This window comes from Vibrio sp. B1FIG11 (assembly GCF_905175335.1).
In the GTDB taxonomy this organism is placed as follows: Bacteria; Pseudomonadota; Gammaproteobacteria; order Enterobacterales; family Vibrionaceae; genus Vibrio; species Vibrio campbellii.
Window position 1 is genome coordinate 1,727,964 of sequence record NZ_HG992751.1, and the last position, 230,686, is coordinate 1,958,649.

Below are 230,686 nucleotides of genomic sequence, written 5' to 3' on the forward strand. Positions count from 1 at the left end.
GTAGGTACTCAGCATGTATTTACGTAAGCCTTGCTGAGTACAAAAGAATGCCGTTGGTTTTCGTTAACTTTTGTCGGCCGCAGTTCTTACCTTCTTTGTCAGCAACCAATTACTCTAAGTCAATCACACTGCAGCGGATGGAGAGCGTGTTTACTGCAGCGCCTGGAGATAGGCTTCTAACAAAACTGAGTGCTTTCGCAAGATCTTGGGTTTCAATTTTCAACTTATTATCAATACGTCCATCGTTGGTCATATCGGTATCTACGACACTAGGGCATAAGCAGCATACCTTAACTCCAAAAGGAAGCAGCTCCTGATAAAGCGATTGGCTGTAACTTACCATCGCAGCTTTTGTCGCAGAATATGCAGCAATCTTAGGGACTGGAACTAAACCAGCCGTAGAGCCAAGGTTATATATTTCTCCATACCCTTGCTGCTTCATCTTTTCAGCAATTAAATTGCAAGCCGTGATTGTCGACAGTAGGTTGACGTTTACTAACTCAGAGAGCGTAGCTAGCGAGATGTCCGTATTGCCAGCGGCCAAGACACCTGCGCTGTTCACCAAAACGTCGATGTTTTCATGCATTTCGATAATGGATTTGATAGCTGATTCAACATCAGAAGGGTTATTGAAATCGACAGACGCCGTCTCAACTAGACATGAGGGATACTTTACCTTCAGCTCAGTTTGAGCCTGTTCAAGATTTTTTGTATTTAAGGCAAGTAACACCAAAGTGTATCCTTCCTTGGCAAAGTAATGAGAAATGGTTTTTCCAATCCCGCGGCTAGCGCCGGTGATGATGGCAACTTTAGACATAGTGTGTCCCTAAGTGATGTAATAAGAGGATGTAAAAATTAAAACGGCTCATAGGGGAGTTGAGCCGTTGGTAGTGCGAAACTAATTAACGTTCAGGCGTCGTCAATAATCTAATCGCACTGTCTACCGCATTGTCGATACCTTGACGGCTTTCTAATTTACCAGAGCTGGCTGGGCCAAGTGCGCATGCGTAGAGAGCAAGCTGCTTATCAAATGGTAAATCCAACTGTTCATAAAGGTTTTGGCGGATTTTTGCGTGGTGTTCAGGTTCTTGGTTAGCAAGGTTGACAAGCGTGTCATAAATAAGCGTTTTCATATAATTCCTTTTTTATTGCACGGGGTGCATATGTATTGTATTCGATTACAGTTAGAAGTTAACAAGCACCAATCACAGAAAAACGGTCTGATATAAATTCGCTATGCGAAGTAACTCAATTCGAGATAAACATAAAATACCATTAGAATCATTAAGATAGAAGGTGTTGATTTTTGCAGTTTACTATCTGGTAGGAATGTCGAACTGTCCGTTTATCCGTTGCTCACGTACTTCGGTAACCTTATTTTGTGGCCTTAAGTGATGCTATTTTAGAGCAGAGTGTGGTGCCGTGAGCGTTGCGTCCATTCACGGTTATTTTAGGCTTTGCCACTTCATCACATGCATTCAGTTTGAGGTGTGTCTGAAATCAGACAAAAAGAGATTTGGCGCATTTGACTCTGAAGGTGAGTTTACACAGTTTAAAAAGCAATGGTTTTGACCTGATATCGTGACGTCCAATACATCATTCAGCAATATTGCCTCTGAAGGCTGAAGAATGGTACGTCAACGTACTTAAGTTGATTTTGATTAAACGGATTTAATTTGTTATGAAAAAACTCAGTCTTGTGTGGAGCATGTTTGTGTCCTTGCCAGCTATTGGGGAGCCGACGCTATCATTGGTTGATGCAGCGAAGCAACGGACTCAGTACGACATTCGTTATGATGGAAGCTACTACCAAATTAGCTATCCCAATGGCGATGTCGCTGCTGATATCGGAGTCTGTACTGATGTGGTTATACGCAGTTACAGGAAATTAGGCGTCGATCTACAAGTTCTTGTTCATGAAGATATGAGAGACCACTTCTCTGCATATCCATCCAAACGAATTTGGGGCTTGGTCCGTACCGATAGAAACATTGATCATCGCAGAGTCCCCAATTTACAGGTCTTCTTTCAACGTCATGGAACCGAAATACCCATCTCAAGTGAAGGTCATAATTTTAAGCCTGGTGACATTGTCACGTGGATGCTACCCGGGAACCTCCCTCATATTGGTATCGTTACCGATGATTTATCGACAGACAAACGACGACCTTTGATTGTTCACAACATAGGAGGAGGTGTCGTATTGGAGGATATGTTGTTTGATTACCCTATAACCGGTCATTATCGGTTTGAGCCAAAATAGAAGGAACTCATCTTTTGCAAAAACATTGCGTCGTTCTGGGCGGAGGAGGTTGGATGATGGGAGAGAACCCAAGCCAACTCGACCAATACATCTTGTCTTTAAGGGGCAAGAAGAACCCCAAAGTCTGTTATCTCTCAACTGCCACTGGCGATGCGGAAGAGGTCATCACCCGTTTCCACAATGCTAAGTTGAGTGAAAACCTCACACACTTTCCTCTGTTCAAGTTAGAGAAAGGCTGGCGAACCAAGTTGTTCGAGCAAGACGTGATTTACGTTGGCGGTGGCAATACCCGTTCTATGTTGGCTCTCTGGAAAGAGTGGGGCATCGATGACATTCTCAAAGAGTGTTACAACCGCGGCATCATACTTTGCGGGATGAGTGCTGGCGCTATTTGCTGGTTCGATTATGGGATTACCGACAGCGATCCAGAGGCTTACTCCATCATCAAAGGTATCGGCCTTTTGAAAGGTTTAGCATCTGCTCACTTTGTCGAGAACGACGAGAAACACGATCTATTCGAGCGCTTTGCTCATAGTCATCTTAATGTGATCTGCTACGGACTCAGCGATTATGCCGCGCTTCATTTTGTCGATGGTAAGCCAAGCAAAACCATATATAGCGATGAGAATGCTCAAATCACAATCCGAAATGGCAATGATGAGATTTCAAAGAGATAAGCCCGGCTTAGATGCGCTCACCCGACTGTTCAAAAGCGGGAGTAGATCTCTTCTCTTTTGGCTTCGAAGGCAGCCAGAGGCATTACAATGGCAACAGATTTTGTTGTCTGACAGCTTAAGAGTGTTGGGAAGCTGCCGAGCTTCAATAATTACTGGAGAGCGTGTTGCAAAAAGCGCTTTGAGTAACAAGCATTATTTTGGGGCTTTTCACGTTGTGGCAACATCAAAACAGTACATGGGCGAATATGATGAAGCGATAAACTTGTTCATACAAAGTCAGGCGTTTGCCACTGAGTTGTATTTGAGCTTTAGTTATCAGCATTTGGGCAAGTTGTATGTAGAGCAGGGACGATTGAAAGAGGCAGAAGCGCTGTTTAATGATGCACTTAGCATCAGACGAAAATACGATAAGCCGCTTCTGGAGTCATCGACGTTAAAAGCGCTCCAAGGATTGGAAGAGTTAAGAAAGAGCAGTACAAGGAGTGTAGATGAACCGTAAGATTTGGCTTTTCATTGCCATCGTATTGCTAAGTGGACCTTCCTTGTTGCCTATTAGCCTAGAAGCATTCTTTCTCGTTGATCTCGTTGGCTTTCTGGGAATATGGTCAATCTGTTACAGCTATATGTATGCTATCTGTGCTCATCCTTATACACGACGTTTTTGGGCATGCTTTACAAGTCCGGAGCAGCATTGGCTTACTCACCTTCAAATGATGGAACTGAAACGTCATCCGTCGCTCCTCATTCATATGTTGCCATATCGAAGCGTTGTAGCGTGGTCCATCCCTATGCTGGTTAGTGTTCAGCTCATGGCTGGTTTTCGCTTTTAGTACAGATTTGTGACCGGTTAGAAAGAGGCGATGTAATTGAACTAAATATCAGTCTGTTTCTAATTGCTAATCTCTCCAAAATCTTTATATATCCTTTTGACGAACTTACGGCTAGTGGTTTGATCAGGGCATAGGCGGCTCAAGGAGGAGAGTAATGGAAGCACATTGGAAAGTAATAGAAGCCTTAGCGAACGGCACTAATCCGATAACAGGAGAAGCGCTGCCAAGTGAATCTCTTTACAATGAGCCTATCGTTATTCGAGCAATGTTTGCTGTTTTGCAAGATTTGAAGGAATCATCAAAAGCGAACAAAACCAAAAGAACCATTGAGCAAAGACAGTTAGAAAATGAATCGAATGGTTTACCAAAGAACGCCGGATTGCCTTGGACTCCTGAGCAGCGCGAGCGTTTATCTGAGCAGTTTTCCTCTGGTACGACAATAGCATCGCTCGCAGAAGAGCATGGTAGAACCCGTAATGCCATAACCGCGGAGCTAAAAAAGCAAGGGCTGATAGAAGCTTAACGTTTCAATAAACAGCTTCCTAAATAAAGAAAGCCCCGCAGATAGTGCGGGGCTTTGCAGCGACAACCATGCGTTAAGAAGGGTCGATACCTTTGATGCTTTCGACTTTCTCTTTTCTATCTATGTCTCTCTTGATACTTTCTCTAATACTACGCAATCGCCGGCGTCAAACTTGGTTTGTTTCGCTCAACCACGCTGATCGAAATCGCTAAGAACAGAATGTCTTTCACAAGGAAAAAGTTCGCAATCAAAACTCCATCGGAAACTTTCCATGTATTTGGTGTCGTAACTAGGAAGCTCAATGTCGCGAGGAAGATAACGCTTGCAGCAATACCAGAGTAGTAGGCAACTGTTGGTTTTTTCAATCCAACCAATAGGCCAATTGCGACGATGATTTCTGTCAGGCCAATGATATTAGACACGGCTTGAACTGAAATAACGTTATAGAGCCAAGACATAGCAGGGTGATTTACCACCAAAGGTTCAATGAGTTTGGCTTCGGTTGGTGTGAATTTATAGATACCTAACCAAATAAGAACAAGGGCAACGCCAAATACGCCAAGGTAGTAACCAAATTGTGTCGATTTTTGGGAAACAGATGATGCATGCATAATAACTTCTCCTATAAAAGCATGTTTTCAAATGACCGACAGTTGAATTATAAAATTCTTGAATTTATGGTTATATAAAATAACTAATGTCTATATAGCAAAGAGACGAAGAATAAAAAGGATTGGCTTAGATGGAATTTATTCCTGTAGATTTATCACGTCATTTGGATTTGTGTATCGCGTTTCGAAAAGACGCTTATGAGGTCAGTTTTGGCCATCAGGATGGGTTTGATACCCAAGAAATCACCTCTTGGTTTACGTCGATTGCGAAAGATCCCCAAGCAGGCTTCTTTCATGTCATCAAAGACAATCAAATCGTTGGGCAGTTGGAGTGTCGATATCCAGTTTTAGACGAGGAAGGACGTAAATTCGGTTACATCAATTTGTTCTATTTACTGCCCGAATTCCGTAATCAAGGGCTCGGTAGGCAACTGCAAGATTTTCTAATTAAACTTTTTGCCAATCACGGCTGCGGGTATGCGAGACTGAGGTATATTCCCGGAAATGACGCAGGTGAACGTTTCTATTACAAAAATGGTTGGCGTCCGGTGGGGGAACCTGGTGACCGTGGGCAATTAATGCAGATCGATTTATTGGAGTACATATGATCACAATTCGTGACTTTCAAGAAGAAGATGCCCCGACACTCTGGGCACTTTTCTTTAACACAGTGCGAAACGTTAATCGCAGAGATTACACCGAGCAACAAGTGAAGGCTTGGGCGCAGGAGGGGTTTGACTCTCAGCTTTGGTTAAAGAAGATGATATCTATCCAGCCGTTTGTCGCCGAGCTAAATAGTGTCATCGTTGGCTACAGTGATGTGCAGCCAAGCGGGTTAGTCGACCACTTTTTCTGCCACCATGAATACCAAGGGCAAGGTGTAGGGCGCGCATTGATGACTCATGTACTCAAGCAAGCAGAAGCAAAAGGGCTAAATAGGATCTATTCAGAAGTGAGTATTACCGCTCGTCCTTTCTATGAGCACATGGGTTTTACCGTGGTGAATAAGCAGCAAATCGAAGTCCGTGGTGCTACGTTAACCAACTATGTAATGGAAAGGCACTTAGACAAAAAGGATGTGTGATCAATAAATAATCCTCGCTCAATTAGTGAGCTTGAACACAGATACCGCATGTTTTCTGCGGTGAATAAGAGTTCATTGATCTAACACCAGAATTCCTCCTCAAAAGCGCGCGCATAATTTCTCTTCGGAGTGGCGAAAGGAAGCCAGTTAAAACAGCTCCTTACGTCAGTTATCTCACGGCAAACCATCTCAGGAAGAGAAGTAGTACTATGCGCCCTTATCTCAAATACATCATCCCAACGGTGATCCCTTTGCTTATTTTGCTGATGCCACTGTCAGCGTTTCCATTCGAAGGTATGACCATCATTCAGCAGCGCGTTATCGCGATATTTTTGCTCGCTGCACTCTGTTGGGTATTTGAACCGATCCCAATTTACGCCACCTCTGTGGTGATCATCGTGCTTGAGCTGTTGCTCGTTTCCAACAAGGGCATCATTTTCTTTCGGCTTGATGAGGGAGAGCCTCATTTTGGTGAGTTGCTGCAATACAGTGACATCATGGCGACGTTCGCCAGCCCAATCATCATGCTGTTCTTAGGTGGATTTTTCCTCGCGATGGCGGCAACCAAGTATCGATTGGACGTCAACTTAGCGCGCGTACTGCTTAAGCCGTTCGGACAAAACCCGAAATACGTCATGCTGGGTTTAATGCTGATCACCGCAATCTTCTCTATGTTCATGTCGAACACAGCAACGACGGCGATGATGTTGTCCATCTTGACGCCAGTTATCGCGGTGTTTGGCCCGAAAGATCCTGGACGCATTGCGTTTGCGTTGTGTATCCCTGTCGCGGCAAACATCGGCGGTATTGGTACTCCAATTGGTACGCCACCTAACGCGATTGCGCTTAAATACCTAGTGGGTGACAACCTCATTACCTTCGGTGAATGGATGGTATTTGGCGTGCCGTTTGTCATTGTGATGATGGCGCTAGCGTGGTTCCTGATCGATTTTCTCTACAAAGCTGAGACGACCAAAATTGACCTCAACATTAAGAGTAAATTCTTGAAAACACCGAAAGCCATCATTGTGTACATCACGTTCGCGGGCACGATTCTGCTTTGGTTGATGGGCTCAGCGCACGGCATGAACTCTTACACAGTAGCGTTGATTCCGGTCGCGGTATTTTCACTGACGGGCATCATCAACAAAGAAGACCTGAAGAAGATCTCTTGGGATGTGCTTTGGTTAGTATCGGGCGGTATCGCGCTAGGTCTAGCACTTGATAAAACAGGTTTGGCAAGGCTGGTGGTTCACAGCATTCCATTTGATGAGTTCTCGCCTTATGTGGTGCTGTTCGGTGCGGCGTTCTTATGTTTGCTGATGGCGAACTTTATGTCTCATACCGCGACAGCGAACTTGCTGATGCCAATTATGGCGGCGCTCGGCACTTCAATGGCATCGTTAACACCGCTCGGTGGTGAAGTGACGTTGATTCTAGTGGTGACCTTTGCGGCATCGCTTGGTATGTCTCTGCCAATCAGTACACCACCAAACGCGTTGGCTCACGCCACTGGCCATGTGCAAAGCAATCAAATGGCGCGCGTTGGAGTCGTTTTAGGTGTGGTGGGTGTGTTGCTGAGTTTCTTGATGGTGTGGATCCTTCACACCGTAGGGCACATTGGTTAAGCCATGTACGAGAGCAAATTAGATACGCTTGTAGAGCGTTACTTCAATCATATCGAGCGTCGCATTACGGTGTCGGCAGGCTCGGTATTGATTGAACAAGACGGCTACAACGAGCGCCTCTATTACGTATTGTCTGGCGAGCTTGCTGGTTATTTCTCTGAGGATGGCAAAAAGCAGACTCAGGTGTTTGCGGCATCTAAGGGCGCGTTTATTGGTGTGCACAGTTTCTTCTCTGGAACGTGGACTGCTTCTTCAACGGTGATTGCCCAAACGGACGTTGAGTTAGCGTGGATTGAGCGCAATACGCCAGCGGTAGAAGCGGGCAAGTACGGACCATTAACAGCACAGTTTATGCCAGTGATGGTTAACGAGCTTTCTCGTCGCCAGCGCCGAGCGATGCAAGAAGCATTGGGCAAAGAAAAGGCATTGCAAAAACTGCACACCGCAGAGCAAATGACGACACTTGGCCAACTTGCTGCAGGTATTGCGCATGAGCTTAACAATGCCATTGGTGTGGTGAGCAGTAAGTCAGAGCGCTTGGAATCGGTGATCATGGGATTGCTTGAAGAGGTGCATCCTGAAGCGAGCCAGTTTTTTGATTTTGGATTGATGCAAGGGCAAAAAATCTCATCGAGTGAAGCAAGAACACGAGGACGACATTTCGAGAAATATTACGGTCTGCCTAAAGATTTAGCCCGTGAGTTAGCTCGTGCTGTCCCGACCGATTACCTTAACGAGCACTGGTTAAAGCGGCCAGAAGAGGCGATTCGTTACTGGCAGATGGGGCGTGATTTGCACGATTTGCGCATTGCTTCAAAACATACCGTTGGCATCGTGAAATCAGTGAAACAGCTAGGCCGAACAGACATCGACAAAGAAGAAGGGCTCAGAGTCAACGATTCGATAAACCAAGCGCTTGCGTTGCTACAAAGCGATTTAAGACGTGTCAGCGTGCGCTTTAGTCCGGCTGATTTACCTCTGTTTGTAGGCTCGCAAACCGAGCTGGTGCAGATTTGGGTCAATATTTTAAAGAACGCTTGCGACGCGATGAGAGGTACGGATTCGCCGGCGATAGAGATACAAACGCGCGTGAGCAAGAATAAGATCTTGGTAACCATTGCGAACAACGGTCCTGAGATTGATGAAGCGACACGCAGAAAGATTTTCCGACCAAACTTCACGACCAAGAAAGGTGGGTTGTCGTTTGGCTTAGGGCTAGGGCTGTCGATCGTGAAGCGCATTGTGGCGGGCTATAACGGTTCGATTGCAGTGAAAAGCGACAGCGAAAAAACCATATTTAGAATTAAACTACCGGTAGAGGACGAACATGGACAAGCTTAATTTAATTTGCGTTGATGACCAGCGAGAGGTGTTAAGCGCGGTTCTGCAAGACTTACAGTCGTTAAGCCAGTGGCTCAACATTGAAGATTGCGAGTCTGCCGATGAAGTACTTGAATTAATGGATGAGTTAGACGCAGAAGGCGAGATGATTGCGTTGATCATTTCGGACCACGTGATGCCGGGTAAAACTGGTGTTGAGCTACTAACGGAGATTTCCAAAGACAGCCGATTTATTCGTACGCGCAAAGTCCTGCTTACCGGGCAGGCGACGCATACGGACACCATCAATGCGATTAATTCTGCGGGTATCGACCGTTATTTCGAGAAGCCTTGGCAGGCAGAGCAGTTGGTAGAGTGTGTGAGAAATTTAGTCACCAAGTACATCTTCGATATGGGTTTAGACTACACCCAATACCACGAGCACTTGGATCAGAATGTTGTGTTTGACCGCCTGAGATAACCGCTGAAAACGATAAAAACTGAGCTAGAACACTCGCTAGCTCAGTTAGATTTTGTCGTAGTTTACGAAGCTATTGGCTTAAAAAGAAACTATTGGCTTAACGTGTATCGGCTTGCGCTTGCCACTGACAGGGGCTTTGAGAACCAATAACCTTGCAGATAATCCACGCCCATTTCAGCAAAGAAATCACACATCTTCGCGTCTTCAATGCCCTCAATCACCACTTCGATATTCTGTTCGCGACACATGGTGATCAAGAATTTCAAATACTCACGAGAAGAACGGTTGGTCAGGGTTTTCCACGCCATCGATTTATCGATCTTAATTTGCGTCATCGGCAAATCGAAGAAGCAGTTTAATGAGCTGTAGCCTGCACCAAAATCATCCATAGACAGTGAAAAACCAAGCTCTCGTAGTGTGTTCAAAGGTGCAATGGCTGCTTGGTTGTTATCCAGAATAAAGGTCTCGGTAAGCTCAAGTACAATGGCTTGAGGCTCGATGCCTACTTGGTCCGCCATTGCTTTTATTTTGCTTGGAAACTCACTGTTTAGCAGCTGCAATACGGACACGTTCACATTCACGCGAACTTGATTTTGATAGCGTTCTCGATGGCTCTTAATGAACTGACATGCCTTCTCAAACACTTGGTAGCCAAGCTCAACAATCAAGCCTTTGTTTTCTGCTACTGGGATAAACTCATCCGGGTAGATTTCGCCAAACTCTTTGCTGCGCCAACGTACCAAAGATTCGAAACTCACGACTTGCAGATCGGATGCACTGACGATTGGCTGGAACTTGACACTTAGTGTTCTCTCTTCGAGCGCGTTTTTCAAGCCTTGCTCGATAAAGAAATAACGATCCACAGCATACTGGGTTTTCTGACTGTATACCGCGATGCGGTCTTTGTTTTTCTCGTTTGCGTATTGGCAAGTGCGCGCAGCTTTGCGAACGATTTCTTCGGCGGAATGCTCAGGGTCAATGCAAGGGTATAGTCCAATGCTGATATTGCTGCCTAAGTATTGACCTTTTTCAACCACCGCATCGTGATAATTCCGCTTGATGGTTTTTGCGTAAACTTGCAGATCTTCAAGCGGCACTTCATCAAGCACTAAAATCGCAAAGTCATCGTCGTGGACTCGATAGACGGTACAGTTTGGAGAAGGTAGGTGGCTTAAGGTTTGCAGCAGCTTCTCGACCAAGCCGTCGACGAGCTCACTGCCGTATTGGTTAAGGTAAGATTTGATTTCTTCAATCTGAATATAAAAAATCGATGCATGCGTACTCTTAGACTCGATTAACTCATTAATATTCAAAAGCAAGTGCGCACGGTTTGCCATGCCAGATGCATTATCATGAAATGCCACTTGGTGAATATAGCTTTCCATTAACTTTCGTTCAGAAATATCTCGATGGCTGCCGACCATGTAGTGACCGTGCTCGGTTTCTTTGGTCATTGCCACACCTTCAATCCAAACATATTGACCGTTTGGTTTGCGAAGACGATAGGTGGTTGTCACACGTTCGTTGTTGGTATTGATGTGGGCGTCAACACGTTTCGATAAGCGCTCTCTGTCTAACGGATGCACCAACTCTAGCCATTGGTCGAGGTTGACGCGTCCTGCGTTGATGCCGAACTGCTCATAAAAGCATTGGTTGTAAAAAACCATACTACCGAACTCGTTCATGTAGAAGAGCCCTTCATTAAACACATCGAAGATATGAATGAAGCGTTGTTCAACGATCTGCAGAAACTCACGATCGTGCTCTGAAATGATTTGATCAACCTTGTTGGTCAAGATACTGCCTCCGCAATCCTATTTGCTGTGGAGATGAGTAAATAAATCGGGCTACACGCAAATGACATATTTTTGAAGTTTGTCCTTCTACACTGCAAATGAAACAAGTTGAACCAGATGGAAAGTCTGTTTTGTTAACGAGCCTAAAAGTTTCTGTGCAAGAGAATAATTATTAGAGTATTGCGACTAATAATCGGCATTTATAAAACTTAGTCAACAGTAAATACTATTTGTATTAAGAAGTTATTGATTCATCACCCAAAATGCCTAAATAGTCTTCATCTGTGTTGATTGTTTGAACTATCTCCATAAATTAAATATGGTCTATTGCACTTTTGATGTCTCTTTTATTGACCTAAGACTCATTAATTTTAAATGATAGTGAATTCTTATAACAGTGAATGGTCAGATCTCTTATAATGCGTTTGCTAAATAATAAATGTTAACAAAGTTTCATGATATGCAGTACAAACGCGTCAATCTTGCGAATGCTGGCCGGGTTTCAAGCGAGCAGGGCATCAAAAAGTTACATGCGAGCGGTGTGAAGTACGTTTGGGTCGATCAGAAACTTTCAGCACAACAGTGCGTCTTCAAGCCAGTCGAAGAAGAACACGATGTTACCTTGTCTGCCTCAGAAATCACGACGTCACCCAAAATCCAACGCGCTTTTCGTTCTCGTGAAGCACAGCATAAGCGTGCGAAAAAGTTGATCGCAGAAGCAAAAGGGTTAGCTCAGAAGCTCCTGAACCAAACGTTTGAAGGTAAACTCATCGAGGTCAACGAAATTGAATCGTGGGCCGATGACATGATCGAGAGCGTTTTCATCGACTCTGATGCGCTTCAATGTGTCTCTGCATTACGCCAGAAAGACAGCTACTTGCTTGAGCATTCGGTAAACGTGGCATGCTTGTTGGTTTCTTTCGGTAAGCATTTAGGCTTAGATAAAGACACGCTCAAGCAGTTGGCGATCGGCGGCATCATTCATGATGTAGGTAAAATCAAAGTCGATGACGAGATCTTACATAAGCCAGCGCGTTTAACGCCTGAAGAGTTTGAACACATGAAACTTCACCAAGTATTTGCTGGTGAAATCATCTTGGGTGTAAAGGGCTTAAGTGATGTCAGTCGAGACGTATGCTTGATGCATCACGAAAAACTGGATGGTACGGGTTATCCACGTGGCTTATCTGGTGAACAAATCCCCATGCACGGTCGCATGAGCTGTATTGTTGATATTTACGATGCATTGACCGCAGATCGTGTTTACAAAAAGGGGATGAGTTCGGCAGAAGCGTTTAAAATCCTATTGAGTTTGACCCCTTTCCACCTTGATCCTGATTTGGTGTACAAATTCATTAACTGCATTGGCGTATACCCTGTCGGTTCGATTGTCCAATTGAGCGATGGACGAGTCGGCATTGTGTGGACATCCAACGATTCTCAGCCGCTGAAGCCAATCGTGAAGTGTTTCTACTCACGTAAATACAAGCGTTACATCGATGTCGCGATGGTGGATTTAAAAAGCAGTTCGTATTCGGTTGAGAAGGCGATAGCGCCGTCATCGTTAGAAGTGGATCCAAAACCTTTCTACGACTAACACAGGATAACTTCCCATTTAGTCGTGTTTGTGAGCAACTTTGTTGAATAAGTAATCACTTTACACGATTGCATATTCCCAGTATGTTGATTGAATAACTAGACGGTTCAAAGTGACCTAGTTGAGAGATAAACGAAGGCGTGTTTTCTACTTTGGCTTTTTGCCGAGACTCTTTACTCTGATTGCTTTGTTGAAGGGCTTGTTTGGCTGTTAATCTGTTTAGTTATGAACCGAATGATGTGGTACTTTTCTATAAAACGTTTCATGGATTGAAACGCAGATTGAAGTCGTTATTCCACGTAATTCACCCATTCATCCTTACATTGGAAAGGAGCGCCAATGCAACTCGATACTTGGATCTACTATACCCTCGCGATACTTGTTCTGACCGCCTCTCCAGGCCCTAGCTCGTTACTTTGCTTGAGCAAAGGCGTCAGCAGCGGCTTTCGCCAAGCGTTTGTGACTGCGCTTGGCAGTTTAACCGCGATTACCATCATTCTTACTCTGTCTTTCACCGGCCTTGGTGTTGTGATTGCTTCTTCAGAGTTCGTATTTAACATCATCAAATGGTGTGGTGCGGCGTATCTTATTTGGCTTGGTATTCAGGCGTTACGCTCAAAACAAACCGACTTTTCGCAAGCCAAACCGGAACAAGCGTCTTCTGATTATTTTAGTGCGTTTAGCAGTGGGTTTATAGTTGGAGCAAGTAACCCTAAAGCGATTGTGTTCTTCACCGCGTTGTTTCCTCAGTTTATTGATCCTCCTGCATCGCTATTCACTCAATACATGATTTTTGCTAGTACCTTTGTTGTGTTTGAACTGAGTTGGTTAACTTTTTACGGCTTACTGGGAGTGAAGACATCGAATTGGCTATTTGCCAAGGGAAGAGCTAAGTTGTTTAACCGTCTGACTGGCGGCGTATTCATCAGTGCGGGTTTAGCTTTATCGACTGCGCACAGAAGTTAAAAACGTGGATCAACCTAAACTATTAAATAGTAAGCTAAATTAGAAAAACCTTATTTCCAAAATGGAAATTGACGTTTTTGTTTTTTTCATTAGTGGCAAAGAGTCCTGAGGCGTAGAATTCAACCTACCCTTAGAGGTATAAGCTCGAAAGGGTGTATCCGTTGTATTTTCTTCAGGAACATCTTAGATGACTCAAAGCCTTTCTGATCTTCAGCAGCGCTTCCTTGCTATCGCGACAGATAGCAATTTGTCACCAAAGCAGAAATCGAACTTTCTTGCTTTGGAAGCGGAAGCCACTATTCCATATATGACTATCTCTGATGAGGTAAGCCAAGCAATGCAGCAAGGCGTCATATGTGACATGTTTGAAGGTCACGCGCCGTTTAAGCCGCGCTATGTTTTGCCAGATTACGCAAAATTTCTTTCTCAAGGTTCTGAATACTTGGAGTTAGCTCCAGCAGAAGATTTTGATGATGCGATCAACATGTTGACCATCATTTACCATCATGTGCCTTCGGTAACCAACATTCCGGTTTACCTTGGTCAGTTGGATGATGTGCTCATGCCTTATGTCGGTGATCTTACTGACGAGCAGATTTACAAAAAATTGAAACACTTCTGGATTATGCTGGATCGCACATTACCAGACGCGTTCATGCACGTGAACATTGGTCCGACGGACAACATTATTTGTCGTACGATTTTGAAAGTAGACGCTGAGCTAAAACAGATCGCGCCAAACCTAACGTTCATGTACGACGAAGCAGTCACACCAGACGATCTGTTAAAACAAGCAACGCAAAACATTTGTGAGTGCAGCAAACCACACATTGCGAATTACCCAATGCACGCGAACGCGTACGAGGGTGCTCGCTTTGGTATCGTGAGTTGCTACAACTCTCTGCCGTTGGCTGGTGGTTCAAACACACTTGTGCGTATGAATCTTAAAGAAGCGGCGAATCGTGCAGACAACTGTGATGACTTCTTCATCAACGTGCTGCCTGAATACCACGGTTTGATGGTTGAGCTGATGGATGCCCGAGCTTCACACCTGCATGAGAAATCTGAGTTCTTTAAAGGCTTCCTGACTCAAGAAGGTTTGATTGAAGAATCTCGTTTTGCGCCAATGTATGGCATCTACGGTATGGCAGAAGCGGTAAACGTGTTGCTAGAAAAAGAGGGCAATGTGAGCCGTTACGGCCAAGATGCTGTTGCAAACGAGCTAGGTCATAAAATCTCCGCTAAATTGGCTGAATTGGTAGAAAACACGCCAGTGAAGTTTGGCCTAGAAGGCAAAGCGTTACTGCATGCCCAAGGTGGAATTAGCCTTGACTTGGATGTGACACCGGGCGTTCGAATTCCTTATGGCAACGAACCTGATCCAGTGTCTTACGTACAGGCAACGGCAGGGCATCACCAGTACTATCGTTCTGGCATCAGCGACATTCTGACCATCGACGAAACGGTGAAATCAAACCCTGAAGCGATGTTCAACCTTTGTAAAGGTGCGCTTAACGCAGGCTACCGTGAGTTCACGGCAAACGTTGCTTCAAATGACTTGGTTCGCGTAACAGGTTACATGGTGAAACTGTCTGATATCGCTAAATACGATGCGGAAGGTTCACGTACCAATACCACATTCCTAGGCGCAGAAGCGGCGAAGAACACCGGTATTTTAGGGCGTTCACCACGCGTGGTGAGCCACGAAATGTCACCAACTTACGTTAAGTAACGAGTGACAAACAAGAATAAGATGACTAGACGATCGGTAAACCTCTTGGCTAAGGTCACTCGAATCCTTCCGTTCTCTTGTGTTGATGGACCGGGAAGCCGTCTAGTCATCTTTCTACAGGGTTGTAACTATCAGTGCATCAACTGTCACAATCCGCACACCATCAATCACTGTAATCATTGTGGTGATTGTGTGAGCGAGTGTCCGGTTGGCGCGCTGAAGTTCGACGAAAGCAACAACGTTGTTTGGCTTAAAGAGGAGTGCACCCACTGCGATCGTTGTACAGAGATATGTCAGCACCAATCTAATCCAAAAATTACTGACTACTCTGTGGAGGCAATGCTCGATTTGATACGCAAACAGCGCTTTTTCATCAGCGGTGTTACTGTATCCGGTGGGGAATCTACCTTACAGCTTCCTTTCATTATTGCGCTGTTTAAAGGTATTAAGCAGGACCCTGAATTACAGCATCTCACTTGTTTCATCGATAGCAATGGGTCTTTATCAACCTCGGGTTGGGAAAGAGTGTTGCCGTATATGGATGGGGCGATGATCGACCTCAAATCTTGGCAAAGCGAAACGCACCACTGGTTGGTCGGACGTGACAATCATCGTGTGTTTCAAACCATTCAATACCTGGCGCAAGTAGACAAGCTTTATGAAGTGCGATTACTGCATATTCCCGGAAAAAGTGATTTAGATACTGAGGTCATGATGGTGGGGCATTATCTGCAAGCGCTGCCAGAATCAGTCAACATTCGCCTGAACGCGTTTCAACATCACGGCGTGGTTGGTGAGGCGCAAGAATGGGAGAAATGCTCTAAGGATGAAATGGAACGCTTTCACGCTCGATTAAGTCAGTTTGTCAGCAGACCAATGACCATGCCATCGGTCTACGTGTAGCGCCGCAGAGATAACTTTAGAGTTTGTTTACTCTTGGTTTGCTGCATCCTCCCAAGGTTTCACATGCCTTAAGCACCTGTTGTTGTAGCCATCTTAAAGCGGGATCGTTAAGACTCGCTTTATTCCACACCAAACTGTACGCCACTTGCCCGTATTCGAATGGCAAAGGTCTTTCTACCAAGCCATTCGCCTGCAGTGCCATTTGCGCCCAAAGTTTTGAACAAGTGAACAGATAATCGGAGTGGTGACACATTACTGCGGCTGAACCAAAGTCCGCCACGTGCATCGCGACACTGCGCTTGGCGTAGCGCTGAGTTAAGTTCTGTTCAAAGTAGGGTTGAGATAAGTCTTTATCGTGAATGCCGATGTGTCTTGCGCACAAATAGTTTTCTACCGAGAGTTCTTCTTTTGCCAATGGGTTGTTACCGCCCATCAGGCAGATCATTTCATCCTCTAGAATCGTCTGCCATACCAAGTCTTTGTTGTGGGTTGGTGGCTGGCTGATGTCATGCGGCAGAATCAAAAAGTCGACTTGCCCGCGGATCAGAGAATCGAAGCTCATTTGTTCTTTCGCATAGACGTTCAATTGCGCTCTACTGCCCATCTGTTGAGACAGGTTTTGCAGCATAGGGGCGAAGATCTCAAAGGTGCTTTCACGCATTGCTAATGAGAACCGGCCTTCGTAATACGCGGGATTAAATGAGCCTTGGTAAAGCAAACCATTCATGCTGGAAAGAATGCCGTGCACTGAAGGACCGATGTTCAATGCAAACGGAGTTGGGACTAAACGAGTGCCATCACGGTAAAAAAGGTCATCTTTCAGAATGTCACGCAATTGGCTGAGCGTTTTACTCACGCTGGAAGGGGTCACGCAAAGTTGTTCCGCTGCCTGAGTAACGCTGTGTGTCGTGAGCAGCATGTGCAATACAGTAAGGTGTTTAAGGCTAATGCGTGAGAGTGTTATGTAATCCATTCGCAAGACTAATTCGTGTGATTTTGTCCAGTATATCAGTATGAAACAATTTTTTACTATTGTAGAAACACGGAAAATCAGGCGTTTCTTTTCGTGTTCTATATAAACATTTGGCTCAACTCGGCACCTGATGGGGTGAACGAAGGCAATAACCTTTAGAGTACGAAAGGTGGCTGACATAAGCCTGACAAAATAAGGGATTGCGAAGGAATAGGAGAGGTGATTTACTCAACTTTCCTAAGTAACAGAGGTTTAAATAAACTTAATGGACGACCCCTTTAGTCGACTGAACAATTCACTGTATGGCTTCCAATCACAGGAGGCGTACTCATGTTAGAACTTTTCATGCAACCAGAAGCGTGGGCTATCTTCGCTACCTTGTTTGCTCTTGAAGTTGTCTTAGGCGTTGATAACGTCGTATTCATCTCCGTTCTGTGTGAACGATTACCGCAACACCAGCGTAGACTTGCCCGAAATCTAGGTATTGGCCTAGCGGTGATGGCGCGTATTGTTTTGGTGTTCTCGATCTCTTGGATCATGCAGCTTACCCAGCCATTAATCAGCTTTAGCGACTACGCGTTTACTGGTCGTGATTTGATTATGATTGCGGGTGGTGCATTCCTACTAGCGAAAAGCTTGAAAGAGTTGTGGAGTTGGTTAACGCACACTGAACACGGTCACTCGACTCATGTTCGTACTGGCCTAGCTGTGGTTCTGCTTCAGATCGTTGCGGTTGATGCTGTGTTCTCGATGGACTCGGTGATCACTGCGGTTGGTCTAACGAGCGAAGTGCCAATTATGGTGGCGGCGATCATTTCATCGGCAATTGTGATGGTGTTGACGGCGGAGAAAATCAACAACCTCGTGACGCGTTACCCGGGTTTTAAGACACTTGCACTGCTGTTCCTTGTATTGCTAGGTGGTCTGTTGATGGCAGAAGGTTTTGCAATTCACATCAACAAAGGTTACGTGTACTTCGCGATGGCGTTTGGTCTAGTGTTGGAAATGTGTCATATCCAGCTTAAGAAAAAACAACGCCCAGTGATTCAACGAATTCGTCCTATTCGACCTCGTTCTATTGCGCTTCAAACTCGATAATTGAAACGCAGCAATTGAACCTATTAGAGCCGCTCACGAGAGCGGCTTTTTTACGTCTGCATTCTGCGATTTATGTGGATTTGTCGTGTCGATAGAAAATGGAATTTGTTGTTGTAGCACGAATTTCTTATATAGACCGCCCAAACTTATTCGAGTGAACAAAATAGAATGAACAAACTGATCGACGCGTTATCGACGCACGGATACTACATCTGGGATGATTTTATTTCTCAAGAGGAAGTGGCTGAGCTGCGTGACTGTATTCCTGATGATTGGAAGAAGGCACGTATTGGTCGTAACGACGACGTGACTCGTATTGAAACCATTCGTAGTGACAAGATCCAATGGTTGAAGCGCGATATGGGCGCGCCAGTTGCGTCTTTCTTAGACAAGATGGAAGAGATCCGTTTGGAAGCAAACCGCCATTTCTTCCTTGGTTTGTTTGAGTACGAAGCGCACTTCGCGAAATATGAGAAAGGTGATTTCTACCAAAAACACCTCGATTGCTTCAAAGGCAATGAAAACCGTCGTCTAACAACGGTGTTTTACATGAACGAATCGTGGAGCGAAGAAGACGCTGGTGAGTTGGTGGTATACGATTTGAATGACAATGAGATCGCGAAGATTCCACCGCGTTCAGGTCGTCTGTTCGTGTTCTTATCTGAGCAATTCCCGCACGAAGTATTGCCGACAAACGCTGAGCGATTCAGTATCGCGGGCTGGTTCCGTATTAACGGTGTAAAAGACAACCAACTTGATATTGCACACTAACCCGTGCGTTTATCAGGACAGTTTTAACAACAAGGGGACACCAATGCGGTGTCCCTTCGTTTATCTTCTGACTCGCAATCTTAGCCGTAAAGTCCAGTCGAAAGCTCATAGCACGCTTGCATGTCTGAACATAACACTTGATAGACAGCTGAGCACAGCTTTCCTGATTCGACTTGTTCATCCATGATGATGGCAATTTCTTGTTGCGTCATGCGTCCACGGTAGGGGCGGTCTTGAGAAAGCGCTTGAAAGACATCAGCAACGGCAATGATACGTGAAGGGACGTCCAAGTCTTCTCCGGTTTTATGATAAGGGTAACCTGTACCGTCTAAGCGCTCATGATGATTGGAAGCCCACTCGGCAATTTTGGCGTTAGGAAAGACTTTGTGTAGGGCAAGTTCAGTATCAATCGTATGACGTTTGATGCGTGTGTACTCTCGCTCGTTTAATGGACCTTCTTTGTGAAGGATCTCATCAGGCGTTTTGAGTTTGCCAATATCGTGAACGAGTCCTGCAATAAAGATCATCTCCTGTTCGTGCTCATCCAATCCCACTTTCTTTGCTAAGTAACGCGATAGCTCCGCCACTTTCTGTGAATGTTGGTAAGTGAATGGGCTTTTGGCATCCACAATGCGTGCTAAGAACAAGCCCAAGCTGTTCATGTCCTCAATGGTTAACTGTTTCTGTAACCAGTCGATGTTCTCAAATTGAAGCCCTATCGTTTCGATGTGCTCAGATTCCATTGCAAACCAAAACGCATCGGTCATGACCAGCTTAACCATGGCGTCGCACATATGCGGGTTAAACAACGTGCCTGCGTTAGCCATGACGCACTCGGCAATCAATTCTTCATGCAAAGTGACAAGATCGCTGTGGCAGTTGGAAACGTAGCGAGCGCGCATAAAATCGAGACGATCAGAGAGATAAAGCAGAGCCGCGACGTCTTTTTCAAATGCCGGAATATCGATGTGTTCGAGCTCTTTCCAGTGAGTATGATGATAAAGAATTGGGGTGGCGAATTGAGAGAGTAGTCGACATTGCTTGAGGGTATGGTAGCCGCGAATGCAGTGGGCCTTTGCATCTTGGGGGACGAGCTGTTCAAGTAGCATGGTATGTTCACGTGTTTCGGAAACTCCGCAGTCGTGAACCATACCGGCAAAGTAACAGAACTCTGCTTTATTCTCGGCCCAACCAAGCTCCAGCGCACATTGGTAGGCAATATAAGCGACGCGATGGCTATGGTGTGTATCGTCAACGCCTACGTAATCTAACGCACGCGCCACCCAGATAAGGGCTTGTTTTAGGTCGACTTCAAATCCCGAAGAAGAATCGGAGTAGGAAGGTTGCTTCATTGTAATTACCGACGTTTTTACTCGCCTGTGCTGATTTTATTTTGATGTTTTTAGGGGAATGCGACAGCGAATTAATACCTAAAAAGGGTGCACATGGCTTCGTTATAGTTATATTGGGAATAATACCGCTTGTCGCACGTAAAATTCATCTCAAGCTCGCCACTCTTAGTCATTTCTTTGAACTACTTATTGATTTCGAAAGATTTCTTTTGGTTTGATTGACTTCCTTTGAAAACCACATAAATAGTGATGTAAAGTATTCTCATTATCATGTTGTGTCGTAAAGGTAAGTTATGAAAAGAGTCGTAGTGTGGGGTGCAAGTAGCGGCCTTGGTTTGGCAGTTGCTAAGTATTTTGCAGAAAAAGGTGCAGAAGTTGTCGGTGTCGCGAGAAATCCAGACAAAAGCCCAGAACTGAAGGTGATTTGTCAGTCAACGTTTGCATGTGATGCCACGGTTTCTGAAGAGGTTGACCGCGTCGTTGAGCAGCTCGATCAAGAAGATATCATCATTAGCACGATGGGCAGCTACCGTGCAGACATTCCGGTAGATTACCTTGGCCATCGTCACCTTATTGATGCTGCCTGTAAAGCATCGATCAAGCGTTTTGTACTAGTGACGTCACTTGGTTGCGGTGATAGCTGGAAATACCTTTCTGACCGTTCTAAAGCGGGGTTTGGCGGTGTAGTGCGAGAGAAATCCTTGGCGGAAGCATGGCTACAAACCAGCGACTTGGATTACACCATTATTCGTCCTAGTGGCTTGAAAGATGGCGAAGTAACAGGCAATAGTGCGTTGGTTGAACCTAAAGAAGTGCATGGTTTGGTATACCGTGAAGAAGTGGCTCGTTTGATTTTTGAGATGCTTGAAAAAGGCGAGGGAAGTGGGGAGATCTTCCATTGTGTCGACCCTGAATTGACGTACTAAGTCCGTAATTGAATCATTCCTAAAACAGGGACAGTGTTTCGGCATTGTCCCTGTTTGCGTTTAGGTCTTTCGCGTTTCTACGATCAAGTACTTTGATTGAAAAGTGATTCTGTGACCTTGCCAGTTCGAGTTGGTTAAAAAAGCATCTAGAATGAATGCTCAAAAACAAAAGGACGTTGTATGTTGAAACATCTACTTTATCGCGGTTACACCAATGGATTGAGGGTAGCAGCCTACGTTCTCCCTTTTCCTAAACCGACCTTGTTCTCGGGTCCTGATTGCCTTCATGAATTGACAGAAGCGATTGTTGACCTTGGATTCAAAAAGCTACTCCTTGTGACCGATGACGGGCTGGTAAAGGTCGGTATGGCGGAACAGGTGGTGGAAAGTGCAAAAGCTAAGAGTTTAGATGTCGTGTTGTTTTCTGAGGTAAAACCAGACCCCACATACGATCAAGTTGAGAATGGTTTAGCGATGTACTTCGATTCAGGGTGTGACGCCATTTTAGCGCTTGGCGGAGGATCGGCCATGGATTGTGCCAAAGTCATTGCAGCCAGAGTCACCAACAAGAAATCCATTAAGAAACTCGCTGGTCTCTTTCGAGTGTGGAGAACGCCTGCTCCTTTATTCGTGATTCCGACGACATCGGGTACTGGGTCGGAAGTGACGATTGCTGCGGTGGTTTCTGAACCAGATACCCACCACAAAACGCCATTAATGGATCCGAAGTTAGTGCCTTTGATGGCGGCATTGGATTCGAATTTGCTGGTTGGTTTGCCCGCGAAGATAACGGCTGATACAGGTATTGATGCGTTAACACACGCGGTAGAAGCTTACATTTCTCGCAACGCGACGATGGAAACCAAAGCGTATTCTGCTGCTGCCATCAAACTGATATTCAAATTCTTACCTCGTGCTGTCGAACAGGGCAGTGACACTCAAGCTCGACACAAAATGGCAATGGCGTCTTACTATGCGGGTTTAGCCTTTACCAAGGCGAGTCTTGGCTACGTACACGCATTCGCGCATAACCTAGGAGCCAAGTACGGTTTACCTCATGGAATGGCAAATGGCCTTGCTTTATTGCCTGTCCTTCGATTTTCTTTCTCTGAGATTGAGTCACAACTGACCGAGCTAAGCGAAGCCCTGATAGGAACGCAAAGTGGATATGCGCCTAGTGCCCAAGACTTCTTAGATAGACTGGAGGGGTTGTACACCGAGATTGGCATCGAGCAAACCTCGTCACTGTTGCAAGCGTCTGACACCAACGAGTTAGTGACTTTGATTCTCAAAGAAGCGCATTGGAACTACCCAGTGCCTAAGTTTATGAATGAAGAAGAGTGCGCCCAATTACTCGCAGAAATCAGAGCTTAGATAGTGGTGTATAAAATAGTTTACACGTGTGGGTTTTTATCCTTACACTTTGCTTGATCTTATTAGAAAGATCCTACAGAATCGTCATCATTCCAAATATGGTGTTAGGTTTGGTGTGCCGTTGCCCGATCTGATGCTTATGAATCTTATTAAGCTGTAAAGATAAATATACAATGAGTCGATCTAAAGTGTTTGGTAGCACCCTGATTATCGCAGGGACTACAATAGGTGCTGGTATGCTGGCACTTCCTCTTGCCTCTGCTGGCATTGGTTTCTCAACGTCTCTGATCATTATGTTAGGGCTGTGGGCATTAATGGCGTTTACGGCGCTATTGATGCTTGAGCTCCACCAATATGCGGACAGCAGCGCAACCCTTCATACTCTGGCGAAGCAAATTCTTGGTCAGAAGGGCAAGTGGGTTGCGAGCTTTGCGATGCTGTTCTTGTTCTACTCATTGTGTGCTGCTTACATCGCTGGTGGCGGCGCTCAGTTCGGTGACCGTCTAACAGAATGGTTTGGTCTGGATATTTCAGGCTCCACTTCTACCATCATATTCACGCTTATCGTAACAATGGTTGTGACGGTTGGCACCGGAACGGTAGACAAGGTAAACCGAGTGCTGTTTGGTCTAAAGATGGTGAGCATGATTGCAGTATTGTCATTCCTAGCGCCAAACGTAACCGAATCTTACTTACTGAGCATGCCAATTGAACAAGGCCTTATCGTTGCAGCGATTCCAGTCATCTTTACCTCTTTTGGTTTCCACGGCAGCATCCCTGCGATTGTTAACTACCTAGATGGCGACACTTCGTCTCTACGTAAAGCGATTATCGTTGGTTCGACGATTCCACTTGTGATCTACATTTTTTGGCAAATCGTAACCCTGGGTGTTGTAAGCCAAGATACCTTGATTGAAAACGGCGGTTTGAGCGCGCTGATTGGTCAATTGTCTCAAACTGTTAACCAGTCAAATCTTGGTAGTGTGGTAGGCGTATTTGCTGACCTTGCGCTTCTGACGTCTTTCCTAGGTGTGAGTTTGGGTCTGTTTGAGTTCTTGGGTGACACAATCAAAGGTGACAGTGAAAAGCCAAATCGTCTAATCGCTGCAGTGGTGACTTTTACACCGCCACTAGGTTTTGCATTGTTCTACCCACAAGGATTCATCATGGCACTAGGTTACGCAGCGATCGCGTTGGCTATTCTTGCAATCTTCCTACCGCTAGTTATGGTGGTGAAGGTGCGTCGTTCTGATGAGTTTACTGGTGAATACCGCGTTGCGGGTGGACAAGGGGCCCTATTAGTAACGGGCATTGCCGGCATGGGCATTGTGATGGCGCAGCTACTTATTACTTTGGGTGTACTTCCTGCATTGGGTTAATCACCAAGCTGATAGATAACAAACAACTCATCATGTATTAAAAAGCCAGTGTACGAAAGTGCGCTGTTTTTTTTTTGATCTGGGTTAAATTACCGTAGAATATTCGGTGAAAAGATTGGCGAAAAACTGTTTTTATTTCGTACACTTAAGTTGTGGTATGTCGATAATTTAGGTGGAGAAAAGCCGCTCTAATCACATCAAATACGCTGACTTTAATGAGCCTTTTCTTCTGATTTCTCTACTTGGTGTGGAGGTGAAGTATGGCGCACCGAAGTTTTTACCCGTTTGCAAAACCGCTCAATGAGCAAATGCAGACTTTAAAGAACAGGATGCAGGCACATTTACCGTGTGTTGATAGGGTGTCTTTTGCGAAGTATCACCCTAAACAAGGCATGCTTAAATCTTTTGCCGAAAGTGAATTCGACACTTGGTGTTTGGCTCATCACGAAGCGCCACTTCGTAAACTTCATAACTTGAGCATTGCTGCTGACAATGCCATTCCTCGTCTTGTTAACGATCTCTACGACATCAAACACTGTTCGCGCATTCAAACCTTATTGAAAGAGGGGTATCACTCGTCTGTTGCGATCCCTTGTTACGACCGTCAAAGCTTCACTGGCTTCGTCTTTCTCAATTCTATTCAGCCTAATGCGTTCAGTGTAGAAGCGTTGAATGGGTTAAAACCTTACTTCGAAATGGTTCAGTTTGCGGTGGAGTCTGAAGATCATGTCGTCAATGCGATTGAGTTGTTAGCGGAAAGGATCCAGTGCTTATTGCCAGGTTATTCGCCTGAAGTTTACTCACACACAAAGCGTATTGGTATGTACGCCCAATTGATTGCGACAGAGCTTGCCGACTCTTATCATTTTAGCGATGAAGTTGTCGAGCAAATCGGCATGTTCACTCGTTATCATGCTTTGAGCGACATTAAGCTTCCGGCAGATATCGTGTGCAATCGTCGTTGTATGAATGCAGAACAAGAAGCGCTGTTAACGGAGCACATTGAGCAATGTGTGGAATCAGCCGATAACATTGTGGCGCGAATCGGTAATCCGGTTCATCCGAGTGTCACTTTGTTCCAGCAAATTACGTCTTATCAATATGAAAACCTTGATGGGTCCGGCTATCCGCATGGGCTGGATCGCTCAGGTATTCCAATCGCCGCTCAAATCGCGGCCGTCGCTAATGTGTTTGATGTCATGACCACCCATCATCCATATCGTCAAGCGTGGTCAATTCCGTATGCCTTGTTAGAACTAGAGAAACGTGTTTATCAAGGCTTGTTATCCCGAGAGTGCGTGAACGCCTTGCGCGATCATCAAGGCTATCTAAAGCAAATCATTCACAAGTACCCAGAGCACTATGCTGGTATGGGCTTAATGTGAGAGTAGAGGAGCAAACCGTGAATGGACTCAAAAGATTGACTAGGAGGTCAGAATAAATAATACTGTATATGTATACAGTAACTCGTTTGGAGGTGAAGTATGTTGTGGGAAACCCTAGAAAGAGTAAACCGCTTACGCCAACAAGCACTTGCGAATGCTGAATTCGTAGAGTCTGCAAAGGAACATGAAGAAGCTTTGCATGACCAAGAGTATCATTACCAACCAAGAAAGCGCTCAGCCAAGGACAAACAAGGTAAGAAGTCACTGGCCGATATCTATAAAGAAGTAGAGTTTGGCGCTGACGCTCGTCATTAACTGGTTCAACAACGCTGCGACTCTCATCCGACTTTTCTCACCGTCGCAGCTCGTCCGTCAGCGAGCGCTGTACAATTGCAACGCTCGCTGCGTTAATAACAATCCTGATTTAATTTCTTCGTGACAATGTCACTATTAACGTATCGAAAGCATAAAAAAATCCCCCGAACAGTCGGGGGATTTTTTAGAAATCTGCTTTACGTACAAAATGGGGGTTCTTGTACTTTTTCTCGGGGCCAAAAGTCGAAACCACCAATTTATTCCACAGTGTTTTGTCAAACTCGCCTTTAGGGATAGAAGGGTAAAGTGTCTCTTCCTCTTCTCTCGCAAAGTTCATGTACTGCTTTTTCTTAATTTGGTTGTACTTTTTAGCGACCTGATTGTGCTTTCTCACCCATTCAAGCTTGTAATCATGCAGGACTTTTTCACCTTTCTCTGCCTCCATTCGTGACAAGAAAAGACGTTTATATGAGACCTTTCTGTCTATCATGGTGCGCATGACGGTTTGAATGTATTTACCGTGATGAGTAATGGTGATGTCATTCTCATCGATAGGAGAAATACACCAGCTCTTGGGTAAAAAGCTTGGCTTCTTGAATTGCTTATTACGTTCCATTAGCACCTGATGAAGAACTAAATCAGATGTGCCGCGGAAAGTTTTTTGCCATTTAGCGATTCGTATTTGTAGCGAACCTGGCAAGCGATAGATGTTAGTAAACTTATCTTGGTCCATGGACTTCCGTCATGAAATTAATATGCAATATGGAAATAGGCAGACGCGAGCAACCAAGCTAAGCGCAAAACGCTTTACTTGAGGTTAGTCGTGTCGGTTAATAATGCGATTTTACAACGACCTCACAGATAATAGCGAGGGGTTATGTCAATAATAGGTAAGAAATAAAGAAATTGTTTAGATTATTAACGGAACTTTAGCATAAAGAAAGCCCGCAGCATGGCTAACGGGCTTAAAGTCAGTGTTGGCTTGTCGTGTAGGCTGTTTAAACAGCTTCCTCGAATTGCTTGTCGTCTTCCTCTTCGATTTGCTGAGTATGGCGATTGGCTTGCTGAAGTTGATACATCTGTGCATATCGACCATTTTGTTTTAACAGCGCTCTATGCGTGCCGCTCTCTACTAAATCTCCATGGTGAAGAACGATGATTTGGTCGGCATCCAAAATCGTCGATAGACGGTGAGCGATTACAACAAGCGTCATATCTTGACGAAGCACTTCAAGGCTTTTTTGAATTAACGCTTCTGTACCTGAGTCGATGTTTGCCGTTGCCTCATCCAAAATCAGAATCTTAGGCTTAGCGACAAGTACACGAGCGAGTGCAAGCAATTGTTTTTGACCTGCCGAGAGGTTTGTTTCACCTTGGCCAAGCTGAGTATCCAATCCATTCGGATAACGACGAATCTGTTCAGCTAATCCCACTTTTTCAAGTGCATCCCAAATCTGCACATCTTCTATCGTTCTTCCCAAAGAGACGTTTTCACGGACACTGGCAGGGAGAATATGTGGGTCTTGCTGCACCATGGCAACGTCTTTGCGCAGTACGTCTTTGCCTAAAGATTTCAACGGACGCCCATCAATCAGCAGTTCACCGATTTCGGTTGGGTAGAATCCCATGAGCAAAGAAGCGAGAGTACTTTTACCGCTACCGGTGTGGCCAACAAGCGCAATAAAGTCTTGATGCGATGCTTTCAGGGAAATGTCTTTCAAGACGTCTTGTTTGCCATCGTAGCTGAAAGTTAGGTTGTTAAGCTCAATCGCACCTGTTTGCAGTGGCTTATGGTCATCGCCGTAAGTTTGCTCTTGCGCATCGATCAACTCGAATACACGTTCACTCGATACCAATGCCTGTTGAAGTAAAGCTAACTGCTGTGTCATCTCAATCAAAGGCTCGGTTACGCGCGCTAGGTAACTGATGAAAGCGTATAGAACACCCACACCAATCAGTTCGACACCATTAAAGCCAAAAATAGCCACAAGAGAGAGTAGGGCGAGGCCTGCAAGCAGATCCATCAGAGGGCGCAATAGGTAGCCATTCAAGCGAATCACTTTTTTAGAGGCAACCAGATGGTCGTCAGTGAGGCCATTAAACTGTTTGTTGAAACGTTCTTCTTGCAGCATTAACTGCACCACACTCATGCCTTGAATGGATTCACTCAAATTGGCGTTAATGTCTGTTAGTAGGTCACGCATGTTTCGATAGCTTTCTGTACTGAGCTTTTTGAACAAGTACATAAAGCCGATCACGATTGGTAGCAGTACCAACACGACGATGGTCAACTTCCAACTCATGTAAAACATCACGCCCAACATCACCAAGATCATCACTGCGTTTTTCACCACGGTGGCGATAAGTAACTCATAAAACTGTTGCAGCGATTCTGTATCGTTGGTGATTCGAGACACCAACTTACCCGCAGGAGTGTAGTCAAATGCAGATAAAGGCTGCTTTATCACACCAGAGAAAACCTGCTTGCGAATCGTTTTGATCGTGTTGGTTGCCACAATACTGAATTGCAATGATTGGAAGTATTGAAACACCGCAGAGATAAGTTGCAAGGCAATGTAGCCTGCTGCGAGTGATATTAAAATGTCGCGCGAGTAATCTCCTTTAGCGATGTGTTCATCAATAAAGTATTGAACAAGCCATGGCCCACCTGCGCTGGCTAACGCCGCGATAAACAGTAGTGCCAAGCCTTTTAGCATGGGTTTTGGCTGCGACAATGGGTAAGACATTAACCGTTTAAACGTTGTCGATTGCTTCATGATTAGTCCTCCATTGCCTGTTCTAGTTTTTGGTACTGGTACATTTCCGCATACCACCCCTGACGTTCCAGAAGTGTCCCATGCTGGCCGCGCTCGGCAATGTGTCCGTGATTGAGCACCACAATCTCTTCTGCTGCTTCCAGAGCAGTGAGGCGGTGGGCAATGACAATTAATGACTGCTCACGATAGTAAGTTTCTAAGTTCTTTAGAATCTGGTGCTCGGTACGTCCATCCACAGCAGACAGGGCATCGTCCAATACCAATACTTGGGCATTGAGCAGCATGGCGCGTGCAATGGCGATACGTTGTTTCTGACCACCAGAGAGGGTGATGCCTTTTTCACCCACTTCTGTTTGATAGCCTTCAGGAAACTTCTCAATATCGTCGTGAATACAAGCCAGTTTGGCTGCTCGATAAACGTCTTCTTTTGATGCGCTAGGGTTGCCCAGAGCGATGTTTTCAAAGATAGATTTTGAGAACAAGAACGGGCTTTGGTTAACCACTGCGAAACGGTCTCGCCACTCTGGCAAAACTGCGTCCTTAATTTTGACATCACCAAATTGAATCGTACCGTTATCCATATCGTGTTGGCGAAGCAGTAAGGTTAGTAACGTGGATTTACCACTACCGACAGGTCCCGCAATGCCGAGCATTTTTCCTGGCTCAAGGGTGATGTGAACATCAGTTAGTGCTGGTGGCAGCTCTTTAGACCAGTGGAATTCGTCAATCTTGATCTGCAAAGGCAAAGGTTGAGTGCCTAATGGCGTTTCACCACTGACGATCTCTGGCTTCTCGTCGAAGATTTCTTGCAGACGGTTCCACGCAGCAGAGCCTCTTTCCAAGATATTAAATAGGAATGCGAATGCCAGCATCGGCCAGATCATAAGACCCAAATACATGGTAAAGGCGGTCAAATCCCCAAGTGTGATATCACCTTGGTCAACTAAATAGGCACCAGACGCCACGCTCAAAAAGAAAGACATGCCGATGGTCAGCTGAATCGCTGGGTCGAAGCGTGCATCGACACGAGCAACGGCGATGTTCTTCTCACCCGTATCATCGACAACCTCTTCAAAACGTTGTTGCTCTTGGTTTTCTAACCCGAAAGCACGCAGCATACGCACGCCATTTAGTGATTCTTGAGTCATGTCTGACATCGTAGAGAAGGCTTCTTGTGCGATTTTGAATCGTTTATGCAGAATACGTACGATGAAGAAGATAATGATGGCAAGAAACGGCATCGGCAATAGTGCCATTGCGGTTAGCTTCCAACTGATTTGCGTCACCATGATGATCAGTACTGCGATACCAGTGATCAGAGAGTCGGCTGCGGTCAAAACGCCTTCACCAGCAGTCATGACAATGTTGCGCACATCGTTCGTACCACGAGCCATTAGGTCGCCGGTTTTGTATCGTTCAAAGAATCGAGGGGGCTGAGTAGAGACATGACGATAGAGGCGATTACGCAAAATAGTGCCTAATTCCCAACTCGCGCCAAATAACCATATCCGCCATAGAATTCGACAGCCATATATTGCAAAAAATAGCACGATAAGTCCTAATAACCACATCACTAAGGTACTGGTTTCGAGGGTATTATCGACCACGCCATCAACAATAATGCCGACCGCTTTGGGAGGGACAAGCTGAAGGGCGGAAATGACGGCAAATAGTAGGATTGACCCCACATACTGCTTCCACTTTAGTTGGAAATACCAACGTAGCTGCCAAAATATTCTCATTTCGCCTCCTGCTTAAATTATTGAATTTATTATGGAACCATTATTGAGCGAATGGATGAGTTTACAAGCATAATTTTTGAGCGAAATGAAAAACAACACAATGTGTCGATTTTATAGAGGCTCGATGAATAGCCGCCTTATGTATTGCTGAAAGGCGAGGATGTAACAAGATATTGTGAAATTATTGTTAAATGCCATTTTTAAGGAGTTCTGTCCCTAAGAAGGGGAAAAGCTCCAAAAGTATCACTCTTGAAGCTGGTTTTTATCGGTTTTAGCAGTCTCTGGTTTGAATTCCGTATTTTATTTGACCACCTGCGGTTTTCGGATAATACACCTCTACGTAGCAAAGATGAAAAATGTCGACAGGCTTATTTGCGAAGCCGATAAGAAAGTAGGGCTCTTCTTCGTCTTCGACGCCATACCATCGATTGATGGTTAACTGAGGATCGAATCCCGCCAAATCGTGAGCCGGAATCACATTCTTAATATAGCCGTAATAGCCAATCAAATCGTTAACGCCGTCGTTGTCCAAGTCAATGTTCATCAGCTCTCCAGAATCGACGTTTTCTTGCGACTGGATCACGGCTTTTGCGTAGACCTGATTGTTGGCAGTCATCAGCGCCTCGCGGGCACCATACAAGACAGCGATGCGAGCATCCTTCTGGATACCAAGAAATTTTGGGAGCGCAACGACACTTACCACGCCAAGAATGACGATACAAACCACCAATTCTATCAGTGTAAAACCTTTGGTATTACGCACAACCAACCTCCGAATATGTATTTTTATAGTCTGCTATTCTGGAGCAAAATTATGGCTGGAAAGGTATTGAAAAAGAATGAAGTTATGCGATGAATGGTTCGGTTCTAATATATAAAACAAGTTGCTTAAAGTTGCAGGAAAAACTCATTCATTCTCACACAAAAAGTATGCCTTCTCTCAATAAGAAGAGATGAAATACGCGTTGGAATAAAGCGTGGAACATGATGCCCTCAATCGTGAATTCCCTTTGATGAATGTGGCATTTGTATCACTAACGCACTGGAGAAGTTTGTCACGGTAAATGAAATCGGCTTTTGGCGACGAGAGGTGGGTTAGTTCATCTCAGAAAGAACAAATTCGACAAAAGTACGATTTTTAAGGGAAAGCTGTTTTGAACGGTAAAGCAGGTGGATCGGTTTTGGCTTGGGAGCATGTTGCTGGAGAATTTCTACCAAGGCACCAGATTGGATTTCTTGTTCAACTAAGATCTTTGGTTGCAGCAGAACGCCAGAGCCTTTTAACGCGGCAAACTTCAGCACATCACCGTTATTAGACGTTAATCGGGTGTTGCTGTTTCCAAAGGTATTAGAAGGCATGTTGACCACTTGTTGGCTTTCCCCTTGGTGATGCTGAAATCCCAAACAATGATGATGCTCCAGATCTTCAAGTGATTGGATAGGCTCATGCTGCTCAAGATAAGAGGGTGAGGCGCAGTAAGTCATGTGGTATTCACCCAGTTTTCTCGCGACTAACGACGAATCGACTAACTCTCCGATTCGAATAATCACGTCTGCTTCACTTCGATATGGGTCAATCAAATTGTTATCCAACATCAGCTCTACGTTCAAATCGGGAAATTCTGCTAAGAAGTCAGCCACGATGGGTGCAATGACCTTTTTGCCATAAGTGACAGGGCAGTTAACTTTTACCGTTCCGGTTGGACGGTTGATCAGCGTCTGGATCAGGTTCTCTGCGTTGGTGATGTCTTCAATAATGCGGTGACACTCTTGATAGTAAAGTCTGCCAGCTTCGGTCAGGGACTGTTTGCGCGTGGTGCGATGAATCAGCTGTGTACCTAAGCTTTGCTCAAGAAAGCTCACGTGCTTGCCAACCATGGTCGGTGAAATATCAAAGTGGTGTGCGGCGTTACGAAAGCTGCCGTGTTCGACCACGTAAGCGAAAACTTTCATGCTTGTTAATTTATCCATTACACACCCAGAGTTGATAAAGAAATAACTAAAGCAGAGTTTATCAATCAAATGAGGTTAATTACAGTGGGCGTATGATTAAGAATGGAGAAAGAGATCCATCATGAGCGAGACGATTTTTGTTACCGCCGAACTGAAAATGAATGCCGATAAGCCAAGACAACAAGTGGTTGAAGCCATTGAACAATTTTGCCTTGATATGCAAAGCGAAGCGGGGTGCTTGCAAGCGAATGCGACCTACGATTCTAAAGATCCGCAACGTGTGATTCTTTGGGAGCGATATGAAAACCGTGCCGCGATTGAAGCACATTTTGCTATGCCGCATACACAAGCGTTCATTGCTGCTGAAATGGCGGAGTTAGTCCAAGCATTCGAAACCCAAGCTCAATAGGAGACGTGAACATGAAATGGGGCATTTTAGGCACAAGCTTTATCTCAGGTGTCATGGCTGAGGCAATCCAAGGCGATGACAAGAGTGAGTTGTACGCGGTGGCTGGGTGTTCGGAGCAGAATTTAAAGACATTCGCTGAGCAATATGGCATCGAAAACACGTTTAACGATTACGATGCGTTGATTGCCGATGAGCAAGTCGACATTATCTATATCGCATTGCCAAATCACCTTCATCATGACTTTATCGTCAAAGCGGCGGAGCAGGGCAAAGCGATCCTGTGTGAAAAGTCACTTTCGGTAGATATGGAAAAAACCGAGCTGGCACTTCAAGCAGTAGAAGCGCACAAGGTATTCTTTGCTGAAGGCTTAATGTATTTACATCACCCGTTGATCAGCGAGTTGGTTTCGGTGCTTAAATCGGGAGAGATTGGTGAACTTCGCAAGATCCATACTTCTTATATCGCGTCGATTGCACAGTTTGTGAATCCAGACAGCAAAGGTGCTTTGTATAATTTGGGCTGCTACCCAATGTCTTTGGTGCATTTGGTGGTGAAAACCATGTTGGGTGAACAAGCTTTTGAAAACCGCTCTATGACAGCGATTGACCGACGAGGTAACGATGGGAACATCTGCGAGTCGAGCTTGATGATGCAATTCGGTGAGCAACAGACGGCGAGCGTACACACTGCAGAAGATCATGGATTGAAACACCAGTTCACCATCCTGGGTAGCAAAGGCTGTATTACGTTAGACTCGAATCCATGGCTACCAACGCAAGATAACCAGTTTAGTGTGGAAATTTACGAGACGTCGAAGCGTGAAGTGTCTGTTCCGGCAGCAGGGGATGCTTTTTACTATCAAGTGCGCAATATCCGCCAGGCGGTTGAAGCGGGGCGTACATCGTTAGAGAACCCTTGTGCAACATGGGAAGACTCTCACCGTATCATGCAGCTACTGACGGAGTGGGAATCACTGGCTTCAAAGTAAGCTTGTGTTTAGGTGAAATAGGCCAATGAAAATAAAAACGGCGCACTAAATACAATATTTAGTGCGCCGTTTCTATTTGTGTTCAGCTGGCTTAAATGCGGTTATCGCCAGTGCTGAATGCAATGACTTGACTGATTTCAGTCAGACTTCTTCCGCTTTCTTGTTGCCATTGAACAAAGGCCTTGTTGGTTGCGTCGAGCGATTTCTTAGTATCTTTTCCGCCTTCAATGATCTTGCAATTACGCAGGTAAGCCTCGACGTCGCTAGACAGGATAAAAGTGTCGACGCCCATTTGACGCAGTGTGTAAGGACCAGTATTTCCGCCTAAGCGATTACCGCGTTTCTTCAAATATGCCCACAAGTCGGTGACTTTTCCTTGTGGCCAATCGGCAACCATTTTGCCAAACGAGCCGTATTCAACTTTTGCTTCGTGGATCATACGAGCGTTGGCAGGAATCGACATGACTTTGGTGAGGTGACGAATGATGCGTTTGTCAGTCGCTTTGGTTTCCCATTGTTCATCAGACAGCATCAATAGCGGCTCAATTTTAAAACCAAAAAATACCTCTTCGAAGTTCGGCCATTTGTTGCGAACCACGCTCCACGAAATCCCACTTTGGAATACCTTCATCGAAAAAGCGGCCAACCAACGGTCGTCGGGAATCGCTGCCAATTCTTCTTTGCTTAGTGGATGAGACAAAAGCGCTTCAAGTTGATCTTCACCACCTTTACGCTCGGCAGCGCGCTGATAAATCGCGTCAAATTTTTCGATACTCATAAAAGAAGTTAGTCCTGATTTATGTCGATATTTACGAAACATACTACGCTTAAGTGGCTGAATCGTAAATTGATGGAGTGTCACAAATGAAGAAGGTCACATTAACGTTTGTCGGGGAAGGTTCGGATCGTATTGCAGAAAAATTCTATGCGTGGATGACGGACGGTGGGTTAGAAGACAGCATGATTGAGAATTTATCTGACCGTGAATTCTCAGTTGTCGGCATCACTGATATGGATAATGAAACGCGTGATGTGGTGATCAATACGGAAATGAACTAACGAGTTGTCTTTGGTCAGCAAGTAGAATCAGATAAAACAAAGCCCTTCACGAGAAGGGCTTTGTTGCGTTTATAAGCATGGGAGCTTAGTTATTTACCAGCGTCAGACCGCTTGGTAGTGCGTCACCAAATACACGTTTCGATTCGCTCTCAGACAGTTCTTTGACTTCTTCAACCAGCGATACCCAAGATTCAGGTACTTTACTCAGCTTCAGCTTCGTCAGCACTTGGTCGCGGTAGTCGTCAGATATATCGAATAGGCGGTCGCCCGTTTTACGACAAATCATCACCGCAGCGAAGGCGATCATTGGTTCTTTCAGCCAGTTCTGTTCCAGCAATTTCGGTAGCCACTGTTCTGCTTGTTCACGAGGAATGACGTTGTGCTGACTGCCATACAAAGGTGTACGCGATGCCAAACGACCCATTGCCCACCAGTGCGCTTGTTCGAACTGGTTATGGTTGATGGCTTTGCTCAAGAACCACGTTGCCAATAGAACTTTGTCTTCGACTTCTAGGTGTTCAAGCGATGCCGCTAATCGAACCATGGATTCATAACCCATATCTTGTGCCGCTTTGGCGGATTGTGGGTTTTTCATCGCGCCAGGGTGTAGGTATTTCGCGATGTCCGCCAAGATAGTCTCTTGCTGCTCTTGGCTTAAACCACCTGCGATGCGACGCCAGAATACCCACCAGTCAGTCCAACCTTGATGGTTCTTGAACTGAATGTTTTGTTGGTAGAGACCCCAAACTTGCTCAATACGCCATGAGTCGGTTGGATCGCCAAAGCCAGGACGTAGTGCAAAACCCGCCAAACGAAGCCAGTTTTTCTCGTGCTGTTCAGAGCGGCGGCGACGCTTACGACCTTGAGCAAAGGTATCAAACAGTTGACGTAGGGTCGTGAAATCCCACTCGTCACGTTTGCCAAGTTTCTTCTCAAGATCTTTGGCTAAGGTTTTGATCTCTTTGCTTTCTGCGCTTTTCTTGTTACCGCTGTAAAGGCGAGCGATCAGCTCCTTACATTCATTCAGTTTAGGGTGAAGCTTAACTTGCTCGCTGTCGTTGGTTTGCTTGTTACGAACTTCGAACTCCAGCTCCCAACGTTTGCTGCCATCTTCTGCGCTGACACATTCCATCTTAAGCGTGCCGACTTCAGTCAACTGACACGCCAGTTGCACTTCTACACGCTCTTTCTGGTTGGCTTGCAGTTCGGCACCTTCACCTTCAAGGGTGGTGATATAAGGTGGCAGAGGAGCAAACAAGTCCGGATCAACGTCAACCATCACTCCGTTTTGAATGGCGGTGTTATTGGTTAAGGTGTCGTGGGTAGAAGTCAGCAGGTTAAAGCGAACGGGTTCACCTAGGGTAAGCGAGAAGCGACGACCGCTTAAGCGGATCTCGTGACCTTCTTCTGTACCTTTTGCAAGCAAACAGAGCGCTTTGCCCATCTTGTTCTTTTCTTGAAGATGCAAGAAGTAAGAACGGGCTGCACCACCACCAATTTTAAGCTGTGCACCACGACGTGCTTTACCAAACGCAACAGCACCCAGTGCAACCGACCAATCTGGATGTGGGTTATCTAAAACCGTAACCGGAGCGCCGCGCCAATCGGAAAGTAGGGTAGTGACACGCTCAGTCACAAGCTCACTGTTGAATACACCACCATTGAGTAGCAAACCGACTGGAATGGCATTTTGTTTGTCGTCTTCAATGCCAAGAGCGGCACGAGACACTTGCTGATGCGTCGTTAAGAACTCGGCAACGTGTTTGCTCACTGCTGGGTCAGCAACGTATGGAAGACCAAACTCGACAACCGCGCTGCGGCGTTTATCTGGTACTTCACTGAAATCAGAAAGTGGGAAGAAGCCATCTAAAGCGATTTGGTGCACTTCTTGTTTGCTCAGCCCAATACTCTTTGTTCCGCCAAGAAGTTTTGAGCCGCTGCCCAGCATGGTGATTTTCACTTCTTCAGGAGCGTTCGCTGAAAGCAGGTTCTCTTTAGCCTTGCGAGTTTGCTGAATCAGCTTAGTCAGGCTTGCTGCAGTGAGCTTCTTGCTTTGTTCCCCTTTATTTTGAGAAAGGCGGCTTTCCGCAAGGTGCGCTAATGCTAAGTCGAAGTTGTCACCACCCAGCATCAAGTGTTCGCCAACGCCAATACGATCAAGGGCTAGCTCATTTTGTGAAGAGAAACTTGCTTCAATCAAGCTTAAGTCGGTAGTACCACCGCCCACATCGCACACCAGAATCAGTGGCAGCTCTTTGAGCTCATCGGCTGCGGTTTGCTGGTGGCGTGCGTACCAGTCGTAACATACGGCTTGTGGTTCTTCGAGCAGGACGATTTTTTTCAAACCTGCCAACTCAGCGGCTTCAAGCGTGAGCTTACGAGCGGTTTCATCGAACGACGCTGGAACTGTCACAACTACATCTTGGTCTTCTAGCTTGTTGCTAGGGTGTCGGTAGTTCCACGCTTGGCGAATGTGGTTGAGGTAACTTGCGCTGGCAATGACAGGTGAGACTTTATCTACGTCTTGCGCGCCAGCCCAAGGAAGAATGTCTGAGCTACGATCCACTGCTTGGTGCGATAGCCAGCTTTTAGCACTGGATACCTGGCGTCCTTCCACCTTTGCGCCTAATTCACGAGCCCATTCACCCACGATCACATTACTAATGTCGCCAGATACAGGTTCGTTTTCCCAAGGAAGTGTCAGGTCAGAAGGGGATATTTGACCAATCGCAGGGTGGTAGCGGAAAGAGGGCAGCAGTGGCTTACGAACCACTTCACCCGGACCAATCAATTGGTCGATGTCGAATAGGGATACTTCGGATTGTTCAAGGTTGTCGGTGATTTCACAATACGCCACCACAGTGTTTGTGGTGCCAAGGTCAATACCAACAAGAAAACGAGGAGATGCCATACAAACCTTCGTGTATTTAAAAACGGCACCCGATTGGATGCCGTTTGATTTTCTATTTATTCTTCTTCGTTTGAGTCGCTTTTTGCGTCTTCGCGCACATCGAACTCAACATGCCATTTTTGACCGTTATCAGCGGCAATGGCTTCTAAGTAAAGCGTACCAAGCTCTGTGACGCGAGAGGCTAGGGTTACCGGAACCACTTCACCTTCACGACGACCTTCAGAGACAGGCAGCGTTACTTGGATTTCTGGAAGCTCTTCAAGCTCTTCTGGTGCCCAGTAGTCTAGGTGAGTACCTGCTAGGTCATCACGACGAACGGTTGAACCGAAGAATTGGAAGTTAACCGGCTGACCGATGATCAAACCAAACTCTTGGCTTGGTACGTCAACGCTTGAACCTTCTTCCATACCAAATGGTGCAACACAAAGTGCTTCCATTGGAGGCGCCATGCCCGGAATCGCTGGCATCGCACTTTCGATACCCACGTAGTACGCCGAAGCAATACCACCACGGATACGGACGCCTTGACCACGACGTACAGAGCCGTAGTAAGCCGCACCGCTAGCAACCGCAAGGTCTAGATCCACACCTGTTAGGCGTTTTGCCATTTCAGCATCTGCTTCAATTAGCCATTCGTTGATCGTGTCTTCTAGACGAGTTGCTAGAAGTTTCGATTTCAGAACACCACCGTTGAATAGGATTGCGGTTGGCTTGATGAAGTCAGCCGATTGCGCTGCATCCGCCCCTGGCATACCAGGCATGTTTGCGAATGGGTTGAAGTCTTGAGCTGCTGCTTCTGCGCCATTTCCTGAAGCAGAAAGGGCATTAGCTTGCTTAGACAAGAATGCTGCGATGTGACGAGTAATGCCTGCATCTTGTGCGTAAGGCAGACCCATTTGCGTTAGTGCACCACGGTTACGTTGAACAGGGTGATCAGTAATCGCAACTTGAGGGAAGAAGCCGTCAACCAGTGTTTGTTGTACTTCTTCTTGAGTCAGTTCTGTTTTCAGTGTTGCGCCAAGCAGTTTAGAACCACGGCTTGGTACTACGATTGGCACTGACTGAAGTTCGCTGTCGTTCAATAGCGCTTCTTTTGCGTCACGACATGCGTGTGTCATTGCCTGAACCTGCCATGGTTGTAGCTCTTTGCCTTCTTGCGCTAGCTTCATCTTCAAGCGGTACGCAAGTGCAAGGTCCATGTTGTCACCGCCAAGTAGGATGTGTTCACCTACCGCGATACGGTTCAGAGTTAGGTTGCCGTCATCTTCAGTTACTTCAACCAAGGAAAGGTCGGTTGTACCACCACCAATATCGACCACAAGCACGATGTCGCCAACTTCAACTTCGTCGCGCCATTTGTCGTCGCTGTTATCAATCCAGTTGTAAAGTGCAGCTTGTGGCTCTTCGAGAAGCGTTAGGTGCACAAAACCAACGTTGCGTGCTGCTTCTGCTGTTAGATCACGAGCAGCAGGATCGAAAGAAGCAGGAACAGTAATAGTCACGTCTTGATCGGCAAGGTTGTGATTTGGATTGGTGTGATTCCAAGCGTCTTTTAGGTGCTCTAGGTAAAGCTCTGTCGCGCGAAGAGGGGATACTTTTTCCACTTCTTCTGGGCTACCTGCTGGCAGGAACGCATCACGACGGTTCACACCAGCGTGGCAAAGCCAAGACTTCGCACTTGCAACAAGACGAATTGGTGTTTTTGAACCTAGGTTACGTGCAATCGCACCAACCAGAGCTTTTGGCTCGCTCGACCACGGAAGAACGCGTGATTGCGGGTTCATTTCGTGCTCGTGCGGTTGGTATAAGAAAGAGCCTAATTGGCTGCGAGTCTCTACCGTGCCTGGCGCGGTAAGTTGCGGGATAGGCATAACTTCAACGCGAGCGTCTTCATCGTGTGTATCAACAAAAGACATGACACAGTGTGTTGTACCTAAGTCGATACCAACACTGAATTCAGGCGTCTGTTGAGTTTCAACAGACGCTTCTTGAGAATGGTTTTCTTGGTTCATGTGTTCCATTACAGCTCAACCTCAGCTGGAGCGATCACAGATGCATCGTAGTTCTCAGCTAGTTTTGGCAACGTCATTGATGTTGCTTTCCAGCCTTTATGAACTAGTGTGCCGTTGAATGGCGCGCTGCCTGTTACGTTGCCAGTTAGGCGGATTTCTTGTGGGTTGAAGCCTTCTTCAACCGTAATGCGAGTTTCTTCGTCTTCGTTGCGAACGTGCGCTAGCGTCACGTAGTCGTTCAGCACTTTCTGACCGCCAGTGTGGATTACGCGAGCTGCTGCGCCTACTTCTTCATCAGAGAATGACGTTAGGTCTTCTTTCAAGAAGTCAATCAGACGAGCTTCTTGCTGCATGATAGAAAGCAGCTGCATTGCAGAATCTGTAGATGCAGTAGCAAGCTTAGATTCAACTTCTACAACACGTTCTACGACTTTCTCAACTTCCACTACTTTTTCTACTTCAACGATCTTCTCGACAGGCTTCTCAACCTCGACGATTTTCTCGACTGGTTTTTCTACCACTTTCTCGATCACTTTAGATTTACGAGATACCGCGATAAGAAGAAGCAAAACGCTCGAAGCCGCAAGGCCTGCGTGAAGCATATCGAACGTTTGAGGAATTAGGTTCAAATCAATGTTCATGACATTTTTCTCTTTCTATTGATTTATTGGCGCTCAGTATTGGCTCATATGTTTACTAAAAGGATCGTCTTTGCGACCTGCACCAAGTTTAGACATTAAAATGATGGTGGATGGTAGCATATTCAAGGCTTAAGACTGTAATAATTCGTGAATATACCGCATGATTAGCATGAAAAATCAACGATTAGACGGAGCTGCAAACGTTGTTGCTTGATGTTTATCCACATGTAGCGCAGTATTTCCATCATTATCGAAGCATTACACGCAAAAAACGTGGAACACGAAATGACATATAGCACGGCTCAACAGAGCATTTTCAAACGATATTCTGCTTCTATTGTAGCCTTTATTACGGTCATTATTGTTGCCGCAGGCATGGTGGGTGTTGCCTACAAAATCCAACAGCGTTACACCATGACCATCTTTGATACCTTGGCTGACCGCCAAGCGGAATCTCTCAAACTTGCGGTGGAAAACGATCTCGAATTCATTGGTGCTGGTGCCAACTTCTTTCATTCCGTCGACAAATCTTACTGGACGCAATTTCCTTACTACGCGAAACAAGTGGTAGAAGGTTCACAGAGCTTAATTGGTTTGCAGTGGATGGAGCGTGTGGCGCCAAATGAGCTTGATACTTACTTAGAAAAGACCCGAAAAACCTTTCCTACTTTTGAGATTTTTACTGTACCAAAAGACGGCCCAAGAACTCAGGGTTATATCCTTGAAAACAGCGCGCCAGCCTTTATAGCAACAGACATCTACCCAAGAACCGAAACCAATTTATCATTACTGGGCTTTTACTCATCACGTTTGCGATTTGAACTGATTCTTGATGACATTATTAAGAATAACCGACCGAACATTTCTGACAAAGTTCGCCTGCTACAAGATGGGTACGATCAATCTTTAGAAAAGTCAGGCTTGCTGGTTTATCACCCAGTTTTTAGCTACGACAAACACGAGCTGCTTGGTGTGGTCATTGGTGTGGTACGAAGCACCGTGTACTTTGACCAACTGATTACTAAAACTGCCACAGAGCTAGATATGTCGGTCAAAGTTGAGGACATGGGCTTTGATGCTTACGACGATCCTGTACTGTTCAAAAGCGCCGATTGGGATGGGTTGAATGGCAAAGTTATCAGTCGGACCATTCCGCTGCCAAATCGTGAATGGCAAGTTGAGTTCAAATTGTCAGAATCGGTTTCTGCTTGGGAGCGTTCAGTGCTTTACGGCACCGGCATCGCAGGCTTAGTGATCGCTTTGTTGATCAGTTATATCGTCAACCTTCAATCTCGTGAGAAAGAACGCCTAGCGGTCATGCTTGATAGTAAAACCGTGGAGCTAAAGCGTATGGCGGAATTAGACCCATTGACCCAATTGCTCAACCGACGCGTATTTAATGATAACTTGCTGCACTACATTAATGGTGACGTTAAGTTCTCTTTGGTTGGCTTCGATATCGACCGCTTCAAATTGATTAATGATAAATATGGCCATTTGGCTGGTGATGAAGCGTTATTGCATGTGACGAAACTAGTGAATGCGAATCTACTTGATGGTGACCGTTTTTACCGAGCTGGTGGTGATGAGTTCTGTATCTTATCGCAGGTGACGGATAAAGAAGAGCTTGCCACATACCTAGACAAGTTGCGTGGCATCGTGGCGAGTTCACCATTTGACTACGAAAGCACGCCGATCATTTGCTCCTTGAGTATCGGTGCCGCGGTGCACAAAGGGGAAGATCCTGAGAGTTTGTTCCACAAAATGGACGTGCAGCTCTACCAAAGTAAGAAAAATGGTCGAAACTCTGTATCGATCGGCGATTAATTCAGCGAGCAAATTCGAGTTTTGAGTTTGGTTACGGTAGAATCTCACGCTTTCAAATTTACGTTAGGAATCAAGACAAACTATGAACCATAACCGTATCGTCTGCTTCGATTTAGAAATGTGCTGCTGGAATGAAAACGGCGTGGGTAGCACGGGCGAGATCATTGAAGTTGGTTTGGCTGAAATAGATTTGTCGAAAGGTGAAATCGTAAAACGCGCGCAATACTACGTGAAACCAGAGCATGATGAAGTCTCTCTGTTCTGTGCTGAGTTAACCGGTATCACTCCTCGTAAGATTGAAAAACAAGGTCGTCCACTAGAAGAAGTGCTCAAGTCGATGCTAAAGAACTTCGGCGGTCGTAACAAGATTTATGCGTCTTGGGGACGTGATGATCTTATTCTGCTAGAAGAGTGTCAACAAAAGGGCATTGATGCCCCGTTTAGCGAGTTCATTAACTTAGCGACTTTGTACCGAATCCAAAACCGTCTTAAAGACAAACGTATTGGCCATAAAGCGGCGCAAGAAGCGAAAGGTATTGAGTGGGAAGGCCGCCAGCATTCGGGTTACGTGGATGCGTACAACTTAGCGAAACTTGCACTGACCATGCTGTAAACCTAGGCTTTCATCAATCTTTCATTGGAATTCAGTCTTCTCGTCATAAGCCAGCACTAAATTAGTTATTAATAGATAACAACAATGTTGGCTTGGCTCTGGAAGGAAAGGCGATTTGTTTAGGCTGAATCCAAGATAGAGACACAAAAAACGCGCTCATGTAGCGCGTTTTTTATTGGTTGTTACTTATCCTGGGGCTGCTTTACTGAGATTGCAGCTTCGCTCGAATAAAGTCACTGTGGTCAACATAGAGCAGTTCGGCCGTTTTACGAATGACGGCATCTTCTAACGGATCAACTTCTCCATCAGCGTACGCTACTTCCCACATACTCTTGATGAGCTCATAGCGGGTTTCTTGAGAAAGCTCACGCAGCTGAGATGTAAAGTCATAAAGGGAAGTCGACTCACTCGATTTGCTTTGAGCTTGAGCGAGGAGGGTGTTGGTCTCTTCTTCCGTCAATGAGAGCAATTTCATGATCAGAGAACGTTTAGTTGCTTGCTCTCTTTCATCGATTTGATGGTCTGCACCCGCCACTTCACAAAGCAAGCATGCTATCGCCATATTGGGTGACAGTGTGTTGGATTGGCTAAGGTCTGAGCCTTCAATAAGTTGTTTAAATAATGAAGTAAGCGAATTAAACATGTTAAACACCAAGCTGTTATCTATTTATTTAAGATGGTAATGGTTCGAGAAAATCTCAAGGTCTTGAAGCAATTTGATCAAGAACTCATACGATTGAGAAGGTGATTTTGCTCAATACTCTGTTTGACCGCAAAAGCGCTGATTTATTCCTCAACTTGTGTTGGAGGGAAATATATTGAGTCACCTTCACCTGTTAAAATACTGATATTACTTGGCTTTCCATCTTCATCTAGTCTCAGCTCGCCAATCGCACTTTGGTTCACTAATCGGTAGAAATTGTGATTGCTTGGGGCGCGTTTAAAAATCTTCAAACGCTTGCGCTTTGTGAACAAGTTCAATGGTGAGCGAGGGCTATACAACATGCGATCCATAGCATCACATGCGCTCAGCAGTTGTGCAGGAAATTGGTTCTTAATCCCACTGCAAGTGATCTGATAGATGTTTGGACTATTGCGGCGAAAGCGCAACTTGATGTCATAAGCGAAAGAGTAGTGCACGTCACCAGAGAGAATCACGAAGTTAGTTGGTGTCTTGGTGTGAGTGAAAATACTGATTAAGGTATTCGCACTGCCCGGATGCGCCATCCAGTTTTCTGCGTCAATCAGCAATGGCTGACCAAAGCCCGTCATGATGCGTTGCAGCGTTTCAATAAACTTCACACCAAACATGGGCGCGGCAGAGACGATGATCACTTTGTCTTGATGCATCAACTCTTGTTGGAATTCAATCAAGGCTTCCCAATCCATCAAGCCTGATGGTTTGTTCATACGAGACTCTGAACGCCAGCGACGAGTACGCGTATCCAACACTACCACTTTTGGTGAGGTGTGAATCGTATAGTGCCAATCTTCAAAACGATAGAGGTACTTTATGAACTCGTCTTGGGATTCTGAAGTGAGCTCTTCAAAGTAGCGGCGCGCATGCTCCATAAATGGGGCGTTGAATTTTTCTGGCGCGTTTCCCCAACCTTGGCACAGCCAGTAAGCGATCAGACTGTTACCAATGATGCGATGCGAGAAGAGGTTTTCATTGGCTGCTTTTTCCCAGCCAACTGTGAGATTCCAATCGTCGGTCACGTCATGATCATCAAAGATCATGTAAGTAGGAACGTGAGCGAGCAAACGCTGGACTTTATCCAAACCTTCAACAAAAGCATCGATGTGAACTTTCTCGTCACGCCAATGCTGCTGCCATTTTGGCTCTAGTGCTTTTCCGCCCGTGGTGAATTTTCTATCCAATAAACGCTCGCGATTGACTAACGTCCAAGGCACTGGAGACCAAACGAGTAGGTACATCGCAAACAGTTCCGCAAAACTAATGAGATGGTTTTCACATTCGCGCGAGCTGAAGATGGGCGTGCCACGATGAGGTAAGAACTTGCTCAGTAAGCTTCCATCGTCAACGTAGTGGGGCAGAATGTTATCTCGGCCATAAAAGCAATCTGGACTTTGATACAGCTCTTGCGTGTTTTTAATCGGCGCTTGTTCGAACTCTTCGTCAGGTAAGCCCAATAACTCGACCAACTGTTCGATGGCGTCCAGCATTGGTCCCGCTACATGATCGGCATAGATTTGATCGCCGCTCATGATCAGCATATCTGGGCGGTCTTCTATCTGCTGGCTAGCAACTTTTGCGTCTGCTTGGACGAGCGTGTCCTTACTAAAATGATGTGGGTTACGACAAGAACCGTGCAATACATAATCAGCTTTCTCGCTGATCAAGAATTCCACACCTTGTGCTGATTGCTTATCTTCGCCATAGATAAGATGCGGTATCAGCTCGGTTAACAAACCGGATTGAGTATGGAGCTGATAACGCAGTGCACGGTGGGTAGGAAATTCGCCTTGCAGCGTCAGCATGCAAACCCAAGCACGTTTACCGACTTGTAATAGATGCTCTTTTGAAACAGGCCGAGAATAGTATTGTTCACCCGTGCCAGCATCGCTGATTTCAACCAATCCTTCGAGAGGTTGCGTTGTCGCCAACCAAATGTTCACTTCCGTTGCGGTGACTTTTCTTAAAATCGGGCCGGCAATAATTAGGGGAAGAGAGAGATGTTCGTTGGTATTGAGCGATGTTGGCAAAGCGGTTTCCTATTATTTCAAATTAGTGTTCTGAATCTTCTTCGAGTATTTCGATAACTTGTGAGCTGCTAAGTTCATGTCCCATCAGAAACAAACCTAACATGGCATCGGCTTTTGACGCACTATCGCTATCTTCATCAAGGATTTGTTGTAGGCGAGTACGAATCAAGTCAATTTCATGGTCAACAAAACCACGGCCTTCTTCTTCGCCTTGGCCATCTTCTGGTGCGTTATCGAAGTGCATGAACAGCATGTCACCATCGAGTGTGGTGCTTTCCAAGCGCTCAGGTAGCCATTCTTCTCCCATGACGATATCGGGGTTACTACCTTCAGGCAAGTTGTTGATTATGGTGATGAGTTCAGATGCTTTCACGGTTCACTGCGGCTTTGATCATTGGTTTTCTATTGTATCGGCGAAATGGGAAAAAACTAAGCCATTTAATCATTGTGGAATCTTAATTGCTTGCATTGTCATCACATCTTTAGCCCCAGCAAATGCGCAATTATCGATAAGTTTCGCTTTAAATAAATTTGGTGATAAATCCAACAAATCTTCTCAGGTGGAATCACGAATCGAATGATTGGTCCGATGTGCTGATTGATTTCATGGCGGGAACTAAGCACTCTACGTCACCATTCGATAATGAGAATGATTATCGATAATAAATTTAACTGACGTATAATAGAGTTCCGAAATGAAACGAATAATGACCTTACTTTGTCTTTCCCCCGCATTTGGGGTGATGGCTGCTGACAATAACATTGAAGTTTTCATGAGTGCTTTTCATGAAAACCCAACTGAAGTGATGAACGAGTTACCTCAAAAGGAGGGCGACACGTATCCCATCATTAATATTGAAGAATCGGAATCCATTCGAGCATCCGTGCGCGATGCCATTATGAAGAGAGCGGCATCAGAATCTCCTCACTCATTTTCTGCGAATCTTAATAATGACAATCCTGCACGTTTGGTGGATTTAGGAAATGGCCTGATTCGAAATCTCGATGAGTTACACCGTCAGACACCAAACTTCAAACGACTTGATGTACAACCTTGGTCCGACACATACTGGCCTCTGTATTCTGGTGCTGCTGCTTGGCGCTATGGCGACAGGGAGCTCAGTGCGAGTAATTGGCAAGAGTATTTTGACTTTTCGCACATTCAAAAGCCGGTAGTCTCGGTTCAAGGACAGGATCGAGAGGATTTATCTCCGGCAGAAAAATACGATTTACTGGTGGGGGATACCCAATTTACGCTATCAAAGCGTTCTTGGGATTCTGGCAAAGGGTACTACGAATCGAATGGCAGTGTAGAACGCTGGATGGGACTGTGCCATGGTTGGGCTGCGGCTGCGTATATGCTTCCGAGGCCAACGCAATCTGTCACTGTGCCAGACGCTAATGGTGAGCCTTTAAAGTTTTACCCTTCTGATATCAAAGCACTTGGAACTTTATTGTGGGCAGAAGCGCCGTTTGAAACTCGTTTTATTGGTGGGAGATGCAACATAAAGAACCCAGCAAAAGATGAAAATGGGCGAGTGATTGAACCGGACTGTAATGATACTAACCCAGCCAGTTGGCACTTAGCGGTGTTAAACCAGTTGGGGTTATCTGGCCGTAGCTTGATCATGGATGCTACTTACGATTATCAAGTTTGGAACCAACCTGTTTTAGGCTACAACTTGCAATATTTTAATCCGCAAACGTACCGGTCGGCCTCTGATCCTGCAGATGTCATGATCAGCTTGGAATCTTACGACAAAGATCGTTTCTCTACATATCGCTCACGTCGCGCAGCTTCCATTGTTGGTGTTCAAATGCAAGTTGAATACATGGTTGAAACTAACCCTACGCATCGTTCGACTGACATGCCTCGTTATGATGGCGTATCACGAGTGACGTATTACTACGACCTTGAAATCGATGCAAATGGACAAGTGATTGGAGGGGAGTGGTATCAAAATCGTCACCCAGATTTCCTCTGGACACCAACACCAATGGCGGTGGCAAAATCATACTACGATGGCTACGGCGAGTGGGATATGTCATTGCCGATTCCCCAGAACTGGCAGTACCAAGCCCCACGTGCTTCTCGTTACACGCAGCCAATGACGGCAGTTGTCGAAGCTCTGTTTGCCGCTTCGTCAGGTAAGCAAGATGGCCAAGGTGGATGGAAAAAAATAAAAACCAACACGGAGAGTGGCTCGCAGTGTCTTGATGTGGAGTACAGCGCATCAGGTGAGGGCTCCAGAGTGTTTGGTTGGCGTTGTCATAGTGGAGATAACCAAGAGTGGAAGTTAACGTCTGCAGGCAAGCTTGTGAGTCGAAGCAATCCTGAGTTGTGCCTTGATCAACAAGGCATTGAGATTACTCTTGAGCAGTGTGGCGATTTTCCTACCCAGCAGTGGCGATGGGAAGGTGGGCAGATAAAGAACCGTCTTGATAATGCTTTGAAGTGGAATGACCGCACTTGGCTTGTTGAAGCCGATGTACAAGGCAGTGAGTGGTATTTGGAATAGTTAAAACAAACACAGAGCCCGCTATCGTAGCGGGCTCTCTTTATCATTGCTTAATAGTCGTTACAGCTGCCTTCAAATGTCCAGAACCAGTAGTTCTGATAAGGGTCTGCTCCCCAGTTATCTTGTGTCGCAACAAAGCGGTTGCCCCAATACTTCACTGAAGAACCAGCAGGGTAGTAAGTGTAAGGTGACCACTCTTGCAGAGATGCGCACTGGTCTTGTGGTTCTGGATTTGGCTGTGGCGCTCCGTATGCCTCACTGACGGCAAGGTAGGCGTCAGAAGCGCTCTGCGTATTTGTTACAGTGACATAAATGTCTGAACCTTGAATACCACCAAACCCACACGCTTCTTCATTACCCATATTGGTCGATGAGCAGTCGTAATCTGAAGGTGTTGCTGGGCGATCAATTGCTACATAAAGTTCCACATTACCATAGCCATTGTAAGTTTGTACCCAAACATCATCGCTAGAGGTTCTGCGCAGAACGAACTGTTGTTCACCTGCCGTGTTGCTTTGGATCGCGACAGGCATGTTGAGCGAAAGCTCGGTCATGCCAGTATCTGGTCCAGGGTTTGGATTTGGGTTCGGGTTTGGATTAGGTTGACCGCTTTCACAGTTCATCACCTGAACACCCACTTGAGAGAACGCAGACGTGACCGCAGAACTTTCATATCCCAGCTTTTGCGCTGCCTTACATACGCCTTCTGCACCTTGCTGGAAGGTTGAGTTTGGCGTCCAGTACAACTGGTTCGCCGTTGCGTAAGCCATGAATGCTTTTTTGATGCTCCAGCCTGAGCTTGTCGCTAGGTGGTAAAAGGCTTTGTTGAAAATACCAGAGCTGTGGTGAACATCGATGCCACGGTAGTACTGGTTCACGTGACCAATCGAAGCACCGTCGTGACTTGGGTTGATGAAGTAACGCATTGCCGGCGAGTATTTCATCACGTGTTCACCCATCTTCCAGTTGAAGCTACCATGCACGTATTGGCTAAGTGCAGCAGCAGCGACGTCTGAAAATGATTCGTTCATTCCGCCAGACATGCCGCGATATTCCAACCCTGAGTTTTGCTCGGTGAAACCGTGGCTGACTTCATGTGCGATAACATCCCAAGTCGCAAGAGGGTACATAGAGCTGTTGCCATCACCAAAGGTCATTTGACGGCCGTCCCAAAACGCGTTGCCATAGTTTGAGCCGTAGTGAACGCGCATGGTGAGTTTTTGTTGGATAGGACGTGCGCCAAGCCACTCACGGTACATGTCAAACACACGTTGGCCGAAGTAGTGTGCGTCGTTCATTGGCGCGTATGCCCCGTTGATTTCTCGGTAGTTATTCACGTTGCAGTTGAAGCGATGAACTTGACCACCCCATTGTTGGTTGTTCATGTTGATCGTTTCAACATTATCACTGTTCATCTGACAGTATTGGTCAACTTGAAATCCACCAAATTTAGTATTTGGGCCAAAGTAATAACGGCCACTTTTTTTGGTTGCCGCCTGGGCCTTCTGCTTCAAGAAATGCAAGACCTTCCCATTGGTCCATGATCTCTCCTGATTTTGCATCGACCAGCGTGATAGGACGAGAGGGACGCAGATTGACAATTTTAACCGCATCGACTTTGTAGATAAGGTGCGCAGTATTTTGTTCGTCAAGCCAAACCATCAGTTCCGCACGAGCATCATTCTCTGGAGACTCGTTAGATGCAAAGCCTTGCTCAGTACCCGTTGCGATCTCAATCGCTTGGTTGGCACTGATCATAGGTAGTGTTGAGTCCAAGTCGTTATCGATCCCAACAACGACATTGCCGTCAATCGATTGAGCAAAGCCTTTTGCGGAAAGATCTGCGACGACAGAGTGGCCGTAGACAGGTACGCCGTAGTGCAACTGCTGTTTACGAACGAGCGTTTGTTGGCCAATTTCTACTCGGTTGATGTTTTGATAGCTCAGCTCGGTACTTGCTGGCATGTAAGATGATTCACCAGCAATATTGAGTGCTTCAGAGAGGTCAGTTTGAGAGTGTTCCACAATTTGTGCTGCCTGCGAGGCGAACGCGAAAGGGACAAGCGATAATAAAGTGACGTTTCGCATAATTAACCTTTTATTATGATTGTGTATTTTCTTATGTGTACGTATTCATAGCAAAAATGCGATTGCAGATTAAAGATAAAACCCAGAAATGAGTAAGTGCAATTGGTTGAATATTTGAGGTTAATTCAAAACAAATTTATAAATCGCCTAAAATATGTGCGGTTATAGTAACGCTACGTAGTCCTGTAGGAATTTTTAACCGATAGACGAGTAAAGTCAGATATACTCTTTGTGATTGAATACTGTCTCTAATTACAGCGACATAGGAGAGTTATGAAACACCTACTAGGAACATCACTAGTATGCTCGGGCTTATTGCTAAGCGGAGCCGCATTTGCTGAGTCGAAGCATGCAGAACAAGAGTGGGGTATTGCAGCGATGTACCGCACTGCTGCGATTCCTTTTTATACAGCTGACGATGACTCGACAGTAAGCACGTTTGTACCAATGATGTTCTTTGAGAATGAACACCTTTACATTGATGGCCTTGAAGGTGGCGTGTTCTTGTTTGATGAGGACGAATCCGATTGGCGTGCGAGTGCGATCATGCGCTTGCGCTTTGTTGATATTCCTAAATCAGTTCAAAACGCTTTTGAGGGCGATCGCGTTGATGTCGGTGGCCAAATTCGTTACAACTTTGACGAGAACTGGCGCGCTGAATTCGAAGTTATGACGGATGACGAATTTCAATTTCATTCTAACTACCGTATCGCGGCGAACTACGAGTTTGGCGACTGGGAGTTGGAACCTTCTTTTACCATTCGTTATAAAGACGCTGACTTCAACAGCACTTATTACTCGTTTGATGAAGTAACGGGCGAGAAAATTGGGGCAGGGATTGATGCTAACTTGGGCATTAAGGCGCGTTACCATGTTATCTCGAACCTGTATTTACTTGGCGAAACCAGCGTCACGCGCTTAGACAATGAAGCGTATAATAGCCAAATTGTTGAAGACCGCTATCAAGGTGAAGTCTTTGTTGGCTTCGGTTTCTTCAATGACAAAGGGAAGGCTCGTAAATCAGAGTTGAGCAACCGTCCGTATCTGCGTGTTGCACACGGTTGGGCAACGCCTTCTAATATCGGCGATATTTTCAAGTTGAATGCCGAGAAGGATGAATACAACAACCAGCTAACGTCATTATTCTACGGACACCCTTTGACGGATGAAATCTTCGGCTTCCCAATTGATATCTACCTAACGCCAGGCTTGGTTCACCATTGGTCATCGGAGGTTCAATCGTCCAGTACTGAGTATGTGATGGCGATTAAGGCTTACTACACCTTTAATTGGCCGACCAAATGGCGTTTCGGTGTTGCAGAGGGTATGTCTTACATCGATAACATCACCTACATCGAAGGAACTGAGATGGAAGAGAAAGGCTACACCGCAAGTAATTTGCTGAACTATCTCGACTTCTCATTTGATGTGAATGTAGGCGATCTGTTTAACCAGAAAGATTGGGAAAACATGTGGGTCGGTTACTCGTTGCATCACCGTAGTGCGATTTTCGAGAGTGCTTCTCAGTTTGGTCGTATCAAAGGCGGCAGTAACTACAATACCATCTACTTCCAGTATGATTTTTAATCGCAACTAGATGAATTAGCCAAGCCTTTATATTGTTAGAAAGGCTTGGCTTTTTGCCCACATTTCCTTTTCTTTGATCTCTGCGTTTTTCCATTTTTTCTAGTTGAAATGACTGGCAGAATCGGCGTTTTGGCTTGTTGTTTCTCAAACTTCTGCACCTGTTTCATATCCTCTTCCCATTAACGTTCTTGATAGATTTCTCACATGTTTTCGCTTAAATGCTTAAAGGTTTAAGCATGTCGAATGTGTTCAGCAGCGCCCTAATCACAAAAGACTAAAAGCCACATTGCGACCAATGTTTCTCCAATGGGAATATCCGTGGTGAAACGTTTATATACAAAGGTCGATACGAGCAATGATAAAAAAAAGCCTTTTAGCTACCTCTACCCTAATGGTTAGCATGTCCGCGTTCGCTGATGTCACAATCACTGAACTTACCGTCAATCCACAACTCTATCCGGTAGGATTTGAGCAGCACTTACAGAACAACTTAGACTTTTTTGTCGACGGTGTGGGTGTTGACCAAAAAGCCAAAGTTCCCTACGACACGATTTTCGTCGATAAAGAGGGGAATATTAAGCACGACTACTACGTTAATACGACTGAGATAGGTTTGTACCTCAATGTCCTCGTTGAAGCGCATAAAAATGGCAATGCCGATGCATTAATTCGTATTCATGAAACTCTGGATGCACTCGCCAAAGCACCAACATGGAAAGGCTTGTTCTACTGGCCTTATGACATTGAAGGTGACCAACTAAAACCAAACGAAGATGGAATCGTACCGGCAGTTGATAACGCTAACTTGGCGTTTGCTTTAGCTGGTGTCGCGGGGGCGTACATTGATTCCAAACAGAAACAAGAGCAGTTAGTTGTTGGAAAGGTTGAGGCGATATTCAACAGCCAAATTGAAGGTTGGTCTGAACTTTACGATAAAGACAAAGGCCTGCTTTACTCTGGCTGGTCTACCAAAACTGACGCACCACTTACCTACCATATTGATCGTAAAGCCAATGAAAGCCGACTGGCTCCTGTTTGGGCGCACCTAATCACCCAGAACTCTGAAAAATCGGTACCGCAGACGGCTTTCAGTAACATGGAGTTATACACCCATGACTACTACCTAAATGGTAAAAAGCTGACGCCGATGCTGACATGGGACGGTGCTTACTTCCAAGGCATGCTTTCTATGATTTGGTTGGAAGAGCGAGCCCTAATGCCTGATTTCTCGATCATCGAAGACATGACTGAGGTTCAAAAGTATCACGCTATTCATAACCAAATTCCGTTCGTTTCCTCTGCAGCGACCGTTGATGATGGCTACGCCGCATTTGGTGTTCCGCAATTATCTGAGTCCAAAGTACGCTTTAACAATGACATCGAAGGTGGCGAGACTGGTACACCCCACGCACTAGCACTCTCTTACATGGTTAAGCCATTTGAGGCCGTGAATCTGCTGAATAGACTTATCGATTTCTACCCGCAGCTTGAAACTCCTTACGGTTGGTACGACGCGGTCAACGCTAAGGGTGAGACTTCCACGAAAATCCTATCACTTGATCAGGGAATGTTTGTTGGCGCTTTCTTATCGCCAGCCATTAATAAGGATGTGCGCACCTATTTAGAAAGCAAAGACTACTACTCAACGATTGTTGATATGTACGAAACCTTCGAACCAAACAACAACTAGATAGGTATTGAATCGTGAACTTAAGAAAAGCAGTGAAACTATCAAGTCTACTCCCTTTAATGAGCCTCGCGCTTCCATGCGCTGCGCTAGCCGAAGAAGCTCAAGAGGAAATAGAAGTCGGTCTATGGAGTGACCATGAATATCGAGAGCTAATTCTGGAAACGGAATCTGCACAGAGCAGTGACGCTTCTCCGAGAACTCGTGCACTTACCGGCATCGAATACGAACGCGTAAACAATGAAAATCAGCCAGATGAAGAGCTGCTTCACTACATCTATGCGGACGGCTTTACGCGTATTACCGATAACTTCAGCATGGGTTATGTGATGAAGGAAATTCATCATAGCCGTGGCGGTGAGAGTACTGGCCTCAGCAACTATTCTGAGCTGATCCCGAGCTTCTACTGGCGTCAAAATGAAAACGTCGCACTTAACTTGATGTTGTCATACGAAAAAACCATCGGTGAGTGGCACTATGACAAATACATGGTTAAACCAGGTATCGATCTGAGCTACGGTCGTCACTTTCTTCACTTGAGTGCAGAGCTTGGTTACAAAGATGAACGCCAAGGTGCCGGAAGTCGCGGCGCGTTTATCGAGAGTGAGCCTTTGTACCTGTACCGCTTAGACAACGGTATCAATATTGGTGCGAAAGTGATTTACGTAGAGGAACACAACGACTTCAACTACACCGAATTTGCCGTTAAACCTTTAGTCCAGTTCAACTTTGATAACGGCAATTACCTAGAGTTGCGTTATGAACGAGGTACGTTGGATATGGGCTCGGATCCAAATAACCGTGACCACTTTGACTACGATATTTATGCGCTATACACGGATTTACCTATCAATGAGCACTTCTCTTTCTTAGCGGATATTCAAGTTAAGGATCGTCACGCAAACCCTGCACCTTGGACGGGTGATCAGCTGGTTTGGTTCTCTAAAGTTGGCATTGTATGGAAATTCTAAGAGGCACAATTTAATCAATGATGGGGTACCCACCGCTGGTGGATATCCCATTCTCAACCCATATGCACTATTTTTTGATCATGCTTTAAGGGAAAGAGTGCATCAAATAGTGAACGCATTTAGAAATAGGAATGCAGAATCATGGCGAAAGTAACGCTAGAAAACGTAAATAAGGTCTATGACAACGGCTTCCACGCTATTCACGATGTCAGTTTAGACATTAAAGATGGCGAATTCATGGTGCTTGTTGGACCATCAGGTTGCGCTAAATCCACCATGTTGCGAATGGTTGCGGGTTTAGAAAGCATCACTGATGGTCAGCTCATTATCGGGGACCGCAAGTGTAATGACTTGCCTCCGAAAGATCGTGGTATTGCAATGGTGTTTCAAAACTATGCACTGTATCCGCACATGACGACCTATGAAAACTTGGCTTTTGGCTTAGAGACCGCAAAGAAACCAAAAGCAGAGATAGAGCAACGAGTGGCTAAAGCAGCTGAGCTTTTGGAAATCACAGAGTTGTTGGATCGCAAACCTAAGCAGATGTCAGGCGGTCAACGTCAGCGAGTCGCGCTTGGCCGCGCAATGGTGAGAAACCCAGATGTTTTCCTTTTTGATGAACCTCTCTCAAACCTAGACGCGAAACTGCGTGTATCAATGCGTCGTCGCATTACTCGCTTGCACAGCCAGCTACAAGAATCGGGCAAACCCGCCACCATGATTTATGTGACCCACGATCAGGTTGAAGCGATGACGATGGGCGATCGAGTCTGCATTCTTAACCAAGGTCGTATCATGCAAGTTGATACACCAATGAACGTATACCATCAGCCAAAAAACAAGTTTGTTGCTGAGTTTATTGGATCGCCAGCGATGAACATGCTGGAAGGCACGCTCGTTGAACAAAATGGCGTGTTGTGCGCGCAACTCAATGAACACACCATTGCACTATCAAAAGCTCACCAAGAAAAGGCGGTTGAGTGGGTGGGGCACCGTATCCACCTAGGCATTCGTCCAGAGCATCTTTCCGTTGCTGAACAAGCTAATCAACATACGCTACCAGCAAAAGTAGAAGCGAAAGAAGAGCTCGGTTCTGAAGTCTACTTACATGTAAACATTTTCGATAAAGCAATGGTTTGTAAGCTGCTCGATACAGAGAAAACCCCTGAAGTAGGAAGCCATTGCCACATCCAACTGCAAGTCGAAAAGTGTCACGTATTCGACGATGCCTCTCAAGAAAATATCCACTACACAGATTCAAAATAAGTTTGGAGTAAAGCTTTATGCACCACATTCAACCAGGACCACAAATGAACGTTGGCGACGAAAGCCTAAATATCACGTTCAACTCAGATGGCGTGCTAGGCGCAATTCGCAGTGGTCGTCTTATGGTGTCTTTGTTCGATACGCCAGAATCAGAAATGGCAATCTCGAATGTATTTCTTCGTGTTAAAAGTAACGGTGAATTCAAAGTTACGCCGTTGCTTTTTTTTAATAACAATATTGAAACGTTTAAGCAGGCGGATGGCTCACTGCAGTGGGTGACAACAACAGATGAACTAGAAGCAACCGTCACTTTAAAAGCGGGAACAAGCGCCTACTTCTATGAAGTTAACGTAACGAACCTCTCTTCTGAGACTCTGAGCTTTGACCTGATTTATGGTCAAGATGTTGGCTTGGCAGAGGAAGGAGCAGTCAAAACGAATGAGTTGTACTGTTCTCAATATTTAGACCACCAAATCTTTGAAGGTGAGCAGGGGTACGTGGTGTGCAGCCGCCAAAACTTGCCTCAATCAACGGGCAACCCTCGCATTCAAATTGGCTCGTTATCTCCAGTAACGGGCTACAGCACGGATGGCTTCCAGTTCTTTGGTAAAGAATACAAGTTGACGGGCGAAGCCGTTGCACTGCGTTCAGACACTTTAGCGAACGAAAAGTACCAGTATGAAATGGGCTATGTTGCGCTTCAAAGCGAGGCTTTTGCTCTGAATAAAAATGAAGTGGAATCTGTCGTTTTCTATGGCGTTGTCACGCCACATTGTCCGGAATCCAATACAGGACAGCCGCTAACTATTGAAACGGTTACAGATTTACTCGCAGCATTACCAACTAGCGATGAGGCACAGCGTCAACCATTGAGCCACTGTCATAAGCCAAAGTCTGCGTACTTGATGGGTGAAAAGCTTTCTGAAACTGAAATCGAACAGTTCTTCAGTGCTGAACGTTCATTTGTGGATACCAAAGATGGTGAGCTATTGTCGTTTTTTTTATGGTGACAATCATTACGTGACGTTGCCTGAGAAGGAAAAACACCTAGAACGTATGACAGGTCACGTTATTGCTTCTGGTAATAACCAAGATTATCAGCAGTTGATCATGAGCTCGACGCACTACATTGGTGGTGTGTTCAACTCGCAACTGACTCTAGGAAATACGTCGTTTAACAAGTTGTTGGGGGTGTGCCGCAACCCACTTAACCAATTTACGCATGCCGGCCAACGTATCTGGGTTAAAGTCGATAATGCATTCCAAGCTCTAGGCATGCCTTCAGCGTACGAAACTGGCCAAAACTACTCGCGTTGGATTTATAAGCTATTTGGCGGTTACCTTGAAATCTTGTCGTTTTCGAGCGCTCAAAGCCCAGTCATCCAACTTGAAATCAAAAAGCATGGCATAGAAGCACCGCTTGAAATCAAAGTCTCGCACCAGCTTGTTTTTGGAAACAACGAAGGTGAGGGGAAGGTGACTATTGAACGTCAAGGCGATCTCTTCACGATTACGGGCAATGACGAGCTGATTGATCAGTTCATGCCAGAACTAAGTTACGGAATCTCAGTATCTGGTACTGATGTGGAAGCAGAGGTCATTACCCGTGCTGAAAGCGAGTCTGCCGAGTTCTTAGTCCTTAAAGCAACATTAGACAACGCAGTATCTATTGCGATTGGTGGCCAAACTGGTGAGTTAGACACAACAGCGCAGTTCATCGACTTTGACGTCGAGAAGCAACAATACCAACAAGGTATTCAAACTCTGACAAAAGGCTTTAAAGTCGACTTTAGCCAAGATTCACTTAACAGTCAGCGCATCAATACTTGTTTAGATTGGTTTACTCACAACGCACTTGTGCACTACTCGACACCGCACGGTCTAGAGCAGTACTCAGGCGCGGCATGGGGCACTCGTGACGTATCGCAGGGGCCATTTGAGCTCTTTATGTCGATGCAAGAATACGGCAAAGCGAAAGCGGTATTGCAAGAGATTTATCGCCACCAATACCTTGAGACAGGCACTTGGCCTCAGTGGTTTATGTTCGATCACTACGCCAAAATCCAGCAGGAAGATGCGCATGGCGATATCGTGGTTTGGCCGCTAAAAGCACTGGCTGATTACATCAACACGACTGGCGATGTCAGCATCCTGAATGTTGAGCTTCCATATACACTCGCAGAGGCAGGGTTCGAAAGAACGGGGCAGACGTACTCACTTATGCATCACGTTCAGCGCCAGGTTCAACACATGCTTGATAACCTTGTCCCTGGTACGTCGTTGTCTTGTTATGGCGATGGCGATTGGGACGACACGCTGCAGCCGGCGAATCAATCTCTACGAGAAAACATGGTAAGTGGTTGGACGATTCCTCTGACCCTGCAAACGTTGAAGGCAATGGCAAAAGCACTACAGGGCTCTGAGCATCTCGATTTCTCAGCCACCCTAACTGATCTTGCTGAGAAAATGGAGCACGACTATCACCATTATTTAATCAAAGATGATGTGATCGCGGGCTTTATCCATTTTGACCGTGATGAGCAAGGTGGCGTTAAGCAGATCGAGCATCTACTGCATCCTTCTGACGATAAAACGGGCATCAACTACCGCTTACTGCCAGCAAGCCGCTCCATCATCTCAGAAGTATTTACGCCTGAAATGGCTCAGTCGCACATGGCGATCATTAAGGAAAACCTTGTGCACCCTGATGGTGTTCGCTTGATGGACAAGATGGCTGAATACAAAGCGGGTAAACAAAGCTACTTCAAACGCGCTGAGCTTGCCGCAAACCTAGGCCGTGAAGTTGGCCTGCAATATTGTCACGCTCATATTCGATTTATCGAAGCGTTATGTAAGCTAGGCGATGCCGAAGCGGTATTCGATAACCTGTACAAAATCATCCCTGTTGGCATCCAAGATCATGTGCCGAATGCAGAACTACGTCAATCAAACGCGTACTTCTCAAGCTCGGACGCGAAGTTTAACGACCGACCGACGGCTTATGACAACTTTGGCAAAGTTAAAGCGGGTGAAGTGGCAGTGAAGGGCGGTTGGCGCATTTATTCAAGCGGTCCGGGTATCTATGTCAACCAGTTGATCACTAACGTATTTGGTGTCCGTTTCTCTGAGAACGATTTAACACTGGATCCGGTTATCTCCCCACGCGTTGGGCAAGCCAATGTTCAGTTCGAGCTTGATGGCAAACCAGTCAAGTTAGTGATTGATTTACAAGAAGCGATGCATACACCGAAAGCGATCACCCTGAACGGTGAAGTGGTTCCGTTTGAATTGTCGGAAAACCGCTACCGCACTGGCGGAGCACGTATCTCGCGCAAATGGCTAGAGACACGATTGGAGAGTGAAAATAACACTCTGTATATCACACTCTAAACCCAATAGGGCTCTGTAATGGAGCCCTTATAAACCGACGTGAAGTAAACCAAGTGTTGGAAGTGAGAGTGGTAAGCCTCAAAAGGAAAAGACGTCAATGAAAGTGACCATTAAAGATGTAGCGAAAAAAGCCAATGTTTCTATTGCGACGGTATCGTACGCAATGAATGGCTGCAATCGTGTCAGTGAAAAAACACGACAGCATGTCCTTAATATTGCGAATGAAATGAACTACGTGGCTAATACGAATGCTAAGCAACTTAAGCAGCGCCGAAGCTACGCAGTAGGACTGTTTTTGAACTACTGGTTTGGTCCTATTTACAGCGAGTTAGTCAAAGGTATCGAAAAGGTATGCCATCAAAAAGGCTACGATTTGGTTGCCTGTAGTATGTACGGTAATGAAAACTCAACCGCGCACAAATACATCCGTGATCGTGTGGTGGATGGTGCCATTATTCTGACCAACTCATTCGATAGTGACTTCCTAGCTTCTGTTGCTGGCCCTGACTTTCCAATGGTCGTCTTAGACCGAGAGCTCACCGCTCCTCATATCTACAACATCTTGATTGATAACTTTGGTGGTGCGTTTAGTGCGACTAAAGAGTTGGTGCTGAAAGGATGTCAGGACATCTACTTTTTTACTGGTCCTGATGACTCCTATGACAGTCAGAAACGACTGGATGGCTATATCTCCGCATTGGGTTATTTCAACATTCCTGTTCGCAATCATCATTTGATTCGTAGCGATTTCACAGAAAAGACTGCCTACAAGCAAATGAGTGAGTTGTTCGAACAAGGAAGAAGACCGGATGCAGTATTTGCCGCCAACGATGAGATGGCGATTGGCATTATTCGCGCGGCGAAACGATATGGCATAGACATCCCTTCAGAAATGAAGCTCGTCGGTTTTGACGATATACGAATGGCAGAGTTAATGATCCCGAGTTTGTCCACGATAACCCACGAAAAAGAGGGGATGGGAGAACTGGCTGCATCAACCTTGATCAGCGCGCTTGATGAAAAGCCGGAAAGCCTAAAGGCATTAACGATTTTGCCAACGTCATTAATTTTACGTGAAACTCTGTAGGATAGTTATGAAAAAGTGGTTGATTGGATGTGTGCTTGCGCTGAGTTCGCAAGTAACGCTCGCAGAAAATACCCGAATTGAAGTCATGACCCCGGTTGGGAACTACATGGACTTTGTCCGCTCCGAGCTTGTTCCTGAGTTCAAAAAACGATACCCAGAGGTTGATGTCGTGGTATCCAACGATGACAACCTTGAAACCCGTATGGCTGCGGGGGACGTTCCAAACCTTTATGCAGGGGTATTTGGTTACCAGCCTGCCAAATACGCCAAAATGGGCAAGCTTGCCTACCTTGAGCAGTTCGATGGCTTTGAAGAGCTTGCTGAACGGATCGATCCAGTATTCATGGAAAAAAACTATGGTCGTAGCTATTACATTCCATGGAATGCGACAACAACGCTCATGTTGTACAACAAAGAGTTGTTTGTTGAAGCGGGGTTAGATCCGGAGAATCCACCAAAAACGTGGGACGAGTTTTTACATGCAGCTGAGAAGATCAGCCAACTTCCACCGCGTGCTGACGGAAGCCCTGTTTATGGCACGGTTTTCTGGAATGAAGCGCTGTCATGGGGAAGTTGGTACTGGAGCATGCTAGCCCAAATGTATTACAACTTTAATGACGGTCAGTACGGCTTGCTTAACCGTTTCGGCACTAATCCTGTCTTCGACAAAGAAGAAGCTCAGCTGGCACTCTTTTTTGAAACCATGGCGAAAGCCCAGCAGTTTGCACCACTTACGATGGAGAAGAACTTTTTCTCTCGCACCATTGGCATGTGGCCACAGTTCGGTTTTGGCTGGAAAGCGAACCTGACCGAAGCAGCAGGCAAGCCTATGGTGGTGGGTGAGGATGTTGGCTTAGCACCGATCCCAACCCTAAAAGAAGGCGCGACGTCTTACTCCACTTTGGATGGTCGGGCGTTGATGATCTTCAAAAATAGCGTCGAGAAAGAGCAACTATCTTGGGCGTTTTTGCAGCTGATGATGGAAGAGGAGTTCAACCACAAAGCGAACATGGCGCTAGGGCAATTACCGACTCTTTCTGCCCTGAAAGAGAGACCGTATTACAACACGCCTGAAGCGAAACCGTTTGTTGAACAACTGCCAAATGCGAAGCTAAACGAGCCGTTTGCACTGGCTTCAGATATGGCGAGCATCATTCTAGAGCAATACTCAAAGGCGGTCGTTAAGCAAGATTTGTCGCCTGAAGAAGCCGTAGAAGCTGCGACCAAGCAAGCCGAACAGTTAATCCATGAATAACGTGATAGGTCTAAGTGGAACTATGAAAAAAAATAACCTCATAACAGGCTACCTATTCCTCGCTCCTTGGATAGTGTATTTCGCCGTCTTTTTGATTTATCCGTTCTTTCTATCTTTTGAAAGTAGTTTTTTGAGCGTCAATATCTTAATGCCAGAAAACACCAAGTTCATCGGATTAACGAACTGGATTACCGTTGTGACCGATTTCCTGTTCTGGAAGTCACTGTTTAACGTGGTGTTTAACCAAGTCATCTTTGTCTCATTGAGTTTTGTGATTGGTCTGGGGCTCGCTCTGCTGCTCAATGAAATCAAATTTCTATCGAGCTTATTCAGAACCATCATGTTTATTCCGGTTGTGACGTCCATTACCGTTGCAATGATCATCTTCGACTTTGTTTCTGGGCCATCAGGGCCGATCCAAAACACCATGGTGAGCAGTAGTTTGCTGTCTGAGCCCGTGTTCTGGAAGTTTGAAGAGTGGTTACCAATGCCAATCATCGCTGTATTTAGCGCATGGAAGTGGTTTGGTGTTCAAATGATCATCTTCCTCGGTGGTATTGCGAGTATCGACAAGTCTTTGTTTGAAGCGGCAGATATTGATGGTGCGTCGTGGTGGCGAAAAACTAAGAAAATCACGCTACCGATGATCATGCCACAAATCATTTTTGTTATGACCATGAACATTATCAACGGTTTACAGATGTTTATAGAAGTGTTCATGAACTTTGATTTGAATGGCGGGCCGTATCAATCGGCACTGACTCCGGTTCTATACCTTTACCAAACTGGCTTCGAGCAAATGAAGATGGGTGAAGCCTCAACCATTGGCCTGATGCTCGCTTGCGTTATTTACCTGCTGACCATGATGCAGTTAAAGATCACCAGTAAGGAAGATTAATCATGAACGCTGATAGAAAAAGAAACTTACTTATTTATGGCACACTTTTCGTTGCCGCTATTATCGTGTTGTATCCGTTCTTTTACATGGTGATCAACTCTTTTAAAACTGGGCCAGAAATCATGCACAGCCCAAATAGCTTGCCGAAAGAGTGGTCTTTCGCTGGTTACATCAAGGTGTTTGATTCGGTCAACTTAGGAAGAGTGTTCTTCAATACGATTTTTATCTCGGTAACGGTGACTTTCTTAAACACGCTGTTTTCTTCCATGGTGGCCTATTCGATTGTGAAGACAAACCTACCGGGGCGCGAGTTCTGGCTTAAGGTAATTCTGGGCTCGATGATGATTCCAGCGATTTTGTTCACCATTCCAACCTACATGATGATGTACGAGTGGAACTGGATTAATACGTATCGTGTGTTAATCATTCCGGGGGCGATCAGTGCTTACAACATCTTCCTGATGGTGCAATTTATGAAGCAGATCGATAACGCATATTTGGAAGCCGCTCGAATCGATGGTGCAAGCGAACTTCGTATCTTCTTCAAGATCATTCTTCCTATGATGCGACCAGCGCTCGCGACCGTCGGTATATTAACTTTCATGGGCGCTTGGAACGATTTCATGGGGCCACTGCTGTACGTTCGAGATGATTCGTTAATGACGCTCCAATTAGCACTGTACAACTTCAAAACAGAAGTTCCGGGAACCAACCTAGAGCAACTGTGGGCCATGACGACCATGATTGCGGTGCCTGTTGTCATTGTCTTCTTCTGTCTTCAGAAGAACTTTATTAAGGCATTTACTGGGGTAGGAGTGAAGTAATGAAAGTGTCTACAAGAATGAAATTCCTTGCACTCGTGTCTGTCATCCTCATCGCTTACGGTTCTGCGTGGATGAAGGCGTATTCTCTCTCAGAGAAGTACTTCGCTTATGCAGAGGAACAGTATTCGAAAGGAAATTTGATCACCGCTTTAAAAGGGATGAACAAGTTAGAGTTGAGAATTGAAGACGAATACTTTGGCGGCTACCAACAGGTACTTGATACTTGGCGCAGCTCGACTTTGGGTCCAAGACCCGATGCTTATTATCAATCTTTGGAAAAGCCCAAGCAGATCATTGAGCAATTAAACAAGCAACAACTGATGGAATTCATCGAGATATACGTTCAGCTCGATTCACGTTATGTACCTACCGCGGCGGATCAGTTGAGGTTCTTGGCGAAGCAATCTGGTGATATTGCCTTGTACGAAGAGATGACGGAGTTTCTGAGCGAAGCTTTCCCACGTTACAAACAAAGAGAGATATAGGTAGTAGCGGATGACATTATACAAAGACACCTCAGCAACATGTGAAGACAGAGCGCAAGACTTGTTGTCACACATGACACTAGAGGAAAAGATCGGCCAACTCTGCCAGTCTCCAATGCTTGAGTATGAACAAAACAAATCGGACTACCTTAACAAGGTGGCAAAAGGCGCTTATGGTTCGCGTATTCTTGCCGATACCGCATGGGCCGGCAATGCGCCGGGTGAATCGGTCGATCCGCATCAGCTCAATGAAATCCAAAAAGTCGCCGTTGAAGAGAGCCGTCTCGGTATTCCTATTATCTTTGCCCGCGATGTGATCTACGGGCAAAAGACGGTGTTACCAATACCGCTTGCTCAGTCGTGTTCGTGGAACCCCAATTTAGTTGAAGAGGCCTATGGATGTATTGCCGCGGAAGCCGCCTCTTTAGGCATCAATTGGACGTTTGCTCCGATGCTGGATATTGTCCGTGACCCTCGTTGGGGCAGGGTCATTGAAAGCTCTGGTGAAGACCCGTACTTAACCAGTCAGTTTGCTCGAGCGGTGATTAATGGTTTTCAAGGTGATGACCCTGCTCACCCTGACAAGCTTGTAGCGTGTGCGAAGCATTTTGTCGGCTATGGTGCATCAGAAGGTGGGCGAGACTACGATACGACTGAGTTAAGCCTAAATACATTACACAACGTTCATCTACCTCCATTTTCTGCGGCTGTGAAAGCAGGTGTAGCAACCGTGATGTCAGGGTTTAATGACCTTGGTGGTACTCCGGTGACCGGCTCTCAACCATTGATCAGAAACTGGCTTAAAGAAGAGCAGCGTTTTGATGGCATGGTGGTGAGCGATTGGGGTTCGATTTCTGACTTAGCCTACTTCCGTGTGGCAAAAGACCCGAGCGATGCAGCATTACAAGCTTTGGGAGCCGGTGTAGACATGGCAATGACGAATGAAGCGTATGAAGACACGCTTGAAGAAGTCATCCAACGTCAGCCAGAGGCTGCTGAGTGGATCGATGAAGCGGTGTATCGAGTCTTACTGACTAAGTTTCGAGCCGGGCTATTTGAACAGCCTTATGTTGATCCGGAAAAACATACAACGGTGCTTGGGAAACAAAGCCACAAACAGAAAGCGGAGCAACTTGCCGAAGAGAGCATGGTGTTACTCAAAAATGAGTCCAGTTTACTGCCTCTCTCAACTCAAGGACTAAAGGTTGCGGTTATTGGTCCTCATGCACATTCGCAGCGACAGCATCTGGGTTCTTGGTGTTTGGATGGCAAAGCAAATGATGTTATTTCGATAGCAAAAGGTATTGAGTCTGCGGCACCGGAAAACGTTATTTTGACGGATTCCGATGCATTCAGTGATGATATGGTGGAGTGCGCGCATCGTGCTGATGTGGTGGTTTTGTGTGTTGGTGAGAGTCATCGTAGAACCGGTGAGGCGAGGAATGTTGCAGAGCTTGTTTTACCTCCTGGCCAAGAAGAATTGATTGAAGCGATTGGGCAAACTGGTAAGCCACTCGTTGTCGTGCAGTGTACCGGTCGACCGGTGCCATCACCGAAGACTGAGCAATATGCCAATGCACTTGTTTATGCGTGGCAGAGTGGTACTGAGGTAGGGGCTGCATTGGGTAATTTACTGTTTGGGCATCGAAACCCAAGCGGTAAGTTGACCATGACAGTGCCAAGAAGCACCGGGCAGATCCCGATGTATTATGCTCGCAAGACCATTGGTAAAATGAGAGCGTATCAAGAGTACATGCCGTACAAAAATGAAAAGGATACGCCGCTCTACCCATTTGGATTTGGATTAAGTTACTCGCAGTTTAGATACAACGATCTCACCTGCATAACACCTGAAATCAGGGAAGGGCAGGATCTGGTTGTCGATGTTGAGATTGAAAACACTTCAGCTGTCGATGGTCAGGAGATAGTCCAGTGTTACATATCGCGGAAAGTATCATCGACAACTCGACCTGAAAGAGAGCTAAAGGCATTTGTTAAATGTTCGCTTGCCGCGCACGAGAAAAAAACGCTTAGGATTACCGTCTCTGCAGATGAACTGAAGTTTTATGGTCAGCAGGGCAGTTTCATGTACGAAACGGGAGAATTAGGTGTGTATGTCGGTGGGGATAGCTTAGCGACTAGCCAAGTTACGGTTCAGCTTAAGTAATCAAGACTGCTGAGTTAGACCGTTCAGAATAACATCGTTGTTTAAATCAAAATGGCAATGCTACCAAGCTTGCCATTTTTGTATTTAATTGGTAATTATTCTTATTTCTATTCTTCTGTATTCGTATTTATTATCCATTCAATTTAAAAAACATTCTAATATTTAATTGAATTGACTCCTCTCTGACCTATTAATATTTCATTCATATAAAACGTCGAATTGAAATATAAGATTGCAATTTGTATTTTTTAATAATTGACTGTGGTCAAGATTATCACCCCTTAAATCTACAAGGATATTAATAGTGGCGGGTGGCCATGCCTTAGTTGCTCAGGGCTTGTGCTGTCTAGCTTAATTGATGGTTTTATAGAAATGCTGCTTTGATTTGCCTTGTGTATTAATTAAAGCGAAATTAGATATTTTCAATGAATGCCTATTTTGAAAATACAATCTCTATGTCTTTTATTTCTAACGAGTGTTCTTTCCTCACTTAAAGCCATTAATTAAGCGCCACTACCAAATTCAAAAACGTAATTTAGGAAAAAACCATGAGTCAAAATGGTAAGTTTAATATTACTCGGCGTGATGCTTTAAAGGGTGGTTCTGCACTTGGCGCTCTAGCGCTAGCAGGAAACGCGCTTTCTCTCCCGTTTGCAACTAAAGCGGTTGCCAAAGAAACGCCAGCGAAACCAAATGAAAAAATTGTCTGGTCGGCATGTACCGTAAACTGTGGTTCTCGTTGTCCGCTTCGTATGCACGTGGTCGACGGTGAAATCAAATGGGTAGAAACCGATAACACGGGTGATGATGTGTATAACCACAACCATCAAGTTCGTGCTTGTTTGCGTGGTCGCTCTATGCGTCGCCGTGTTTACTCGCCAGACCGTTTGAAATACCCACTTCTTCGTGTTGGTAAACGTGGTGAAGGTAAGTTTAAACGCATCACTTGGGATGAAGCCTTTGACCTCATTGGTGACAATTTAAAACGCATCATTAAAGACTACGGTAATGACGCGGTTTACCTAAACTACGGTACGGGTACCTTGGGTGGTACGGTAACTAAGAGTTGGGATCCAAGCGCGACGTTGGTTGCCCGGATGATGAACCTGTGTGGTGGCTACCTGAACCACTATGGTGACTACTCAGCAGCGAACATTGAATGTATGTCTGAGTACTTCTACGGCACTTGGGTAGACAACAACTCGATTGACGACGTACAAAACGCAGATCTTTGTCTGATGTTTGGTAACAACCCTGCAGAAACTCGTATGTCGGGCGGTGGTCAGGTTCATAACTACGTGGACGCAAAAAACATCAGCCACACACGTACGATCTGTATCGACCCTCGTTACACCGATACTGCCGCGGGTCGTGAAGACCAATGGGTACCAATCAAGCATGGTACTGACGCTGCACTGATCGCCGCTATCGCACATGTATTGATTAGCGAAGATAAAGTCGACCAAGACTTCCTTGACCGTTACTGTGTGGGTTACGAGCGCAAAACTCTGCCAGCGTCAGCGCCAGAAAACGGCAGCTACAAAGATTACATCATGGGCACAGGTCCGGATGGTATCGAGAAAACGCCAGAGTGGGCTCAGCCAATCACAGGTATTCCGGCTGATGTGATTTTGAAACTTGCGCGTGAAATCGGCGATGCAAAACGCATTTACATCACCCAAGGTTGGGGTTTACAACGCTCAGCAAATGGTGAGCAAGCGTGTAAAGCGATCATGATGCTGTCTCTGCTTCGTGGTCAGGTTGGTCTACAAGGTGGTGGTACTGGTGCTCGTGAGGGTAATCACTCATACCCATTCCAACGCTTCCCGAAAGTGCCAAACCCGATCAGCGCTTCCATCCCAATGTTCCTTTGGACAGACGCGATTTTCCGCGGCACTGAGATGACCGATCTTACTGACGGCATTAAAGGCGTTCAAAAGCTACAAAACAACATCAAGTTCATCTGGAACTACGCGGGTAACTGTCTGATTAACCAGCACTCAGACATCAACCGCACACACGACATTCTTCAAGATGAAAAAGCGTGTGAAATGATTGTGGTGATCGACAACCACATGACCTCTTCTGCGAAGTATGCCGATATCGTACTGCCAGACTGTACAACGTCAGAGCAATCGGATTTCTGTATGGATGGTGCGGCGGCATCAATGCCTTACTTCATCTTTGCAAGCCAAGCGATTAAACCTCGTTTCGAATGCAAGCCTATCTACGACATCATGTCTGGTGTGGCGAAGCGCATGGGCGTGTTTGATGAGTTTACTGAAGGTCGCACTCAAGAAGAGTGGCTACAGTGGATGTACGCTCAGACCGTTAAACAGAACAACGATCCAAACCTGCCGTCTTACGATGAGATGAGAAAGCAGGGCATCTACAAGAAGCAATTCGACCGCCCATATGTGGCGTTTGAAGACTTCCGTCGTGACCCAGAAGCGAACCCACTACCATCGCCATCGGGCAAGATTGAAATCTACTCAGAGACGTTAGCGAAGATCAACGAAGAATGGGAGTTGGATGAAGATGAGTCCATCAAGCCATTGCCTGAATACGTATCGACGTTCAACGGCTGGGATTCACCAGATCGTAAAGAGTACCCGCTTCAGTTAACGGGCTTCCACTACAAAGCTCGTGCGCACTCTACGTACGGCAACGTCGACATCCTAAAAGCAGCGGCACCACAGGAACTTTGGATTAACCCGATTGATGCAGCGTCACGCAACATTGATAACGGTGACTTGGTTAGCGTGCGCAGCAAGTTCGGTGAAATGAACGTTCGCGTAAAAGTAACCCCACGCATCATGCCGCATGTGGTTGGCTTAGGTGAGGGCGCATGGTACGCACCAAACGCAAAAGGTGTTGACCAAGCGGGTTCAATCAACGTGCTGACAACACAACGTCCAAGCCCGTTGGCAAAATCGAACCCGAGCCATACCAACCTCGTTGAAGTGACGCTAATTAAGAAAATGGGGGCTAAATAATGAGCACAGCGAAGCAGTATGGCTTTTACATTGATTCAAGCAAATGTACTGGCTGCAAAACATGTCAGCTCTCTTGTAAAGACAACAAAGATCTGGGTATCGACCGCAACTTCCGTCGTGTTTACGAATACGTAGGCGGCAACTGGACGGAAGAAAACGGCGCGTTCCGTCAAAACGTGTTCGCGTACTACCTATCGATCTCTTGTAACCATTGTACTAACCCAGCGTGTACCAAGGTTTGTCCATCTGGTGCAATGCACAAGCGTGAAGAAGACGGCTTTGTCGTTGTCGATGAAAGCGTGTGTATCGGCTGTAAATCTTGTCACATGGCATGCCCATACGGCGCACCTCAATACAGCGAAGAAAAAGGTCACATGACTAAGTGTGATGGCTGTTACGAACGTGTTGCAGAAGGTCTAATGCCAGTGTGTGTTGATAGCTGTCCATTGCGTGCGATTGAGTTTGGTCCAATTGATGAGCTACGCGCGAAATACGGTTCAAACGCGGATGTGGCACCATTGCCAGATTCTCGCATTACCAGCCCGAACCTGATCGTGAAGCTAAATCCAAATGGTCGTCCAACCAATGACCGCACTGGTTTCCTACAGAATCCAAGAGAGGTGAAATAATGTTATACGAAGCACCATTAGTTGCCTTTACGGTTCTTGCTCAAACCGCGGTTGGCGCGCACTTAACGGTTAACGCGTTCGAGAAATTCGGTAAGCCACCACGCGTGACAGAGCCTCGTATGAACGTCGCTCGTTTCGCTATCTTGGTTGTAATGGGATTGGGTTTCTTGTTCTCAACCACTCACTTAGGTAGCCCGCTTCGTGCCTTCAACGCATTAAACCGTGTTGGTAGTGCGGCGCTATCTAACGAGATCTTAACGGGTGCAAGCTTTCTGTCTCTAGCGGGTTTGTACTGGTTGCTAACGATTCTAAAAATCGGCAGCGAAGGCGTTCGCAAAATCGTGAACTGGTTGTCTATCGCGGTTGGCGTGATTTTCATGTTCGCGATGGCGAATGTTTACCAAATCGAAACGGTACCAGCATGGTACTCACCAATGACAACGGTTGCGTTTTGGTTCACGGTCGTGACTTCGGGTCTGATGTTTGGTTACACGCTTATCAACGTATTGGACGTGACGGCTGAGAAAACCAATCGTCGCCTAATGTGGGCTGGTGTGAGCTTGATTGCGCTGAACCTAGCGTTCTCAGTAATGCAGACGATTTATTTCGCAGGTATCTCAACGGCGATTCACAGTGGCTTGGATCAAATCACCATGCTATCTGGCTATGTTGCTGGTCATGTGTTGTTGCTTGTGGTTGCTGCTGCTCTTTGGGTATTCGCTGAGTTGTTTACCGCAGAAGGTCGTCAGAAGAATTTGCTGGTTATTGTGGCATTCGTTGCCTTGTTCGTCGCAGAGATTCTGGGTCGCAACGTATTCTACGGCATGCACTTTACATCTGGTTTGTACTAATAACCATCATTTGTACTGATAACAATTAGCAGAGTGGGGCGAATGTTCGTCCCACCTCTTTTCCATTTTACTTAATCGAAGAATAAAAACACCAGTCATCAAAGGTACTTCATGCAAATCTCTCAACTTGAACCACAAGATACCAGCATCGTTCTAAAGCTGTTTGGTGCACTGTTTTACTACCAGCCAAAGGATTACCCGGCGGCAAATCTCGATACGTTGCTGAGCAATACTGACACACCAATCGAAGCGCTTAATGACATGCTACGCAGCTTTCAAAACGAGAGCGAAGAGGCATTGCAAATGGAGCACGATCGCATGTTTGCCGGTATTGGTGAGATGCCAGCGCCACCTTGGGGGTCGGCTTATCTAGATAAAGAAGCGGTGTTGTTTGGTGAATCAACCATTGAATATCGTTACTTCTTGCAGCGTTGTGGTTTTGCTTTGGAATCGGACCAACGTGAGCCAGAAGACCAGATCGGCTTGATGCTGATGGTGTTAGGGATGTTGATAGAAACTGACCAACAAAAACTGGCGGCTGAAATGCTGCGCGAACACTTGATGACGTGGTTTGGTTTTTTCAACAAGCGCTTCAAAAAAGCCGTGACTCTCACGCCTTACTCAAAACTGTCGAACCTTACTGAAGAATTACTTCAATCCCTGAGTGAGCAATACCAAGTCGTTGTGCCAGCAAAGAGAGACTACTCGGATGCGCCAGTCTGAATCGGTTGATCTAAGTAAGCGACGTCTGTTTTCGTTTCGTCGCACGCCAGTGGAACAAGCTCAAGAGCCTCGTGTTAAAGCGAGACCGCCGTATGCGGTGGAAGAGTCGATGTTCACTCGGCTGTGTGATGGATGCGGTAAGTGCGCTTCGGCATGTCCAAGCCAAATCATTGAAATGGTCGATGGCGTTGCCGCGTTAGACATCAGCTACTCGGCGTGTGATTTGTGCGGCGCGTGTAAGTCGGCGTGCCCAACATTGGCGCTTTCTAACCAAACAGAGTCTACAGGCTTGATTGCAACTATCTCGAACAGCTGCGAAAACTTATACGGTTATTGCGGCAGTTGCGAGGACAGTTGCCCATACGATGCTTTGCAATGGCAAGACGACGCCAAACCTAAAATTGACGCTGCCAAATGCAAAGGTTGCGGACAATGCGCGCAAAGCTGTTACAACAGCATGATCAGCTTTGACTTAAAACGATAAAAAAGGGATTGGCGCGAACCAATCCCTTTTTGTTTGTATTCAATGCTATTCAATCTTACGCCAAGGTTGCCAATTGGCTTTGTGCGTCTGAGAGGCCTTTCGCTGCTGCGTCTTCGCCCATGTTTAGCGCTTCTGCGTAAACAAATTCCACATCTGTGATGCCAACAAAGCCCAATACTGTGCGTAGGTATGGTGTCATGCTGTCGGTTGGTGAATCTTTATGAAGACCGCCACGAGTCGTGACCACGATTGCTTTCTTACCTTCAATCAGACCTTGAACGCCATTTTCTGTGTATTTGAATGTCACGCCTGCACGAGCAATCAAATCAATCCAGTTTTTAAGCTGGGTTGGAATCGTGAAGTTGTACATTGGTGCTGCGATAACCAAAGTATCTGCTGCTTTGATTTCTTCAATCAAGGTATCAGATAGGTTAACCACCGCTTGTTGCTCTTGTGAAAGATCTTCTGTTGCACGAAGTGCTGTCGCAACGGAAAAGTCTAAAACTGGCAGTGGATTTGCAGCTAAGTCACGAACAGTTAGCTTATCTTGGTCTACATTTTTGATGAAGTCTTCAACCAGTTTGTTTGATTGAGAGTAATCGCCAAGGATGCTTGATTTAAGAGCTAGTACACGAGACATATGGATTTCCTTTAATAAGTGCTTTCGGCTATGTGATGCATTATAGGCAATGCTCAGCGACTCAAAACCTGATGGATTCGCTTAAGTTGTTCGAAAAAATTGAATGATTGCCGGATGCTGCTTTCCGTTATCTTGTTCTAGCCCTTATGTGCTACAATCCGCGCAGTTTTATGTAATGAAAAGAATAGGAAACGCTTTGACTTCGTCACAGCCCCCAAAAAAGAATCCCGCTGAAGAGCAAGCGACACCGTCAAATGGTGCGCAAAATGCCAAAGCGAAGCAGGCTAATGCATCTCAAGCACAAGCTTCTCAGAATGCTGCGCCTCAGGCTCAAGTAAATAACGCGGCGTCACTACGCAAGGCACTTAACCAGTGCATGATGCGTGACCGCTTCCGCTTGAGTAAACGAATCTCTGGTGCAAGCAAAATCAAAAAAGACGCAGCACGTAACGCTGTGTTTGATGAAATCGCATTAGACATCGCCAAATCCATGATGGTTGTGGAGCAACGTAGTAGCTACAAACCAACGATTGAATACCCTGAAATCCTGCCAGTCAGCCAAAAACGCGACGACATTGCGAAAGCGATCGAAGAAAACCAAGTGGTTATCGTTGCGGGTGAGACCGGTTCAGGTAAAACCACTCAGCTACCAAAAATCTGTGCGGAGCTTGGTCGCGGTAAATTCGGTCTGATTGGTCACACTCAACCTCGTCGTCTTGCTGCGCGTTCGGTTGCGAACCGTATTGCCGAAGAGATGGAAACCAAGCTTGGTGAGTTTGTTGGTTACAAGGTTCGATTCAACGATCAGATCTCTGAAAATACCCAAATCAAATTGATGACGGACGGTATCTTGCTGGCTGAAATTCAGCATGACCGTTTCTTGAATCAATACGACACCATCATTATCGATGAAGCGCACGAGCGCAGCCTTAACATCGATTTCATCTTGGGTTACTTGAAAGAGTTGCTACCACGTCGTCCTGATCTGAAAGTGATCATCACGTCGGCAACCATCGACCCTGAACGTTTTTCAAAGCACTTCAACAACGCACCAATCATTGAGGTGTCAGGTCGTACTTACCCAGTAGAAACGCGCTACCGCCCACTAAGTGGTGATGACGATAATGACCGTGACCAACTTGAAGGTATCTTCGAAGCGGTAGACGAACTGTGCGATGAAGGTTTAGGTGACATCCTGATCTTCATGAACGGTGAGCGTGAAATCCGTGATACCGCTGATGCACTGTCTAAACGTAATCTGAAGAGCACGGAAATTGTGCCGCTTTACGCGCGTTTGTCGGCGGGTGAACAGAACAAGATCTTCCAACCTCATACTGGTCGTCGCATTGTTCTGGCAACCAACGTAGCAGAAACCTCGTTGACGGTTCCGGGCATCAAGTACGTTATTGACCCGGGTACGGCGCGTATCAGCCGATACAGTTACCGTACTAAGGTTCAGCGTCTTCCAATTGAGCCAGTTTCTCAGGCGAGTGCGAATCAGCGTAAAGGTCGTTGTGGTCGTGTGGAAGAGGGTATCTGTATCCGTCTGTACTCAGAGGAAGATTTTGAGTCACGTCCGGAGTTTACCGATCCTGAGATCCTGCGTACCAACCTAGCGTCGGTTATCTTGCAGATGACGGCACTTGGTTTGGGCGATATTCAAGCATTCCCATTTGTAGAAGCGCCTGACAAACGTAACATCCAAGACGGTGTTCGCCTTCTAGAAGAGTTAGGTGCAATCAATTCTGATGCGAAAGAATCGAAGAAACGCCTAACCAGCATTGGTCGCCAACTTGCACGCCTTCCAATCGACCCACGTTTAGCACGTATGGTATTGGAATCACCAAAGCAAGGCGCACTGAAAGAAGTAATGATCATCGCGGCGGCATTGTCGATTCAAGACCCGCGTGAGCGTCCAAGTGACAAGCAGCAATCTTCAGATGACAAGCACAAACGCTTCTTCCATGAAGACTCAGATTTTCTGACGTTTGTGAACCTGTGGGACTACATCCAGAAGCAGCAAAAAGCGCTGACGGGTAATCAGTTCCGCAAGCAATGTAAACAAGATTACTTGAACTACTTACGCGTGCGTGAGTGGCAAGATGTGTACTTCCAAATTCATCAGTCGATGCGTGAAATGGAATTCAAACTTAACGATGAGCCTGCGTCGTACCATGGCGTTCACAGCTCAATCCTTGTTGGTTTGTTGTCGCACATCGGTATGAAAGACCAAGAGAAGAATGAATATCAAGGCGCGCGTAATGCTCGCTTCCATATTTTCCCTGCATCAGGTCTATTCAAGAAACAGCCTAAGTGGATCATGTCTGCTGAGCTGGTGGAAACCTCAAAACTTTGGGGTCGCATCATCGCTAAGATTCAACCTGAGTGGATTGAACCATTAGCGAAGCACCTGATTAAGCGCAGTTACAGCGAGCCGCATTGGTCGAAGAAACGTGCAGCAGTCATGGCACACGAGAAAGTGATGCTTTACGGCGTGCCAATTGTACCGAAGCGTTTGGTGAACTACGGCAGTATCGATCCAACTGTCAGTCGTGAGCTATTCATTCGTAGTGCGCTGGTGGAAGGTGAGTGGGAAACCAAGCACGCGTTCTTCAAGCAAAACCGTAAGCTTCTTCAAGAAGTGGAAGAACTTGAACACAAATCTCGTCGTCGTGACATCTTAGTGGATGATGATGAACTGTTCGACTTCTACGACCAACGCGTTGGCACTGAAGTAGTCTCTGGCAAACACTTCGATACGTGGTGGAAGAAAGCATCAAAAGACAACAAAGAACTGCTGAACTTTGAAAAAGAGATGCTGTTCAAGGGCGATGCAAGCCACGTTACTGATTTGGATTACCCGAACTTCTGGTACCAAAACAACCTGAAACTCAAGTTGAGCTACCAGTTTGAACCGGGCGATGATAGTGACGGCGTAACGGTGCATTTGCCGTTGCCGATCTTGAACCAAGTTGAGCCTGCGGGTTTTGACTGGCAGATCCCAGGTTTACGCCATGAGCTTGTGGTGAGTTTGATTAAATCGCTGCCGAAGACAGTGCGTAAGAACTTTGTTCCTGCACCAAACTACGCCGATGCTTTCTTAGCTCGTGCAACGCCGATGGAAGCACCACTACTGGACTCATTAGAGAAAGAGTTGCGTCGAATGACGGGTGTGGAAGTTCTGCGCGAAGATTGGAATATGGATCAAATTCCAGAGCACTTAAAGGTGACTTTCCGCGCGGTTGACCATAGAAATCGCAAGTTGAAGGAAAATAAAGACCTTCATGAATTGAAAGAGAGCTTGAAAGATAAAGTTCAAGAAACCCTTTCAAAAGTAGCGGATGACGACATTGAGCAACAAGGTCTGCACACGTGGAGCTTTGGTGAGCTGCCGAAGGTATACCAACAAAAACGTGGCGGTTACGACGTTAAAGCGTACCCAGCGATTGTTGATTCTAAAGACAGTGTTGAAATCAAACTATACGAGACCGAATACGAACAGGTCACGGCAATGCAAGCGGGTCAGCGTCGTCTGATCTTGTTGAACGTGCCGTCGCCAATTAAATACTTGCACTCTAACTTACCGAACAAGTCGAAGTTGGGTCTGTACTTTAACCCTTACGGTAAAGTGCTGGATCTGATTGATGACTGTATCGCGTGTGGTGTCGATAAGCTTATCGAAGAGCAGGGCGGTTTGGTTTGGGAGCCAGAGAAGTTTGATGCACTGAAAGAACACGTCCGTGCTGAGCTTGGTGATACCGTGGTGGACATTGCGCAGCAAGTGGAAACCATTCTGACGACCGCTTTCAACATCAATAAGAAGTTGAAAGGCAAGATCGACTTCACCATGGCGTTTGCGCTATCGGACATCAAAGCACAAGTCGAAGGGTTGATCTTCAAGGGCTTCGCGACAGAATGTGGTTGGAAACGTCTGCCAGATATTCTGCGTTACATGCGTGCCATTGAGCGTCGTATGGAGAAGCTGCCGATCGATCCAAACAAAGACCGTTTACACATGCTGAAAGTGGAATCAGTGACGAGCGACTACAAAGAGCTGCTCAACAAAATTCCGAAAGGCATGGTGATTCCAGAGAACGTGAAAGAGATTCGTTGGATGATCGAAGAGCTTCGCGTGAGCTTTTTTGCTCAACAATTGGGCACTCCGTACCCAGTTTCTGATAAACGTGTCAAAAATGCGATTGATGCTTGCTAATCGTTCAGTAAAATAGCGGCAGTTTTTTTCTTGTGGGGATTGCTGAGTAATCAATGGTTTGTCCAGTGGCAAGCTCGATTGGTACAGTAATTGCAACTATTTACCCACAAGTGATTTTAAGTCATAAGGGAGGCAATGGTTCGCCTCCCTTATGTTTGCAGTACCAACCTCTGCTGGTGCAGATGTGGGTAATAATAAAAGAGTAAAGGTTGATGATGAAGAAAACTCTATTGGCAGTGGCACTTCTAAGTGCTTCTTCTGCAGCAATGGCAGATTCATGGATTTATGGTGGTGCTTCTGTAGGTCAGTCTGACTACAAAGGTGAGACTGACACGTCTTACTCTGTACACGTAGGTACAGGTATTCTGCCAATTATCGGTATCGAAGCGGGCGTGACTCAGCACGGTGAATTCAACATCGAAGGTAAAGACACTAAGCTGACTTCTTACTACGCGGCACTTAAGCCAAGCATCGATTTCGGTCCACTGCATGTATACGCGAAAGGCGGTATTCACCAGTGGGACAAGAAAGTGAAAAACGGTTCTGACGACGACGATTACGATCTAATGTACGGTGTAGGTGCGGAATACTTCCTATTTGGTCCTATGTCTGTTGGTGCTAGCTACATGAACTACACAACAGACAAAGATGACATCGGCACGTTCTCTCTAAACGCGACGCTGCACTTCCTATAATCATCGAGCCTCTCGAAGATTTATTTGATAAACACCGGCAACGCGCCGGTGTTTTTTTGTCTGTAAATCACACAAATAGACATTGAACAGAAATTATTCATTTCTTGGTCTTAAAACCATCAAACTTTCGCATATAGTATTTACCAAACTGAATAAGGAACGCGATGCAGTTCGCGTGATGTTCCGTTCTGGAATCGAACAGGAAAGGTATAACTATGAAAACAAAACTCTCGTTATTGGCTTTAGCGCTTTGCTCAACATCTGCATTTGCTGATTCTTGGCTTTATGCCGGTGGTCAAATCGGTCAATCTGACATCGACAGTGAAAGTGATACGACTTACGGTATCCATGTAGGTACGGGGATCTTACCGCTGATCGGTATTGAGGTTGGCTACTTTAACCATGGCCAAGTAGATTTAAATCTTGGTGGTAACAAAGGTGATGTGGATTTCTCTTCATTCTATCTAGCGGCGAAACCAAGTATCGATTTTGGTCCTCTGCACGTTTACGCGAAGGGCGGTATCAACGCGTTTAACGTCGAATACAATGGTAATTTGAACAGCTTGGACAAAGACGATGGCGTGTCTTACATGTATGGTGTTGGTGCGGAATACTTCCTGTTAGATAACATTTCTCTCGGTGCAAGTTATCAAGCATTTGGTGTGGATATTGATGGTGATAGTGATACCGTTAGCAGCATCACTGGTAACGTGACGTTCCACTTCTTATAAATAGAAGTGGGTCAGTGAACAGATAATAAAAGAAACGCGCCGTTATTTTGGAAAAAGTAACGGCGCGCTTTTTGATTAATCCTGAATTGGATTAGGTCGACACTGTATGTTGGTTAGAGGAATAAACTTGTCGTCTTTCTCGTAATAAACGCCACATTCCTCATCTCTGAGCTGCAAGGTGTATTGATCGGGCAACTCGGTCTCTGCACCGTTCAATGGCATGTTGTAACTCTCCATAAATTGTCCAGAAACGATCAACAAGTGAGAGTTCGTTTCAAACGTATTGGAGGCAATTTTCGGTGGTACTTGGTTGCCTTGAATCGTCGTAATCGCTCGTTGAATTTCCGTAACGGTGTCGCCTGATGTCTTAATGCTGAGTGCATTGACGGCGTCGCTGTTACTTGACGATGCACACCCCGTCAGCATCAGGCTCATCGTTGCTCCGGTGATCAATGCTTTTGTTCTAGTTAATTTTGACATGAATAGCCTCTTGTCGCAGTGGATCAAGCTGTTGATTTAGTGGAGTGCCACCCAGCATAGGCATAAGGCGAGGTGCTTTTGCTAAGGCTGGTGCAGGTGGGCAAGTTCCTGTGGTCATGTAGTTTAATGCTGCAGACAACATGCCTTCAGAGCTATTACCTAATGGTTTGGTTAAATCATCCGCAACAACGCAGCCTTCCACTTTGTCATCTATACCAATATTAGACGATACTAGACTTTTTGCTGTAGGTGTAAAGCCATCGGCAAAATCACCAAAGCCCTTAGCGTTCGAGGACTTAAATTGAATCGTGTAATACATGTTGCCGCAGTTTTGTTGTGGGGAGAAACCGTAAGGCTTACCCGTTGTCGTCGTACCAATTTGAACGACTTCGACATCAATACCGCGAAGGCCGTTGATAAGAAGTTCACTGGAAGACGCGGTGTTATCCGTAGTTAAAACGTAAACGCGTTTCGCACTTAATGTCGGTAGGGCATTGTCAGTCAAGATACCTTTACCCCAATCAATTTCGGTATCGACAAAGTTATAAACGTTATTTTCTACCTCGCCGGAGTTCATGATCTTGTCGTTGTAAATCAGTTCAGCAAACGTGGAGGTGGAATGCGTACCAGCCAGCATGTAGCCAACTTGTGCAGACTGCCAAACTAAGCCACCACCGTTGTAACGCAGATCCATGATGATTTCGTCAACGTTTGCCGCTGATAGTTGGTTAAAGGCATTAATAAGCGGTTGTTGTGCGGTGACTTCAAACGCGTTGTACTGCATGTAACCGACTTTTGTCCCATCGTTGTCGATGATTTTTACATTACGAACTGGGCTTGTCGCTACGTCCGCAGAGGTAAGCGTAACTATTTTAGGCGCACCGTCTACCGTTTCGAATGTGAACGTGAAATCTTTGCCTAGTTCAGGGGAGAAAAGTGTCTTGTTGATGAAGTCAATCTCTGCGCGAGAGGATGTGTTTACAACATCAATATCATTAATTTTTAGTAGCTTATCACCACGAGCAACACCGTTTGAAGATGCTGGAGAATTGTCTTCGGTGTAAGAAATGATGACTTCTCGCGGCTCAGTACTTTGCACAAACTTCCAGTTAAAACCAAAGCCAGCCACGAGGCCCGCCTGTTGCGACTTCATATAATCATCGTATGAACGAGTGAAGTGGAATCGGTCTTTATTTTGACCCGAAGCCGTTTTGTAAGGTGTCACAAGAGAATCGAAGTATGCGAGAACAGACGGATAGTTACTTGGATTGTTATCGGGAATTTCGTCATACCAAAGGTAGGTGTCATTGCTGAATGCACGCAGGAACATTTTCTCGTGCAACGCTGAACCAGCTTCATCTGGGTACCTTTTTCCTGTGTAAGGATCAATTCCCGTTCTTGCGATACTACATTTGTTAGCAAAACTGCTAGCAGGGACAGAAAAATCTCTAAATTTCCATGTGACAATATCTGTTGGTGTAGTACTCGTTGGGGTATCGCTGGAGCTACCTCCACCTCCACAGCCTTGCAACAATACGATAGGCAGGGTTGCGACCAACGCTAAGTTTCTATACTTCAACATAAATTTCCTTTTATCTGTGATGTTTATAGATTTAGTTGTTTTTGATGAAATCCTTATAATCCACTCGAATGTATAAATTTTAATGATGCTTGTGCAAACAATGAGCATTGTTGTGTGATGGCTATCATACATATTAGAGTAAAAACTCAGTTGTTAGTTTGGTGAAAATTAACACATCATTAATAAATAGTAGGTTAGGTAGTACGTAGTGGCTCAAAAACAGCAGTGGCACAATTATTACGTTAGATGACTTGTCAGAAAGTAAGGAAGAGCACTCACTTTTTATTTTGTAGGTAAAGAGCCGATTTGACCTTTTCGGCTCATACATCGTGATGGCATTAAGAAATTTGGTCGAGCTGATATTGATACTTTTTCTCGAGAGCCTCATTACCCGCCGCGCGTTCGAGCTCAACCATGAGGCGTAAAGAGGGCTTTTTCACGCCATACATTTGATTAAAACGCATGAGTCGAATACGAGCATCAGTGTAATTTCCACTGTCGATTTCGAGCTTAGCAAGCTGAAGGATCGATTTAGGTCTATGAGGGTCGTGGTCTATAGCACGAGTGAAGTAGTATTTCGCTTTATCTTTATTGTTTGATTTCAGGGCGCAGAATCCGGCATTTTCGTAGCTGGCAGGGATCAGGTAATAGTATGGTTGCTCAATCGCTCGATTAAACATTTTGTCAGCTTGTTTGTATTCGCCTTGCTTGCACAGGAAGGTACCGTAGTTGTTGAGCACGTTACCGTTCTTTGAATTCTGTCTTAGAGAACGTTTATACATGTCTTCTGCTTTAGCATCTTCTCCAACGGTTTCGTAATAATGGGCCATTGAGAGCTGAGCTCGGTAATAGCTTGGCGCGTGGGTGAGGGCTTGCTGGAGATTGTCGTGCGCTCTGATCATGCTACCGCTTTCCAAGTAACCTAAGCCTAGAGCGATTCGAGACTCTGCCATTGAGACAGGATCTGCTTTGACGACAGGGCTGTTGCCTTCTTCATTAACGGTTACACACCCCATCAATCCTAATTGACTTGCTAATACCAACGTACTGAGTTTTCCAAACTTCATATCCATGCCCCACATCCCTGATTCACAAGCATGATATGAATTCCGATGCAAAAGCCTAACGAGGATAAAACACTATGCGATCAGGTTGGCAAACTGACGTAAAAAAGCCGCCAGTTGGCGGCTTAGTTCACACTCTAAAATCAGGGAGTTAGTCGTCTTTTGTGAACGCATCCTCGCTGAAATGATCCAGGTCATACGGCGTTTGTTGGTAAACACAGTAGTTAAGCCAGTTAGAAAACAGCAGGTGTCCGTGACTTCGCCAACTTGCGCATGGTGGGTTATCCGGATTGTTATTTGGGTAATAGTTGATTGGAATTGCTGGCTCCATACCTTCACCTAGGTCACGAATATACTCGTTGTGTAATGTGTGTGAGTCGTATTCCGGGTGACCAGTAACAAACACATTCCTTTTGTCTTTTGTTGTTGCCAGGTAGGTACCAGCAACATCAGAAGTCGCGAGGATATCAAGGTCAGTGTGTTCTTCTAAAAACTCAGGCGAAAAATCGGCGTAACGTGAGTGTGGTGCTAGGAAGGTATCATCAAAGCCACGCAAAAGAGGGTGGTATTGATGATGGATCTTGTGATGATAGACCCCCGATAGCTTCTCTTTACGTGTTTTCTTTGGCAAGTTATATAGCAGCTTCAACCCGGCCTGTGCCGCCCAGCACACGTATAGTGTTGAAGTGACGTGATGTTTTGCCCACTCCATAATGGTTTTTAAGTGATCCCAATAAATCACATCTTCAAACTGAACCAAACCTAATGGCGCACCTGTAATAATGAGTCCATCGAAGTTTTTACCTTTCACCATCTCAAACTGACGATAAAACGTATCTAGGTGTTCGGTTGGCGTATTCTTACTTGGTCGGTTATCAATTCGTAGCAGCTCCACATTCACTTGAAGAGGGCTGTTAGAAAGTAGGCGCAGAAACTGAGTTTCTGTCTCAATCTTCTTTGGCATCAAATTGAGAATAAGCACTCGCAATGGACGGATTTCCTGACTTGCCGCTCGACTTTCGCTCATCACAAAGATGTTCTCTGTCCTTAATACATCGCTAGCGGGTAACTGATCTGGAATTCTAATTGGCACGGCTTTCTCTCCCTAAGCTTTACTTTTTAGACGTCTATACATCTAAAGCTACCCCAATTGCCTACGGATGTCGATACGAAATGTGACTTTGAACCTCGATTTCTTTCCAAATGGCTAGAACATCTAAAGATTTAATATTTTGAACATATAGCCAGTCAATAAAATATAACACTCATAGATATTTTATTGGCCTCATCTCTTTTATTAGGAAATCATGAAAATAGCGCTAGTTTTTAATAATTATAAATATATTTTTTATCTTCGTAATTGTAGTTATATTCCAAGAGTTAACCTGATATTTTTCATTGTAAAGATTTGTTACAGTTTTATTTCACTTTTATAGAGTGCCATGTTTTTTAAAACATATTTAATTGAGTTAATTAACTGAGTTCTATTGAAATAATAAGTTTTATAAATTAGAGTTCATGCACCATTAAACGAGGGTGGTGGTTTCGTTGTGCTTTCAAGTGGAAGTCCTAGGTAATCGTTTCTTCGTTTGTGGTTAAGGTATTGTTTTAATTTTGGTTTGTATGGATTTGTATGATGTTGTCTTTAGAGTATTACAGCATGTTGTTTTATTGGGCCTGTAATCTTTAAATCATATCAGTGAACTATATTAACCTTATTAAAATTAAGATTTATGAGAGTTTCATAAGTCATGTATATTGCCGAACCGATTGAATAATTAATATTAGAATAAAGTTATATTAAGTACCGTATGCATCATTCATTAACTCGTCAGTTGTTAGTGGTAAGGTTTATTAAAGATGGTGGCAAGGATATTAAAAATAATATAACCAACTATCCTTGTTGATGCAGTTAAAAATCATCTTGTTGACGTGGACCTAAAAAAGCCCAGCATTATGCTGGGCTTTTTTTATGTTTGTAATTACCCGAGCGAGCAGTTACCTAAGTGAAAGGTCCAGTTAACAACACGGCAGCGTGAGCCGGTACTTTTCGGTTGCATGGAAAACCCAATCAGCAGGATGTGATTACGGCAAGATTTCTGAGTACATTTTTGTGTAACGGATACGGTAGCGTTTGAAGACGATTATGAGATCGAGTTAGTATAAATTTTGAGCCCAAATACTAATAAAGAGACTCATCGGCTCGCCAGCACGTCTGTTAGTGCGTTGTTTGGATCATCACCATCAGTGGAGGACATTATGTTTGGCATGTTTAAAAGAAAAGAGACCATTCAGAGCATCGCACATCAGGTGCCTATCGTGTTACTTAGAGAGTTTGGTGATAAAGACGTTTACCTGCCGGATGAAGTAGACAAAGCCTTGACTGAACTTGGTCACGATAAACTGAAAGACAAGGCGCGTTATCAATACGCTTACGGCATGTTTACGAGCTTGGCGAGTTATGAGCAGTTAGGCTTAACCGAAGAGTCAGGCAATTACGGCTATTTCCAGAGAGAGGTAGGTAAAATGCTGCTTAACACTCCAGAGCCTATCGATATGCACATCTACTTCGAGCTTGCGCAGCAGCATCGTTTTAGTCAGCCCAGTTATGATGTAGCAGGTGAGGCTAGTGTTGTTGATAGCGCGGATGAGGGCTACTAGTGAAAGAGCAAACCTTCCAAATTCACTTTCTTGCAGATTTTCCAGATGAGTCTTACATTATTGCACGTTGGTACTTTGACGAGTGGGCTTATGCCGTCCCTGGTGTTACGCCTACTCAAGTTCATGAAAAAGTCTTGCTTAAGGCCAACAGCCGACACGAATTTCCACTCGCATTTGTTGTTCATGATGAAAACAACAAGCTTGTCGCGACCGCAGAACTTAAGATCAGAGAGAACATTGACTTCCCAGAATACGAACATTGGTTAGGTGGTGTATATGTAGAGGATTCAGCTCGGGGTAAAGGCTATGCTGCGGCGCTCGTGGCCCGTGCTCAAAACCATGTTTCTCAGCTTGGTATTCCCAAACTGTTCCTACAATGCGAACAACATAATGAAGCTTTATATTGGAAATATGGCTTTCGACCTTTACATCACGCTCTACATAACGGCATTCAAACTACCATTATGGTTTGGCAGTCATCAAAGATAGATTTTTAAATCATCGTTTCTCTCTTTTAGCGCAATTTAAATACCCCATGAGCACCTATGTGCATATTTTGACGTTGATCAAAAATGTGCCACTTTTCGTCTCGCTTTTATTCAACTTGTTCAATAATCATTTGAAGTTCAGTGTCGAGTTTTGGAATCAAGATCATGGAGAGCGATATGAGAAAGTGTCTCAGCGCGATCACGCTTTTAGGGTTAGTCGCGTGCAGCCTGTCAGATGATATTTACATGGAAGGTAGAACACTTTACTTCAATGGAGAGATAAGTACAGAAAAGGTTAGAGAAGCCATAGAGCTTGCCAATGTTCAACCGCATGGTGTTGTTGCCTTGATGATAGACAGCGACTCAGGCGAGTATCGACCAGCGATGGAACTAGGACGTTGGGTTTACAACAATCAGGTTCATTTAATCGTCAATGGAACGTGCGCTTCTGCTTGTGCGAACTATGTTCTAACAGCGGCACCGAGTACTTTGGTTATGAAAGGCTCAGAAGTGCTTTGGTTTGGTGGCGCGATGCAAGATGAATGGGACACCGATGGCTTTGATCAACAAGAACTCGAACAATGGCATCAATCCTTAAGTTTATGGCGTCAGCATGAAGAAGCCTTTTTTGCGTTGGTGGCGGTAAATCCAAAGATCACCATGTTTGGACACTTGAACAAACGTGAAAAATTACACAAAGCAGGTTGCGATACCAGCAACGCAGCTTGGATGTATCACATTGATGATATGCAAAAGTTAGGGCTGGACAACATCGTGTATGCGGACCCAGATTCGTTACTCACAGCCAGAAATGACGCGTCTGCCTGCGTGATTAATTTGGAAGAGACCGACTTCTAACTGCGATTATTACGCTGGTGTAAATGTGAGTTGCATCACTTTTTATAGCGTACCAGCGGATTTTGATTATAATGCGCCGCTCAGAGATTCGATATGTCATCGAGTTCAGGTTAATTGAGCGTTGTTTGCCTTATGTTCAAAATGCTTGTTTCTATGCCTCCACTGGTTGCTTTATCTATAGCTATCGTGTGTGAGGTGATTGCGACTTCTTCTATTCCTAAGACAGAACAGTTTACCAAAATGATGCCAAGTACAGTGGTTATCATTGGTTATGGTATCGCTTTCTTCCTACTGTCTGTAACAGTAAAAAGCATGCCTGTTGGTATTGTTTATGCGATTTGGAGCGGGGCGGGGATTGTACTTGTAGCAGCTGTCGGTTACTTCCTGTACGGACAAAAGCTCGACCTTGCTGCGCTTGTTGGTATTGGCTTTATCCTCACTGGTGTGATGATTGTGAACTTGCTGTCTAAGACGGTTGGTCACTAACCTAGAAATTCCAAACACAAAAAAGCCGCGATTCGTTCGCGGCTTTTTGCTATCTGATGAGGGGGATGAACTAATTCACCATCACCTCAATCAACTGACCTTGTCGGCGACGTTTGCGGTTTCGGTACATCACGGCCCCAATCGCTGGCAAACTAAAGGCAATGAAACCAAGAATCAATGCATAAGCACCTGTCTGAGCGCTTATACCTGCTGGTACATCGAATGAAACGAAGATGGTCACCAGACAGCTCATCAAACCTAAAGCAGCCACCAACATCATGCCAAACTTGCCGCCAGGCACACGGAATGGACGTTCAATATCCGCATGTTTACGACGTGACACCAAGAAGCTGACGAAGATACAGATGTACATCACCATGTAGAGTTGAGTCATCAGAATATTCAACAGCCACATGCCTTGGTTCACGTTTGGCACCAAGATGAACACCAAAGAAAGCACACTTACAATCGCGCCTTGCAGCAACAGAAGTGGAACTGGCGCTTGGTTCTTGTTCTCTTTTGATAATGTCAGTGGCATGAAATGGTCTTTCGCAGCGACATGTAAGCTCTTAGTTGGTGCAATGATCCAGTTATTCAGACTCGCTAAGCTACCAAACACAATCGCGAGCGCGATAACTGGCAGCATGAATGACATGTTCAAATCATCAAAGAAGGCTTTGAACGCCAGTATCACGCCTTCACTCAAGCTTGAATGATCGCTGGATACCACGGAAGAGATGGAAAGCGAACACGCGGTCAGAGATACCAGAATCAACACGGTGGAAGCGATCAGTGCTTTTGGGTAAGTCTTTTGCGGATTATCGACTTCACTCGCGTAAGAGGTGGTGATCTCAAGCCCAGTTAGGGAAAGCACAACCGCAGTAAAGCCCGCACCAATACCGTCTTGTGAGAAATCAGGTAACCAGTCAGATGCATGACGAAGTGAAATATGTGATTCGCTTGGGTTGGTATAAGCCCAGTAACCACCCAAACCGATGATCAGCAGGATAGGGAAGATAAGCCCCAAAGTGCCAAAGACGTTGGTAATGAGGGAGGACAGACGCAAACCAAATATGTTAACTAAGGTCAGTGCCCAGAAAATCACATTAATCATTATCAACATGAAGATATTGTTCTGTGCCAGTTCAGGAAAGAAAGGATATGCGCCCGTCGCAACAATAAAGGAAATGAGCGGTGGGTAGTAGACGATGTTCTCTGCGTACTGATACCACACAGTCGCAAAACCAAAGTTTGGCCCAAGGGTCTCTTTACCCCATAAGTACACACCGCCCTGTTGCGGGTAAGTGGTGCTCAACTCTGCACAAACTAATGCGGTTGGAACGAAGAAGCAAAGGCCTGCCAATAAGAAGAAAGAGATGGCGTGACTACCAAATAAGGCGGCACCCGGAATGTTCCTTATGCTGTCGACGGAAGTAACCGTAATCATGATGACAGAAAAGACACTGAGTTTGACGGCGGATTTGGCGATATTGCTCATTCGATACCTTTAATGGTCGAGCCACGAGCCTCGGATGGAGAGCCCGCGTGCTACAAGTAAGACGGGCGTATTGTAGGGCTGTGAGAATCTGTGGGTATATAGCCAAAAACGGTATGTATTTACCCAAAAATGAAGCTAAATGCCAATGGTTTATTCGTAATCAGTTTAAACGTTTGCTCTGGTTAAAAAACGCAAAATCGATTTAAAAAATGCATATTAAAAACGTGTTTATAGCGAATTATTTATTACCGGAACTCGAGAAATTGATGGGAAGCTAGCCAAAGTTTGACTCTGACCTTGGGGGAAGGTCTAGATTAAGAGCAGTTAGCGTGATTCAGAAAGTGGAGAAAACCATGGGATGTTGTAATCAAGCGCCAAAGGGCGGCACTGACAAGCTTTCGTATTTGTTGGGGTTAGTCGCGGTGTTGTTTGTTGGGATCTTGGTGTTAGCCGCTGTCTTTGGCTAAGTCAGAGACAATAAAAAACACGCTCGTGGGCGTGTTTTTCGTATCTTTAGGCTGGCTTTAAAAACGGGTATTAGCTAAACCGATGCCGAAGAAAATAAACAAACCCCCACTTACGTAGTTTAGCCACTTGCTGGTTTTCGAAGAAGTGAGCATGGCCTTAACCTTAGTGGCAAAGAAAATCACAAACAAAAACCAACTAGCAACGATGCTTGCCTGAAGAGCACCCAACATGATGCTTTGCTCGAGAATATGTTCAGGTTGCACAAACTGAGGGAAGATAGAGAGGTAGAACAACACGATTTTTGGATTAAGCAGGTTAGTCAATAGCCCCTTCACAAAGGCTTGCTTGAGAGTCTGTTCTTCGATTTTACGGTCGAGTTTTAACTTTTGGTCTGCCAGTTTAAGCCCACTTCTTAGGTTATTGATGCCCAACCAAATTAAGTACGCAACACCCATCCACTTTAATATGTTGAACGCCAGCGCTGATTGTGAAAGCAACAAGCTCAACCCTTTTGCGGAGACAAAAGCGTGGATCAGAAAGCCAAGTGCCACACCGAAAATATTGGCAATAGCAAAGCGACGACTCTGCGTAAGTGCGGTAAATAAAATGAGCAATGCGTTAGGGCCGGGAATAATGGCCAAAAAGAAGACGATTCCGCCAAAAGCCAGCAAGGTGTCGAAGTTCATGGAGGTTCCAATTACAGCAAAGGATTGGCATCAATGATTAGTTAGCGAGACTGTACACTTCTGAATGGAGAAAAACAAACGTTTACATCGAGTAGTGTTAATAGAAAAAGGAGGGCCATATCATCGAGGATGCAAACCTGCACCCAAAAGAAGCCAGCGCACTTTTCTCCCTATGATTTGATTCTTCCTATTCTCTTCTTTTAGCAAAATAGTTAGCAATTTGTTTCAATTCGACGAATATCACGCCCTTTTTGTTCAACTTGATAGTGTCCACCGCAATCTCAGAAAGTTCTTATTGTGTAACGTATTAAAGCGCCATAGAATCCGCGCGCTTTAGTTTTTGTAATAAGTACAGTCAATGGTAACTGCTATTCGCATTTAGCGTTGTTTTTAAGGATTAATAAGACGATTTCGTCTGATGACACATTCATGAATAAGCACACAGCACCAAAATTCAAGGTAGAATTTTTGGCACCTCACTACTGGGGCACATTGATCATTATTAGCATCATGTACCTTCTTAGCCTCCTCCCATTTCGTGTACAACTCGCGCTAGGAAGCGGAATTGGTCGTATTGCGATGCGATTAATGAAAAAACGAAAAGTCACGATCAAACGTAATTTAGAGCTGTGTTTTCCAGACATGAGCGAACAAGAGCGTGAGGCGATTTTAAAAGACAATATCGATAACGCGGGTATCGCCTTGTTTGAGACCGCCATGGCGTGGTTTTGGTCAGACAGACGTGTCAGCAAGCACGTAACGATTGAAGGAATGGAACACATTGAAGCGCTAGAAAAACAAGGTAAGGGCGTTTTAATGTTAGCGGTTCACTCGATGAACCTAGAGCTAGGCGCTCGTGCGTTTGGTATCAAAAAATCAGGCTCTGGGGTTTACCGACCAAACAACAACCCATGTTTTGATTACTTTCAATACAAAGGACGTTCTCGTTCGAATCGAACTTTAATCGATCGTAAAAACGTTAAAGGGATGCTTGAAGCGCTCAAAACGGGGCATCGTGTATGGTACGCACCAGACCATGATTACGGTACTCGTCGTTCTACGTTTGCGCCCTTGTTTGCAGTAAAGCGCGCTTGTACCACGACGGGAACCAGCTTGCTGGTGGATGCAACTGATTGTGCGATTGTACCGTTTACCATGGTTCGTGAGAGCAATGGTCAATACAAGTTAACCATCAGTGCTCCAGTGGAGGGGTTCCCGAAAAACGACCCAGACCAAGCGGCCGTGTTCGTGAATAAGATTGTCGAGCAGTCCATTATGGCGAGTCCGAGTCAATACATGTGGCTACATCGCCGTTTTAAAACACGACCGGATGGCGAATGCTGTTTGTATAAACCTAGACTTGCTCCGGCAATGTAAATACCAAGCCCAGACATTGTTCTGGGCTTTCTTTTATCTTTCGATTCAATTCTGCATAGTTGTTTGCCACAATAGCGATGATGAATTACCAAGGACGAGTCATGCTGACAGGATTGAACCACATTACGATAGCGGTGAGTGATTTAGAACGGTCGTTAGCGTTCTATATTAAAGCGCTCGGTTTTAAAGGGCATGTAAAGTGGAAGCGCGGTGCGTATCTCTCATTGAGGGACCTTTGGCTTTGTTTATCGGTCGACAAGCCAGACGAAAAACATGATTACACCCACATCGCTTTTACTGTTTCACAGCAAGATTTTACCGACTTTACCAACACAATTATCGAGTTGGGTATTCGCCAATGGAAAGAGAATAAAAGTGAAGGGGATTCGTTATACATCCTTGATCCTGATGGCCACAAGTTAGAAATCCACACTGGCGATTTATACTCGCGATTAGAGAGCATAAAGCATCAACCTTATGAAGGGTTAGAGTGGCTTTAGGAGCGTGCAGATGAGATTATTTTTCGCGCTTACCTTTGATAAAACTAGCAAGTCAAAGCTCAAGCAAATTCAAGAAAAGTTAAAACAGCATGAGATAGTAGGGCGATATACTCGCAAAGAAAACTTCCATATTACTTTGGCTTTTATTGGTGAATCGACACAGGAGGAGTTTGAGCAACTAACGAAGATTCTTCACAATCTGAAGTCTTCTTGCAAACAGATTACTGTTGACCATCTAGGTTCGTTTTACCAAAGTGGCAGACAACTAGCGTGGTTGGGTATTGAAGACAATCATGCTGTTACCAATCTGCAAACCGAACTGATAGAAGCATTGGAACAGGATGGCTTCGCGACGGAGTCACGACACTACGTTCCGCACATTACATTAGCTCGTCATATCGATAAGCAAGCGCCACTGGATGATGTAAAGATCTTGCCACTGCCGTTACCGATTGACGCTATCGCACTAATGGAAAGTGAAACGGTAGAGGGTGAATTGATTTATCGAGCATTGCAGAAGTTGCTTGTTAGTCGTCAGGATAAAATTTACGTTATTGATCGTGTTAGCCAGAGCTAGGGAGGTAGAGAATGGAAACTCTGAATTATCAGATGGATGGTGAATCAGTGCAGGCGCTGCGATCCATCATAGGACTAGAATGTAAAGTGATGATGAGCAGTGAGGGCGCTGGCTTTGAATCGAATACAGTGACGAGCCTGTCTCCTCTATTTTTCCAGATACCTACCGGTTTTATTGAGTTAAGCAACGATTGGTATACCAGCCCTCAAGGGCATGACTTTCATTTGCCCATTGCAAGATTTATTCATGAATTGAATCCAAAAGACGTTAAGGCAGGGCAACTGGAGGGCGTAAAGCTTTTCGAAGCATCTAAGGCAATAGAATTTATAGAAGTCTTTAGCTTACGCAGTCGTAAAGCAGTAAAAGAAAACTTTACTGATAAAGTCTTTGTTCCTTCTTCAGAGGTTGTCATTTATGACTTTGGCTTCAACATTGTATTTGTTGATGGCGATTGTATCTCGATCAAAACGGAAGACGATTCTATCTTAGGTGCATGGCTTATTTCTGATGAACCGATAGAGCCATATCATGTTGAAGATATTTACGAGGAAACGTTAGAAACTCGAATCAGGATAACAAGCTAATAAAATGAGCAGTACTGGGCTGCTCATTCTACTTTTGCTTTCGCTACTATTATAGGTAACGGTTCTCTAAGTGCGTTTTAAAGTGTTTTGCGTTTAGCACTTCACCCGTTGCTTGTGTTACCAAATCATCGGTCGAGAACAAGCTACCTTTACTCCAGATGTTGTCTGATAGCCAAGTGAAGATTGGTGATAGGTCACCGGAGCGAATTGCGCCGTCTACGTCAACCGTTTGCTTCATCGCTGCCATAAACTGCGCTGCATACATCGCACCTAAGGTGTATGACGGGAAGTAACCGAAGGCACCATCTGTCCAGTGGATATCCTGCATACAACCATTTTTGAAGTTACCTTCAGTTGAAAGACCCAAGTACGCTTTCATCTTTTCGTTCCACAACTCTGGAACGTCAGTGTGCTTGATCACGCCGTTCATTAGGTCGCGTTCAATCTCGTAACGTAGGATAACGTGAGCAGGGTAAGTCAGTTCGTCAGCGTCTACACGGATGAAGCCTTTCTCTACGTGAGTATAAATCTTCGACAAATTGTTTTGTGCAAACTCTGGGCCTTCAAAGTGGTTAGATGCCAGACGTGCTAAGTGCTCTACAAACGCTTGGCTACGACCAACTTGCATTTCGAAGAACAGAGATTGAGATTCATGAATGCCCATTGAACGAGCTTGACCAGCCATTGTACCAGCCAGCGATTTTGGCAAACCCTGCTCGTAACGAGCGTGCCCCGTTTCATGCACGATGCCCATCAAAGATTGCACGAACTCTTTTTCATCGTAGCGAGTGGTAATACGGACATCCGTTGGTACGCCACCACAGAATGGATGGACACTTTCATCGAGGCGACCGTGTTCAAAGTCGAATTGAAGCAGCTTCATGACTTCCAGGCCCAACGCTTTTTGCTTCTCAGTAGGGTAATGGCCGTTTGGCAGCAGAATGTTATTGCCTTTTTGCTTTTCAATGGCGTCATCAATCATGGATGGGAGCCACGTTTTTACATCTGCGAATAGCGCATCTAGAGATGCCGATGTTGTGCCCGGTTCGTACAGTTCTAGCATTGCATCATATGGCGATGTACCAGCCGCTTCCGCACGAATTTGCGCTTCTTCCTGAGAAAGTTTTACCACTTCAGCCCAGTTTTTTTCGAAGCCCACCCAGTCGTCGTTACCACGTTGGGTGCGCCATGCGTGTTCACATTTAGAACCTGCTAATGACTGTGCTTGCACCAAAGATTCAGGAAGCAGGTTCGCTTGCTGCCAATCGCGCTTCATTTCACGTAGCACGGCTTGATCTTGGCTTGATAGTGACTCTTCCTCTGCTTGTGCAAACAGATCGCCCAAATGAGGCTGAGTCATAAGAGAGTGAATGTGAACCTCTAGTTCTGCCATGGCGTTTGAACGTGCTTCTGCACCGCCAGATGGCATAACAGAGGCTTGGTCCCAACCTACGATTGCAGATAGATGGCCAAAGTTAGAGACTTTTTTTTGAATGTTCGACGAGTTTTTGAAATGCGCTCATGTGACTACTCTTTGTTATGTTCTTTCCTTAAACGCCCCAAGCGGGGTCCTTGAACTTGACGTTCGTATCTCTCGACACCGATGCAGAGAAAAAGGCAGCATCAAGACAATGTCGATAGAGAAGTGTGTCTAATTTACTATTTATTAACAAATAATGCAGGTCTATTGTGCACAAATTCAGGCACTTGTATAGATAAGCGAGAGGAGCTTAGCGGTGTGATTAGTTGGCAAAGATACTCAATGTGCTTGAGTTCATCGCTTTAACATGACAGACCTTTTGTCCAAACTCTCTACGGTTTGGCGAGCCCTCATCTCGGCACAGTGTGACTTTCAACGACTTAGATCACAAAAGTTGCTTGCGCATTAAATGTTTTGACGGTATTGATGTGGAATGCTTAATCACTTATTACAAAAATATGGATATTTTGAATTTTGAGGCATTTTTGATTGCCATTACGATTTTGACGCTCACGCCTGGATTGGACACCGCATTGGTGATTCGTAATACAAGCCGTTCAGGCCTTAAGGATGGCTGTACAACTAGCCTGGGAATTTGCTTTGGTCTATTTGTTCATGCACTGTTTTCAGCGATCGGTATTTCTGCCGTTCTGGCTCAATCTGCCGAGTTGTTTCAGATGGTCAAAATGGTAGGTGCCGCTTACTTGATTTGGCTGGGGCTAAGCAGCTTGCGCGCATTGATGAAGTCAAGCGGTGGTATTGCGGTCTCTGAGCAAGCGCATCAAGCATACAGTGGAAAACGTGCATTCCGTGAAGGCTTCCTTTCTAACGTTTTAAACCCGAAAACGGCGGTATTTTATCTCGCATTTTTGCCCCAGTTTGTAAATCCTGAAGGTTCACCACTGCTGCAATCTATGCTGATGGCATCGATTCATTTCATCATTGCGATGGTGTGGCAATGTGGCTTAGCTGGCGCATTGAACTCAGCAAAAACACTGCTGAAAAACGCAAGTTTCATGAAGTGGATGGAGGGGGCTACGGGGGCTGTACTCGTGGCGCTGGGTATTAAACTACTTGTAGAAAAACCAGCCTAATGCGTGTTCTTATCCGAATTGTCATTGCCTTATTTATCTTTATTGCTCTTATGCTTGGCGTTGTTGCTTGGAAGACTGTACCTCAACTGAACTTCGCTGAAAAAGGAATGAGATGGGATTGGCATTGGTCTTATTTTGAGCCGTTTTCAAATGGCATTCAAGCCACGCGAACGCAGGACACAAAACAGCTGTTGCTACGACGCGTTTATTTGCAAGAGTCAACGGCGGTGTTTGTCGGTACCACGCTAGACAATAAGTTCGAGATTGATGTCGTTAACCAGGAGCTGTGTGAACCAGAAAGCAGTAAATGGGTTTCGGTCTCTGTCAACGGTCAGCCTATGTCTCATGTCCCTATGGTGTGTGAAGGTTCGGGAGAGAGCTACATTTATCGCTTCGTAGGTAACAAGCTAAGAAGTTTAGAATTTGGCATTGATGACCACTTCATTAGAGAGGACTTCAGCCAATGGCCGATTTCGGAAATCAAGGCCGATCAGTTTAAGCAACAACACTCTGCATTCTTTAATAAGCAAGGTGAGGGCGAAGAGCATCAATGGCTAAGAGATTAAACCCTAGATGCTGAGCTTCTATTTGACGTTGAATACAAACAAAAGAGACAAGCTACTTAGCCTGTCTCTTTTTTCATGTGCTTTAATCTAGAGGTTGAATGAGTAGGCGAGCGGAATGGAAACCAAGTTGCTCTAAAGATCTAGCGTCGAAGTCTGTTAAAACAGTAACATTGCCTACTTGAATCTTCTGCGGGGTTGAACCTTCAGCCCACTGCAGAGGAGCATCGACGGTTAATTCTTGGCCAACGTCTATCATCCCAACATATTGTGATTCAGCTTCGAAATTTCCGGAGACGTGAGAATGGTATGGGCGTAAGCTCTCTCCAGCCGCATATTGCATCAAGGCTAAGCCATGGGTATGAATTGCCCAACTCCAATCCCACCATTTGGTCTCCCCAGGAATGTATCGATGATCCCACTGATAACGGATGTTTTCGCTGAGTTCGCTTGCTCTTCCCATGGTGAACGTATGAGAAGTGGTCGGTCTATTTTCTGGATGAGTGTGCCAAGCATTGCCACTATGACGTAAAAAACCATCGAACCTCACGCGATAACTTATATCTGTTCGAATACGAAATGGGTACGAAATGTGAGAGCGATACAACTCGATTTGAATTGGCAAAATTGAGTGAGCGGGAATCGTAAGGTTCGCTTCTCGATTTGCTGAACTGGTGTTTGTGCCACTGTTGAAGTCCGAGAATAACTGATTGGCATCGACCGATACATTAGGGTGAGTATTCCCAATTTTTGGCCATTGGAATGCATCACTAATGTAAACACTTTGGGCAAATACAGAATGGTCAGTCTTATACCAACTTGTTGATTGGTCGACATCAAACTGAACGTTAACGTGTTTAGGCCTGTCCTGCGTATTGATTGCGTACGCGGTGATCGTTGTCAGTTTTTCCTTGGCTGACTCAGAGACATCACTATGTGAAAAATGTTTTGGGTTGAGATGGTAAGCGAAATCTTGAATGGTAATTTTGGTTTTTTCATCACATCGGTCACCATTGCATGAGCCGTCACTATTCCCTTGTATTTCCCAGCGACCATTCACGCGGTTGACGACCATGTCATCACCCACAAACTTTCCTTGGTTCCCGCTAAGCCATGCGTAACCAAGGGTATGGGCGAGATAACTGATAGGACGAACAAAGTTCTCATCATTTGTCACGAGGTTATGTTCAATTTCAGTGGTACTACCTTCGGTGATGGGCATTGAGACGTTACGAGGGAGTCCGGCATTTGGATGGATAGGGTGGCACCATGTTTTATCACTCGCTTGTTCAGACTTGATCTCCCCATGATAGCCTTCGCCCATGATTGCCCAGCCATTTTGTAGCCCGACGATGTCCCATGTTTGCATCCGAGACAAAATGGAATCTCTGTGCTCGAGCGCCTCATAATGCGTGATCAAGCGATAACCTGCGCGACATTGGTGATTTTCCAACTTGTCGATAACAAGTTGATCAGAATAGATTTTACCGTGAGCAATCGTCGATAAGAAAGAAAGTGCAAGCGTCATACTGAGCTGCGTACTGACGTTAGGCATATATACAATGTCCTTTATTTTAATGATTGAGTTGGTGCTTTATGGTTTTTTGACCTAAAAGCGGGCGTACTCTTTCATATAAAACAAGTCGAAAAACACTGAAAAAAATTGAAAAATAATTCCTCTTAGTGTCAGAGGGTTAGCCTGATGAGAGTGTCACTTTAGCTGGAATGATTGATGTTTCGGAGGAACAAGCAGAGGAGGGGTAATCAAAAGCATAGCATTAAATTCTCAAGGCAGAGTTTTCAGTACTATGCTGACTCTGATTCGTCGGGACCTAAAGACTAATCTAACCATTTAATGACGTTATCCCACAGCTTTGGGTCGACATCGCTTGCGTCTACAAGTTGCTTGTCCATGAAAGGTTGTTGGTACACTTCAGATTCGCTCATTATACCCAACGTCTTGAACTGACGGAAAAAACGTAAAAGGCGCATGACTCGGTCGAGGCGCTCATCTTGATGAACACAACGATTAATCACAAATCCAATCTTAATTTGACGTGACTTAAAGATATGTTTTTCGATCAGCGTATTGATAAACGGCAAAGAGGCATGAAGATCGATGGGTGAAGGCTGCATGGGAATCACAATGTAATCAACGTATCGCAGATAACGCACTAAGTCGCTCTCCGAAAAATTTGCGGGAGAGTCGATCACCACATAATCCGTGGAGGTGCTTACCTTCAACGTGACTGCAATGTTTGAGAGGCTGCGAAGGGAAGGGTTGTAGCTTTGATTAGGTAATGTATCAATACCTTCAGCCCAGCGATTGGTAGATTGTTGCTTATCGAAATCTACCAGCTCTACAGTATGGCCATTATTGATGAGTTTGCTTGCTAAACTGGCGGAGAATGTCGACTTGCCCACGCCACCTTTTAGGTTCAATACGATGATCTTTTTTGCTTTTGAATAAGCAATACTAGTCTGACGTGGTTTGGCAAATGAAAGCAAACTTTTTCCCCAACAGTGATAAATCGAAGCATTATGTCCAAATTGTTAACTTAATTGGTTAGCATTCCATAAAATGATTTATTAATGATGCTTATCTCAGTAATGGTTTGGGCGCACAAAAAAGCCCGTGAAGGGGGAGACACGGGCAAGGATTGGGGGATTTATCATTATTTAACTTAGTCTGCTGCTTGTATGCTCATCTGAGCACCTTCAAAACCAAGAGCGCTTAGCTTGCTAGCATCGAAGTTTGTGGTGACTTCGACATCGCCAACGCGTTGTGTTGTACCTCCAGACAGGGTATCCGTAGAGCGAGCACGTAAACCAAGTGGGCTTGGCTGACCAATTTCTATCGTACCTGCGTATTGTGATTCCGCGTAGAAATCACCAGATACATAAGAGTGGAATGGACGTAAGCTTGCGCCCGTCGCATATTGCATGCTGCCTAATCCTGCTTCACGGATTGCCCAACTCCAATCCCACCATTTTACTTCGCCCGGAATGTAGCGGTGATCCCACTGATAACGGATATCCGCAGATTGCTCGCTGCCTCTGCCCATGGTGAACGTGTGGCTTCTGTATGGGCGATTGTCAGGGTGGGTATGCCAAGCATTACCACTCCAGCGCAAGAAACCATTAAAGTTTACGTCGTAACTGATATCTGCGTTGAATCGGTAAGGGTAGGAAATGGTTGAACGATACAGCTCAATGCGCACTGGCAGTTCAGAGTTTGCAGACACCATAGGTCGAGCTTGTAAGGTCACGTCTTTGCTGGTGGATGCACCGTTGGAGTTAGAAAAGCTCTGGTTAGCATCGAAGGTGATGCTTAACTTGGTTTTACCAACCAAAGGCCACTTAAATTCGTTCTCGGTTTTGACCTGTTGAGCAAAGCCATAGCTATTGGTTTTTGACCAGTTTGTTGATTCTGTGAGTTTTAAGTCGACAACAATTTGTTGCGGGGTATTACTGTAGTTTCTCGCTGTCGCCCAAACGGTATCGACCAGTTCGCGCTCAGACTCAATCACTTCACCATGCCAAAAGTTCTTATCGTTTAGGGTATAGGCGAAGTTATTCACAGTGATTTTTGTTTTTTCGCCACAACGGTAGCCACTACAAGAGCCGCTGTTGTTGCCTTGAATGACCCAACCGTCACCGACGCGATCGATCTTCATGTCTTCACCCACGTATTGGCTATTGTTACCACCAACCCATGCGTAGCCAAGATAGTGGGCTAGGTAACTGAGTGGACGAACGAAGTAAGAACGGTCGGTCACCAATTCGTATTGGACATCGATCTCGCCACCTTCAGGAACGGCAATGGCAGAATAATTTGGGATTTCAGACTGTGTTTCATCAGGGTAACAAAAGGTCTTACCGTTCGGTAAGTCACGCTTAATCAAACCATTGTAACCCGGTCCCATGATCACCCAATCACCTTTTAGGCCGGTAATTTGCCACTGTCCCATGCGGGCGAGCAGTGCACTTTTTTGTTCTTCCGCTTCATATCGATCAAGTGGACGATAGCCTGAACGGCAGACATCTTCGCCGAGCTGATCAAGAACGATTTGGTCGGGGTAAATTTTCGCCTGTGCGCCAGTTGCGAATGTAGATAGGATAGCTGCTGACAAAAGGCTGATGTTGATGTTTCGCATGAACGTTCCCTCATGATTGCATTTTTATATTGTTTTATAAGCCGCTCTTGTTGCGGTCATAACCACCTTTTCATGTTGATAGGTTTGATAATACTGAAAATAATTGAAATATTATTACCCATTTATTCAGTTGCTTATATTGTTTTTATTGTCACTATCTGGTTATTGAAATCGATTGCTTTTCATTAATAAGGAAATAGATTCCTCACCAAGTTGGTTTAGAACGTTATTAATTTATGCTTTTAAGCTGAATGGTTTTACTAAAATAATGATAAGGAGAAAGTTTATACGTTTTTAACGGAGTAAGATTTGATGTTTATATCAGTAATTCCTAATCTGTATCGGCGCAATAAAATATAGACACGTTATGAGTAAGGGTAATGAATATTAGTAAGTGCTATTTTTTATAATGATAAATTAGATAAAAAGCAGAGAATAATGATAATTAAACATACCTCATCCATGAGGAATTTGCGGTCGTAACGAAAAGTTCAGATAGCCATTTATCTTTTAGCAAGAAGTTTTGTTCGGCCTGTTTGTTTATCTCTAATGAGTGAGAAAACCTCGTTCTGGTGAATTACTTCGAAGTCGAAGTAGATGGGGTCATCATTTAAAACGAGATAAGGCGATAGGAACGAGTCGTTAATAGCTGGACGTATCTCTTGCACGGATAACAAATTCATTTTGCCCGATATCGATAGGTTTACGTCAGAGTACGGTCGAGACGTGCCTTTGAAGCTCAGGATGATTGGGTTAGACATGGACTCATCTTGCAATGAGGCAATGTGTGTAATCGTACGGTGGTTGACTCGAGTTAATCCATCAATACGTAGGATGTGATCATCAGGCAGAATATCAACAATACTGTGGTGATAACGATTATCCTCGGCGTTATGACGACAAGGTAGATTCCAGGCCCCAAGGAACAATAGGCAAGACAGGGCAACAGCGATATAGGGTTTCATCGTCTTTCCTCCGCAACAAACTGAGCAATGGTCTTCGAGGCTTGCTCAAACTGGTCTGGTGTGTAAAACACATTGATTGACTTTCGCGTTTTTTTATTAAGCCATGAGAGCCCAGAAAATCCGTTATTTTCTTCAATATAAACAACACATTGGCATTGGTTCTCTGCGAGTAACTCTTGAACTCGGAGTGACAATGAGGTGCTAGGAGACATATAAACCTCAAGCGAGCCCACGGTATGTTCATTGAGCAACTTACTGAACTGAGGGTGGCTATAAGAGCTGTGATATTTACTTGCTACCATTAGAACGGCGGCAAACAAGAAACTCAGTGAGACAACATAACAAACTAGGTTTCGATAGCCCGGCTTTTGCTTAGCGGCATACGCGGGCTGAGAGGTTTCTTCTGGTTTAGCTGGAACTCTTTCCTCTCTTGGAGTGTTGATGGTAACGAGACACTCATTCAACAAGACGTCCTCCACCAAGCGATATCCGACCTTTGGAACTGTGAGAATAGGGGAGTCTTTGATACCGATTTTGATAAAGCTTTGTCTGAGTACGCTGATACTTTTGGCTAGCGAAGTTTCACCGATGTACTCATTTCCCCAAGCGAATTGAACAATGTCTTGTTTTTTCACAACCTCTGGGGAGCGTTCCAGTAAAAGGGTAAGAATCTGCGATTCTCGGTACCCGATCTTTATTGTTTTTTCACCATTAGAAAGCGTGTTTTTAATAGGGTTATATAAGTTCATACGACAGTTTTTGTTTTTATAATAAGCAAGGGGAAACGAAAAAGAACATTACACTTTACTTTGTGTGAATAGGCGTCACAAAAGTCACATTTAAATATGAATTAGTTAATACCTAATTTTCATTTTATAAAATAAAGCACAATAGTCGCTAAACATCAATCTCGTGTAGTACCAAACTTAAACCAATTGAAAAACTTTCAGATGAATCTCACCTATTTTGGTAATGACATAATGGTTTAGTATCTACTCATTTATCGAACGGCTTATGGTGAAATAATTGTTTTCATATATCGTCATAAGACTTGTTAATTTGTAATATCTTCAGGTTTATTAAGCGAATGGAAAATTAAATGGGGAAAGGGAACTGGTGGTTAGAAAAAGATGGAATTCAAGCCAAGAAAAAGCCCGCTGAATTCAGCGGGCTTAAAGTTTCTAGCTTGGCTTATGCTTTCACTGCATCAAAATCATCCGATTGAGATGACGGTTTGAAGAACAGTTTTGTTTCTTCCAACACCACATGGCGTAGAGCAATCAAACCAATCAGGTTAGGAATTGCCATCAGGCCATTTACGATATCAGCCAGTAGCCAAATCATATCGAGGTGAAGGAACGCGCCAGATGCCACCAAACCGACGAAAATCAGCTTGTATGGAAGCACCGCTTTGGTACCGAATAGGAACACAACGCAACGCTCGCCATAGTAGTTCCAACCAAGAATGGTGGTAAACGCGAAGAACATCAGGCCGATAGACACCAGCATTGGGCCGAATGTTTCTGCGTTCAAACCAACGGCAAATGCATGCGTTGTCATCGCTGCACCAGAGAAGTCACTTTGCCAAGCGCCTGTCAGGATCAAAGCTAGACCAGTCATAGTACAAATGATGATGGTATCGAAGAAGGTACCCGTCATAGAAATCAGACCTTGCTTAACACAAGAATCCGTTTTCGCTGCTGCGGCTGCCATTGGCGCACTACCCAAACCAGATTCGTTTGAGAATACACCGCGAGCGATACCTGACTGGATAGCTAGCATAATGCTTGCCCCCAAGAAACCACCTGTCGCTGCGATTGAAGTGAAGGCTGACACCAAAACCAACTCAACTGCGCTCAGCAATTGGTCTGCGTTCATGATGATCACACTTAAACACGCCAGCACATAAAATAGCGCCATTGCTGGAACCACTTTACCCGCTACGCTCGCAATCGACTTGATACCACCTAAGGTTACGAATGCCACTAGTAGCGTCAGGACAAAAGCAGACAATTCACGGTTTACACCAAGAGAAATCTCGCTTGCATCAAGAATCGCATTCACTTGAGGGAAGGTACCGATACCAAAACAGGCAACGCCCAATGCAAATACCGCGAACATGATAGCCAGCGCTTTCGAGCCAACACCATATTGCAGGTAGTACATAGGACCACCAATCATTTGGCCTTTGTCGTCAACACGACGGTATTTCACCGCAAGAAGACACTCAGCGTATTTGGTTGCCATTCCAAATAGGGCAGCGAGCCACATCCAGAATAGAGCTCCAGGACCACCAAGTTTGATTGCGGTAGCAACACCAACGATGTTACCTGTACCAATGGTTGCAGACAGCGCAGTACATAGCGCTGCGAAACTAGAAACGTCACCCTGTTTATCAGATGACTTATCTTTACTGAATACCATCGCTAACGCAGTTGGTAGGTGTTTAAATTGGATCAAGCCTAGGCTAAAAGTGAAGTAAACACCGGTACCCACAAGCAAAAGCAGCAGTGGTGGACCCCAGACAAAGTTATCAATGGTTTGAAGTAAAGATTGTAGGTCGTTCATGATTTCCCCTTAATAAAACAACTAATAAGGAGAAGAGGGAAAGGACGAGATCAATGATCTCTAATAGCCACGCTATTCAAAATAAGGCGGGAACGCCAAATAGTTAGGTTGTTACTTTCCACTCCTCTGTCCTTTTGCCTGAGAGTTTCACCCTACACACATGTGCAGGACTTGCTCCTTCGGCGACCGATTTAACGGTTCTCTCCAGAGGTTCCTCCAACTACAGTCCCCGCTACCAAGGTAGCACCTGAAATAGTTAATTCTTCGGCGAGTTACCCTAACTAAATGTTAAAATTTAGTTAATAACCACTCTCCTGCAGTCTTCATCGGAACATTTACTCAATTAAATGAGTAAAGGTTAGTTAATGATGCTGGTCACCATTAACGTGTGAACTCTATCATGTTTTGTTACCATTTCAACACCAAATGAAGATTTATTTTCAGCATATTATGGCGCCTTTGTTGTCTTAGTTTCATAGGTTTGCTGATTAACTAACCAAATGCTTTCTCGGGCTGGCTATTGTTAGTTTGTATAGAAGGGAAGAGATGAATCCTACTTGTCGATGAGAATCGCATGGCTTGGCAATAAGTTGTTCAGTTTAGAACAGATAATTGATCAAAACGGGAGCAATCGCTTCAAAATCTACGCTAAGTTGACCGTAAGCAACGTAGAAATAGGTTACAATGATTCCTTGCACAGCTGTCTATGGAATCGGATAAGTTTTTATTATTGGACAAGGAGGCGGTATGACCAGATTGTTAGCCATAGCGGTATTGATTGGAGTAGCGTTTGTGCTATTTCGTTATCGTACCAATGAAAAAGTCCAAAAGGCGACCGTGATTACTTTGATCGGCGCATTCTTAATTTATACCGCGTCAATTATGATTGCGGAACTCACTCGCTAGCCAACCAGTAGAGTCCTTGGAGTAAGATACGGTGACTTCTCAAAATAATATTGAAGACCAAGACGAAGTAGTTGTCATTGAGGAACGCGATAAGCGTACTCACATTTATATTGCGATTGCGGCCGTGTTGGGTTTGGCATTCGGTGGATTGGCTGGCTCAGCAATGACAGCAAGCAAGTGGGAATCCACTTATCAAGTGCTGGAAGAAAAGTACCAAGCACTGGCACAAGATAAAACTAACTTGGTCTCTCAAGTGAAAACACGCGAAGCGGGCATAGATAAAGAGATCGACGTAAAGGTTGCGAAGCTGCTGACAGAGAAAGAAGAAGCACACAAAGCGGAACTGAAAGCACTTCAAGAGCAACTGACCGAAGTGGAGAAAGTGAATTTGTCACTTGAATCTCAAGTGAAAGAGCAGAAAGCAACGTTAAACACGACCAAAAGCGAGAACGACAAGCTAAATCGCCAAGCAGACATGCAAGCGACCATGTTTGAGCGCTCACGTGAAGTGTTCCGTAAAGAACTGCAAATCTCACAAGAACTTGAGTCACTTGAGAAAGAACGTCAAGCGTTAATGCCGAAGATCGAGAAGCTCAAGAAAGAGTGTGACGTTTTCTTGGAAGGCAAATCTTGGGACGTGAAATCTGACGCGTGTGATAAACACGATGAGGCTAATTCCCGACTAAGCCAAGTTGACCAGCTCATTGAAGTCAACAAAATGGACTTGAAACAGATCAAAGAGATCACTGAAGACATGGGCCTGTAGCGCCAACATATAGCGCAACGATTTTCGAAGGCTATATTTCCACAGATTTGGAAACAACAAAGGAGCTCAATGAGCTCCTTTTTTATGTGTCATATTTCTCTGAAAGCGGGATCAGATACGAGAGGCGTCGTAGCCTGAAGCCAACAGTAATTCGCGCTCGTGTTTAATCAGCTGAGCGCGATCTTCAATCAGCTCGTTCAATGCTTGAGAAGGCTTACCTGCAAGTGCTTTGAATGAGTCAAACGACTCAGCGCTGTCGATCTCATCAATCATGCTACTGATGACGTTACGCGCTTCGCAAGGGTTATCATTGGTAGTGAAATATTCCACTTGTTTTGCCGCCGATTTCATTTCCGTCAGCAGTTCGAGCGGGCTACTTTCTTTTGCCACAGCCATGTAATTATCAAGTACACGCTTTGCATACAACAATTCTTTTAGTGGGATATCTCGGCCACTTACAATCAGCGATTCATTAAGGATCATACTTGAGCTCATTGGCATTCCTTTTTTATCAATAATTCAAACTTCTTGGGCGTTTGACTGAGTCTAATTTATTGCCGACTGAATGGGAATGCCTAAAAAGCACATTATTAAACGATTTTTCTGATTTTTTACGCTTTTTTAGTGAGTAAATACGCGAATTCGGTGCCCGTCAGGATCAAGTGCAACGAAGTTCCAGCCAAAAACAGAATCTTCTGGCTGTTGTGCAAAGTGCATGCCCTGAGCTCGCCACTCTTCAAACAATGTATCCAGCCTAGATTTGTCTGCCACTGGTATTGAGAGTTCTGTACCGCCTCCAGTGACATCACTATTAGGTACTAATGCATTACTTTGTTTAAGTGTGATAGTGACATTATTTGCGAAATCTAACGCGACAAAACGGGGAGAAAGCACTTTTGGCTCGCACTGAAAAGTTTGCGAATAAAAGTCCTTACTCGTGTTGATATCTGTGACGTAAAGGACGAAAGAATTGATAGTAAACATCGCGGTTTCCATAACTTTTGGGGGATTGAAAACCGAGCTTACCTAAGAGAAATGACAAGTTATGTCAGGAGTGACCATGAAAAAGGAGCGCATGGTGCGCTCCTTATCTTTATCTACTTCGTTACCTTGGAAGAATACCAGTTGTTTTGATAAGCCTTAGACGCAAACAATGCGTTGGCTTTTGCTCGCTCGATAACTTCCGGAGCTACTTCGGTAGGTTCCATCGTTTGATTATCGAAGTTGTATTGCATCGTCGATACCTTTTCTCCCGGAGAGAATACAACAAGATTATCTCGGGTTAGGTAACCAAAGTTTTTGTCGTATTGCATCATGGCACGTTCATCTTCACGGGCTAGCGGCTTGGTAAGGTCACGACCAATCATTGGTGATGTCGCATCCACACCAATCAACGAAAGGAGGGTCGGCGGCATATCTAAGTTATTAGCAATGCGGTCATCTTTACGAGCCTCAACACCTTTGCCAATGATCAATGCTGGAATGTGGAAGTGTTTCACCGGTACTAGGTTTGCACCAGAAACACGAGCATCGTGATCAGCAATGACAATGAAAATCGTGTCATCCCAGTAAGATGATTTCTTCGCTTTGTCAAAGAATGTGCCAATCGCATAGTCTGAATACTTAACTGCGTTGTTGCGTGTCATAAATTCAGAATCATAAGGTTCGATCTTGCCTTCTGGATATTCGTAAGGGCTGTGGTTGCTCGAGCTGAATACCAGACTAAAGAAAGGCTTATCTGTTTTAGACAAACGTTCAAATTCTTGGTTTGCTTTGGTGTAAAGATCTTCATCACTTACCCCCCAAGAGCCAACAAATTCTGGGTTCTCATAATCTTTTTCTTCAACAATTTGGTCGAAACCATTGCCGAAGAAGAACGACTTCATATTGTCAAAGTTTGCTTCGCCACCGTAAATGAATTCGGTGTGGTAGCCATTTGCTTTAAGAAGATCGGCAATCGTAAAGAAGTTTGTCTGACTCTTGCTCAGTTTCACCACGGCGCGAGAAGGCGATGGTGGAAAACCGGTTGTCACTGCCTCAATACCACGGACAGAGCGTGTGCCCGTCGCGTACATTTGGGTGAACTGCCAACCTTCAGCCATTAACTTATCGAAGTTTGGTGTTAGTGGAAGACCACCGAGTGAACCAACAAACTGAGCACCTAAACTTTCCTGAAGCAAAATTACCAAGTTCTTTGGTTTACCTTGATAGGTGGCTTTGTTGGTGTTCATCGTTGGTAGCAATGAAGGGTCGAAGTCAGACTTAGTTGAAGAGGAGCGAACAAGCTCAAGCATCTTCTGGTTGTCCATCTTGCCGTAAAACTGCTCAGCGCTTTTCTCGGATTTCATATTATTCACAGCAAACAGCAATGAATAAGAGGAGTTAAGTGCCAAGTCATTGAGCAGAGGATCATTACAAAATGCCACCATCGCAGGGTTAAGAGGACGGTGACCTAACGAAGAGCGTGCACCGCCGACACCGATCAATACAACCAATATTGCAATCAACGGGCGCCATTTCCAGTTTACTTGCTGAGCATTGTCGGTGAGTTTTTTACTCCACTTCCAACCAAGGAAAAGGGTGATAGCAGTGCCTACTGTACCAATGAAGAGCTCTAACTTGTAACCGGTCCAAAGCATACTGAATACTTCTTTCGGGTAAATGAGGTACTCAACAAACAAGCGGTTAGGGCGCAGGTCATACTCTTGAATAAATGGGGCAGTAGCAAGCTCCATGTAAACCAAGATCCATAAACCAGCGACCATCCAGCAGCGGAGAACTAGTTTCCAACATGCACCTATTTTACCTTGTACGGGCAATAGAGCAGAGAGTAAGCCTGGAAGAATGAACAACCAACAGATAGTCGCGAAGTCTACGCGTAGGCCCTGACCAAGAATATAGATGAGGTCGTTAAAAGATTCGATTCGGTCAGCGAGCCAAATGGCCAGTAAAATTCGCGAAACAGAGAGAAAAGCGAGCGAAAATAGCGCAAATACAGCAATAGGCTGCAAAGGCCCAAATGCGGGCTTCTTCATAAACAATCCCTAATTTATTGATGTGTAAGACGTTATGCAGCGTTTTTTATCAAATAAAACGTGAAACAAACGTGAAATATAAGGTTTATTTATAAATTTAATTGTAATGATTGGTACGGATTTGTAAGGCGGAGCAATGCCATACGGCATACGCAGTTCAATTTATCGCCACGAAAGGCGTGATAATCACAGGGTTGATTTCTAACGATTTCTTATTTAGGGTGTTGGGTATGAACTATTTAGCTATTTCTATCTCGACTAACTGTTGTTGTCGCACCTCCCAAGACGTGCGGCGGCTTTCGCGTAGCTATTAGTTAGCAAAAGATCATACAGACATATTAAAGGCCGCCGATGTTTTCATCCGCGGCCTTTTTGCATTTAAAGGAATAACAATATGAGTCAGTCAAAATTACAACTATTCAATACACTGGGGCGCACCCTTGAGCCGTTCAATACCATCGAAACAGGTAAAGTTGGTTTGTACGCTTGTGGTCCGACGGTGTACGACTATGCGCATGCAGGGAACTTGAGAACCTACCTTTTTGTGGATGTGCTAAGGCGCACGTTAGAGCTCAACGGCTACGACGTAAACCACGTTATGAACATCACGGATGTTGGCCACTTGGTGTCTGATGCCGATACTGGTGAAGATAAAATGGAGAAGGGCGCGAGAAAACAGAACAAGTCTGCTTGGGAGATCGCAAAGTATTTTGAAGACGTGTTTTTGGATGACCTTAATCGCCTCAACATCATTAAGCCTTCCATTATTTGTCGCGCTACCGAGCACATTCAAGAACAGATTGAATTCGTCCTAGAGCTTGAGCAAAAGGGCTTTACCTATCAAACTTCCGATGGCGTTTATTTTGATTCAGCTAAGCTTCCGGATTACGGAAAACTTGCCAAATTGGACCGCGAGGGTTTAGAGGCGGGTATTCGCGTCGAAATGGCAGAGAAAAAGAGTCCAACCGATTTTGCACTCTGGAAGTTTAGCGGCGAAACACCAAGACAAATGGAATGGGAAAGCCCTTGGGGAGTTGGCTTTCCAGGGTGGCACATTGAATGTTCTGCGATGGCAGAGAAGTACCTTGGGGAAGTGTTCGATATTCATGTTGGTGGGGAAGACCATATCCCAGTTCACCACACCAACGAAATTGCCCAATGCCAAGCAAAGAATGGGCACGTTCAAGCGAATTACTGGCTGCATGGCTTCTTCCTTCAATTGAACAAAGAGAAGATCTCTAAGTCCGGTACGTCACTTCGTCTTGATGCCTTAATCGAGAAAGGCTATGACCCGCTGGCTTACCGTTACTTGGTATTGACCAGTCATTATCGCAGTCATTTGAGCTTTACTTGGGAGAGCTTAGACGCTGCACAAACCGCTTTAAAGCGCCTGAAAGCGAAAGTGTCGGCACTACCAGAAGGTGGCAAAGTCGACCAAACGTATGTTGAGCGTTTTATGTCACTCATCAACAACGATTTAGCCATGCCACAAGCGATCGCATTGATGTGGGAGTTGCTTGGAAGTGCATTAAACGATGCAGATAAAAAAGCAACGGCGCGCTATTTTGACCGTGTGTTTGGTTTGGAGCTTGATAAAGTAGAAGAAGAGGAAATCCCTAGCGAGATCTTGGAATTGGTAGAGTTGCGTTTGCAAATGAAAAAGCAGAAGGAATACCAACAAGCTGACGAAATCCGCCAGAAAGTTGCCGAACTTGGCTACAGAATCAACGATGCTGGTGATGGTTCAACGGTAAGTAAACAAGGCTAGTAAGCTGGAAAAAAAAAGGCTCACTGCGATAGTGAGCCTTTCTAATTGAAACGATCAACGCTCTCGTCGCTATTGAATCGCTAACTCAGGTTGCGAAGCCGTATTCACTTCTGCGGTTTGATTGTATTTCTTAATCACTAGCGTCAAGCGAATCAGCATTGCAATTGCTGCTGTAGTTAAGCCGGTTACGATACCAATCCAGAAGCCTTCTTCGCCCATTGCAGGAACGATTTCATCCGTGATACCCAACAACATACCCAGTGGAAGCGCCAAGCCCCAGTAGGCTAGAATCGCCAGAATCATCGGGATCTTAGTATCTTTGTAGCCACGCAGAGCGCCGTTCGCAGAGGTCTGTAGCGCGTCGCTGAATTGGTACATTGCAGTAAACATCAACAGAGTAGCCGCCGTTGCGGAAACTACAGGATCTGTGGTGTACAAACGAATGATCCATTCTGGGAACAGCAGGAAGAAACCGACTGAAATCAGCGACAGTAACGCTGCGGTAATGATTCCTACCAAGCTGCGATGAGAAGCTGTTTCAAGTTTTTGTTCACCCAAGGCATGACCAACACGAATCGTGATACCAAAGGAAAGGCTCATTGGGATCATGTACGTCATGCTAGAGATGTTCAGTGCAATCTGTGCTGCGGCAACGTTCTCTGCACCAATACGACCAATCAATAGCGCAATCACCGCAAAGATGCTGCCACAAACCGCAATGTTCAAACCAATCGGCATACCGAGTTTGAACAGCTGTTTGATCTCTTGCCATATCGGCTTTAGCTCAGCGAAGTGCAGAATGTTTTTGTAGTGATGATGGCGTTTGATGTAGCTAAACAGTAGGGCAGACATTAACCAGTAAACCAAGCTTGTTGCCCAGCCACAGCCAACCGCACCCAGAGCCGGCATGCCGAATTTGCCGTAAATCAGAATGTAGTTAACAGGGATGTTGACTAACAAACCAATCACAGAAATCAGCATCGGTGCGCGAGTGTTGTTCATCCCTTCGCAGAAGCCATTCAAAGTGTAGAAAAGCGCAATGCCTGGAACACCAAAAGCCAACGCAACCACGTAATCACTGGCGATAGGAATGATCTCAGGCGCAACGCCTAGGCCAACGAGAATGGTTTCACCAAGTAGCAAGTAAACAATCAAAATTGCGCTAACGAACGCCGACAACCAAAGCATTTGAATAAATGCGATACGCACGTTATCCAAACTTTGTGCGCCGCGATGGTAAGCCACGACAGGTGTTAATGCCATGATGATGCCGCGAAGCAATAGCGAAACGGGTAGCCATAAACTGGTGCCAAGTGCGATCGCAGCGAGGTCGGCAGCACTCACTTGGCCTGCCATTGTGGTATCGATAAAGCCCATTGACTGAGTGGCAAGTTGCATCAGAATGATAGGGATCGATAGATGTAACAAAGCGCCCGATTCTTTAAAAAAGCGAGAAAAAGAGGAAGGTGTGTTTTGCATGGATATAGTTAAACACCAATATCAATGCACCAGTGGAAGCAGGATAGCGTTGTGCATTGTAGGGTGTGCCGCGTAGGCAGGCGCAATATACGGATTTTTGTTCTTGCGTTCAATATGTAATTTAGATCACAAGAAAACGATTGCTTTGGCTTCTAAATATGTCATTTGTCTTGTGAATGTATCGCGTTTTTTACTGCTCATTTTTAGATGAAAACAAGCGATTTTCGACACGCTCGTTTCAATAATAATCAGTCATTATTCCGCTTTTCGATGGTTACAAATCTTTTTATCTGACCTCTCGATTTATTTATTGTGTGATTATTTTCTTGGTGATATTTATCGCCTTAGTTTAGGCAATGCATGGAATAAACAATGGAAGCCGAGCAATTAGAAGTACTCAGTTTCATTAGCCAATACCCACCTTTTGATGACTTACCGGAAGAGCACCTGAGAAACATCGCAATGAATGCCGAAGTCGCGTATTACCGCGCAGGGACAGACATTCTCAAGAAAGGCGATGACATTCGTGATTTGTACATGATCCGCAGTGGTGTGGTGGAAATCTTCCGTCGCAAAGGCGAGTTGTACAACCGTATCGATGCTGGTGGCTTGTTTGGACAAATGGGGTTGTTGATGAATAACCGTGTCCGCATGCCAGCTAAAGCGATTGAAGACACCTTGGTTTACTGCATTCCAGAGAAGATTTTCACTGAGCTATGTGACGAGTTTGAGAACTTTGCTGATTTCATGGAATTGGAAGACAGCGCTAGGCTGCGTACCGCGGTATCAAACCAGTCAGATGGTAATGACTTTACTACTGCGAAAGCGCGCAAGATCTTAAGCCGCGAGCCAGTAACGTTAGAAGCCACTGCAACGGTGCGTGAGGCCGCAATCTTGATGGCGGAAGAAGGCGTCACTGCGCTTTTGATTGTCCGCGCGCAAGAAGACATTACCGAAGACGACGATGACCAACTGCTTGGTATTTTGACCGAGAAGGATCTGTGTGTGCGCGTTTTAGCTGAAGGTAGAGACAGTGATATTCCTGTAAGTGAAGTGATGAGCTACGACGTCGTATCGCTCGATTACAGTGCTTATGTGTTTGAAGCCATGCTGACAATGCTACGTTACAACGTCCATCATCTGCCTATTCTTAAAGACAAAAAGCCCATCGGCGTAATTAGCATGACAGATATCGTCCGTTATGAATCGCAAAACAGCTTGTTGCTTGTGAGCTCTATCTTCCAACAAAACTCAGTCGAAGATCTCAAAGCGGTTTCTAAACAAGTGAAAGACTGCTTTGTGAGAATGGTGAGTGAAGATGCAAATGCCCACATGGTAGGGCGTGCTATGTCGGTGATTGGCAGCAGCTTCAAACAACGACTGGCAGAGTTAGCAGAACAAGAATTAGGTCCAGCGCCCATCCCTTATTGTTTGTTGGCTATGGGTTCCATGGCGCGTGATGAGCAGCTGATCGTCACAGACCAAGATAACGCGCTGATTCTGGATAACAGTTACGACCCAGCACTGCATGGTGAGTACTTTGCTCAGTTTGCGAGGTTCATTTGTGATGGATTGGCGGAGTGCGGTTACACCTACTGTACTGGCGACATCATGGCGACTAACCCAGAGTGGCGTAAAACGCGCTCCGAATGGGAAGAGTGTTTTGCGAATTGGATTGATGATCCAACGCCAGAGCGACTTCTGCACAGCAATATATTCTTCGACTTACTTGGTGTACATGGACGCGTAAAATGGGCAGAGCAGTTGAGTGGATTCATTGTCCGCCGCGCCAAGAAGAATAGCCGCTTCTTAGCTTGTATGGCTTACAACGCGATTCGTCGCACGCCGCCACTTGGGTTCTTTAAAGACTTCGTGATGGAGAAAGACGGGCGTCATCGCAATTCCATTAACTTGAAGCGTCGCGGTACCGCACCAATGGCGGATCTAATTCGGGTCCACGCTTTGGCGATTGGCTCTCGTTCGCAAAACTCGTTTGAACGTCTAGATGACATCAACAATGCGGGCATCTTACCGAAAGGTCGCGGCATGGACTTAAAAGACGCGATGGAGTTGATCTACATGGTGCGAATCCGACATCAAGCGTTGGATATCGAAAACGGCGAAGAGCCGGATAACAACATCGAGCCAGAAGAGATGTCGGAGTTTGAACGCCGTAACTTAAAAGCCGCATTCCAAATCCTCAGCAACGCGCAGAACTACATTAAGTTCCGTTATCAGAGAAGTGGCAAATGATGTGGTTTTCGAAACAAAAGCAAGACAGTCGCGATTTGCTTGATACCAGCCAGACACCCGATTGGCCGATCTTCTTTGAGCAACTTGCCGAGCAAGCGAAAGATACTCGATTAAAACGCTATTACTCTACGCCTATTGTGAATGGTGATACGCCATTAAAAGAGGTACCGTTTGTCTCCGTCGATTTCGAGACAACGGGTTTGAACGCCGAGCAAGACGCCATTCTCACCATCGGTTTAGTGCCATTTACGCTAGGGCGAGTGCAGTGCAGCGGATCTCGCCATTGGGTGGTGAATCCAAATCGAGAATTGAATGAAGAGTCGGTGGTGATTCACGGCATTACCGATTCCGAAGTGAAGAATGCGCCACAACTTGAGCAAATTCTAGATGCCATTCTTGATGAGTTAGCCGGAAAGATTGTGGTGGTGCACTACAAAAACATCGAGCGTCAATTCTTCAATAACGCATTGTTAAACAGCCTGGGAGAGGGGATTCAATTTCCAGTCGTTGATACGTTGGACATCGAATACGCCATTCAGCGTCGAGAGTGTGAAGGTTGGTTGAACAAGCTCAAAGGTAAAAAGCCTGGCTCGGTACGTCTCGGTCATGCGCGTGAGCGTTACCATTTGCCTGCTTATCAGCCACACCATGCGCTGACCGATGCTCTTGCTACCGCTGAGTTGTTACAGGCGCAGTTGCAATACCACTTTGACGGTGACATGCCGCTGTCTGTGATTTGGCAGTGAGTTATTAGGGTCTGTTGATCTTTCGCGGTTAAATTTTGTTCGAGATAAAATCGTTTTAGGCGCGACAAGGAGTGTGTCGCCTAGTCATTCTAAGCAAATACTCCTTAACAAAGCATAAAACGATTTTAGCCGAACCCTTTGGGCAGCGTTTGTTGGTCATTTCTACTGCGTTATCGACTTCTCATGTAGGCTAGCTACATAGCAAAGTCTCTGTCTTGTATAAATATCCAACAATTCGCTGCAAAAATCAGCTCGAAAGGTCAATAGACCCTAGTCTCGTTAATGCATTGGTGACAAATTTTATTAGTCGTCCTGATAACAAAATGCAATGCGATATCAGGACGGTTGAAGGTAAAATTATAAAGTAGAGCAACCCTTCTAAAAGCGACACAACGATCGCACATAAGCTTTGCAGCAAGTGACACAAGAAAGTCATCACTCGGCTTCCTACATCAAGCTTAATTTGAACTTAAATATAGCCACGTTTTTGAGGAGATAAATCGTGAGCACCGACAACAATGGCGGTATACAACGCCCCGACGGTAAGGTGAACCCGATCGATACTGATTACCAGATTGGTCAGGACAACGTCGCGTTAAAAGTAGGTCCTTTTGGACTTGATATTCACAACCGTGTGTTTGCTATTTCAGGTATGTCGATCATCCTGTTCGTAGTGTTAACACTGACTTTCCGACAACAAGTAGAACCGTTTTTTGCGGGTTTGCGTGGTTGGCTAGTGTCAAATCTTGATTGGTTCTTCCTAACTGCAGGCAACGTGTTTGTCGTGGTGTGTTTGATCCTGATCGTAACGCCACTTGGTCGCGTTCGTATTGGCGGTACAGAAGCAACACCGGACTACACTTACGCAGGCTGGTTAGCGATGCTATTTGCTGCTGGTATGGGTATCGGTCTGGTATTCTTTGGCGTATCTGAACCTATGTCTCACTTCAGTGCTGCTCTTGGCGGTGTGAACGTTGAGAATGGTGTTCGTACTGACTGGGCTCCACTAGGCGCAGCAGAGGGTGATACATCAGCTGCGTCTGCACTTGGTATGGCAGCAACGATTTACCACTGGGCACTTCACCCATGGTCAATTTATGCACTATTGGCTCTAGGCTTGGCGATCTTCTCGTTCAATAAAGGCCTACCTCTAACGATGCGTTCTATTTTCTATCCTCTTTTTGGCGAGCGAGTTTGGGGTTGGGTTGGTCACATTATTGATATCTTAGCGGTAGTCGCGACGGTATTTGGTCTTGCGACGTCTCTTGGTTACGGCGCATCACAAGCAGCTACAGGTCTAAACTTCTTGTTCGGTATTCCGATGACAGAGACAACGCAAGTTGTGCTTATCGTGATCATCACAGCACTTGCTTTGATCTCAGTAGTCGCTGGTTTGGATAGTGGTGTAAAACGCCTATCTGAAATCAATATGGGCTTAGCGGCACTATTGCTTTTGTTCGTGATCGTCGTGGGCCCGACAGTCGCTATCATGACTGGTTTCTTCGAGAACATCATGTCCTACCTTGCGAATGTTCCAGCGCTTTCAATGCCATTCGGCCGTGAAGACGTTAACTACTCACAAGGTTGGACTGCGTTCTACTGGGCGTGGTGGATTTCATGGTCACCATTCGTCGGTATGTTTATCGCGCGTGTATCTCGTGGTCGCTCAGTTCGTGAGTTCATCGTGTGTGTTATCCTGATCCCATCAACCGTGTGTGTATTATGGATGACGGCATTCGGTGGTACGGCGATCAGCCAATACGTGAACGATGGTTACCAAGCGGTATTTGATGCAGAGCTTCCACTTAAACTGTTCGCGATGCTAGATGTGATGCCACTGTCTCAAATCACCTCTATCGTGGGTATTATTCTGGTTGTGGTGTTCTTTATCACATCAGCGGATTCTGGTTCGCTTGTGATCGATACGATTGCAGCTGGCGGTAAAGTAGATGCACCAACACCTCAACGTGTATTCTGGTGTACATTCGAAGGTTTAGTTGCAATCGCGCTAATGCTTGGCGGTGGTCTCGCGGCTGCACAAGCGATGGCGGTAACAACTGGTCTACCATTCACTATCGTACTGTTGGTTGCAACGGTATCTCTAGTGAAAGGTTTGATGGATGAGCCGCGCCCAACATCAAAATCAATGAAGAAAGCGAAAGCGTAATTTAACCTTCCTTCAAAACTAACAAAAACGGCACGTCTCAACGTGCCGTTTTCTTTTCTGAATTCTTCGCATAAAACCATCGGTTGGCTGCGATTTTCTTCTTGTTCAAAACGTTTCAGCTAGTGCGAAACAGAAGGTGTTTGCACTTCACTTGTTTGACCAAACCATGGTTGGAAAAGTGGACAATGTCAGTTACGAACTGATGGAAATCATTGCCGATGCGCGCGTCAATCTTATCGGTAAAGAGATGAATGTTGCTTAATCGACTTGCCTGATCACAATGCAGTTTCAAATGCGGCTAATCGCTATTTGAAACTGCTTAACTGAATACATATTTTAAACTTCGCATGATAGTGGAGAATACAAGAGTAAATAATGACTTAGAACGTCGTTTATCAATCAGTTCTTCTATCACCACTGTGTCGTCTTTCGTTAACCTTGCTCGCCAAATTAAGCACCAAATGATCCTTACTCGATAACTCCGATTGTTAACGGTAATTGGAGCGTTTTTAAAGGCGACAATAAAAAGCCGTTTTGAATAGAGGAGCTCTTGTCCAATTCGCAAGGTAAACCTCGTCGACAGGCGGTGGTATTCTGCTGTTACGAGTATGCCATCGATATAATGTGATTGTGTTTGAACGGTTTTGAATCCCATCTTGATCTATCCTTAGATCTCTCACTTAACTCTACTAATCAATATCTTACTGTAAGCTCGTCCAAAAAATTCAATTACATTGTATTTCTTAATAAAAGCTGGGTTAGTGCATATGGAGTGGTATGCCATTGCTCGGAATAACAGCAAGAGGCTGAGACTGAAAAAGTCATATATTCAATAGATGAAGCTGTGTTAAAGCGGCTTGATAAGCAGCAAAGGAGCCAACCATGGCTCCTTTGGTATTCATGAACGACCGAGTTAGATATTTGGACGTGCCGTCTCGTTGGTTGATGGTGGTAGATGAGGCAGTGTTACCTCTGGTTGGTCTCCAGTTAACGAGCGCAAGAACTCTGTGATTTTTCCAGATTCCTCTTTCGTTAGCTTCTGGCCAAGTTGAAGGTCAGCCATCATTGCGACGGCTTCTTCTAAATCCCAAACCGAACCATCGTGGAAGTACGGGTAGGTGAGTTCGACATTACGCAGTGTTGGTACTTTAAACACAAATTTATCGAAATCATTACCCGTGATCGCCTTACGTCCCACATCTGGGTTGTCTGTTGCAAACGGCTTCACTAAACCCATTTTTTGGTACATTTGCCCACCAGCTAATGGGCCACTGTGACACGCAGTACAACCTTTTGCTTTAAATAGGTTATAACCCTCGACTTGCGCTGTGGTTAGCGCGTTGTCGTCGCCTTTCAACCAAAGATCGAACGGTGCGTTTGGCGTGCGCAGAGTCTGCTCAAATGTTGCAATCGCGTCAGTCACGTTATCAATGGTGATCGTCTCACTGCCATAGGCTTGTTGAAACCACTCGCGGTATTGAGGGATTGACTTAAGTGTGTCGATCGCAAGCTGGTGGCTAAAGGCCATTTCGAGTGGGTTCTCGATTGGACCTGCTGCCTGTTCTTGCAAATCTTTGGCTCGTCCATTCCAGAACTGAACAAAGTTCAAATCCGAGTTAAACACCGTTGGTGAGTTGATAGGGCCAATTGCCCATTTATGACCAATGGAGCTTGGTAGGTTATCGACGCCACCTTTTGCGATGTTATGGCAAGAGTTACAAGAAATGGTGTTGGAGGCGGATAAACGAGGTTCAAACCACAACGTTTTACCCAGTTCTACTTTCTTCGCATCAAGCCCTGCTACAGGCTCAATCACCTTAATGGGCTCTGAGGATTGGCGCTCTGCATAGGCACCGAAAGACAGCGCTGACAAGACGCTCACTGCTATAAGAGTTTTCATAATAACTTCCTTTTTAAGTGATTTTTCACTCTCACTAGGGCGGCGTACTTCGTGTTGGTACGCTCTGGAAGCCACGGTATAGCAATCGTTTTTTTTCGATAAAACGCAAAAAATCGATGGTTTTTATGGCAAAAAACGATGTTAAAAGCGAACAAACTTTGCACGATTTGATTTTGCTTGCTTCCCACGGTTCTGATCACTTTTTGTTTACAACTGTGCAAAGAATATAAACGAATGGTTCGTTGATTTAGGTCAATTATGCAATTAAATGAATTTGAGAGATGGAGTCTCTAGATTGGAGAAAAAGTGGAGATTTTATCGCCCAAATAGGACGTTGGTAGAGGACATATAACAGCCAACAAGTCCGATGTTTAGAATTATTCTATTTTAGGGAGTTTGCTCTAACTCTGAGTCAATCATTACATTTCAATTTCAAGAAAGGTTTGGAATTGGTCATGTTTCTGAGTATACGAATTATTATCAGTTACGCATCCGGTTGCGCATTGTTCTAGGTTGAATTGTGTAACGTCACTGCAGCACGTATTGAGCGTATTACGCTGATTGTCTGTGTTTTCGTGTTGACAGTTTGGTACTAGGTAAAAATCAACAACACTATGATTTCAAGGAACATTTTATGTCAAAGAAACTACTTACTTGTTGTATAACCTCGGCAATCTGTTTTCATTCTGCTTCCGTTTACTCTCAATCAACGGATCTGCCAGGTGCTTCTGATTTACAACAAGTCCCTGCAGCGTTGATGCTCGCTCCGGACGATGTCGCCATCGCGGATCGTTATATCGTGGTCTTTAAACAGCCGCAAATGATGCCGAGCGACTCTCCAGATTTTCAACAGTCCACGCAACAATCGGTGGACAGTATGTCCAGTTTATATTCGATACAGGCGGAGTCCATATTTGACCGATCCATTAGTGGCTTTGTGGCAACATTGAATGCAAACCAACTCGATGAGTTACGCTCTGACCCCCGAGTAGACTACATCGAACAAGATAAAATGCTAACGCTTGAACCGATAGTCTCGGTAGAAGCAAACCAAAGCAATGCGATTTGGGGTCTTGATCGAATTGATCAGCGCAGCCTACCTCTTGATAGTAACTACAACGCCAACTTTGATGGTACAGGGGTAACGGCTTATGTCATCGATACCGGTGTGAACAATTCACACGTCGAGTTTGGTGGGCGTTCTGTTTCTGGTTACGACTTTGTCGATAATGATTCAGACTCAAGTGACTGTAACGGACACGGTACGCACGTTGCCGGCACCATTGGCGGCAGCCAGTATGGTGTGGCAAAGAACGTGAATATTGTTGGTGTAAGAGTACTTAGCTGTTCTGGTTCTGGTTCGACATCCGGTGTCATTGCCGGGGTGGACTGGGTGGCTGCTAACGCTTCCGGACCTTCTGTTGCCAACATGAGTTTGGGAGGCGGACAATCCACAGCGTTGGATAGCGCAGTACAAAGTGCGATTCAATCAGGGGTGAGCTTCCTGCTCGCAGCTGGCAACTCTAATGCGGATGCTTGTAACTATTCACCAGCTCGCGTTCCTTCTGGCGTGACCGTTGGCTCCACAACGAGCTCAGATTCACGTTCGAGTTTTTCAAACTGGGGTAGCTGTGTCGATGTGTTTGCACCGGGCTCGCAAATCAAATCCGCTTGGTATGATGGTGGCTACAAAACCATCAGTGGCACCTCAATGGCAACGCCACATGTCGCCGGTGTTGCAGCGCTATATCTTCAAGAAAACAGTGCATTATCACCAAGCCAGCTAGAGGCACTGATTGCTGAACGAGCATCCAATGGCAAAGTCACAGACACTCGCGGAAGCGTAAACAAGCTGCTCTATAGCTTGGCGGATTCAGACTGTGGTCAAGATTGTGGTGGTCCAAATCCAACGCCAGATCCAGAAGGCAAGCTAACCTCTGGTGTGCCAGTGAATGGCTTGAGCGGCGCAACAGGTGCGATGGACTATTTCTATGCTGACCTAGAGGCTGGCCAACGTCTAACTGTTCAAACCATTGGGGGTAGTGGTGATGCTGACCTCTACGTTCGCTTTGGTTCGAAACCAACACGCAGCAGCTGGGATTGCCGACCATATAAATACGGCAACAACGAAACATGTACTGTGACTGCGCCTCAAAGTGGGCGTTACCATATCATGATTCATGCATACTCTAGCTACAACGGTATGACGATTCAGGCGAACTACTAACGCTCATTATTAAGCCCACTTTCGGGTGGGCTTTATCTCTCAACCCCAAATAATTCTGAGTTGCTGGTTACCGACGGACTTCCATCGTTTCCCTCGAACGAATGCTCGTACTTTCAGTGAGTTCCTTCACCTGAAGTCACTTGAGCGCTCAGATTCGCACTTCTTAAAGAGACAAATATCATGAAAATACCAAGGATACAGGTTGGTTTGTTCTTAGCGACGCTGCTCTTTTCTTCGTTGGCGACTTCGCAGGAAAAATTGATTCAAGTGGCGGACAAAATTGAACATGCCTATACATTTACCAATACAGAAGAGAACCACGACACCGTCAAATATCAGCTCCATCATTCAGGTGCGAGCTTTATCAAAGTCCATTTCTCCCAATTCAATCTTGGCGTTGGTGATTCCGTTACATTGAGCTCTGATAACTCAGCAGAGAAGGTGACTTATCACGAAGGTAGTAATGAGCCCTTTTTCGCACGTTCCATTTCTGGTGACGCTGTCACTATTGAATGGCGTCGTGCTTCTGAGTCTGGCAGTCTCGCCATTGATTACTACACGGCAGGCTACAGTGAAGACAAGTTGCAACAAGTAGGTACGCTTTCTACCTGCGGTGTTAATGAGCGACGCGATGCTGCTTGTTGGGAAGAAAGCCATCCGACAGAGTTTGGTTGGAGTCATGCCGTCGCGCGATTGCTCATCGATGGCCGAAGTCTTTGTACAGCTTGGCGAGTGGGACCAGAAAACCATCTGATGACAAATAACCACTGCGTTTCAACGTCGGGTAAGTTGCGCAATACAGAAGTGTGGTTCAACTACCAACGTATGACGTGTAATGGCAGTTTAGATGAAGTGGTAAAAGTCATGGGTAATGAGCTGATTAAGACTGACTACACGCTTGATTACTCTCTGTTTAATGTGACCAACTTCGACACCATTGCCCAGTTTGGTTATCTAGGACTAACGGATACACCTCCTGTATACGGTTCAGGTATTTATATCCCACAACATGGTGCAGGTAATCCAAAAGAGATTGCGATAGAGAGTGACAAGAATGGTTCAGGGCTTTGTCAGATAGATGTCGCGAGTGCAAACGGCCGTGGCACCGGGACGGATACTGGTTATTTTTGTGACACGATTGGTGGGTCTTCTGGCTCCCCGGTTCTTCTATCGGATAGCCATCAGGTTGTCGCACTTCACCACTATGGAGGTTGTGAAAACCAAGGGGTTAAGATGGAACGAATTTGGCCAGAAATTGCGCCAGTTTTTGGAGGGCAATTGCCTCAAGGTAAAATGGGTAAGCAGCCTCCAACATCGGAATACCCAACAATCTCCGTTGGTGACGTGATCAATGATTTACAGCAGCCTAAAAATGGCCAATTGATCTTTGTTTTACCCGCTTCTGAAAGAACACAAGACATCGTTGTGTCGATGTCTGGTGGGGCGGGGGATGCGGATTTGTATACGCTTTCTGGGAGCCGACCGGATAAATCAACGTACGATTGTCGACCTTATCGTGCCAACAGCAACGAGAGTTGTGAAGCGCGAATGGAATCGCAAGACCTCTACATTCTTATCAGCGCGTATTCGGCGTTTTCCGGCGTCACATTGAGCGTGGATGTGAAGTGATTATTAATTGTAGCAATCACGTAGGGGGCTCCCTGAGTCCCCTAGACCTCAAACCTCAGCAGCTTTGTTCCAAGCAGCACTCAAAAAATAACGACAAAACGCACTACATATTTTAGAGCTATAAGTCTAGATTGCGGATAGAAACCGCTACCTTTAAATTTATCTGTGTCGATTTTCCCCTCAGTTACTCATCAAATTACATCTGTCATTAAAACCACAAGAAATCATGAGTTTCATTATATTTACTTTTTAATTTTTTTTAATTAACGAGTGACTATTAGGTCAGTAGTTATGTTCATGATAAAAACTTCGTAAGATTGGTATCTACGGAAAAGTTAAATTTTCCGTGTTTTTATTTATTCCATTGGAGGTGTTTGAAGATATATTGGTTTCAATTTTACAAGTGTTTTAATTAATAGAAGTATAATGTAAATAAGATTCCGCTAGAGGAAGTCGGCGAAATTTATTAATAAATTAGTTTTAATTTACACACGTGAAGAAGTTTATTATGAATAGAAAAATGTTGTCTCTATTATCAGTGTTTTCATTGCTTATGTCTGCAAATACCATGTCTGCTGAAGAAGGGAACCTATCTTACGATGAGAACACGGACAGTTGGGGGTACCCATTTGTAACCGTTGCTAATTCCACTCAGTTTCATGTGTCGGGACGAGTTGAGTTTGCTGTTTGTTTACAAAGCTCCTATGTTGCAAACGCTGGCCAACAATGGACCGATGATGAAAGAGGCCTTTGTTTGGTTACTAAAGTGACGGCAACGGTTGCTACGGCTGATGGAAACGTAACCGCTAAACCTTACACTTCCACTGGGACATCTTTCAGTAACTTTGCCGTAATTTACCGAGATGGAAATTATGAAGTGACTCGTATCATCAATTAAAAATGAGAAATGAATTTAAGTCCTAGGATATATAATGAAAACAATTATATTTTTATCGCTATGTGCTACTTGTATTTCGTATGCTGGTTCCATGAGTGGGTCTTCTGAAGGATATTTTAGTAGTAAATGCAAAGTTACGCCTTCGCATGAGATGTGTAAAATTAAGGGTTAGATTTTAAATACAACGGATTGATAGGTTTTCTATTATTAAAATTCGAAGATTTATTCAAGTAAATAAATCAAAGCCCACCGCGCGGTGGGCTTTTTAAGTCTACGGTTGGGAATCTTCCTCTAACTCGTAACTGGGCTTAAGAAAGTAATGATGACGTTGATTGTACTTAAACATCAGAAAACCGATTAAAAGTAGTGGAGGGATAAGAATTGGTTTGCGAGCGGCCAGCGTCATGAGGGTAAGAAAAATCGTAGCCATCTCACCAGCCATCAAAACGAGGTTTTTAGATAGCGGATATTGCTCTGCGCCTTTGAAACACTTAAATTCCGCTTTTGGTTGGACACCCTTGTAAATCTTTAAATCTAAGTCACCATTACGATACTGTGTTGCATCCACACTTACGGTGTACCAATGCCCCCCAGCGAAATAAACCGTTCTATGGATGTCTTTATCCGATAGTCGATACTCATCGATCTTTTTCCCATTTAAGGACAACACCATACGGCCTGAATATCCAAACTCCATGGTTAACTTCTCATCATCTAAAGTGAACAGCCATTGGTGCTTACTAAAGATAAAGCTTGGCTTTGAAAAATAACGTACCTCAATATCAGATGCCGACTTGATCTCTTTTGGTATGCTTTCTGAGTCATGAAGTGAGACAAAAAAGTTCGCCTCTAGCCCATTCTGTGTAAGGTACTTTTCAAACGACAGCCTTATTTTCTCAACATAGTTTTCTGGGTCATGCAGCAGTGTATTTTGTGTCGTTCGTACTACAACTAGAGGTGTTGTTTCTTCAAAAATCAGTCTGATCTCCAATTGGCCGCTGACCGCTCGTTCTTTCTTGGGATCAGGATCATTTTCAAAGATGGGTAACAGATTTTCAGCGCGGACCCAGTCAAATATCAAAGGTCCGGTATCAAACATGTCGATAATGCTGGAAGACGGCACAGGAAAGCCAATAGTGAAGGATGTGTCTATACACTCTTTTTCAATCCTTTCATCATCCAAGTTGTCAAGATACCAAGCTCGCAAGTTGAAACGACTCGTGAAAAATTCACCACTGGATGGGACTTGTATGTCGAAGGCTTCAAGTAAGCCTGTCCGATGCTTTTGTGCGTATTTGAGTGCTTTAATAAGGCCACTGTCTTCTTCAAATAAAGGGCCGACAGCGCGATCTAATTGCATGAGCGCATCGAGTAGTGGGGTTATGTTTTCTTTACGTACGTAGCAGCCAGAGCAGTAATTAGGGCCACCCGAATAACCGCAGTGAGGCACGGTTGAAAAGAAGGTTTGGAAACGACTTAATAGCGAAAATAAGTGCTCTGATTGTTCACCACCGAACTCATCTACCAATCTTGCTAGCGATTGCCCTCTGTCATAATAGTAGGGAGACAGATACGCCAAAATACAGCATGAAGTAAAACCAAAATGACTGTCGAATGGGTCGTTTTCAGTCTGAGCTAAGAGGTTTTTATACAGCGTATGAGTGAGAAACTTTCTTTCTTGCTCAGAAGGCGTGAGTTGATTCACTCTTTGTTCAACCAAATCAGGGTTGTTACAAACGTCTTCAACGAAGTACTTTATGTCCTCTTCTGCAACAGGGATGTAAGCAGTATCTAGCCCCAAAACCATTCTCCATATCGTTCGTTTGGATGAGAATGGCGGATATTATCAAAGTGCGATTGATTTATAAATCAATGATATAGGTTTGGTTTCTAATGTTTTTCTTGTCAATAAAACAGCAAGAAAGAGAACAAAGACTCAAACGCTATTCAAACTCAGATGGTACGAGTGAAGCGTTTGAAAAGTTGACTGGTAAAAAGCCGCAAAGCTTTGAAGCGTGGCTTGAGGAGAATAAAGCAGAGTTGCAAAAGCTAGCGAATATCTAAGGTATTGTGAAATAAGAGAGGGAGCTTAATAGAGCTCCCTTTTTCGTTTTCGTCGTGCCGCGTTAATGGAGCGAATTGCTGGGATTACTTATCGAGCAAAAAGTCGATTGCCAGCTTGTAACCTTTCGTGCCCATACCAATGATTGTGCCTGCTGACACTGGCGAAATATAAGAGTGGTGGCGGAATGTCTCGCGTGCGTGCACATTAGAAATATGCACTTCAATGACAGGCACATCGACACCTTTTATCGCGTCGTGCAAAGCAATGGATGTATGAGTGTAGGCGCCTGGGTTAAATACCACGCCGACGCATTGACCTTGTTTAAATTCGCTACCAGCTTTATGTATCGCGTCGAGCAGACTTCCTTCGGTGTTGCTCTGGAAACACTCTACTTCATAGCCATACTCAGCAGCGATTTTACGGCAGTTCTCTTCGACATCAGCCAAGCTTTCGAAGCCATATTGCTGTGGCTCGCGAGTGCCTAGTAGGTTTAAGTTGGGCCCGTTGAGTATGAGTAGTTTTTTCATTGTTTGTTTGTCCTTAACGTAAATGAGCAAGCTGGGTTTGTTTAAATGCGTCGATTTGTTCTTGGGTTGGCGTCACACCCGTAAAAAGCTTGAAGGCATCATGAGCTTGATAAAAAAACAGCTCAAACCCGCTTAATGTCGGAATAGATTTGTGCTTTGCAGCAAGAAGAAACTCGGTTTCATGAGGTGTGTACACCGCATCGAATACCCAAGATTGTGTGCCTAGCCAAGATTGCTCAATTGGGCAACCGGGTGTTGAGTAATGCCCAACGGGAGTGCAATTGAGAACGCCATCGGCATTCATTACATAATCTGCCAAATTTGAAGCATCTAAACATACGGTATTGATGTCTTCTTTGTTGAGTGATTCAGCAAGCTGCTTCATTTTGTTTTCATCATGGTCGTAGAGTGCTATTTGAGTTGCCCCTAAATCGACAAGAGAGAAACAGAGCGCTTTGCCAACACCCCCACAACCAATGAGAACAACGTGTCCCGGAAGTTGGCACTCAAATTGTTGGAAAGCGGCAATAAAACCACTGTAATCGGTGTTGAATGCGACGATCTTGTTGTTTCGTTTAATCAAAGTATTGGCAGCATTAACTCGCTGAGCACAAGGTGCAATTTGATCCGCAACCGCCAAAATCTGTTCTTTGTATGGATACGTAATGTTGGCAGAGTCAATGTCATTATCAAACAGCTGTTGAGTCCGCTTTTGCAGAGTCTCGCGAGAGTTCGTGACAAACTCTTCAAGTTGATAGAGCAGATCAACATTAAGTTCACGAGCAAGTTGGTTGTGAAAGCTGGGAGATTGAGAACGTTGGATATTCTGTCCGATAAGTCGGCATCGAATCATGGTTCATTCCTCGTTTTGATTTTACATCACGCTATCAAATGGCTCACTTGGGCGGTAATTGTTTTTTTCTAACACCCATTCACTTTTTGTAGAACCTTGTCATCACGGAGCTTTTCGTTGAGGGCTTGGTAGAGACAATTGAACTTCCTATCTAAAAATCTTATACCTTGCGAAATAATTGAAATATCCCAGTAAATCCTCGCTCGCTATAGTGAATGCACTAACTCAATACAGGCCCATCAACGGCGAATCGTGTAAGAAGGTAGAGAGATGCAAAATAATGTCGTAGTACAACATATTCAAAGACCGGATAAAGAATTGATTGAAGGCTTACGTCAGTGTGGCGTTGCAACCATTCATGAAGCACAAGGTCGTAAAGGCCTGTTAGCACACTACATTCGTCCAATTTTCCAAGGTGATGCCGTTGCGGGTTCTGCTCTAACTATTTCGGGAGCGGCTGGCGACAACTGGATGATGCATGTAGCGATTGAACAAGCAAAAGAGGGCGACTTCTTGGTGTTTGCTCCGACATCGCCTTCTAATCACGGTTATTTTGGTGACCTTCTTGCTACTTCGGCACAAGCTCGTGGTGTTGTTGGTTTAGTCATTGAAGGCGGTGTGCGAGATACGCGAGACTTACGTGAAATGAACTTCCCAGTTTGGTCAAAAGCGGTCTTTAGCGAAGGTACCATCAAAGAAACACTCGGCTCTGTAAATGTTCCACTGACGTGTGCAGGCGCTCTCGTTTACCCTGGCGATATCATGGTTGCTGACGAAGATGGCGTTGTTGTCGTTCGTCGTGAAGAAGCCGAAGAAGTGCTTCATGAATCACTGGCTCGTATAGAGCGTGAAGAAGAAAAACGAGTACGTTTAGCGAACGGTGAGTTGGGCCTTGATATTTACCAAATGCGCCAGCGCTTGGAAGAAAAAGGGCTGAAATATGTCTAACTCCATCCCCAATGCAGCGTGCATGTGGATGCGGTCCGGTACCTCGAAAGGGGCGTACTTTCTGCGCGAAGACTTGCCAAGTGATCAACAACAGCGTGATGCTTTTCTGCTCTCCATTATGGGCTCACCTGATGCAAGGCAAATTGATGGTATCGGTGGTGCCGATCCTCTTACTTCAAAAGTAGCGATCATTGAATCGTCAAAACGTGAAGGCGTCGATGTCGACTACCTATTTCTGCAAGTATTTGTTGACCAATCCCTCATTAGTGACAAGCAGAATTGTGGCAATATTTTAGCGGGTGTTGCACCGTATGCGATTGAACGAGGGTTGGTTGCGGCGCAAGAGGGTGAAACACCAGTCCGAATCTTCATGGAAAACACGCAGCAGATCGCGACGGTTACCGTGCAGACCCCAAACAAGCAAGTGACCTATTCTGGCGATTGTGCCATAGATGGCGTGCCCAAAACCGCCGCTCCGATTGCTGTTTGCTTTGAGGATATCGCAGGCTCTACTTGCGGCGCGCTGCTGCCGAGTGGCAACCAAGTTGATGTGATTGATGGTGTCGAAGTGACGCTCATCGATAACGGCATGCCTGTTGTGGTGCTAAAAGCTGAGGATTTTGGTTTGACTGGGGATGAATCCCGTGAAGCTCTAGAGCGCAATTCTGAACTTAAGCTGAGGTTAGAATCCATTCGCTTACAAGCCGGTTTAATGATGAATCTCGGTGATGTAGCAGAGCTGTCGGTGCCAAAAATGTCGCTGATCAGTGCGCCGCAATATGGCGGTGGGATCTCGACAAGAACGTTTATTCCTCACCGCTGTCACGCTTCAATTGGCGTGCTAGGTGCTGTGAGTGTCGCGAGTGCCTGTATATTGCCAGAAGCCCCTGCGAGTCAAATCGCCAACGTAACAATAGAAAAACAAATACAAATTGATGTTGAACACCCGATAGGAAAGATGAGTGTGGTGTTGGACGTTGAAAACAACCAAGTAACGTCCGCGGCAATCCTGCGAACAGCACGCAAGCTGTTTGACGGCGCCGTATTTGGACAGTAAGCCTGCTGAACATAACAAGGAAGAAAAATGGACGCTGATTACCTACCGTTTCACCCTGAACCGAGTAAACCTAAATTTGTTGTACCACAAGGTGCTGTTGATGCGCATTGCCATGTCTTTGGACCTGCGGCTAAGTTTCCTTATTCCCCTGCGAGAAAATACACCCCTTGTGATGCGTCAAAAGAGCAGTTATTCGCGTTGCGTGATCATCTTGGCTTTAGTCGAAACGTTATTGTGCAAGCCTCTTGCCACAGTACCGACAATCGAGCTTTAGTTGATGCGTTGGAAACCGCAGGCGAATTAGCTCGTGGTATTGCATTTGTCGATGAAACCATCACGGAGCACGAGCTTAAAGAGATGGACAGAGCTGGCGTTCGTGGTGTGCGCTTCAACTTTGTGAAGCGCTTGGTGGATACCGTTCCGACAGAGAAGCTTAAAGCCATCGCTGACAAAATTCGCCCTCTAGGTTGGCATGTCGTCGTCTATTTTGAATCCCAGGATATAGACGATGTAACCCCATTCCTTGAATCGCTAAATATGACCGTGGTGATTGATCATATGGGTCGTCCAGATGTGACTAAAGGAGTTGATAGTCAAGAGTTTGGCAAATTCATCTCTTTAATGGAGCGTAACCCAGATATCTGGTGCAAGGTGAGCTGTCCGGAGCGTTTAACGCAAACGCCACCTGATTATTCTGATGTTGTGCCATTTGCTAAAACCTTGGTAGAGCTATTCCCAAATCGTGTTCTTTGGGGGACCGATTGGCCGCATCCGAACATGAAGTCTCACACGCCAGACGATGGTCATCTTGTTGATGTGATCCCTCAAATCGCGACTACGACAGAGCAGCAGAAAGCGTTACTGGTCACGAACCCAATGAAACTTTACTGGCCGGAGAGTGTGTAACATGACTTACCTAAACAATAAACCAATCCCAGGCACAACCATGTTTGATGGCGCTATGGCTCGTAAAGGCTACGGTCTGAACAAAATGTGCCATTCACTTAATGAACAAGTAGGGCGTGACGAGTTCTCAGCAGACGAGATGGCTTACTGTGATAAGTATGGTCTAACAGAAGCGCAGAAAACCGCAATTAAAGAGCGTGATGTTCTCGGTCTTATTCGCGAAGGTGGCAGTATTTATTACCTCGCAAAATTTGTCGGTATGCTGGGGCTAAACATGCAGGATATTGGCGCAATGCAAACGGGTATGACCGTGGAAGAATTCAAACAAATGTTAGTAGAGGCAGGGAAATAATTATGGCTAAGATTTTAGGCGGCATCACGACCTCTCACATTCCTTCAATTGGCAAAGCCATTGAGAATAATCTCCAACAGACAGATTACTGGAAACCTTTGTTTGACGCGTATCCACCGATCCATCACTGGCTAGATGAAGTTCAACCAGACGTTGCTGTGGTGTTCTATAACGACCATGGCTTAGAGTTTTTCTTAGACAAAAAACCAACTTTTGCGATTGGTGCTGCGCCATCTTACAAGAATGCGGATGAAGGGTGGGGAATCCCTACTATTCCTGAGATCAATGGTGATCCTGAACTGTCATGGCACATCTGTAATGAGCTGGTGGAGAACGAGTTCGATATTACCATTGCCAAGAGATGAAAGTGGATCATGGACTGACAGTGCCAATGCAGTTGATGTGGCCAAACTTCAGCTACGGTCATATAAAAGTCATCCCTGTTTGTATCAACGTTGAACAGCATCCGATGCCATCACCAAAGCGCTGCTTTGACCTAGGTAAGGCAATTGGTAAAGCGATAGAGAGCTACGACAAAGACCTTAAAGTCGTAGTGCTTGGCACAGGTGGCCTATCACATCAGTTAGATGGTGAGAGAGCAGGTTTCATCAACAAAGAGTTTGATCTCTACTGCATGGAAAAACTGATTGATGACCCAGAAACGCTAACCAAGCTCTCTATTTATGATTTGGTCGAGCAGGGCGGTGCACAAGGTGCGGAGTTTATTATGTGGCTTGGCATGCGCGGCACGTTGACAGGAGAGCTGAATGTCTTGAAAAGCAGCTACCATGCACCTATCTCCAATACTGGTGCAGGTACTATGTTGATTGAAAACAACTAGCCTTTTCGATAGCTAAACATTAACAAAGCCTCAGAGTATTTTCTCTGGGGCTTTTTTCTGTCTAATGAGCAAGCTAGCTTTTCTCCAAGCAAGAATGCAGTGTTTGGCGGAATTTGGGGTGTTAGGGGGAATGAAAGAAGCTGTCTTGGTACTGGGACTCCGAATTAACAAAAGGACAAGAGAATAAAAGCATCAGCACATTTGTAGCGTAACCTCACTTTAGAGCCTGATTAAGCAAACAGGGTATTGTGACGTTCAAACACCGCTAGCTACTCATACATCGCTATAGACTAATCTCTACCTACTTACCCAAGCCTACCTACCCAAGCCTTGCTACGTACTAAAGCCGTGTTCTTCAATAGCTTGCTTGTAATTACGCTAGTGCGAAGTGGCCTTTGTGCACTTGTGAGAGTAATCCAGTTTGATTAGAGCCCTACACAAATAAAAAGGCCCCGCGACATGATGTCGCAGGGCCTTGGCTCGCTCAGTTTTTGGTGTTGCTAATGGCTATAGAGAGTCGACACATTGAGGGAAAATTGCTTGGAAGCCCTCTGCATACTCACAGCTTCGACCACCAGCCTGACCGCCAGAGTTTCTTCTAAAGTGATTACCGCGGTTCTCTGCAAGATTCTCATAAAACTTCCACAGGTGCTCTTGGCCTTGCATACACTCGATGGCCGCTTTCTTATTTTCCCAAACTTCAGAGATATCTAGGAACGTATTGGGCTTCCATTCCATTTGCTCACTTTGATGTGGTTCAAATAGGTAGACTTGAGGTGCTCCCAGTACTTTCTCTCCTGGGTTATGGCCCCAAGCTTGGGCAATCATACGGCACTGAAGGACGATTTCTGTCGCGTACATGTGGTCAGTGTTGTAAGGATCCCATTTCGAATGGGTCATGATGAATTCTGGTTGAACTTCACGAATAAGGTCGACGATTTGGTATTTGCCTTCCTTATCGATTTCTAATGGGTAATCACCAAAATCAAAAAAAACGAATGTCAGTAACACCAAGAGCCGCTGCTGCTGCCGTGGCTTCTTCATGACGGATTCGTTTTACGTCCTCAAGCGTCATACCTTCTTGCTTCCAAAGCTTCGCCGATTCGCCTCGTTCACCGTATGAAAGACAAGCGATAGTTACTTCGTAACCGAGTTTTTGATGAAGGGCGATGGCACCACCACAGCGCCACACAAAGTCAGCGGAGTGAGCACTGATTACTAAAGCCGTTTTCTTAGTCATATTCTTAATCCTTTCGTCATTCTGAAGCTCGTCTCTGTGAGCTTGTGTTTTGTGTTCTGTGTGAGGTTAAAATTCTTCGGTATCGATCTCTGCTTGAGTGGGTTCGTTATAGCGAGCACCTGAGAATGCGGATTGGGGGATCATGCGCTCAATTAGAACCAGCAGTGGCTTTGAGATTGAATATTGTTGGGTAGCCCAATTCTCTTCTAAGTGCTTAAGGCTGGTGGTGCCTGGCAATGCGATGGAGTGGGGGGCTTTGGCTAGTGTCCATGCCAGTGCAAACTGCGCCAAGGTTGGCGGTGGAAGCGAACTATTCTCTTCGGCAAAAATAGGCAATAAGGAGGCAAACCGATCTACTGCAGCCAGGTTAGGCGCGAAGTTTTCATCATTAAATCGAGGCATGGCATTACGAATGTCGCCATCCACAAATTGGTTGTTTTGCAGTTTCCCACTTAGCATGCCTCGCCCAACAGGGCTGAATGAGACAAAGATCGAACCGAGCTCCTGACATTTATCAATAACGGCAATCTCAGCGTTTCGCGACCATAAAGAGTACTCAGACTGCACGGCTGCAATCGTATGGACTTCATTGGCTTTTTCTATCGTTTGAGCAGACACCTCAGATAAACCAATGTGCTTGATCTTGCCTTCTTCCACCAATTTAGAAAGCTCACCAACGCTGTCTTCAATTGGAACAGATTTATCCCAGCGGTGTAGGTAGTAGAGGTCGATGGCTTCGGTATTCAGGCGCTTTAGCGCATCTTCACAGGTACTGCGAATGGTTTCTGGGCGACCGTCGATAGCGCGTTTACCGTCTGGACCTTTAAACATGCCACACTTACTCGCAAGGAAAAACTCATCGCGTCGATGACCGACGGCCTTCGCTAATAGTTTTTCATTAGCACCAAAGCCATACAGTGCAGCGGTATCTAGCATGTTGTAACCTAAGTCTAACGCCTGGTTAAGCAGATTAATGCTGTGCGCCTCACTAGGGGGTGTCCCATAGGCGTGGGACACGTTCATACAGCCGAGGGCGACTGGTGCCAGTGAATTATCTCCAATCTGGATCATCGCTTTGTCCTTACTCTGCTTCTAGTACCAGTTCGAGTTCGTGCAGTGTTTCCATCGCTGGTAAGCAGCTGGCCACACTTGAGTTTGGTTCTCGACCGGTGCGAATCGCATCGAAAAATTCACGGTCAATGAGTTCAATACCGTTATTGGAAACGGCGACACCTTCAAGAGAGATTGGGTTTTCTTTACCATCAAACAGGTCATCGTAACGAGCGATGTATGTGCCTTCATCACAGATGTATCGGAAGAAAGTACCGAATGGACCGTCATTGTTGAATGACAAAGAAAGCGTACACAGAGCACCGGAAGGTGTTTTCATACCAATGCTCATGTCCATTGCGATGTTTAATTCTGGATGAATCGGGCCTTGTAGGGCTTGAATTTTTGATGCCTTCTCACCAGTTTGGTATTGGAACAAGTCAACAGTGTGACAAGCATGGTGCCACAGTAGGTGATCAGTCCAAGTTCGAGGCTCGCCTTTTGCGTTGGTGTTAGTGCGGCGGAAGAAATAGGTTTGAACATCCATTTGTTGAATATTGAGTTCACCTGCCGCAATTTTGTTGTGGATCCATTGGTGGCTAGGATTAAAACGACGCGTGTGGCCTGCCATCGCAACGACGCCTGTTTTCTTCTGTGTTTCAACGACTTTGTAGCTGTCTTCGATGTTGTCAGCCATTGGGATTTCAACCAATACGTGTTTACCCGCTTCCATACATTGAATGGCTTGCGCGGCATGCATTTGCGTTGGTGTTGCAAGGATCACGGCGTCAATGTTATCTGACTTTAGTGCTTCTTCTAGTGACGCAAAACCTTGTGCTGCTTGGTTGTAATCTGTGATGAGTTGGTCGAGTTTATCTTGCTCTGGTGCCACCATAGCAGTCACCGTTACATCCTCAATGCAACGCAGCGCTTCTAGGTGTTTTTGACCAAAAGCGCCAGTCGCGCCTACTACACAAACTTTCATAATCATTCCTTTTTTATTCAAGCGATTAAACGGTATTCAAGCGATTAATATATGGATTCAACGGTTAAGATGCGGCCACCAATCTAGGTGACGATTGCAAATGTTTTATAATTTCGTCTGACAACGGTTCCAGAGGTTGTTGTTTGTCTTCTATGGGCATAGACCCCAGAGATTGATGCCAGCTCATGGCACCTTTCACCATTGGATGGCCGATGTTCAAATCATCAAGCGTTGCTGCCACTTCTTGCAACTCCGCGTGTCGACGCTCACCATGGCAAAGCATTCTTTCCATGTGATAACGACTTAGCTCATCAATCTGTAAACCGGGGTAGGTTTTTGATAAAGAATTAAGAACGTACTTTTCTACGCCTGACTTACGTGCAGCAAGCACACATTCTGTGGTGAGAGCTTCTAGGCCTTTTACCATCACAGAACGAAGCATTTTGATGCTTGAAGCGTCGCCGGCGCGCTTTGAAATGACCTCAGCAACAAAGCCTAAACTATTCAGATACTCCGCCACTTCAGCAGCCTTTTCTCCAGAAAGGTAAACGGGTATCGCAGGCGCGCTGCTCAGCACTGGGGCCATTATTGCCATATCGACGTAGCTTGCTCCTCGCTGTTCAACCTGTTCTGCTATCGACTTCTTGGTTTGTGGTGAACATGAATTGCCGTCAATGATGACTTGTTTACTATCTAGCTTAGGAAGTAAATCCTTAAGTGCAGCCTCTGCTTGATCCGCCGTGACCAGAGAGAAAACAATTTGCGTTCCATCGATGGCATCTTGTGGGTGAAAAGTTCCTTGAACACCATGTTCGATATATTCGAGTAACTTTTGTTCTCTGGTCTTAGGGCTATTTGTTTTTAAGTCAAAGGCATTTATTATTTCTGGAGACTTATTATGCCAAGATGAAATAAATGCTGTTGCTGCTTCACCAAATCCGATAAATGCGATTCTGTTGATCCTCACTATAACCATCCTGTTGTCTTGAATTATTTTTGGTTACGGTCAAACAGTACCACTTGTTATTTATGGCGAATAATCAAATTAAGTTTAAGGGTATTCAATTTTGAAAATAATGGGTCAATTAGACTGCCATTTTTATCCCGTTGGTTCTTAATAATTGCAAGAAGTGTTTTTGAACAGAGGTGGCAAACCAGTTCTTTCGTACCGTTAAACCAATGGGTCTAGATTGCTCCTCTCCTTCAAAAGAAAGGGGAACAAGATGGCCTTCCTGTAAATCACGTTGGATTTGATGTTGAGAAAGAAGCGTGAGTCGATCACTGCCGAGCAGAAGCTCTTTGACCAGCATTTGCGAGCTGGCTTCAATCAGGCGATGTGGCACCGGAAGTTCATCTTTGATAAACATCTCTTCAAACATTTTCCTTGCCGGCGTTTCTTTTGAGGAGACGACCCAACTTGCTTGCTGAAGGTCTTGTATGCTCACGGTTTCCTTCTGAGTAAGAGGGTGGTCGGTACGGCATAAAATGGTGTTTTTAGATTCAAACAGCGTCTCTTGACGGATATCTGGGCTAGGGACAGGGAAGCGCAGTGCCCCAATTAAAATGTCTATTTCGCCATACTTTAAGTGACTGAGAAGATCGGTGTATGGGCCGTCGATCACTTGGATTTGGCAGTCAGGATACGATTTAGAAAACTCATTGATGGTACTTGGCAATAAACAAGTTCGCGCGAGAGGAAGGCAGCCAACCGTGATATTGCTGCTGTGACGGTTACTGAGTAAAGCGACCTCATCAAGCCCTTGTTTTATCTCGACAAAGGCTAGCTTACTCGCTTTGTCTAACACAGTGCCAGCCTTGGAAAGGGTGACCCCGGAGCTTGTCTTTTCAAACAGGGTAAACCCTAAAATTTCCTCTAAATCTTTGGACGCTCTGTACACAGAAGATTGTGATACTTCGAGCAGTCGGCTGGCCTCCGTAAAACTCTGTCCATTGGCGACAGCGACTAAGGCTTTCAATTGAGTCGTTGTGATGTTGAATAGGTAACGTTGAACGCTGTTTTTGCGTTGTTTCGTCGCAACTTTAAGGGAATTGGCAATACCTTGGCTAATGTTGTCCAAGGCACGATCGATACGAAATGCAAAGGCTTGGCCTTGCTCGGTTGGTTTCATCCCATCACTGGTGCGTTCAAAAAGTTCACTGTTGATGCTCTTTTCCAATTTGGAGATCGCCTGAGTGATCGCAGGTTGAGACAGGAACACCGTGTCGGATGCTTTGCTAATACTGCCTGTGTTTACGACTTCTGAGATAGCTCGTAAATGGCGCAAATTGGGAATATTAAACATACGACTTCCTTACTTTAGAACGGTGGTACAGAACAGAAATCGATAAAGGTAATAAAATTAAAAATTAGAGTTGAAACTCAATCATTGTTCTAGCCAAAAATCCTACTAACCCCTTATCAAGCCTTATATTAGTAGCTTAAAACGCTATGGCCATGAAGTACAGAATGCTATATTGTTTCTAAAGTGTGATTTAATTCTACAAAAATGATGGCTTGTATAAAAAGTAACGTTAATTATTTATTGATGGTAATTATAGGCTTTTTGTTTGTCTAAGTTTATGTAATTAATTAGCTTTTGTTGGATGGCTTTAGTATCACTTGGGTTATGGTTATCTAATTTTTGAATAATACTTTCAGTAAGTGAATTTTAAATTGTTAAATCTAAGTGTTAGTTTTATCGGCAATGAAACAGGAGGTTCTACCCGATGAAAACTATAAAAACACTATCACTTGCCTTATCAATGGCTTTTGCTGCCAATACTTCCGCTGCCGACATCGATATCACCATTGGTCATGTTGATTCTCAGGATTGGACGATCTCCAAGAAAGGGGCTGCAACACAGGTATTTAAAAACATTGTTGAAGCAGAATCTGGCGGACGCATCTCGGTAAACATCTATCCATCGGGTCAACTTGGTGGCGAAACAGAGCTTCTTCAGTCAGCACAAGAAGGAATGCTGACAATGACGATGGTGTCTGGCGCCTACTCAAAGTTATGTAAAGAAGCGAGTGTTCTCGAAATTCCGTATCTTTTCCCTTCTGCTCCTGTTGCATGGGAAGTGTTAGACGGTGAGTTTGGTCAACAGCTGAATGAACAATGTTTAAAAACAACGGGTTTGCGCAACCTTGCTTACGGTGAAACAGGCTTCCGTCACTTCACAAACTCAAAGCGCGAAATCAAAACGCCAGAAGATCTTAAAGGCTTAAAGATTCGAGTGATGACGACGCCATTGTACGTCGAGCTATTGAAATCTCTTAAAGCTGTACCAACACCGATTGCTTTCCCTGAAGTGCCTGCTGCGCTGACTACTGGAGTCATTGACGGTCAAGAGAACCCAGTTAGTGTGATTAGCGCGAATAAATTTTACGAGCTTCAAAAGTACATCACACTTGATGGCCATGTTTACGGCACCGATTTCTTATTGATGAATGACGATTTCTACCAAGGCCTTTCTGATGCTGATCGTGCAATCATCGATCGTGCGGCTAAAGTTGCGGGCACAGTGGGGCGAGCGGTACAGCAAGTTAACTCGGCAGAAGGCCTAGAAGTATTGGCTAAGAAGGGCATGAAGGTCACTTCACTCACTTCAGAGCAGCAAAAGCAGTTCCGTGATCAAACTCAGCCAGCGGTGATTAAGTGGTTAGAAGGTACCGTAGATTCAAAATGGATTGATGGTGCACTGCAAGCTGTAGAGACAGCGACTAAATAATACAGGCTTCCGCGGCACCTGCGCATTTGGTGTCGCGGCTTTTTCCCAAGGAGATAGGGAATCATGATGGAACAATATAAAAAATTATTAGCGTTCTGTGCAGGTTCGTCACTATTTGTGCTGTTTGCGGTGATGCTAATCACAACCATCTCTCGTTATTTTTTCAATACATCAATCTTATGGGGCGAAGAGCTGTGTAAATACTCGATGATCTACGGCGTTATGTTTGGAACGTCGCTTTGCTATCTAGAGGGGTTACACATCAAATTCGCCGTGCTTGACTCGATCAAATCAAATCTGTTTCAAAAAGCACTCGAAATCATCGTCGACATAGCGGTGTTAGTGTGTGCTGTCGTGATGACGTACTCAGGCTACTTGTTCGTGATGAAGCGCGGTGGTATCGAATCTCCCGGCATTGGTGTGAGTATGTCTTATTTCCAATCTGCACTCGTTGTGGGCGGTATCTGCCTGTTCGTATCTGCATTATTGCGTCTAGCTCAACATGTGAAGCAGGCCCGCAGCCAAGTTGGTCACGCTTCGTCACTCACTCAAGGCGACGTATAAGGATTTACTATGCCATCAATAGCTTTAATGGGCGGAATGCTCGTATTTGGTGTTCCGCTAGTATTTGCCATCATTCTGGCAATGTCGTTTTATGTAACCAGCACGCCAATTTCCATAAGTCTCGTTGCTCAGCGTATTTTTAGTGGGTTAGATTCCTACTCAATTCTCGCAGTGCCATTGTTCGTGTTAGCGGGTGAGCTGATGAACAAGAGTGGCATTACGACTCGTATCATCGACTTTGCTAATGCACTCGTTGGTCATTTTCGAGGCGGTCTTGCACAAGTGAACATTTGGTCTTCAGTGATGTTCGCTGGTATCTCAGGATCAGCAGTTGCCGATACTTCAGCGTTAGGTCGTGTGTTTATTCCTCAAATGGAAAAAGAGGGTTATAGCAAGGCGTTTTCATCCGCGCTGACAGCTGCTTCATCGGTTATCGGGCCTATGATTCCGCCAAGTATTCCGGTGATCATTTATGCCTTGATTGCGAGTGGTGTTTCTGTGCCAGCTCTCTTCTTGGCGGGCATTGTTCCGGGCATTTTGTCAGCCATTGCACTGTCCATCTTCGTGTTCTTCTACGCCACCAAACACAACATTGTTAGTAACGTCGAGCGTACTAGCCGCCGCAAAGCATTGATCAGAGCCTTCGTGCCATTAACGATGCCAATCTTTATTCTGGGCTCGATTTTGATGGGCGTGGTGACACCAACTGAAGCTGCCGCTTTTGCTGCGCTATATGCTCTGTCTGTTGGGATGTTCATATACAAGTCAATCACGGTCAAAGACTTACCAGAAGTGTTCATGCGTTCAATGCGTGATTCATCTATCGTGCTTATTCTGATTGCCGTCGTGTCTGTTGCAAACTGGCTGTTAACTTTCTCTCGTGTGCCTCAGTTTATTAGTCAGCAAGTGTTGAACACCATTTCAGATCCGATCATGTTTCTCATTATGGTCAACCTTATTCTGTTAGCGGTAGGGCTTTTCTTGGAAGGTATCGCAGCGATGCTGATTTTGATTCCAATCTTCCACCCAATAGCAATGAGCTTTGGAATCGACCCAGTGCACTTTGGCATCGTGGTTATCTTCAATTTAATGATTGGCTTGATCACGCCACCGATGGGGATCTGTCTGTTTGTATCGAACACAATTTCAAAGGTAGGCATTGCCGCTATTTCTAAGCAGGTGATACCACTCTTCTTGCTTGAAGTGTTGGTGCTGTTCTTCATCACCTTCGTGCCGCAAAGCGTACTCTTTTTACCGAATCTGTTCGGGTACTAAACGACAACGATGTTTGTATTAGAAGTATTACTGCCACTCATCTTAATTGTAGTGGCAGGGTTTCTCTCGACCAAAAAAGGCGTTTTCAGCCATCAATTTATCGCAGAAACCAGTAAGTTCGTGCTCTATGTTTCGCTGCCGGCAGTGATTATCAGCAGCCTAACCAGCATCGAACTGGGCAAAATTATCGACCCAAACTTTATGTTGGTGTACGCCGTTGCAGGTTTAAGCGCGATGGCGATTGCCATTTTGACTAGCCGCCATCTGCTCAAGTGCAACTGGACGGAAAGCTTTATTAATGGACTGGGTAGCGGAATGCCTAACAGCGCATTCATTGGCTTACCCGTCGTTCTGTCACTGTACAACGGTCAGTATGTTGAAGCATTTCTGATGTGTGTGCTGGTCGAGAATTTGGTGCTTATTCCAACGTGCTTAGTGTTGTTGGAATGTACACAAGGTAAGACTTCAACTTGGCAGTCTCAAGTAAAAGTGGTCGCGGGGCGAATTGGCCGAAATCCAATTATTTTGGCGATTTCATTCTCCTTGTTGGTCAACATCACCGGGATCGCCTTACCAAGTTTTCTTGCGGATAGTTTGTCGATTTTCGCCAAAACGTCCATCGCTCTCGCTCTATTTGCAATTGGTGGTGCGCTTGGGCAGTCACTGAGATTCGAGCAGTACCGAAGAATCGCGTTTGTTTCTTCAATGAAGTTAATTTTCTTTCCTTTAATGGTGTTAGCGCTGTTGTCCTTGATACCGATTGAAGGGGAACTGAAGTATGTCCTGTTGATATTTTCTGCATCACCAATGCTATCGATTTATCCGATTCTTGGTGGCTTATATCAACAACAACGTTTTTGTTTGAACACTCTGATTATTACGACGATAGCGTCAGGAATTTCGCTATCGGTCATTATTTCACTCACAAATTCATAACTATAAACACGTCTAAGAGCGTGTGATTTAAGCAAAAGGTCAAAACATGGAACAAGTTAAAATTGCTGTCGCTGGGGCCGGTTTGATCGGGAAAACCCACATCAAACTGGTATCTGAAAACGCACAATGTCAGTTGGCTTCAATCGTTGATCCTTCACCAAGTGCGCAAGAGATTGCTAAAGAATATGGGGTAAAGGTGTATGCGAGTTTGGAAGAACTGTTTGCACAAGACAAACCGGATGGGGTGATTCTCGCCACTCCGAATCGATTGCACGCCGTTCAAGCTCATGAATGCATCAACGCTGGCGTGCCCGCGATTGTCGAAAAACCGGTGACAGATTCAATTGAAGATGCCATTGAGTTGTTTAAGCATTCCAAGCGTGAAGACGCCAAGATTTTAGTTGGCCACCATCGTGCGTACAGCCCGCTACTTGAAACCGCAAAATCCATTATTGAAAGCGGAGAGCTGGGTAAGACGGTATCTATCACGGGCAGTGCGATGTTCTACAAACCTGATTATTACTACGATGAGGGGGAATGGCGCAAAGTGAAAGGTGGCGGTCCAATCTTAATCAATATGATTCATGAGATCGGCAACTTACGCCATTTGGTCGGCGACATTGTTGGTGTTCAAGCTCTGAACTCAAACGCAACTCGTCAATTTGAAGTGGAAGATACAACCGCGATTTCATTGCGCTTTGCGAATGGTGCGCTTGGTTCTTTCATGTTATCGGATGCTTCAGCGAGCCCACGTAGTTGGGAGCAGACGTCCCAAGAGAATAAGTCTTACGCAACTTACGAAACCGAAGATTGCTATCACGTTGCTGGCACCCATGGCTCACTCTCTATTCCGACCATGCAAATCAAGTCATTCAAACAAAGTGCGATTCCATCTTGGTGGAACGCAATGGAAGAACGCCAAGAACCGGTTACGCGTGAAGACCCACTCAAACGTCAGCTTGAGCACTTTTGTGCGCTGATTCGCGGTGAAGAGAACGAGCCACGAGTGAGTGTCTATGACGGCCTGCAAAACTTATTGGTCATCGACGCGATCATCAAGGCCACCGAGACAGAAGCGTACGTTTCGGTGCAAGACGTTACGGCATTAGTCGACTAAAAGGAGCTAAGGATGAAGTATTCAATCGCGACCGTCTGTTTATCCGGTACTCTTGAGCAGAAAATGCATGCTGCCGCCAAAGCGGGTTTCCATGCTATCGAAATCTTTGAAAACGATTTAACCCAATATCGCGGTTCCGCTGCTGATGTGAAGCGTATCGCTGATAGCATGGGGTTAGATATTTTGGTGCTACAGCCTTTCCGAGATATGGAAGGGATGCCAGAAGAACTGCGCCGAAAGAAATACAAAATGATGGAGCGAAAAATGGAGCTCGCCCATCAACTGGGAACCAAGCGCCTGATGATGTGCAGTAACGTTAACCCGCTCTCGACTAACAATTTAGACCGCTGCGCGGAAGACCTTTATGCATTGGCTGAACTGGCTAAACGAGAAGACATGGAGTTGGGCTATGAAGCGCTAGCTTGGGGACGTCATATTGCTGATTACGATGACGCTTGGAACTTGGTAAAAATGGTCGACCATCCCAACCTCGGAGTGGTGCTAGATACTTTCCATATGTTTGCCCGCGGCAATACGCTGGATACTTTACGCAATGATATTCCGGTTGAGAAAATTGCTTTAGTTCAAGTCGCAGACGCCCCAAAAATGCAAATGGATATTTTGCAATACAGCCGTCACTACCGTTGCTTCCCTGGGCAAGGAGACTTTCCAGTAATTGATTTTGTTAAAACGCTGAAAGACAAAGGCTATGACGATTACCTCTCTCATGAAGTGTTTAATGATGAGTTCCGCTCTTCTTCACCCAAAGAGAAGGCGGTTGACGGCGTTCGTTCTCTTAAGTGGCTAGAGGATCAAACCGATAACCTATTTGAAGCGCCAAGTGTGTCTGATTTGAGCTTTATTGAATTTGCAGTCAAAGACCCAGAAGACAATCCATTTACCGATGTGATTGAATCACTGGGCTTTCACAAAACGCACCATCATAAGAGCAAAAGCGTCGATCTCTACCAAGTTGGCGATATCAATCTGGTATTCAATTATGAGAAAAATAGCAACGCTCGAAACTACCTAGAAGGTCATGGAGAGTCTGTTTGTGCGTTAGGTGTACTGACAAAAGATTCGCAACGTTTGGTGGAATTGGCCAAGCGATACAACAGCCCTACGATTTATCAAGCTCGCCAAGAAAATGAGCTCAACATCCCGACGTTGAAAAGCTCAAGCCAATTGCTCATTCATCTGTTGGATGAGAACCAGGCAGAGAAGTTTTATGACGTTGATTTCGAGCCAGTAGAAAACGCGCAGCCAACGGATGATAACTTTGTACGTGTTGATCATATTGGCCAAGTTGTGGCTCCAGATACGTTATTGTCCAATATGTTCTTCTACAAATCGATCTTTGGCTTTGTTCCGGAAGAGAGCTTCGATTTACCTGATATCAATGGTTTGATCACCAGTCGCACGATTAAAAGCCCGAATGAGAAGATTAAAGTGGCGTTAAATAGCACCAGCGCAAAACGGACATCGGCTCAGCGATTCCTCAATGATTCGAATGGTGCCAGTATCAACCAAATTGCGGTGGAGTGTAAGGACATCTTTAAAGCGGCAGCAAACTTGTCACCTATCTACCAACTGAAGATCTCCAATAATTACTACCTTGATATTCAAGCCCAGTTTGACTTGGAAGATGAACTCATTGAAAAGCTACAGCGTAACAACATTCTCTACACGGAAGACGATACAGGACGCTTCTTCCATTTCTACACCAAAGAAGTGAATGGCTTATTCTTTGAAGTCGTTCAGCGGGTAGGGAACTACAAGAAGTATGGCGAAACGAATGCATTTATCCGTTTAGCGTCACAATCGTATAGCGATTAATACTTAAGATTTTTTCAATGGTAAAGGGGACTCGTTTGAGTCCCTTTTTGTTATTGAAGGGCTGTTTGGAATTTCATCATGTGGGTCCGATACGATTCCACCCAAGTGGTCATGATTACTCATTCACTGCTGCTCCACACTGTGAGATGTTCAAGTGTTACCATAAATACGTTGCATTTGAGACTGCCACAGTGCTCAATACCATCCAATACAATGTTGGCCGAACACTTTATAAAGGCGTTAAATAGGAAGTTTGCTTTATGCGCAAGTCAGATAAGAAGATCGAAAACCAAATTAGAGAGGCGTTAACCGACGTTTGTGAAGATACATTAAAAAGCTACGAAGGCTTTCTTTGGGTGACTCATACGGTCAATTACTCTTCCTTCCCACAGAGCTTAAAAATCATCTGTGTATTTGAAACTAGCCAAGACAGAGCAAACTTTTTAACCGGAGAGGGCCTACGTCATGTTGCTACAGCAATCCAAAAGGCGTTTCATGAGGCAGGAACTCAGCTAAAGAACGTAGAGAAGCAAATCAGCTACGACATAAAGAGCGACGTTCGAAGAAAGTAAGTCGAGTTTGATTGGGCATCTAAGGCTCTATATTACTAGCTTAAATATAAAGCCTTTAGTCTACGTTTACCCTCTGAGTCAGAGCTACAAATGCCAGTTCGCCTATTTCAACTCACTGAATCATGTTCAGTCCAATCGGGTAATAAACGTTTGTTCGTCATCCACAAAGGCGACAAAGCCACCGTGATAGATAAACACTCGGCCACGCCCTTCAACTATGCAGGCAAGCTGTGGGTTCAAATCTTCTTCGTTATCTTGGCTTTGAAAGGTGCCAGTATCCGTGATTACGCCGCGGAGTGGTGGCAAGTATCCATAAGTGCGCTTGGCTTGATCTATAAGGCTCAATTCACTGGTGATAGAGAAACAAGCGGGAATCGAACCAGCGTCTTCAATAAATAGAGGCTTCAGTTCTTCAAAGGCGGTAATCACCAGCCAGTCAATGCCGTTTACATGATGGATAAACATAGGTGTTCTCGATAATTCTGGTTCTGAGATCTTATCATTATCAGAGAAGAACGCAGTAGAAATTTGCTGTTAAAAATCGTTATCCCATTGCCAATTCAGACATACGAGATGAACTGAACCTAAGGCAAAACGCGGCTCATAGGTCCAATTCTGTAGTCTACTTATTTATAGATACTAAACCTCACAAGCAACGCGTCTTACAAATAAAGATTCGCAAGTTCATGCCATTTTTGTTTACCGATGACATCAGTAATGTCAGAGATGGAAGCTTCGGAAAGGTGCCCATCTTTGTTGAAAGTCAGAGGAGTTAGTTCACTCTTAAATGTCCTTGATGTTAAGTATCGAACCCGCCTGAATATCGGCTTTTCGTTTTGTATGAAATAGAAATGCCACTGCTACGGTCTCTCTTAATCAACGTATTACCAGTTCGCTATTTACTAAAGTATGAACACATTCGGGGAAGATTATGTGGGTTAAGAAGAATCATCGTTGGGCTTTATCTGAAAACGAAGCGACGCCAGAGTCTGTCTATAAAGAGCGTCGCGAAATACTGAAAAAGCTTGGCATTGCGGTTGTCGGTATGCCGCTCGCTGCAAATGCGCAAGCTGGTATTTTGGACATCTTCGCGTCAAAGGAAAAGCCAGTCTCAGACAATCGAATTGACCTTAGCGCTGCAAAGCCACAGCAGTACCAAGCAGATCTTTCTCTTACTCCTGAAAGCAAGGTTCTGAAATACAATAACTTCTACGAATTTGGTACCGATAAGTCTGATCCTGCGAGAAACTCTTCTGAGTTCGTGTCTGACCCATGGACGGTAGAGATCGACGGTTTGGTGAATAACCCAATCAAGCTCGACTACGACGATATCTTTAGTAAGTTCACACTAGAAGAGCGTATCTACCGCTTACGTTGTGTGGAAGCGTGGTCTATGAACATTCCGTGGATTGGTTTTCCTTTAGCGGACATCATCAAAATGGCGGACCCAAAAAGTAGCGCGAAATACGTGGCTTTTGAAACCCTCTACGATCCGAAACAGTTCCCAGCCCAAGGCTCGTTCAGCAGCATTGAATATCCTTACGTCGAAGGGCTTCGTCTTGATGAAGCAATGAACCCGCTCGCGCTGATTTCTGTGGGTTTGTACGGTAAGACGCTTGCTCCACAAAACGGTGCGCCACTTCGCTTAGTTGTACCGTGGAAGTACGGCTTCAAAAGCATCAAGTCTATTGTTCGAATTCGTTTAACTGACCGAGAGCCGCCAACAACGTGGAATCGTTTAGCGCCGAATGAATACGGTTTTTACGCCAATGTGAACCCAAATGTTGACCATCCACGTTGGAGCCAAGCAAGCGAGCGATTCATCGGGGAGGGCAGTGTGCTCAGTACTCGCAGACAGCCAACATTGATGTTCAACGGCTACGAAGAAGAAGTGGCACATCTCTATAAGAATATGGATCTGAGGAAGTTCTATTGAGAAAGCTGACGCCAAAACACATCATTGCGCTTAAAGTCCTGATCCACCTTGTCTCTCTCGGTTTCTTAGGTCTGCTGGTTATTGCGATTAATACCGACAACCTAGGTGGTGATCCTGTTCAAGGCATCATTCATTACACGGGTATTAGCGCGTTGAATACGCTGTTTATTACCTTGTTGGTTTCTCCGCTTGCACGTTGGACCAAGCAGGGATTGTTAGTTCGAGTTAGACGACTACTCGGGTTATACAGCTTTTTCTGGGCAGTACTTCATTTAGTTGCGTTTGCTGTGCTCGATTTAGGATTAGATTGGAGTTTGCTTGCCTCCGAAATCGTTAAACGCCCTTACTTGACCGTTGGTGCGGCAGTGTGGGTGATCTTGTTACTTCTGGCGGTGACTTCGACTCAATCCATGCAACGCAAGATGGGGCCTAAATGGCAAAAGCTGCATAACTGGGTTTACTTAGCTGTGATATTGGCACCGATTCACTTCTATTGGTCGGTGAAGTCAGAGGTGGCAGAACCAACGATTTATATCTTCATCGCCATTGGTTTGTTGCTGGTACGCTGGAAGACATTGAAGCAGCGAGTGTTTCGAAAACTATTATCCAGTTGATGCGCTGTTAGACTAATTGCGACAAATGAATCAACAGACTAAAAGGGGCTACGAGAGCCCCTTTCTTAATTGGATAACAAGCCGCTAACCCAAGCTTTCTGTTGCGGTTGGCTCACCACGCTTCCACACCTTTTGTTCGCTCTCGCCAAAGACCGTGAGACTGTTCCTATTAAATACCATCCCAACGCTTATACCGTTAGATCTCAACCTACGACTAATGTCTAACTGTCTGACACTATTTGTATTTTTTCGTTTGGTATAAGGTACTAGCAACTGAAATTCAAGGATTCATGAACATCCGTCATCGAGTTCTTGTAGAAGAGAATGTAGGCAGTCAAATGCTTAATCTTCGTTTGGTGAGTAAATAACGTTGGTTGGAAAAACACACCTTAGAGTGTGAACGAAAGGAATCACTATGAGCAGTACTTTAGAGTCCGTACAGATGCGAACAGATAAGCCTCAAGTCAATGAGGCTGAACTCACTTATGAACAACAACATAAGCCAAGATCGGAATTTGAGTCCCGAGAGCAGTATTTAGAGCACGAGTTGCAGATCATGGCGCCTAAGCGCTGGCGTCCCAATTTGCCGTTCAAAGATTACCGATTCGAGGTAGAAGATGCCATTCCAGCGATGGCCGCGACCATTGGTAAAGTCGTTATGGTAGGAGCCATAGCCGCAACCTTTGCTGGGGCGCTAGGGCTCAATGAAGGCTTTATATTAGAAAATGTTCGTTATGAACTGCTCATAGCCTCAGTTTTCATTATTCTTTTCTCAGGCTTTCTATTGCCGACCGCAAACCTCGCGGGTACACACGGTCCGCTCATCCCATTAATTCCTATCGTCGTTGCTGCTGGTGGGCACCCTATGGCCTTTGGTCTGCTGATTGGTGCTTTTGGCATACTGTTAGCCATCAGTAAAGGTGGCAGTATGCTGGCAAATCTCACCAGTAAAGGTGTGTGTGGCGGTTTGCTGCTTTACTTAGGCTTTGTTGGAACCGTCTCTCAAGTGAAAAAACTGTTCGCTTGGGCAGAGGGAATAGGGATGAGCCACATCGCTTTTGTCGTGATCTTTTGCACCATTATTTTATACGCATTGTTGGAACATTTTCGTAAGCGTTGGCTAGCCGTCCCTCTTAGTTGCTTGCTAGGCGGTACATTAGCTTTTGCCATGGGCGCCCCGTTTTCTTTTCAAACCGAGCCCGGCTTACCCAATATGAACCCTATGTATTGGTGGGGGGAAGATACGGGTTGGATGCTAGGGTTACCGACGATTGAGCATTCCATGGTCGTACTGCCTTTTGCTATTTTGGCCGTAGCCATGTGGTCGCCAGATTTCTTAGGACATCAAGTATTCCAAAAAATCAGCTATCCAGAGCGTACAGAAAAAGTACATATGAATATCGACGATACGATGACCACAGCGTCAATTCGTCAGACGTTTGGTTCTTTGCTTGGTGGTACTAACTTTACGTCTTCGTGGGGGACTTACATCGTTCCGGCAGCTATCGCTAAACGTCCAATTCCTTCCGGCGCTTTGCTAACGGCTCTGTTCTGTATCATCGCTGCGGTTTGGGGTTACCCAATGGACTTAGCGATCTGGCAACCGGTACTTTGTGTTGCGCTTATTGTTGGGGTATTTGTTCCATTGCTAGAAGCAGGAATGGAAATGACGCGTGAAGGGAAAACCACACAATCGGCGGCGATTGTTGTATTTTCTTCAGCGCTTGTTAACCCTGCGTTTGGTTGGTCTCTCACCATGCTGTTAGATAACTTAGGCTTAGTCGGCTGTAAAGAACGTAGTGGGGAGCTGAGCAAAATGAGCCGTTGGGTGTTGCCTGGCATTATGTTTGTTGTATTAACAAGCGTAATGGCGTTGGTTGGTTTACTACCAGGGATACCAGCGATTATCCCAAGCTTTCGTTAGGTAGGCCCATAGTACGATTTATGGTTTGAAGAACCTTTTTCTAACCTGATAGAAACGGTTTAGTTCTGTTGATCTAAACCGTTTTGGCTGAATACTTCTGGCAGAATTTCTAAGAGCGATGCCCTTAGTTGCTGCTCACTACGCTTAAGTATTTAGCCATAAGGCGAATTTCTTCGTCGTTGTAGTGTTCCATTGCTACCTCCATGGTCATGAACAAACCGTTTTTACGTTTTTTCATCTTGTAATCTTTCATTTGATTGAAGAGGTAAAGTTCGCTTTGCCCGCCGATTTTTGGGTACATAGGCATCACTGGCTCATTTCCGGTTTCACCATGGCACGTGGCGCAACCACCTTTCCCAGGGGCGATGTATAGCGCTTTGCCTTTTTCAGTCTCAGGGCTGGCAAAAGCAGAGAAGCTGATGGAGAGAATAAGTAAGATAAGCGTACGTTTCATGATTATAGCTCCTTTCTTAAGCAAGTTAGCCAGTCTTGAATCACTTCGGGGGAGTGCTTGATATACCCAGAATAACGAAACTTAGTTTCACCATTGATCACTACCAATGTGGCTGGCAACCCTTGAAAACCAAGTGCATGAATTGATCCCATGTCTGGTTCAATGGTTTTCGGTAAATGATGAATCCCCAATTTAGAAAAACGCTCATCGATCGCCGGAAGATTGTCCCCAATGTGTACTGTTTCAACACTATAACTTTCGTTATTCGCTATGCTGTCGAGCGCAGGCAACTCCTTTAAACAAGGAGGGCACCAAACCGCCCATAGATTGACCAAACTTACTGGGCTTTTTAACTCGGTAAGCTGATAAGTAGCATTTGCTAGCTTAAACCCCTCTGGAGTGGTGCATTCTTTTGCTGTTATAGAGAAGCTCAAGCATAGCGTTACGCTAACCAGTGCAAATGAGGTCCATTTATTCATTGATATACCTCTTCAAACTTTGACCGATTTTTGCACCACCTTCACCATAGCCAAATACATCGATAAGCTCTCTGTCTGGTCCGTAAAGGTAGATGTAGGCAGAGTGGTAAACTTCATATTGTTTTGGGAGAGGGGGATAAATCGGCTTGCCTTCAAGAGAATAGCCATAGGTTGCTTTCATACTCTTTGCTATTGCTTTGATCTGCTCTTGAGTTCCGGTTAATCCAACCATTTTGGGATCAAAGTACTTTACATACATGTCCAAGTTTTCAACGGTATCGCGGTTAGGGTCAACAGAGATGAAGATTGGCGTGACCTTATCGGTCTCCTCTTTTAACGAATTCACCGCTGTCGCTAAATCGATAACAGTGGTGGGGCAAATGTCTGGGCAACTGGTGTAACCTATACCCATTAATAAGAATTTCCCTTGCCAATTTTTCTCGGTCACCGTACCTAAGGTATTCTCTTGCAGTTCAAACTTTAAAGGTTTAGCTGCGGCGCTAAAACTCAGGAAGCATGCCGCTAGAAAAGCATAGATAGTGTAGGAAGTTTGTCGTCTCATTGTACGTTCCTTTAGTGACATACAGTATTTGTAATGCCCATCGCTAGCAGGTGGGGTTTGGACAACTTAGTGTCGATCTCTTTCAACACCTTGTTGGTGCGGATGTCGTATACGAAAAGTTTTGAAGAGCCTTCTTGTGTTGCAAAGAGCGTCTTTGAGTCTGAAACCACAACCACTTCTCGTAAGTCATTTTTTAACGAGACAGATTGGACTGGTGTATTGGTCGAAAGCTCAAAAATGTCCAGAGCTCCCTTTGATTCAATGATGCCCATTGTCTCGATCCAACCAGTACGAATAGATTTTGGAGCCCCGGTAAGCTTGAGTTCCTTGACAACTTCACCTCCCCAAGATTCGATGACTTGCGCTTGACCACTTTCACTGGCAAGAACAATATATTCAGAATCTGAACTTACGTAAGGACGCCAAGGTTGTGAGTCGAAATGGAAGGTGTTGAATTCCATTTCCATAGAGAGATCCCAAACAACAACGGAATTATCTTTATATTGGGAAGTAAGCGCTAAGCGCGCGTCTGGTGACAAAGTCAGTTCAGAAACGTCACCTTCACCGACATTGATATAGCTTCTCTGACCATCGTGATTACGATAAATAAGCGTTTTTCCTGACTTGCTTTCTGAAACATACAAGTTGTAGCCACCGTTATCAAAGTTCATGCTAAACGGCGATTTGATGTCGGTAATCGTGGCGACATATTCACGTTTTAGCGGTTTAATAATGTCTATGCGGTCCTTCATTGCCACTGCCAGTTGGGCTTCATCAGCATGAAAGGTAATTTCTGTAGGAACACTTTCCATCTCCATCTGCCAATGTGTCTTTTTAACTAAGTCGTAGACGAAGACGGTTGGTGTTTTTCCGTCGATGTAAACGAGAACGTCTTGTACGTCTGACACTTCAAGATGAATCGGTTTTGCCTTGAGTTCGATCTGGTCTGTGTAGGAAAACGTAAAGGTGTCAATTACGGCGACGTTTTTTTGAGTCATCATCAGAAATGAATGCCCATCGAGCACCGTCGTCATATCGACCTTCGATATCGGCGTACGCAGAAAAGGTAAGCAAAGAGGTAAGTAGGGGAATTAAAATCTTGTTCATAGTAACCTCGAACAATAGAAAGCATTATCGCAATCGAGCCATAATTGATTTTTTGGGGCGACTTTGTTGGTGTGGAAGTAATGAAGCCCTCAAGAGGGCTTCATTAAGTAACTAAGGGTTGCGAATACAGCGAGTGTAGAACTCGGAGTCTTTTGACATACCGAAACCTTGTCCTGTTAGGTAACCATGTGCCCAACCTTCGTTGTCACCAGTGAACCTCAAATCCAATTGCTCAGGCGTTTGGTTTTTCTTACGAGCCGATAACGGTCTTACGTGAAGCGTAGGGCCGGCAACATCAGAGGTGCTGGTCCAGAAGAATGACTTCACTGGTGTGTTCGGGAAAAACTCTTCATCAATCGCTGGAGAAACTTTGTTGTAGTTAACAATTGAGTTCATCTCCTTGATATCTGGAGTGCGCCAGTCATCATAGCCAGCATATTCTAAGTCTTGGCAGTACTTCAGAGAGTCGTCGAACTTGCGTTTCACATAATCAATGTTTTGCTGCCACATTCGATTGGTCACTTTTTCTGTGACTGTACCGTCACCGTTATCCACGTATTGCATGTTGTGGTATGCGGCGTCGTTATCCGCGCGAACACAGCGAACTAGCTTGGTTGAAGCAGTATGTTGACCCATGATATGAGCATCAGGGAAACCGACGTGCCAAACGTGATCGTGACGATCAGAAACAGGGAACGTCCAAATACCAGAGTTTTGACGAGGCATGTTCAAGAACACATCGGTATTAATAGCCGGACGGAACTCACCCATGTCAGCGATGGAGAATAGTTCTTTCATTAACGGGAAACGCCAATCTGTGTAACCATCGATTTCTAGGTTTGCGCAGTATTCTTTACCTTCCACCGCCGTCATCCAGATTCGGGAGGAGTCTCGTTCCCACATCAGCTGAGTATTGTTGTCGAGAACGACTTTCCCTGATTCAGAGATAGTGTAGCTAGGCTCATTACCTTGATAGTCAGAATCTTCGCCAAAGGTGTCAGTAAAGTTCTGAATTTGACCTGTTTCTGGTAACTTGAAACCTTTAGGTGCAGGCATTCCGATGCCAGTAATAAACTCTTCCTTTTCAATCGGCTTGACGCGTTGACCAGAAACATAAGCCGCTACATCACGGTAGTCTTGGTCTGACAACATCTTAGCGTAAGGCATCATGATGCCTGCTAATGCACCGTTTGTACGTTTGCCGTCGCGGTAGGCAATCATCTGTTCATAGATGTACGTTGGCATTTGACCTTTCAATGGCGGGAAGTTTTTCTGAGTTGATGCGCCTTGTTCTCCATGACAGGCTTTACAGGTTCTGTCGTAAGTTTCTTTTCCGCGTTTAAACTCTTCACTTTCCAGTACATCCGGCATTGGGTTGTACTTCATTTTTTGTGCACCAAGCAGGATTGCAGTCGATGCCATATCACGAGGCGGGTTAGCGTAAACGATCTCTTTCATTTGAGAAGAGATACCTGCGTGGCGCTCATTATCCATAGAGAACCATTGGCCTAAGAACCATTGCGGATCAAAGCCTTCAAGCTTAGGGCTCAGCGTTTCAGGCACTTCCTCTTTTGCTGGTCGGTGGCAACCGAGGTAACAACCAAACACGATACGTTTTGCTGCTTTTAGGTCCTTAGGTGATTTCTTTAAATCTTCAAAAGTTCGATTAATGGTGTAATCTCCGTATCCATTATCGATGTCTTCTGCTGCTAAAGTGCTACCAGCCAATGCTAAGCTGATGGCAAGTGTCAATGCGGATGAATGTTTCATTTATAAGCCCTCAGTTGCCGCCAAATTACGAATTCGTTCTTCATCACGTAAACGCATCTCACGCTTTAAGTTAGGGTGGGCGATATCGTAGTGGCAGCTCGAACACTTCCAAGATGGATCGTTAGCTTTGTTGTTGAATGCAAGGTTATGAGAAAAGTCCGATGCAGGTGAGTTTTCGTCCGCACCTTGAGCGCGCTCTTCCAAGCCTCGGTGGCAATTGATACAGCCTGAGTCATAAACATACTCACCACGTTTAGGGTGAAGTTCTTCATAATCAAGCGATTCCATACCCAGCACAAACTCTCCCCATAGGTGGCGAGTTCCGGATGTTCCTTTTACCCAAAGCTCTTCGACAATATTCGATTTCGGCAGGTGACAATCGATACAATCTGCGACAAAACCATGTTGGTTATTACCGCCATGTATCGATTGAGAAAACGTTTCAGCCATTGGTTTCATCGTATGGCATGACGCACAAAATTCATTGGTACTGAATACATGCAAAACTTCGGTCGCAGGGAGTGCAGAGATCAAACCTATACCGATGCCGACTGCGACAATGGCAAGTTTAACCGAGCGTTTCACTTGTTTAATTTGCTCAATAATTTTCATCATCTCACCTACATTTTATGCTTCGGGGGAAAGTCAGAAGATTTAAGAACGTTCGCTTCACATTGTTGGTCTGAAAGGTAGGTCAGCCATAAGTTGACCGTGTACTTTTCACCTGCGAGTGGACGCTTCTTGAGGTCCATCAACATAAAGTGCGTTCCACCGCGTTCTAGTTTGGTCACCGTGTTCTTCTTGAGGAACAGTTTTGGAAAACGCTGCATCTTCATAACGCCATCTTTCATAATGGTGTTGTGCATTTGAACCTCATTGGTAAGCTCCGGTATTTCCGCTCCTAGAATGGCTTCTGGAGAAGGGAGTCTCAGTGCTTTTACTTCTTCGTCTTCAGTAAAGGTCGCGTTAAAAAACAGTCCGGTTTTGTTGACGCCTGGAGCGGGTTCAACGATGACACAGTCGGTAATAGAGACACCTGCATAGGCTTGAGCTGCGCAGAGTAAGCTCAACGTTGTGAATAGCTTTTTCATCTGTTAGATCCTTAGCACAAGGCGTTAAAACTTGAAGTGGAGGCCGATGTTAATGTTGTCATTTCGGTTTTCACCGTTGTTGTTCGCTGGGTCATTGGTTGCTGAATCTTCAGCGTACTCAGCGACTTCAACATAGGTAGAGAACTGTTGACTAAAGGCATAGTTGAGACTTGCTAGGTAAAGTGTTTGGCTATCTTTATCGGAATCATCGAACGCTTTGTGTTGAGCTCCCAGCTTAAAGGTCAGTTTATCTAGAGAGTATTTGCCTGAGATACCATATACCGCGCTGTCGCCTTGGGGATCGTCGTAATTCAGCTCGACAAGACCACCGAGGTAGAAGTTATCCCAAGTGTAAGAAGACGACAGAGCGTAACGAACGTAGTCATCGTCTTGATGCCCTGGCATTTGTTTCTCGTCGACTTGGGCACGATTCAGTACCAGATCAAAGTTATCGGTCACATACAGTACGCGCAGACCAAGAATATCAATGTCTTCTCCATTGCTATTGTCAGGGCTTATGACCGCGACTTTTGCGTATACACCGTTCCATTTGGGTGTCATATAGGCAAGTTGATTGTCGCCAGACTTTGCTTGACGGAATAAAGCCGCATTACTTGAACGATGCATATTATTGCTTTCAAAAATGTCGACACGAGAGTAGAGATCTTTATAGGTGCCAGTGGTACCGTTGCCGAAGTAGATGCCACCGAAATCTTTGGTTATTAGAATTAAGTTTGCTTCGCTAACGCGGGTATCGAAGTCTTGCTCCTCTGTAACCTTTTGAGTTAAATCTTCAGAATACTCAGCTTCTAGGTTATAGATAACACGCAATAGACCAGCATCATGTTTACCTTTGATGCCTGCATTAGCGCGATGAATTTCTGACTGATAATCTTGTCCCGCTTCCCAGCGTACTTGCCCTAAAATGTCGCCATAAAAGTTGGGTGCTTCAAAGGTTGTTGCCGCGACAGGCGTGGTACACAAAGCGAGTGTGGAAAATAGTAAAGAGTGTTTTAACTGCATGAATAGACCTACTCTAAGGTGGTAGTTATGAAAAGTTGTGTCGAATTATATAGAGTTGTTCTTTTGGCAATACGCGAGTAGGAAATAGCAGCAATTCAGAAACTGAATAGCAGAGTTGAGATCAAATAAAGGGTAGATATTTTTTTACTTACAGTGATGAACAGAGAAAATTTACATAATAGTCAGTAATATCTTAGAGACACGATTAGGAGCTAAACATGGATATCGAAGCCGTTAAAATGTTCTCTGTTTTGGCTAAAAAATTAAACTACACCGAAACAGCAAAAGCACTCGATGTAAGCCAACCGACATTAAGCCGAAAAATCAAAGCATTAGAAGAAAGCTTAAATGTTACTTTGGTTCATAGGAGAGGGAGCAGTATTAGTCTTACGCCACAAGGCGAAACGTTTTTAGAGTCTGCAGGTCAAATTCTAGATCTTATCGACCACACTGTAGAAAAGCTTCATGTTGAACGTAAAGGTGTTAGCGGTCTACTACGTATAGGCTGTTTGCACCCGATGGCGAGGTTTTTAACAAAAAGCTTCTTACCGGATTTCCACGAAAAGTATCCGAATATTCACATTCATTTCCATACATTGACGCCAAATACTTTGAGCTTATTTGAAGATGTAGATTTGATGATTGCCCCGTTTTTACCGAATGATGAGTCAGTCGTATGCAGAAAAGCCTCTCGATTTACGCGGTGTTGCTATGCCTCACCAAAGTACATTCAAAAACGTGGAGAACCTAAATATGTTCATGATTTAGAGCTACACCAATGTATTACTCACACGAACACACCAGGTCAGGAAAGATATTGGAATCTGACGAATGAGAGAGGAGAAAAGCGCCAAATTGAAGTGACAGGTGATATGACGACTAACTCAATCGACATCGCGATTAATTTGGCTCAAGAGGGGTTTGGTATTGGTTTAATTCCTGATAACCAGGTGCGTGGACAAGTTCGTTGCGGCGAGCTCATTAAGTTGTTCAATGGCTCATGGTATGAGGAAGGTACACTCTATATTTTATACAAACAGAGCATACATACGCCGAAGCGCTTTAAGGTGTTTATTGAAGAGTTTGAAGTTTTTCATGAACAATGGGGGCTACAAAACTAATCTGCAGGGAAAGCAATCAGTTTAGTGATTTCTCACACCTCAAGTCATTCGGTGGTTTGCTAATGTTGGATTTTTCAAAACTGATGTTTGCCCCAAAACGATCCAGTGACTTTTCACTTTAACTCAGTCACTAGAATATCTACACAAACAAAAAGGGGCTACGTGAGCCCCTTTCTTAATTGGATGAAAAGCCGTTAACCTAAGCTTTCTGTTACTACTGGTTTGGTATTGCGTTTGGCGATCCAGTAAGCAACGCCGCCCCAAAGTACCGTCAGTATCCAAAGAGCAGTCCAGTGTTTTGCAACTTGCTGCCACGTAGCGCCCATCTGGTTGAGCGCTAAAAAGCCTTTGATTGCCCACGTGCTCGGGCTCAAGTCTGCAAACCAAAGCAGCGGGGCAGGGATCGACTCAACTGGCCAGATAAAGCCTGCCAAGAAGATTAACGGCATTGAGCTAACCAGTACGACTAATGTCACCAGCTCGCGTCTTGGTAACAAGTAACCGAGCCACAAACCTAAACCACAACAACCAAGCAAGAATGGCAACAGCAAGGTCAGTAGCTCACCTGCGTTGGCTATATGGTTGACGTTCAAGCGTTCGAAGCTAAAGCCAAAGTAGTAAGCGCTAAGCAGGTAGTAAATAGCAACGAAGACCAAGGTTCTGGCGAACAGCAAAGCGCCCGTTGGTACTTGCGACCAATAACCGCGACCATGGCGTTGAGTACCGGTCTGCAAACCAATTGCCATGATCAACGTTTGTTGAAGAATCAACACAAACACCGCTGGCACCACGTATTCGATGTAGCCCATGGTTGGGTTGAAGGTTGGCTTCATGTTCAGCTTAATCGCGGAGTAATCATGGCTGGCCATACTTAGTGGCACACCATCAATCACCATCTTGCTCACTTTTACTTCTGCGCCAAGAGTTCCCCCTGCGGTGGCAAGGCCTTCTACCACGGTGCCGTAGACCAAGAAGTAAGAAGCATCCGCGGCATACGCCAAAGTAGGGCTGCTGCCAAGCAACAAGTCTTTATAGAAGTGTTCCGGAATCACCAAGAAGCCCGTGATCTCGCGGTTTAAGAACGCTTGTTTTGCATCGGCAATGGTGTGTAGGCGAGTCACGACTTTGACTTGTGGTGTCGCGTCTACCATACGCTCAAGCTTCAAGCTGGTCTGGCTACCATCGAGATTCACAATTGCGATGGGTTGTTCTCTCGGCGTTTGTTGCGCGTAAGGAAGCGGATATAAGAACGAATAAAACACCACGCCACCAAAGACGGTCAGTACCACCACAGGATTGGTCATCACTGAGCGAAGCTCTGTTTTAATCAGTTGCCACAGTGTCATACAGCCTCCAGTTTGCTACTTGTTGAAGACGAGCTATTCAACAAAGCTGTGTTGCGATGTTTTGCCATCAGTGCTGCCGTCATCAGTAGTGGGATAATGTACCCAACCATCGGCCAGAGTGAACCAATAGATTGCGCGGCACTTGCACCGTAGTTCGCTTGATCTACCTGAACTTCGATGTAATGCGTAATTGGCAGTAATCCTCTCCATGTATGGGCGAGAGTATTCATGTCTGAAACCGGGAAGGTAATCCCCATAAACGCGAAGCTGGGTGCTGTAAACGCGCCAGCAAAGCTCATCGCGCGTGCAGGATCCATCGATAGGAAGAAGAACAAGGCCCCCATGATAATGCACGCGATGGTCGTTACGAACTGCGCTAGCAGCATCACTAGGTAACTGCCTTCCATCGGCCAATCCAGCAGCAAATAAAACCAGATTAAGAACAGTGCACCTTGTGCCATAAATAACGGGATATATTGGCAAAGGATTTTGCTTAATCGAGTGAAAGGGCGGTCACCTAAGAAGGCGAAGCTGTTGTTGCCATTTCCATAAATACGAAAATGCGCTGCGAGGATCAAAATAGTGCTGACCACGACACAGATTTGCCATATCGCTGGAACAATCGCTGTCACCAAGAACTGGGCGTAGTTGGTGTTACGGTTAAACAAGGCCGTAATCTGAGTGGAAATCGGCACTGCTTGACCAATAGCGGCCAACGTTGTGGTATTGCCTTTTGCTAGATTACCCATGGCTTCGAGCTGAGCATCAAAATAGCCTTGAGATTGCGCAACCGCAGAGTTAATCAGTTTCGCAACCAAAATGTATTGGCTATTGAAGAAGACCGATAATTGCGGTTGGCGATGCAAAAGAATGTCTTGGTCAAACTGAGGCGGAATCACAGCATAAGCGTAGATGTCACCTTCAATCATCGCGTTCTTCGCTTCTGTTGCACTGGTGTAGTGGTAATTAACAGAGAGGGTTGAAGAGGCTTCAAGAGATTGAATCATCTTGCGTGACAATTGTGAGTGCTGCAAATCAACCACACCTATCGGGAGATCTCTGGCAATGCCTGCCGAGAAAACGCCCCACATAGTGACGGCTAATAAGATTGGCACCCACGTTAGGCAAGAGAATAGCCATTTATCGCGTCGCAGGATTTGTCGTTGTGAGATTTGAATCGTCATAGTTTTAAACCAACGCGATTACAGCTCAACCACAACGCTCATGCCCATTCGAAGCTCAGGCTCTGGTTGGGTAGGGCGAGCTTCGACTTCGAAGGTACGAAGATCAAAGCCTTTCGATGCGTCTGTTGCACGCCAAGTTGCAAAATCACCCATTACCGCAACGTGAGTCACTTTAAACTCAAGATCTTTGTCCAGTGCAGGTAGGTAAGCTTTGAATGTGGTGCCTTTGGTGAAGTGCTTGAGCAAATCTTCACGTACGTTTAGTGTTGCCCAAGAATCTTGAGTATCAATAACCGTCACAACCGGGAAGCCTTGAGGTGCCAGTTCGCCACTTTGCAGTAGAACTTGAGAAACTTCACCATCAAACCAGCTGTAGATTTGTGTGTCTTTTGCGTACGCTTCTACTTCGGCTACTGCGCCTGCTGCCATGCGCGCTTTTTCTGCTGCCGCGACTTTAGTTTCGCTACGCGCACCTTCTTTCGCCATGTTGTACATTTGGAACGCTGCGCTTTCGGTGTATTTCGAAGCTTGCCATTGTGTCATGGCTTCATCGCGTTTTTGCTCTGCGACTACACCATCTTTGTAGAGGTTGTTTACACGTTGGTAAGTCTTTTCCATCAAATCCGCTGCCGCTTTCGCTTTCAACCATTGGTCTTTTGCGGCTTGGATTTGTTGCTCACGCGCGCCTTTTTCTGCTTCTAGTGCCAAGGCGCCAGCGGCTTTTTCCCCCGCTTTTGCCTGTTCCAGTTTTGCTTCGATTTCTGGGCTGTGAAGGGTAAAGATCAATTGACCTTTTTCTACATCATCGCCTTTGCGTACCATAACTTCATCAATACGACCTGGGACTTTAGAAGAGATGCTGTATTGCTGAGCTTCAATCAAACCTTGTAAACGAGCTGGTTCCGGTTGATACGCTTGGTAGAACTGATAACCAACCCAAGAAGCGACACCCAAAGCACAAAGTGATAGTAGAGCGGGTTTTAGAGATTTTGCTGCCATGACTTATTTTGCCTCTTTGGATGTGGATGCTGGAACGTAAGCAGTGTGTTGGTATTGAGCGAAGCTGTTCATTTCGCTGCTCAGTGCTAATAGTTTGGTTAAAGAAATCAGATAACGGAAACGGGCTGCTGATTGCTGTGTCTCTACACTCGCGACATACAGTTGCGCGTCGACCACATCTAAAGATGAGGATAGGCCTTGAGTGAACGCTTTCTCGCGTAGGCGAAGGTTTTCATCGGCCAGTGCAATACTGGAATCCAGACCTTGCACTTCATCAATGGCTTGCTGGGCTTCTAGGTAGGTTTTTTGTACCAGAAGGGACAAGTCTTGTTTCGCTTGCGATTTGAGTGCGTCAACCTGCGTGACCATGCTTTGCGCCGCTTTCACTTTTTCGCTGCGGCCAGTGGACTCGATCAGTGGGATGTTCACGCCCACACCCACTAACCAATCTGGTTTCATTTGGCTGGCAAGGGAGTCGTCTTCATACAGGCTGTAATCACCGTACAGGTAAACTTCTGGGTAGTATTTGCCTTTTTCAGCTTTGATTAGACTTGATGCTTGTTTGTGTTTGGCATTCAACAAATCTAAGCCTGGGTAGGTCAGCAAGGTTTGATCAACAAACGCGCTCAACGGCGGTAGATTGTTGTTAATGAATAGGGTTTCTGAAGGTTCGACGGCATCGTTCTGCGCTAAGATTTTGCCAAGAGCCGCTTGAGCGATACTCAGGTCACTGGCCGCTTTACGTGTCTCGACCTTAGCTTTGTCTAGTGAAGCTTCAGCTTGAAGGCGTTCAACTCGGGCGATTTGGCCTTGCTCTTCCATCTTAATTGCAAAGTCGCGGTGTTTAGTTAAGCCTTTTTCTACCGCTTGACGCGTTGCCAATACTTCTTTGGCGAGCACGACAGAAAAGTAGTATTTAGAGAGATCCTCAAAGCGCGCTTGCTGCTCCATTGCGAGCTGGCTTTTGGCTTCATCCGTTTTACCTTCCGCTGCGGCTTGTGCTGCGTTGATTCGTCCACCAGTAAAAATTGGCCAGATAGCGCGAATAGAAGAAGAGAAGATGTCGCGCTCAGTAATGGTAGAAGTGACATTAAAAAGTGGAGGCAACGTAATGTGTGCGCCAGTACTGTCTAGCAATTGCTGACCAGAAACCGTCACATCGGTGTCTAAACGTGTGTAGTTCGCACCAATACTGACTTGTGGCAAATTGAGGTTATCGGTCGCGCTTTGTTGGTATTCGTAGCTTTCAACGTTGGCACGTTGTGCTTTAAGGGAATAGTTGTTTTCTAACAACAAATTCCATGCATCATCAAATGTGATAGGAGCCGAGTGACAAGCAAGAGAAATCGAGCTGCTGAGAAGGCCCAAAATCCAGAGTTTTCCGGTTTTTTTCATAATGGCTACTGTGCTTTTAGAGTATTAGCTCTAATATAAAGTATTCATTGGAAAGTGTTAAGTGCTTGAAGAAAAGAAATGTTGGAAAAATGTTGCGCCCAATTAAGAGTGGCTTAGCTGGGCGCAGCGTTTATGACGTTGTTTCTAGTGATTCACTTCATGGAAGGGCAGTGAAATTCTGCTCTCCACTCAAGCTGGCGAGAACCTCGCATCGTATTCAGTAGGTCTTTACCGCTCATTTGTGGGAATGATAACAGCACCTTAAGGTCTGCGGAGCTCGTATCACTCTTTTCATAAGCTCTGACGTGCGTAAACGTTGAATACATATTCTCTGACAGCATGGCCTTATTCAGGCAAATTCCAAATGTATCGCGTTCCATGTTTTGGTGTTCCTTCTAACTATAAAAGCACCTCTGTTTATAGTTATCTCAGTGCAGATGGTGTCTAAGTGTTTGTCCTATGGCCAGTATTTGTATTTTTATCAATGTGTCTTCAAATTTTCTGACGCAAGTGTTGAGCGTTAAATAGACTTCCAATTAGCTGCTTTCTTTGTTCAAAGCTCTCGGTGGCTTCTTGACTAAAAATTATACGACGGAAAGTCTAAAAACGCCTCAAAAACCGCTAAATTTGGTGTGATCGCGTTCAAGGTTTAGATGGCAATCTATGTATGATGTTGAATAAATAACAACATTATTTAGCGGGTGATAGGATGCGTTTTTTATATTTCACTGCAGCTATAAATAAGCCGAAGAGTCGAAGACTTGATGTGGTGAGGAGCATGAACATGAGGCAAGAGAGAGGCTTGCCTCAACTGGAAACAAATCTATCTAGAGAGGTGACTTTGGCTTAGTCATCAGCTCCGCATTTCGCGCACTCTTCATAAGTGCGTTCTCCCTCGCTGATGATGACGTAATCTTTTACACACTTGTCGCACAATGCAAGCTTCGGGTAGGCGAGCTTTTGTTTTTTGGCGTTCTTATCGCCTTCTGTCACGTAGATCTTTCTCATCGGTCATCTTTTGGAATTTAAGAGTAGACGAGATTTTACCGCGATTTTCGTTGGATGTTGAGTCAATGCCGCCACTTATTCAAAGCGTATACGAATTAACCGTATGTTGACCATTTCAATTCGTCCGTTCACAGAATTGTCATTTATTAAAAGCGTCGTTGTTAAGTCGGTGTTAATTTAGGGGCATCACCACAGTGACGTGGATCAGCAGTAGAGAAAAGGGATGCCAATGAGTTGGAAAACGATCAGCTTTCGTAAGCGTATGCTCATCATTATGACGCTGTCGGGTTTGATCGAGCTGCTCATTCTCGTTGCTGCAGGTTTTACTTACCTTAAATTCGACCAAGAGCAGGAAATGGGCGAGAAAGCCTTGGGCATCGCACGTTTCTTGTCTACTTCGCATATTGTGTTAGAGATGATTGAGTCGAAAAACGCCGAGCCATACCAAGCGCGTTTTCGTGAAATGACCGAAGCGATTGGCGCGGCATTCATTGTGATTGGCGATAAAGATGGCGTGCGATTGATTCATCCTATCGACGAGCGTATTGGCAAGCCGATGAAAGGCGGTGACAACCAAAGAGCGCTGGTGGAAGGGGAATCGTATATCTCAACGGCGCAAGGCTCTTTGGGCTATTCCGTGCGTGGTAAAGCGGCGATCGTCGATCAGGATGGCAACATCGTCGGTGTTGTGTCGGTCGGCTACTTACTGGAGCGTTTGCAAGACCGCATTGAACCGTTTCTCGCATTCTTGATCCTAATGGCGCTTGCCGTGGTGGCGGCTAATGCCATTGTCTCCAACTACGCTTCTCGTAAATTCCAACGTGCTATTTTGGGATTCGAACCAGAAGAGATTGGCCGCTTATATGGTGAGCTCGACGTGACCATGAGCACGATTAAAGAGGGCGTGCTGAGTATTGATGCTCAAGGCGTGCTGCGCTCTATCAACCGAAGTGCTTGTCAGATTCTAGGCATCGATAGAGACGCCGCGCTTAATAAGCCATTAACGGATACCCTTCGTGACAGTGATTTGTATACGGTGTTGGAAACCGGGCAAGAAGATCACGACATCGAAATATTCCTTAATCATAAGCGCCTTATTGCGAACCGTTCGCCGATCTTTGTGGATGGCAAAATTGTCGGTGCGGTATCGAGTTTTCGTCTGCGCGATGAAATCAATGAGCTGACCGAGCAACTTTCACAAACCAAAGAGTATGCCGATTTACTTCGCTCTCAGACTCATGAACACAGAAATAAGCTCAATACCATCAGTGGTTTGGTTCAAATGGGTGAGCTAGAGGCGGTGCAGCAGTTGATTGGGCAAGAAACCGCGCATTACCAAGCGATGATTGAGTTCTTGCGGGACACCATTAAAGACCCGCTTATTGCTGGCATGCTTTTAGGCAAAACAGAGCGTGCACGGGAGCTAGGTTTACAATTGATGGTAGAAGAAGGCAGCCGCTTAGAGCCGCTACCGGAATGGCTAAACGCTGAAGATTTGGTAACCATTCTTGGCAACCTTGTCGATAATGCTTTTGATGCGACTCTGACTGCTATTCGCGAGGAATCTACCTTTGCATTTGAGCGACGCAGTATTGATGTGTCGATCAGTGATTATGGCAACGAAGTGATTTTAGAGGTGGTCGACCAAGGGTGCGGGCTACCAGAAAGTATTGAGCCTCAAGAGCTCATGAAAAAGGGCATCTCAACCAAGTCTCGCCAAGGCCGAGGTGTTGGATTACATCTTGTGAGTCAACTGGCGACGCGTTATCACGGTTATGTTGAGATGCTACCAAATACAGAACATGGAACGAGAATTACCGTGTATTTGCCTAAGGAAGAACAAGTATGAATACGGCAACGCGAGTCATGATCATTGAGGATGACATTGCCATTGCAGAGCTTCACCATAAGTACCTAAGCCAACTCTCTGGTTTAGAAGTGGTGGGTATTGCCACAACGCGTATGGAAGCGGAAATGCAGCTTGAAGTGCTTAAGCCGGATTTGTTGCTAATGGACGTGTATTTACCTGATGGAACAGGATTAGAAATCCTCAATACGTTACGCGCGAATAATCAAACCTGTGATGTGATTTTGATTACTGCCGCTCGAGATGTAGATACGCTCCAGCAAGCGATGCGGGGCGGTGTGGTCGATTATTTGCTTAAACCGGTGATGTTCCCTCGGTTAGAAGCAGCATTGCAGAAATACATTTCTCAGCGCCAACAATTGGATGTGGCAGAAAGCTTGGATCAGAATCTGGTGGATAAGATGCTGCAATCGAGTGTTTCAGCAGAAAATACTCCGCAGCGATTACCCAAGGGTATTGATGGTGTGACACTGGATAAGATCCGCGCTTTGTTTGGTGGGGAAGTCATGTTTACCGCTGATGAAGCGGGTGAAAAGATTGGTGCTAGCCGCACGACCGCGAGACGATATTTGGAATACCTGATTAGTTCAGGTGAACTGGAAGCCGACTTAAACTATGGAACAGTGGGGCGACCTGAGCGCTGTTATAAAAAAGTGACGCGGTAATATGTGTTGTATATAAAATCAGCGAATGTTTATGTGTAAATAGGTGATGAGGCGGTGGCGATTATTCAGCCACCGTTTTGTTTTCTAGCACATGCTGCTCATTCTTTATCTTCAAACCGATAGAAAGCTCGGTTCAGCCTTCTCAAGTTTCACTCTCAGCAATATAGCGATTGAACGGTAAACTCCACGTAACGCACACTACTTATGTAATGGATTGCAAGTTTGAGCAATTATTCTCCAATTTAGAGTTTTTGCTTAAATTTTATAACTTTCAATCTAATGATGATTACTTGTTAATATTCAGTGCCTTACTGTCATTTGTGTAAATTATTTAAACGTTTGCACCAGCAAGTGTTGATGTAAATCAAATAGTCGTAGACAATACGCCCCCGTGTCGGAAATCTCCTCCAGAGAGTGCAAGGTTGTACTCTAGAGACATAAGCGTCCTAAATGCGCTGTAATTGGTGAAATCCTGACTATGGTTAAGGTGCTCAGTTGTTGCAGAGATTTAGGTCTATAGGCTTTACCTATCAACGTAATAGGTAAGACCAATTTTCTATTTTGGGGTGCCATTGATAGGGTTGGCTCAATCCTTTAGCCGTATCCGGGCACACAATAAGTACCTCGTTTTTAAGGGAAAGATGATGGTAATACCAGAAAACAGCAGCATCGTTATTTTTGGTGCTTCAGGTGATCTTACATATCGTAAGTTGATTCCTGCTCTATACCACCTCTATGCGAACAAACAGCTTCCAGAGAATTTTGCCATTCTTGGCGTTAGTCGTACTGAATACAGCGACGATTCTTACCGAGAAAAGCTGAAGAAATCGCTTCAGGAAATGGAGAAAACCGAGCCAGAAACGCTTAATGCATTTATCAACCACCTGCATTACCAAGCAATTAATACTTCTGACACACAAGATTACAGCAAGTTGGCGACTCGTTTAGACCAACTAGCAGACGAATACCAATTCGAACAACGTAATACGCTTTTCTATCTTGCGACGCCACCAAGCCTATACAGCGTGATTCCTGCAAGCCTTGCAGCACACGGTCTGAACAATGAGGAAGATGGCTGGAAACGTCTGATCATCGAAAAACCATTCGGTTATGACCTTGAATCAGCACGCACGTTGGACAAAGAAATCCACGAGCACTTCCAAGAGCATCAGATCTACCGTATCGACCATTACCTAGGTAAAGAAACGGTTCAGAACCTGCTTGTCCTACGTTTCTCTAACGCGATGTTTGAGCCACTGTGGAACCGTAACTTCATTGATTATGTGGAAATCACAGGCGCAGAATTCTTAGGCGTGGAAGAGCGTGGTGGTTACTACGACGGCTCTGGTGCTGTACGCGATATGTTCCAAAACCACCTGCTACAAGTGCTAGCCATGGTTGGTATGGAGCCACCTGCACAGATCAATGCTGACGCGATGCGTGATGAAGTTGTGAAAGTGCTTCAGTGTCTGAAACCACTGGATGAGAACGCACTGCGTAACGACCTTGTATTGGGCCAGTACACAGCATCGGATGTTCGTGGTCAGCACCTTCCGGGTTACCGTGAAGAGAACGGCGTAGCAGACGATTCTCGTACCGAGACATACATCGGCCTGAAAGCTTACATCAACAACTGGCGTTGGAATGGCGTGCCTTTCTACGTACGTACAGGTAAGCGTCTACCGACTCGCGTGACAGAAGTGGTTATCCACTTTAAACAGACACCACACCCAGTGTTTGGTCAAAACGCACCAGAGAACAAGCTGATTATTCGTATTCAGCCAGACGAAGGCATCCAAATGAGCTTTGGTCTGAAAGAGCCGGGCGCAGGCTTTAAAGCGAAGGAAGTGAAAATGAACTTCCACTACGCTGACCTGCAAGAAACCCAAATGCTGACTGCTTATGAGCGTCTACTTCTTGATGCCCTAAACGGTGACGCAACGCTATTTGCTCGTAGCGATGCGGTTGAAGCGTGTTGGAAATACGTGCAACCGATTCTAGATTTCAAGCAAGACCCACAAGCGCTATTCGGATACGCGTGTGGTACATGGGGACCAAAAGAAGCGGACGACTTGCTACAGCGAGCTAACCGCGCATGGCGTTTCCCTTGTAAAAACCTAACAGATACGGACTACTGCGAACTATGATCAACCACAAGATCTACCAAACAGCAGAGCAGGTAGTAGAAAGCCTTGCTAACGACATGAAAGCGTTTAGCGAAATGGGCCGACCTGTTCACATCTCTCTTTCTGGCGGCAGCACACCAAAAATGCTGTTTAAGCTTCTAGCAACAGAAGCTTACGCGACGTCAATTCAGTGGCAAAACCTACACTTCTGGTGGGGTGATGAGCGCTGTGTTGCGCCTGATGATGCAGAAAGTAACTATGGCGAAGCGAATGCTCTACTATTTACACAGGTGAATATTCCTGCTGAGAACATCCACCGCATCCGTGGTGAAGAAGAGCCAGAAGCAGAAGCACAGCGCTTTGCGAAAGAGATGGCAGAAGTGATTCCAACTGAAAATGGCACTCCTGTGTTTGATTGGATCTTGCTTGGTGTTGGCGCAGATGGTCATACCGCATCACTGTTCCCAGGTCAGACAAACTACGATGATGAGAACCTATCAGTTTTGGCTTCTCATCCTGAGTCTGGTCAAATTCGTGTATCGAAAACGGCACGCGTACTAGAAGCAGCGAAGCGCATCAGTTACTTGGTACTTGGCGCTGGTAAAGCAGACATTATCGAAGAGATTAACAGCTCACCAGCACGCGTACTTCCATATCCGGCAGCGAAGATCCAAGCGAAAGCGGGTCTGACGGAATGGTATTTAGATTTAGACGCAGCGGCAAAAATCGTTTAATACGGCCGCTGGTCGAATAAAAGACAATTGGAGAGAAACAATGAAAGGTGATATCGGTGTAATCGGCCTTGCTGTAATGGGTCAAAACCTTATCCTTAACATGAACGACCACGGCTTTAAAGTTGTGGCTCACAACCGTACTGCTGCAAAAGTAGACGAGTTCCTGGAAGGTCCAGCGAAAGGCACAAACATCATCGGTGCATACTCTCTAGAAGAACTAGTAGAGAAGCTAGAAACGCCACGTAAAGTGATGCTTATGGTTCGTGCAGGTGACGTTGTTGACACGTTCATCGACAACCTAATCCCGCTTCTAGACGAAGGCGACATCATCATTGACGGTGGTAACACTAACTACCCAGACACAAACCGTCGCGTAGCACACTGCCGTGAGAAAGGCATTCACTTCATCGGTACTGGTGTATCTGGTGGTGAAGAAGGTGCACGTTTTGGTCCTTCAATCATGCCTGGCGGCGCTGCTGAAGCTTGGGAAGCGGTTAAGCCAATCTTCCAAGGTATCTCTGCAAAAACTGACGCTGGCGAGCCATGTTGTGACTGGGTTGGTAACGACGGTGCTGGTCACTTCGTTAAGATGGTGCACAACGGTATCGAATACGGTGACATGCAGCTTATCACTGAAGCTTACCAGTTCATGAAAGACGGTCTTGGTATGTCTGCTGACGAGATGCAAGCAGTATTCGCTGATTGGAACAAGACTGAGCTAGACAGCTACCTTGTTGAAATCACTGCTGACATCCTTGGCTACAAAGATGAAGACGGCGAGCCTCTAGTTGAGAAGATCCTAGACACAGCAGGCCAAAAAGGTACTGGTAAATGGACTGGTATCAACGCACTAGACCTAGGTATTCCTCTAACGCTTATCTCTGAGTCTGTATTCTCTCGTTGTCTATCTGCACTGAAAGACCAACGTGTTGAAGCTGAGTCTCTATTCGGCAAGACAATCACTCCAGTCGAAGGCGACAAGCAAGAGTGGGTTGATGCACTACGTCAAGCGCTACTAGCATCTAAGATCATCTCTTACGCTCAAGGCTTCATGCTAATGCGCGAAGCATCGAACGAAAACGGCTGGGACCTAAACTACGGTAACGTAGCTCTAATGTGGCGTGGTGGTTGTATCATCCGTTCTGCATTCCTAGGCAACATCCGTGATGCGTACGAAGCGAACCCAGATATCGCATTCCTAGGTTCTGATGAGTACTTCAAAAACATCCTACAAGGCAGCCTAGCAGCATGGCGTAAAGTAGCAGCGAAATCTCTAGAGTCTGGCATCCCAATGCCATGTACGATTTCTGCGCTATCTTTCCTAGACGGTTACACAACAGCTCGTCTACCAGCGAACCTGCTTCAAGCTCAACGTGACTACTTCGGTGCTCACACTTACGAGCGTACTGACCGTCCACGTGGTGAATTCTTCCACACAAACTGGACTGGTACAGGCGGCGACACAGCGTCTACAACTTACGACGTTTAATCCGCAGTCAGTAAACGGATAAAAGCAAAAGGATGCCCAAGTGGCATCCTTTTTTATTACCTGCAATTCATGAGAGAGATACTACTAAAACTAACAGTTTCACAATGATTTGAAGTCAAACGCAGTTCTCACAAATGTAGAAGAACCTTTTAGCACTCTCCTTAAAATACTTCTCAACATCAGGTTTGGGAATAAGAGTATGGCAAGCGATAGATTTCAGTGTTTGAGCGAGAGAAACAAAAGTAAAAGAGAGCAATGTTTAACGTCTTTAGACATGCATGAAGTAGATATTTATGTACTAGATCAAAAGGGACTCGTCGATCTTTGGCTATTTGAGAAGAAAATGAAAGGGTTAAATGAACAACAAATAACTGACTTAATAACGGGAATGGAGTTAGTAGAGGTTATTAGTGCAAAGGGAAGTTTAATACATGACTTATCTGCGTTTTATCTCTTAGCTGAGGACCTTAAGAAAGGTGGATCAATATTAGGGACGTATGAAGTCACAAAGAAGGGTGCACAAAGCTATATTAGTTTTTCTGGAAACCATAAGTTACGTAGTATTATCAAGCAGTCAAGATATTTATCCTCGAATGCACAGATGCTAGCACTGGGCATAGGAAAGCTTGGCTTAAAGACTGCTGCAAAAGGTGGTGTGATCTTAACGGTTATTTATTCTGTGCCTTTCAGAACACTAGAGCTTGCTCTCAAAAAAGACTACTTACTATCTAACTGGGTTGTAAATGTTTCAACTGATATTGTAATTGCTGCTATTTCTGGAGTACTGGGCTATTTTGCTGGTGTAATGATTTCAGCTGTGACAACTACGGTATTGGTGCCAATAGGATTTGGTATCGCTGTTGCTGCAACCTTTGGGTTATTTTTAGAGTATTTGGAGGGCGAATACCTAGTTAAAAAGAAGCTGATCGCGAAATTAAACAGTTTTGCTGAGGCTGAAGCAAAACATGAAACCGAGATGAAGATTCAAAGATATAAATCAGCTCGAGCTATGAATCAGTTTCTAAGGTTTAACAATGGATGATGCGCCAAGCATAAAAAAAGTTAGTCTGGTCGCTCTTGTTATCAGCTTGATTACATGTGGTATTGCTTTTACGTTGCTCAGTGCTCATTTCGAATTTCTAAGTGTAAAAGTTCAACTAGCTAAGCAATATCAAATAATCTATGTTAACACTCGCTACGTAATCGTCATTGGCGCTAGTATCACCATTCTTGTAGGTTGTGTTTATGCCATATATAAAGCAAAGATAGGCAAAGCCGTGTCGACGACATTAAGTCGTTCTCTTGAAGTTGTGTTGTTGTCAGTGATAGCTCTAGTGTGGCCCGTTTCTCTTATAGAGCAAGACAGGTTAATTTCACTCGCGACACATCAAGGTTACTATGAATGCCCGCCATTTTCTTTAGCATCGAGCAAGCCAAGTATCGAGGTCATGGTTAGAGAGCCTGAGTTATGCCGAGATGAGACAATGTTGAATATGACAGAAGACGGCAATTTATATCAACTCGATGAAATAAATGCTTATCTAAAGTCTAGGAGCATCAGTCACTAGTATTCAAAGAGCGCTTAAGCGCTCTTTTCTTTTGTATTGCCTTTATGGTGGGGACCGAATTTGTCATTCAAGTAGAGTAGTCCGCTGACGAAGAGCGCCACAACAGATACCGTAAAGAGGGCATACATACTTAATACCCAAGCGAATGTGGCTGTCAGAAAGGCAATGAAGGAAAACATTCTGCTGAATGACATTACATGACCTAATTTTTTACTTTTCATAACGCCCCCCAGAGCTTAGTGGGTAGAGTCAGAGTGTTTTCACTCCGCATTTATATTGTCTCTCTTTCGCTCGAAATATACCCAAAAAGTAGGCTAAAGATTTCTCAAAAAAGATTAAATATTGACCTGGTAGACAGTTTTTAATAGAGATTTATTGTGAGTTTCATTGCATAAAAAGGTGTGTCGGCAATTTTGATTGTGGCGAGCATCAGAATTGATTCCTAACTTTAAGTAGAGTGAATGTATCGCAACTGATAACGCAGGAAATTCTTATGCTAAAGACTCAACTCAAACGTATCGCTGTGCTTACTGGCTTACTGGTTTCATCTTCTGTTCTGGCAAATACCAGTAACTACAACACAGATGTTCCAACAAGCATCATGACGCCGAATACGGTAGAAACAAGCATCGGTACTTTGAATTTCAAGGATGGTGTGCCAAGTCAACAAACTATGGATACGCTTTATAACAATCTCGATACTATGCGAGCAACAGAAGTATTCATGAATGCCATCCCTATGGCGTCGTTAGAAGCGTTACGAATTGGACATGAAAAGATGGGATTGACGAAATCCAATCAGGTGATGCTATTTGATAACTTGATGGATTCAAATCCTTTATTTCTAACCGGTAACACGGATACCGTGTATGCCTCTGCTTTCCTTGACTTAGAACGTGACGGACCAACGGTTGTGGAAATTCCACCGGGCATGGGGCCTACTACGGTCAATGATGCCTTCTTCCGTTTCGTGACTGATATGGGCGTAGTGGGGCCAGATAAAGGTCAGGGCGGAAAATATCTTATCTTGCCACCAAACTACGATGGTCCAGTACCTGAGGGCTACCATGTATCTCAATCGACAAGTTACGTGAACTGGTTTATCGCGAGAGGCTTCCTGAAAGACGGTAAAACGGATGCAGCGGTCAACTCGTACCATACTGGTTTGAAGATTTATCCTTTGTCTAAGAAAGATGATCAACCGAAAATGGCCTTCACCTCAGGTAGTGGTAAAGCTTTCAATACTATTCACGCTAATGACGAGCACTTCTATGACGAGATCAAAGTGGTAATCGACAAAGAGCCAATTGATTTCATCGACCCAGAAATGCGCGGTTTGATTGCGACAATTGGTATTCAAAAAGGTAAGCCGTTCGAACCAGATGCGCGTATGCAGAAGATCTTGAAAGATGGTGCTGCAATTGGTAACGCGACGGCTCGTGCGTTGATGTTTAACCCACGCACAGAAAACGCGTACATTTGGGACGATCGTAAATGGAAAACTGCTTTTATCGGCAAAGATTATCAGTGGCTGATTGATGAAGGTAAAGGCGGACGTAATCTGGATGCGCGTACTTATTTCTTCTACATGGCAACGGTAAACACGCCAGCGATGGCGCTTAAGATGATTGGCAAAGGCTCTCAGTACGCCATTGTTGATAAAACGGCAGAGGGCGAGTTCTTTGATGGTGGTAAAAACTACAAGCTGACGATTCCTGCGAATGTACCAGCGAAGAACTTCTGGTCTGTGGTGGCTTACGATACGCAAACACGTTCAGAGCTACAAACGAGCCAACCTTTCCCAAGTAAGAACGATAAACGTGACCAGATGGTTGAAAACCCAGACGGCTCAGTAGACTTGTACTTCGGTCCAACCGCTCCGAAGGGTAAAGAAGCAAACTGGATTCAAACGGTTCCTAGCAAGGGTTGGTTCAGTATCTTACGTATGTACGGTCCTTTAGAACCATGGTATGACGGTTCTTGGAAGCCAAGTGATATCACTGAAGTGAAATAAGACCATCGCGAGATACGACAAACTGAAGATGAAAGCCGACCTGTTAATGGGTCGGCTTTTTTGTATGCATTGGCTATACGGCAATTTAATTTAGTGGCTTAGCTAAGTGCTCCTTTAATAAAGGTTTCTACCTGCGCGATGATCGGGTGTTGGTAGAAGGCGCGATGGTACTGAATCCCGACATCAAACAACATTTGTGTTCCCTCTAGTTTTAACGGTAATCGACAAATTCCCGCGGGTAGCTCTTGATCGTCAATATACATACCGACAAACACATACGGGCTGACTTTGACACAATCGAGTGCGGCAGTCATTGAGGAGACGGTCAGCTTCTGCTCTAGATTTACTCCCGTCAATTTACGCATTCGTTCGTAATAAGCGCTCACATCGAGCGAACCCATGGAGACTCGCACCGTTTCAAGGTTTTCAATGTCACTGAGTTCAAGTTCGGTTTGTTGGTGAAGAGGGTGTTGAGCGTTCACATACGCAAAGATGGGTACGGAAGCCACCTTACGTTCTACCATTCTCTCGTTGAGTTCATTAGGAAAACCACCAATCCCAATCGCGACAGCGCCGCGCTTTGGGTTCTCTATGCTTTCAATCGACCAATCGATAAAGGAAATCTTAGGCTTTTGTTCGTCTGTGGTAAGGGCGGTAACCAAAGGAATCGTTAACATGCCAGAAAGAGGGTTGATGATGCTGAAGACGTACTCATTAGAGTGTTGGTTCGCATTAAAGGTTTTTGCCAACTGTGGTAATTGCTCAAGTTGCTCTAACGGCTCGCTTATCGCTTCACATAGCTGTTGGCAAAGCAGGGTTGGGGTATAAATGCCTTTCTCTGCATTGAACAGTTCGTTATCAAATCGCTGGCGGCATTCAGCCAGTTGCCGGGTGAACGTGGCCTTGCTGATGTCGAGTGTATGGCACACTTTTGCCTGTGACTTTTGCTGACTGAGCAGATAAAGAAAGCGATACAGATTTAAATCAATGGTATTTTTCACGAAGTTAGCGCCTCAAAACATTGAGCTTTAAGTATCAACGTGTCTCATCCTCTGTTCCAACAAAATCGCCAACAAATTTCTCTTTTGTGACATAGGGTTAGCTCAAAGTAAGAGCTTTACCAATACCGATATCAAATCTAAGATTGCGTAAAAAGGTGATAAAGAGTGCTAGGTAAGCCTTTGAACTCCTCCTATAATTAGGTTGCATATGGAGGATGTTTGATGGTCGAACATCCTCTATTTTTTGAAACCTACAACAAGGAACCGGCATAAGTCGTTTTTGCTGGTGTTGTTTACATTTACCAAGAAGGTGACTTAACACTATAAATTGAGGTTCTTACGATGACTCTTAACAAGTACTTTGTTTTCATTCCGGCAGATTTGGATCAGGAAACGCACAAGGAACAGAAAGTGAATTCAGAAACGGAAACTCAACGTCAGGCATTAGTAAAACAGGCGCAGCAAGAAGGCGGACTGTAAGGCTAGGTTTCAAAATGAGAAGAGCACCCTAAGAGGTGCTCTTTTTTTATCTCCCACATTTTATCATTTCAGCATGCCAAGGCTCTTGAGCTTGCGATAAATGGTATTGCGGCTCAGGCCCAACATGCGTGAGGTTTTACTGATGTTGCCTTGGTTTGCTTGGTAGGTTTTTACCAACTTATCTTCCACAGTCGTACGCATGTCTCTGGTTTTTGACGTATCCACGTGTTCGATAACGTTTGTTTGGCTCAGCTTCTTGGCAAGATGGTTCGGCACATGGCTAAGCTCGAGTTGTGTTTCTCCTTGCGCCATCAGGGCTGATACTTTTATTAAGCTGTCGAGCTCACGCAGATTCCCCGGCCAACCATAGCCCAACATTAATGACAGCAGGTGAGGGCAAATGCTTTGTTTAGACTCGGCGTGACGACGATGAATGTTCTCAATCAGTGCTTGTTTGTCGCTACGCTCTTGGAAACGAGGCAGCTCAACGATGAGTCCGTTCAAACGGTAATAAAGATCCTGGCGAAATTCACCTTGTTCAATCAATCGCTCTAAGTCTTTGTGTGTTGCAGCGATGATCTGTGTATCCACTTGAATGGTTTGGTTAGAGCCGACAGGCAACACGGTTTTGTCTTGGAGCACATGCAGCAGCCGGCTTTGCGCTTCTAATGGTAAGTCTGCGATTTCATCTAAGAACAAGATGCCTTTGTGTGCTTGACGGATCTTACCTTGGTAGCCTTTGTTGTTTGCTCCGGTGAAGGCACCTGCGACATAACCAAACAGTTCGGATTCGACCAAGTCTTTTGGCAACGCACCGCAGTTTACAGAAACCAAGGGGCCGTTTTTTCTCTGGCTATTTTTGTGCAGAGCTTTAACGAACTCATTTTTGCCTACGCCCGTTTCGCCAAGGATCAACAAGCTAATGTCTTTGTCGATTACGCGATTGGCTTGCTGCCAGCAGTGCTCGACGGTGGTATCGCCGTAATGCAGGTCATTTGAGGCAGAAATGGCACGGGATGATGCTTTTCGCTCCGATAGTGGCTGAGTTTTGAAGACTAAAGATTGGTTACTGGCAGAATCGTCGAGTATGGAGGCGAGTTGCTGTCCAACAACGTTGGTTTGATCCAGCAGTTGTGAGGCAACTTGGTTATGAGCCAGAATCTGACCCTCCTCATTGGCAATGATGATGCCTTGCCAACCGCTATTCAGTAGACCTTGCTCACAAGCTAAATCAACTCGAATGTGCCCTTGAGGAATTTGGTTGAGCAGTTGGTTCTCCACTTTCTGAACCATGTTTTGCACTAAGACTTGCGTGGAAAAGTCATGCTTCTTTTGTTCACTGGTGATGTCCAGAACCCCAATCAAGTGACCCAAATGATCAAAGATAGGGCTTGCCGAACAACTGATGAAACGGTGATGTTGTATGAAGTGTTGGTCACCAATCGCAGAAACGGGTTTTGCTTCTACTAAAGCTGTACCAATGGCATTCGTACCTTTGAGCTTTTCTTGCCAGCATGCGCCAGAGTTGAGTGCAATCTCGGTCAACTTTTCGCGGAATTTGGGTTGTCCCCAACTTCCAATGATCACACCTTCCGCATCGGTCAATATTAGGCGACTGTCGCTGTGCGTAAACAACTGATTAAACAGAGGCAGAGCGAATTGTTTTACCGCATCGATTAAGAAGTTGAGCTGGTGGCGTCTGTCTTCAAGAAACGCGGAAGTTACGCGAATATCGTCTGGTCGACGTCGCTGTTTTAAACCGGCTTGCTCACTTCTGTCCCATGAGGTGGAAAGCCAATTGCTGTTGGTAATGTGTTGAAGTTCCATGACTGTACCATTTTGTCACAGTGAGGGTGTGCCATTTTGGAACACTTGAACACTGGTGTTCACACCATACATCCGCCCAAACGTCACTCACTTGGTTTGTTATCGCTTGGTAATCATAGTTTTACATTTAATTAACAACAAGGCGCGCGTTGTTGGCATGTGACTTGAGTAATGAAGTGAACAACGCAACTGAGTTGAACACTCGGTCGTTTAAAACAAAAAACTGAACGAGAACAAAAGGAAGAGTTATGATTTATGCACAGCCAGGTAGTGAAAATGCCATCGTTAATTTTAAATCGCATTACGACAACTACATCGGTGGCGAATGGGTAAAACCAACGGGTGGTGAATACTTCGACAATACATCGCCAATCAATGGTCAAGCGTATTGTAAGGTGGCTCGTTCTGGAGAAGCAGACATCAACCTTGCTCTGGATGCTGCACATGGCGTAAGAGAGCAATGGGCGAAAACCAGTGTGACTGAACGTTCGAACATCCTACTTAAGATTGCAGATCGCGTTGAGCAACACCTTGAAGAGTTGGCTGTGGCAGAAACATGGGAAAACGGCAAACCCGTCCGTGAAACATTAGCCGCAGACTTGCCTTTGGTCGTCGACCATTTCCGCTACTTTGCAGGTTGTATCCGCGCTCAAGAAGGCAGTGCGGCTGAGTTAGATGAGCATACCGCAAGTTATCACTTCCCTGAACCGATTGGGGTTGTGGGGCAGATCATCCCTTGGAACTTCCCAATGTTGATGGCGGCTTGGAAACTTGCTCCAGCGTTGGCTGCGGGCTGTTGTGTGGTGCTTAAACCTGCCGAGCAAACGCCGACTTCGATTCTCGTTCTGATGGAAAAAATTGGTGATCTTCTGCCAGCTGGCGTGGTGAATGTAGTCAATGGTTTTGGCTCAGAAGCAGGGCAAGCACTGGCGACCAGTAAGCGAATCGCTAAGTTGGCATTTACGGGGTCAACAGAAGTCGGTAACCATATTTTGAAATGCGCAGCAGAGAATCTTATCCCATCAACGGTTGAGCTTGGTGGTAAATCTCCAAATATCTACTTCCCAGATGTGTTTGACCACGAAGACGAATACCTAGATAAGTGCATTGAAGGCACTTTACTTGCGTTCTTCAACCAAGGGGAAGTGTGTACCTGTCCATCACGTGTGTTAGTGCATGAGTCTGTATACGACAAGTTTATCGCTAAAGTTGCAGAGCGCGCGCAGACAATCAAGCAAGGTAACCCACTCGATACCGATACTCAGGTTGGTGCGCAAGCTTCGCAAGAGCAGTTCGATAAGATCCTGAGCTACCTAGAAATTGGTCGTCAAGAAGGCGCGAAAGTCGTATTTGGTGGCGATGTAGCGAAACAAGAAAACGACTTGGAGGAGGGCTACTACATTCAACCGACTTTGTTACAAGGTCACAATAAAATGCGCGTGTTCCAAGAAGAGATCTTTGGTCCGGTCATCGCAGTGACCACCTTTAAAGATGAAGCGGAAGCACTAGCGATTGCCAATGACACAGAATATGGCTTGGGTGCGGGTGTGTGGACGCGAGACCAAAACCTTGCTTATCGCATGGGGCGAAACATCGAAGCAGGGCGTATTTGGATTAACTGCTATCACGCATATCCTGCACACGCTGCGTTTGGTGGATACAAGAAATCAGGTATCGGCCGTGAGACGCATAAGATGATGCTTGATCACTACCAGAATACGAAAAACCTACTCATTAGCTACGACGTCAATCCGCTAGGCTTCTTCTAAATAAATCGCCTTTTAAGGCAACAAGAAAAGCAGTGATGAACAAAGCCTCGAACTCTTCGAGGCTTTACTTTTTGTGGTGGGGCAAAGGAGCATTCATATTTTCTTACTGATCAATGCCTTCTAGCCTCGGGTTCTTCTTCTCAGGATGTGATCTCGGACGTTATCAACTTGTTAACGGTTGCTATACTTATTTGGCCATAAACAAAGGAAAAATAAGGACGTTCAATGTTAAAGCTCAAGCAAATTGCTGTCGCGGCTTCTCTGGCTGCACTAAGTACAAGTTTTCAGTTTCTGCTAAAGATACGTTCGTGACCATTGGTACGGGCGGTGTAACTGGTGTGTATTACCCAACGGGTGGTGCAATTTGTCGTTTGGTAAATAAGTCACGTGCTGACCATAACATTCGTTGTTCGGTAGAAAGTACCGGTGGTTCTATCTACAACATCAATACTATTCGCGCAGGTGAGCTAGACCTTGGTATCGCTCAGTCAGACTGGCAGTACCATGCTTACAACGGTACGAGTAAGTTCGAAGATAAAGGACCATTCAAAGAGCTTCGTGCTGTGTTCTCCGTTCACCCAGAACCGTTCACCGTTGTGGCTCGTAAAGATGCAAACATTAAATCGTTTGATGATTTGAAAGGTAAACGCGTTAATATCGGTAACCCTGGCTCTGGTCAACGCGGGACGATGGAAGTGCTAATGAAAGAGTACGGCTGGACGAATGACGACTTCAAATTGGTGTCTGAGCTGAAAGCATCCGAACAGTCTAAAGCGTTATGTGATAACAAGATCGATGCGATGATCTACACAGTAGGTCACCCAAGTGGTGCGATTAAAGAAGCAACCACATCGTGTGACAGCAACATCGTAACGGTAGCTGGCCCACAAGTAGAGAAGTTGGTTTCTGATAACAGCTTCTACCGCATTGCAAACGTACCGGGTGGCATGTACCGCGGTTCAGAAAACGATGTACAAACCTTTGGTGTGGGCGCAACGTTTGTTTCTTCAACGGCAGTGCCTGATGAAGTGGTTTACAACGTCGTGAAAGCGGTATTCGAAAACTTTGACGACTTCCGCCGTCTACACCCAGCATTTGCAAACTTGAAGAAAGAAGAAATGGTGAAAGATGGTCTATCTGCGCCGCTTCATCCAGGTGCTGAGAAGTACTACAAAGAAGTGGGCTTGATTAAGTAATATCACTCAGAACCAATAAAAACGCCATCGCAGTTTGCGATGGCGTTTTTGTTTGTGAGCAATGATCGTTTGGCTTTGGTTATATCGGGTATTGAGTTAGGCATATACATCTACGAAGAAGTAAATGGTAATCGCGATAGAAGAGAGGGCGACAAAGCCTTTTACATGACTGGGATTCAACTGGCGAGATACACGTGCGGCCAAGTAGCCGCCCACTAATGTACCAACCATAACAACGCTGCCTTTGGTCCAATCGATTGAACCGTTAGCAACAAAAATTACGATGGCAATCAGGGAAACACAGGTCGAAACCAGCAGCTTAAGCCCATTCATTAGGTTGATGTCTTGGTGTCCTGCAACCACTAAATAACTCAACACGATCACGCCTAGCCCCGCGTTAAAGAAACCACCGTAAGCAGAAACTGCCACTAAAAGCAGGCTCAAAGCTATTACACCTAAAATGCCAGCGTGTTTGTTCTCCTTGGTCAGAGATTTAATCAACGCAGTCATGCGTGAGCCAGTTAAAAAGAGTACGGTTGCGAATAACAATAGCCATGGAATCGCTTCAAGAAAAACAGATTCTGGCGTATTCAGCAGAAGGTAAGCACCGACAGCACCACCAATCAAACTGAAAGAGATAGTGAAAGCCAGTTCTTGCTTGTTCTTCATGATTTCTTCGCGAAAACCGATTGCACCACTGATGTAACCTGCGCAAGAAGCATAAGTATTCGTCGCGTTCGCCATGATGGGAGGCACGCCAACTGCCATCAATGCAGGGAAGGTAATGAAGCTACCACCACCGGCGACGGAGTTCATGATCCCACCAACGACGCCCGCAGCAAACAAGAGAGTAAATTCCAGCAGCATAAAAAGTCCTTTTTTGTTCTTATAGTTTTTGTTTCTGAACGATTAACACTACGCAACTCACCCAAAGAAATAAAGTAGCGATTAGTCCAAGAAAAAAGCCACCGCAGAGGGTGGCTTGGTTTCAAAGGTCTATCTTGAGGGAGAGATAGAATGCTTATTGCTCAACTTTCACTGGTTGTGCTTTAAGCTTTTGAAAGAGTTTTACAAACAGTGGGCTGCCAAGTACCAATACTGCAAGCACTGTGAATGTCAGTGTGATTGGGCGTTCCCATAAGAAGCTCAGTTCACCGTCGGAAATCATCAATGCACGGCGGAGGTTCTCTTCCATTAATCCACCAAGGATAAAGCCAAGCAACAGTGGTGCGAGAGGGAAATTTGCCAACCTCAGCGCGATGGCTGCCATTGCCACAAGTAACATTACAAACACGTCCATGGTGTTGAAAGAAACCAGATACACACCCGTGATAGAGAAGAATAGAATCATTGGTAGCAATACGGTTCTTGGTACGGCCAATAGCTTTGAGATGTATGGGATCAACGGTAGATTAAGAATCACCAACACAATGTTGCCGAAGTACATGGAGATAATCACCGACCAGAACACGTCTGGGTGCTCAACAAACAAACGAGGACCCGGTTGAATACCGTATGCGATTAGCGCTCCTAGCATGATTGCGGTTGTACCAGAGCCCGGAATACCAAGGGTTAAAAGAGGAACGAAAGAACCACTTGATGCTGCGTTGTTCGCAGACTCTGGAGCCACCAAACCTCGGATGCTGCCTTTACCAAACTGTTCTTTTTTATCCTTTGGAGCAAGATTACGTTCCATGCCGTAGCTTAAGAAGGCGGCGATGGTTGCACCTGCGCCCGGAAGCACACCAGTAAAGAAGCCAAGGATTGAAGAGCGAATAGAAACTGGTGCTACTTCTTTGATTTCTTCCTTGGTGACTTTCATCGAACCAATGTTGCTCAGCTTATCTTGTTCCTCATCACGAGTGTCCTCGGAAGGCTTCAAAATACCCATCAAAGTTTCACCAAGCGCAAAGGTCGCCATCGCCAGCAATAGGAAGCTAAAGCCATCCATCAAATCTGTCAGACCAAAGGTGAAGCGTTCAACACCGACGCCTTTATCAATACCGACGGTAGATAGCATCAAACCCAGAATTGTCATCATCCATGCTTTGATCACTTGTCCTTTGCCAGCGAACGCCGCCACTGCGGATAGGCCAAGAAGCATTAGCGCAAAGTAGTCAGAAGATTGAAAGGTTAGCGAGACGTTAGCCAATGCTGGTGCCGCCACAAGCAGCATGATTGCTGAAAGCGTACCGCCAGTGAAAGAAGAGTAAGCCGCCAGTGCAAGTGCTTTACCTGCTTGGCCTTTCTGTGCCATTGGGTAGCCATCAAACGCGGTGACTACGGTTGAAGAACAACCCGGTGCGTTGATAAGAATAGAGGAAGTTGAACCACCAAATACCGCACCATAGTAAACACCTGCCATCAGAATCAGACCCGAAGATGGATCCAAACCATAGGTGATAGGGATCATCAGAGCGATGGCAGAAATAGGACCAAGCCCCGGTAGCATGCCGATAAACGTACCGACAAAACAGCCAACAATCACCATCATGATGTTCATTGGCATCACGGCGGTGGATAAACCTTGTAGAATTCCATCTAACATAATTCAGTCCTTTCTTTTGACTACCAGATGGTGAAAATCAGACCAGGCTCAAGGTAGATATCCAGACCTTGAGTGAGCAACAAGTAAAACGCGATAACGAACGGGAATGAGGCTCCAAACAACACCGATTTACGTCGTTCGCCAAGAAGGTAAAAGCCCGCAAGTAGGAAGAATCCTGTCGCTAATACAAAGCCGATATAAGTCAAACCCAGACCATAAAGCGCCATCAAAACTAAAAAGGCGATGAGCAATTTCCAGTTGAATGACATCACAGCGCCGCTTTGTTTATCGGGCTGACCAGTGACCAATAGCATTAGCGCTAAACCAATCCCGACGTAGGTCAGAATGGTCGGTAAGGTGCGAGCCGTGAAGGGTTCGTATTCATCCCCCGGAAAGAGAGGGATTTGCGTAGTTTGGTAGCCATAGCATAGGCAAAACAACAAAAAGATCATCGCGCCGACACAATCGCGGCACAGTAAATTCTCTTTGGTAAAAATATTGGTTGAATGAGACATATCCAACTCCTAGAGCAACAGGAAAAGACCGTATATGGGCGTTAATGAGGAAGGGTCAAGTCATTAACAATTAAGCGTCTCGCTGCTAGTCGAAGTGCTTAGAACCAATAAACAAAGGAGTTTTTACTTGTCGAATTTCGACAGTGCCCATATACGGTGAAATTAGAGTGCAAATACAACTGGGGCCAGAGATAGCCAACCCCATAAACTCGGATGGGAGTTATTGCTTCTTCAGGAAACCTAATTCGCGCATTAGATCGCCCATTTGCTGCTCTTGCTCTTCTAGGAACGCGAAGAACTCTTTATCCGCTTTGTAGTTGTCAATCCAACCATTGCGGTCACGAACAACTTGCCATTCGTCCGTTTTGTACATTTTGGTCAGAGCTGCGTTCCATTCATCGAGCTTGGCTTGGCTCGTGCCAGGAGCGGCAAAGAAACCGCGCCAGTTCGCGAACACAGTCTCGTTGCCATATTCTTTTAGGGTAGGGATGTTTGGCGCTGCGTCCAAACGTTTCGGTGCCGTAATCGCCAGTACTTTTACCTGACCAGATTTCGACATCTCTAATACTTCGCCAAGACCGGTTGAAAGCAATTGTGTTTCGCCAGACAGAAGTGCTGCTATTGCTTTGCCGCCAGCATCGTACGCGATGTAGCGAACTTTACGCGCGTCAAAACCTTCGCCTTTAAATGCAGCTGCGACAACTAGGTGATCCATCGAACCGCGAGCAGAACCGCCAGCGATTTTTACTTTACGTGGGTTAGATTCGAAATCTTTGACCACATCTTCCCATGTGTTGTACTTCGAATCCGCGGAGGTCACGATAGCGCCGTAATCAGCAATCGTTGCGGCTACTGGTGTGAGATCTCGGAAAGATTGCGGGAAGATACCCGTCAGTGAACGAACAACGATTGGGGTTGAGTTCACCATCAACGTATCAGGTTGGCGTTCAGCGGTTTCAATAAGGTGTGCAATCGCTTTACCACCACCGCCACCAGAGAGGTTTTGGAAAGAGACACTTTCAACGATGTCGGATTTAACTAGCACATCACCTGTGCCACGAGCCGTCATATCCCAACCGCCACCAGCACCACCTGGGATTAGGAAGTGGAGTTTTTCAACATCAGCAGCAAAAGCGTGGAAAGAAAATGAAGCTGCAATGATGGATGCGGCGAGCGTTGGTTTGAGTACCTTTAACATGTTTCACGTTCCTTATGTTGGTGACTCTCTTGTTTTGAAGAGTCTTATAATTTGTTCTCCTAGCGAGTTAGGGCGACTCGCAAGTGATGAGCTAAAGGTTAATAAGGTGTTAACGTGATGTCTCTAATGCGTAGATAAAGAGAATATTGAGCATAAACGACGTTTTGTTCATAAAGTTCATGAAAAAGGGATCCAGGCTGGATTTAATAAAAGACTAGATTGGTCACATCAATTGGGCGCCTTAAAACGCCATAATAATGGAGGTTTAATAGGGAGTGACAGCGATGAAAGGAACCTGTTTATGTGGCGCTATTGAAGTGACCGCACCTCAACACAATGAAGTGAGCTTTTGTCATTGCGATATGTGTCGAAAGTGGTCAAGCGGCCCTTTGCATGCGGTGCATTGCGGACCAGGAGTAAGATTTAATGGCGCCGAACCGAAGCGTTATCAGTCTTCGGAGTGGGCCGTACGAGGTTTTTGTGGGGAATGCGGTACGAATATCTATTACCACTTATTGGCAACGGATGAATACATTCTTTCTGCGGGATTATTTAATGAGCCAGATTTCAAATTAAGCTTAGAAATATTCACCGATGAGAAGCCCGCTTACTATGACCTGCAACCACATAGCAAGAAAATGACAGCTCAGGAAGTTTTTGCGCAGTACGCACCAGAAGAGTAGATAATAATGAAGTTTCTTTGGTTAAAGGTTTTGCTGACCGTAGCGGTATTTGCCGGTTTATTTTTGATTGTCTATCAGCAAGTACAAAGTGGCGTAAGTTGCTCATAAAAAGCCGAGTACAGCTCGGCTTTTTCATTCTAATTTCTCTAAAGTCACTTCTTAGAAGCCAGAAGCTAGCAATTGTCATAGAATTTGTTCACCTTCAGCTCATCCATTGAAACAATCCCTTCTTCATCGTAAGCCGTGAAAGGGCGACTAATACTGATGAAGCACTCAGAATCCCTTATCTGTAGAAGAGACTTTTCCTTACCTAGATAAACGATGAGCGAAGGTGTCTGAGTTGAACCAGTATTGGCAAGATTAAACCCGTCGATCTCCATCGCATTAGCGACATTGAAGTCATCTAAAGCTAATGATCCCATTCGAACGTAAATATCGTGATCTGACAATTTAGCCAAAGGCGCATTAGCAACTCCCTGAATCTTAGCCTTGGTCATCACGACCTCATTGGTGGCATGAAATGCACCCACGAAAGCCTCCAATGTATTGATACGAGCCTCACGTTGCATGTGCATGATTTTAGGTGCAGCAAATAATCCAATGATTGCCAACACAACAATAGCGACGACTAACTCTGTCAGGGAGAATCCTTTTTGTTTCATAGAGATTTCTTAAAAATGGGGAGGTAAACAAAAGAAACGTCATGTTAATGGCTGAAGGAGGAAGGATAAATTTGAGATGGCCGATTCTATTAACAGGTAAAACCTATGAATGGCAGCTTTAGAGGCGTTAATTAACTTTTTTCGTTCGGAGTTACCGAGATATTACACTCATTATTTAGCCTATCTCATGTAAGTCTGAGCTTCAAAATAAACAGCCGTAACAATGTGGTTTGACTTGCATGGTGAATGTGTTTTTGTTGTTAGTTTTGTTTTTATATGCATCAGAAAATAAATGGTTTTTTGATATTAATCCTAAAGGTTTGACAAGCAACTAGTGCTATTTTGTGAATGAAAGTCTTATTTATTTGATCGTTTTAAACGTAAATTTTACAAAACTGATAGCAAACATTACGTTTGATAAGTCTAAGCTTATATACGAGGTTGTTTGGTATTTTGATAGTTAATCGTTATGTAAAAGCAGAAGTTTTAGTACTTTGTAATTATATTGGGGCGACGAATGAGTAAAAGTACTGAGCTAAATAGTAAATACTCAATCAAGTTTATCGTCAGTAGTATGTTTATGCTGGTTGCGGTGCTAACAGCAGTATTTGCGATGGGCATGCAGTATTACTTTGCTCAAAAAATGTCCCAAGAAGCGGTGCTGTCGCGTCTTAGTGCAGCTGCTGCGGATGTGAGTGAGTATATTTACCAGGTCGATAGTAATGCCATCAGCAGTACGAAAATGCTGAAAAGTGTTCTATCTATGTCAGATCATGACTTTTCTGAAAAAGAGATTTTGGCATTATTTGCTCAGGTGTTAGAGGACAACCCTTTTATTCAAAGTCTGTACGTAGGTAATGATAACGAAGACTTCTTTCAAATCATAAACTTAAGAAATTCTGAAGTAATTCGCACCATGATGGGTGCCCAAGTTACCGAGCGTTGGGCTATTGCAAAAGGTTTCGGTCTTGGGCAAGAGCGTCAAATGGTGGTGTCTTATGTAACTGAGAACTTTGATGTCAATCGAACCGTGGCGAGCAAAAGTGACTTCTATCCATCACGACGTCCATGGTTTGTCGGTGCAACAGAGAGTGAGGTGTATAAGACCGAACCCTACTTATTCAAAAATATGAAGGTGACTGGTCAAAGCTATTCCATTCGAAATGGTCATGATGTTATCGGTATCGACATCGATCTCTCAACGCTAAAGAAGAAGATCGGTGCAATGTCGATGGGAATTCCTGTCGAAAGTGGTAGCGAATCATTTATTTTTAATCATCGAGGGGAGGTCATCGCGTCTAATGTTTCCCTGCACGAAAGCGTTGTCATACCCGATTCTTTGCCAGTACTTTGGAACGAACAGCAAAAGGCAGTCTTGTCTGCCGAGAAAACTTTGCTCGTGTCTAACCAAAATGACTGGGGGCCTTATGATTATTCACAGGCTGGGATTCCTCAAGGTTATGCGATTGACGTATTACGTCTTGTGGCACAGCAGACAGGGTTAGACTTTGACTACATCAATGGTTTTGAATCGTCTTCTTTAGCAAGAAAGTTCTCACGTGGCACTATCGACATATTGCACTCAGTATTTGGACAAGTTCCTAGGTACGGAGAAAAAGGCGTGCCAATGTTTAACGCTGAGCTTGCGATAGCGGGTTGGGAGGACCTATCAGCTTTTACTACTTTGGAGGATTTATCTTCTAAAAAAGTTGGTGTTGTTGCAGGCTTTGGAATGAAAGACTGGCTAATAACGCAATACCCGTCATTAGATGTCATCGAGTTTGATAGCTTGGGAGAAGCCAAGGAAGCGTTAAATAGTAAACAAGTGCCTTACCTCATTGATACTTATTTAACGTTAGATGAATTGGATAGCTTAGATCAGGTCACCACTATAAACGTGCAGAAGTTGAAAGGGGATCTCAAGCCGTTTTACCTTTATTTAAATCAAGAGCATGCACATTTGTATGATGTTATTGATACGGCGATTAAAGCGATTACGCCAGAGCAGCGAGCTGCATTAAGTCAAAAATGGTTAGAGTCCAAGCATTGGCGTGGCACATTTATCCCATACTCCGCCGTTTACAAGCTTGCAAAGGATAACCCCAATCATAAAGTGATGGTACAGCGTGAAGTCGAAGGCAGAGACAGTTTTGTCTACGTAACACCAATTTCAAGCTCACATGGTAGTGATGACTATTTCGCTGTGGTTATTCCGAAAAAAGTGGTTACTGATCGAGTCGTTGAGCGCTTGTTTCACTCGCTCGCGATAACGGCCTTGGTTTTGATTGGCTTGTTTCCACTGGTGTGGCGACTTGGTACGCCTCTGACAAGTTCAATTTATGCATTAAAAGCGAAGACAAAGAAAATTCAGGCGCGAGAGTTCGACAAGCTGAAACCCATCAATACAAGAATTAAAGAGGTCAGTGATTTATCGGATTCCATTTCCGATATGGTGAGAGAAATTCAGCGCCATGAGAAACAACAGGAAGATTTTGTTGAAGCCTTCATTCGCTTGATAGCACAAGCGATCGATGACAAATCACCTTATACGGCTGGCCATTGTAATCGTGTGCCAGAAATCGGCATGATGCTAGCGGAGGCGGCTGAGCAATCTCAAAAAGGCAAATTTAAAGACTTCAAATTTAAAGACGACGCAGAAAGAAGGGAGTTTCGTATTGCGGCTTGGTTGCATGATTGCGGCAAGATCACCACGCCTGAACACATTGTTGACAAAGGTACCAAGCTAGAGGCGAACTACAACCGAATCAATGAAATTCGAACTCGCTTTGAAGTGCTACGCAGAGATCTAGAAATCGAATACCTCAATACCTTATTGCGTGGCGATGTGAGCAATGACGAAGCAAAAGCCAAGTTTGAAGATAAAGTACGTGACTTAAATGATGATTTTGAATTCATTGCCAATGCTAACATCGGTGGTGAGTTCATGAGTGAAGACAAGATCGCACGCGTTAAGCGAATCGCAGAGCAAACGTGGTTGCGTAACTTTGATGACCGCTTGGGCTTATCACCGATGGAAGAGGGAAATAAACCTGTTCAAAATGTGCCTCTACCAGTGCTAGAGAAGTTATTGGATGACAAACCAGAACACATTATCGAGCGTGTTCGACCTGTAGAATTTACCCCCGAACATGGTATTCAGATGCAGGTTCCTGAGCACCAGTACAACATGGGGGAAGTGTATAACCTAACCATTTCTCGTGGCACGCTAACGCCTGAAGATCGATTCAAAATTAATGAGCATATGATCAGTGGGATTAAGATGCTTGAGGCACTGCCGTTCCCACCAGAGCTAAGTAATGTACCGCGCTATGCGTCTACTCACCACGAGACGCTGAAAGGGACGGGGTATCCTCGTAAACTGAGTGCGGATGATTTGTCGGTTCCAGAGCGTATTTTGGTGATCGCAGATATTTTCGAAGCCTTAACCGCTGGTGATCGTCCTTATAAGAAAGCGAAGCCCGTTAGCGTGGCAATCGACATCATGCACAAAATGGCGTTGGATGAGCATTTGGATATGGATTTGTTTTTGCTGTTCTTAGAGAGTGGGGTTTATCTTGAGTACGCCAAGAAATTCATACCTGAAGAACAAATTGATCAGGTTGATATAGGAAAATACCTGACTTAGCACGCGATACCTCAAACACAGTATGACTAAAAGCGGTACTTCGGTATCGCTTTTTTATATTCGCGAAAACGTGATTTAAGCCGAAGAATTATGCAAGTCTATGAAAAACATGTACTAGACTTGAAATACGTATGCTTACGCTACCCTTGTTTCGGTGGTGGCAGAGTTGATTTTAATCTGTTGGAGGGCTTTCGAGCGTGAAAACGAAATCCAGAACTCCCCGTAAACTGTCCATTAAATTCGTCGTTGGTAGCTTATTCATCTTCGCTACGGCGGTGACAGCCCTGCTTGGTATCAGCTTGCAATATTATTTCGGTAAACAGATGTCAGAGGAGCATATCTTGACTCGCTTAACCATGACGGCGACTGACATTGGTAACCATATTCAACAAATTGATGCGAGTGCGACGAGTAGTGCAGGAATATTAAGAAGTGTTGCGGATTACACTGATACTCGGTTCAGTGTTGATGAGATTCAAGGCGTATTTGTTCAAACGTTGATTGATAATTCAGAGTTCTACAGTATCTATTTCGCGTCACCGAATGAGTTCTTTTTTCAAGTTATCAATTTGGAATCCTCTCCTGTTGTGAGAGAGCAAATCGGCGCAACTCCTGAGGAGCGTTGGGTCATCATTAAAGTATCGGGAGACGAAAAAGCGCGTCTCAAGAATACACTCTATTACTCTGAAGAAATGGTTCTTCTTCGCCAAACAGTACAAAAGAGCAACTTTTATCCGTCTCGTCGCCCTTGGTATGAGAGTGCATCAAGGGATAGCGTTTATAAGACGGAACCGTACCTTTTCCAGCATTTAAAAATTACGGGGCAATCATACTCTGTTCGCAGTAAAGGAGCGGTGATCGGCGTTGACACCGTGTTGTCCTCCATCAGTGAAAAAATCATCTCAACGGAATTAGGCTTAAAGATAGAAGACGGTGCTGAGGCGTTTATTTTTAATGACACTGGGGAAGTGATCGCTTCCAGCGTCAAATTGTTTAAAGAAATCGACATTCCAGCCTCTGAACCGCTAGTACTTAATGAGCAAGTAAAATCGTTAATCAATGGTGACCGCGTGATAGCGGTCTCCAATCAAAATGATTGGGGGCCATATGATTACACCCAAGGTGGTGAACCAGAAGGGTATGCGATAGATGTCCTTAAGATCATTGAGCAAAGTACGGGGATAAAATTTGAGTTCATTAATGGATTTAATTCTAGACAACTACAAGATAAATACTTGAAAGGGGACATCGACCTGTTGCAACCCGTTGCTGGGGTTAAAACAAATTTAGGAGTAAAAAGCGTTCCTATTTTTACCACCCAATTGGCTATTGCCGCTAAAGATGATGTGTTCATGCCGAACTCATTAACAGAGTTAAAACAGGAAACGGTCGGAGTGGTTTCTGGCTTTGGTATGAAACAATGGCTATTCGAGCGCTACCCCGATCTTAACGTCGTTGAACAACCAAATCTTGATGCAGCGAAACGGGCACTCTACTTGGGGGAGATAACATACCTCGTCGATAGTTATCTCACACTTGCAGAAATGGAGCGCTTGGTGAGGTTGACCAATGTACATGTTGGAGTATTGGATGCTGAATTGCTCGAATTCTCGATGTACATGAAAGTAGAGGACAGTGAGATTATCACTGTTATTGATAGGGCGATAGAATCCATTACGCCAGCACAAAAACAAGTATTGAGAGAAAAATGGATCACGTCTCGTCAGTGGCGTGGCAGTTTTGTGCCTTATCCTGAAGTCTATGAATTAGCGATGCAAGAAGACAAGCATCAAAGCATGAATAAGGTGATGATTAAAGGAGAAGAGAAATTTCTTTATATGACGAAGTTTGAGTCAACGAGAGGAGCCAGTGATTATTTTGCAGTAGTAGTGCCAGGTAAAGTAGTAACTGATGCGGTCACTACTTGGTTATTTAAGGCTATAGGAATTACCACGTTAGTGATGTTGGTATTACTTCCGTTAGCGTGGAAGGTTGGCACGCCAATTGTTAACTCAATTTTGGCACTGAGAAAAGAAACCATCAAAATAAAAAATCGCGAATTTGACCAGTTAGCACCAGTAGAAACGCGTATCAAAGAAGTTTCTGATTTGTCAGATTCGGTCACTGAAATGACGCAGGAGATTCAGCATCACGAGCAACAGCAAGAAGAGTTTGTTGAAGCCTTTATTCGCCTTATCGCGCAAGCAATCGATGACAAGTCTCCTTACACTGCGGGGCACTGTAATCGTGTCCCAGAAATTGGCTTGATGTTGGCAGAGGCGGTAGAGAAGTGCGACACCGGTAAGTTCAAAGATTTTAAATTCAACAATGACGATGAACGACGTGAATTCCGTATCGCGGCTTGGTTACATGACTGTGGCAAGATCACCACGCCAGAACACATCGTTGATAAAGGCACTAAGTTAGAAGCCAACTATAACCGCATCAATGAAATTCGCACTCGTTTCGAAGTACTAAGGCGAGATGCTGAAGTGGAAATGTGGAAGTCGATATCTACTGGTGAACTGTCAAAAGAAGAGGCGCAAGCCAAGTTCGATCAACGAGTTGTGCAGTTGGACGAAGACTTCCGGTTTGTTGCCAACGCCAACGTGGGTGGCGAGTTCATGAGCGACGATAAGATTGAGCGAATTAAACAAATCGCCCAACAAACTTGGTTGCGTCACTACGATGATCATCTTGGTCTTTCTCCATTTGAAGAAATGATTAAGCCAAAATCTGACGTGACGCTACCCGTGGTTGAAAACCTTTTAGCGGATAAGCCTGACCATATTATGGAGCGCGTTCGCCCAATGGAATTTGCACCCGAGCATGGCATTAAGGTACAAGTACCAGAACATCAATATAACTTGGGTGAAGTGTACAACCTGACCATTTCCCGTGGGACGTTAACACCAGAAGACCGCTTCAAAATTAACGAGCACATGATCAGTGGGATCAAAATGCTCGGGGCACTGCCATTTCCTCCGGAGTTAAGTAACGTGCCGCGATATGCTTCGACCCACCATGAGACGTTGAAAGGCACAGGTTATCCGCGTCGGTTGAGTGCAGAAGATTTATCCACCCCAGAGCGCATCTTGGTGATTGCGGATATTTTTGAAGCGTTAACCGCAGGGGATCGACCGTACAAGAAAGCCAAGCCAGTGAGCGTTGCGGTCGACATTATGTACAAAATGGCACTGGACGAGCATTTGGATATGGATTTGTTCTTGTTGTTCTTAGAAAGCGGGGTTTACCGTGACTATGCCAACAAGTTTATGCCAGCCGAACAGGTTGATGAGGTGGATATTGAGAAGTATCTGAAGTCCAAATCATCAGATGCGTAAGCCAGAGAGCTTAGGGCGTTGAATCCCTACAGCTTCAAAGAGTGGCGCATTCGTTGCCACTCTTTTTGTATCAGAACTCGGTAGCGCGTTGGTAAATCAATGTTGCTTGGGGTAGGTAGCAATTCTGCCGCTTCTTGTAACGAGAGACCGGCAAAGGGATGTTGATCGCGACAGCTGAGTATGGTCATTGCCAAAGCGTAGAAATCATCGTTCTTACTTGCCTGACCGATACGCAGACAAGGGCGTGTCGCACTATAGGCTCGGCTAACGGTTGTATGTGAATGCTCTCGGTATTTAGCATCAACTCGAATCACACTGCCAAAGTCGATAAGCCGAACTTGGTTATTCGACGTCAGACTATGTTGTGTGGTTTGATATCGCCATGCAGATAACCGGTTTTATGCAGGTTTAGCAAAGCGAATTCAAGCTTGGTTATTAAATCTTGAGGTAATAAATCGGGCTCTATCGCGTTAAGTGTTTTGCCTTCAAGATACTGGCTCATTAACCAGTCGGCGTGGTTTTGCGAGCCATAACCGTGAAAGTTTGCCCAGTAATCCGATGCGTATCTGGATAGAAAATCCGCTTCCGCCATCAAGGCCCGTTTCTCAGCCAAGCTGCGCGCTACCTTGATGACCACAGTGCCATAGAGCTTGTGCTCGCACTGAAACACATTGTTGCTCAAAGGCGCTACATAAGTAACGCCACAGGCTCTAAATAGGGTTTGATTGGCGAACGTGTTCATCACTAAATGCTCGCCGGTAACACAAAGCCCGCAAAGAAATTCGGCACGAACGGATTGTTCTGACCTTGCGTTTTAATCGTTAAGCGAACCTTGTCGCCATTGTAATCAAACTCAAGTTGGGTACTTTGCGAAGAGGTTGAAGTGACGCGCGGCTCAATCAAGCGGAACCATGCCCAGCTGCCTTTAAACTGCTCATTGGCAATCGGCGTTGCTTGTTTTTGTAGACGCACCGTTAGTGCATCTTGCGCGACAGAATCGCCTTTCCAGCTTTGTTGTGTCCACAGCATCGGACCGTGTTGATAAGTGAAAATCGGTTTTTCAGCACGAATGGAAAACTCAGTCAGCGCCGAACTCATCTCCGTCGGTTTCATCTGGAATTGAATCGCAACGTTTTTCGGGTCAGCTAAAAACAGGGCAGAGCGAATGTCTTTGGCTTTATCAAACATCAGCCAAATCGAAGGATCTAACGCAAAGCCAGTATTTGGCAGTAAGCCGGACATAAACGGCGCACGTTGCTCTGTTGAGAAGCCTTTCAACATGGTTTGATAGAAGGTGTCCAATGTGCCATCGGTTTTAAAGAAGGCAGCAACATCCGCTGTGCTTGCGTCGCTGTTGGCACTTTTCTTAAATGGGTAGAAAGCTGCGATGGTGTTTTCATAAGGCTGGTAGACTTCGCTGTTCCACATACTATTAAGGTATTGGTGAGCTAAGTTCATTACCAACTCATTGGTTTGTACTGTCACATAGTCAATCACTTCACCGGATAACGGTGGCAGGGAATCGGTTAATGACGCCAACTGCGCAACCGGATTTTGCGCTTTTAAACCTGCAGATAACGTTTCGTAAGCCACTTTGTCTGGCGTGTTGGATTTGTAGAACTGATCGAGCCATTTTGCCGTGTTAGCGAAACCTTCCAGAACGGTATCTATTGGCTTCTTACCTTGATCGTCTGGCGTCACTTGTTTATGGAAATCATTAAACGTCAGTGTGATTTGGCGAGCGGATTCCTTCTTCTCGTTGTCTTGCGCAGCATCGGCAATCTCTTCATCGGTCTTCTTCTTCGCATCTTTTGGCTCTGGTAGAAGAACCGAAGTGTAGTTGCTGATGGTAGTAAACAGCTTAGACATTGGGTTGTTTGAGGCATTGTTGAGTACGTTCAAGCTGGCATTCAACTGTTCAGAGCCAGAAATGGCTTTCACCTCGATGCTGTTAATAAAATCGCGCCAGTAATTGATGTAATCGTTCTGGTACATGCGTTTTAAATCGTGGCTGATTCGGTGCATCTCTAGCGCACTTGGGGCTTGTCCTGCAATGCCTTCATAAGCGGATAACGCTTCGATAAGAAGAGGGGATTCCACCGAAAGATCCAGCTCGTTAAAGCCAGTCGGTGTGTACAAGTAAGGAACGAAATAGCCAACGTAGCCAGGTTTGAATTGGTATATCTGATTGAAGTTGGAACCAAGTTCTTTACGCACATCAATGCGCTTCTCGTACGCATGATCGTTCAAAATGTGTTGGTAGAGTAACGTCTCTATATTGGACTGATTGATGACTTGCTTCGCCAACCCTTCAAGCTCTTGATTGGCAGTTGTCGCCACCAAGTGCTGGTTAAACACGTCGTCGAGCAGCACTTTAAGCTGAGCAACGTTGGTTTTGTCCGCTTCGCCTTGATGCTCTAAGTTCGCCAAGAAGTAGCTCTTCAACTCTTCAATGTTGGTGCGATTTTTATCAAACAACAGCCGATAGTCGTTCAACAGTTCGAGCGTTCTGGCTTGGTCTTCCAAGTTCACATAAACATAAAGGTCATTCTCAATGGTGTGCGCCATAGAAGGGAGCAAAACTTGTTGTAGCTCTTTGGTGTAAGCCGCTTCAACTTCTGGTTTGATGGTCGCATTCGGTAGGAATGGCAATGTATACCAAGGTTCGGGCTCCTGATATAGCGCGTAAATGCGATGCATGGTGTACAGGTTTGGAATGTTGCCCACCAAATCTTCTTTGCTGTATGGCTGTGCTGCGATCGCTTCTTTGTAACGCTCTAACATGCCATCGGCTCTGGCTTCACGATTGGTTTGATAATCGAAGTCGAACTTGAGAATCGTCAATGTTCCAGCCAATAGACCCAGCCAAATTAGGGTGTAAGCGGTTTGGCTGAACCACAACCAATTCTCTTTATGGCGGTTAACACCGACTAAAGTGTTTTCATTTAACACGACATGAGACATCAAATGCTGAGCAAACAAGGTTTGTTGAACGGGCATTTGTTGGTGTTGCTGATATTGCTCATTGCCGAGGGACTGGTTGACCACGTTCGCCAGTAAATCATGCTGTGCGAAATCACTGCCACTGTGGGTAAAGTAGAAGCCACGGAAGTTGAGTCCATCTGTGTATTGGTCGCCTCGGTGCAAGCGTTGTAAGAAGTGCCACAAATTCTGTTTGAGTAGACCAAATTGGTAAGGCGCACCACAAATGGCATTGCGGAAATCTTGGTTAAGTTGTGCTCCCAACGCGTTGCTCATGTTCGAGATTAACTGACCAATGAGGTGGTCGTATTCGTCATTGAACCAATCGGCGTCAATGCCACCATGTTTTTGTACTGGGCTGGTGGCGCCGAACACTTCATTGCGTCTCGCCTCATCAAACGCAGAAAAGAACTGACAGAAATCGCTCACTTGACCCATGTTGGTTAGGACATTGTAGACAGGTAGGTTCAAACCAAATGAACGATTGAATGCTTTGATTTGCGATTTCAATTGGTCGGCTTTTTGTGAAAGGGTTTCACTATTGCCAACTAACTGTTCAATTTCTGTGGTTAGCAATAAGCCGTTAATCGCTTGTCTCGGACGCCATTTATTTAGGCACTGACACAGTGTTTTTAAGTAAAGCGGTTGCTGATCTTCGCCCATGCTGACGGAAATTAGAATTGAGTGTTCACTGAGCCAAAATAGAATCGGAAACTCAATGTCGTTACCAAAGTCATCCACCTTATAAGCTTCGTAACCCATCTGCGTGATGATGCTTTTGTCTTTGCTTGGGTTATCACTGAGTAACAGATAAATCGGCTGATCGTAACGGCTGGTTAAGCGCTTTTTACGCTTTTGTACGCCGAGCATTTTCTTGAAGTGGAAAGCGAATAACTTGCAGCGTTTGATGATTAGTGCACGTTCTTGGTCTTGCTCAAGACTCTTTTTCACCTTGCGATTGATTAACCAAAAGCAAAGCCCAGCAGACAGAAGTGCCACAATGGTTGTCGTGATGACGCCTGTCCATAAGAAATCAGGATATGCGACAAACCAAGTCAGTAAGCTGCCTAAGATTGCCAGAAGCAGAAGGGTAACGAGGCTCCAAATGATTGCCTTTTTTCTTGTCGGTGTATTTGGGTTGTCTTGCGTCATCGTGACTCAACCTCGCTTTGTTTGTTTTTGTTATGCACCACTAAGCCGTTGACGTTGGCATTCTCCCGATACCAGTTATTGATGGTTTTAGCTTGTTCTGAGTTGTCACATCGAACGATGACGCGAACGTGGGAGTTGATGTTATCCGCAACAGGTTGATAGTTGGATGTCGGCAGTTGGGCAATAAATTTCTCGGCGTTTTTAAGGTTAGAGAAGGTTGCAAGTTGCACCAACCAATCAGTATCTGCTGTAGGGCTCGTCGTTGGATTGCTCTTCGCTTCTGTCGCGGGTGTTTTCGCTCGTGGCGTCACGGCTTTTGGTTGGCTCGGCGCTGTACGAGGTGGTTGAGTAGTATTTACCGCGACTTTATTGCCTTTTAAATCGTCGTCAGTGCTGACATAAACGATGTCTTCCGCACGACCAGATTCAATATAGCGCTGGCTGTACTCACCAAGTTGGACAAAATCACGAGCCCGCTGTGGTTTGGTTTTGTTGTACCAGAAATAGGTGAGGGCAACACTCAAGCCAATGATAGTTAGGAAAAATAATGTAGTGACAAGGTAACGTTTTTTGCGCGTTGGTTTACGTGTTTTAGGCACTGAAACCTTAGTATGACAATAGATTCCACCGGCTTGTCGGTACTGACTTAAAATCTGCTCTAAGCGGTAGGTAAAACTCTTTAGCTGTTCGCTGCCCGTTTCACGGTACTGACCTTTAAAGCCGATATTGAGAAACAGGTAAACCACTTCTAATAAGTCGATCAGCTTGTGCGGTTGGCGCGCTGCTTTCTCTGCCACAGTAAAGAAAAGCTCACCACCGTTGCGCATACCAAACAGTTCACTGAGTAAGGTTTTGTTCTCCCATCCGCGTTTTTCACCCCAATCGGTGTAGACAATCAACTCATCCAAAACCACGACATACAGGAAACAGAGCTTGTCGATCACGGCGACTGGGTAGGTCAGCTCTGCGCCTTTGGTTTTGATCTCATTAATAGAAGCCACCAGTTGATGTCTGAGCGTGGTGATGTCTTCGGGCTCCGGCAAGGTGTTGATCTTGAGAGTGACAGCCAATAACTCAGAACTGATGTTGATCAGCTGATTCTCGGCTTTATCGAAATGATGTAAGAACCCAATATTGGCTTGCGCAGCGTTGACCGAATGCCATTTTACGTCAGGCATGTCGGTATCTTTACTCACGAAGTCATTTTCGCTGCTGTCCCAAACTAAGGTATCTTCATCCAAATAGTTCATAACTTACTACCTCAGTGCGTACAGCATCACTTCTAGGTCGCCAACACGTGTATCGACGTGCAGCGCCAGTGCATCGCGGTTTTCAATCATTTCTAACCAATTGCGGTCTGACGTATCCACTTCAAAATACGCTGTACCTTGCATCGGTTTCAGTTCGCTTGGCGCAACAGGAAGCGGCGTTAGTTGAACGCCAGAAAGGGCATTACGCACGATCTCGACAATCTTGTTATTGCTGCTGAGTTTGGCTGCCGCAGGGAACAATTCGTTAAGCTCGGTGCTGCTGATGTTGGAACGGACACTGAGAACGAATCGGCGATCGGACAAGTTGTGACCGTCTTTTACCAACGTGCGCAGTAAGCGGCGTCGCTCAAACAATGAAGTGTCGAAGGCGAACTCAATCACAGAGTCTTGCTGAACCAGCGTGAGCATATTGCGCAGATTCGAAAAAAGCGGATTAAAGCAATCGTACAGACGATGGAAATCCAACGGTTGACATGGTTCTGGAATTGCGGGTGTGGATGCCATGACTTGCGCTTCAAACTTGCGTAGCTCCAAATAAAGCTGATGGGTTTGAAACTTTGGATTCGACAAAGACAAATCAAACCACGGAAGCCAAGTGTTGAGTGTTTGCAGCCACAGGTAATCCTGCATCATCGACTGCGGACTCTTTTGTCCTTGTCCAGCTTGAATACGTTTGAGCAAGCTGGTGGCACGGTTGGACGTGAGGGCATGAATCTCTTTCAAACGTTCAACCAATAGCTGTGATGCACCATAGTGCAAACACGCAGGAATAAAGGAACGGTCTAGCATCACTTCGCCCGTTTCGCTGCATTCCAACACCTTGGCGAAAGGTATGAGGGTAAAGCCTGAAGTGTCTTCGCCTTCTAGTTTAATCGCTATATTGAGCTGCGCGACGTCCACCTCAACGCTGGCATTCTCAGAGGTTGAAGTATCAAACACATTGATGGTGCGCGTGAGATAGCGGCTTTGTTCCGATTCATCATTGGCGTAATCATTATTGCCTTGCAGAGATACAGGCAATGCTAAGTAAGCCATTTTCTCAATCGTACCGTGCGGCACATCTCTGGCGACTTCGCGTTTCAGTTCGAAATGCGTGCCATCTGGGAATAACCCTGCGCTAGAAGAGACGGAAAGCTTGCCAATTTTAAGTAGATCGTGATTGATCACCAAGTCGGTCACGCCATAGTAAGGGGCATAACCGGCAAGCGTTTCGACGTTTTGTCTGACGTAGTTTTGTGTGTATCTGTCTTGTTGTTGAAAGTGTTGTGGGGCAATGAACATGCCTTCTTGCCAAACGACTTTTTTATATGCGTCCACGAGATTTCCCTATCTACTGAATCGAGTTAAAAGACATCCCACCAAGGCGAATCTGGTGTCACGGTTTGCAATGCTGCTTTGTTGCCGCTGATCTTTAACTGGATATATTGTTCTTCTTCCTGAGGCGTGGTTGTCACTACCGTCGCCGTGCTTGCATCATATTCGGCAAATTCCACCAATACGCCGATGTATTGAGTGGTCTTGTTGATGTCTAAGGTTTGTTTGCTATTGCTGTCTGGCATCACCACGGGCAGCACTTGTTTCGACACCAAGTTTGCGCCCAAAAGGCTTACGTCATCGTTGTACAAATCGATAAACGGCAATTGCTTAAACTGCTGGGCATCGGTTAGTTGATACAAGCGCACCACCACGGGATTGGTACTGTTGTTGACACTTGGGTTGATCGTCTTCTCGGCGCTTACCGCCAATTGATATTGCGTCACAACCGGTGTTGGGTCGGATGAACATCCCACCAAAGCGAAAGCGAGTAAACTAAGCCAAATCTTCATCAGCTTTCCTCACTTTGCTTTTGCATGTTTTCCATAAACATCGCTTTGAACTGGCGACGAAAATCACCGTTGTCTTGTCGATGTTGGAAGTGTTTGCGGTAGATTTTCCAATACTTCTTGTCTTTGCTGCTGAATAGTCCGCCAGACACAAATTCGCTAAATTGATTCTCTAGTTGGTTCGGCGCGAATTCGTTGAGGAACTGATCGAGTGTTTTGTCCAATGCATCAAACAAAGCATCATGTGCAAGCGGTGGGTTACGAAGGTATTGTTGATTCTTCTCGGTAATCGTAATCAGCTTTTCGATAGAGGCTTCCAGCTCTGATGTTGGAAGGTGGTCGCCCGGAAGATACTCAATCTCCGTAGAACGCTCCATTGCTTGCTGCTGTTTCGACACTTCATCCACTTCAAAGTGGTCCACCAGTTCGTCATCGTCGATGTCTTCAAACGGGTCGGAGGAGAAGGGGTCATCGCTCATTACATTCTGGTGGGAGTAATGAACTTCCGATTTCACGGGTTCGACGATGTCTCCCTCGTCGAGAAAATCGACATTGTCTTCCAGTTGCAGGTCGAACTTGGTTGCAAAGAGATCATCGGATTGCTCTTCGACAGGCGCTTTGCTCGACGTGAGTGTTGATACCAACATCGAATAGCTTTCGATCTTTAAAATGTCGCCATCGTTGAGTGGGTAATCTTTGTCTCTCACCATGGCTTTATCGTTGAGGCGAGCCGGGTTCTTGCCGGTACTCTTCACCAAATAACCTGTTTCAGTGAGACGAATTTGTCCGTGGATACGCGAGATGCGTTTTGATTGATCGGGCAATGCCACTTCACAAGAAGCAGAACGCCCAAACTGCCCGCCAGACTCGGGCAGATAGATGACTCTTGAAGTCACCACCTCTTCAGAGGGTACAGAAATCAAATGTATGCTGATCGCCACTTGTTATCCCTCGCATTTAGCCAACGCTGTGTTGAAAGCGGTTAAGAAACCAGAATATTTGTCCAAAAAGCGGTTAGAGAAATACACGCCCATTGGCTTGGTTTCGAATACTTGAGAATAGAAGTAATCGCTTGGAAGAGAGGCTTGGCTTATTTCAGTGTGGAACACCCGTTCATCTTCCAGTGCGACGTCAATTTCTCTTTGTTTTAAAAGCCTTAGTAAAACCTTAGCATCTCGTGGCTGCTTAACGACGTTGTATCCGTTACGTTTCAGCCAAAACCATGTGCTTGAGCCAAATTCTGCCGAGAACTTAAGGTTCAACTTTGACAAATCATCAAGCTTAGGCTCTACACCAGGACCAAAATACCAACGCAACTTTTGTTCGGTAATGGGGGCAGACAAGGTTGCGTAGCTGTCGTGTTCTCTGGTTTTCGGTGAGACGAAAAAGCCGTGTTGTTGACCACTGTGCACGTGAAGTTGTGCGTCAGACCATTCCGTCATGGTCAGTTGGTAAGGTTGTCCCATTTCGCCCAGTGCGCATTTGACGCGGTTGAGCGCAAACCCATCCATGTTTTGATTCTGGTGAGTTTGGTACGGTGCCCATTTGTGAGTCGCAAGCAGCAATCGGTCAGGACCAATCCAAACTTGCGCCCAAGCTTCAAACGAGAATAGGGCACCAAGCAAAATAAACAGCGATGAGACCAGCTTGGTTATTTTGCGGAAAAAGCTCACCCCACAGCTTACTGCCGCCTCTTGAACAAGAATCGAGGTGGTGACGAGTTGGGGTGAATGTACGCTTCTAAACACCATGATTCGTTACTACTGAATATCCAGTTCAAAGCCCTGTGGCGTCGACGCTGCGGTCACCGTCACTTGGCTAATCGGTTGTTGTGCGCTCAGACGCGCGATACATTCTTCAGCCAACTTCGGCATCAAAGAGCGGTTAATGATTTGCTCAACCGCACGACCACCTGTCGTAGGGTCGGTATTTTTGCTGACAACCAAATCCACAAAACCTGCATCCCACGTAAAGCTCGCTTGATACTGTTCTGCCAGTTTTTTGCGAATGCGGTTTAGCGCGATTTCGGTGATCTTCGCTAGTTCATCATCGTTGAGTGGGTAATAAGGCACGATGGTGGTACGTCCTAAGAATGCAGGTTTGAAGTAGCGTTGTAGATCGGGACGAATTGCTTCGAGCAGTTCATCGTTGCTGATGCGTTCGGCGTTTTCATCACACACATCGCAAATCGCTTGGTCAGCGGCGTTAGAAGTCATGATGATTAAGGTGTTTTTGAAATCGACCGTGCGACCTTCGCTGTCTTTGATATGTCCTTTATCGAAGATTTGATAGAAGAGGTCATGAACGCCCGGGTGCGCTTTTTCCATCTCATCCAAAAGCAAGACAGAGTAGGGATTGCGGCGAATCGCTTCGGTTAATACGCCACCTTCACCAAAGCCAACATAGCCAGCAGGCGAGCCAAGTAGCATTGAGATTTTGTGTTCTTCTTTAAATTCGGTCATGTTGATAACCGTGAGATCGTTGCTGCCTCCGTAAAGTTGCTCCGCGAGTGCCATGGCGGTTTCAGTTTTACCGACACCACTTGGACCACACATCAAGAACACACCGATCGGCTTACGGTTGTCGGTTAAGCCAGCACGTGAGATTCGAATCGCTTTTGCCAGTTCTTGCTTCGCCACGTTTTGACCGATAACGCGTTTATCCAGCTCTGATTCTAGTGACAATAGGCGAGCGATTTCATCACTCATCATGTTGCCGACGGGAATGCCTGTCCAACCGGAAATGACTTGAGCAATGGTCGCGTCATCCACCATCGCATTAACTAATGGCTCTTCACCTTGAAGCTCGTGCAATTGGTCGAGAAAGGCATTCAACTGGGTTTGCTGAGCTTCGCCCGGCGTTTCGCTTTCTGTGATGCTTTGTTGAAGCGCTTTAATCTCATCAACCAAAGTAATTTCTTGCTCCCAACGTGTCTGGTAGTCCGCTAATTGAGATTGATTGGTGGTGATTTCTTGCTTCAATTCGGCAATTTCTTCTGCGCCTGAGCCGAATAAATCAAACTCTTTCTCTAAAGCAGACTGCTCGTTTTGTTGATAACGAATGGTTTGCTCCAACGCTTCAATCACTTCTGGTTTTGCACCTTGGGTTAAAGCAATACGCGCACTAGCGGTATCGAGCAGGCTGATCGCTTTATCTGGCAATTGGCGAGAAGGTAAGTAGCGAATGGATAGGTTGACCGCAGCATCAATAGCGGATTCAGTGATAAACGCGCCGTGGTGCTTTTGCAATGAAGCCGCAATGCCACGCAGCATTTGTTTGGCATCTTCTGCATTTGGCTCTTCTACCGTGACGACTTGGAAACGGCGAGTCAAAGCAGGATCTTTCTCGAAGTACTTTTTGTACTCTGCCCATGTTGTTGCGGCAATGGTTTTGAACTCACCACGCGCAAGAGCCGGTTTTAATAGGTTGGCGGCATCATTTTGTCCTGCTACGCCACCAGCGCCGATCAGCGTATGTGCTTCGTCAATAAATACAATGATTGGTACATCGCTGTTTTTAACTTCGTTGATGACGTCTTTAAGGCGGTTTTCAAATTCGCCTTTGACGCTGGCACCTGCTTGTAAAAGCCCCAAATCAAGCGAATGGAGCTGAACGCCTTGCAGCGCACTTGGTACTTCATCTGCAGCGATTCTCAGCGCTAAGCCTTCAACGACAGCGGTTTTACCCACGCCCGGTTCACCAACGAAAATAGGGTTGTTTTGGCGTTTACGACAAAGAATGTCGATGGCTTTTCTTACTTCAGAATTACGCCCAGAAATCGGGTCGATATTGCCTTCAATCGCTTGTTGAGTCAGGTTGATGGTGTACTTGCTTAGTGCGTCGTTCGCGCTTGCTGTGTTTGCGGCTGAACTTGCTTCACCTGTGCTTTGTTGCGTTGCGCGCTTCACCGGCGTTTTGTGGATTAAACCTTGTAGGGACTCGGTCGACACGTTCTGTAGAGATTCGAGATTGTTGCTCGATACGCCCATGACGTTCTGCTGCAACAGCGCTTGAACGAGATGCAGGCTGATGATTTCACCATGACCATAGTTAACGGAGGCAATCATCCAAGCGTCTTTGAGTAGTTCAGTCAGTGCATGGCTGAGTGTTGGTTGGCTGTCTTGTACTTTTGGTAAGCGCTCGATGCGATTTGCTAGTTCACTGGCAAGTTGATCTTGGTTGATCTTCTGACTTTCAATCAGAGTTTTTAAGTGCGCGTCTTGTTGATTCATTAGCGTGACCAGCCAATGTTCCGGCTCAATGGCTGCAACGCCTTGGTTCATGGCTGCGCCCGCAGAGGCTTCCAATGCGCGTTTTAATTCTGGCGATAACTTGGCGACTAAATTTGTCAGCGTTACTTGTGTCATAACCTTATCCTTGTCTTTTGCGCGATAACTTTCTTTGTCGTCGCGGTGTCTACCTGGCTATTTCAGAAGAATCCGAATCCGCTCTGTAGGTTTACGTTCTGGGGCGAGGCAATCCACTTCACCCAATTTTGCGGTTTGATCTGGCTGAGCAGACAGCCTTGGTTTTTCGAGATATGCACGCTTAACGTTGAGATAAATAGAAATCGGCGTGGCGTCTCGTAAATAATGTTGAATGAGCTGGCGCATGTGGCTCGCCAACTGAGTATCTCGATGAATCTGATGCAGCTCTTTGCGGTTAGCAGGCTGGATACTCACCACCAAATGTTGGTTGTAAGTCATGCACGTTTTGCCAATGAGGAAACCTTGCCCGATCCCGCTGTTGTAGTCGTCTTTCTGTCCCAAACGGGTAAGAGAACTCGCTGGTAACTGACGACGTTCATGGCTCTTAGTCGACACATCGATTTGGTAAGGGAAGTAGTCGTTAAGGATCTGCTCTAACGTTTCTAAGTTACGATGCCCTTGAGCGAACAGCAGCGAATATTGGAACAGCGCGCCGTGTTCGTGTTTCAGGTTCGCCAGTTGTTTGAGTAAATCGGTTTTTTCTTTCGCCAGCTCTTTCTGAACCAAGAGGTGAGGAGCGAGTTCTAGCTGCGCGGCAAGTTCAAAATGGCGTTGATTGAATACGTCTAAAAAGTCCTTGAGTGCGTGATCGTCGTTATGCAGTGCAAACAACAATTCCTCATAGATGTAGTTGGGGATAACCCCTTGTGCGCCAGATAGTGCTTGCTGAGCAATACGAACTTTGGCGCTGTGGTCACTGAACGAAAAGTATTGAATATCGTCGGCATCACCATGGGGCATGGCTTCTGCTTTGAGCTCTAACTTCAGCTTGTGCCCAGACTGCTTTGTCATTTGCATCAGCAATCGCATTGCTTGAGCAAAGTCATACTCATGTGGGTTCGCTTTTAAATCGTTAATCAGTGACATCGACATCATCTATCTTTCACGCTACATCGAGCGCTGGCTCCCGTGGATTTTTGGATAACGCCTCGCAATGCCATCTTTGCCATAAAGACGAATTGTGAGCTGAATGTAGCGATCAAAACTACAGAACTGTTGAAAGAAGCGATTCAACACATCGGTGAAAGTCAGATAGTTGCCAGACGTATCGAGAGTGATTTCAATCTCTGTGCCCGGAGAGAAGACGTTCTTGCCTAGAATACGCATCGATGAAACTTGTGAGCGCACTTTTACTGACTGAATCATTTGAATTTCATCGCTCACCAACTGGTTGCGGCTGCACAATTGCAGCATTTGCTTAAGCTGCTGAGTCGGATCTTCAGAGTGCAGCAGAGACGAGAAATTACTGTTCAGTAGCCCGATAAATTGCCAGTGCATATTAGCGTCAGATTCGCGTTCTATCGGAGCTGAAGGCGGGTAGAGCGAATGAAAATCGCCGGGTAAATCGATAGGCTCTAAACATGTCATCTCACCGTTGATGGTGCATGCTTGTTTGCCATTGGTACAAAGAAGGCGAGTACCGTAGAGTTTGTTGAATTCGAGTTCTTGGTTGGCGTTTAGGCTGATCGCCAATCGTAGTTCACCTGTGGAATCCTCTCGGCTTTGCCAGTAATCGCAATGTGGGTCGCTTTGGTAACTGTCTATAAACAGTGGTGTCAGCAGTTTTTGACCGCTCGACGTAATCTCAAACACATCCAAAATGTCGACCACTTGAATTTCATTATCGGTATGCGCATCGGCATTAACGGGAATGGTAAGGCTGCGTTGGTCATAGCTGGTTGGTTCGCCTGTTTGTTCGAATAGATTCACCGCAGGCACCACATTGAGCTTAAACACTTGGTTATCGAATAAGCGGATAAACTCCATCGGTAAAGAGTGCATAAACAGGTTTAATACCACAGTGGAGCAATCATGTTGCTGACAGGCTTCACCAAAGCCTTTAAGACGGAAGAACTGACGTTTCTCTTTGAAGAAGAAAAATTCGTTCATCAAATGGTAGCCAGAAAATTGATTGCCTTTTTGTGGCAGAAATTGAAACTGCTTATCGCTGATTCGGCTCTTTAACTGGCTCGCCGCCAAGACAGCGTGATTCTCACCATTGATGTCGGAAATCGATATTGCACGCGCTTCACTGAGCAGCAGTTCAACCAAGGAGTCCGCATTGTTCTCGAAACCTTGAACAAAGAAGTCGAGATCTTCTAACGCTAATTGACTGAAATGCACATCATCATCGCCAGTAGACAGAGTGAGCTGAATAACAGCGGTAGTTTGTTCACTGCCTTGAGGGCGATTGAAGTCAAAGGGGGCGCTGCTTGCTTTGGTGTCAATCAGTGCAAATGGTGTCGTTTTGAGTTCATCCGTTGTGGTGAACAAACATGTTTTGCCTTGTGATTCGGAAGAAAAGCGTGTGCCTTTTGGAAGCGTCGTGCTGTCTGTGGAAGGCGCATCTGTGCTCATTTCTAGATACGCCACACTTGGTACCGTTTGAATGTAACTTGGGTAGAGTACGCCAAGTAATCCTTCGACAACTTCAGGGATTTGCTCAGATAGACGTTTTTCGACGTTGGCATTCAATAGTGCCACGCCATCCAATAAGCGAGCCAAACTCGGATCTTCGATTTGTCCCTGATGGATGTTTAGGCGTTGTGCGTGTTCTGGATGTTCAGAACCAAATTGACCGAGGGCTCGGCGGACAAAAGTCAGTTCTTGCTCGTAATAACGCAGTAGAGGATCACTCATACAAATCCTCCTTCATATCGGTAGTCATGTCGCTTAAGGAAATCTTGGAATCAAAAATCAGCTCTTTTTCGCCATGTGCCGTTTTGGCTTTGGCGACGATATTGAACGCGATGGTGTTTTCTCCCGCTTTGCGCTCAACAAGTTCAACCATGACTTGGCTAAGGCGTGGCTCGAAATGTCGAATGTAGTTTTCTAGTTTGAGGGCTAATTGCTGGTGGTCGAGACTGGCACTCAACAGGTGCACATCCTCGATGCCAAAACGGTAGTTTGAGCGCTGCACTTCAGTTAGCCGATCATCAATGCTCATCAGTGACGCTTCCGAATCAAACAGGCGAGTCAGGTGATACTTGATGTCCTCGATGTCATCTCGACGAGTGGTAGGGGCAGTTTGCACAAAGGTACGCCAAAAACTCATTACGCCACCTCATCCAATTCTGTTGTCAGCACCACTTCGCCACTGAAATGGTCGTATTGATACTGCGGGACGATACGCAAAGTACAGACGAAATTACCCGGATGATGGTCAGAGTCGCACACGCTGATCTTTGCGAAGCTCAATGGGTATTTTGATAGGGTTTCTTCGTTGGCATACGCGACGTTGCTAGAGAACTTTTCTATCCATTGAGAGAGGAATAATTCACACTCAGCAGCTGTTTTGAAGCTGCCGATCATTTCGCGTACTTGTACTTTGAGATAATGCGCAATGCGGCAAGACATCAAAGAGGTTTGGATTTGAGTGAGGACTTTCTCGTTATCAGACTCGCTGTTGTGCCAAATCGAATTGTTACCATTGAAGTAGAACTTGTCGCTCAAAGGACTCTTAGTAAGAGGGATAAAACCGCTGCGACTGTAGAAGGTCGACAGTTGCCCAAACAAGGTCACTTTGGTTTGAGGTTGAATCAGAAAATGGCTATCGCTTTGGCTTTGATTGACCACGGCACCTTGGTTGTTGTCGTTCCAGCGAGATTTCAAAAAGCCAAACCAACTCACCCGTTGATGTTCTCGCATAATGGTGGATACAAACGCAAAGCCCGCATTGCCCCAAAGTCCGTTTTGTTTCTCGTTGTAGATGAATCCCACTTTAGCGTTTTGATAACGTGTACGCATGCACATTTCTGGCATCACTAAACCGACAAAACGCGCAGAGGGTTTACTGCGTAAAGACTGCCACGATTGGTAATCAGGGCTGGCGAGGATCTTCTCGATTCGGTTGATGTCAGACAGCCAGTCTGCGCCGGATTCGACAAAGAAATCGCGATTAGGAGCAAATAGCATTGGGCATAACGTTGCTTCACCTAAGCGGCTCAATAGTTCTACGGTGAACAAATCATCGTAGTCGGATTCGAAATCCATATCTGCCGCGATGGGTTGTGTGAACAGCAAGCAACCGAATGGATGTCCGCCCAAGGTGTTTAACTCTTGGTTGCCGATCTTGTTGTACAACTCGGACGTTTTAGTGCTGTAGGCTTGATTGACGTCGGAAGACACTTCTTCCCAACTCATATTGAGAAGCTTGAGTTGAGTGCGTTGGTAATTAACGGGCAGGGTGGCTAAGCCTTGAAGCCCTAGCCAATTGGTTTGTAATGCCTCAAATTCTGGATGATGCAGTAACGTATCCATCTGTTTCGAGAGCTTATTGTCAATCTCTGCAATTAAGCGTGAAACATGTGTGATAAGCGCATCGGAACTGTCTAGCGCGGAGCGAGACACTTGAGACAGTAAAGAGAGCGCCTCTTGTAAAAAGTCGCTGTCTTTATCGTCTAGCTGTGTAAATTGGGTCTGCCAACCTGAGTGATAAATCTTACTCATACTATCCTTGTGACCTAAATCGAATTGGCTTGGTCGAAGCATCCTACTTCGACCAAGCTTTATCGTGCTTAACCTGGGATCTTCGCTACCATACGAACCGACGTAGTCAGCTCTTCAAGTTGTAGCCAAGGTCTTAGGTGAGCGACGGCTGAATACGCGCCCGGTTTACCCGGTTGTTCAACCACTTCAATGCGAGATTCCGCCAACGGCGTTTTCGCTCGTTGATCATTACCAATTGCACCTGCGTTGGTGTATTGATCGATCCACAATTGCAGTTCACGTTGAATGTCTGGCGCTTCTAGGTTTGAACCCAGCTTGTCGCGACCCATGACTTTCAAGTAGTGAGCGATGCGACCACTTGCCATGATGTAAGGAAGACGCGCTGAAATGGCTGCGTTTGCTGTTGCATCTGGATCTGTGTACGTCTTCGGTTGCTGCGTTGTTTGACCGCCAATGAACACGCCGTAGTTTGAGTTCTTGTAGTGAACCAGTGGCAAGAAGCCTAGGTCACTTAACTCTTTTTCGCGTTCGTCGGTTAGGTTGACTTCAGTTGGACATTGCTGAACCAAGTCGCCAGCTTCGGTCTTGTACGTTAGGTTTGGTAGGTTTTCCACTTTACCACCGTTATCCAGACCGCGAATTGCTGTACACCAACCGTACGCAGTGAACGCTTGCGTCATTTTCAGACCTAACTCGTAAGCCGCATTTGACCAAACCAACTCATCATTGCTTGATGGGTTCGGATTGCCATCTTGGTCAGTGTTTAACTCTTCGTAGCTAAATAGCTTGGTGCCAAGACCTTTCTCACCGTAAGGAAGGCGAGCCAGTGTGCGAGGTAGCGTCAGCGTTACGTAGCGCGCGTCGTCACTTTCACGGAACGAGTTCCATGCAGCATAAGCCGGAGAATCAAAACCAGCCGCGACAGGTTTGCCTTCTTCAAAGGTTGTGAAGTCATTGAACTCAAACATTTCTGCATTTGCTGCGGCAATGAACGGAGCGTGACACGCAGCGGCTACTTCGCCCATGTAGCGTAGTAGGGCGACGTCTTCATCTTTTGCGCTGAACTCGTAGTCACCGATGAAGGTGCCGTATGGTTCACCACCTGCTGTGCCGTATTCGCCTTGGTATACCGCGTTAAACAGTGGGCTACGGTCGATGGCTGGTGCATCTTCAAATTGATCAAGCAGCTCGTCTTTGGTGTAGTCGACCATTTTGATTTTCAGTGAGCGTCCTAGGTCGCTCTCTTTAACCAGTTTTTGCAGACCACGCCATGAACCTTCTAGCTTTTGGAAATCATTTTCTTGCATGACTTTCGATAGTTGTTTAGAAAGCTTTTTGTCGATCTCTACGATGGCGTTTTCAATCGTTTTGGTGACGTTCTTGTCCCATGTAACTGTGCCGCTTAGCGCTTGCTCTGCTAACACTGAGAACAGTTCTTTTGTTGTGTCCGCTGGCGTTTGTGTGGTCGCTTCGATTGCACGATCCAGAAAGCTCAACGAAGCTTCAGCCGCTTCTGCTTGTGGTTGGTTTTCAACTTCCGTCGTCATTATTCTGCTCCTTCTTTCTGGATGCCTAGCTCATCGGAAAGGGCGTTGATAGTGTCTGCGCTTTGCAGAACTTCCTTGAGTAGCTTCTCTAGATCACGAGAACGGTCCGCTTTTGAAAGCAGTACTTTGAGTTGGTTACGAGTCTCAACAAGCTTCTTGAGCGGTTCAACTTGCTCAACGATGGCTTCAGGCTCGAAATCTTTCATTGATGAGAATTTCAGACTCGCTTCGATTTGGCTGTCGTCATCAACCAAAACGTTGTCCACTTTGAGTGATAACTCAGGACCAACACGCTTCATAACAGTATCGAAGTTGTCTTTGTCGACGTTATAGAAGGTGCGATCTTCCACGTCTTCTTTGTCTTGCTTGTGACCCGAATAATCACCGACGACTCCCACCACAAAAGGGAGTTCTTTGGTTTCTACTGCGCCATTCGTCTCGACATCGTAAGTAATACTTACACGGTTTTTGCTAACTCGCTTGTGTTGGGAGTTCAGTGCCATAATGGTATCTCCTTATTCCATTAAGAAGCTGTCGAAGTAACTTTCGCTGTCGTCGCGTCAAAGCCCACTTCAGGACCTTTCTCGATTTTGCCGCCTTCGCCTTCGATGTAGTACGCTTTCGAAATCTCGGTGTATGTCAGGCTGAATGATTCATTTGGCAGGTGACCATCCGACGCGCCCATGTTGTAGCTCGACATACGTGCTGCGCTCAGTGTCAGGATTAGGTATGGATCTGCACCAGAACCTTCACGGTTTGGCTTAGTCATCACGATTTCGATGGTTTTGCCTTCACCACCTGGCGCGTAAAGGAAAGTCGTTAAGTACGGTGTCGCACCATCACAGCCACGAGAGATGTTCACTTCACCTAGCGCGACCATGCCTTGGTCTGCGTTGTTCGCATTACCGACGTCGATGCCAACGCCACGAACGGCACTCCAGTTCACTGTATCAATAGCAAAAAATCCATCCTTGCCACCGATCTTTTCTACCGTTGCAGCACCTTTTGGTGTGGTGCCATCAATTCTCATGTAAATAGAAGCCATTTGGTTCTCCTTTGCTTTTTAGCATTTTTTGCTTCACCACTCGAAATCGGTAATACCGCTCGACGATTGAGTAGTTTTTACTTCTGGTTGGTTGGTTGTATTTGGAGTGTCGCTTTGCTCTGACGTTGTTGTTTCAATTGACGTTGCACTTTGAGACTCCTCATTAGAGGCAGTTTGAACCTCAGTCGCAGGTGGTACGGTCGGAACCGACTCTGGCACTGATTGTGGTTCAGGAATTCTCTTCAGAATGGTTTGTTCTAAATTGTCCATTCCTGTGAGTTGATTGATATGGTCGAGCACTTGGTTGTTGCCACCAGTCATTTCTTGGAGTAGTTCTGGTAAGCTCAGATAACCCCAACGAATTGCGCGCTCTAGCAAGAACGGAACAGGGCTGTGTGGCTCGGTTTGTTTGAAGTAGTCGGCGAGCTTTCTAAGTTCATGAAAGGCGTGGTCGCGATTGTGTACTTGAACATCGATGCTAACGGAAGGCGCTTGGATAAGGGGTTGAGTCTGTGTGGTTGAAGTGGGGGGCACAGAATCGATTTGCTGAGTAGAAGACGTTTGGCTCGTTTCTTTACTCGCTTGACCCGTTGTTTGAGCAACTGATTCCAATATGTTATCAGTCGGCTCAACAGCACTTACGCTTGGTAGTTCTATCTCAGCGGCTTGTGGTTCATCTTTTAACAGCCTAAATTTTTCGTCTAACGGCCACTTGGAAAAATTATCTTCGGTGAGGTAACGAATCGCATTTATAAGTTCAGCGATGTTTTCTTTGATGAATTTGAAACTTACTGGCGTGGCGTTAATTGGTTGGCAATGCTTCGCGATGGCTTGTTCTGTAGTATCAAGATTCTTATACGTTTGCGCCAGATCCATTAAGATGTCTTGCGTGTCTGCGCTGAAAAGGTTTTGCGCTTTAGTTTTGATTTCGCCAAGCGAACCGTTGCGCTCTGCACGTAGGTAATCTGCAAAAGTGATGTCATCAATCAAGCCGATTAACTGCAAAGGCATATACACGGCAGTTGTATCATGAGTTTCGCCAACAAGCTGTAGCAAAGGCTTCATACGGAACTCAGCACGTTCTCTCGCTATGCCAGACTCCTCAGCGCTTTTTAGTTTGTCTTCAGGAAGGAATGGATTGAGAGAGTCCCAAAACTGCTCCACGGTGCTTAGAAGAACTTGCGTTGCGTCGGCAAGGTTTCGATAGGGTGCGTCGGTGAACAACTGACTGGTGATATACCAACCTAGTAACTCCAAGTCTTTGCTTGACTGGGTGAGAGCGTGAAATGTCGCGGTACGCAGTTGCGTCCAGTTTTCATCATTACTCTCAAGTAAGGATTCATCACTGGATGCTTCGGGCGTTTCCACCAACTGGCGAAATGACGATTGCGCCGCATTGTAACTGTTTCTCAGTGCTCGATAGGCACTTCTATCGAGTTTTAGATAGACGCCACTCGGCGATCCATCTGTGATCGGTGCCAAAAGACTATCAATATCAACCATATTCAATCCATGAATTATTGTTTTATTAAGCCAGAGATAATTCCGTTCCTCTGGTTTCATAGTTTGTAAACTTCAGTCTAGTGAGGATTTTCCTAAATAGCCGATAAAAATTAACTATTTAATAAAAACTAAGATGTCGATCCAAAAAATTGGTCGGAGGAATACACCTATCAATATAATATCCTGATTTATAAAGAGGTTTTATCCCCCTATAAGCACTGTGGGCATACCGGCAACAATACTGCCACCATGAGAAGTGGTGTCTCCCATTCGGGCGGCAGGCTTATTGCTTAATAGCACGGTCGTGCTTCCCATCGCGATAGAATCTGGGGTTCCAACGCACACGCAAACGTCACTTACTGTCGCGGCCGGTAAGCTACCGATCAACACAGTAGGTGCCCCGGGGCCGGTGACCGGACCACCCACATGAGGAATTGGTGGGGTTGCTGGTGTCTGCATTGGGCATACATGCATGTCGGTGATACGAGCAGCAGGTAATGTCATCGTAGTTCTCCTTGCTCAGCGGTTTGTGATTGGCTATTTGACGCGCCTTGACCGCCTGCAGCGATATCCAAAGCCATTGTGATTGCGGTTTGATAGTAAGGTTTCGTCTTGTCCCATTGAGGCAAAGCGGCTGCGTGATTAATTGCACCTGCAGTCGCTTTGGCATACAGAAAAGGATCAGGCATAACGGGTGGAATATCTGGTGCAACGATGCTGCCAGAACCATTCCAGAACACTGCTTGAGCAAGCCAAGATGGCCCGCAGTTTAGTTCTAGTCGGTGAGATAGGTGTTCGGCTTTGCGGCGCAATTCTTCGGAGGGTGAACGCACCCAAGCCATGCAAGTTTCGACACTCTGTTTTTGAAGTGGTGACCATTCCTCATTGCGTTGATTTAAACACAACGCTCCCCACCAAATTGCCTCACGTACGGGTAGAGCGTGCGTCAAAAACTGCACGAGATCGTTGTAGAGCTCTTTGTCTGTGAGTGATTGAATTGCATCTCTGATGCTGGTTTCCTCGTCGAGTAGTGCCTTTGCTTCGTCGCTGGCTTTAAATCTCGGTAGTATTTGCCCAGCCGTTTGGTATGGAATCTTCTTATATTTCATTAGTTAACCTTTACAATTGCGCCTTTCACTTCACCCATTACGCCGCCATCAAATGTCGCTTTGAGCCCCGATTTAAACTCGGCACTCAAAGAGCCCTCTGCAGAGAGCGTGGTGTCTGCTTTGATGGAAATACTCAAGCCAGAAATGCTGTTTGAACTGGTAGCTTCAAGCGCGGTCGTGGTGCCAGAAACTTTGTTGGCTGAAGTGGCTTTGCTGGTGACGTTGGTCCCTTCCAAATTCAGCGCGCTGCTGGCTTTGACGTCGATATTGGTTGCTTCAATGGCAATGGATGATGAGGACAGGGTTATTTTGCTTGAGCCAACTTTGAGCTCGATAGAATCGTCAGCTTCAATCGAAATCGACTTGGCTTTTTCGCTCAGTGCTTTGGTAACGCTCAGCGAGTAGTTGTCTTCTGTCGACACTGATACCGCTTTGGTGACCGTCTGGCTAAATTCGCCCTTGATGGTTTCGGTTTGGTTGTTTTCAACTTCTTGTGTCAGGTCTTTGGCTGCGTGAAGGTAAAGCAATTCACTGTCTTTTTTGTCATCGAAGTAGAGCTCATTGCTTTCACCGGAAAGCTGGGTTTTGATGCCAGACTTTGTTGTATTGGCTTCTGCGTATGGTGGGGCATTTTTGCTGTTGTAAACGCTGCCTGTGATGATTGGTCTATCTGGATCGCCATCAATGAAAGAGACCAGAACCTCTTGCCCGGCTCGTGGCACAAATTGAGCGCCGTAACCGCTTCCCGCAAGCATTTGTGCGACACGAACATAACAACTGGTTTTGTCGCCACTTGCGTCTGTATCCCATTGGAACTGAATACGCACGCGACCTTGTTCGTCCTGATTAATATCACCCGCGGTTGAGCCAGCAACGACTGCGCTCTGTAAACCCTTAACCACTTGTTTTGAGAGAGGTTGAGGGTAGTGAGGGGTATCTTTTGGGATCACTTTCACTCTGGTGCTGCTCTGTGCACTTTCAGTGTATTCCACTTCCATACTGATGACCGAAAAGTCACCAAGTTGATCTTTATCTAAATGGCTTGAAAGCGAGAAGTAAGTACCGAGCTCGAAGAGATCATGTTTTGCGCTGGCAATGACACTTTGGTAATCCTGCTCAACATACTCGATTCGACGCTTGGCAAGATTACTAGAGAGATCCGTCATGTCCCCGCTGATACCCAAAGTCGGGTAACGCGTGTTGGCAAGTTTAGTGTTGTTGGCAATGGTATTGCTGGAGGTTTTACTGCCGCTGGTAATGAGTTTCGTCTGCGAATAATCGTAGCTTGATAGCTCAACACTCGCGCCATGAAAGGCAACGGTCGGACACCAATCTTCAATCAGAGGGAGTGAGCCAGTCGGTGTTTCTTTCATGTCGAACTTTGCTGTGCTGGCTTTATCAAATGGGGTTTGAGCGTCTTGCAAAATCATGGTGTGTGAACCACTCGTATGCTCGAAATAATAATGAACACCTTCCTCAGCGAGCAGGCGAGAAACGAAATCAAAATCTGATTCGTTATATTGCAAACAATATTCACGCTTGGTCGAAGGCATGCTGGATATTTTATAGTTTCCTTTGAAACCAGCGTTGTCGAAAATATCACTGACGATTTCTTGTGTGGATTGATTTTGATAAACCCGGAAAGAATGTGTGTGTTTTAATAACCAAAACCACGGTTTAAGTGTTATTTCGTATTGGTGGTTTTGTAAATTTGAATCCATTCCTAAATGTTGGATCAATGTCACAATTCCGTTGTAGGAACGATTGAGTGTATTACTGCCAGACTCGTTGAAATAACGGTTTATCGTAAGAAATTGCCCCAACTGATCTTGCATGTCAAAGCCACTGGATACCAGCATCGCTTTGATTTCAAAGGGCTCTGATAAGGCTTGCTTTACTGTTGCATTGCTTATGATATGTTTTTGATTACTTGAGTCTTTTGCAGACATCAAACTAGCCGAACTGCTGTATTTATCAGCCATTGCATATCCTTATGCTTAAACTTTTAAATAATAAATTTTTGAAATATAAATACTATTATTAATCGAATTATTCAAAAATAGCAGTATTAGATCTTATTCGCTATTCGATTTATTAAAAGAAAAGGAGTTCTTCATGGCGAGTCAAAATGCAAAAAAGATGGCGAAAGAGTTTTTGCAAAATGTAGAAAAGGACAGTAAGTCATATCACAAAAGTTGGGCGAGAAAATTCGGCAATAAATACCAATCTGCAAAGAACTGGGTAAAACGTGACAAGAAAATGGTTGCGATGGATATTGCACAAAAAGGTGTGAAAACCGGTATCGGGATGATCCCATTTCCCGGCTCGAAAGAAGGTGCAGCCCTGTTGGAAGTTGCAGGTGGCGCAGCGTTAAAAGCCGCTTCTCGCAAAGCGTGGGAAGAGGGCTCAAAGAAAGGCGTAAAATCTCTTCTTAATAAAAAAATTGAATCTGCTCGTAAACAACTCAAAACCAACTCAGTCGGAAAAGTCGATCATGAGTTCCTGGCGCTTTCGGCGCGTAAGCGTGATGAACACATTCATGCGATTCGTAAACTGGTGAAGTACGAAGTTAAGTTACTGCCAAAGCGTTCTGATGAACTCAGTTTGCGTTTATTCAAGCTGAAAGAGGCGATCAATGAGTCCCGTGTGAAGCTCAACAAAACTACCATGTCTTCCACATCTGCTATCGACAACATGCAAGCATGGACGGAGTTCTTTTCTGCCATCAAAGAGGTCGAGCATTACCAAGCGAAATTGCGTGAAAGCCTGATTCAAGTGCAAGAGATCACCAAGGATGTAGAGTGGTTCTTGGCGGCTTCTGAAGCGACTACCGACCAGATGAATGCACAAAACTTACCGCAACTGGAAGAAGCGTTTGACCAGATCCGCCGTAGTTACGGCAACATCAATTCTCTGAAACAACTGCAAGATATGATGCTAGAGCGAAACCTAGTTGAATCCGGTTTGTTGGATGAAAAAGACTTAACCTACAAACTGGTCAACTAGGCAAATCCGACCGTTCGTTAGCAAATTAAACCCAAGTAGGGAGCTGTTGTGCTCCCTAATTCTTTTTACTTGCTGAATTTATTGAGTTTTTATTGTCGACAATTTCTACTTACTCTCATTAAATTTTCTATTTATCCACTCATAAACTACTCAATAGCACTATACCTTAGTCTAAATTGTCGACAATTTGCTTGATTGTCGACAATCTGATCGTCTATTTTATATTCAAGTTAACAAATTGTTGACACTTTGATTTCTAAATACGAGTGCCTTGAATATGAATACAGAATTGAAAACTCGTCATAAAGTGACTGTCTCTGAGAAGGAGCACACTAAATCTGAATCGCTGACCGAATCGTTAGTGGAAGCGATTGTGAGTGGTGAAATTGAACCGGGCAGTAAAATCTCAGAGCCTGAATTAGCCAAGAAATATCAAGTGAGTAGAGGTCCTTTACGTGAAGCCATGATGCGTCTTGAAGGGCTTGGCTTGATTGAGCGCATTCCGCATGTTGGCGCTCGTGTGATCACTTTCTCTCCAGAAAAACTCATCGAATTGTATTCCGTCCGCGAAGCATTAGAGGGCATGGCGGCAAGGCTAGCGGCTCGCTATATCACTCAAGAAGAGTTGCTGAGTTTGGAAATGCTATTGTCGACACATTCCAAACATATCGACGAAGTCGAAGGATCGTCTTACTTCCACCAGCATGGTGACTTCGACTTCCATTATCGAATCATTCAAGCGAGTCGAAACAGCAAGCTTATCTCTTTGCTTTGCGACGAGCTGTATCACTTGCTGCGCATGTATCGTTACCAATCGCCACGTGCGCAATCTCGTCCTAACGAAGCACTCAACGAGCACAAATTCATTCTGCAAGCGATTCGCAACCGTGATGAAGAACTGGCAGAAATGCTGATGAGAAGGCACATCTCAGGCAGCCGAAAACTTATCGAATTACAGATTTCAGATTCCAAAACTTTACCCAAAATAATTGGAGTTGCGGCGCGGCAACAAGACAATTCAGCCCTATGAGCATAGGTGCGCTATGTAATTTTGGCGGCCGGCGATCCGGTGAATTGGCGCAGTTAACAAAGCTGCAGCTTCAAGTATGAAGGGTAAAACAAGACTAGAAGGAAATTGTCATGAGCTTATCTCCGGGGGCGAAGTTCAGACTCGCCATTGAGCAAAACAACCCACTGCAGATCGTCGGCACCATTAACCCATACTGCGCCATGATGGCGAAAAACTTGGGTCACCAAGCTATCTATTTGTCGGGTGGCGGCATCGCTAACGCGTCTTACGGCTTGCCAGATCTTGGCATTACGACATTGAACGACGTTTTGGTGGACGTAGACCGCATCACCAACGCGTGTGATTTGCCATTACTGGTTGATATCGATACCGGCTTTGGTGGCGCTTTTAACATCGCACGCACTATCAAAGCGATGGAAAAAGCCGGTGCGGCGGCAGTGCACATGGAAGACCAAGTGGCGCAGAAGCGTTGTGGTCATCGCCCAAACAAAGCGATTGTTAGCCAACAAGAAATGGTCGACCGAGTGAAAGCGGCAGTGGATGCGCGTAATGACGAGAGCTTTGTCATTATGGCTCGTACTGATGCGTTAGCGGTTGAAGGCATGGACAGTGCGATTGAACGTGCGATTGCATGTGTGGAAGCGGGCGCAGATATGATCTTCCCAGAGGCAATGAATCAGCTAGACCAATATCAACAGTTTTCGACAGCGCTTGAAGACGCGACAGGGAAGCACGTTCCAATTCTTGCCAACATTACTGAGTTTGGACAAACGCCATTATACGGCTGTGAAGAGCTAGCGCAATCCAAAGTGGACATGGTTTTGTACCCATTGAGTGCATTCCGTGCGATGAACAAAGCTGCCGAGATGGTTTACAAACACTTGCTTGAAGTTGGCAACCAAGAAGCGATGCTTGATTCAATGCAGACACGAAAAGAGCTGTATGAGCACCTTAATTACCACGACTACGAGAATAAGTTAGACAAGCTGTTCTCCGAGGGTAAATAAGGTCAATAAAGAAACAAACGGAAGCCCAAGAAAAGAATCTCTAATCCAATAACGTGAAAATTGTCTGATTCAAAAGAGCCCATTAAGAGAGCCAAGTCAGACAGAAAAGGAGTTCAACAATGCCTCATTCTGTAGAAAAGAAAGCTGAGATAGGTGGCGCAGGTCTACGCGGTCAAAGCGCTGGAAGCACAGCTTTATGCACTGTCGGTAAAACGGGAACGGGTCTAACGTATCGTGGTTACGATATTACAGACTTGGCAAATCATGCTCAATTTGAAGAAGTGGCGCATTTGCTGTTACGCGGTCACTTACCTAATCAACAAGAGCTAGACGCCTACAAGACACATCTATTGAGCCTGCGTGGCTTACCAGCGGAGCTTAAGCAAGCGTTAGAGCTGATTCCTGCTGACGCACATCCGATGGATGTTATGCGCACAGGTTGCTCTATGCTGGGTAACTTAGAGCAAGAAATGGACTTTGAACAACAGCTCCATGCTACTGAGCGAATGCTGGCGCTTTTCCCTGCGATCATCTGTTACTGGTATCGCTTCAGCCACGATGGCGTACGAATCAAAACTCACGATAACAGCGAAGACTGCATTGGCGGCTACTTCCTGAAACTGCTTACTGATAAAGCACCAAGTGAAACGCACAAAAAGGTGATGCACTGTTCTTTGATCCTTTATGCAGAGCATGAGTTTAATGCCTCAACATTTGCGGCGCGTGTGTGTGCTTCTACGCTTTCTGATCTTCATTCTTGTATCACAGCTGCTATCGGCACGCTACGTGGTCCACTTCATGGCGGTGCAAACGAAGCGGCGATGGAGATGATTCAAGATTGGCAAACGCCAGATGAGGCAGAAGCCAATATTCTGCAAATGCTAGAGAACAAAGACAAAATCATGGGCTTTGGGCATGCGATTTATCGTGAAAGTGACCCTCGTAATGCACTGATCAAGCGTTGGTCAGAAGCGTTATCGAAAGAGGTGGGTGACACGCATCTTTACGCGGTTTCTGAGCGTGTGGAATCCGTCATGAAGCGTGAGAAAGGTCTGTTCTGTAATGCCGACTTCTTCCATGCTTCGGCTTACCACTTCATGGATATTCCAACCAAACTGTTTACGCCAATCTTTGTGATGAGCCGACTGACAGGTTGGGCGGCGCACGTGTATGAACAACGTGCGAACAATCGAATCATTCGCCCAAGTGCGGATTATACCGGACCGGATCATCAAGACTGGGTGCCAATCGAACAACGCTAGCGCGTGACGCCTCTTTGTGAGCTTTGTCTTGATGGCATTCACAAGGGGCGTCTCTTTCACCGCGAATCCATTTCAAAAACAGTATCGCGGTGCGTTCAGGCATAAGATGTACACTAAAGCGGAAGCAAGCCCATGAGCATCACCACAAATATAAATACTCAATATCGTAAGCCGCTCCCGGGAACCCAACTAGATTATTTTGATACCCGAGAAGCTGTTAACGATATTTCTCCTGGAGCCTATGAAAAGCTCCCATACACCTCACGCGTTTTAGCCGAGCAGTTGGTTCGCCGCTGCGACCCAAATACGCTCACTGATAGCCTAAAACAGTTGATTGAACGCAAGCGTGACCTCGATTTTCCTTGGTATCCGGCGCGTGTGGTCTGTCATGACATTCTTGGACAAACCGCATTAGTCGACCTCGCTGGTCTACGTGATGCGATTGCCGAACAAGGCGGTGACCCAGCGAAAGTAAACCCTGTGGTTGAAACGCAATTGATCGTTGACCATTCACTGGCAGTTGAACATGCAGGCTTTGACCCAGAGGCGTTTGAGAAAAACCGCGCGATAGAAGAGCGCAGAAACGAAGACCGATTCCACTTTATCGAGTGGTGTAAAACGGCGTTCGAGAACGTTAGCGTTATTCCTGCAGGTAATGGCATCATGCACCAAATCAACTTGGAGAAGATGTCTCCAGTAGTGCAAGCCAAGCAAGGCATTGCTTACCCAGATACCTGTGTCGGCACAGATAGTCATACACCTCACGTTGATTCACTTGGTGTGATTGCTATTGGTGTCGGCGGTTTAGAGGCGGAGACGGTTATGCTTGGTCGCCCATCGATGATGCGTCTTCCGGACATTGTTGGCGTGAAGCTGACTGGCAAACGTCAACCGGGTATTACCGCCACCGATATCGTACTAGCAATTACCGAGTTCCTGCGAAATGAACGCGTGGTTTCATCTTATCTCGAATTCTTTGGTGAAGGGGCGCGAGACCTAACCATTGGCGACCGCGCGACCATCTCAAACATGACGCCAGAATACGGCGCAACCGCTGGGATGTTCTACATTGATGAGCAGACCATTAATTACCTCAAACTGACAGGGCGCGATGATCAACAGGTCGACTTGGTAGAGAAGTACGCCAAGCAAACCGGTCTGTGGGCGGATGATTTAGACACGGCGGTTTACGAACGCGTGCTTGAGTTCGATTTGTCCCAAGTCGGGCGCAATTTGGCAGGTCCATCTAATCCTCATCGTCGTTTACCTACCGCAGAGCTTGCTGAGCGTGGTGTTTCTGGAGAGTGGCAAGAGAATGAAGGCGAGCTTCCAGATGGCGCGGTGATCATCGCGGCGATTACTTCTTGTACCAATACCAGTAACCCAAGAAACGTTGTGGCAGCTGGTCTGGTCGCTAAGAAAGCGAATGAGCTTGGATTGGTGCGCAAACCTTGGGTGAAGTCTTCATTTGCTCCGGGTTCTAAAGTTGCTCGACTCTACCTTGAAGAATCTGGCTTACTCCCTGAACTAGAGAAACTTGGTTTTGGTATCGTGGCTTATGCGTGTACAACCTGTAACGGTATGAGTGGTGCACTTGACCCGAAAATCCAACAAGAGATCATCGACCGAGATCTGTATTCAACGGCAGTACTTTCTGGGAACCGAAACTTTGATGGTCGAATTCATCCTTATGCAAAACAAGCATTCTTAGCATCGCCACCTTTGGTCGTTGCATACGCGTTAGCCGGTACGATTCGCTTTGATATCGAGCGTGATTCTTTGGGGACAGACAAACACGGCAAGCCGGTTTATCTCAACGATTTGTGGCCAACGGATGAAGAAATTGATGCTGTGGTGGGTGAGTACGTTAAGCCAGAGCAGTTTAATCAAGTCTACATTCAAATGTTTAAACTGAATGATGAGGCTCGAAACCCGAATCCGCTCTACGATTGGCGTCCGATGAGTACGTATATCCGTCGACCTCCATACTGGCAAAAAGAGGGGGGAAGGTGCTTTAGCAGGTGAGCGAACTCTGTCTTCAATGCGTCCTCTCGCGGTTCTAGGCGATAACATTACAACCGACCATTTGTCGCCATCGAACGCAATTTTGGCAAGCAGCGCCGCAGGCGAATACCTCGCGAAGATGGGCGTGCCAGAAGAAGACTTTAACTCATACGCGACTCACCGAGGCGATCACTTAACCGCGCAGCGCGCTACTTTCGCTAACCCGAAACTGTTCAACGAAATGGTCAAGGAAAACGACGAAGTCGTGCAAGGATCGTTAGCGAGAGTCGAACCTGAAGGCAAAGTGACACGCATGTGGGAGGCGATTGAGACTTACATGAATCGCAAGCAGCCGCTTATTGTGGTCGCGGGTGCGGATTATGGTCAAGGATCGTCGCGAGATTGGGCGGCGAAAGGCGTTCGCTTGGCGGGTGTAGAAGCGATTGTCGCGGAAGGTTTTGAGCGCATTCACCGTACCAATTTAGTTGGCATGGGCGTACTTCCTCTGCAATTTAAAGATGGCGTGAACCGAAAGACGCTCGAATTAGATGGCACTGAACTTTATGACGTTATCGGCGATATCACTCCAGGTGCGGATTTGGCGTTGGTGATTACCCGAACTAATGGCGACAAGGTTGATGTGCCGGTGACTTGTCGACTAGATACCGAAGATGAAGTTCACGTGTACAAAGCGGGTGGTGTGTTACAGCGCTTTGCTCAAGATTTCCTCTCGCAATAGATAGCGCAATAATGGAGTAAGATATGGATAGCAAGATGCAAAGCCAAATCAAAGTCCCGGCGACTTACATGCGCGGCGGTACGAGCAAAGGTGTGTTCTTCAACCTTGAAGACTTGCCACAGCCAGCGCAAGTCGCAGGTAAGGCAAGAGACAATCTGCTACTTCGTGTGATTGGTAGCCCTGACCCGTACGCCAAACAAATTGATGGCATGGGTGGCGCCACTTCCAGCACCAGTAAAACTGTGATTGTGTCGCGTAGTCAGCGAGTCGATCACGACGTTGATTACCTGTTCGGACAAGTATCGATAGATAAGCCATTTGTCGATTGGAGTGGTAACTGTGGCAACCTTTCTGCTGCAGTCGGACCTTTCGCCATTCATGCAGGGTTGATCGATGAAGATCAAATTCCTCAAAACGGCATCGTTACCGTTCGTGTATGGCAGGTAAATATTGGCAAAACCATATTGATTCATGTGCCAATCGTAAATGGTTTCGTTCAAGAAATAGGGGTGTTTGAGCTTGATGGCGTGACGTTCCCTGCGGCAGAAATCCAAGTTGATTTCGTCGACCCTGCTGATGGCGAAAGTAGCATGTTTCCAACCGGCAATCTAGTAGACGATTTGGTCGTGCCAGATGTTGGGACATTCAACGCAACCTTCATTAACGCAGGCATACCGACGATCTTCATTGACGCAGAAGCGCTCGGCTACCAAGGCACTGAGCTTCAAGATGACATCAATAACGATGAGTTTGCGCTCGCGAGGTTTGAGTCCATTCGTGCTCATGGCGCGCTAAAAATGGGGCTGATTGATTCGCTCGAAGAGGCTCAAACACGTCAACACACGCCTAAGATTGCGTTTGTTTCCCAGCCTAAATCCTATTTATCGTCGAGTGGTAAAACCGTAGAAGCAGGTGAGGTCGATATTCTCGTCCGGGCTTTATCTATGGGTAAACTTCACCACGCTATGATGGGAACCGCAGCGGTCGCCATTGCCTCGGCGGCATGCGTACCAGGTACTTTGGTCAATTTAGCGGCTGGTGGCGGAGAGAAAGAATCTGTGACGTTTGGGCATCCATCAGGAACGCTTAAGGTGGGGGCAAAAGCCAAACAAACAGAACAAGGTTGGGTGGTTGAGAAAGCCATCATGAGCCGCAGCGCGAGAATACTGATGGAGGGCTTTGTGCGAGTTCCCTCCAATGTCTTTGAATAGCACAATTGCATGGTAGTGATACTTAAGAAAAGCAATGTCAGGACATACTGGAGGAAGCAATATGTCTGCATATCAAAAAGAATACCTTTGGGCACAGAACGAACCGGAAAACTTTTGGCGTGCTCAGGCTGAAAACATTGATTGGTTTGAAGCACCAAATACCATCTTACAAGCTGACGAACATGGGATTGAACGTTGGTTTCCTGATGGCGTATTGAACACGTCATGGCTCGCGTTGGATTATCATTGCGAGCAAGGGAGAGGCGATAAAACCGCCCTGATTTATGATTCGCCAGTGACGGGTCAAAAACAAACATACAGCTATCAAGCTTTGCGTGACCAAGTGGCAAAAATTGCGGGTATGCTTTCGAACCAAGGTGTAACCAAAGGCGATCGTGTGGTCATCTATATGCCAATGATCCCAGAAGCGGCAATGGCGATGCTAGCTTGTGCTCGATTGGGTGCGATTCACTCGGTGGTGTTTGGCGGTTTTGCCCCGAATGAGCTCGCAGTTCGAATTGAAGACGCAGAACCCAAAGTCATCATGACGGCGTCTTGTGGCATCGAAATCAATAAGGTAATTCCATACAAACCAATGGTTGATAAAGCCATTATGGACAGCCGTTGGAAGCCAGAGAAAGTCTTTGTTCTTCAGCGCCCACAGTGCGAAGCCGAACTTAATCTAGAACGTGATTTAGATTGGCAGCAAGAATACGCACAAGCTTTGCCTCATGCGTGTGTCCCTGTGCTTGCGACAGATCCTCTTTATATTCTCTATACCTCTGGCACAACAGGGAAACCAAAAGGCGTGGTGCGTGACAATGGTGGTCATGCCGTGGCGATGAAATATTCGATGACGTCGATTTATAACATCCCTCAAGATGGTGTGTTCTGGGCTGCATCGGATGTAGGTTGGGTCGTTGGTCACTCTTACATTGTGTACGCGCCGCTGATTCATGGTTGTACAACAATTCTATTCGAAGGCAAACCAGTGAGAACACCTGATCCGGGTGCATTCTGGCGTGTTTGTGACGAATACAAAGTGGATGTGCTTTTCTCCGCGCCAACCGCTTTCCGTGCAATTAAGAAAGAAGACCCAGAAGGCGAGTTCATCAAGCAATACGACTTGTCCAACCTCGACTCTATCTTTATGGCAGGCGAACGCCTTGACCCACCAACGCTAGAATGGGTCGAAAGCAAAGCAGATAAGCCGGTCATTGACCACTGGTGGCAAACCGAGACAGGATGGGCAATCGCGGGCAATCCGACCGGTATCGAGGTAATGCCAGTAAAAGCGGGCTCTGCTACCAAGCCGATTCCTGGCTATCAGGTCGAGATTCTCAACGAAATGGGCATGCCAGTGGGCGCAAATCAACAAGGTTTTGTCGCTTTGAAGCGCCCATTACCACCAAGCTGTCTACCGACTGTCTGGCGCAACCATGACCGCTTTGAGACTGGTTATCTAAGTCAATTTCCGGGTTACTACGTATCGGGAGATGGCGGTTACCTAGATGAAGAGGGTTACCTGTTTATCATGGGTCGTATTGATGACGTAATTAACGTCGCAGGTCACCGTCTGTCTACCGGCGAAATGGAAGAAATCGTTGGTGGTCACCCAGCGATTGCGGAATGCGCGGTGGTTGGTATCCACGATGAGTTAAAGGGTCAGCTACCGCTTGGCTTCGTGGTTCTTAAAGATGGTGTGAAGATAGATGATCTAACGCTAGAAGGTGAGTTGGTGGGCAAAGTACGCAACGAGATTGGTGCTGTGGCTTGCTTTAAACATGCACTGGTTGTTGACCGTTTGCCAAAGACCCGTTCAGGTAAGATCTTGCGAAGAACCATTCGTCAAATAGCCGATGGCGAGCAATACGTGGTGCCATCAACCATTGATGACCCATCCAGTCTAGGCGAAATCGAACGAGTGCTTAAACGCGGCTAGCTAAGTACGATCTTAATTGAGTACGCTCTTAGGTTACCTAGGAGCAAGCTCAAACATCGAAGCCTCTTGCTTTGTCGGCAAGAGGCTTTTGCATTCCTGCTTGCCTAAATGCATGTTTAAACACACACTATATGGATTCCTATTTTTGGCTTAGTTCTTATGTCTACTTTTGTAATCAAACCAGCGCTTTTTGACGATCTTGAGCAACTTAACGACCTAATGTTTGAGTTGCATGATGAACACCACATTCAATCCCCAGAGCTGTTTAAAACCGCAGAAGAAATCGAACAAGAAAAGAGCATTGCCCGTTATCTCGATAACCCTGAATGTTTGGTTTATGTCGCTAGAGTAGAGGATGAGATCATCGGCTTTGTGTCTGGGCATTTCTGCGAGCTTATTTCTACGGTTAGTAAACCAGTAATGATGGGAAGTGTTGATGAGCTCTACGTCTTACCAGAGTATCGTAAACAGGGCACTGCAAAAGCTCTGATTGAGAGGATAGAGGCGACATTCGTTGATTATGGAGTGAAACAGATGTTTGTTGAGGTTTGGGACTTTAACCAGACTGCGATTTCTCTCTATGAGAACCAAGGTTTTGGTCATCATATTCATTGGTTAAGAAAGTCGTTATCCAATCGTTAATTAATACGTCATTATGACGGTAAGTAAGTGATTCGTACTTACTATGGATGAAAGTGATAAGTTTGACAGTAGGTCTTTAATAATAGTTTTGTCGCAGCGTCTTGCGGCTCATGCTCATTCCAATTGGTGATGTTGTTTTTGTTTGCTTGTTTTGTAAGTGGCACATGAATAGTGCCTCATAAAACAAGAGGAAAATAACATTGAATCTATCAAAAACCTTACTTGCAACGGCGTTATTGCCAATGTTGGCAAGTGCAGATCAAGTCACGCAAACACAAACCAATGAGATTCAGCCGGATATCGTGGGCGGCATCACGGCAAACCCCAACGATTGGAAATTTTATACACAGATAGTCAGCCGCAATGGTAATCGTTCTTTTTGTGGGGCGAGTTATATAGGGGATGGTTTCGTACTTACTGCTGCCCACTGTGTGGACGGTGACGCACCAAATCAGATCGCGGTAAAAATTGGTGGCGTGATTTATAACGGTACTGATGGCGTACGCTCCAATGTCAGCCAGATCTATGTTCATCCTTCTTATAATGCTACTACGCTTTCAAATGACATAGCCCTTCTTAAGCTCACTTCGATCCCTCAAGGTGTTGTAAAAGTGGATATTGCAGCAGGCAGTGTCTCGCAATATGCAGGTGTAGGTGATTGGTTAACTGTCGCGGGTTTGGGCCGAACTTCGGAGGGGGGCAGCTCGCCAACCGCTCTACAAGAAGTGGATGTTCCGCTGGTCTCTGATGCGACTTGTCGACAAGCTGGCGGTAATTACACCACGGTTGGCTCAGTATCATTCTGTGCGGGTGTGCCACAAGGTGGTATAGACTCTTGCCAGGGAGACAGCGGCGGTCCCATCGTCGTTAATAATAACGGTCTCGTCACCCAGCTAGGTATCGTCAGTTGGGGGATAGGTTGTGCTCGACCGGGTAAGTACGGTGTGTACAGCGACATTGCAGCATTGCGCAGTTTTGTTGATGGCGTTGTAGGTACGACGGCACCGCCAACAGATAATGTTTCTGTCGGTTATACCGCAAATCAGGCTTTGAGTTCTTTTAAAGTGGGTGAGCTGAAGCAACACAGTTTCAGCATTCAAAATACCGGTAATGTTGCGTTTACTGTAGAAAATGTGGGACTGCAAAGTTCTGGTGTCACGAAATCTGCGATGATCACCAGAGACCAATGTGCACAATCGACACTCAATGCAGGAAGCTCGTGTCGTGTCGATGTGGAATTTGGCGCGTCTCAAGCAGGTGATGCGAGAGTCGCCTTGGCTTTTGGCATCGATAAAACCAGTACTACATATCAAGCGGTGGCAACAGCTTCCGCTACTAGCGCAACGACACCGCCATCAGGAAGTTGTGACAATGAATGGCAAGCGAGTGGCGTATACAACACGGGTGAAACTGTTTCTTGGGCTGGTCAGTTATGGCAAGCACAATGGTGGACCCAAGGTGATAACCCCTCCGATTCGGGACCATGGGGAGTATGGCAGCCAATTGGCAGCTCAGATTGTTCTGGGACTAATCCTCCGGTAGAGCCACCAACAGAGCCTACACCACCAACGCCGCCAACTTCGGGTGATGCTTACCAAGCAGGTACGAATTATTCTGCAGGGGACGTGGTGACGAATAACGGTGCAAGTTACCAATGTAAGCCTTGGCCAAACAGTTTGTGGTGTGGCTCAACACCAAGCGCTTATGAACCAGGCGTTGGCAGTGCTTGGACTGATGCATGGCTGAAGCTGTAATCTTGTAATACATCTATAAAGAGAGTTTATTTATCGTTAGTAATAAGCTCTCTTTTATTGTTTCAATCCTGAGAACGAGTAAAATCCATGTAAATTATCCTGACGTTAACTTTATATAACTGGCAAAATCGCAGCCAATATTTCGAGTTATGTCTGATTTTTGTCAGAACTATTTTGTGGAGTGTCTCAAAGTCTTTTTTGATATGTGCATCAAATGTACAACTGGTTACTTAATTTATGTCGAAAAATATCAGTAACCCTGTCATCATTGCTTTGTGATTCTTCTCTTTATGTAAGGTTGTATTTTGTGCTGAGACAGTTGTTTTTTCTCATCCTGTATTCCATTTCACTGTTTATTTCTCCTACATCTGCCGCGAACCCTCTTCCTGAAGACATCAAAGGGGCGCTTTGTGTTGTCCGAGCAGATGACAAGCTAGTACTTATTCATGAAATATTGACGAACAAAATCTCACTTCCTGGCGGTACGATTATCGAAGGAGAATCACCGAAACTTGCGGCTCAGCGAGAAACTTGGGAAGAAACGGGTTTAGTCGTAACGGTTGGGGACGAATTGGGTAGAACCGATACGGCAGTATTTTTCGATTGTGTTTCAGATTCTGAAGTGATCGCTTTCTCGATGACCAACTCGCTAGACGGAAATGAGCTACCTATATGGTTTGCGCCGCATTATGGTGTTGAGGTCGCATCCGCTATGCTGGTTGAACCGAGTAACATGGCGGCATCACTGTATCGTTATCCTACACAATGGGCAGATGTAGCGGGCTTTTATTCGCACGCAACAGACCAACCAGTTGTATATGTCGATCAACTTATAGAGTCAGCGCCGAGCTTTCGCCAGGCGGAGTTGTCTTGGATGGTTGATCTCCAAAGTTGGGTTGGGTCATTTTCTGAATCCAGCCGCGAGATGGCTTGTGAAGTCGCAGATATGATTACGGGCTTAAGTAGTCCAACATTCTTGCTGTTTCTGTTCCCATTCGTAATGATGAAGTTTGATAGTCGTTTCGTGTATCGTTTATTTTTTGCGGTGACGGCAACGTCTTTAATGGCTTTAGTCGCGCAGCAAGGCTTTTCATTGCCTCGCCCACACGTTTATATGCCGATGGCGGAGTTAACGCAGAGCTTCGGTTTTAGCTTCCCAAGCTTGCCTATTGCAGTGTGGTTCTGTGTTATGACGTTTTTGTTTCAAAGAACCAATAGTTTTGGTCTAAACCGAATCACTCTGTCTGTCGCTTTAGTTACGCTAACGGTGATGGCGTGTAAATTCTTCCTTGGAACCGCCTTTATCTTGGATATGTTCATCGGCGCGGTGTTAGGTGTGTTAGTTGCGTGGCATGTGCTGCGTCTAGAAAGCAATCCTGATATGGATGTCGATAAGTTACTGAGCTCAAAGAGTGTTTGGTTCACGATGACAGCAATTACTGCCGTTATCTCAGTAATTTGGCCATTGCCTGTGTTCACGAGTTGGTTGGCTATACTGATTACTGCTTCTGCGTTGGTGATGACGTTTAAAGAGTCTGAAATTCGATTTGAACGCCAGCAAATGCTTTTTGTGATTCTTGCTCTGTTGCTTGTTGAACAACTTTATCTGTATCTAGGCACGACGGTTTCATTCAGTGGGTTCTGGTCATTAGTGTTCAACACGTTCCACTATCCACTGTTAATGTTTATTTTTGTGATTTTATCAAGAAAACTCATCACAGAAAGTGAGATTGATGTCGCCAAACAATAGCCAGCTACTCCCCAATTAAGAGGCCCCGCAATGTGCGGGGCTTTTTGTTTTTGATATGAACTCTAGACCGAATCTTCATTTTAAAATGCAATTCAAATAAAGAGTCAAAGTAACATTTGTGTCGTGTTTCTTGATGGTTTTAATTAAAGTGCTGATTTATAAGGGTTTAATTTTTAGGCAATAATTGGCGTCATATTTGCTCTCTGTGAATATGTAGGAAATCTGTTGCATTTTAGCTTGCACAAAACTGAGAAGCTTTTGCTGGTTGTTGGATGTCATGCAAAACGGATTTATGCATTTATCACGATCCACATCAACTAAGAGAGACAAATTATGATAGCGAAATACAATATTACGCTCGCTTGTCTACTGGGTGTTGTTAGTCCTAACGTGATGAGTGAAACTGTCGATCTCGACTTTTCTAATCATCAGGAGACGACTGACGGTACTGATGCGCAACTGGGGCCGAGCTACAGTGGCGCAGACATGCACTTTATTAATGTCGGTACGCATGATGGCAAAACCATTGATGCCAAAGTGTCCAGTAACACATTTGGGGATGCGACCTTTTTATTCCACACTCCAAATTACAAGCAGACAACTTCATCCGAGCCCAACGGTGATATCGGCTTTTTATACACAGTCAATTCCGCTGGTTCAGCAGGTCTCGTTTATAAATTTGAATTCTTCGATGGCACTGGAGCCTTGAGCGGAACATTTTCTGTCCCTTACGTGATTCCTGAGTTTGAGTTTATTGGTTACGACATTGATGGTGAGCCGGTTCAATCTGAACAACTTAGAGTTTTCAAGAGTGAAGGGTTCTACAGCTATCAAACGGGTACATCATCAGCAAGCTTAACCGCAGTTGAAGAGGCTGACGGCTCGGTGCTCTTCACAGGTCCTGGTACCAACTTTGATGAAGCGAATACATCTGGTGCGGTCAAGCTTGTGTATAAAAACTCATCAACAGTCACGCTTCAGTTCGAAACAGAGACATCCGCGAGTTCTCCTTTCCCAAACGCCATTTTTTCAGCCTTTGACGGGAACTGGGATTTATCAGGCTTTACCAACCCTACGGAAACCAACGATGAGTTCGACTTTGGTGACGCTCCCGATAGCTATGGTACGTTACTGGCAAACAACGGTGCGCAGCATGCTGTGACTACATCTTTGTTTATGGGTAGTAGCATTGATGCAGAAAGTGACGGGCAGCCAAACGCAGCGTCAACTGGTGATGACTTCGACGCGCTCGGTGACGATGATGATGGCGTTACGCTTCTGACTAACTTTGAAAAAGGTCTTGATTCTCTCATTAACGTTACCGTTGTTGGTACTGGTTATCTTCAGGGTTGGGCCGATTGGGACATGAATGGTAGTTTTGATGCAGACGAGCAAATTATTCTGAATCACGCGGTTACTACGGGTGCCAATGTCGTTCCTGTGCGTGTAAACGATGATGCATTGATTGGTAACGTGCAAACACGATTCAGGGTTTCAAGCTTAGTCAATTTACCTAGCGACGGTTACGCTGGTGATGGTGAGGTTGAGGATTATGTCTTCGATGTGACAGATCCAGGTACAACTATACAAACTTCGGACTACTACACTGCTGCGTTTGAAGATAACTGGCCTGAAATGGGAGACTTTGACCTTAATGACGTAGTGACTTATTACCGTTCTAAGCTGGTAATCAAAGACGGTAATGTACTACGTTTTGATATAGAAGGAACAGTAACTGCTTACGGCGCTTCGTACAAAAATGGTCTAGCTTGGAAATTGGAAGGTTTTTCTGAAAGTGATGTAAATCTTGACACAGCGAGAGTGACTAAGAATGGTGTGACAAGAAGTAACATTTCTCCATTTACAGGTGAAGACAAATCGGTCGCATCTCCTGGAGGGGATCTTGTTGTAGTTGCATCTACTAACTTGAAAGGTGATATTCCGATTAACCCTGAGTGTGGTTTCCATCGAACCAATCCAAGCTGTAGCATAAGTCTTGAATCAACAGAGATGACATTCAGTATTTCTCTACCTTTCAAATCAGGCTCTGAGCCATCAGTTTCTTCTTTCCCTACATTAAGTGGTTTTGACCCATTTATCTTCGCCGGTGGTGGTTACCATGGTGATAGTTTCACCACTCCTCCAGGCAAAGATATAGAGATTCACACCGCGGACTTTGCACCTACGTCAAGAGGTACCTCGGTCAGTGGGTTCTATGGTACTGCAGACGATGATTCTGATGCTGCAACCAGTAAATACTACCGTACCAGTGGCAATCTTCCGTGGGGGATTATTATCCCTTCAAATTGGAATCATCCTTCAGAGTACATTGATGTAAGTATTGCTTATCCTGACTTTGCGGAGTGGGCTGAATCTGGTGGTTCATCAAAACCAACTTGGTATAACAACCCAGATGCGAGCAACACTTGGACAACAGCGGATTAATGAGGAGGATATTATGAAAATACGTAACTGGATAGTAAGCGTCCTAGCAATTCTCTTCGTCTTTGGATGTGGAGGAGGTGATGACTCAGGCTCTGGTTCGTCTACACCGCCAGCGGGCGTTACTCAAGATGATGATCAAGTTGAAAATGATGATCAACAACCTCAAGAGGATGACGACCAAGCACAAGATGAAAAGCCAACCGGAATTACTGCTAACCTTGTGGTACCTGAAGACTTTGACTTCAAATCTGAAAGAGAAGTTAAAGTCGAGTTATCTGTCGTCAATAGTCAGTACTCTCGTGGTTTTCTATCGGTGTACACTGATATGTCCGATGGGTCGATTAATTATAATTCTCAGGTAATAAGAACGCCTGTTAAAAACGGTGAATCTTACAATGGTGTTGTGATGTTACCTAATCACCAAACAGCTATTTGGGTTGAGGTTTGGTACCCAGAGGACTTAGACGCAGTGATAAAGAAAAAAGTCGATGTTGTTGATGGTGTCGCGAGTGCACAGTTATAATCTCGCGAACGAGAGAGGCCGAGCAATTAATGCTCGGCCTTTTAATTTTTAGCTAAGAACAA

General features: G+C 45.4%; 199 protein-coding genes, 5 pseudogenes and 1 riboswitch (1 of these 205 running past the window's edge). Of the genes and pseudogenes, 111 read left to right on the forward strand and 93 right to left on the reverse strand.

What is annotated here, in order from left to right:
* Positions 1-109: 109 nt before the first annotated feature.
* Together KHO06_RS08325 and KHO06_RS08330 are read right to left on the reverse strand one after the other, a co-directional pair.
* Positions 110-817 (reverse strand): SDR family NAD(P)-dependent oxidoreductase, encoded by a 708-nt coding sequence (locus KHO06_RS08325; RefSeq protein WP_050905809.1) that lies wholly within the window; start codon positions 815-817, stop codon positions 110-112.
* An 85-nt stretch (positions 818-902) separates the two neighbouring features.
* Positions 903-1,133 (reverse strand): PAS factor family protein, encoded by a 231-nt coding sequence (locus tag KHO06_RS08330; RefSeq protein ID WP_005433781.1) that lies wholly within the window; start codon positions 1,131-1,133, stop codon positions 903-905.
* 548 nt (positions 1,134-1,681) lie between these two features.
* On the opposite strand from KHO06_RS08330, the gene KHO06_RS08335 reads away from it, so the two are divergent.
* From KHO06_RS08335 to KHO06_RS08355, 5 genes are all read left to right on the forward strand, one after another.
* Complete coding sequence (locus tag KHO06_RS08335) at positions 1,682-2,263, forward strand: DUF1287 domain-containing protein (RefSeq protein WP_212582402.1); 582 nt, start codon at positions 1,682-1,684, stop codon at positions 2,261-2,263.
* A gap of 14 nt (positions 2,264-2,277) precedes the next feature.
* Complete coding sequence (locus KHO06_RS08340) at positions 2,278-2,940, forward strand: peptidase E (RefSeq protein ID WP_212582403.1); 663 nt, start codon at positions 2,278-2,280, stop codon at positions 2,938-2,940.
* Positions 2,918-3,439 carry a tetratricopeptide repeat protein gene (locus tag KHO06_RS08345; protein WP_244858395.1) on the forward strand — a complete coding sequence of 174 codons (522 nt, stop codon included), beginning with the start codon at positions 2,918-2,920 and terminating at the stop codon, positions 3,437-3,439. Before KHO06_RS08340 ends, KHO06_RS08345 begins: the two co-directional genes overlap by 23 nt.
* On the forward strand, positions 3,429-3,770 hold the full coding sequence (locus KHO06_RS08350) for a hypothetical protein (RefSeq protein WP_212582404.1): 342 nt from the start codon (positions 3,429-3,431) through the stop codon (positions 3,768-3,770). Before KHO06_RS08345 ends, KHO06_RS08350 begins: the two co-directional genes overlap by 11 nt.
* Positions 3,771-3,924: 154 nt before the next feature.
* On the forward strand, positions 3,925-4,293 hold the full coding sequence (locus tag KHO06_RS08355) for a hypothetical protein (protein ID WP_212582405.1): 369 nt from the start codon (positions 3,925-3,927) through the stop codon (positions 4,291-4,293).
* A 149-nt stretch (positions 4,294-4,442) separates the two neighbouring features.
* On the opposite strand, the gene KHO06_RS08360 is transcribed toward KHO06_RS08355, so the two are convergent.
* Entirely contained in the window at positions 4,443-4,904 is a 462-nt protein-coding gene (locus KHO06_RS08360; protein WP_212582406.1) for a DUF417 family protein, read from the reverse strand.
* A gap of 131 nt (positions 4,905-5,035) precedes the next feature.
* Here KHO06_RS08360 and KHO06_RS08365 point away from each other — a divergent pair, with 131 nt between their 5' ends.
* From KHO06_RS08365 to KHO06_RS08385, 5 genes are all read left to right on the forward strand, one after another.
* Complete coding sequence (locus KHO06_RS08365; RefSeq protein ID WP_212582407.1) at positions 5,036-5,512, forward strand: GNAT family N-acetyltransferase; 477 nt, start codon at positions 5,036-5,038, stop codon at positions 5,510-5,512.
* Complete coding sequence (locus tag KHO06_RS08370; RefSeq protein WP_051117451.1) at positions 5,509-5,988, forward strand: GNAT family N-acetyltransferase; 480 nt, start codon at positions 5,509-5,511, stop codon at positions 5,986-5,988. Before KHO06_RS08365 ends, KHO06_RS08370 begins: the two co-directional genes overlap by 4 nt.
* Positions 5,989-6,197: 209 nt before the next feature.
* Positions 6,198-7,616: an SLC13 family permease gene (locus KHO06_RS08375; protein WP_005433728.1), complete on the forward strand. Its 1,419-nt coding sequence runs from the start codon at positions 6,198-6,200 to the stop codon at positions 7,614-7,616.
* 3 nt (positions 7,617-7,619) lie between these two features.
* Positions 7,620-8,957, forward strand: a complete 1,338-nt coding sequence (locus KHO06_RS08380) for an ATP-binding protein (RefSeq protein ID WP_212582408.1) — start codon at positions 7,620-7,622, stop codon at positions 8,955-8,957.
* Positions 8,944-9,417, forward strand: a complete 474-nt coding sequence (locus tag KHO06_RS08385; RefSeq protein WP_038889456.1) for a response regulator — start codon at positions 8,944-8,946, stop codon at positions 9,415-9,417. Before KHO06_RS08380 ends, KHO06_RS08385 begins: the two co-directional genes overlap by 14 nt.
* Before the next feature lie 89 nt (positions 9,418-9,506).
* Here KHO06_RS08385 and KHO06_RS08390 read toward each other — a convergent pair whose 3' ends face one another.
* Positions 9,507-11,213: an EAL domain-containing protein gene (locus KHO06_RS08390; protein ID WP_212582409.1), complete on the reverse strand. Its 1,707-nt coding sequence runs from the start codon at positions 11,211-11,213 to the stop codon at positions 9,507-9,509.
* A gap of 460 nt (positions 11,214-11,673) precedes the next feature.
* Between KHO06_RS08390 and KHO06_RS08395 the strand changes: the two genes are divergently transcribed.
* The 4 genes from KHO06_RS08395 (at position 11,674) to KHO06_RS08410 (ending at position 16,411) form a co-directional block, all read left to right on the forward strand.
* Positions 11,674-12,810, forward strand: coding sequence for an HD-GYP domain-containing protein (locus tag KHO06_RS08395; protein ID WP_244858396.1), 1,137 nt, complete (start codon positions 11,674-11,676; stop codon positions 12,808-12,810).
* 339 nt (positions 12,811-13,149) lie between these two features.
* Entirely contained in the window at positions 13,150-13,776 is a 627-nt protein-coding gene (locus tag KHO06_RS08400; protein ID WP_212582411.1) for a LysE family translocator, read from the forward strand.
* 187 nt (positions 13,777-13,963) lie between these two features.
* The gene (locus tag KHO06_RS08405; RefSeq protein WP_047479901.1) at positions 13,964-15,508 is read left to right on the forward strand and encodes a YjjI family glycine radical enzyme; all 1,545 of its coding nucleotides are present in this window, start codon (positions 13,964-13,966) and stop codon (positions 15,506-15,508) included.
* 21 nt (positions 15,509-15,529) lie between these two features.
* On the forward strand, positions 15,530-16,411 hold the full coding sequence (locus tag KHO06_RS08410; protein ID WP_047479898.1) for a YjjW family glycine radical enzyme activase: 882 nt from the start codon (positions 15,530-15,532) through the stop codon (positions 16,409-16,411).
* A 16-nt stretch (positions 16,412-16,427) separates the two neighbouring features.
* Here the strand turns inward: KHO06_RS08410 and KHO06_RS08415 are convergent, their stop codons facing one another.
* Positions 16,428-17,384 carry a LysR family transcriptional regulator gene (locus tag KHO06_RS08415; RefSeq protein WP_005434030.1) on the reverse strand — a complete coding sequence of 319 codons (957 nt, stop codon included), beginning with the start codon at positions 17,382-17,384 and terminating at the stop codon, positions 16,428-16,430.
* A 330-nt stretch (positions 17,385-17,714) separates the two neighbouring features.
* Here KHO06_RS08415 and KHO06_RS08420 point away from each other — a divergent pair, with 330 nt between their 5' ends.
* Both KHO06_RS08420 and KHO06_RS08425 read left to right on the forward strand, forming a co-directional pair.
* Entirely contained in the window at positions 17,715-18,482 is a 768-nt protein-coding gene (locus tag KHO06_RS08420) for a TerC family protein (RefSeq protein WP_212582412.1), read from the forward strand.
* Positions 18,483-18,650: 168 nt separating this feature from the next.
* Entirely contained in the window at positions 18,651-19,253 is a 603-nt protein-coding gene (locus KHO06_RS08425; RefSeq protein WP_005433965.1) for a 2OG-Fe(II) oxygenase, read from the forward strand.
* An 80-nt stretch (positions 19,254-19,333) separates the two neighbouring features.
* On the opposite strand, the gene KHO06_RS08430 is transcribed toward KHO06_RS08425, so the two are convergent.
* A complete protein-coding gene (locus KHO06_RS08430; protein ID WP_045367105.1) occupies positions 19,334-20,605 on the reverse strand; it encodes an HD domain-containing phosphohydrolase in 1,272 nt (423 codons plus the stop codon).
* Between the two features lie 293 nt (positions 20,606-20,898).
* On the opposite strand from KHO06_RS08430, the gene KHO06_RS08435 reads away from it, so the two are divergent.
* The 5 genes from KHO06_RS08435 (at position 20,899) to KHO06_RS08455 (ending at position 25,984) form a co-directional block, all read left to right on the forward strand.
* Positions 20,899-21,531 carry an SDR family NAD(P)-dependent oxidoreductase gene (locus KHO06_RS08435; protein ID WP_212582413.1) on the forward strand — a complete coding sequence of 211 codons (633 nt, stop codon included), beginning with the start codon at positions 20,899-20,901 and terminating at the stop codon, positions 21,529-21,531.
* 180 nt (positions 21,532-21,711) lie between these two features.
* Positions 21,712-22,905: an iron-containing alcohol dehydrogenase gene (locus tag KHO06_RS08440; RefSeq protein WP_212582414.1), complete on the forward strand. Its 1,194-nt coding sequence runs from the start codon at positions 21,712-21,714 to the stop codon at positions 22,903-22,905.
* Positions 22,906-23,078: 173 nt separating this feature from the next.
* Positions 23,079-24,284 carry an aromatic amino acid transport family protein gene (locus KHO06_RS08445; RefSeq protein ID WP_212582415.1) on the forward strand — a complete coding sequence of 402 codons (1,206 nt, stop codon included), beginning with the start codon at positions 23,079-23,081 and terminating at the stop codon, positions 24,282-24,284.
* Positions 24,285-24,544: 260 nt separating this feature from the next.
* Positions 24,545-25,669: an HD domain-containing phosphohydrolase gene (locus KHO06_RS08450; RefSeq protein WP_212582416.1), complete on the forward strand. Its 1,125-nt coding sequence runs from the start codon at positions 24,545-24,547 to the stop codon at positions 25,667-25,669.
* A gap of 99 nt (positions 25,670-25,768) precedes the next feature.
* On the forward strand, positions 25,769-25,984 hold the full coding sequence (locus KHO06_RS08455) for a hypothetical protein (RefSeq protein ID WP_005433984.1): 216 nt from the start codon (positions 25,769-25,771) through the stop codon (positions 25,982-25,984).
* Positions 25,985-26,168: 184 nt separating this feature from the next.
* Here the strand turns inward: KHO06_RS08455 and KHO06_RS08460 are convergent, their stop codons facing one another.
* The 5 genes from KHO06_RS08460 to KHO06_RS08480 form a co-directional block, all read right to left on the reverse strand.
* A complete protein-coding gene (locus KHO06_RS08460) occupies positions 26,169-26,717 on the reverse strand; it encodes a hypothetical protein (protein WP_005433911.1) in 549 nt (182 codons plus the stop codon).
* A gap of 265 nt (positions 26,718-26,982) precedes the next feature.
* Positions 26,983-28,761 carry an ABC transporter transmembrane domain-containing protein gene (locus KHO06_RS08465; protein WP_212582417.1) on the reverse strand — a complete coding sequence of 593 codons (1,779 nt, stop codon included), beginning with the start codon at positions 28,759-28,761 and terminating at the stop codon, positions 26,983-26,985.
* A gap of 2 nt (positions 28,762-28,763) precedes the next feature.
* Positions 28,764-30,503 (reverse strand): ABC transporter transmembrane domain-containing protein, encoded by a 1,740-nt coding sequence (locus tag KHO06_RS08470; RefSeq protein WP_045419276.1) that lies wholly within the window; start codon positions 30,501-30,503, stop codon positions 28,764-28,766.
* Between the two features lie 271 nt (positions 30,504-30,774).
* Positions 30,775-31,266 (reverse strand): type II secretion system protein, encoded by a 492-nt coding sequence (locus tag KHO06_RS08475; protein ID WP_005433764.1) that lies wholly within the window; start codon positions 31,264-31,266, stop codon positions 30,775-30,777.
* 332 nt (positions 31,267-31,598) lie between these two features.
* A complete protein-coding gene (locus KHO06_RS08480; RefSeq protein ID WP_212582418.1) occupies positions 31,599-32,474 on the reverse strand; it encodes a LysR family transcriptional regulator in 876 nt (291 codons plus the stop codon).
* A gap of 103 nt (positions 32,475-32,577) precedes the next feature.
* Between KHO06_RS08480 and KHO06_RS08485 the strand changes: the two genes are divergently transcribed.
* A complete protein-coding gene (locus tag KHO06_RS08485) occupies positions 32,578-32,865 on the forward strand; it encodes an antibiotic biosynthesis monooxygenase (protein WP_005389066.1) in 288 nt (95 codons plus the stop codon).
* Between the two features lie 11 nt (positions 32,866-32,876).
* The gene (locus KHO06_RS08490) at positions 32,877-33,854 is read left to right on the forward strand and encodes a Gfo/Idh/MocA family oxidoreductase (protein WP_212582419.1); all 978 of its coding nucleotides are present in this window, start codon (positions 32,877-32,879) and stop codon (positions 33,852-33,854) included.
* 91 nt (positions 33,855-33,945) lie between these two features.
* Here the strand turns inward: KHO06_RS08490 and KHO06_RS08495 are convergent, their stop codons facing one another.
* The gene (locus KHO06_RS08495; RefSeq protein ID WP_212582420.1) at positions 33,946-34,632 is read right to left on the reverse strand and encodes a DNA-3-methyladenine glycosylase I; all 687 of its coding nucleotides are present in this window, start codon (positions 34,630-34,632) and stop codon (positions 33,946-33,948) included.
* A gap of 86 nt (positions 34,633-34,718) precedes the next feature.
* Here KHO06_RS08495 and KHO06_RS08500 point away from each other — a divergent pair, with 86 nt between their 5' ends.
* Positions 34,719-34,913: a hypothetical protein gene (locus tag KHO06_RS08500; protein ID WP_005433953.1), complete on the forward strand. Its 195-nt coding sequence runs from the start codon at positions 34,719-34,721 to the stop codon at positions 34,911-34,913.
* Positions 34,914-34,998: 85 nt separating this feature from the next.
* On the opposite strand, the gene KHO06_RS08505 is transcribed toward KHO06_RS08500, so the two are convergent.
* Genes KHO06_RS08505 through KHO06_RS08515 form a run of 3 tightly spaced genes read right to left on the reverse strand, consistent with a single transcriptional unit; the run spans position 34,999 to position 40,477 of the window.
* Positions 34,999-37,824, reverse strand: a complete 2,826-nt coding sequence (locus KHO06_RS08505; RefSeq protein WP_212582421.1) for an Hsp70 family protein — start codon at positions 37,822-37,824, stop codon at positions 34,999-35,001.
* 56 nt (positions 37,825-37,880) lie between these two features.
* Positions 37,881-39,845 carry an Hsp70 family protein gene (locus KHO06_RS08510; protein WP_212582422.1) on the reverse strand — a complete coding sequence of 655 codons (1,965 nt, stop codon included), beginning with the start codon at positions 39,843-39,845 and terminating at the stop codon, positions 37,881-37,883.
* Positions 39,845-40,477, reverse strand: coding sequence for a DUF2760 domain-containing protein (locus KHO06_RS08515; RefSeq protein ID WP_005434042.1), 633 nt, complete (start codon positions 40,475-40,477; stop codon positions 39,845-39,847). The genes KHO06_RS08510 and KHO06_RS08515 overlap by 1 nt, the downstream gene beginning before the upstream one ends.
* 285 nt (positions 40,478-40,762) lie before the next feature.
* On the opposite strand from KHO06_RS08515, the gene KHO06_RS08520 reads away from it, so the two are divergent.
* Positions 40,763-42,304: a sensor domain-containing diguanylate cyclase gene (locus tag KHO06_RS08520; RefSeq protein WP_045384139.1), complete on the forward strand. Its 1,542-nt coding sequence runs from the start codon at positions 40,763-40,765 to the stop codon at positions 42,302-42,304.
* Positions 42,305-42,386: 82 nt separating this feature from the next.
* Positions 42,387-42,917 (forward strand): 3'-5' exonuclease, encoded by a 531-nt coding sequence (locus KHO06_RS08525; protein WP_212582423.1) that lies wholly within the window; start codon positions 42,387-42,389, stop codon positions 42,915-42,917.
* Positions 42,918-43,119: 202 nt separating this feature from the next.
* On the opposite strand, the gene KHO06_RS08530 is transcribed toward KHO06_RS08525, so the two are convergent.
* The 3 genes from KHO06_RS08530 to KHO06_RS08540 all read right to left on the reverse strand — a co-directional run bounded on the left by KHO06_RS08530 (position 43,120) and on the right by KHO06_RS08540 (position 46,017).
* Entirely contained in the window at positions 43,120-43,560 is a 441-nt protein-coding gene (locus KHO06_RS08530; RefSeq protein ID WP_005433825.1) for a TerB family tellurite resistance protein, read from the reverse strand.
* A 143-nt stretch (positions 43,561-43,703) separates the two neighbouring features.
* Positions 43,704-45,644 (reverse strand): alkaline phosphatase D family protein, encoded by a 1,941-nt coding sequence (locus KHO06_RS08535; protein WP_212582424.1) that lies wholly within the window; start codon positions 45,642-45,644, stop codon positions 43,704-43,706.
* 22 nt (positions 45,645-45,666) lie between these two features.
* Positions 45,667-46,017, reverse strand: a complete 351-nt coding sequence (locus KHO06_RS08540) for a hypothetical protein (RefSeq protein ID WP_043883652.1) — start codon at positions 46,015-46,017, stop codon at positions 45,667-45,669.
* A 334-nt stretch (positions 46,018-46,351) separates the two neighbouring features.
* Between KHO06_RS08540 and KHO06_RS08545 the strand changes: the two genes are divergently transcribed.
* The gene (locus KHO06_RS08545; protein WP_212582462.1) at positions 46,352-48,163 is read left to right on the forward strand and encodes a ricin-type beta-trefoil lectin domain protein; all 1,812 of its coding nucleotides are present in this window, start codon (positions 46,352-46,354) and stop codon (positions 48,161-48,163) included.
* A gap of 50 nt (positions 48,164-48,213) precedes the next feature.
* Here the strand turns inward: KHO06_RS08545 and KHO06_RS08550 are convergent.
* Positions 48,214-50,251: pseudogene (locus tag KHO06_RS08550) on the reverse strand (M4 family metallopeptidase).
* A 273-nt stretch (positions 50,252-50,524) separates the two neighbouring features.
* Here KHO06_RS08550 and KHO06_RS08555 point away from each other — a divergent pair.
* Positions 50,525-51,838 carry a MipA/OmpV family protein gene (locus tag KHO06_RS08555; protein WP_212582425.1) on the forward strand — a complete coding sequence of 438 codons (1,314 nt, stop codon included), beginning with the start codon at positions 50,525-50,527 and terminating at the stop codon, positions 51,836-51,838.
* Between the two features lie 35 nt (positions 51,839-51,873).
* Here KHO06_RS08555 and KHO06_RS26740 read toward each other — a convergent pair whose 3' ends face one another.
* Positions 51,874-52,005 carry a hypothetical protein gene (locus KHO06_RS26740; protein WP_280519520.1) on the reverse strand — a complete coding sequence of 44 codons (132 nt, stop codon included), beginning with the start codon at positions 52,003-52,005 and terminating at the stop codon, positions 51,874-51,876.
* Between the two features lie 233 nt (positions 52,006-52,238).
* On the opposite strand from KHO06_RS26740, the gene KHO06_RS08560 reads away from it, so the two are divergent.
* From KHO06_RS08560 to KHO06_RS08630, 16 genes are all read left to right on the forward strand, one after another.
* Positions 52,239-53,528: a hypothetical protein gene (locus KHO06_RS08560; protein ID WP_244858397.1), complete on the forward strand. Its 1,290-nt coding sequence runs from the start codon at positions 52,239-52,241 to the stop codon at positions 53,526-53,528.
* Positions 53,529-53,542: 14 nt separating this feature from the next.
* A complete protein-coding gene (locus KHO06_RS08565) occupies positions 53,543-54,496 on the forward strand; it encodes a hypothetical protein (RefSeq protein ID WP_045452017.1) in 954 nt (317 codons plus the stop codon).
* A gap of 141 nt (positions 54,497-54,637) precedes the next feature.
* Positions 54,638-55,762: a sn-glycerol-3-phosphate ABC transporter ATP-binding protein UgpC gene (gene ugpC, locus KHO06_RS08570; protein ID WP_212582426.1), complete on the forward strand. Its 1,125-nt coding sequence runs from the start codon at positions 54,638-54,640 to the stop codon at positions 55,760-55,762.
* 17 nt (positions 55,763-55,779) lie between these two features.
* Positions 55,780-56,772 carry a hypothetical protein gene (locus KHO06_RS26495; RefSeq protein ID WP_244858398.1) on the forward strand — a complete coding sequence of 331 codons (993 nt, stop codon included), beginning with the start codon at positions 55,780-55,782 and terminating at the stop codon, positions 56,770-56,772.
* Positions 56,741-59,152, forward strand: coding sequence for a cellobiose phosphorylase (locus KHO06_RS08575; protein WP_244858399.1), 2,412 nt, complete (start codon positions 56,741-56,743; stop codon positions 59,150-59,152). Before KHO06_RS26495 ends, KHO06_RS08575 begins: the two co-directional genes overlap by 32 nt.
* A 97-nt stretch (positions 59,153-59,249) precedes the next feature.
* Positions 59,250-60,239, forward strand: a complete 990-nt coding sequence (locus tag KHO06_RS08580) for a LacI family DNA-binding transcriptional regulator (protein ID WP_005433808.1) — start codon at positions 59,250-59,252, stop codon at positions 60,237-60,239.
* Between the two features lie 7 nt (positions 60,240-60,246).
* Complete coding sequence (locus KHO06_RS08585; protein WP_212582427.1) at positions 60,247-61,494, forward strand: extracellular solute-binding protein; 1,248 nt, start codon at positions 60,247-60,249, stop codon at positions 61,492-61,494.
* Between the two features lie 130 nt (positions 61,495-61,624).
* Positions 61,625-62,392 carry a sugar ABC transporter permease gene (locus KHO06_RS08590; protein ID WP_230624531.1) on the forward strand — a complete coding sequence of 256 codons (768 nt, stop codon included), beginning with the start codon at positions 61,625-61,627 and terminating at the stop codon, positions 62,390-62,392.
* 2 nt (positions 62,393-62,394) lie between these two features.
* Positions 62,395-63,216 (forward strand): carbohydrate ABC transporter permease, encoded by an 822-nt coding sequence (locus KHO06_RS08595; protein WP_017188125.1) that lies wholly within the window; start codon positions 62,395-62,397, stop codon positions 63,214-63,216.
* The gene (locus KHO06_RS08600; RefSeq protein WP_038889423.1) at positions 63,216-63,701 is read left to right on the forward strand and encodes a hypothetical protein; all 486 of its coding nucleotides are present in this window, start codon (positions 63,216-63,218) and stop codon (positions 63,699-63,701) included. The genes KHO06_RS08595 and KHO06_RS08600 overlap by 1 nt, the downstream gene beginning before the upstream one ends.
* A 10-nt stretch (positions 63,702-63,711) precedes the next feature.
* On the forward strand, positions 63,712-65,868 hold the full coding sequence (locus tag KHO06_RS08605; RefSeq protein ID WP_212582428.1) for a glycoside hydrolase family 3 N-terminal domain-containing protein: 2,157 nt from the start codon (positions 63,712-63,714) through the stop codon (positions 65,866-65,868).
* 548 nt (positions 65,869-66,416) lie between these two features.
* On the forward strand, positions 66,417-68,864 hold the full coding sequence (locus KHO06_RS08610; protein ID WP_212582429.1) for a DmsA/YnfE/YnfF family dimethyl sulfoxide reductase: 2,448 nt from the start codon (positions 66,417-66,419) through the stop codon (positions 68,862-68,864).
* Positions 68,864-69,493: a DMSO/selenate family reductase complex B subunit gene (locus KHO06_RS08615; RefSeq protein WP_005433785.1), complete on the forward strand. Its 630-nt coding sequence runs from the start codon at positions 68,864-68,866 to the stop codon at positions 69,491-69,493. Before KHO06_RS08610 ends, KHO06_RS08615 begins: the two co-directional genes overlap by 1 nt.
* Positions 69,493-70,344, forward strand: a complete 852-nt coding sequence (locus KHO06_RS08620) for a DmsC/YnfH family molybdoenzyme membrane anchor subunit (RefSeq protein WP_212582430.1) — start codon at positions 69,493-69,495, stop codon at positions 70,342-70,344. The genes KHO06_RS08615 and KHO06_RS08620 overlap by 1 nt, the downstream gene beginning before the upstream one ends.
* Before the next feature lie 111 nt (positions 70,345-70,455).
* Positions 70,456-71,067, forward strand: coding sequence for a molecular chaperone TorD family protein (locus tag KHO06_RS08625; protein ID WP_025441835.1), 612 nt, complete (start codon positions 70,456-70,458; stop codon positions 71,065-71,067).
* Complete coding sequence (locus KHO06_RS08630; RefSeq protein WP_212582431.1) at positions 71,054-71,551, forward strand: 4Fe-4S binding protein; 498 nt, start codon at positions 71,054-71,056, stop codon at positions 71,549-71,551. The genes KHO06_RS08625 and KHO06_RS08630 overlap by 14 nt, the downstream gene beginning before the upstream one ends.
* A gap of 55 nt (positions 71,552-71,606) precedes the next feature.
* Here KHO06_RS08630 and KHO06_RS08635 read toward each other — a convergent pair whose 3' ends face one another.
* A complete protein-coding gene (locus KHO06_RS08635) occupies positions 71,607-72,191 on the reverse strand; it encodes an FMN-dependent NADH-azoreductase (protein ID WP_050934620.1) in 585 nt (194 codons plus the stop codon).
* A 196-nt stretch (positions 72,192-72,387) separates the two neighbouring features.
* Here KHO06_RS08635 and hrpA point away from each other — a divergent pair, with 196 nt between their 5' ends.
* From hrpA to KHO06_RS08650, 3 genes are all read left to right on the forward strand, one after another.
* Positions 72,388-76,404 carry an ATP-dependent RNA helicase HrpA gene (hrpA, locus tag KHO06_RS08640; RefSeq protein ID WP_212582432.1) on the forward strand — a complete coding sequence of 1,339 codons (4,017 nt, stop codon included), beginning with the start codon at positions 72,388-72,390 and terminating at the stop codon, positions 76,402-76,404.
* 215 nt (positions 76,405-76,619) lie between these two features.
* Positions 76,620-77,099, forward strand: coding sequence for an outer membrane beta-barrel protein (locus KHO06_RS08645; RefSeq protein WP_047480062.1), 480 nt, complete (start codon positions 76,620-76,622; stop codon positions 77,097-77,099).
* 215 nt (positions 77,100-77,314) lie between these two features.
* Positions 77,315-77,830 (forward strand): outer membrane beta-barrel protein, encoded by a 516-nt coding sequence (locus KHO06_RS08650; RefSeq protein ID WP_212582433.1) that lies wholly within the window; start codon positions 77,315-77,317, stop codon positions 77,828-77,830.
* A 75-nt stretch (positions 77,831-77,905) separates the two neighbouring features.
* Here the strand turns inward: KHO06_RS08650 and KHO06_RS08655 are convergent, their stop codons facing one another.
* The 4 genes from KHO06_RS08655 to metA all read right to left on the reverse strand — a co-directional run bounded on the left by KHO06_RS08655 (position 77,906) and on the right by metA (position 82,049).
* On the reverse strand, positions 77,906-78,310 hold the full coding sequence (locus tag KHO06_RS08655) for a hypothetical protein (protein WP_212582434.1): 405 nt from the start codon (positions 78,308-78,310) through the stop codon (positions 77,906-77,908).
* Positions 78,294-79,892, reverse strand: a complete 1,599-nt coding sequence (locus tag KHO06_RS08660; protein WP_038889416.1) for a S41 family peptidase — start codon at positions 79,890-79,892, stop codon at positions 78,294-78,296. Before KHO06_RS08660 ends, KHO06_RS08655 begins: the two co-directional genes overlap by 17 nt.
* 338 nt (positions 79,893-80,230) lie before the next feature.
* A complete protein-coding gene (gene pilW, locus KHO06_RS08665) occupies positions 80,231-80,959 on the reverse strand; it encodes a type IV pilus biogenesis/stability protein PilW (protein ID WP_205455437.1) in 729 nt (242 codons plus the stop codon).
* Positions 80,960-81,107: 148 nt separating this feature from the next.
* Positions 81,108-82,049, reverse strand: coding sequence for a homoserine O-succinyltransferase (metA, locus tag KHO06_RS08670; RefSeq protein ID WP_005433939.1), 942 nt, complete (start codon positions 82,047-82,049; stop codon positions 81,108-81,110).
* A gap of 1,166 nt (positions 82,050-83,215) precedes the next feature.
* On the opposite strand from metA, the gene KHO06_RS08675 reads away from it, so the two are divergent.
* The 4 genes from KHO06_RS08675 (at position 83,216) to KHO06_RS08690 (ending at position 85,449) form a co-directional block, all read left to right on the forward strand.
* Positions 83,216-83,617, forward strand: a complete 402-nt coding sequence (locus KHO06_RS08675) for a hypothetical protein (RefSeq protein WP_212581348.1) — start codon at positions 83,216-83,218, stop codon at positions 83,615-83,617.
* Entirely contained in the window at positions 83,617-84,114 is a 498-nt protein-coding gene (locus KHO06_RS08680) for a GNAT family N-acetyltransferase (protein WP_212581349.1), read from the forward strand. The genes KHO06_RS08675 and KHO06_RS08680 overlap by 1 nt, the downstream gene beginning before the upstream one ends.
* 168 nt (positions 84,115-84,282) lie before the next feature.
* Positions 84,283-84,963 carry a hypothetical protein gene (locus KHO06_RS08685; RefSeq protein WP_244858335.1) on the forward strand — a complete coding sequence of 227 codons (681 nt, stop codon included), beginning with the start codon at positions 84,283-84,285 and terminating at the stop codon, positions 84,961-84,963.
* A gap of 132 nt (positions 84,964-85,095) precedes the next feature.
* Positions 85,096-85,449 (forward strand): multidrug efflux SMR transporter, encoded by a 354-nt coding sequence (locus KHO06_RS08690; protein WP_005433741.1) that lies wholly within the window; start codon positions 85,096-85,098, stop codon positions 85,447-85,449.
* Between the two features lie 70 nt (positions 85,450-85,519).
* Here KHO06_RS08690 and KHO06_RS08695 read toward each other — a convergent pair whose 3' ends face one another.
* Complete coding sequence (locus KHO06_RS08695; protein WP_012128124.1) at positions 85,520-86,947, reverse strand: APC family permease; 1,428 nt, start codon at positions 86,945-86,947, stop codon at positions 85,520-85,522.
* Positions 86,948-87,276: 329 nt separating this feature from the next.
* On the opposite strand from KHO06_RS08695, the gene KHO06_RS08700 reads away from it, so the two are divergent.
* Positions 87,277-87,414, forward strand: coding sequence for a hypothetical protein (locus tag KHO06_RS08700; RefSeq protein WP_155399482.1), 138 nt, complete (start codon positions 87,277-87,279; stop codon positions 87,412-87,414).
* A gap of 57 nt (positions 87,415-87,471) precedes the next feature.
* Here KHO06_RS08700 and KHO06_RS08705 read toward each other — a convergent pair whose 3' ends face one another.
* Positions 87,472-88,101 (reverse strand): LysE family translocator, encoded by a 630-nt coding sequence (locus KHO06_RS08705; protein ID WP_045401778.1) that lies wholly within the window; start codon positions 88,099-88,101, stop codon positions 87,472-87,474.
* A 429-nt stretch (positions 88,102-88,530) separates the two neighbouring features.
* Here KHO06_RS08705 and KHO06_RS08710 point away from each other — a divergent pair, with 429 nt between their 5' ends.
* The 4 genes from KHO06_RS08710 (at position 88,531) to KHO06_RS08725 (ending at position 91,139) form a co-directional block, all read left to right on the forward strand.
* Positions 88,531-89,478, forward strand: a complete 948-nt coding sequence (locus KHO06_RS08710) for an LpxL/LpxP family Kdo(2)-lipid IV(A) lauroyl/palmitoleoyl acyltransferase (protein WP_212581351.1) — start codon at positions 88,531-88,533, stop codon at positions 89,476-89,478.
* A 101-nt stretch (positions 89,479-89,579) separates the two neighbouring features.
* Positions 89,580-89,978 (forward strand): fosfomycin resistance glutathione transferase, encoded by a 399-nt coding sequence (gene fos, locus KHO06_RS08715; RefSeq protein ID WP_212581352.1) that lies wholly within the window; start codon positions 89,580-89,582, stop codon positions 89,976-89,978.
* A 10-nt stretch (positions 89,979-89,988) separates the two neighbouring features.
* A complete protein-coding gene (gene thpR / locus KHO06_RS08720) occupies positions 89,989-90,555 on the forward strand; it encodes an RNA 2',3'-cyclic phosphodiesterase (protein WP_212581353.1) in 567 nt (188 codons plus the stop codon).
* 11 nt (positions 90,556-90,566) lie between these two features.
* Positions 90,567-91,139 carry a hypothetical protein gene (locus KHO06_RS08725; protein ID WP_212581354.1) on the forward strand — a complete coding sequence of 191 codons (573 nt, stop codon included), beginning with the start codon at positions 90,567-90,569 and terminating at the stop codon, positions 91,137-91,139.
* Positions 91,140-91,188: 49 nt separating this feature from the next.
* On the opposite strand, the pseudogene KHO06_RS08730 reads toward KHO06_RS08725, so the two are convergent.
* Positions 91,189-92,662, reverse strand: a pseudogene (locus tag KHO06_RS08730) (carboxypeptidase M32).
* Positions 92,663-93,077: 415 nt separating this feature from the next.
* Here KHO06_RS08730 and KHO06_RS08735 point away from each other — a divergent pair.
* Together KHO06_RS08735 and KHO06_RS08740 are read left to right on the forward strand one after the other, a co-directional pair.
* The gene (locus KHO06_RS08735) at positions 93,078-93,713 is read left to right on the forward strand and encodes a LysE family translocator (RefSeq protein WP_047480054.1); all 636 of its coding nucleotides are present in this window, start codon (positions 93,078-93,080) and stop codon (positions 93,711-93,713) included.
* On the forward strand, positions 93,713-94,279 hold the full coding sequence (locus KHO06_RS08740; protein ID WP_012128115.1) for a hypothetical protein: 567 nt from the start codon (positions 93,713-93,715) through the stop codon (positions 94,277-94,279). The genes KHO06_RS08735 and KHO06_RS08740 overlap by 1 nt, the downstream gene beginning before the upstream one ends.
* 82 nt (positions 94,280-94,361) lie before the next feature.
* On the opposite strand, the gene KHO06_RS08745 is transcribed toward KHO06_RS08740, so the two are convergent.
* The 6 genes from KHO06_RS08745 to KHO06_RS08770 all read right to left on the reverse strand — a co-directional run bounded on the left by KHO06_RS08745 (position 94,362) and on the right by KHO06_RS08770 (position 101,966).
* Positions 94,362-95,831, reverse strand: coding sequence for an aerolysin family beta-barrel pore-forming toxin (locus KHO06_RS08745; RefSeq protein WP_212581355.1), 1,470 nt, complete (start codon positions 95,829-95,831; stop codon positions 94,362-94,364).
* A gap of 284 nt (positions 95,832-96,115) precedes the next feature.
* Positions 96,116-96,784, reverse strand: coding sequence for a ParA family protein (locus tag KHO06_RS08750; RefSeq protein WP_045381167.1), 669 nt, complete (start codon positions 96,782-96,784; stop codon positions 96,116-96,118).
* Between the two features lie 176 nt (positions 96,785-96,960).
* Complete coding sequence (locus tag KHO06_RS08755) at positions 96,961-98,433, reverse strand: aerolysin family beta-barrel pore-forming toxin (RefSeq protein ID WP_212581356.1); 1,473 nt, start codon at positions 98,431-98,433, stop codon at positions 96,961-96,963.
* Positions 98,434-98,936: 503 nt separating this feature from the next.
* A complete protein-coding gene (locus tag KHO06_RS08760) occupies positions 98,937-99,398 on the reverse strand; it encodes a hypothetical protein (protein WP_212581357.1) in 462 nt (153 codons plus the stop codon).
* Complete coding sequence (locus KHO06_RS08765; protein ID WP_212581358.1) at positions 99,395-100,147, reverse strand: winged helix-turn-helix domain-containing protein; 753 nt, start codon at positions 100,145-100,147, stop codon at positions 99,395-99,397. The genes KHO06_RS08760 and KHO06_RS08765 overlap by 4 nt, the downstream gene beginning before the upstream one ends.
* 442 nt (positions 100,148-100,589) lie before the next feature.
* Positions 100,590-101,966, reverse strand: a complete 1,377-nt coding sequence (locus KHO06_RS08770; RefSeq protein WP_212581359.1) for a sodium:alanine symporter family protein — start codon at positions 101,964-101,966, stop codon at positions 100,590-100,592.
* A gap of 116 nt (positions 101,967-102,082) precedes the next feature.
* Positions 102,083-102,184: riboswitch (glycine riboswitch) on the reverse strand.
* A 529-nt stretch (positions 102,185-102,713) separates the two neighbouring features.
* On the opposite strand from KHO06_RS08770, the gene KHO06_RS08775 reads away from it, so the two are divergent.
* Both KHO06_RS08775 and KHO06_RS08780 read left to right on the forward strand, forming a co-directional pair.
* Positions 102,714-102,872, forward strand: a complete 159-nt coding sequence (locus tag KHO06_RS08775; protein WP_005434065.1) for a hypothetical protein — start codon at positions 102,714-102,716, stop codon at positions 102,870-102,872.
* 31 nt (positions 102,873-102,903) lie between these two features.
* Positions 102,904-103,638 (forward strand): chromosome segregation ATPase, encoded by a 735-nt coding sequence (locus tag KHO06_RS08780; RefSeq protein ID WP_005434001.1) that lies wholly within the window; start codon positions 102,904-102,906, stop codon positions 103,636-103,638.
* A 111-nt stretch (positions 103,639-103,749) separates the two neighbouring features.
* Here KHO06_RS08780 and KHO06_RS08785 read toward each other — a convergent pair whose 3' ends face one another.
* The 3 genes from KHO06_RS08785 to KHO06_RS08795 form a co-directional block, all read right to left on the reverse strand.
* A complete protein-coding gene (locus tag KHO06_RS08785) occupies positions 103,750-104,133 on the reverse strand; it encodes a hypothetical protein (protein WP_005433654.1) in 384 nt (127 codons plus the stop codon).
* Positions 104,134-104,259: 126 nt separating this feature from the next.
* Positions 104,260-104,622 (reverse strand): VOC family protein, encoded by a 363-nt coding sequence (locus KHO06_RS08790; RefSeq protein WP_212581360.1) that lies wholly within the window; start codon positions 104,620-104,622, stop codon positions 104,260-104,262.
* Between the two features lie 113 nt (positions 104,623-104,735).
* Entirely contained in the window at positions 104,736-106,673 is a 1,938-nt protein-coding gene (locus tag KHO06_RS08795) for an LTA synthase family protein (RefSeq protein WP_212581361.1), read from the reverse strand.
* Between the two features lie 394 nt (positions 106,674-107,067).
* Between KHO06_RS08795 and cysS the strand changes: the two genes are divergently transcribed.
* Positions 107,068-108,441 (forward strand): cysteine--tRNA ligase, encoded by a 1,374-nt coding sequence (gene cysS, locus KHO06_RS08800; protein ID WP_212581362.1) that lies wholly within the window; start codon positions 107,068-107,070, stop codon positions 108,439-108,441.
* A gap of 69 nt (positions 108,442-108,510) precedes the next feature.
* On the opposite strand, the gene KHO06_RS08805 is transcribed toward cysS, so the two are convergent.
* Positions 108,511-109,920, reverse strand: a complete 1,410-nt coding sequence (locus tag KHO06_RS08805) for an MATE family efflux transporter (protein WP_005433760.1) — start codon at positions 109,918-109,920, stop codon at positions 108,511-108,513.
* A gap of 372 nt (positions 109,921-110,292) precedes the next feature.
* On the opposite strand from KHO06_RS08805, the gene KHO06_RS08810 reads away from it, so the two are divergent.
* The 4 genes from KHO06_RS08810 (at position 110,293) to KHO06_RS26745 (ending at position 115,348) form a co-directional block, all read left to right on the forward strand.
* Positions 110,293-112,173: a DUF294 nucleotidyltransferase-like domain-containing protein gene (locus tag KHO06_RS08810; protein WP_212581363.1), complete on the forward strand. Its 1,881-nt coding sequence runs from the start codon at positions 110,293-110,295 to the stop codon at positions 112,171-112,173.
* A complete protein-coding gene (locus KHO06_RS08815) occupies positions 112,170-112,919 on the forward strand; it encodes a 3'-5' exonuclease (protein ID WP_212581364.1) in 750 nt (249 codons plus the stop codon). The genes KHO06_RS08810 and KHO06_RS08815 overlap by 4 nt, the downstream gene beginning before the upstream one ends.
* 502 nt (positions 112,920-113,421) lie before the next feature.
* The gene (locus KHO06_RS08820; RefSeq protein WP_212581365.1) at positions 113,422-115,086 is read left to right on the forward strand and encodes a BCCT family transporter; all 1,665 of its coding nucleotides are present in this window, start codon (positions 113,422-113,424) and stop codon (positions 115,084-115,086) included.
* A gap of 136 nt (positions 115,087-115,222) precedes the next feature.
* Positions 115,223-115,348 carry a hypothetical protein gene (locus KHO06_RS26745; protein WP_256867220.1) on the forward strand — a complete coding sequence of 42 codons (126 nt, stop codon included), beginning with the start codon at positions 115,223-115,225 and terminating at the stop codon, positions 115,346-115,348.
* Between the two features lie 651 nt (positions 115,349-115,999).
* Here KHO06_RS26745 and KHO06_RS08825 read toward each other — a convergent pair.
* Positions 116,000-116,986: a cytochrome-c peroxidase gene (locus KHO06_RS08825; protein ID WP_212581366.1), complete on the reverse strand. Its 987-nt coding sequence runs from the start codon at positions 116,984-116,986 to the stop codon at positions 116,000-116,002.
* Between the two features lie 634 nt (positions 116,987-117,620).
* On the opposite strand from KHO06_RS08825, the gene KHO06_RS08830 reads away from it, so the two are divergent.
* The 3 genes from KHO06_RS08830 to KHO06_RS08840 all read left to right on the forward strand — a co-directional run bounded on the left by KHO06_RS08830 (position 117,621) and on the right by KHO06_RS08840 (position 121,740).
* The gene (locus KHO06_RS08830) at positions 117,621-119,213 is read left to right on the forward strand and encodes a S8 family peptidase (protein ID WP_212581367.1); all 1,593 of its coding nucleotides are present in this window, start codon (positions 117,621-117,623) and stop codon (positions 119,211-119,213) included.
* Positions 119,214-119,393: 180 nt separating this feature from the next.
* Positions 119,394-120,842, forward strand: a complete 1,449-nt coding sequence (locus tag KHO06_RS08835; protein ID WP_212581368.1) for a serine protease — start codon at positions 119,394-119,396, stop codon at positions 120,840-120,842.
* A gap of 508 nt (positions 120,843-121,350) precedes the next feature.
* Positions 121,351-121,740, forward strand: a complete 390-nt coding sequence (locus KHO06_RS08840; RefSeq protein ID WP_047479760.1) for a hypothetical protein — start codon at positions 121,351-121,353, stop codon at positions 121,738-121,740.
* 271 nt (positions 121,741-122,011) lie between these two features.
* Here the strand turns inward: KHO06_RS08840 and KHO06_RS08845 are convergent, their stop codons facing one another.
* Entirely contained in the window at positions 122,012-123,445 is a 1,434-nt protein-coding gene (locus KHO06_RS08845; RefSeq protein WP_244858336.1) for a hypothetical protein, read from the reverse strand.
* A gap of 188 nt (positions 123,446-123,633) precedes the next feature.
* On the opposite strand from KHO06_RS08845, the gene KHO06_RS08850 reads away from it, so the two are divergent.
* Entirely contained in the window at positions 123,634-123,804 is a 171-nt protein-coding gene (locus KHO06_RS08850; protein ID WP_244858337.1) for a hypothetical protein, read from the forward strand.
* A gap of 84 nt (positions 123,805-123,888) precedes the next feature.
* Here the strand turns inward: KHO06_RS08850 and aroQ are convergent, their stop codons facing one another.
* Entirely contained in the window at positions 123,889-124,332 is a 444-nt protein-coding gene (aroQ, locus tag KHO06_RS08855; protein ID WP_212581370.1) for a type II 3-dehydroquinate dehydratase, read from the reverse strand.
* Between the two features lie 13 nt (positions 124,333-124,345).
* The gene (locus KHO06_RS08860) at positions 124,346-125,185 is read right to left on the reverse strand and encodes a shikimate dehydrogenase (protein ID WP_212581371.1); all 840 of its coding nucleotides are present in this window, start codon (positions 125,183-125,185) and stop codon (positions 124,346-124,348) included.
* Positions 125,186-125,455: 270 nt separating this feature from the next.
* On the opposite strand from KHO06_RS08860, the gene KHO06_RS08865 reads away from it, so the two are divergent.
* From KHO06_RS08865 to KHO06_RS08885, 5 genes and pseudogenes are all read left to right on the forward strand, one after another.
* Positions 125,456-126,133 (forward strand): 4-carboxy-4-hydroxy-2-oxoadipate aldolase/oxaloacetate decarboxylase, encoded by a 678-nt coding sequence (locus KHO06_RS08865; RefSeq protein ID WP_212581372.1) that lies wholly within the window; start codon positions 125,456-125,458, stop codon positions 126,131-126,133.
* Positions 126,126-127,190 carry a 4-oxalomesaconate tautomerase gene (locus KHO06_RS08870; RefSeq protein WP_212581373.1) on the forward strand — a complete coding sequence of 355 codons (1,065 nt, stop codon included), beginning with the start codon at positions 126,126-126,128 and terminating at the stop codon, positions 127,188-127,190. The genes KHO06_RS08865 and KHO06_RS08870 overlap by 8 nt, the downstream gene beginning before the upstream one ends.
* Before the next feature lie 27 nt (positions 127,191-127,217).
* Positions 127,218-128,096 (forward strand): amidohydrolase family protein, encoded by an 879-nt coding sequence (locus tag KHO06_RS08875; RefSeq protein WP_045401705.1) that lies wholly within the window; start codon positions 127,218-127,220, stop codon positions 128,094-128,096.
* 1 nt (position 128,097) lies between these two features.
* Positions 128,098-128,448, forward strand: a complete 351-nt coding sequence (locus KHO06_RS08880) for a protocatechuate 4,5-dioxygenase subunit alpha (protein WP_005433816.1) — start codon at positions 128,098-128,100, stop codon at positions 128,446-128,448.
* A gap of 2 nt (positions 128,449-128,450) precedes the next feature.
* Positions 128,451-129,289 (forward strand): annotated as a pseudogene (locus KHO06_RS08885) (class III extradiol dioxygenase family protein).
* Positions 129,290-129,796: 507 nt separating this feature from the next.
* Here KHO06_RS08885 and KHO06_RS08890 read toward each other — a convergent pair.
* From KHO06_RS08890 to KHO06_RS08910, 6 genes are all read right to left on the reverse strand, one after another.
* Entirely contained in the window at positions 129,797-130,333 is a 537-nt protein-coding gene (locus KHO06_RS08890) for a PIG-L deacetylase family protein (RefSeq protein WP_244858338.1), read from the reverse strand.
* Positions 130,275-130,529 carry a PIG-L family deacetylase gene (locus tag KHO06_RS26500; protein WP_244858339.1) on the reverse strand — a complete coding sequence of 85 codons (255 nt, stop codon included), beginning with the start codon at positions 130,527-130,529 and terminating at the stop codon, positions 130,275-130,277. Before KHO06_RS26500 ends, KHO06_RS08890 begins: the two co-directional genes overlap by 59 nt.
* A 66-nt stretch (positions 130,530-130,595) precedes the next feature.
* Positions 130,596-131,600: an aldo/keto reductase gene (locus KHO06_RS08895; RefSeq protein WP_212581374.1), complete on the reverse strand. Its 1,005-nt coding sequence runs from the start codon at positions 131,598-131,600 to the stop codon at positions 130,596-130,598.
* A gap of 10 nt (positions 131,601-131,610) precedes the next feature.
* Positions 131,611-132,564, reverse strand: a complete 954-nt coding sequence (locus KHO06_RS08900; protein WP_005434019.1) for a Gfo/Idh/MocA family oxidoreductase — start codon at positions 132,562-132,564, stop codon at positions 131,611-131,613.
* Between the two features lie 64 nt (positions 132,565-132,628).
* Positions 132,629-133,531, reverse strand: a complete 903-nt coding sequence (locus tag KHO06_RS08905) for an NAD(P)-dependent oxidoreductase (protein WP_052438066.1) — start codon at positions 133,529-133,531, stop codon at positions 132,629-132,631.
* Between the two features lie 118 nt (positions 133,532-133,649).
* Positions 133,650-134,867 (reverse strand): LysR family transcriptional regulator, encoded by a 1,218-nt coding sequence (locus KHO06_RS08910; protein WP_045452133.1) that lies wholly within the window; start codon positions 134,865-134,867, stop codon positions 133,650-133,652.
* Positions 134,868-135,291: 424 nt separating this feature from the next.
* Here KHO06_RS08910 and KHO06_RS08915 point away from each other — a divergent pair, with 424 nt between their 5' ends.
* The 7 genes from KHO06_RS08915 (at position 135,292) to KHO06_RS08945 (ending at position 142,596) form a co-directional block, all read left to right on the forward strand.
* Positions 135,292-136,296 carry a DctP family TRAP transporter solute-binding subunit gene (locus KHO06_RS08915; protein WP_005434074.1) on the forward strand — a complete coding sequence of 335 codons (1,005 nt, stop codon included), beginning with the start codon at positions 135,292-135,294 and terminating at the stop codon, positions 136,294-136,296.
* A gap of 63 nt (positions 136,297-136,359) precedes the next feature.
* Entirely contained in the window at positions 136,360-136,860 is a 501-nt protein-coding gene (locus KHO06_RS08920; protein WP_045367365.1) for a TRAP transporter small permease, read from the forward strand.
* Between the two features lie 9 nt (positions 136,861-136,869).
* Positions 136,870-138,135, forward strand: a complete 1,266-nt coding sequence (locus KHO06_RS08925; RefSeq protein ID WP_212581375.1) for a TRAP transporter large permease — start codon at positions 136,870-136,872, stop codon at positions 138,133-138,135.
* A gap of 9 nt (positions 138,136-138,144) precedes the next feature.
* Positions 138,145-139,071 carry an AEC family transporter gene (locus KHO06_RS08930; RefSeq protein ID WP_212581376.1) on the forward strand — a complete coding sequence of 309 codons (927 nt, stop codon included), beginning with the start codon at positions 138,145-138,147 and terminating at the stop codon, positions 139,069-139,071.
* Between the two features lie 46 nt (positions 139,072-139,117).
* Entirely contained in the window at positions 139,118-140,188 is a 1,071-nt protein-coding gene (locus KHO06_RS08935) for a Gfo/Idh/MocA family oxidoreductase (RefSeq protein ID WP_212581377.1), read from the forward strand.
* 12 nt (positions 140,189-140,200) lie between these two features.
* The gene (locus KHO06_RS08940; RefSeq protein WP_212581378.1) at positions 140,201-142,024 is read left to right on the forward strand and encodes a sugar phosphate isomerase/epimerase and 4-hydroxyphenylpyruvate domain-containing protein; all 1,824 of its coding nucleotides are present in this window, start codon (positions 140,201-140,203) and stop codon (positions 142,022-142,024) included.
* A gap of 260 nt (positions 142,025-142,284) precedes the next feature.
* Positions 142,285-142,596 (forward strand): Fis family transcriptional regulator, encoded by a 312-nt coding sequence (locus tag KHO06_RS08945; RefSeq protein WP_212581379.1) that lies wholly within the window; start codon positions 142,285-142,287, stop codon positions 142,594-142,596.
* 126 nt (positions 142,597-142,722) lie between these two features.
* Here the strand turns inward: KHO06_RS08945 and KHO06_RS08950 are convergent, their stop codons facing one another.
* Positions 142,723-143,061 (reverse strand): hypothetical protein, encoded by a 339-nt coding sequence (locus tag KHO06_RS08950; RefSeq protein ID WP_005433823.1) that lies wholly within the window; start codon positions 143,059-143,061, stop codon positions 142,723-142,725.
* A gap of 466 nt (positions 143,062-143,527) precedes the next feature.
* Here KHO06_RS08950 and msrP point away from each other — a divergent pair, with 466 nt between their 5' ends.
* The 3 genes from msrP to KHO06_RS08965 all read left to right on the forward strand — a co-directional run bounded on the left by msrP (position 143,528) and on the right by KHO06_RS08965 (position 147,070).
* Positions 143,528-144,532, forward strand: a complete 1,005-nt coding sequence (msrP, locus tag KHO06_RS08955; RefSeq protein ID WP_212581380.1) for a protein-methionine-sulfoxide reductase catalytic subunit MsrP — start codon at positions 143,528-143,530, stop codon at positions 144,530-144,532.
* On the forward strand, positions 144,529-145,146 hold the full coding sequence (msrQ, locus tag KHO06_RS08960) for a protein-methionine-sulfoxide reductase heme-binding subunit MsrQ (protein WP_212581381.1): 618 nt from the start codon (positions 144,529-144,531) through the stop codon (positions 145,144-145,146). Before msrP ends, msrQ begins: the two co-directional genes overlap by 4 nt.
* Before the next feature lie 415 nt (positions 145,147-145,561).
* Positions 145,562-147,070 carry a DUF3360 domain-containing protein gene (locus tag KHO06_RS08965; protein WP_212581382.1) on the forward strand — a complete coding sequence of 503 codons (1,509 nt, stop codon included), beginning with the start codon at positions 145,562-145,564 and terminating at the stop codon, positions 147,068-147,070.
* Between the two features lie 124 nt (positions 147,071-147,194).
* On the opposite strand, the gene KHO06_RS08970 is transcribed toward KHO06_RS08965, so the two are convergent.
* The 9 genes from KHO06_RS08970 to KHO06_RS09005 all read right to left on the reverse strand — a co-directional run bounded on the left by KHO06_RS08970 (position 147,195) and on the right by KHO06_RS09005 (position 153,556).
* Positions 147,195-147,524 (reverse strand): cytochrome c, encoded by a 330-nt coding sequence (locus tag KHO06_RS08970; protein ID WP_081234087.1) that lies wholly within the window; start codon positions 147,522-147,524, stop codon positions 147,195-147,197.
* Between the two features lie 2 nt (positions 147,525-147,526).
* Positions 147,527-148,003: a TlpA disulfide reductase family protein gene (locus KHO06_RS08975; protein WP_212581383.1), complete on the reverse strand. Its 477-nt coding sequence runs from the start codon at positions 148,001-148,003 to the stop codon at positions 147,527-147,529.
* Positions 147,996-148,565 (reverse strand): SCO family protein, encoded by a 570-nt coding sequence (locus KHO06_RS08980; protein WP_052127686.1) that lies wholly within the window; start codon positions 148,563-148,565, stop codon positions 147,996-147,998. Before KHO06_RS08980 ends, KHO06_RS08975 begins: the two co-directional genes overlap by 8 nt.
* Before the next feature lie 11 nt (positions 148,566-148,576).
* Positions 148,577-149,566 carry a WD40 repeat domain-containing protein gene (locus KHO06_RS08985; RefSeq protein ID WP_244858340.1) on the reverse strand — a complete coding sequence of 330 codons (990 nt, stop codon included), beginning with the start codon at positions 149,564-149,566 and terminating at the stop codon, positions 148,577-148,579.
* Positions 149,535-149,672 (reverse strand): hypothetical protein, encoded by a 138-nt coding sequence (locus KHO06_RS26505; RefSeq protein ID WP_244858341.1) that lies wholly within the window; start codon positions 149,670-149,672, stop codon positions 149,535-149,537. The genes KHO06_RS08985 and KHO06_RS26505 overlap by 32 nt, the downstream gene beginning before the upstream one ends.
* A 111-nt stretch (positions 149,673-149,783) precedes the next feature.
* Positions 149,784-151,442: a DUF1566 domain-containing protein gene (locus KHO06_RS08990; protein ID WP_212581384.1), complete on the reverse strand. Its 1,659-nt coding sequence runs from the start codon at positions 151,440-151,442 to the stop codon at positions 149,784-149,786.
* Positions 151,443-152,054, reverse strand: a complete 612-nt coding sequence (locus KHO06_RS08995) for a NapC/NirT family cytochrome c (protein ID WP_010452073.1) — start codon at positions 152,052-152,054, stop codon at positions 151,443-151,445.
* An 8-nt stretch (positions 152,055-152,062) separates the two neighbouring features.
* Positions 152,063-152,533, reverse strand: coding sequence for a copper chaperone PCu(A)C (locus KHO06_RS09000; protein WP_038883926.1), 471 nt, complete (start codon positions 152,531-152,533; stop codon positions 152,063-152,065).
* 24 nt (positions 152,534-152,557) lie between these two features.
* The gene (locus tag KHO06_RS09005; protein WP_045367405.1) at positions 152,558-153,556 is read right to left on the reverse strand and encodes a porin; all 999 of its coding nucleotides are present in this window, start codon (positions 153,554-153,556) and stop codon (positions 152,558-152,560) included.
* A gap of 218 nt (positions 153,557-153,774) precedes the next feature.
* On the opposite strand from KHO06_RS09005, the gene KHO06_RS09010 reads away from it, so the two are divergent.
* Positions 153,775-154,677, forward strand: a complete 903-nt coding sequence (locus KHO06_RS09010) for a LysR family transcriptional regulator (RefSeq protein WP_212581385.1) — start codon at positions 153,775-153,777, stop codon at positions 154,675-154,677.
* Positions 154,678-154,871: 194 nt separating this feature from the next.
* Here the strand turns inward: KHO06_RS09010 and KHO06_RS09015 are convergent, their stop codons facing one another.
* From KHO06_RS09015 to KHO06_RS09040, 6 genes are all read right to left on the reverse strand, one after another.
* Positions 154,872-156,023, reverse strand: coding sequence for an ABC transporter permease (locus KHO06_RS09015; RefSeq protein ID WP_212581386.1), 1,152 nt, complete (start codon positions 156,021-156,023; stop codon positions 154,872-154,874).
* Positions 156,020-157,207, reverse strand: a complete 1,188-nt coding sequence (locus tag KHO06_RS09020; RefSeq protein WP_212581387.1) for an ABC transporter permease — start codon at positions 157,205-157,207, stop codon at positions 156,020-156,022. Before KHO06_RS09020 ends, KHO06_RS09015 begins: the two co-directional genes overlap by 4 nt.
* Before the next feature lie 18 nt (positions 157,208-157,225).
* A complete protein-coding gene (locus KHO06_RS09025; RefSeq protein WP_005433845.1) occupies positions 157,226-158,206 on the reverse strand; it encodes a biotin/lipoyl-binding protein in 981 nt (326 codons plus the stop codon).
* Between the two features lie 3 nt (positions 158,207-158,209).
* Positions 158,210-159,601, reverse strand: coding sequence for a TolC family protein (locus KHO06_RS09030; RefSeq protein ID WP_045401658.1), 1,392 nt, complete (start codon positions 159,599-159,601; stop codon positions 158,210-158,212).
* A 152-nt stretch (positions 159,602-159,753) separates the two neighbouring features.
* Positions 159,754-159,981 carry a hypothetical protein gene (locus KHO06_RS09035; protein WP_012128083.1) on the reverse strand — a complete coding sequence of 76 codons (228 nt, stop codon included), beginning with the start codon at positions 159,979-159,981 and terminating at the stop codon, positions 159,754-159,756.
* A gap of 466 nt (positions 159,982-160,447) precedes the next feature.
* The gene (locus KHO06_RS09040) at positions 160,448-160,609 is read right to left on the reverse strand and encodes a hypothetical protein (protein ID WP_005434038.1); all 162 of its coding nucleotides are present in this window, start codon (positions 160,607-160,609) and stop codon (positions 160,448-160,450) included.
* A gap of 229 nt (positions 160,610-160,838) precedes the next feature.
* Between KHO06_RS09040 and KHO06_RS09045 the strand changes: the two genes are divergently transcribed.
* From KHO06_RS09045 to KHO06_RS09075, 7 genes are all read left to right on the forward strand, one after another.
* Positions 160,839-162,458 carry a sensor histidine kinase gene (locus tag KHO06_RS09045; protein ID WP_077200705.1) on the forward strand — a complete coding sequence of 540 codons (1,620 nt, stop codon included), beginning with the start codon at positions 160,839-160,841 and terminating at the stop codon, positions 162,456-162,458.
* The gene (locus KHO06_RS09050; protein ID WP_045381092.1) at positions 162,455-163,141 is read left to right on the forward strand and encodes a response regulator; all 687 of its coding nucleotides are present in this window, start codon (positions 162,455-162,457) and stop codon (positions 163,139-163,141) included. The genes KHO06_RS09045 and KHO06_RS09050 overlap by 4 nt, the downstream gene beginning before the upstream one ends.
* A 644-nt stretch (positions 163,142-163,785) precedes the next feature.
* On the forward strand, positions 163,786-165,288 hold the full coding sequence (gene zwf / locus KHO06_RS09055) for a glucose-6-phosphate dehydrogenase (protein WP_005426592.1): 1,503 nt from the start codon (positions 163,786-163,788) through the stop codon (positions 165,286-165,288).
* Entirely contained in the window at positions 165,285-166,001 is a 717-nt protein-coding gene (pgl, locus tag KHO06_RS09060; RefSeq protein WP_005426562.1) for a 6-phosphogluconolactonase, read from the forward strand. Before zwf ends, pgl begins: the two co-directional genes overlap by 4 nt.
* A gap of 40 nt (positions 166,002-166,041) precedes the next feature.
* Positions 166,042-167,490 (forward strand): decarboxylating NADP(+)-dependent phosphogluconate dehydrogenase, encoded by a 1,449-nt coding sequence (gene gnd / locus KHO06_RS09065; protein WP_005531010.1) that lies wholly within the window; start codon positions 166,042-166,044, stop codon positions 167,488-167,490.
* Positions 167,491-167,689: 199 nt separating this feature from the next.
* Positions 167,690-168,532, forward strand: a complete 843-nt coding sequence (locus tag KHO06_RS09070) for a hypothetical protein (protein WP_045381086.1) — start codon at positions 167,690-167,692, stop codon at positions 168,530-168,532.
* The gene (locus tag KHO06_RS09075) at positions 168,525-169,058 is read left to right on the forward strand and encodes a hypothetical protein (protein WP_208446171.1); all 534 of its coding nucleotides are present in this window, start codon (positions 168,525-168,527) and stop codon (positions 169,056-169,058) included. Before KHO06_RS09070 ends, KHO06_RS09075 begins: the two co-directional genes overlap by 8 nt.
* 14 nt (positions 169,059-169,072) lie before the next feature.
* On the opposite strand, the gene KHO06_RS09080 is transcribed toward KHO06_RS09075, so the two are convergent.
* Entirely contained in the window at positions 169,073-169,279 is a 207-nt protein-coding gene (locus KHO06_RS09080; RefSeq protein WP_010448329.1) for a hypothetical protein, read from the reverse strand.
* Between the two features lie 272 nt (positions 169,280-169,551).
* Between KHO06_RS09080 and KHO06_RS09085 the strand changes: the two genes are divergently transcribed.
* Entirely contained in the window at positions 169,552-171,072 is a 1,521-nt protein-coding gene (locus KHO06_RS09085) for a DUF1254 domain-containing protein (protein ID WP_081234095.1), read from the forward strand.
* 98 nt (positions 171,073-171,170) lie between these two features.
* Here KHO06_RS09085 and KHO06_RS09090 read toward each other — a convergent pair whose 3' ends face one another.
* Entirely contained in the window at positions 171,171-172,073 is a 903-nt protein-coding gene (locus tag KHO06_RS09090) for a LysR family transcriptional regulator (protein WP_212581388.1), read from the reverse strand.
* Positions 172,074-172,415: 342 nt separating this feature from the next.
* On the opposite strand from KHO06_RS09090, the gene KHO06_RS09095 reads away from it, so the two are divergent.
* Positions 172,416-172,553, forward strand: a complete 138-nt coding sequence (locus KHO06_RS09095; protein ID WP_005426540.1) for a hypothetical protein — start codon at positions 172,416-172,418, stop codon at positions 172,551-172,553.
* Between the two features lie 63 nt (positions 172,554-172,616).
* Here the strand turns inward: KHO06_RS09095 and KHO06_RS09100 are convergent, their stop codons facing one another.
* On the reverse strand, positions 172,617-174,380 hold the full coding sequence (locus tag KHO06_RS09100) for a sigma-54-dependent Fis family transcriptional regulator (protein ID WP_212581389.1): 1,764 nt from the start codon (positions 174,378-174,380) through the stop codon (positions 172,617-172,619).
* Between the two features lie 248 nt (positions 174,381-174,628).
* Between KHO06_RS09100 and KHO06_RS09105 the strand changes: the two genes are divergently transcribed.
* Positions 174,629-176,149 carry an aldehyde dehydrogenase family protein gene (locus KHO06_RS09105; protein WP_212581390.1) on the forward strand — a complete coding sequence of 507 codons (1,521 nt, stop codon included), beginning with the start codon at positions 174,629-174,631 and terminating at the stop codon, positions 176,147-176,149.
* A gap of 225 nt (positions 176,150-176,374) precedes the next feature.
* A pseudogene (locus KHO06_RS09110) lies at positions 176,375-177,345 on the forward strand (TAXI family TRAP transporter solute-binding subunit).
* A gap of 96 nt (positions 177,346-177,441) precedes the next feature.
* On the opposite strand, the gene KHO06_RS09115 reads toward KHO06_RS09110, so the two are convergent.
* From KHO06_RS09115 to KHO06_RS09130, 4 genes are all read right to left on the reverse strand, one after another.
* On the reverse strand, positions 177,442-178,212 hold the full coding sequence (locus KHO06_RS09115; protein WP_212581391.1) for a sulfite exporter TauE/SafE family protein: 771 nt from the start codon (positions 178,210-178,212) through the stop codon (positions 177,442-177,444).
* Positions 178,213-178,366: 154 nt separating this feature from the next.
* On the reverse strand, positions 178,367-179,893 hold the full coding sequence (locus KHO06_RS09120) for a tripartite tricarboxylate transporter permease (RefSeq protein WP_212581392.1): 1,527 nt from the start codon (positions 179,891-179,893) through the stop codon (positions 178,367-178,369).
* Between the two features lie 20 nt (positions 179,894-179,913).
* Positions 179,914-180,408 carry a tripartite tricarboxylate transporter TctB family protein gene (locus KHO06_RS09125; RefSeq protein WP_212581393.1) on the reverse strand — a complete coding sequence of 165 codons (495 nt, stop codon included), beginning with the start codon at positions 180,406-180,408 and terminating at the stop codon, positions 179,914-179,916.
* Between the two features lie 220 nt (positions 180,409-180,628).
* On the reverse strand, positions 180,629-181,606 hold the full coding sequence (locus tag KHO06_RS09130) for a tripartite tricarboxylate transporter substrate binding protein (protein ID WP_212581394.1): 978 nt from the start codon (positions 181,604-181,606) through the stop codon (positions 180,629-180,631).
* Between the two features lie 284 nt (positions 181,607-181,890).
* On the opposite strand from KHO06_RS09130, the gene KHO06_RS09135 reads away from it, so the two are divergent.
* Positions 181,891-182,289 carry a GFA family protein gene (locus KHO06_RS09135; RefSeq protein WP_005426570.1) on the forward strand — a complete coding sequence of 133 codons (399 nt, stop codon included), beginning with the start codon at positions 181,891-181,893 and terminating at the stop codon, positions 182,287-182,289.
* A 173-nt stretch (positions 182,290-182,462) separates the two neighbouring features.
* Here the strand turns inward: KHO06_RS09135 and KHO06_RS09140 are convergent, their stop codons facing one another.
* Complete coding sequence (locus KHO06_RS09140) at positions 182,463-182,951, reverse strand: type II secretion system protein (protein WP_050917947.1); 489 nt, start codon at positions 182,949-182,951, stop codon at positions 182,463-182,465.
* A 517-nt stretch (positions 182,952-183,468) separates the two neighbouring features.
* Between KHO06_RS09140 and KHO06_RS09145 the strand changes: the two genes are divergently transcribed.
* Both KHO06_RS09145 and KHO06_RS09150 read left to right on the forward strand, forming a co-directional pair.
* The gene (locus tag KHO06_RS09145; RefSeq protein WP_212581395.1) at positions 183,469-186,597 is read left to right on the forward strand and encodes an HD domain-containing phosphohydrolase; all 3,129 of its coding nucleotides are present in this window, start codon (positions 183,469-183,471) and stop codon (positions 186,595-186,597) included.
* A 197-nt stretch (positions 186,598-186,794) separates the two neighbouring features.
* Positions 186,795-189,941 carry an HD domain-containing phosphohydrolase gene (locus tag KHO06_RS09150; protein ID WP_212581396.1) on the forward strand — a complete coding sequence of 1,049 codons (3,147 nt, stop codon included), beginning with the start codon at positions 186,795-186,797 and terminating at the stop codon, positions 189,939-189,941.
* Between the two features lie 26 nt (positions 189,942-189,967).
* Here the strand turns inward: KHO06_RS09150 and KHO06_RS09155 are convergent, their stop codons facing one another.
* The 20 genes from KHO06_RS09155 to tssI all read right to left on the reverse strand — a co-directional run bounded on the left by KHO06_RS09155 (position 189,968) and on the right by tssI (position 213,291).
* Positions 189,968-190,255 (reverse strand): hypothetical protein, encoded by a 288-nt coding sequence (locus KHO06_RS09155; protein ID WP_244858343.1) that lies wholly within the window; start codon positions 190,253-190,255, stop codon positions 189,968-189,970.
* Between the two features lie 38 nt (positions 190,256-190,293).
* Positions 190,294-190,686, reverse strand: a complete 393-nt coding sequence (locus KHO06_RS09160; RefSeq protein ID WP_212581397.1) for a protein kinase family protein — start codon at positions 190,684-190,686, stop codon at positions 190,294-190,296.
* Positions 190,686-194,075 carry a type VI secretion system membrane subunit TssM gene (tssM, locus tag KHO06_RS09165; RefSeq protein WP_212581398.1) on the reverse strand — a complete coding sequence of 1,130 codons (3,390 nt, stop codon included), beginning with the start codon at positions 194,073-194,075 and terminating at the stop codon, positions 190,686-190,688. Before tssM ends, KHO06_RS09160 begins: the two co-directional genes overlap by 1 nt.
* A complete protein-coding gene (gene icmH / locus KHO06_RS09170) occupies positions 194,072-195,325 on the reverse strand; it encodes a type IVB secretion system protein IcmH/DotU (RefSeq protein WP_212581399.1) in 1,254 nt (417 codons plus the stop codon). The genes tssM and icmH overlap by 4 nt, the downstream gene beginning before the upstream one ends.
* A 6-nt stretch (positions 195,326-195,331) precedes the next feature.
* Positions 195,332-196,663 carry a type VI secretion system baseplate subunit TssK gene (tssK, locus tag KHO06_RS09175; protein ID WP_009704391.1) on the reverse strand — a complete coding sequence of 444 codons (1,332 nt, stop codon included), beginning with the start codon at positions 196,661-196,663 and terminating at the stop codon, positions 195,332-195,334.
* A gap of 26 nt (positions 196,664-196,689) precedes the next feature.
* A complete protein-coding gene (gene tssJ, locus KHO06_RS09180) occupies positions 196,690-197,172 on the reverse strand; it encodes a type VI secretion system lipoprotein TssJ (RefSeq protein ID WP_005451918.1) in 483 nt (160 codons plus the stop codon).
* Entirely contained in the window at positions 197,172-198,110 is a 939-nt protein-coding gene (locus KHO06_RS09185) for a type VI secretion system-associated FHA domain protein (protein WP_212581400.1), read from the reverse strand. Before KHO06_RS09185 ends, tssJ begins: the two co-directional genes overlap by 1 nt.
* A gap of 3 nt (positions 198,111-198,113) precedes the next feature.
* The gene (locus KHO06_RS09190; RefSeq protein ID WP_244858344.1) at positions 198,114-198,920 is read right to left on the reverse strand and encodes an ABC transporter substrate-binding protein; all 807 of its coding nucleotides are present in this window, start codon (positions 198,918-198,920) and stop codon (positions 198,114-198,116) included.
* A 9-nt stretch (positions 198,921-198,929) separates the two neighbouring features.
* The gene (tssH, locus tag KHO06_RS09195) at positions 198,930-201,536 is read right to left on the reverse strand and encodes a type VI secretion system ATPase TssH (RefSeq protein WP_212581401.1); all 2,607 of its coding nucleotides are present in this window, start codon (positions 201,534-201,536) and stop codon (positions 198,930-198,932) included.
* Between the two features lie 57 nt (positions 201,537-201,593).
* A complete protein-coding gene (locus tag KHO06_RS09200) occupies positions 201,594-202,532 on the reverse strand; it encodes a type VI secretion system baseplate subunit TssG (protein WP_212581402.1) in 939 nt (312 codons plus the stop codon).
* Between the two features lie 12 nt (positions 202,533-202,544).
* Complete coding sequence (gene tssF / locus KHO06_RS09205) at positions 202,545-204,296, reverse strand: type VI secretion system baseplate subunit TssF (protein ID WP_212581403.1); 1,752 nt, start codon at positions 204,294-204,296, stop codon at positions 202,545-202,547.
* Complete coding sequence (gene tssE, locus KHO06_RS09210; protein WP_050908818.1) at positions 204,289-204,711, reverse strand: type VI secretion system baseplate subunit TssE; 423 nt, start codon at positions 204,709-204,711, stop codon at positions 204,289-204,291. The genes tssF and tssE overlap by 8 nt, the downstream gene beginning before the upstream one ends.
* Positions 204,711-206,105 carry a type VI secretion system contractile sheath large subunit gene (locus KHO06_RS09215; protein ID WP_212581404.1) on the reverse strand — a complete coding sequence of 465 codons (1,395 nt, stop codon included), beginning with the start codon at positions 206,103-206,105 and terminating at the stop codon, positions 204,711-204,713. The genes tssE and KHO06_RS09215 overlap by 1 nt, the downstream gene beginning before the upstream one ends.
* Positions 206,106-206,173: 68 nt before the next feature.
* Positions 206,174-207,652, reverse strand: a complete 1,479-nt coding sequence (gene tssC / locus KHO06_RS09220) for a type VI secretion system contractile sheath large subunit (protein ID WP_005426542.1) — start codon at positions 207,650-207,652, stop codon at positions 206,174-206,176.
* A complete protein-coding gene (tssB, locus tag KHO06_RS09225; RefSeq protein ID WP_005443648.1) occupies positions 207,652-208,155 on the reverse strand; it encodes a type VI secretion system contractile sheath small subunit in 504 nt (167 codons plus the stop codon). Before tssB ends, tssC begins: the two co-directional genes overlap by 1 nt.
* 20 nt (positions 208,156-208,175) lie before the next feature.
* On the reverse strand, positions 208,176-208,697 hold the full coding sequence (locus KHO06_RS09230) for a type VI secretion system tube protein Hcp (protein ID WP_005426582.1): 522 nt from the start codon (positions 208,695-208,697) through the stop codon (positions 208,176-208,178).
* Positions 208,698-208,730: 33 nt separating this feature from the next.
* The gene (locus KHO06_RS09235; protein WP_069217692.1) at positions 208,731-210,200 is read right to left on the reverse strand and encodes a type VI secretion system ImpA family N-terminal domain-containing protein; all 1,470 of its coding nucleotides are present in this window, start codon (positions 210,198-210,200) and stop codon (positions 208,731-208,733) included.
* Between the two features lie 201 nt (positions 210,201-210,401).
* The gene (locus KHO06_RS09240) at positions 210,402-210,704 is read right to left on the reverse strand and encodes a PAAR domain-containing protein (protein ID WP_005426629.1); all 303 of its coding nucleotides are present in this window, start codon (positions 210,702-210,704) and stop codon (positions 210,402-210,404) included.
* On the reverse strand, positions 210,701-211,309 hold the full coding sequence (locus KHO06_RS09245) for a hypothetical protein (protein ID WP_212581405.1): 609 nt from the start codon (positions 211,307-211,309) through the stop codon (positions 210,701-210,703). Before KHO06_RS09245 ends, KHO06_RS09240 begins: the two co-directional genes overlap by 4 nt.
* Complete coding sequence (gene tssI, locus KHO06_RS09250) at positions 211,309-213,291, reverse strand: type VI secretion system tip protein TssI/VgrG (protein WP_212581406.1); 1,983 nt, start codon at positions 213,289-213,291, stop codon at positions 211,309-211,311. The genes KHO06_RS09245 and tssI overlap by 1 nt, the downstream gene beginning before the upstream one ends.
* Before the next feature lie 133 nt (positions 213,292-213,424).
* Here tssI and KHO06_RS09255 point away from each other — a divergent pair, with 133 nt between their 5' ends.
* The 12 genes and pseudogenes from KHO06_RS09255 to KHO06_RS09310 all read left to right on the forward strand — a co-directional run bounded on the left by KHO06_RS09255 (position 213,425) and on the right by KHO06_RS09310 (position 230,624).
* The gene (locus KHO06_RS09255) at positions 213,425-214,315 is read left to right on the forward strand and encodes a hypothetical protein (RefSeq protein WP_010448101.1); all 891 of its coding nucleotides are present in this window, start codon (positions 213,425-213,427) and stop codon (positions 214,313-214,315) included.
* A 277-nt stretch (positions 214,316-214,592) separates the two neighbouring features.
* The gene (locus KHO06_RS09260) at positions 214,593-215,345 is read left to right on the forward strand and encodes a GntR family transcriptional regulator (RefSeq protein WP_212581407.1); all 753 of its coding nucleotides are present in this window, start codon (positions 214,593-214,595) and stop codon (positions 215,343-215,345) included.
* Between the two features lie 110 nt (positions 215,346-215,455).
* On the forward strand, positions 215,456-216,352 hold the full coding sequence (gene prpB / locus KHO06_RS09265) for a methylisocitrate lyase (protein WP_045406301.1): 897 nt from the start codon (positions 215,456-215,458) through the stop codon (positions 216,350-216,352).
* 119 nt (positions 216,353-216,471) lie between these two features.
* Positions 216,472-217,614, forward strand: coding sequence for a 2-methylcitrate synthase (gene prpC, locus KHO06_RS09270; protein ID WP_009704402.1), 1,143 nt, complete (start codon positions 216,472-216,474; stop codon positions 217,612-217,614).
* A gap of 132 nt (positions 217,615-217,746) precedes the next feature.
* Positions 217,747-220,357: pseudogene (acnD, locus tag KHO06_RS09275) on the forward strand (Fe/S-dependent 2-methylisocitrate dehydratase AcnD).
* A 23-nt stretch (positions 220,358-220,380) separates the two neighbouring features.
* Positions 220,381-221,568 carry a 2-methylaconitate cis-trans isomerase PrpF gene (prpF, locus tag KHO06_RS09280; protein WP_212581408.1) on the forward strand — a complete coding sequence of 396 codons (1,188 nt, stop codon included), beginning with the start codon at positions 220,381-220,383 and terminating at the stop codon, positions 221,566-221,568.
* 61 nt (positions 221,569-221,629) lie between these two features.
* Positions 221,630-223,510, forward strand: coding sequence for a propionyl-CoA synthetase (locus KHO06_RS09285; protein ID WP_071235381.1), 1,881 nt, complete (start codon positions 221,630-221,632; stop codon positions 223,508-223,510).
* A 159-nt stretch (positions 223,511-223,669) separates the two neighbouring features.
* Positions 223,670-224,152: a GNAT family N-acetyltransferase gene (locus KHO06_RS09290; protein ID WP_212581409.1), complete on the forward strand. Its 483-nt coding sequence runs from the start codon at positions 223,670-223,672 to the stop codon at positions 224,150-224,152.
* A gap of 200 nt (positions 224,153-224,352) precedes the next feature.
* Positions 224,353-225,906: a trypsin-like serine protease gene (locus KHO06_RS09295; protein WP_212581410.1), complete on the forward strand. Its 1,554-nt coding sequence runs from the start codon at positions 224,353-224,355 to the stop codon at positions 225,904-225,906.
* Between the two features lie 307 nt (positions 225,907-226,213).
* Positions 226,214-227,656 (forward strand): bifunctional NUDIX hydrolase/phosphatase PAP2 family protein, encoded by a 1,443-nt coding sequence (locus KHO06_RS09300; RefSeq protein WP_005426577.1) that lies wholly within the window; start codon positions 226,214-226,216, stop codon positions 227,654-227,656.
* Between the two features lie 333 nt (positions 227,657-227,989).
* Positions 227,990-230,101: an LruC domain-containing protein gene (locus KHO06_RS09305; protein WP_212581411.1), complete on the forward strand. Its 2,112-nt coding sequence runs from the start codon at positions 227,990-227,992 to the stop codon at positions 230,099-230,101.
* A 13-nt stretch (positions 230,102-230,114) separates the two neighbouring features.
* On the forward strand, positions 230,115-230,624 hold the full coding sequence (locus KHO06_RS09310) for a hypothetical protein (RefSeq protein WP_212581412.1): 510 nt from the start codon (positions 230,115-230,117) through the stop codon (positions 230,622-230,624).
* A 48-nt stretch (positions 230,625-230,672) separates the two neighbouring features.
* Here the strand turns inward: KHO06_RS09310 and KHO06_RS09315 are convergent, their stop codons facing one another.
* On the reverse strand, positions 230,673-230,686 hold the 3' portion of the coding sequence (locus KHO06_RS09315; RefSeq protein WP_212581413.1) for a Cof-type HAD-IIB family hydrolase. The gene runs 793 nt beyond the window's last position; the window shows 14 of its 807 coding nt (coding positions 794-807); the start codon falls outside the window, past its right edge; the stop codon is at positions 230,673-230,675.

Coding starts and splice junctions, on each gene's coding strand:
- KHO06_RS09000 (WP_038883926.1), bottom strand. CDS start 152,533: ATGAAAAAGCTATTCACAACGTTGAGCTTACTCTGCGCAGCTCAAGCC.
- KHO06_RS08605 (WP_212582428.1), top strand. CDS start 63,712: ATGACATTATACAAAGACACCTCAGCAACATGTGAAGACAGAGCGCAA.
- KHO06_RS09115 (WP_212581391.1), bottom strand. CDS start 178,212: ATGCTGCTGGAATTTACTCTCTTGTTTGCTGCGGGCGTCGTTGGTGGG.
- KHO06_RS08725 (WP_212581354.1), top strand. CDS start 90,567: ATGGAAACTCTGAATTATCAGATGGATGGTGAATCAGTGCAGGCGCTG.
- KHO06_RS09310 (WP_212581412.1), top strand. CDS start 230,115: ATGAAAATACGTAACTGGATAGTAAGCGTCCTAGCAATTCTCTTCGTC.
- KHO06_RS08505 (WP_212582421.1), bottom strand. CDS start 37,824: ATGGCATCTCCTCGTTTTCTTGTTGGTATTGACCTTGGCACCACAAAC.
- KHO06_RS08430 (WP_045367105.1), bottom strand. CDS start 20,605: ATGAAGCAACCTTCCTACTCCGATTCTTCTTCGGGATTTGAAGTCGAC.
- KHO06_RS08345 (WP_244858395.1), top strand. CDS start 2,918: ATGATGAGATTTCAAAGAGATAAGCCCGGCTTAGATGCGCTCACCCGA.
- KHO06_RS09095 (WP_005426540.1), top strand. CDS start 172,416: ATGACTCTTAACAAGTACTTTGTTTTCATTCCGGCAGATTTGGATCAG.
- KHO06_RS08785 (WP_005433654.1), bottom strand. CDS start 104,133: ATGAGCTCAAGTATGATCCTTAATGAATCGCTGATTGTAAGTGGCCGA.
- KHO06_RS08935 (WP_212581377.1), top strand. CDS start 139,118: ATGGAACAAGTTAAAATTGCTGTCGCTGGGGCCGGTTTGATCGGGAAA.
- KHO06_RS08325 (WP_050905809.1), bottom strand. CDS start 817: ATGTCTAAAGTTGCCATCATCACCGGCGCTAGCCGCGGGATTGGAAAA.
- KHO06_RS08840 (WP_047479760.1), top strand. CDS start 121,351: ATGAATAGAAAAATGTTGTCTCTATTATCAGTGTTTTCATTGCTTATG.
- KHO06_RS08500 (WP_005433953.1), top strand. CDS start 34,719: ATGAAGAAGGTCACATTAACGTTTGTCGGGGAAGGTTCGGATCGTATT.
- KHO06_RS08510 (WP_212582422.1), bottom strand. CDS start 39,845: ATGGAACACATGAACCAAGAAAACCATTCTCAAGAAGCGTCTGTTGAA.
- tssC (WP_005426542.1), bottom strand. CDS start 207,652: ATGACGACGGAAGTTGAAAACCAACCACAAGCAGAAGCGGCTGAAGCT.
- KHO06_RS09045 (WP_077200705.1), top strand. CDS start 160,839: ATGAGTTGGAAAACGATCAGCTTTCGTAAGCGTATGCTCATCATTATG.
- KHO06_RS08735 (WP_047480054.1), top strand. CDS start 93,078: ATGGATATTTTGAATTTTGAGGCATTTTTGATTGCCATTACGATTTTG.
- KHO06_RS08445 (WP_212582415.1), top strand. CDS start 23,079: ATGAGTCGATCTAAAGTGTTTGGTAGCACCCTGATTATCGCAGGGACT.
- KHO06_RS09100 (WP_212581389.1), bottom strand. CDS start 174,380: ATGGAACTTCAACACATTACCAACAGCAATTGGCTTTCCACCTCATGG.
- KHO06_RS08655 (WP_212582434.1), bottom strand. CDS start 78,310: ATGTCAAAATTAACTAGAACAAAAGCATTGATCACCGGAGCAACGATG.
- fos (WP_212581352.1), top strand. CDS start 89,580: ATGCTGACAGGATTGAACCACATTACGATAGCGGTGAGTGATTTAGAA.
- icmH (WP_212581399.1), bottom strand. CDS start 195,325: ATGAACTATTTGGATGAAGATACCTTAGTTTGGGACAGCAGCGAAAAT.
- KHO06_RS08370 (WP_051117451.1), top strand. CDS start 5,509: ATGATCACAATTCGTGACTTTCAAGAAGAAGATGCCCCGACACTCTGG.
- KHO06_RS08740 (WP_012128115.1), top strand. CDS start 93,713: ATGCGTGTTCTTATCCGAATTGTCATTGCCTTATTTATCTTTATTGCT.
- zwf (WP_005426592.1), top strand. CDS start 163,786: ATGGTAATACCAGAAAACAGCAGCATCGTTATTTTTGGTGCTTCAGGT.
- cysS (WP_212581362.1), top strand. CDS start 107,068: ATGAGTCAGTCAAAATTACAACTATTCAATACACTGGGGCGCACCCTT.
- KHO06_RS08940 (WP_212581378.1), top strand. CDS start 140,201: ATGAAGTATTCAATCGCGACCGTCTGTTTATCCGGTACTCTTGAGCAG.
- KHO06_RS09305 (WP_212581411.1), top strand. CDS start 227,990: ATGATAGCGAAATACAATATTACGCTCGCTTGTCTACTGGGTGTTGTT.
- KHO06_RS08760 (WP_212581357.1), bottom strand. CDS start 99,398: ATGAAACCCTATATCGCTGTTGCCCTGTCTTGCCTATTGTTCCTTGGG.
- tssE (WP_050908818.1), bottom strand. CDS start 204,711: ATGAGTTTTTGGCGTACCTTTGTGCAAACTGCCCCTACCACTCGTCGA.
- KHO06_RS09145 (WP_212581395.1), top strand. CDS start 183,469: ATGAGTAAAAGTACTGAGCTAAATAGTAAATACTCAATCAAGTTTATC.
- KHO06_RS08920 (WP_045367365.1), top strand. CDS start 136,360: ATGATGGAACAATATAAAAAATTATTAGCGTTCTGTGCAGGTTCGTCA.
- tssB (WP_005443648.1), bottom strand. CDS start 208,155: ATGGCACTGAACTCCCAACACAAGCGAGTTAGCAAAAACCGTGTAAGT.
- KHO06_RS09010 (WP_212581385.1), top strand. CDS start 153,775: ATGGATATCGAAGCCGTTAAAATGTTCTCTGTTTTGGCTAAAAAATTA.
- KHO06_RS08520 (WP_045384139.1), top strand. CDS start 40,763: ATGACATATAGCACGGCTCAACAGAGCATTTTCAAACGATATTCTGCT.
- KHO06_RS08810 (WP_212581363.1), top strand. CDS start 110,293: ATGGAAGCCGAGCAATTAGAAGTACTCAGTTTCATTAGCCAATACCCA.
- KHO06_RS08560 (WP_244858397.1), top strand. CDS start 52,239: ATGTCCGCGTTCGCTGATGTCACAATCACTGAACTTACCGTCAATCCA.
- KHO06_RS08450 (WP_212582416.1), top strand. CDS start 24,545: ATGGCGCACCGAAGTTTTTACCCGTTTGCAAAACCGCTCAATGAGCAA.
- KHO06_RS09130 (WP_212581394.1), bottom strand. CDS start 181,606: ATGTTAAAGGTACTCAAACCAACGCTCGCCGCATCCATCATTGCAGCT.
- KHO06_RS08580 (WP_005433808.1), top strand. CDS start 59,250: ATGAAAGTGACCATTAAAGATGTAGCGAAAAAAGCCAATGTTTCTATT.
- KHO06_RS08990 (WP_212581384.1), bottom strand. CDS start 151,442: ATGAAACATTCATCCGCATTGACACTTGCCATCAGCTTAGCATTGGCT.
- KHO06_RS08395 (WP_244858396.1), top strand. CDS start 11,674: ATGCAGTACAAACGCGTCAATCTTGCGAATGCTGGCCGGGTTTCAAGC.
- KHO06_RS09190 (WP_244858344.1), bottom strand. CDS start 198,920: ATGGTGTTTAGAAGCGTACATTCACCCCAACTCGTCACCACCTCGATT.
- KHO06_RS08865 (WP_212581372.1), top strand. CDS start 125,456: ATGCAAAATAATGTCGTAGTACAACATATTCAAAGACCGGATAAAGAA.
- KHO06_RS08660 (WP_038889416.1), bottom strand. CDS start 79,892: ATGTTGAAGTATAGAAACTTAGCGTTGGTCGCAACCCTGCCTATCGTA.
- KHO06_RS08775 (WP_005434065.1), top strand. CDS start 102,714: ATGACCAGATTGTTAGCCATAGCGGTATTGATTGGAGTAGCGTTTGTG.
- KHO06_RS08575 (WP_244858399.1), top strand. CDS start 56,741: ATGGTGAGCTATTGTCGTTTTTTTTATGGTGACAATCATTACGTGACG.
- KHO06_RS08765 (WP_212581358.1), bottom strand. CDS start 100,147: ATGAACTTATATAACCCTATTAAAAACACGCTTTCTAATGGTGAAAAA.
- KHO06_RS09050 (WP_045381092.1), top strand. CDS start 162,455: ATGAATACGGCAACGCGAGTCATGATCATTGAGGATGACATTGCCATT.
- KHO06_RS09070 (WP_045381086.1), top strand. CDS start 167,690: ATGGCAAGCGATAGATTTCAGTGTTTGAGCGAGAGAAACAAAAGTAAA.
- KHO06_RS08835 (WP_212581368.1), top strand. CDS start 119,394: ATGAAAATACCAAGGATACAGGTTGGTTTGTTCTTAGCGACGCTGCTC.
- KHO06_RS09085 (WP_081234095.1), top strand. CDS start 169,552: ATGCTAAAGACTCAACTCAAACGTATCGCTGTGCTTACTGGCTTACTG.
- KHO06_RS08400 (WP_212582411.1), top strand. CDS start 13,150: ATGCAACTCGATACTTGGATCTACTATACCCTCGCGATACTTGTTCTG.
- KHO06_RS08695 (WP_012128124.1), bottom strand. CDS start 86,947: ATGAGCAATATCGCCAAATCCGCCGTCAAACTCAGTGTCTTTTCTGTC.
- KHO06_RS09245 (WP_212581405.1), bottom strand. CDS start 211,309: ATGAAATATAAGAAGATTCCATACCAAACGGCTGGGCAAATACTACCG.
- KHO06_RS08485 (WP_005389066.1), top strand. CDS start 32,578: ATGAGCGAGACGATTTTTGTTACCGCCGAACTGAAAATGAATGCCGAT.
- KHO06_RS09135 (WP_005426570.1), top strand. CDS start 181,891: ATGAAAGGAACCTGTTTATGTGGCGCTATTGAAGTGACCGCACCTCAA.
- prpF (WP_212581408.1), top strand. CDS start 220,381: ATGGATAGCAAGATGCAAAGCCAAATCAAAGTCCCGGCGACTTACATG.
- KHO06_RS09015 (WP_212581386.1), bottom strand. CDS start 156,023: ATGACACTGTGGCAACTGATTAAAACAGAGCTTCGCTCAGTGATGACC.
- KHO06_RS08470 (WP_045419276.1), bottom strand. CDS start 30,503: ATGAGAATATTTTGGCAGCTACGTTGGTATTTCCAACTAAAGTGGAAG.
- ugpC (WP_212582426.1), top strand. CDS start 54,638: ATGGCGAAAGTAACGCTAGAAAACGTAAATAAGGTCTATGACAACGGC.
- KHO06_RS08890 (WP_244858338.1), bottom strand. CDS start 130,333: ATGAAGAAGCCACGGCAGCAGCAGCGGCTCTTGGTGTTACTGACATTC.
- KHO06_RS08425 (WP_005433965.1), top strand. CDS start 18,651: ATGAACAAACTGATCGACGCGTTATCGACGCACGGATACTACATCTGG.
- prpB (WP_045406301.1), top strand. CDS start 215,456: ATGAGCTTATCTCCGGGGGCGAAGTTCAGACTCGCCATTGAGCAAAAC.
- KHO06_RS08880 (WP_005433816.1), top strand. CDS start 128,098: ATGACTTACCTAAACAATAAACCAATCCCAGGCACAACCATGTTTGAT.
- KHO06_RS08335 (WP_212582402.1), top strand. CDS start 1,682: ATGAAAAAACTCAGTCTTGTGTGGAGCATGTTTGTGTCCTTGCCAGCT.
- KHO06_RS08870 (WP_212581373.1), top strand. CDS start 126,126: ATGTCTAACTCCATCCCCAATGCAGCGTGCATGTGGATGCGGTCCGGT.
- msrP (WP_212581380.1), top strand. CDS start 143,528: ATGTGGGTTAAGAAGAATCATCGTTGGGCTTTATCTGAAAACGAAGCG.
- KHO06_RS08355 (WP_212582405.1), top strand. CDS start 3,925: ATGGAAGCACATTGGAAAGTAATAGAAGCCTTAGCGAACGGCACTAAT.
- KHO06_RS09080 (WP_010448329.1), bottom strand. CDS start 169,279: ATGAAAAGTAAAAAATTAGGTCATGTAATGTCATTCAGCAGAATGTTT.
- KHO06_RS08530 (WP_005433825.1), bottom strand. CDS start 43,560: ATGTTTAATTCGCTTACTTCATTATTTAAACAACTTATTGAAGGCTCA.
- KHO06_RS08770 (WP_212581359.1), bottom strand. CDS start 101,966: ATGAACGACCTACAATCTTTACTTCAAACCATTGATAACTTTGTCTGG.
- KHO06_RS08910 (WP_045452133.1), bottom strand. CDS start 134,867: ATGTTTAATATTCCCAATTTGCGCCATTTACGAGCTATCTCAGAAGTC.
- KHO06_RS09215 (WP_212581404.1), bottom strand. CDS start 206,105: ATGAGTAAGATTTATCACTCAGGTTGGCAGACCCAATTTACACAGCTA.
- KHO06_RS08815 (WP_212581364.1), top strand. CDS start 112,170: ATGATGTGGTTTTCGAAACAAAAGCAAGACAGTCGCGATTTGCTTGAT.
- KHO06_RS08950 (WP_005433823.1), bottom strand. CDS start 143,061: ATGTTTATCCATCATGTAAACGGCATTGACTGGCTGGTGATTACCGCC.
- KHO06_RS08365 (WP_212582407.1), top strand. CDS start 5,036: ATGGAATTTATTCCTGTAGATTTATCACGTCATTTGGATTTGTGTATC.
- KHO06_RS26495 (WP_244858398.1), top strand. CDS start 55,780: ATGCACCACATTCAACCAGGACCACAAATGAACGTTGGCGACGAAAGC.
- tssM (WP_212581398.1), bottom strand. CDS start 194,075: ATGACGCAAGACAACCCAAATACACCGACAAGAAAAAAGGCAATCATT.
- KHO06_RS09040 (WP_005434038.1), bottom strand. CDS start 160,609: ATGAGAAAGATCTACGTGACAGAAGGCGATAAGAACGCCAAAAAACAA.
- KHO06_RS08415 (WP_005434030.1), bottom strand. CDS start 17,384: ATGGATTACATAACACTCTCACGCATTAGCCTTAAACACCTTACTGTA.
- KHO06_RS08930 (WP_212581376.1), top strand. CDS start 138,145: ATGTTTGTATTAGAAGTATTACTGCCACTCATCTTAATTGTAGTGGCA.
- KHO06_RS08585 (WP_212582427.1), top strand. CDS start 60,247: ATGAAAAAGTGGTTGATTGGATGTGTGCTTGCGCTGAGTTCGCAAGTA.
- KHO06_RS08330 (WP_005433781.1), bottom strand. CDS start 1,133: ATGAAAACGCTTATTTATGACACGCTTGTCAACCTTGCTAACCAAGAA.
- KHO06_RS26505 (WP_244858341.1), bottom strand. CDS start 149,672: ATGAACAAGATTTTAATTCCCCTACTTACCTCTTTGCTTACCTTTTCT.
- KHO06_RS08630 (WP_212582431.1), top strand. CDS start 71,054: ATGCGCCAGTCTGAATCGGTTGATCTAAGTAAGCGACGTCTGTTTTCG.
- KHO06_RS08915 (WP_005434074.1), top strand. CDS start 135,292: ATGAAAACTATAAAAACACTATCACTTGCCTTATCAATGGCTTTTGCT.
- KHO06_RS08490 (WP_212582419.1), top strand. CDS start 32,877: ATGAAATGGGGCATTTTAGGCACAAGCTTTATCTCAGGTGTCATGGCT.
- KHO06_RS08460 (WP_005433911.1), bottom strand. CDS start 26,717: ATGGACCAAGATAAGTTTACTAACATCTATCGCTTGCCAGGTTCGCTA.
- KHO06_RS08375 (WP_005433728.1), top strand. CDS start 6,198: ATGCGCCCTTATCTCAAATACATCATCCCAACGGTGATCCCTTTGCTT.
- KHO06_RS09290 (WP_212581409.1), top strand. CDS start 223,670: ATGTCTACTTTTGTAATCAAACCAGCGCTTTTTGACGATCTTGAGCAA.
- KHO06_RS09120 (WP_212581392.1), bottom strand. CDS start 179,893: ATGTTAGATGGAATTCTACAAGGTTTATCCACCGCCGTGATGCCAATG.
- KHO06_RS08975 (WP_212581383.1), bottom strand. CDS start 148,003: ATGAATAAATGGACCTCATTTGCACTGGTTAGCGTAACGCTATGCTTG.
- KHO06_RS08625 (WP_025441835.1), top strand. CDS start 70,456: ATGCAAATCTCTCAACTTGAACCACAAGATACCAGCATCGTTCTAAAG.
- prpC (WP_009704402.1), top strand. CDS start 216,472: ATGCCTCATTCTGTAGAAAAGAAAGCTGAGATAGGTGGCGCAGGTCTA.
- KHO06_RS08545 (WP_212582462.1), top strand. CDS start 46,352: ATGACCTTACTTTGTCTTTCCCCCGCATTTGGGGTGATGGCTGCTGAC.
- KHO06_RS08710 (WP_212581351.1), top strand. CDS start 88,531: ATGAATAAGCACACAGCACCAAAATTCAAGGTAGAATTTTTGGCACCT.
- KHO06_RS08805 (WP_005433760.1), bottom strand. CDS start 109,920: ATGCAAAACACACCTTCCTCTTTTTCTCGCTTTTTTAAAGAATCGGGC.
- KHO06_RS08850 (WP_244858337.1), top strand. CDS start 123,634: ATGTTTTTCTTGTCAATAAAACAGCAAGAAAGAGAACAAAGACTCAAA.
- KHO06_RS08435 (WP_212582413.1), top strand. CDS start 20,899: ATGAAAAGAGTCGTAGTGTGGGGTGCAAGTAGCGGCCTTGGTTTGGCA.
- KHO06_RS09255 (WP_010448101.1), top strand. CDS start 213,425: ATGGCGAGTCAAAATGCAAAAAAGATGGCGAAAGAGTTTTTGCAAAAT.
- KHO06_RS09125 (WP_212581393.1), bottom strand. CDS start 180,408: ATGTCTCATTCAACCAATATTTTTACCAAAGAGAATTTACTGTGCCGC.
- pilW (WP_205455437.1), bottom strand. CDS start 80,959: ATGAAGTTTGGAAAACTCAGTACGTTGGTATTAGCAAGTCAATTAGGA.
- KHO06_RS09005 (WP_045367405.1), bottom strand. CDS start 153,556: ATGCAGTTAAAACACTCTTTACTATTTTCCACACTCGCTTTGTGTACC.
- KHO06_RS08515 (WP_005434042.1), bottom strand. CDS start 40,477: ATGAACATTGATTTGAACCTAATTCCTCAAACGTTCGATATGCTTCAC.
- KHO06_RS26740 (WP_280519520.1), bottom strand. CDS start 52,005: ATGAAACAGGTGCAGAAGTTTGAGAAACAACAAGCCAAAACGCCGATT.
- KHO06_RS08900 (WP_005434019.1), bottom strand. CDS start 132,564: ATGAAAGTTTGTGTAGTAGGCGCGACTGGCGCTTTTGGTCAAAAACAC.
- KHO06_RS08685 (WP_244858335.1), top strand. CDS start 84,283: ATGAGAAAGTGTCTCAGCGCGATCACGCTTTTAGGGTTAGTCGCGTGC.
- KHO06_RS08620 (WP_212582430.1), top strand. CDS start 69,493: ATGTTATACGAAGCACCATTAGTTGCCTTTACGGTTCTTGCTCAAACC.
- thpR (WP_212581353.1), top strand. CDS start 89,989: ATGAGATTATTTTTCGCGCTTACCTTTGATAAAACTAGCAAGTCAAAG.
- KHO06_RS08970 (WP_081234087.1), bottom strand. CDS start 147,524: ATGAAACGTACGCTTATCTTACTTATTCTCTCCATCAGCTTCTCTGCT.
- KHO06_RS08705 (WP_045401778.1), bottom strand. CDS start 88,101: ATGAACTTCGACACCTTGCTGGCTTTTGGCGGAATCGTCTTCTTTTTG.
- KHO06_RS08595 (WP_017188125.1), top strand. CDS start 62,395: ATGAACGCTGATAGAAAAAGAAACTTACTTATTTATGGCACACTTTTC.
- KHO06_RS08615 (WP_005433785.1), top strand. CDS start 68,864: ATGAGCACAGCGAAGCAGTATGGCTTTTACATTGATTCAAGCAAATGT.
- KHO06_RS08440 (WP_212582414.1), top strand. CDS start 21,712: ATGTTGAAACATCTACTTTATCGCGGTTACACCAATGGATTGAGGGTA.
- KHO06_RS08525 (WP_212582423.1), top strand. CDS start 42,387: ATGAACCATAACCGTATCGTCTGCTTCGATTTAGAAATGTGCTGCTGG.
- aroQ (WP_212581370.1), bottom strand. CDS start 124,332: ATGAAAAAACTACTCATACTCAACGGGCCCAACTTAAACCTACTAGGC.
- KHO06_RS09285 (WP_071235381.1), top strand. CDS start 221,630: ATGTCTGCATATCAAAAAGAATACCTTTGGGCACAGAACGAACCGGAA.
- KHO06_RS08895 (WP_212581374.1), bottom strand. CDS start 131,600: ATGATCCAGATTGGAGATAATTCACTGGCACCAGTCGCCCTCGGCTGT.
- KHO06_RS08645 (WP_047480062.1), top strand. CDS start 76,620: ATGAAGAAAACTCTATTGGCAGTGGCACTTCTAAGTGCTTCTTCTGCA.
- KHO06_RS08945 (WP_212581379.1), top strand. CDS start 142,285: ATGCGCAAGTCAGATAAGAAGATCGAAAACCAAATTAGAGAGGCGTTA.
- KHO06_RS09200 (WP_212581402.1), bottom strand. CDS start 202,532: ATGATGTCGATGTCACTGATTAACGATTTAAAAGCGAACCCACATGAG.
- KHO06_RS08495 (WP_212582420.1), bottom strand. CDS start 34,632: ATGAGTATCGAAAAATTTGACGCGATTTATCAGCGCGCTGCCGAGCGT.
- KHO06_RS08790 (WP_212581360.1), bottom strand. CDS start 104,622: ATGTTTACTATCAATTCTTTCGTCCTTTACGTCACAGATATCAACACG.
- tssI (WP_212581406.1), bottom strand. CDS start 213,291: ATGGCTGATAAATACAGCAGTTCGGCTAGTTTGATGTCTGCAAAAGAC.
- KHO06_RS09260 (WP_212581407.1), top strand. CDS start 214,593: ATGAATACAGAATTGAAAACTCGTCATAAAGTGACTGTCTCTGAGAAG.
- KHO06_RS08860 (WP_212581371.1), bottom strand. CDS start 125,185: ATGATTCGATGCCGACTTATCGGACAGAATATCCAACGTTCTCAATCT.
- KHO06_RS08350 (WP_212582404.1), top strand. CDS start 3,429: ATGAACCGTAAGATTTGGCTTTTCATTGCCATCGTATTGCTAAGTGGA.
- KHO06_RS08480 (WP_212582418.1), bottom strand. CDS start 32,474: ATGGATAAATTAACAAGCATGAAAGTTTTCGCTTACGTGGTCGAACAC.
- KHO06_RS08380 (WP_212582408.1), top strand. CDS start 7,620: ATGTACGAGAGCAAATTAGATACGCTTGTAGAGCGTTACTTCAATCAT.
- tssH (WP_212581401.1), bottom strand. CDS start 201,536: ATGACACAAGTAACGCTGACAAATTTAGTCGCCAAGTTATCGCCAGAA.
- tssF (WP_212581403.1), bottom strand. CDS start 204,296: ATGAGTGATCCTCTACTGCGTTATTACGAGCAAGAACTGACTTTTGTC.
- KHO06_RS08635 (WP_050934620.1), bottom strand. CDS start 72,191: ATGTCTCGTGTACTAGCTCTTAAATCAAGCATCCTTGGCGATTACTCT.
- pgl (WP_005426562.1), top strand. CDS start 165,285: ATGATCAACCACAAGATCTACCAAACAGCAGAGCAGGTAGTAGAAAGC.
- KHO06_RS08410 (WP_047479898.1), top strand. CDS start 15,530: ATGACTAGACGATCGGTAAACCTCTTGGCTAAGGTCACTCGAATCCTT.
- KHO06_RS09105 (WP_212581390.1), top strand. CDS start 174,629: ATGATTTATGCACAGCCAGGTAGTGAAAATGCCATCGTTAATTTTAAA.
- KHO06_RS08745 (WP_212581355.1), bottom strand. CDS start 95,831: ATGCCTAACGTCAGTACGCAGCTCAGTATGACGCTTGCACTTTCTTTC.
- KHO06_RS08985 (WP_244858340.1), bottom strand. CDS start 149,566: ATGATGACTCAAAAAAACGTCGCCGTAATTGACACCTTTACGTTTTCC.
- KHO06_RS08385 (WP_038889456.1), top strand. CDS start 8,944: ATGGACAAGCTTAATTTAATTTGCGTTGATGACCAGCGAGAGGTGTTA.
- KHO06_RS08465 (WP_212582417.1), bottom strand. CDS start 28,761: ATGAAGCAATCGACAACGTTTAAACGGTTAATGTCTTACCCATTGTCG.
- KHO06_RS08600 (WP_038889423.1), top strand. CDS start 63,216: ATGAAAGTGTCTACAAGAATGAAATTCCTTGCACTCGTGTCTGTCATC.
- KHO06_RS08980 (WP_052127686.1), bottom strand. CDS start 148,565: ATGAGACGACAAACTTCCTACACTATCTATGCTTTTCTAGCGGCATGC.
- KHO06_RS08405 (WP_047479901.1), top strand. CDS start 13,964: ATGACTCAAAGCCTTTCTGATCTTCAGCAGCGCTTCCTTGCTATCGCG.
- KHO06_RS08875 (WP_045401705.1), top strand. CDS start 127,218: ATGGACGCTGATTACCTACCGTTTCACCCTGAACCGAGTAAACCTAAA.
- KHO06_RS08925 (WP_212581375.1), top strand. CDS start 136,870: ATGCCATCAATAGCTTTAATGGGCGGAATGCTCGTATTTGGTGTTCCG.
- KHO06_RS09240 (WP_005426629.1), bottom strand. CDS start 210,704: ATGACATTACCTGCTGCTCGTATCACCGACATGCATGTATGCCCAATG.
- tssJ (WP_005451918.1), bottom strand. CDS start 197,172: ATGAAGATTTGGCTTAGTTTACTCGCTTTCGCTTTGGTGGGATGTTCA.
- KHO06_RS09035 (WP_012128083.1), bottom strand. CDS start 159,981: ATGGAACGCGATACATTTGGAATTTGCCTGAATAAGGCCATGCTGTCA.
- KHO06_RS09020 (WP_212581387.1), bottom strand. CDS start 157,207: ATGACGATTCAAATCTCACAACGACAAATCCTGCGACGCGATAAATGG.
- KHO06_RS08795 (WP_212581361.1), bottom strand. CDS start 106,673: ATGAAGAAGCCCGCATTTGGGCCTTTGCAGCCTATTGCTGTATTTGCG.
- KHO06_RS08360 (WP_212582406.1), bottom strand. CDS start 4,904: ATGCATGCATCATCTGTTTCCCAAAAATCGACACAATTTGGTTACTAC.
- KHO06_RS08610 (WP_212582429.1), top strand. CDS start 66,417: ATGAGTCAAAATGGTAAGTTTAATATTACTCGGCGTGATGCTTTAAAG.
- KHO06_RS08830 (WP_212581367.1), top strand. CDS start 117,621: ATGTCAAAGAAACTACTTACTTGTTGTATAACCTCGGCAATCTGTTTT.
- KHO06_RS08675 (WP_212581348.1), top strand. CDS start 83,216: ATGTTTGGCATGTTTAAAAGAAAAGAGACCATTCAGAGCATCGCACAT.
- KHO06_RS08755 (WP_212581356.1), bottom strand. CDS start 98,433: ATGCGAAACATCAACATCAGCCTTTTGTCAGCAGCTATCCTATCTACA.
- KHO06_RS08965 (WP_212581382.1), top strand. CDS start 145,562: ATGAGCAGTACTTTAGAGTCCGTACAGATGCGAACAGATAAGCCTCAA.
- KHO06_RS08455 (WP_005433984.1), top strand. CDS start 25,769: ATGTTGTGGGAAACCCTAGAAAGAGTAAACCGCTTACGCCAACAAGCA.
- KHO06_RS09235 (WP_069217692.1), bottom strand. CDS start 210,200: ATGGTTGATATTGATAGTCTTTTGGCACCGATCACAGATGGATCGCCG.
- KHO06_RS08690 (WP_005433741.1), top strand. CDS start 85,096: ATGTTCAAAATGCTTGTTTCTATGCCTCCACTGGTTGCTTTATCTATA.
- KHO06_RS26500 (WP_244858339.1), bottom strand. CDS start 130,529: ATGACTAAGAAAACGGCTTTAGTAATCAGTGCTCACTCCGCTGACTTT.
- KHO06_RS08420 (WP_212582412.1), top strand. CDS start 17,715: ATGTTAGAACTTTTCATGCAACCAGAAGCGTGGGCTATCTTCGCTACC.
- KHO06_RS08825 (WP_212581366.1), bottom strand. CDS start 116,986: ATGAAAACTCTTATAGCAGTGAGCGTCTTGTCAGCGCTGTCTTTCGGT.
- KHO06_RS09025 (WP_005433845.1), bottom strand. CDS start 158,206: ATGGCAGCAAAATCTCTAAAACCCGCTCTACTATCACTTTGTGCTTTG.
- KHO06_RS08995 (WP_010452073.1), bottom strand. CDS start 152,054: ATGAAAATTATTGAGCAAATTAAACAAGTGAAACGCTCGGTTAAACTT.
- KHO06_RS09030 (WP_045401658.1), bottom strand. CDS start 159,601: ATGAAAAAAACCGGAAAACTCTGGATTTTGGGCCTTCTCAGCAGCTCG.
- KHO06_RS09075 (WP_208446171.1), top strand. CDS start 168,525: ATGGATGATGCGCCAAGCATAAAAAAAGTTAGTCTGGTCGCTCTTGTT.
- gnd (WP_005531010.1), top strand. CDS start 166,042: ATGAAAGGTGATATCGGTGTAATCGGCCTTGCTGTAATGGGTCAAAAC.
- KHO06_RS09230 (WP_005426582.1), bottom strand. CDS start 208,697: ATGGCTTCTATTTACATGAGAATTGATGGCACCACACCAAAAGGTGCT.
- KHO06_RS08650 (WP_212582433.1), top strand. CDS start 77,315: ATGAAAACAAAACTCTCGTTATTGGCTTTAGCGCTTTGCTCAACATCT.
- KHO06_RS09140 (WP_050917947.1), bottom strand. CDS start 182,951: ATGAAACAAAAAGGATTCTCCCTGACAGAGTTAGTCGTCGCTATTGTT.
- KHO06_RS08555 (WP_212582425.1), top strand. CDS start 50,525: ATGAAACACCTACTAGGAACATCACTAGTATGCTCGGGCTTATTGCTA.